This window comes from Pseudomonas sp. CH235, from assembly GCF_004368175.1.
Lineage (GTDB): Bacteria > Pseudomonadota > Gammaproteobacteria > Pseudomonadales > Pseudomonadaceae > Aquipseudomonas > Aquipseudomonas paraglycinae.
Map to the genome: position 1 here is coordinate 115343 of NZ_RRZJ01000002.1, position 230686 is coordinate 346028.

Sequence of the window (230686 nt, forward strand, 5' to 3'; positions counted from 1 at the left end):
TGAGAGAGTCCGAACATGAACAGCAACAGATCATGGTCCGGCTGAGTGGCCACGGCGGCTTTCGCCACCCGTGGCATCGGGCAATGCGGATCGCTCGCCGAGGCCCCGATCACCTGCATGCGTGGCTGTTCCCAGGCCGCCACCGCCAATGATGCAACTGCCAAGGCTCCTACCAGAAACAAACCTCGTGCAATTTCTAGTTTCATCGCTATAAACCTTTGATAGCGCTGCCAAACGCCGTCTCATAAAAGTAGACGAGTTTTTTCCAGTCCGTTGCGCTGAACGACGAGTGGCGACGCAATTGCTTCATGTCATGGGCGGCTGAGCGATAAGCGGTCAATCGCTGACGGCACTTTTCCAGATCGATCAGGGCGACTTCGACCTTGACCGATTCACCTTCGCCCGTCACCCGCACAAATACGTGCTTGATGTAGATGCAGCTGTGCTGCCAACGGCCCTTGTGCATGCGCGCCAGGTTTTCGGCGAGGTCCTTGAGCACGCGCTCATAGACAGCTTCGCCATATTGCTCGCGACCGCCGCCGGCTTCCCAATGCTCAAGCTCCTGAAAGCCATCGAGGGATTTGGTCACCAACAGCGCTCGCCATTTGAATTGCGAATCGGGCTGGGCACCGCAGAACACGATTTCGGGGACTCGAACGCCGAGCTTGGCAACGCCCGTCAGCGCATCGAGCTCGCGCAACACGGTCGGCCGTCCGAACGGGTGCAGCCAGCTGCGATAGATATGTCCGGTCTGGCGTTTGGCATACAGCAGCTGGCCGTCACGTCCCATGATCCGTTGCACACCACTTTCGCCACCCCGGCGTACATTGGGTTCCTCGACCCATTCGCCACGCTGGTTCCAGTAGTAGTCGAAGCGATCCTCGGGAGCGACTTCCGCTTCTGCTGCAAATTGCACTGCCATCCTGTTACCTCTTGCGTAATACGTAGACTCGCCACATGGCATAGAGCGGAATAAAGTCCAGTTGTTCCTGGATCCGGAACCCCGCGTCTTCAAATTCCTTTTCAACTGTAGCGGCCGGTAACACAAACCGGTTCTGGTAACCTTCCTGCCCACGCGTGCGCTCGGCGCGCTTGCGTTTCCAGGACTTGAAATTGCCGTCGACCCACAGCGAAATGATCACGCTGTCGCGAGTGACGCGCTCGAATTCGCGCAGAATCGCCCGGCGGTGCTCGGCTTCGCCGATGTGATGCAGCAGTCGCATGCAAAAAATGCTGTCGACGGCGTTATCGGGCAAGGCAATGTCGAACGCAGATGTGTGCAAGGGTTGTACCCGTTTCACCACATCCGCCGGTTGTGCCTGCATGGCGGTCTTGATCATCGACTCGGAATTGTCCGCACCGATGATCACCCGGTTGGGTTTTTCCGCGAGCATCGGCCAGAAACGCCCCGCACCGCACGGCAGGTCGAGTACCAGCCCCGGCTCACCGACCAGGGTCAGCGCCTTGCGGGCCATCTGCTGATCCCGCCAGTTGGACAAACGACGTCCCAGACCGTCCTGGTGCTTGCGCAGGTATTTCTGCGCATGTTTATCGTCGTACTTTTCGGAAAAATCGAGCTTGATCGGGCCGGCCATCACCAGGACTCCTGAATTACTGATGACGCCACCTTAAGCAGCGGCGTGTCAGCGTCAGGTCATCCCTTTGTGAAAAAAACGTCATGTAAATCGGCAATCTATTTCAAGGTTATACAGGAATTAGACAGGTTGGCGGGAGTACCCTCGTCGACCGGCTAATCTTCAGCGCTTGCCCAGATCGACCTCGAAACGGCAGCCATTGGGCTCCATCGTGCTCAACGTGACGCTCCAGCCCTGGTTCTCGCAGATGCGTTGAACCAGTGAAAGACCCAACCCCAGCCCTTCGCCGCGTTTTTCGTTTCCGCGTACAAAAGGCTGGAACATCGCCTCGCGTTTTTCCTCGGGAATGCCTACGCCCGAATCCTCGACCACGAAACCGTTCTCGTTGAGCGTCAGGCGAATGAACCCCTGCTCGGTGTAGTGCAAGGCATTGCGCAGCAAGTTGCCCATCACCGCATTGAGCAGCGTCGCGTTATAACAGGTGTCGGGCGGATTGCCCGGCTCGAAAATCAGCTGCAAGCCCTTGGATTCGATGGGTTCTCGCCACAGGCAAAGCAAACTGTCGGCCACTTGCGAGAGGTTATGCTGGGGCGCCGCGCCTGCGTCTTCACGCTGGGCGCGAGCGAGCATCAGGAAGGTCTGCACCAGCTCACGCATCTCTTCACTGGCCCGCGCAATGCGCTGAACCTGGGCCTTGCCGCGCTGATCGATGCCCGGATTTTCCAGCAGCAGTTCACAGGAGCTGGCCAATACCATCAGCGGTGTACGCAATTCGTGGCTGACGTCGCTGGTGAACAGGCGCTCCCGCGTCAGCGCCTGACGCAGGCGCCCAAGCGTGGCATCGAACGCCACTGCCAGTTCGCCCACCTCGTCAGCCGCATAGTCCGGCGCCAGTGGAGGTGCCAGCCCGAGCAACTGGTCGCGATGGCGCACCTGGCGGGCAAGACGCACCACCGGGGCCATCACTTTGCGCGCCAGCACCCAGCCAAGGAACACCGCCAGCGCCAGACTGAGCACGAAGCCCACCAGCACCACGGCGAACAGCACGCGCTCGCGTTCTTCAAAATCGCTTTGATCCTGCAGCAGCACGTAGCGGCGACCGTCGACCACCTCGACCATCGCGTGGTACGACAGCTGCTCGCGAAAGACTTCATGGAACCCCGAATCCAGGTGTCGCAGGTCCTTGGGCAGCTCGAAGTCGCCCGGCCCGCCGCTGAAGTAGAACAGTTGATCCGGCTCCGGCCGATGGCTCCAGTCCGAGACGTTGTCCATCAGCAGCAGGCGTTGCAGATCCCCGCCCAACCCGGCGGAAATCAGTTTTTCCTCGACCAGGTGCACGGTCGCGACGATGCCCATGGCAAACGCCCCGGCCACCAGCGCACTCATCAGCGCAAAGGCGATGATGATCCGCTGGGCAAGGCTTTGCTTAAACTCCATCGCGGCCCTCGGCCAGGCGGTAACCCACGCCGTGCACGGTGTGCAGCAGTGGCTTGGCGAATGGTTTGTCGATCACCTGGCGCAATTGGTGGACATGGCTGCGCAGGCTGTCGCTGTCCGGACAGTCATCGCCCCACAGCGCTTCTTCGAGAATTTCCCGACGCAAAACATGCGGGCTCTTTTGCATCAGCACCGCCAGCAGTTTGAGGCCGACCGGATTGAGCTTGAGCAGTTTGCCTTCGCGGGTCACTTCTAGGGTATCGAGGTCGTAGCTCAGATCGCCGACCTGCAGGGCCCGACGACCGCCGCCCTGGGTGCGACGCATCACCGCTTCGACCCGCGCCGCCAGTTCCGACAGCGCGAACGGCTTGACCAGATAATCGTCGGCTCCGGACTTGAAGCCCTGCAAGCGGTCATCGAGCTGATCGCGAGCGGTGAGCATGATTACCGGCGTATCGCGACGGGCGTCTTCGCGCAGGCGCTTGCACAGGGTGTAGCCGTCGATGCCTGGCAGCATGATGTCGAGCACGATCAGGTCGTAATGCTCGGTGGCGGCCAGATGCAGGCCCGACAGACCGTCCTGGGCGCAATCGACGGTATAGCCTTTGAGCCCCAGGTAATCGGCCAGATTGGCCAGGATATCGCGGTTGTCTTCGACCAATAGAATTCGCATGGGCACCTCCTACGTACACAGTAGCGGCCGTCTTGGCCCGCGCAGCTTACGGCCAAGTGTGGCTCACGGCTAGGCACCGAGTGGGTTGATTTGACTTAATTGCACGGATCGCCGGACTTGACGAGTTTTTCACGAGCGACCGACAAATCGCCGACAGAACCGGGCGCAGACTCACACGGTTGTGCTTCTTTGAAGACCTTACCGATGAAGGAATTGCCATGGTTTCGATCTCTGCCCGCCCTGCTTCAAGGCCTTTGAATGTATGGCTTTGCCTGGGCATTCCCGCCGTCGCGGCGGTCATTCTGGTGTTGCTGGAGCTGACCGACCTGGACATGGATCTGGCCCGGCTGTTTTACGATCCGGTCGCGGGCGACTTCATCGGCCGCCACAGTTACTTTCTCGAAGACATCCTCCACGACCGCGCCAAACAAGTGGTGATCGCCTTTTCGGTGTTATCCATCCTCGGGTTCATCGGTGCTTTTTTCATCGAACGGCTCAAACCATTCAAGCGTGAACTGGGTTGCCTGGTGTTGTCGCTGGGTCTGGCCACCTCGTTTGTCACGCCGGTGAAAGCCGTGACGGCGGTGCAATGCCCATGGAGCCTCGAACAGTTCGGTGGCCACGAAACCTACAGCAAACTGCTGGATCATCGCCCGCCGACCGACAAGCCCGGTCGTTGCTGGCCGGGTGGTCATGCGGCCACCGGTTTCACCTTGTTTGCGCTGTTCTTCGTGCTGCGTGACCGCCGCCCGCGGCTGGCCCGTCAGGCATTCATCTTTGCCTTTGCGCTGGGTTCGGTGTTTTCGATCAGCCGGATGATGCAGGGTGCGCACTTCTTCTCCCACAACGTGTGGACGGCGATCTTCTGCTGGCTGATCTGTCTGGGTTCGTATTACTGGATTCTGTATCGCCCGGCAGTCAAGGCTGAAACAAACACGCAGGCCAGTCCGGTCAACGCCTGAAACCCTGAAACGCGGGCAATAAAAAACCCCGTCTGCTTTCGCAGACGGGGTTTTTCGTTACAGGGTGAGGCTGGCTTACATCATGCCGCCCATGCCACCCATGCCGCCCATGTCTGGCATACCGCCGCCAGCTGCACCTTCTTTCTTCGGTGCGTCAGCAACAGCAGCTTCGGTGGTCAGTATCAGACCGCCGATGGAGGCTGCAGCTTGCAGAGCCGAACGGGTTACCTTGGTTGGGTCCAGGATGCCCATTTCGATCATGTCGCCGTATTCGCCGGTAGCAGCGTTGTAGCCGAAGCTGCCTTCGCCGTTCTTGACCTTGTCGACAACCACGCTTGGCTCGTCGCCGGAGTTGGCAACGATCTGGCGCAGCGGCGCTTCAACAGCGCGACGCAGTACAGCGATACCGACGTTCTGGTCAGCGTTGTCGCCTTTCAGTTCGGTCAGGGCTTCCAGAGCGCGGATCAGCGCAACGCCACCGCCAGGTACCACGCCTTCTTCAACGGCTGCGCGGGTTGCGTGCAGGGCGTCTTCAACGCGGGCTTTCTTCTCTTTCATTTCAACTTCGGAACCGGCGCCAACCTTGATCACTGCAACGCCGCCGGACAGCTTGGCCAGACGTTCTTGCAGTTTTTCACGGTCGTAGTCCGAGGAAGTCTCGGCAACCTGGGCACGGATCTGAGCGATACGGGCTTCGATGTCGCCTTGAACGCCAGCACCGTCAACGATGATGGTGTTTTCCTTGGACAGGGTCACGCGCTTGGCGCTACCCAGGTGTTCCAGGGTGGTGCTTTCCAGGCTCAGGCCGATCTCTTCGGAGATAACGGTACCGCCGGTCAGAACAGCGATGTCCTGCAGCATGGCCTTGCGACGGTCGCCGAAGCCTGGAGCCTTGACGGCTGCGACTTTAACGATGCCACGCATGTTGTTCACGACCAGAGTCGCCAGGGCTTCGCCTTCAACGTCTTCGGCAACGATCAGCAGTGGACGGCCGGCTTTGGCAACGGCTTCCAGCACTGGCAGCATTTCGCGGATGTTCGAGATCTTCTTGTCGACCAGCAGGATCAGCGCGCCTTCCAGCTCGGCAACCATGGTGTCCGGCTTGTTGACGAAGTACGGGGACAGGTAGCCACGGTCGAACTGCATGCCTTCTACAACCGACAGTTCGTTTTCCAGGCCCGAGCCTTCTTCAACGGTGATCACGCCTTCTTTACCGACTTTTTCCATGGCTTCGGCAATGATGTCGCCGATGGAGTTGTCGGAGTTGGCGGAGATGGTGCCTACCTGAGCGATAGCCTTGGTGTCGGCGCATGGCTTGGACAGGGCTTTCAGTTCTTTGACGATCGCGATGGTCGCTTTGTCGATACCGCGCTTCAGGTCCATCGGGTTCATGCCGGCAGCGACGGCTTTCAGGCCTTCGTTGACGATCGACTGAGCCAGAACGGTAGCGGTGGTAGTACCGTCACCAGCGTCATCGTTGGCACGGGAGGCAACGTCTTTGACCAGCTGCGCGCCCATGTTTTCGAAACGGTCTTCGAGTTCGATTTCCTTGGCGACGGAAACGCCGTCCTTGGTGATGGTCGGAGCGCCGAAGCTCTTCTCGAGAATCACGTTACGGCCTTTCGGGCCCAGGGTCGCTTTTACCGCGTCAGCCAGGACGTTTACGCCAACCAGCATTTTCTTGCGGGCGGAATCGCCGAATTTAACTTCTTTAGCAGCCATGATCGATATTCCTTAAATACTTTGTAGTAGCGGGAAAATGAACGGGGGTAATCAGCCTTCGATAACGGCGAGGATTTCGTTCTCGCTCATTACCAGCAGGTCTTCGCCGTCGACTTTCACAGTGTTGCTGCCGGAGTACGGACCGAACACAACCTTGTCGCCTACCTTCACGGACAGTGCGCGCACTTCACCGCTTTCCAGTGCCTTGCCCGGGCCTACAGCCAGAATCTCACCGTGGTTGGCTTTTTCAGCAGCCGAACCTGGCAGGACGATACCGCCAGCGGTTTTCTTTTCTTCTTCGCTGCGACGGATGACGACGCGGTCATGCAGAGGACGAAGCTTCATTGTCGATCTCTCCTAATTGTGGTTTTCATCGGCCGGTGTAGTCCCGGCGGGTTTAACGAATCCGGCCTGCGCCGGTTGCGGCTCGTCGAGCGAACCGCGGAAGTCTGTCCGGTTCAAATACCGGAAACCTTTCGGTGACCGATACATAAGGGCGCATAAGCTTATTACAAGGGCGGGGGCTAAAAAATTTTCACGCACATTGCATGAATTCGCCCCACAAACGAACACGGCACCCGAAGGTGCCGTGTCGACGTAGAAGTTACTTGGTGTCGCGGTGTTCGAATTCGCCTTCGATCACATCACCTTCGCGGCCAAGAGGCTGGCGCGGTGCAGGACCGCCGCGAGGTTGCAGGTCATCGGCGAACGCTCGCTGGCGCATGGCCTGTTCTTCGGCACGCTGGCGCATCTTGTTGGCGACCAGTCGACGACTGAACGGCAACAGCAGCACCAGACCGACCACGTCGCTGATAAAGCCCGGCAGGATCAACAGACCACCGGCCAGGGCCAGCATCAGGCCTTCCAGCATGGTTTGCGCAGGCAGTTCGCCGCGGTTCAGGCTTTCACGGGCACGCAGTGCGGTGGCCAGCCCGGCGACGCGCAGCACAAACACGCCGAACATCGAGCCGAGAATGATCAGCAGCAGGGCCGGGAAAAATCCGATCGATCCTGCCACTTTGACGAATACGAACAGCTCCAACACCGGGAACAGCAGAAAGAGCAACAAAAAAGGGCGCATCAAAGTTTCCTCAACGCAAGAAATGCCTTGCAGTAAGCCTTAGATGACGTCGCCCTTTCGTGAATTCAAGCGTCGGCCACCGCATTTTTTGGCCAGACCTCGGCGTGAGCCAGAGAAACCAAGGCCTCGCGCACTTGTATCGGCGTATGACAAGGCGCTTGAAACGGCAGCCAGTACAGCGCCTGACCGATGCGCAGGTGCATGCCTTCGGTGTCGATCCCGGCCAGTTGCGCCGGTACGGTTTTCGGCAGACCGGCGAGGTCGACGTAATGGGCGATGGCCTTGGCGTGGTCACTGTTCATGTGCTCGACCATGCTGATTTCGGCCTTGCCGGCGAACGGGTTGGCCAGGGTCAGGTGATCGACCCAGTGGATCGCGCCAAAACCGCCGATGTAGCGATGGCGCACCGGATTGAGCACCCAGAAATCGAAATCGTGGGCCTTGTGGTAATTCTGCGAATCGGGGAAATAGCGGTAGTAACGCTCGGCGGCAGCTTCGATGGCGGCAGCGTCTTCGAGTTTTTCCGCCTCGGCCAGATAGGTCAGGCGACCAACGGCTTGCACATCGTCAGCCTCGCGCTCGCCCACCAGCAGCGAACATTTCGGATCTTTCTGCAGATTGTGAGTGTGCTGGGCGATGCGGCTGATCAGGATCAGCGGCCGGCCCTGGTCGTCCAGGCAGTAGGGAACCACAGAGCCGAATGGAAAACCGGGCATTGATTTGGAGTGGGTCGACAGCACGCCACGGTATTCCTTGAGAAGCAATTCTCGGGCATTCTTAGCCGCTTCAACGCTCAATTTATGACTCCTTAAATAGAATCCGTCGACAAAACGGACAGGCGCATGGGTTTTGTCCCACTCGCCATCGGGCAGTTCTCATGTGCAACAGGCTGCTGGCCGGTGCAGATCGAGAGGCTACCTGTAAGGACCACTCTGACCTGCTCTCGGGGGCATGCGAATGCAACTCAACGACAAAGTAATCATTATCACTGGCGGTTGCCAAGGCTTGGGCCGCTCGATGGCCGAGTATTTCGCGGGCAAGGGCGCGAAGCTGGCGCTGGTCGACCTGAACCAGGAAAAACTCGACGACGCGGTCGCGGCCTGCAAGGCCAAGGGTGTCGAGGCGCGCAGCTACCTGTGCAACGTCGCCAACGAAGAGCAGGTGACGCACATGGTTGCCCAGGTCGCCGAAGACTTTGGCGCGATCCACGGCCTGATCAACAACGCCGGGATCCTGCGCGACGGCCTGCTGCTCAAGGTCAAGGACGGCGAGATGACCAAGATGAGCCTGGCCCAATGGCAGGCGGTGATCGACGTCAACCTGACCGGCGTGTTCCTCTGCACCCGTGAAGTGGCGGCAAAAATGGTCGAGCTGAAAAACAGCGGCGCGATCATCAACATCTCGTCGATCTCCCGCGCGGGCAACGTCGGCCAGACCAACTACTCCGCCGCCAAGGCCGGTGTGGCGGCAGCGACCGTGACCTGGGCCAAGGAACTGGCGCGCTACGGCATTCGCGTGGCGGGCATCGCACCGGGCTTCATCGAAACCGAAATGACCCTGGGCATGAAGCCGGAAGCGCTGGAAAAAATGACCTCGGGCATTCCGCTCAAGCGCATGGGCAAGCCGGAAGAGATCGCCCACTCGGCGGCGTACATCTTCGAGAACGACTACTACACCGGCCGGATTCTGGAGATGGATGGCGGGTTGCGCATCTGACCTCTGTCGCGTAATGAAAAACGCCCCGGTGCACAGGCACCGGGGCGTTTTTGTTTAAACCACAGCCATCAATCGTCGCTGATGGTGATGTTCGGCATCGCCGGCGAAGCCGCTTCCTGCAACACGATCCGCGCGCCGACGTGGCGGGCCAGCTCCTGGTAAACCATGGCGATCTGGCTGTCCGGCTCGGAAATCACCGTTGGCTTGCCGCCATCGGCCTGTTCGCGGATCAGCATCGACAGCGGCAACGAAGCCAGCAGCTCGACGCCGAACTGGGTCGCCAGCTTCTCGCCACCGCCCTCACCGAACAGATGCTCGGCGTGTCCGCAGTTCGAGCAGATGTGCACGGCCATGTTTTCCACCACGCCCAGTACCGGAATGTTGACCTTGCGGAACATCTCCACGCCTTTACGCGCGTCCAGCAGCGCCAGATCCTGCGGTGTCGTGACAATCACAGCACCGGCCACCGGGACTTTCTGCGCCAGGGTCAGCTGGATGTCGCCGGTGCCTGGCGGCATGTCGATCACCAGATAATCCAGGTCGCCCCAAGCGGTTTGCGTGACCAGCTGCAGCAGCGCGCCGGAGACCATCGGCCCGCGCCAGACCATCGGCGTGTTGTCGTCGGTCAGGAACGCCATCGACATCACTTCCACGCCATGGGCCTGCAACGGCACGAACCACTTCTGATCCTTGATCTGCGGTCGGGTGCCCTCGGGAATGCCGAACATGATGCCCTGACTCGGGCCGTAGATATCGGCGTCGAGAATCCCGACCTTCGCACCTTCGCGAGCCAGCGCCAGCGCCAGGTTGGCGGCGGTGGTGGATTTGCCCACACCGCCCTTGCCCGATGCCACGGCGACCACGTTCTTGACGTTGGCCAGCCCTGGGATCTGTGCCTGGGCCTTGTGCGCGGCGATCACGCTGTTGACTTCAACCTTGGCCGACACCACGCCGTCGAGGTTTTCGATGGCCAGTTGCAGCAATTGCGCCCAGCCGCTCTTGAACAGACCGGCGGCATAACCGATTTCCAGTTGCACGCTGACGCGATCGCCGGTGATTTCGATGTTGCGCACGCAACCGGCGCTGACCGGATCCTGGTTCAGGTAAGGGTCGGTGTATTGGCTGAGGACGGCTTCCACCGCTGCGCGAGTGACGGCACTCATGGGCAACTCCGATAACAAGACTGGGAAAAGATGGCGGGTATCCTACCCCTTCTGTCCTCCGGACGGCATGCCCGGCAACGATTTGCAGAGGTGAAATATCTTTCCCGGCGCTTTATAGTGGCCGACCTCCGTTTCATCAAGTAGCGAAGCCCCACATGTCCGAACCACGCAAGATTCTCGTCACCAGCGCCCTGCCCTACGCCAACGGTTCGATCCACCTTGGCCATATGCTGGAATACATCCAGACCGATATGTGGGTGCGCTTCCAGAAGCATCGTGGCAATCAGTGCATTTATGTCTGCGCCGACGACGCCCACGGTTCGGCGATCATGCTGCGCGCGGAAAAGGAAGGCATCACCCCGGAACAACTGATCGCCAACGTCCAGGCCGAACACAGCGCCGACTTTGCCGAGTTCCTGGTGGACTTCGACAACTTCCACTCCACTCACGCCGAAGAAAACCGTGAGCTGTCGAGCCAGATCTACCTGAAGCTGCGTGACGCCGGGCACATCGCCCAACGTTCGATCACCCAGTATTTCGACCCGGAAAAGAAAATGTTCCTGGCCGACCGCTTCATCAAGGGCACCTGTCCGAAATGCGGCACCGAAGACCAGTACGGCGACAACTGCGAAAAATGCGGTGCAACCTACGCGCCGACCGACCTGAAGGATCCGAAGTCGGCGATCTCCGGCGCCACCCCGGTGCTCAAGGATTCCCAGCACTTCTTCTTCAAGCTGCCGGACTTCCAGGAAATGCTGCAGGCCTGGACCCGCAGCGGCACCCTGCAAGACGCCGTGGCCAACAAGATCGCCGAATGGCTGGACGCCGGCCTGCAACAGTGGGACATCTCCCGCGATGCGCCGTACTTCGGCTTCGAGATCCCGGGCGAGCCAGGCAAGTACTTCTACGTGTGGCTGGACGCGCCGATCGGCTACATGGCCAGCTTCAAGAACCTCTGCAACCGTACGCCGGAGCTGGACTTCGACGCGTTCTGGGGCAAGGACTCCACCGCCGAACTGTACCACTTCATCGGCAAGGACATCGTCAACTTCCACGCCCTGTTCTGGCCGGCGATGCTCGAAGGCGCGGGTTTCCGCAAGCCGACCGGGATCAACGTGCACGGTTACCTGACCGTCAACGGTCAGAAGATGTCCAAATCCCGCGGCACCTTCATCAAGGCCCGTACCTACCTGGATCACCTGTCGCCGGAATACCTGCGCTACTACTACGCGGCCAAACTCGGCCGTGGCGTGGACGACCTCGACCTGAACCTCGAAGACTTCGTGCAGAAGGTCAACTCCGACCTGGTCGGCAAAGTGGTCAACATCGCCAGCCGTTGCGCCGGTTTCATCCAGAAGGGCAACGCCGGTCTGCTGGTGGACACCAACGCCGCGCCGGAACTGACCGAAGCGTTCCTGGCTGCTGCGCCGAGCATCGCCGACGCCTATGAGGCCCGCGACTTCGCCCGTGCCATGCGCGAAACCATGGCGTTGGCCGACCGCGCCAATGCCTGGATCGCCGACAAGGCGCCATGGTCGCTGAACAAGCAGGAAGGCAAGCAGGATGAAGTCCAGGCGGTCTGCGCCACGGCGATCAACCTGTTCCGTCAGTTGGTGATCTTCCTCAAGCCGGTGCTGCCGCTGCTGGCTGCCGATGCCGAGGCGTTCCTCAACGTCGCCCCGCTGACCTGGAACGACCACACCACCCTGCTGGCCAACCACCAGCTGAACGAATTCAAACCGTTGATGACCCGCATCGACCCGGTAAAAGTGCAAGCCATGACCGACGCCTCGAAAGAAGACCTGACCGCCAGCCAGACCGACACCGGCGCCGCCGCGCCTGTCGGCAACGGCGAACTGGCCAAGGATCCGCTGTCGCCGGAAATCGACTTCGACACCTTTGCCGCCGTCGACCTGCGTGTGGCGCTGATCGTCAAGGCCGAACACGTCGAAGGCGCGGACAAGCTGCTGCGTCTGACCCTCGACATCGGTGACGAGCAACGCAACGTGTTCTCGGGGATCAAGAGCGCCTACCCGGATCCGTCCAAGCTCGACGGTCGCCTGACCATGATGATCGCCAACCTCAAGCCACGGAAAATGAAGTTCGGCATCTCCGAAGGCATGGTGATGGCGGCCGGCCCTGGCGGTGAAGAAATCTACCTGCTGAGCCCGGACAGCGGCGCCAAGCCGGGTCAGCGCATCAAGTAAGGTTCTGCCCTGACAGATCCCACAGGCGTGCTCCGTGCGCCTGTGGGATTTTTCATATCTGGCCCGCCCTCCACGGCTGCCGGATAATGCCTAACCTTAAGTGACACCCCCCGTTGCCACCGGCAGAACCATGACCGAACTCGTGCTTACGCTCTTCAGTGCTGCGCTGATCAACAACTTTGTGTTGCACTGGCCGCTGGGCGTCGATCCGCTGCTGGCCGGCGAACGCCGTCAGGTACATGCGCTGGGGCTGGCAACGTTGTGCCTGATGCTGATTGTCGGCGTGGCGGGTTATGCGATCTGGCATTGGCTACTGGTGCCGTTGCAACTGGAATTCCTGCGGCTGTTTGTATTCCTGCCGCTGAGCGTCCTGCTGATCACGCCGTTGCTGAAGTTGCTGACGCGTTGGCGACCCGATATGCCGTTCGACGGTTTGTGGCCGCTGCTGCTGGGCAATGCCGGTGTGCTGGGGCTGACGCTGATCAACGCGCAAGCGGACAAAGGCCTGTTTCATGCGACAGCGCTGAGCCTTGGCGCCGGTCTGGGTTTCTGGCTGGTGTTGAGCCTGTTCAGCGATTTGCGTGAGCGCACGGCCGACAACGATATTCCCCTGCCCTTTCGTGGCCTGCCGATCCTGTTGATCGGCGCCGGACTGATGGCCGTGGCTTTTCTCGGATTCAGTGGACTGATCAAAACATGAGTCTGATTCAACGCATCGATGCCCTGCTGCCGCAGACCCAATGCGGCAAGTGCGGCCATCCCGGATGCAAACCCTACGCTGAAGGCATTGCCGACGGCGAGCCGATCAACAAGTGCCCGCCGGGTGGCGACGAAACCATCGCGGCGCTGGCCGAACTGTTGAAAATCCCGGTGCTGGAGCTGGACATCAGTCGTGGTTCGGCGCCGCCGCAAGTGGCCTACATCCGCGAAGCCGAATGCATCGGCTGCACCAAGTGCATTCAGGCCTGCCCGATCGACGCCATTGTCGGCGCAGCGAAGCTGATGCACACCGTCATCATCGACGAATGCACCGGTTGCGATCTGTGCGTGGCGCCCTGCCCGGTCGATTGCATCGAGATGCACCCGCTGCCTTTGGGCACACTGCCGGTGGTAGGCGGTCTGGCCGCCAGCCTTGAAGAACAACAGGCCCGCGCGGCCAAACGCGATCACGCCCGACAACGCTTTGAACGGCGCAATGCTCGCCTGCAACGCGAAGAACAGCAGAAGCAGGCCGAGCGCGAGGCCCGGGCACAGCGCGCGGCACAGGTCGAAGTCGCCGCCACCACGCTCGATCCGGTGCAGGCGGCGCTGGAGCGGGTGCGCGCGCAAAAGGCCGCGACCGCCGATGCTGCGCTGAAAAAAGCCAAGATCGACGTGGCCATGAGCCGGGCGCAATTGAACAAGTCGCTCAAGGCGTTCGGTCATCCGCCGACCTTCGATCAGCAATCGCAATTGATCCTCCTGCAACAGCAGTTCGAGGCGGCCGAACAGGCACTGGCGAAGCTGGAAAACAGCGCGGCACCTGCGCCGGTCGTGGCCGCCCCGGCAAAGGACGCCGATCTGAAGCGGGCGAAAATCCAGTTGGCGATGCGCCGCGCCGAGCTGAAAAAGGCGCAAACCGCAGTAGCCCCGCCAGCCGAGATCGCCTTACTGGAGCAAGCGCTGCGTGACGCCGAACAGGCGTTGCACAACGCCGAAGCGGCCAGCGATCAACCGGCGCCCGAGCTTGTGCGTGTCGAGAAACGTCCGATCGACGACCACCTTCGTAAACTGAAAACCGAATTGGCCTACGCTCGCGCCGACCTGAACAAACTGCAACGGCGCGACGGCACGCCCGCCGATATCCTCGAAAAGGCCCGCGCCCGCCTGCAAGACGCAGAGCGCCAGGTACAAGCCCATGTCACCCATTGAAACCGGAGACGAGCGCCTGCAACAGGCGATGAAGCTGGTTTTGCTGGCGACATTGCCGGGATGGCTGGCGTTGTTCTGGTTTTATGGTTGGGGCGTGTTGATCAACCTGATTCTGTCCGTTGTCACAGCTTTGGGCGTTGAAGCCGCCGTGACTTATCTGCGCCGGCAACCGCTGCGGGCCAACTTGAGCGATGGCAGCGCGGTGGTCAGCGCGACGTTGCTGGCAATTGCCCTGCCGCCTTATTGCCCGTGGTGGCTGACGGCCACGGCAATCGCCTCGGGCCTGCTGCTGGGCAAACATCTGTACGGTGGTGTGGGCCGAAACCCGTTCAATCCGGCCATGCTCGGCTTCGCGCTGGCCATGGTGATGTTTCCTCAGCCGATGACCCACGGGCCGGGCCATGGCATGGATCTGGCGGCGGCTTTTGGCCAGGTGTTCAATCTGGGCGCGCAACCGGATGCCTGGGTTCAGGCCACCGCGCTGGACAGTCTGCGCATCAATAAAAGCCTGACCATGGACGAACTGTTTGCCGGCAATCCGGCATTCGGGCGCTTTGGCGGGCACGGCGTTGAATGGATGAACCTGGCGTTCCTCGCCGGTGGGTTGTTCCTGTTGCAGCGTCGAGTGTTTGGCTGGCATGCGCCGGTCGGCATGCTCGCCAGCCTGTTCGTGATCAGCCTGCTGTGCTGGAACGGTTCGGGATCCGACTCCCACGGCTCGCCACTGTTTCACCTGCTGAGCGGCGCGACGATGCTGGGGGCATTTTTCATCGTCACTGAACCGGTATCGGGGGCAAAAAGTCCGCTCGCCCGCCTGCTGTTCGGCGTCGGCGTGGGCTTGCTGACTTACGTGATTCGCACGTGGGGTGGTTACCCGGATGGCGTGGCGTTCGCGGTGCTGTTGATGAACCTGTGCGTGCCGGCGCTGGAGCGCTTCGCGATGGCCCGTCAGGCGCAGGTGGCGCCATGAACCGGACGAGCAGCCTGATCACACTGGCGTTGATTACTGCGTTGGGCATCGGCGTGACGTGGTTGGTGCAACGCAGCAACGCACCTCAGATCGCCGCCGAACAGCGTCTGCTTGAAAGTCGCAAGCTGTTGGACGTGCTGCCGGTCGACGCTTACGACAATCAGCCGCTTGAACAACCTCTGGCGCTGACCGACATCAACCTGAGCCACAGTCTGTTGCTGGGCGGTTATCGGGCGAGCAAAGGCGGCCAACCCGTGGCAGTCCTGTTGCGCAGCCAGGCCCAAGGTTATGCCGGCAATATCGAGTTGCTGATTGCCATCGACGCTAACGGCCGATTGCTCGGTGTAAAAACCCTCGAGCAAAACGAAACACCTTCGCTGGGTGGACATATCGGCGACTGGCCAAATAGCTGGCTTCAGACCTTTAGCGGAAAATCGAGCAACCAACCGACGGACGCCGGATGGGCCTTGAAGAAGGATCAGGGGCAATTCGACCAGATCGCGGGCGCAACCATTACCTCTCGCGCGGCCATCAATGCCATCCACGATGCCCTGCGTTACTTTGATGAACACCGGACGACCCTGCTCGGGAGCACGCCATGAATACGTCAGCGACTCTGGCGAACTCAATGATGCTGGTGTTGTTGATCGGTGCCACCGACTCTGTGGCGGGCGCGCTGGCGACTCTGTTGATATTTGCGGTTGTCGTGGGCATTTACGGTTTGTGCATGGCACCGCTGCGCTCGCGCCTGAGCAACGAGAGCCTGTTGCCGGTCAGCCTGGTACTGGCCGCGACCCTGGCCGGCAGCGCCGATATTGTTCTGCAACGCGGTGCGCTGCAGTGGCATCAACTGATCAGTCTTTATGCCGGGCTGATCGGCTTGCAGTGCGTCGTGCTGGAGCACAATGGATTTTTTCGCCGGTCTGTCCGTAATCGACTGAAACTGTGCGGCCTGTTTGCCGCACTGATGATTGTGCTCGCGGTGTTGCGTGAGCTGATCGGTCAGGGCAGCATCGGCCATCATTTGTCGGAACACTGGCAAGGTTTGATTCTGTTTGGCGACGGCCTGCATTTCGCGACGCTGGCGCCCGGCGCCTTCATATTGCTTGGACTGTTACTGGCCGCCCGTCAGGCCTGGGCTCGCCCCTCCGACCTACCCGAGGAAACGCATCACCCATGAATGCCGCAAAACGTCTGGAGATCTTCCGCAGGCTTCACGAGGACAACCCCGAACCCAAGACCGAACTGGCCTACTCGTCGCCTTTCGAACTGTTGATCGCGGTGATTCTGTCCGCGCAATCAACGGACGTCGGGGTAAACAAGGCGACGGCCAAGCTGTTCCCGGTGGCGAACACGCCGGCAGCCATTCACGCCTTGGGCGTCGAAGGGTTGTCCGAGTACATCAAGACTATCGGCCTCTACAACAGCAAGGCCAAAAACGTGATCGAGACCTGCCGCCTGCTGGTCGAGTTGCACAATGGCGAAGTCCCGCAGACGCGCGAAGAACTGGAAGCCTTGCCCGGCGTTGGCCGCAAGACCGCCAACGTGGTGCTAAACACCGCGTTCCGCCAGTTGACCATGGCGGTGGACACCCACATTTTCCGGGTCAGCAACCGCACCGGGATTGCACCGGGTAAAAATGTGGTCGAGGTGGAAAAGAAGCTGATGAAATTTGTGCCAAAGGAATACCTGCTCGACTCCCACCACTGGCTCATTCTTCACGGACGCTACGTGTGTCTGGCGCGCAAACCCCGTTGCGGCAGCTGTCGGATCGAAGATCTGTGCGATTACAAGCACAAAACTTCCGACGATTGAGCGGCTATGGGTTTTATTGATTTATCGATTGAAAAAATCTTTTTTACCATCTGCTGGAATATCGATATAAGGAGCGCCAAAGGCAGTCTTAGCCTGGAGTCGACCTTATGAGCACCAGCAAAGAGCAATTAGAAGCGGATGACGATTTTATCGCCACGGAGGCCGATGATGCCGAACCTGTGGTTGAAGTCGCCAAGACCAACTTGAGCAAACGCCGAACCATCGACAACCTGCTCGAGGAGCGCCGACTGCAGAAGCAATTGGCCGATTACGATTTTGATCTCTGACATTTGAAAGCCTCCTGAAACGGAGGCTTTTCTCTTTATGTCACACGCTGATTCCGATCCGCCCATGATCCGTCAGCCACTGAAACCCTCAGACAAGGCCGTTTCGTTGCGCCAGTTCAATCAGATCCACCAGCGAGCGCGCATTGAGTTTCAATAACAACCGAGTCTTGTAGGTACTCACGGTCTTGTTGCTGAGGAACATTCCGTCGGCAATCTCCTTGTTGGTCTTGCCGCGCGCCAATTGCTGCAACACCATCATCTCGCGCCCGGACAGGCGATCAACCATGTCCGCCTCGCTGGCATTCCCCAGGCTGGTTCGCACGGTGTGCAACGCCTGGTTCGGAAAATAGCTGTACCCAGACAGTACCGCCTTGATTGCACTCAGCAACTCCGTCAGATCCTGTTGCTTGCAAACATATCCCGCCGCCCCCGACTGCATGCACCGCATGGAGAAGTGTCCCGGTGACTGGGACGTCAGCACGAGCACTTTCAACGGCATTGCACTTGTTGTAAGGCGCGCGATGACTTCCAGTCCATCCAGTTTCGGTATGCCGATATCCAGAATGACGATATCCGGCATCTGGTCACGAGCCAGTTGTAACGCATCTACGCCATTATCGGTTTCTGCAATGACTTCGTAGCCATGACGTTCCATCAGCATACGTACCGCAAGACGAATGACGGGGTGATCATCCACGATCAGCACTTTATTCATGGGCAAGTCCAGTTTCGCTGTTCGAATTTTTAGAACCGGCACAATAACGTAGTCATTTCCTACATGGCATAGAGAAGTTCCTCTACACGGGTAGCGAGAGACGCCTCCTACAGCCAATAAAGACTATTCCTACAGAAATGACTCACCCACACAAAAACATAAAATTTTTTCAGTACGACGAACGCCTGCCACCCTGCTTAAGAGAGCGCCCGCAAATCCAAAAAGAAAAAAAAACACGAGTTATTATCGAGCACAAAAAAAACAGCAGATACAACTTATCGGTATCGCAAACACGAGAATTAATATAAACACAAAAAACACACCTCAGACTGACCCAGTCATTTCACACCCACCCAACCCAAGACAACGAGAAAGACTAAAACCATGAGTAAATAACATGCTAAAACTCAACAAGAAGATACCCAACCCGATCAGCGTTATCGCCATCTTTGCATTTATATCAGAGACTTCCGCTGCCGTTTCCCTGCCATTCCTCAATAACAATGAACGGGAAATCTACGTCTGGTTTCTGATCACCTTTCCTTTCTACCTGCTGCTTCTATTTTTCATCACACTCAACTTTAACTATCGCGCACTATATGCACCTTCGGATTTTGATAATGACAAGAATTTCCTGAAGGCTTTCGAGGAAACAACTACCCACCCACCAGAAATACCCTGCGAACACGTCAATAGCGGGTCATACCCAATAAAACTACCGAAACCGTTGAGCGAGGTGTACATCATTGATGCTCGACAGAAAAACACGACTCTGAAAATAGAGGAGCTACTGGAAAAAATCCCACACCCAAACAAGCATTCGCCCCGATTATTCCTTTTTTTAACTGACGCGGTGTCGGACATTTTACTCAATGAACATGTCGCCAGATCAGCAAAACAGGCGAAAACGCCACAAGGAACAACGTACTTTAGTATTTACAACACCCAGTCATCTAACATTTCCGTATTGGGAAAGTTTTAAAAAATAGAACGCGGAGCGCGACATCCATGCAATGCAAGATCTACAGCCGATGAAGACGGGAACGCTGTCCGATATCAATCAGGTCGAAAAAGAAACACCAAAAAAAACGGCCTTGTCATTAAGACAAGGCCGTTTTTTCACATCAGTCCCGATGGACTCAGAACAGCTTGCGGCCCTTGTTGGCAGCAATGCGCATGCGTAGCGCGTTGAGCTTGATGAAGCCCGCCGCGTCGGCCTGGTTGTAGGCGCCGCCGTCTTCTTCGAAGGTCGCGATGTTGGCGTCGAACAGCGAATCGTCGGACTTGCGGCCGGTCACGATCACGTTGCCCTTGTACAGCTTCAGGCGCACTACGCCGTTCACGTTGACCTGGGAGGCGTCGATCATCTGTTGCAGCATCAGACGCTCAGGGCTCCACCAGTAACCGGTGTAGATCAGGCTGGCGTACTTCGGCATCAGCTCGTCTTTGAGGTGAGCGACTTCGCGGTCCAGGGTGATCGATTCGATGGCGCGGTGAGCGCGCAGCATGATGGTGCCGCCCGGGGTTTCGTAGCAGCCACGTGACTTCATGCCGACGTAACGGTTCTCGACGATGTCCAGACGGCCGATGCCGTGCTCGCCACCGATCTTGTTCAGCGTCGCCAGCACGGTGGCCGGGGTCATTTCAACGCCGTCCAGCGCAACGATGTCGCCGTTGCGGTAGGTCAGTTCCAGATATTGCGGGGTGTCGGGAGCCTTCTCCGGAGAGACGGTCCAGCGCCACATGTCTTCTTCGTGCTCGGTCCAGGTGTCTTCCAGCACGCCGCCTTCATAGGAGATGTGCAGCAGGTTGGCGTCCATCGAGTACGGGGATTTCTTCTTGCCATGACGCTCGATCGGGATCGCGTGCTTCTCGGCGTAGTCCATCAGCTTCTCGCGGGACAGCAGGTCCCACTCGCGCCAAGGGGCGATCACTTTCACGCCTGGCTTGAGTGCGTAGGCACCCAGTTCGAAACGGACCTGGTCGTTGCCCTTGCCGGTCGCGCCGTGGGAAATGGCGTCGGCGCCGGTTTCGTTGGCGATTTCGATCAGACGCTTGGCGATCAGCGGACGCGCGATGGAAGTACCCAGCAGGTACTCGCCTTCGTAAACGGTGTTGGCACGGAACATCGGGAACACGAAGTCACGCACGAATTCTTCGCGCAGGTCGTCGATGTAGATTTCTTTGACGCCCATGGCCTGCGCCTTGGCGCGAGCCGGCTCGACTTCTTCGCCCTGACCCAGGTCAGCGGTGAAGGTCACGACTTCACAGTTATAAGTATCCTGCAGCCACTTGAGGATCACCGAAGTGTCCAGGCCGCCGGAATACGCCAGAACGACCTTGTTTACGTCCGCCATGCCATCACTCCACGGGGTTCTACGGAAAGCCGAGGAGTCTACCGCTCAAACGCGATAATTTACAGAGGCGCGACAGCTTAAGACGACAAAGCGACAGAATCTGTCGAGAGGGCGACGATGACCGGCAGGTCAGGAAGTCGCCGCAGTGTTGGCAGGCGTGCTGGCCTGAGGTGCCGGAGCAGTCGTCGGTGCCACCCGCGCCAGGTGTACGTTGACCCGACGGTTCTTGGCCCGGTTGGCGGCATTGGTGTTCGGCACCAGAGGATAACGCTCACCATGGAAACGCACGGTGATCTGCGATTCCTGGATGCCATTGGCCTTGAAGAAGTCGACCACCGCCAGCGCGCGGCGACGCGACAGTTCGCGATTGGTCAGGCGATTGCCGCTGTTGTCGGAATGGCCGTCGAGTTCGATGTGATTGACCGTCGGATCGGCCTTCATATACTCGAGCATCACTTGCAGCTTGGCCTTGGCGGCGGCGTCCAGTTCGATGCCTTCGCCGGGGAAGCCGATCTGCGATTGTTTGACCTGATCGAAATTCTGCGGGAGCAGTTTCGCCACGCAGGTCTGATAGTCATTGAACGCCTTGCTGAACTTGACCGGCAACAGGCGCACTTCCGACACCCGACCATCGCCCGATGCCCGGCGTACCACCGGGCTGCGACCGTCCATCAGCCCGCTGATCAGTTGCCCGGCCTGGGACTGAGAACTGTTGAACAGCACGTTGCCGCTGCCCAGTCGAACCGTGCCCAGATTGATGTCGCCACGTCCCGGCTGCCACGGCGCAGCCGCTGCCAGCAGGGTCGCCGAACCGCCGCCGAGCATGGCGTTGTAGGCGTTCAGGCGGAAGGTCGCCTGCTCGCCGGCCTTGCGCACGAATTGCCCCGAGCCGAAGTCGGTGATCGGCTGCGTCAGGCGGCACTCGAACTTGTCGCCCTCGACCGTCCACTCAATGTTCTCCAGACGGGTCTGGTAGGTCAGTGCCATCGCGGGAAGGCTGGCAAACACACTGAGCAAGGCTAAATATCGCTGGCGCACGGGAGGCTCCATTGGCTTCTACAACAAAAAAGACCGAGACATACATCTTTACGGCATACCTATGGGATATCGGACGCTCGTCGCAAAACTTGATAGCGAGTGCCTGCAAGAGTCTTTTCCGGTAGCATTCGCCTCAGTTTGACCCGCCTGGAATCCCCTCATGTCCGACCGCCTGACCCTGCTGCGTCCCGACGACTGGCACATTCATCTTCGCGATGGTGCCGTGTTGACCAATACCGTTGCGGATGTCGCGCGCACCTTTGGTCGCGCCATCATCATGCCCAACCTGGTACCTCCGGTGCGCAACGCCGCTGAAGCCGACGGCTATCGCCAGCGGATTCTCGCTGCCCGCCCGGCCGGCAGTCGTTTCGAGCCGCTGATGGTGCTGTACCTCACCGACCGCACCCAGCCCGAAGAAATCCGTGAGGCCAAGGCCAGCGGTTTCGTGCACGCCGCCAAGCTGTACCCGGCCGGCGCCACCACCAACTCCGATTCCGGGGTCACCAGCATCGACAAGATTTTCCCGGCGCTGGAAGCCATGGCCGAAGTCGGCATGCCGCTGTTGATCCACGGTGAAGTCACCCGTGGCGACGTCGATGTGTTCGACCGCGAAAAAATCTTCATCGACGAGCACATGCGTCGCGTGGTCGAGCGTTTCCCGACGCTGAAAGTGGTGTTCGAACACATCACCACCGGCGACGCCGTGCAGTTCGTCAACGAGGCTTCGGCCAACGTCGGCGCGACCATCACCGCGCATCACCTGCTCTACAACCGCAACCACATGCTGGTGGGCGGGATCCGGCCGCACTTCTACTGCCTGCCGATCCTCAAGCGTAATACCCATCAGGAAGCTTTGCTCGACGCGGCCACCAGTGGCAGCGCGAAGTTCTTCCTGGGTACCGACTCGGCGCCGCACGCCCAGCACGCCAAGGAAGCCGCCTGCGGCTGCGCCGGCTGCTACACCGCGTACGCCGCCATCGAGCTGTATGCCGAAGCCTTCGAACAGCGCAATGCGCTGGACAAGCTCGAAGCCTTCGCCAGCCTCAACGGCCCGCGTTTCTACGGCCTGCCGGCGAACACCGATCGCATCACCCTGGTTCGTGACGAATGGACCGCCCCGACCAGCCTGCCTTTCGGCGAGCTGACCGTTATCCCGCTGCGCGCCGGTGAAAAACTGCGCTGGCGCCTGCTGGAGGAACACGCGTGAGTGAAGACCATTTCGACGACGAACTGGACGGTCAAGGTGGCGGCGGTTCGCGCCATCCAATGGCAGCACGCTTTCGCGGCTACCTGCCGGTTGTCGTCGACGTAGAAACCGGTGGTTTCAACTCGGCCACCGACGCTCTGCTGGAGATTGCCGCGACCACCATCGCCATGGATGAAAAGGGTTTCGTCTACCCGGATCACACCTACTTCTTCCGCGTCGAGCCGTTCGAAGGCGCCAACGTTGAAGCGGCGGCGCTGGAGTTCACCGGGATCAAGCTCGATCACCCGTTGCGCATGGCCGTCAGCGAAGAAACAGCGCTGACCGACATCTTCCGTGGCGTACGCAAGGCCTTGAAGGCCAACGGCTGCAAGCGGGCGATTCTGGTTGGCCACAACAGCAGCTTCGACCTGGGCTTCCTCAACGCCGCCGTCGCGCGGCTGGACATGAAGCGCAACCCGTTCCACCCATTCTCCAGCTTCGACACTGCGACCCTCGCCGGTCTGGCTTACGGTCAAACCGTATTGGCCAAGGCCTGTCAGGCAGCCGACATCGACTTCGATGGCCGTGAAGCGCACTCCGCGCGCTACGACACCGAGAAGACGGCCGAGCTGTTCTGCGGCATCGTCAACCGGTGGAAACAGATGGGCGGTTGGGAAGACTTCGACGACTGATACTCGTCGGGTTTCTTCCATTCATGAAAAAACCGGCCACATGGGCCGGTTTTTTTGTACCTCGACGTTGCGCCTTACAGGGCAGCAGCGTTCTCGGTCAGGTAAGCCGCAACGCCTTCTGGCGAAGCGTTCATGCCTTTGTCGCCTTTTTTCCAGTTGGCAGGGCAGACTTCGCCGTGCTCTTCGTGGAATTGCAGAGCGTCGACCAGACGGATCAGCTCTTCCATGTTACGGCCCAGCGGCAGGTCGTTGACGATCTGCGAGCGGACAACGCCTTTGTCGTCGATCAGGAACGCGCCACGGAAAGCCACGCCGCCTTCGGATTCAACGTCGTAGGCCTTGGCGATGTCGTGCTTCATGTCGGCAGCCATGGTGTATTTCACCTGGCCGATGCCGCCATTGTTGACCGGGGTGTTGCGCCAGGCGTTGTGGGTGAAGTGCGAGTCGATCGACACGGCGATCACTTCTACGTTGCGTGCCTTGAAGTCGGCCATGCGGTTGTCCAGAGCGATCAGCTCGGACGGGCAGACGAAGGTGAAGTCCAGCGGGTAGAAGAACACCAGGCCGTATTTGCCTTTGATGGCCGAGGACAGGGTGAAGCTGTCAACGATCTCGCCATTGCCGAGTACGGCCGGGACGGTGAAGTCAGGGGCTTGTTTGCCTACGAGTACGCTCATTGATATCTCCTGGTGTAGAAACTTGAAGTTCAGGGTTCGGGCCAGCCTGCCACCCTCAGGCGACAGCCCTGTGACACGAACCCCCTTCGCAAGGGCCGACCATCATACACTGCGTTTTTCGACTGTCCTCAAAGGTTTTTCGCGAAATCCCGGCTGGCATCCGGCCATGTACCACCGTTCGTCAGTCACAGGCGTTGGCGATGAAAACCACTGGGAAAGCACTTTGACAATCATTCTCGTTAACATTAAGATCCATCGCAATTGAGTCACAACCAGCGACGGTTCTCACTTATGTATGTTTGCCTCTGCACTGGCGTCACCGACGGACAGATCCGCGAAGCGATCTATGAAGGTTGCTGCAGCTATAAAGAAGTCCGCCAGGCCACCGGCGTAGCCAGCCAATGCGGCAAATGTGCGTGCCTGGCGAAGGAAGTGGTTCGCGAAACCCTGACCAAGCTGCAAACCGCCCAGGCTGCGATCCCCTACCCGGCAGAATTTACCGCCGCATAATTACCCCGATTTCGAAGAACCGGACTTAAGTCCGGTTTTTTTATGCCTGAAAATCAACTGCTTAGCGCCCAGACGCGGAACACAAACATTCTTATTCCGATTAATTTTCATTTATTATTCAATAACTTAGGTTTGACACTTATAAATACCAAGCTCAAACTCTGCCTTATATACCGTTACTTAGGGCAGGACTCCCATCATGAAAGGCGACGTAACAGTCATCCAGCATCTCAACAAGATCCTTGCCAATGAGCTGGTCGCGATCAATCAGTACTTCCTGCATGCACGCATGTATGAAGATTGGGGCCTGAACAAGCTCGGCAAACACGAGTACCACGAATCCATCGACGAGATGAAGCACGCGGACAAGCTGATCAAGCGCATCCTGTTCCTCGAAGGCCTGCCGAACGTGCAGGATCTGGGCAAGCTGCACATCGGCGAGCACACCAAGGAAATGCTGGAGTGCGACCTGCGTATCGAGAAGACCGGCCACGCCGATCTGAAGGCCGCCATCGCCCACTGCGAATCCGTCGGTGACTTCGGCAGCCGCGAACTGCTCGAAGACATCCTCGAATCCGAGGAAGAACACATCGACTGGCTGGAAACCCAACTGGGCCTGATCGATAAAGTCGGTCTTGAGAACTATCTGCAATCGCAGATGGGCGAAGACGAGTAATTAGCCAGCGCTAAACTCGAGACACTAAAAAGCCCCGCCCTCTTTCAAGAGGCGGGGCTTTTTATTGCCCGGATTTCAGACTGGCTGAAACCCGGGCAGAAGCCAATCAGGCTTCGGACTTGGCCGCAGCAGCCTTGGCGGATGCTTCCTTGACCAGAGTCTGCAGCTCACCGTTGGCGAACATTTCAGCCATGATGTCGCTGCCGCCGACCAGTTCACCGCCGACCCACAGTTGCGGGAAAGTCGGCCAGTTGGCGTACTTTGGCAGGTTGGCACGGATTTCCGGGTTCTGCAGGATGTCGACGTAGGCGAACTTCTCGCCACAGCCCATCACAGCCTGCGCAGCTTTCGCGGAGAAGCCACACTGCGGGGCATTCGGCGAGCCTTTCATGTAAAGCAGAATGGTGTTGTTGGCAATCTGCTCTTTAATCGTTTCGATGATATCCATGGAGCACCTCGGCTGAACTTTCCGACTCATGGGTCGGCACGGTGGCGCATTGTAACGGAATCCCGAGCGCGCTGCTCGGTCTCCCCGACAGACATGCTCAAGCCGCCGCCACCGTCACCGGCACGCCATTGAGCGCCGCGTTGCCTGACAGCTCGTCGAGCTGGCATTCATCGGTCAGGTCATTGGCACTGGAGCCCGGCTGACCGCTGGCAATCGCCATCTGCACGCCCGGCCGGGCATGGCCCCATCCATGCGGCAGGCTGACCACGCCCTTCATCATGTCCGCACTGCCCAGCACTTCGACCTCGATCTGCCCGACCCGTGAACTCACGCGCACAAGCTGACCATCACTGAGCCCGCGACTGGCGAGATCGTCCGGGTTCATCAACAGCTGATGACGCGGCTTGCCCTTCACCAGTCGATGGTAATTGTGCATCCACGAATTGTTGCTGCGCACATGACGGCGGCCGATCATCAACAGCTCATCGGCGGCCGGTGCCTGCAAAGCGGCGAAACGCGCGAGGTCAGCGAGGATTTCCGGCGGCGCCGCCTGAACTCGTTGATTGGCGCTCTTCAATCGCGGTGTCAGGTTGGGTTTCAGCGCTCCCAGATCAACGCCGTGAGGATGATCGAACAGCGTCGCCAGCGACAATTTCTGCTCGGATGCATCGCCATACAAACCCATGCGCAACCCCATGTCGATCATCTTCGCCGGCGGCATCGTTGGCTTCAGCTCCTTGCCGGTCTTCGCGGCAAAGGCCTTGGCCAGGCCGACGAAAATTTCCCAGTCGTGCAGCGCCCCTTCGGGTTTGGCGAGGATCGCCCGATTGAACCGGGTGACGTTGCGCACCGCGAACAGGTTGAAGGTGGTGTCGTAGTGATCGTTCTCCAGCGCCGAAGTCGACGGCAGGATCAGGTCGGCGTAACGCGTGGTTTCGTTGATGTACAGATCGACGCTGACCATGAACTCCAGCCCGTCCAACGCCTGCTCCAGTTGCCGGCCGTTGGGTGTGGACAACACCGGGTTGCCGGCCACGGTAATCAGCGCGCGGATCTGCCCCTCGCCTTCTGTGAGCATTTCTTCGGCCAGCGCCGAGACCGGCAACTCGCCGCCGTACTCAGGACGCCCGGACACGCGGCTCTGCCATTTATTGAAGTGTCCACCCGAAGTCGACGCCACCAGATCCACCGCCGGCTCGGTGCACAAGGCACCGCCGACGCGGTCGAGGTTGCCGGTGACCAGATTGATCAACTGCACGACCCAATGGCACAGCGTGCCGAAGGCTTGAGTGGAAACACCCATCCGACCGTAGCAAACGGCGCTTGGTGCAGCGGCGAAGTCCCGGGCCAGCTGGCGGATCTGTTCGGCAGGAACCGCGCACAACGGGCTCATGGCTTCAGCGGTGAACCCCGCCACCGCTGCGCGGACCTCGTCCAGACCGTCCACCGGCAAATGACTGACCGACGTCAGCCCTTCGCTGAACAACGTGTTGAGCACACCAAACAACAACGCCGCATCGCCACCGGGGCGCACGAACAAATGCTGATCGGCCATCGCCGCCGTCTCGCTGCGCCGTGGATCGACCACCACCACTTTGCCGCCTCGGGCCTGGATCGCCTTAAGACGCTTCTCGACATCCGGCACAGTCATGATGCTGCCGTTGGACGCCAGCGGATTGCCGCCCAGGATCAACATGAAGTCGGTGTGATCGATATCCGGGATCGGCAGCAGCAGGCCATGGCCGTACATCAGGTAGCTGGTCAGGTGATGGGGCAGTTGATCGACCGACGTCGCCGAATAGCGGTTGCGGGTTTTCAACAGGCCGAGGAAGTAATTGCTGTGGGTCATCAGCCCATAGTTGTGGACACTGGGGTTGCCCTGATACACAGCGACCGCGTTCTGCCCATGACGCTCCTGAATCGCCGAGAGTTTTTCGGCGACCAGTTCGAACGCTTCGTCCCACTCGATCGGCAGCCATTCGCTGCCGACCCGGCGCATCGGCTGGCGCAGGCGATCCGGATCGTTCTGGATATCTTGCAGCGCGACGGCCTTGGGGCAGATGTGTCCACGACTGAACGTGTCCAGCGCATCGCCCTTGATCGAGGTGATCTGCACCTGACCGTCGGTTTCGGTGGTTTCGATGGTCAAGCCGCAAATGGCTTCACACAGGTGGCAGGCACGGTGATGGAGAGTCTTGGTCATGGCCAGTCTCTGTCTTGTTCTGGGCAGGCAATCACGCCTGCGGGAACAAAACTATGGCCCGCGACCCGGTGCAGCGCCAGCGACGTTCGTCTTGTGAATCGGCGGCCATCAGGCCCGCCGATAGACGCGTCAGTTCGCCGGAAGCTGGGGCGGTGCGGCCAGCTGGATTTCCTGGATGGTCTCGATCTGCTCGTGGGCGACGTGGACGCCGGTGAGTTCGCCGATCAGTCGCCAATGCTCGTCGAGCCCGGCGCTGATGGTCGCCATGCGGTCGATCATCTGCCGGCTGGCGGCCTTGACCACGTCGTCATCGCTGCGCAGCAGTTCGAAGGACATCGAGGTCATCGAGGCGGTAAGGTGGGTCAATGAGCGTGCCGTGTGGCCCAGCAGTTCCATTAACAGTTTTTCTTTCGATTCCATGCGGAGGCTTCCTGCGTCGCTCGTGATTTATTTATAACCCAGCACTTTGCTTTAGCAAATGTTTCAACCTGCGCATCCGACCAAGCGAACCAGTGGCTCATCGGTCGCAAACCGACCAGGGCTGTGCCATCCCCGCCGCGCCTGATTGCCAAGCCCGGTGGGGCCAGTGTACAAATGCCTCGCTGCCCTCTCGAAAACTGACCGGAAATCACAGTGTTCGCACTGTTCTCACTCCGGCACATTTCTGCAAAAACCGTAGCCTATTGGAAAAACGCGACATTTAGTGTCAATATCGCGCCTTCCCCTATTTCGTCGCCCCCGTGCGGCTTACGCCGCAGGTCTCGCCCGTTGTTCCGATAAACAAGGCTTTGAGCATCTGCGGTTTGTAGCAAAAAGGTAGTCAATGATGAGCGCAAGGCACTTTCTCTCCCTGATGGATTGCACGCCCGAAGAGCTGGTCAGCGTGATCCGTCGAGGCGTTGAGCTCAAGGACCTGCGTAACCGCGGCGTACTGTTCGAGCCTCTGAAAAACCGCGTCCTGGGGATGATCTTCGAGAAATCCTCGACCCGTACCCGGATCTCCTTCGAGGCCGGCATGATCCAGCTCGGTGGCCAGGCGATCTTCCTGTCGCCGCGCGACACCCAGCTGGGCCGTGGCGAGCCGATCGGCGACTGCGCCATCGTCATGTCGAGCATGCTCGACGCAGTGATGATCCGTACCTTTGCCCACAGCACCCTGACCGAATTCGCCGCCAACTCCCGCGTGCCAGTGATCAACGGCCTGTCCGATGACCTGCACCCGTGTCAGTTGCTGGCCGACATGCAGACCTTCCTCGAACACCGCGGCTCGATCCAGGGCAAGACCGTGGCCTGGATCGGCGACGGCAACAACATGTGCAACAGCTATATAGAAGCGGCGATCCAGTTCGACTTCCAGTTGCGCGTGGCCTGCCCGGAAGGCTATGAGCCAAACCCTGAATTCGTGGCCAAGGCCGGTGATCGCGTAACCATCGTCCGCGACCCGAAAGACGCCGTGCGCGGCGCGCATCTGGTGAGCACCGACGTCTGGACCTCCATGGGTCAGGAAGAGGAAACCGCCAAGCGCCTCAAACTGTTCGCGCCGTTTCAGGTCAACCGCGCCCTGCTCGACCTGGCTGCCGATGACGTGCTATTCATGCACTGCCTGCCCGCTCACCGCGGTGAGGAAATCAGCCTCGACCTGCTCGATGATCCGCGCTCCGTCGCCTGGGATCAGGCAGAAAACCGTCTCCACGCACAGAAGGCCCTGCTCGAGTTCCTCGTCGAACCGGCATATCACCACGCATGAGTCATGAATTACTGCTGAACCTGCGCAACCTCGCTTGCGGCTATCAAGATCAACGTGTGGTGCAGAACCTCAATCTGCACCTCAACGCCGGCGACATCGGTTGCCTGCTAGGCTCCTCGGGCTGCGGCAAGACCACCACCCTGCGTGCGATTGCCGGTTTCGAACCGGTGCACGAAGGGGAAATTTCTCTCGGCGGTGAGGTCATCTCCAGCGCCGGTTTTACCCTCGCCCCGGAAAAACGCCGGATCGGCATGGTGTTCCAGGACTACGCGCTGTTCCCGCACCTGAGTGTCGCGGACAACATCGCCTTCGGTATCCGCAAGCACCCGAACAAGGAGCGCGTCACCGAAGAGCTGCTGGAACTGGTCAACCTGAAGAACCTCGGCAAGCGCTTCCCCCACGAACTGTCCGGCGGCCAGCAGCAACGTGTCGCCCTCGCCCGCGCCCTGGCGCCGGAGCCGCAACTGTTGCTGCTCGACGAGCCGTTCTCCAACCTCGATGGCGAGTTGCGCCGCAAGCTCAGCCATGAAGTGCGCGACATCCTCAAAGCCCGTGGCACCAGCGCGATTCTGGTGACCCACGACCAGGAAGAAGCCTTCGCCGTCAGCGACCACGTCGGCGTGTTCAAGGAAGGCCGGCTGGAGCAGTGGGACACGCCGTACAACCTCTATCACGAGCCGGCGACGCCGTACGTGGCCAGTTTTATCGGTCAGGGTTACTTCATTCGCGGCCAATTGGGCAGCCCGGAATCGGTGCAGACCGAACTCGGCGAACTGCGCGGCAATCGCGCCTACACCTGGCCGATCGGTGGCGCGGTGGATGTGCTGCTGCGTCCGGACGACATCGTTTACGCGCCGGACAGTGCGCTGAAAGCGCGGATCGTCGGCAAGACCTTCCTCGGCGCCTCGACCCTGTATCGCCTGCAACTGCCGACCGGCGCACAGCTGGAATCGATCTTCCCGAGCCATGCCGACCATCAGGTAGGGGCAGATGTCGGGATTCGGGTGGCAGCGGAACATCTGGTGCTGTTCCAGGCCTCCGGCAGCACCGCTGCACAGATTCCGGCGGTGGAAAACGGCGTTCGCCGTTACAGCACCGCGCACTGATCTGCACACAAATAATAAGGGAGCTTGATGGCTCCCTTGTTTTTTGGCTTCAGCCCAGCATCAATGTGCCGCTGGCCACCAGCGTCGCATTCCCGCCGATCTTCACCCGCTCGCCTTCCAGCTGACAGAACAGTTCACCACCCCGCGCCGAACGCTGGCATGCAGTGAGGCTGGATTTGCCCAGACGTTTCGACCAGTACGGAATCAGGCTGCAATGTGTCGAGCCGGTCACCGGGTCTTCATTGATGCCGATGGCCGGGGCGAAATAGCGCGAGACAAAATCATGCTGATTGCCCCGGGCGGTGACGATCGCACCCAGCCAAGGCAGCTTGGCGAGGGCGACCATGTCCGGCTGGCAATCAAGCACCGCCTGCTCGGACTCCAGCACCACGAACAGCTCGTTGGAACTCAGAACATCCACCGCCTGAACATTCAGCGCCCGTTCGATCTCCACGGTGACGCCTTTCTCCACCGCTTCGATGGCCGGGAAATCCAGCCACAACCTGCCACCCTCGCGGCTGACGCTCAACGGCCCGGACTTACAGGTGAAGTCCAGACGCTCGGCGCTTTCCTTATAGATCTCGAACAGTACATAGGCGCTGGCCAGGGTCGCGTGACCACACAGCGGCACCTCGGTGGTCGGCGTGAACCAGCGGATGTGCCACGCCTGCCCTTCGCGCACCAGAAACGCGGTTTCCGCCAGATTGTGCTCGGCGGCGATCTTCTGCATCAGTTCGTCCGCGAGCCACGCGTCGAGCCGATAGACCATTGCCGGATTGCCACTGAACGGTCGATCACTGAACGCGTCGACCTGATGAAACTCGAGCTGCATAACCTTCTCCCTGTGTCAGTCGAACGAGCATGCAGCGCCGGCCGGATCAGCGCCAGTGACAGTGCCGGCCAATTTTCTTCATACAGACTTCAAGGGCGACCGATGTCGGCAAATTTCGCCTGAGTGTGTTCCGCCAATACCGCCGGCGCCAGTTCCACTTCCAGCCCGCGCCGACCGGCGCTGACATAAATGGTCGCAAAAGGTTGGGCCGAGTTATCGATGAAGGTACGCAGGCGTTTTTTCTGCCCCAGCGGGCTGATGCCGCCCAGCAGGTAACCAGTGGAACGCTGCGCGGCGGCCGGGTCGGCCATCTCGACTTTTTTCACGCCGGCGGCATGGGCAAGCCCCTTGAGGTCGAGACTTCCGACGACCGGCACCACCGCCACCAGCAACTCACCCTTCTCACTCGCCGCGAGCAGCGTCTTGAACACCTGCGCCGGATCGAGCCCCAGTTTTTCCGCGGCCTCCAGGCCATACGACGCGGCCTTGGGGTCATGTTCGTAACTGTGCACGCGATGTTCGGCACGAACTTTTTTCAACAAGTCCAACGCAGGGGTCATGGCAGCTCCGGGCTCGGCAGTGGCAAAAAATCCTGCGGCGGATTTTAGGCCATCGCTGTGCAAAAGGCTCTACCACGCGCCACGTTTCCCGGGGTTTGCAGGCCGATAACAATCGTGCGAGACGGGTGACCCGCAGGATCATTCACGTGACTGATAGTTTATTTGTGACTGACGGTTCACTTTCGACCTTTGACAGGTTTGTTTCTTGTCTATATTTTTTCGAATCTGAATAATGTAAGAATTATCGTCATCGCAGCACCCAGCAGTAAACCGGGAACAGGATGGGGATCCTGCCTCGGCGAAAATCGCGCCTTGCCCTGTCGGCAACGCGCCAGACAACAACAAAAACCGAGGTTTTCAATGACAACTGCGTTACAGCAACCTTCGCTCTCGAGCCAGTGCCTGGCCGAGTTTCTGGGTACTGCACTTCTGATCTTTTTCGGTACGGGTTGTGTCGCCGCGCTCAAGGTCGCGGGCGCCAGCTTCGGTCTGTGGGAAATCAGCATCATCTGGGGCGTCGGCGTCAGCATGGCGATCTACCTCACCGCCGGCGTTTCCGGCGCGCACCTGAACCCTGCCGTCAGTATTGCCCTGAGCATTTTCGCCGACTTCGAAAAGCGAAAACTGCCGTTCTACATTCTGGCCCAGGTCGCCGGCGCCTTTTGCGGCGCTCTGTTGGTTTACACGCTGTACAGCAACCTGTTCTTCGATTTCGAACAAACTCACCATATGGTTCGTGGCACTGAAGCCAGCCTCGAACTGGCGTCGGTGTTCTCCACCTTCCCGAACCCTGCGCTGTCGACTGCCCAGGCGTTCCTGGTCGAGGTGATCATCACCGCGATCCTGATGGGCGTGATCATGTCCCTGACCGACGACAACAACGGCCTGCCGAAAGGCCCGCTGGCGCCGCTGCTGATCGGTCTGCTGATTGCCGTGATCGGCAGTTCGATGGGCCCGCTGACCGGTTTCGCGATGAACCCGGCCCGGGACTTCGGTCCGAAACTGATGACTTTCTTCGCCGGCTGGGGTGAAATTTCCTTCACCGGCGCACGTGAAATCCCGTACTTCCTGATTCCGATTTTTGCACCGATTGTCGGTGCCTGCCTCGGCGCTGCCGGGTATCGCGGGCTGATTGCCCGTCACCTGACCGGCGCCACACCTGCTACAAAGGATGCAGAACCGGCCATTGACGGCAAACCAAGAACTTCTTGAAACAGTCGGCGCGGGCTCCTGCCCTTTAGAGCCCGCGCCACGGCCCACTCTCCCTTATTTCGTCCAAGGCAATCGACATGACCGACATTCAGAATAAGAACTACATCATTGCCCTCGATCAGGGTACGACCAGCTCCCGCGCGATCATTTTCGACCGCGACGCGAACGTGGTCTGCACCGCACAACGCGAATTCGCCCAGCATTACCCGCAAGCCGGTTGGGTCGAACACGATCCGATGGAAATCTTCGCCACCCAGAGCGCGGTGATGGTCGAAGCGCTGGCCCAGGCCGGTCTGCATCACGATCAGGTCGCTGCCATCGGCATCACCAACCAGCGTGAAACCACCGTGGTCTGGGACAAGACCACCGGCCGCCCGGTGTACAACGCGATCGTCTGGCAATGCCGCCGCAGCACCGAGATCTGCCAGCAGCTCAAGCGCGACGGTCATGAAGACTACATCCGCGACACCACAGGTCTGGTCACCGACCCGTACTTCTCCGGCACCAAACTGAAGTGGATCCTCGACAACGTCGAAGGCAGCCGCGAGCGCGCGCGCAACGGCGAACTGCTGTTCGGCACTGTCGATAGCTGGCTGATCTGGAAATTCACCGGTGGCAAGGTCCACGTCACCGACTACACCAACGCCTCGCGCACCATGCTCTTCAACATCCACACGCTGGAGTGGGACGCGAAGATGCTGGAGATCCTCGACATCCCGCGCGAGATGCTGCCGGAAGTCAAAGCCTCCTCGGAAATCTACGGTCGCACCAAAAGCGGCATCGCCATCGGCGGTATCGCCGGCGACCAGCAGGCCGCGCTGTTCGGCCAGATGTGCGTCGAGCCGGGCCAGGCGAAAAACACCTACGGCACCGGTTGCTTCCTGCTGATGAACACCGGCGACAAAGCGGTGAAATCCCAGCACGGCATGCTGACCACCATCGCTTGCGGCCCACGCGGCGAAGTGGCTTACGCACTGGAAGGCGCTGTGTTCAACGGCGGTTCGACCGTGCAGTGGCTGCGCGATGAACTGAAAATCGTCAACGACGCCCACGACACCGAATACTTCGCCAATAAAGTGAAGGACAGCAACGGCGTCTATCTGGTGCCAGCCTTCACCGGCCTCGGCGCTCCCTACTGGGACCCGTATGCCCGTGGCGCCCTGTTCGGCCTGACCCGTGGCGTGCGTGTGGATCACATCATCCGCGCCGCACTGGAATCGATTGCCTACCAGACCCGCGACGTCCTCGACGCCATGCAACAGGACTCCGGCGAACGCCTCAAGGCCCTGCGTGTGGACGGCGGTGCTGTAGCGAACAATTTCCTCATGCAGTTCCAGGCCGACATCCTCGGCACTCAGGTCGAGCGTCCGAAAATGCGCGAAACCACGGCGCTCGGCGCAGCTTATCTGGCAGGCCTGGCGTGCGGTTTCTGGGGCAGCCTGGAAGAACTGCGCGGCAAGGCCGTGATCGAACGCGAGTTCGAACCGAGCCTGGACGAAGCGGCAAAAGAGAAACTGTATAAAGGCTGGAAAAAAGCCGTCAGCCGCACCCGCGACTGGGAACGTGAAGACGCTGAATAAGCCAAGCTGAGTACTCGTAACCTGTTGTAACTGGTAGGGAGCGGATTCCTGCGGCATCATGGGCAAATTTTGCACGGCAGCCCAAAGGAAGCCCCATGAATCTGCCTCCCCGTCAGCAGCAAATCCTCGAGCTGGTCCGCGAACGCGGCTATGTGAGCATCGAGGAAATGGCCACGCTGTTCGTTGTTACCCCGCAAACCATCCGCCGCGATATCAATCAACTGGCGGAAGCCAATCTGCTGCGTCGCTACCACGGCGGCGCCGCCTATGATTCCAGCGTCGAAAACACCGCCTACGCGATGCGCGCCGATCAGATGCGCGATGAAAAGCAACGCATCGGCGAAGCCATCGCCGCGCAGATTCCCGATCACGCCTCGCTGTTCATCAACATCGGCACGACGACCGAATCGATTGCCCGCGCCCTGCTCAATCACAGCCATCTGAAGATCATCACCAACAACCTGCACGTCGCCTCGATGCTCAGCGCCAAGGATGATTTCGATGTGCTGCTGACTGGCGGCAACGTGCGTCGCGACGGCGGTGTGGTGGGTCAGGCAAGCGTGGACTTCATCAACCAGTTCAAGGTCGACTTTGCGCTGGTGGGCATCAGCGGTATCGACGAAGACGGCAGCCTGCTCGACTTCGATTACCAGGAAGTGCGGGTGTCCCAGGCGATCATCGCCAATGCCCGGCAGGTGATCCTGGCGGCGGACTCCAGCAAGTTCGGCCGTAATGCGATGATCCGCCTCGGCCCGATCAGTCTGATCGATTGCCTGGTGACCGATCAGCAGCCGGTGCCAGCCCTGGCGCAACTGCTGAGCCAGCACAAGATTCGTCTGGAAGTCGTTTAACCCCCCTCCCGCATATAACTCCCTCCCGGTGAATTCTCGTTCCCACGCTCTGCGTGGGAATGCCGCCGGGGACGCTCTGCGTCCCATTCAGAAGCCGACGCAGAGCGTCAATGTATGCACTCCCACGCAGAGCGTGGGAACGATCAGTCCGCTCTGCGTGCAACGATCAGTGCTCTAACGCGCATCTTATGTTCGAAAATTTTCTTTTACCCGTCCTTCGATGAGTTTTTTCAATCGAAGTCGACTGGCTGCGCGCGTCTTTATGGGCTACCATTTTCGCAAATGAACATTCATGTTCGATTTCCAAGACAGAAAATCAAAAGAGCCCGAGGCCAGCCGATGTCCACATCTACCTTGCGTACGCCCCCTATCTCCGAGATCTACGACATCGCCGTCATCGGCGGCGGGATCAATGGCGTGGGGATCGCAGCGGATGCCGCCGGTCGCGGTCTTTCGGTGTTCCTTTGCGAAAAGGACGATCTGGCCAGCCACACCTCGTCGGCCAGCAGCAAGCTGATCCACGGTGGCCTGCGCTACCTCGAACATTACGAATTCCGTCTGGTGCGCGAAGCCCTGGCCGAACGCGAAGTGCTGCTGGCCAAGGCCCCGCACATCGTCAAGCCGATGCGTTTCGTGCTGCCGCACCGCCCGCACCTGCGTCCGGCGTGGATGATCCGTGCGGGCCTGTTCCTTTATGACCACCTCGGCAAGCGCGAAAAACTCGCAGGCTCGAAAAGCCTGAAGTTCGGCGCCGACAGCGCACTGAAAAGTGAAATCAGCAAAGGCTTCGAATACTCCGACTGCTGGGTCGACGACGCCCGCCTCGTGGTTCTGAACGCCATGGCCGCCCGCGAGAAAGGCGCGCACATTCACACCCAGACCCGTTGCGTCAGCGCCCGCCGCGCCAAGGGCCTGTGGCACCTGAACCTGGAACGCGCCGACGGCAGCCTGTTTTCGATCACCGCCAAAGCGCTGGTGAACGCCGCCGGCCCGTGGGTCGCCAAGTTCATCCGTGACGACCTGAAGATGGAGTCGCCGTACGGCATCCGTCTGATCCAGGGCAGCCACATCATCGTGCCGAAACTGTACGAAGGCGATCACGCGCACATCCTGCAAAACGAAGATCAGCGCATCGTTTTCACCATTCCGTACCTGAACAACCTGACCCTGATCGGCACCACCGACCGCGAATACACCGGCGATCCGGCCAAAGTGGCGATCACCGACGGCGAAACCGATTACCTGCTGAAAGTGGTCAACGCTCACTTCAAGAAGCAGATCAGCCGTGACGACATCCTGCACACCTACTCGGGCGTACGTCCGCTGTGCAACGACGAGTCCGACAACCCTTCGGCCGTGACCCGCGACTACACTCTGGCGCTGTCCGGCAGCACCGAAGAAGCGCCGCTGCTGTCGGTGTTCGGCGGCAAGCTGACCACCTATCGCAAGCTCGCCGAGTCAGCGATGGCGCAGCTGATGCCGTACTTCACCCAGATGCGCCCGAGCTGGACGGCCACCGCCACCCTGCCCGGCGGCGAGGACATGACCACGCCACAGGCCCTGAGCGCGCTGATCCGCGACAAGTTTGACTTCGTGCCGACCGAAATTGCACGCCGCTGGGCCACCACCTACGGCAGCCGCACCTGGCGCATGCTCGAAGGCGTCGACACCCTGGCCGACATGGGTGAACACATCGGTGGCGGGCTCTACACCCGTGAAGTCGATTACCTGTGCACTGAAGAGTGGGCCACCACGGCGCACGACATCCTGTGGCGTCGCAGCAAACTGGGCCTGTTCACCACGTCGAACGAGCAAGAGCGACTGGCGGCATACCTGAACAAGGTCGAGCAGAACCGCAGCAAGATCGAAGCGGCCTGATCCGTTCGTCGCTGAACAAAAAGCCCCTGAATCGAAAGATTCAGGGGCTTTTTGCATTCAGGCTGAAACAAGGCGCAATGAGGACGTTCGGTTTTCCGAACGCGACCTGACGGTCAATTCGGTTAACCGGATCAGATTGACGGAAAAACACCATCACAAAACTTTAATAACGTTATAAATCAATGAATTAACCTGTACTGACTGGTCTGGCACGACTCATGCTCTACACTCCTTCGACGAATGCCTGTTGCGCCAACACAACAGGAGCCGTCAGGCATTCGAAGTACAAAGGGCCCGCTCAACCGGCTCCATAAAAAAAACAATGTCGAGGAAAATTTGATGCGCATCGTTCCCCATATCCTGGGCGCAGCCATTGCTGCCGCTCTGATCAGCACACCAGTTTTCGCTGCCGAACTCACCGGCACCCTTAAGAAGATCAAAGAGTCCGGCGTCATCACCCTGGGCCACCGTGACGCTTCCATTCCTTTCTCCTACATCGCTGACGCTTCCGGCAAGCCGGTCGGCTACTCCCACGATATCCAGCTGGCCATCGTCGAAGCGATCAAGAAAGACCTGGACCTGCCAAACCTGCAGGTCAAATACAACCTCGTGACTTCGCAAACCCGTATCCCGCTGGTGCAGAACGGCACCGTGGACGTCGAGTGCGGCTCCACCACCAACAACGTCGAGCGTCAGCAACAGGTCGACTTCTCCGTCGGCATCTTCGAAATCGGTACCCGTCTGCTGTCCAAGGCTGACTCCAAGTACAAGGATTTCGACGATCTGAAAGGCAAGAACGTCGTGACCACCGCCGGCACCACTTCCGAGCGCATCCTCAAGGCGATGAACGCCGACAAGCAGATGGGCATGAACGTGATCTCCGCCAAGGACCACGGTGAATCCTTCCAGATGCTGGAATCGGGTCGTGCCGTTGCGTTCATGATGGACGACGCCCTGCTGGCCGGCGAAGCCGCCAAGGCCAAGAAAGCCTCCGACTGGGCTGTAACCGGCACGCCACAGTCGTACGAAATCTATGGCTGCATGATGCGCAAGGGCGATGCGCCGTTCAAAAAGGCTGTCGACGACGCCATCAAGGCGACCTACGCCTCGGGCGAGATCAACAAGATCTACGAAAAATGGTTCATGCAGCCGATTCCGCCAAAAGGCCTGAACCTGAACTTCCCGATGAGCGACGAGCTCAAGGCCCTGATCGCCAATCCGACCGACAAAGCGGCTGACGACAAGAAATCCTGATTTCTGACTAACCTTATCCCCTGAGGAGGCGCCTGCCTTTTCAGGGGATGGTCACTCCCTGCTGGCATTTTCTGGAAACACTCGAACCGGTGGCTGTCGAGCCGATCGCGTGTGCCTGATTTTCACAATCAGGGCGGGAACGGAGCTTCCCCAGGCGGGCACTTGTACATCGATCGAATCGAGGGGAGACCCTAATGAATTACAACTGGGACTGGGGCGTGTTCTTCAAGTCCACCGGCGTGGGCAGCGAGACCTATCTCGACTGGTTCATTTCCGGTCTGGGCTGGACCATCGCCATCGCCATCGTGGCCTGGATCATCGCCCTGATACTCGGCTCGCTGCTGGGCATCATGCGCACCGTGCCGAACCGCATCGTGTCGGGCATCGCGACCTGCTACGTCGAACTGTTCCGTAACGTGCCGCTGCTGGTTCAGCTGTTCATCTGGTACTTCCTGGTGCCCGATCTGCTGCCGCCGGATCTGCAGGAGTGGTACAAGCAGGACCTGAACCCGACCACTTCGGCCTACCTGAGCGTTGTCGTCTGCCTGGGCCTGTTCACCGCCGCCCGTGTCTGCGAACAGGTTCGCACCGGTATCCAGGCGCTGCCACGCGGCCAGGAATCCGCTGCCCGCGCCATGGGTTTCAAGCTGCCGCAGATCTACTGGAACGTGCTGCTGCCTCAGGCCTACCGGATCATCATTCCGCCGCTCACCTCGGAATTCCTGAACGTGTTCAAGAACTCCTCCGTGGCGTCCCTGATCGGTCTGATGGAGCTGCTGGCGCAAACCAAACAGACCGCCGAATTCTCGGCCAACCTGTTTGAAGCGTTCACCCTGGCGACCCTGATCTATTTCACCCTCAACATGAGCCTGATGCTGCTGATGCGCATGGTCGAGAAGAAAGTCGCCGTGCCCGGCCTGATCTCCGTGGGGGGTAAATAATGGAATTCGATTTCAGTGGCATCGTTCCGGCCATTCCCGGCCTGTGGAACGGCATGCTGATGACCCTCAAGCTGATGGCGCTGGGCGTGGTCGGCGGGATCATCCTCGGCACCATCCTCGCGTTGATGCGCCTGTCCCACAGCAAACTGCTGTCGAGCATCGCCGGCGCGTACGTCAACTATTTCCGTTCGATCCCGCTGCTGCTGGTGATCACCTGGTTCTACCTGGCAGTGCCGTTCGTGCTGCGCTGGATCACCGGCGAAGACACCCCGATCGGCGCGTTCACCTCGTGCATCGTGGCGTTCATGATGTTCGAAGCGGCGTACTTCTGCGAAATCGTCCGGGCCGGCGTGCAGTCGATCCCGAAAGGCCAGATGGGCGCGGCGCAGGCACTGGGCATGACCTACGGCCAGATGATGCGCCTGATCATCCTGCCCCAGGCGTTCCGCAAGATGACCCCGCTGCTGCTGCAGCAGAGCATCATCCTGTTCCAGGACACCTCGCTGGTCTACACCGTGGGCCTGGTGGACTTCCTCAACGCCTCGCGCGCCAGTGGCGACATCATTGGCCGCTCGAATGAGTTCCTGATCTTCGCAGGTCTCGTGTACTTCACCATCAGCTTTGCCGCCTCGGTGCTGGTCAAGCGTCTGCAAAAAAGGTTCGCCGTATGATCTCTATCAAGAACATCAACAAGTGGTATGGGGACTTCCAGGTGCTGACCGATTGCAGCACCGAGGTCAAAAAGGGTGAAGTGATCGTGGTCTGCGGTCCGTCCGGTTCGGGCAAGTCGACCCTGATCAAGTGCGTCAACGCACTGGAGCCGTTCCAGAAAGGTGACATCGTGGTCGACGGCACGTCGATTGCCGATCCGAAGACCAACCTGCCGAAACTGCGCTCGCGCGTCGGCATGGTGTTCCAGCACTTCGAACTGTTCCCGCACCTGACCATCACCGAAAACCTGACCATCGCGCAGATCAAGGTGCTGGGCCGCAGCAAGGAAGAGGCGACCAAGAAAGGCCTGCAACTGCTCGAGCGCGTCGGCCTGTCGGCTCATGCCCACAAACATCCGGGCCAGTTGTCCGGCGGTCAGCAACAGCGTGTGGCGATCGCCCGTGCGCTGGCGATGGACCCGATCGTCATGCTGTTCGACGAACCGACCTCGGCGCTCGACCCGGAAATGGTCAACGAAGTGCTCGACGTGATGGTGCAGCTGGCCCACGAAGGCATGACCATGATGTGCGTGACCCATGAAATGGGCTTCGCCCGTAAAGTGGCCGACCGCGTGATCTTCATGGACGCCGGCAAGATCATCGAAGACTGCAAGAAAGAAGAGTTCTTTGGCGACATCAGCCAACGCTCCGAACGCGCGCAGCATTTCCTCGAGAAAATCCTGCAGCACTAAAAACGGCTGCATTCCCCGACATCCTCTGTCGGGGAATGCAGGTGGTTGACCCAAGGCATCTGTGATGAAATGCGACCCCACTCTCTATCGCGCCACGCCGCCATCACTTGCCGTGAAACCCCGTCTGATCCGCCACCTGTTCCTGCCGCCGCTGGTCATCGCCCTGATGGTCGGACTGGGTTACATCGGCTTCTGGACCAGTGAACATTTCGGCATCCGCAGCCTCGGCGAAAACGGCCAGCGCCAGCTGGAACTGCACGCCCGCGCGGTCGAAAGCGAGATCAGCAAATACACCTACCTGCCCAGCCTGCTGGAACTCGAATCGAGCGTTTCGCAGTTGCTGGACGACCCGACCCCGGAACACCGGCAAACGGTCAACGATTACCTTGAAGGCCTGAACCGGCGCAGCCGCAGTCGGGCCATCTACGTCATGGACACCACCGGCCGCGTCATGGCCACCAGCAACTGGCGCGACGTCGACAGTTATCTCGGTGAAGACCTGTCGTTCCGCGCCTACTTCCAGAACGCCATTCGCGGCCAGCCCGGACGCTTCTACGGGATCGGCAGCACCAACGGCGAACCCGGTTATTACCTGGCCCACGGCCTCGAAGAACACGGCAAGATCATCGGCGTCGCGGTGGTCAAGGTGCGCCTGGAAGCCTTGGAAGAACGCTGGCAACGGGCGCGCCTCGAAGCCTTCGTCAGCGATGAAAACGGCATCATCATTCTCTCCAGCGATCCGGCCCGGCGCCTGAAATCGGTCATTCCGCTGAGCGACGAGACCAAGGAAAAACTCGCCCGCAGCCTGCAGTACTACTGGTTTCCGCTGAACGAACTGCAACCGCTGGCCCGCGAAACCCTGTCCGAAGGTGTGGAGAAACTCACCTTCCCGGCCAACAGCGAAGTGCCGAGCCAACAGGATGGCGATGAGGAAAACATCAGCTATCTGGCGCAAACCCGACCGCTGAGCGATACCCCGTGGAATTTCACTCTGCTCACGCCGTTGCAGGATCTGCGGCGCGAGGCGATCAATCAGGGGATTCTGGTGGCAGTCGCCTTTGCGCTCGTGGCATTCCTGCTGATCGCCTGGAACGAACGGCGCAAGGTCATCGCCACCCGCCTCGCCGCCCGTGAAGCCCTGCAGGAAGCCAACAATCAGCTGGAGCGTCGGATTACCGAACGCACCGCCGACCTGCGCGCCAGCAACGACCGGCTCAAGAGCCAGATCCGCGAACGGCGTCAGGCCGAGGAGACTTTGCGCCGTGCCCAGGACGAACTGGTGCAGGCCGGCAAACTCGCGGCGATCGGCCAGATGTCCACCAGCATCGCCCACGAACTGAACCAGCCGCTGGCGGCGATGCGCACACTGTCGGGCAACACCATCCGCTTCCTTGAACGCGGCCAGCTCGATGTCGCCAGCACCAACCTCAAGACCATCAACGACCTGATCGACCGCATGGGCCGGATCACCGCCAGCCTGCGCTCCTTCGCCCGGCGCGGTGACGACAAGGGTCGCGCCAGCCTTGGCAAAGCGGTGGATGCCGCGCTGCAAGTGCTCGGCGCCCGCGTCGAAAGTGCCTCCCTGCAACTGCATCGCCAGTTCGACGACGTGCAGGTGCAGATCGACCAGACGCGCCTGGAACAGATTCTGGTCAACCTGATCGGCAACGCCCTCGACGCCATGCAGGCGCAATCGCTGCCGGAGCTGTGGCTGGAAGGCGAAGAATTCAACGGCAAATATCGCCTGCGGGTGCGCGACAACGGTCACGGCATCGACGCCGAAGCCCGCAAGCATCTGTTCGAACCGTTCTTCACCACCAAGCCCGGCGAACAGGGCCTGGGCCTCGGCCTGACCCTGTCGGCCAGTCTGGCGGCCGCCACCGGCGGGCATCTGGGTGTCGAACACCCGGCCAGCGGTGGTACCACTTTCGTCCTCAGTTTACCGTTGGTAAGCCCTACTCCTGCCGAGCCAATATGAACAACGACCTCAGTGTATTGATCGTCGAAGACGACCCCCATGTCCTGCTCGGCTGCCAGCAGGCGCTGACGCTGGAAGACATTCCCTGCATCGGCGTGGGCAGTGCCGAAGAAGCGCTGGAGCAGGTCGGTGACAACTTCGCCGGGATCGTCATCAGCGACATTCGCCTGCCGGGCATCGACGGCCTGGAACTGCTGACCCGGCTCAAGCAACGCGACCGCAGCCTGCCGGTGGTGCTGATCACCGGACACGGCGACATCTCCATGGCCGTCGGCGCGATGCAGAAAGGCGCCTACGACTTCATGGAGAAACCGTTCTCCCCAGAACGACTGGTGGACGTGGCCCGCCGAGCCCTCGAACAACGCAGCCTGAATCGCGAAGTCTCGTCCCTGCGCCGGCAACTGGCCGAACGCGATTCCCTTGAAGGTCGGATCATCGGCCGTTCGCCAGCCATGCAGAACCTGCGCGAACTGATCGCCAACGTCGCCGACACCTCGGCTAATGTGCTGATCGAAGGCGAAACCGGTACCGGCAAGGAACTGGTCGCCCGTTGCCTGCATGATTTCAGCCGCCGTCACAGCAAACAGTTCGTTGCGCTGAACTGCGGCGGGCTGCCGGAAAACCTGTTCGAAAGCGAAATCTTCGGTCACGAGGCCAACGCCTTCACCGGCGCCGGCAAGCGGCGGATCGGCAAGATCGAACACGCCGACGGCGGCACGCTGTTCCTCGATGAAGTGGAAAGCATGCCGCTGCCGTTGCAGATCAAACTGCTGCGGGTGTTGCAGGAGCGCACTCTCGAACGCCTCGGCTCGAACCAGAGCGTGGCGGTGGATTGCCGGGTGATCGCAGCCACCAAGTCCGACCTCGACGAATCGAGCAAGGCCGGGGAATTTCGCAGTGACCTGTACTACCGCCTCAACGTGGTAACGCTGGAACTGCCGCCGCTACGCGAGCGCCGCGAAGACATCCTGCAACTGTTCGAACACTTCACCCAGCAATCGGCCCTGCGTTTCGACCGCGCACTGCCGGAGCTGGACAACCAGACGTTGTCGAGCCTGATGAGCCACGACTGGCCGGGCAACGTGCGCGAGCTGCGCAACGTCGCCGAGCGTTTTGCCCTCGGTTTGCCGGCGTTCAAGAAAACCGGCGCGGGTAGCGCAGGCCAGGGCCTGGCGTTCGCCGAAGCGGTGGAAGCGTTCGAACGCAACCTGCTCAGCGACGCCCTGCAACGCAGCGGCGGCAACCTGACCCAGGCCAGCCTGGAACTGGGCATGGCCAAGACCACGCTGTTCGACAAAGTGAAAAAATACGGCCTGAGCCATTAAGCGAGAACGACGTGGATCTGATTTTCAAGGCAATGCTCGGTGCGGCCGTGGTGGTGATCCTCGCCATGCTGGCCAAGACCAAAAACTACTACATCGCAGGGCTGGTGCCGCTGTTCCCGACCTTCGCCCTGATCGCCCATTACATCGTCGGCAAGGGCCGTTCGATCGACGACCTGAAGACCACCATCGTTTTCGGCATGTGGTCGATCATTCCGTACTTCGTCTATCTGGCGACCTTGTACGTGATGGTCGACCGCATGCGCCTAGAGGCTTCGCTGGCGGTCGCGGCGGTGGCGTGGCTGATGGCGGCGACGGTGCTGGTGTCGGTGTGGGTGCGGCTTCACGCCTGAATCAGACGTAGGTATCGGTGCACCGCTCGTCTGAAAATCACGATGACCTGTTAGATCTGACAGTAGACGGACCTCATCGGTAGCTGCTCAATCTCCCTATACGCAGGGGACTGCAGCGCTACCTTACTTGAGGCAAAAACATGGTCAGCCTATCGAGCAACACTAACGCTTCGACTCAGCAACTTGTCTTTTCAACGGATCACGACCCCTTGCGCATAATGGCGGATGTCCCGCCGTTCATTCCGGGGGCGAAAGCGCTGGCAAATAACGTCTACGGCGTGAATCGAAACATGGTGAATAGCGATCGACGGGGACTATTGGGTTACTTTTTCCCGTACTCGGACATGGACAGTCTGGACTTCATACAGTTACTCATCGGGACACCTCCCAGACCTGTCGGCGCCCCCATTTCGGTAGGATCAAACGTCGACAAACCGGTACCGTTTTACCTGCCGTCTGATCTTCTGAATCAGTTGTTTTCCTCCCCCATCCCCATGCCTGATGCGTTGCCGTTGGTGTTCAAAGTCACACGTCCGAGCGGAAATACAAATACCTCTCCGCCCCTGTCTCTGCTGTTCAAACCCTTCGGTCCCGGTGAAGAAGATACACGGCCCGACAAGCCCAACAACCAGGGACTGGCACGGCCAATTCCCTCGGAGACGGTAATTGACAAACCCGTGCTGGACAATGGCATGACCGTCACTGTGCCGCAGTACCGGTATCAGGCAATCGGCGACACGGTTTATCTGATGGTTGGCCCGCTTGGCCTGAGCGTAACGGTCACCGCTTTGGGGGAGGTATTTTTTGACTTGCTTCCCGAATTCCTGGCCAGGCTGCCCAACACCGACAAGGTGGCGCTCAGTTATGAACTCGAAGACCGGGTGCACAACGCCAGTGGATGGTCAAGCGCAGTCATGCTGTCCCTGAAGCCTACCGCTGTGCTTCTCCCGCCCCCCCAGGTAGATGAAACGGATGCTGCAAACAATCTCGACTACAGCAGCCTAGCCGGCGCTGCGGCAACAGTTCTTTTGACGGACCAATTCAGCATTGGCGATAACGTACTACTCACCATTGTCCTGTTTACTTCCCGGGGTGACCGGGTCGAACATGTGATCGAAAGGACGATGGAGGCCAACAGCCGGCTTTTGCAAATACCGTTGCCAAACGAGCTCATTCGAAACGTCATCAAAGGTCTGTTTACGCTCAGCTACACGAAAAAACGCGGCACGATCACTCAGAGCTCCAAGTCCGCTACCGTTACCGTCAGCGCAAGCAAATCCGAAAACCCCGCCGCTGCCCCGACCATTACCGAACAGAAAGGAGACGAACTACCTGCGGACACCACGCTGGCGCATGTCGTGATCCCCAAATACTGGCCTTTGGCCAACGATGCAAAGATGACAATGTTCTGGCAGATAACCGGATCAGACGGGGTGGTGAACATGTATATGTTCAGACAATTCATTGTCGATGCAACCCAGGAGGTTGTCTTCACAGTGCCAGCCGACTACACCAAACGGTTCGCAAGCAAGCGATTGATCGTTGCCTACGAAATCGAAAATCCGGGAACGCCCTCAGTGCAGTCCGAGCTGTTGCTGCTTCAGATCGGTGCCTTACAAACGCAGACGCCTACAATTACCGCAACAATCAACACTCAGACAAACCAGCCTGTACTCAATGGGGGTACCACGACGGCAGTCAGTGTGACCGTGAGCGGCAGCTCGTCGGAAGACGAAAACCTGCAGATTCTGAACGGAAGCACACCGCTCGGTAATACGACAGCAAGATCGACCGGCAAATGGGACTTCACCTTTGTAGTCGCTGCACCAAATACTTATCAAATAATGGCCAAAGCGCTGTCCGGGACCAACCCACTCTCGAACACGTGGACGTTCAAAGTTGTCGCGCCTTTGAGCCTGGGCCAGAATCACTCACAGAATGCACAAGGCTGTTACAACTTCCGGGGAGTCAATCCACAATCACCACTGGCGCAAGGCATTTACCATCGATCCGCCACAGGAGGCACCCCACCATTCCGGTACTACTCTTCAAATCCGTCGGTCGCCTGGATAGATATAAACACCGGAAGAGTGCATGCGACGGGCAACGGGACAGCAATAATCTGGGTTTATGACAGTGCAGGTGGCACTGCGTTTTACGCCATCACTTTTTACAATGTTCAACGACTCGAATTCGGTTACACCACCTGGACCCCACCGGACCAACCCAACCTGGCAAACTACGGATTGACGCTAGGGGAGCTGGAAGTCGTCAGGAGAACGTACCGCGGCCCGGCGGGTACCGCGACCCAAAGAATGGGTTTGCCAAACGAACTGTATTGGTCAAAAGAAAATGTTCTTTACAACCCCGATGGTTCCTGGAGTCCGAACGCTTGGGCGATGTGGCTTTCCAGTATGGGTTCTGACTTGGGCATCTCAGCTTACGGAGAACGACGAGCCTGGCTTTATAAGATCGCAGGATGATTGGAAAGACGACAAACGCGCGGATCGGAGAAGCCTTGGCGACTGACACCCCCGAGGCTTCGTCCTACTCTCCCTACAACAAATTCCCTTCCGCCACCGGTTCGATCTGCGCCCAGTGCGACGTGTCTTCGCGGTGCTCGCGCAGATACGGCAACACCGCCGCCAGCAACGGCTCCTTGAACGCTTCCTGAAAACGGTGCGCCAGCCCCGGAATCAGCCGCAGCTGACTACCACGAATGTGTGCCGCCAGATGTACGCCGTGCATCACCGGCAACAAAGGATCCGCCGTGCCATGCACTACCAGCGTCGGGACGCGTAGTTGATTGAGCAACGCCACCCGGCTCGGTTCGGCGAGGATCGCCATGATCTGGCGCTTCACGCCTTCGGGATTGAACGCTCGGTCATAGGACAGCGCCGCTTGATGCAGCAACGCCTCGCGATCATCGCTGACTGAAGGACTGCCCAGCGCCGCCAGCAGATCGGCCTGTTGCTCAAGCGCGATCTGGCGATTGGGCGCGCCACGTCGTGCCAGCAACTGCACCAACGCCGCGCTCGGCGCCGGCAACCCTTCGGCGCCGGAGCTGGTCATGATCAGCGTCAGGCTCTCGACCCGTTGCGGCGCCATGGCCGCCATGTGCTGGGCGATCATCCCGCCCATGCTCGCGCCGAGCACGTGGAATTGCTCGACGTGCAACGCATCCATCAGGCCCAGCGCATCATCGGCCATGTCGGTCAGGCTGTAAGGCGCCGCCACCGGCAGGCCGAGCTTGTAGCGCAGTACCTCAAAAGTCAGGTTGGCTTCCACCGGCGTCTGGCGCCAGGTCGACAGACCGACATCGCGGTTGTCATAACGGATCACCCGAAAGCCTTGCTGACACAGCGCAACCACCACATCATCCGGCCAGTGGATCAACTGCCCACCCAGGCCCATCACCAGCAACAGCGCCGGATCCGACGCACGACCGATGCTCTGGTAGGCCAGGCTCACCTGCTCCAGATCGACCCGTTCGGTCGGTACATTGACGTCGCAACGCGACGCCGCATTGGACGCCGGAACGAAAAAAACCGCGGCCAACAACGCCGCGATTGCAAAAAATCCCTTGAACATGAAAAACACCGAAACGCAGAACCCCAGTAGAGCGCGAGTCTGATGAAGTTTGTTCAAGCGCGCTGCCACAGTTCGATGACAGTTTGATGAAGAGTGCCGAGCGGTCGACACTCTTCATCCGGTGCTGCCGTTACGCCAACTGACTGCGCAACTGCCGCGCCGCTGCCACCATGTTCACCAGCGCCGCTTCGGTCTCGGGCCAGGCGCGGGTTTTCAGGCCGCAGTCCGGGTTGACCCACAGACGCTGCGCCGGGATGCGCTTCACGGCTTTGCTCATCAACTTGACCATCTCGGCAGTGTCCGGCACCCGCGGCGAGTGGATGTCGTAAACACCCGGGCCGATGTCGTTCGGGTAGTCGAACGCTTCGAAGGCTTCGAGCAATTCCATGTCCGAGCGCGAGGTTTCGATGGTGATGACGTCGGCGTCCATGTCGGCGATCGCCTTGATCACGTCATTGAATTCGCTGTAGCACATGTGGGTGTGGATCTGGGTTTCATCCTTCACGCCCGACGCTGTCAGACGGAACGCTTCCACCGCCCAGTCGAGGTATTCCTGCCATTGTTCACGGCGCAATGGCAAGCCTTCGCGGAAGGCCGCCTCGTCGATCTGCACGATCTTGATTCCGGCGTTTTCCAGATCCACCACTTCGTCCCGCAGGGCCAGCGCCAGTTGTTGCGCCTGGACTTTGCGCGACACATCTTCACGGGGGAACGACCACATCAGCATGGTCACGGGACCGGTCAGCATGCCTTTCATCACCTTGTCCGTCAGGCTCTGGGCGTAGGTGATCCAGTCAACGGTCATGGCATTAGGACGGGACAGGTCGCCATAAATCACCGCCGGTTTCACGCAACGGGACCCGTAGCTCTGGACCCAGCCGAAGCGGGTAAACAGGTAACCGTCGAGCTGCTCGGCGAAGTACTCGACCATGTCGTTGCGCTCGGCTTCACCGTGCACCAATACATCAAGGCCCAGACGTTCCTGCACCTGTACCGCGTGGCGGATTTCGCTGCGCATGGCGTCGTGGTAATCGTTGGCCGACAGCTTGCCCTGCTTGAACGCCTGACGGGCCAGACGGATCGAGCCGGTCTGCGGGAACGAGCCAATGGTGGTGGTCGGGAACGTCGGCAATTTCAAACGCGCCTGTTGCGCGGCGATGCGTTTGGCGAACGGCGAATGACGCTGGCTGTCGCTGGCATTGATCGCCTCGATGCGCGCCTGCACGGCGGCCTTGTGAATACGCGGTGAACGGGCGCGACTTTCTTGAATCGCGCGGCTTTCGGCCAGTGCGCTTTGCACTTTCGGCGCTTGTGGATCGTTCAGCGCATCACGCAACACCGAGATTTCGCTGCACTTCTGCACGGCGAATGCCAGCCAGCTTTTCAGTTCCGGATCGAGCTTGTCTTCACGCTCGACATCCACCGGACTGTGCAGTAGTGAGCAGGAACTGCTGACCCACAGGTTGTCGCCAAAGCGCTCCTGCGCCGGTTGCAGTTGCGCCAGCGCCTGCTCCAGTTCGCAGCGCCAGACGTTGCGTCCGTTGACCAGACCGACCGAAAGAATCTTGTAGGTCGGCAGGCGATCGAGCACCTGACCCAGTTGATCCGGTGCACGCACGGCGTCGATATGCAGGCCTTGCACCGGCAGGCCGACGGCCAGACCGAGGTTGTCTTGCAGACCGCTGAAATAGGTCGCCACCAGTTTCTTCAGCGGCGAGTACTGAAGGATGTGATAGGCGCGTTCGAAGGCGCTTTTCCAGGCTTGCGGCAGGTCGAGGGTGAGGATCGGCTCATCGATCTGCACCCACTCCACGCCCTGTGCGGCGAGGCGACCGAGGATTTCGTTGTACACCGGCAACAGGCGCTCAAGCAGATCAAGCTTGTCGAAGTCGTTGCCTTTCGCCTTGCCCAGCCACAGGTAAGTCAGCGGGCCGATGATCACCGGTTTGACGTTGTGACCGAGGGCTTTGGCTTCTTCGACTTCATCGAACAACTGCTCCCAGCTCAGCTTGAATTGCTGGCCTGCGCTGAATTCCGGGACCAGGTAGTGGTAGTTGGTGTCGAACCACTTGGTCAGCTCTTGGGCGTATTGAGTCTTGCCGTGCTCGCCGCCGCAGCAGGACGTGGCGCCACGGGCCATGGCGAACAGGGTGTCGAGGGTCGGCAGGCCGCACTCGTCACGCACACCGTCGAAGCGCTCGGGGATCACACCGAAGGTCAGCGAGTGGGTCAGCACCTGGTCGTACCAGGCGAAGTCGCCGACCGGCAGCAGGTCGATGCCGGCATCCTTCTGCAGTTGCCAGTGTCTGGCACGCAGCTCGCGGCCGACCTGATTCAAAGCGGCCTGATCGAGATCGCCTTTCCAACAGGCTTCGAGGGCTTTTTTCAGTTCACGGTCGGCGCCGATGCGCGGGAAACCCAGGGTGTGTGCCACGGCCATGTCGAGTGTTCTCCATTGCGTAAAAGATGGCGCCATTGTCGACAGCCAGGGCAACATGAGACAAACTCAACCTTTTCGTGTTGATCACAAATTTTCCTCATGGAGCCTGCGGTGCTTGAGATCCGTCACCTGAAAACCCTGCATGCCCTGCGCGAAGCCGACAGCCTGGTCGATGCAGCCGACCGCCTGCACCTGACCCAGTCGGCGCTGTCCCACCAGTTCAAGGAACTGGAAGAGCGCATGGGCATGCCATTGTTCGTGCGCAAGACCAAACCGGTGCGCTTCACCAGCGCCGGCCTGCGCCTTCTGCAACTGGCCGACGCGACCCTGCCGCTGCTGCGCGCCGCCGAGCGTGATATCGGGCGTCTGGCCGGGGGCACCGCCGGGCGTCTGCACATGGCGATCGAATGCCACAGCTGCTTCCAGTGGCTGATGCCGACCATCGATCAGTTCCGCGATGCGTGGCCGGAAGTCGAACTCGACCTCGCTTCGGGTTTCTCGTTTGCCCCGCTGCCAGCGCTGGCCCGGGGTGATCTGGATCTGGTGGTGACGTCCGACCCGCTGGAAATCGCCGGCATCACCTACGTGCCGCTGTTCACCTACGAGGCGATGTTGGCGGTCGCCAACCAGCACGCACTGGCAAGCAAACCGTACATCGTCCCCGAAGACCTGCTGACCGAAACCCTGATCACTTATCCGGTGGAACGTGACCGCCTCGATATCTTCACCCGCTTCCTCGAACCGGCCGACATCGAGCCGGCGCAGGTGCGCACCTCGGAACTGACGGTGATGATGATGCAACTGGTGGCCAGCGGTCGTGGCGTGTGCGGCATGCCGCACTGGGCGCTGCATGAATACAGCTCGCGCGGTTACGTGAAGGGCAAGCGGCTGGGCGAGAAAGGTCTGTTCGCGACGCTGTACGCGGCGATCCGCGCCGACATGCTGGACGCGCCGTACATGCGCGATTTCCTGCTGACGGCCAAGGACACTTCGTTCTCGACCCTGGATGGGGTCAGCGCGGTTCGTTGAGGCTGGCGGTCGGCACAGAAGGCGGGCACCACATGTGGATCTTGTCGAAGTAGTCCTCGCCGACCCGCACCGCCATCGGCTCCAGGCCGAACTGGATGAAGCCGCAGCGCTGGTACAGCTGGAACGCCGCATCATTGCCGGCGGTGACGGTCAATTGAATGACTTTCAGCGCAGGATGCTGCTGTGCTTCACCCAGCACCGCTTCCATCAATTTCAGCCCCAGCCCGCGCTGACGAAAGTCGGCGGACACATACATGCCGAAGACCGTTGCCTTGTGCCGGGCCTTTTCCCGAGGCTCGAACGCCAGGCCGACGATGCCCGCCAGCCGGCCGTCTTCGAACGCGCCGAACACCGCGTCGAACTTGCTGGTCAGGCGTGATTCCCACCAGCTCAAAGGCATTACCGCGCGCTCGCGCACGCTGGAGGTGAACGCCTGCGGATGCCGGTCATAGGCTTCCAGCATCAGTTCGCGATAAGCCAGTGCATGACTGGCGTCCAGCCGTTCGATCCACATGTTCAGGCGGCCTTGCGCTGTTCAAGCATCAGCCGCACGGCCAGGCCGCCCAGCACGAAGCCCATGAAATAACGCTGCGCCGCCAGCCAGGTCGGGTTGTTGACGAACCACGACGCGATGCCAGCGGCGAACAGCGCGATCAGCAGGTTGACGCAGAAGCTGACGCTGATCTGGGTCAGGCCGAGGATGATGCTCTGGGTGAACACCGAGCCATGCTCTGGCGAAATGAATTGCGGAAATACCGAGAGGTAGAACACCGCGATTTTCGGGTTCAGCGCGCTGGTGAGAAAGCCCATGGTGATCAGTTTGCGCGACGAATCCGCCGGCAGTTGCTGCGCCTCGAATGGCGAACGGGCGCCGGGTTTCACCGCCTGCCAGGCCAGCCACAGCAGGTACAGCGCACCGGCCCACTTCAACACTTCATAGGCCATCGGCACCGCGAGAAACACCGCGGTCAAACCGGCGGCTGCCGCGAACAGATGCACAAAGAAACCCGCCACCACGCCGAGCAGCGAGGTCACCCCGGCACGGCGTCCCTGACAGATCGACCGCGAGATCAGGTAGATCATGTTCGGCCCCGGCGTCAGTACCATCAGCAGTGCAGCGGCGGCAAAAATCAGCAGGTCTTGAAGCGGGATCATGACGAAGTCCTTTACACGAATGATCAGGCGATCGCGGTCAGCGAGGCTCGATAAAACGGCAGGATCAGGTCACGTGTCAATGGGGCGAGAATTACATTGCCGTCGGTGGCCGGGTCGATCCAGATCACCTCTTCGATCTCGGCAGCCGGCAACACTTGAGCATCGATGGTCAACTGAAAGATCTCGGCCTGCACGACGAATCCCGGCTCGTTGGCGGCGGGCGCCGAGAACTGGCCGAGAAAGCTCGCCTGCGCCGGATCGATCACCAGCCCAAGCTCTTCTTCCAGCTCACGGGCCAATGCATGCACCGGCAGTTCATGCGGTTCGATCTTGCCGCCCGGTTGCATGAACGCCGTAGTGCCGCGCTTGCGCACCAGCAGGGTCTGGCCGTCGGGGTTGAGCAGCAATGCGGCAGCAATGCGAATGATGGAATTATTTGTGGTCGACATGAACGGAAAGCCTTTGACTCAAAAAACGGCAAGCATCACACGCCCGCCGTTCATGAGCAAAGACTCGGCCGGAACCTCAGGTCGCTTCCTGGAAATCCATCTCCGGCGGCTGCCGGCGGAAACCACCCGTAAGCACCGCCAGGTACACCACGCCAATCGCCAGCCAGCTCAGGCCCAGATACACCGCCAGGTGATCGAGGCTGACCATCAGCCACAAGTCCGCCGCCAGGCCGATGAACGGAAAGATCAGGAACAGGATCAACTCGCGCAGGCCTTTTTTCTCGCCGCCGATCCAATAGTGAAAAATCACCGACAGGTTGACCAGGCTGAACGCCAGGAACGCGCCGAAGTTGATGAACGAGGTCGAGGTGGTCACGTCGAGTTTCAGCGCCAGCAAGGCCACCACCGCACACAGCAGGATGCTGTTGACCGGGGTGCCGAAGCGCTCGTGCAAGGTGCCGAAGAATGACTTGGGCAGAACACCGTCACGGCCCATCGCAAACAGCAGCCGCGAACCGCTGGCCTGCGCCGACAGGCCCGAGGCGAACTGGCCGACGATCAGGCCGATCAGGAAGATCGACACGAACAGATCACCGCCGATGTTGCGTGCAATTTCGTAGGCCGCCGAGTCGACGCTGTCGAACTGGAACGACGGATGGGCGATCTGCACGAAGTACGAGACGCCGACGAAAATCAGCCCGCCTATCAGGGTAATCAGCATGATCGCCCGAGGGATGGTGCGACGTGGATCGCGGGTTTCTTCGGTGAGCGTGCTGACCGCATCGAAACCAAGGAACGAGTAACAGGCGATGGCGGCGCCGCTCATGATCAGCGGCATCTGCATGTCGCCGTTGAAGAACGGTTTGATCGACCACAGCGGCGTGCTGGCATCGCCGCCAACGTAATGCACGCACAACGCGACGAAGGCGATCAGCACCAGGAACTGCACCAGCATCAGCAAGGCGTTGATGCCGTTGGCCAGTTTCAGGCCGATGATGTTGATCGCGCTGGTGATGCCGATGAATGCCAGTACCCAGACCCACTGCGGGATCGACGGGAACGCCGAAGCCAGATACGCGGCGCCGATCAGCCAGATCGCCATCGGCAGAAACAGATAATCGAGCAGCACCGCCCAACCGGCGATGAAGCCGAGTTTCGGGCTGATGGCCTTGCGCACGTAGCTGTAGGCCGAGCCGGCCACCGGGAACGCGGCGGCCATTCGGCCATAACTCATGGCGGTGAAGAACATCGCCACCAGCGCCGCCAGATACGCGGCGGGCACCATGCCGGCGGTGGACTGGGCGAGGATGCCGAACGTGCCGAGAACAATGATCGGCGTCATGTAGGCGATGCCGAACAGCACCACCGACCCTAGTGAAAGGGTGCGTTGCAAACGAGCCATGGGCGACTTACTCCGGATTTTATTGGATTTATGGCAGAGGCCGAGTTCGGCGAAGGTTTTGGGTGTTGCTTGTTTTTTTGTTCGAATGGAGATCCTTACCCCCTCACCCCAGCCCTCTCCCCCAAGGGGGCGAGGGGAAAGGGAGCAGATCTCCATGCTTTTCAGATCCTGAGTTCGACTCGATCCCTCAGGTCGATGTACTTCGAGTGAACACCTCGGTCAGTCCCCTCTCCCTCCGGGAGAGGGTTAGGGTGAGGGCTGGGGTTCAACGGTGTGGAATAAGCAACTCCCGAACACCACCATCCCGCTCCACCACCTCCCCCGGCAACCTCAACCGCTGATCATCCAGATACCGATAGTCCTTGCGCGCCAGCTCCAACTGGCCGAAATCCAGCTCAACGCTGAACCGTCCTTCCTCACGCCCGGCCTCGAACAGCACCGTGCCCAGCGGGTCCACCAGCGCACTGCCGCCGGCAAACATCAACCCGTCATCCCCGGCTTCCACACGGTTGACCATCAGCGCAAACGCCTGGTTTTCCTGAGCCCGGGCCATGATCGCGGTACGGTGGGTCGGACCGTATGGGTCCATGTTGCCGTTGGTCACGATCAGCAATTCGGCGCCCAGTTGCGCCAGGGCCCGGGCCGATTCCGGGAATTCGATGTCGTAGCAGATCAGCAGACCGACCCGCACGCCGTTCCACAGGCACGTGGCGTAACGGTCACCGGCCTCGAACACACCGCGATCCGAGGCCCAGAGGTGGGTCTTGCGGTATTTCAGGGCGATGCCTTCGGGGGTAATCAGCAGCGTGGTGTTGTAGAAGCGGCCGTTGTCGTTCTCGGCCATGCCGATCACCACGGCGAGGTTGCGTTCACGGGCGGCGACCTGCACGGCGCTGACGGTCGGGCCGTCCAGCGGTTCGGCGATCTGCGCCACGGTGTCGGCGGTCGGGAAGCCCATCAGGTGGGTCTCGGGGAACACGATCAATTGCGTGTCGACGGCGCAGGCCGCAATCGCCGCGAGGGCGCGTTCGAGGTTGTACGCCGTGTCTTTGTCACGGCCCGCCAGCTGGGCGAGTTCGACTTTCATGGGGAGTCCTTGTTATGAGCGCCGGGCGCCGAAAGATTGCCCGGCGGCTGTCTGTGGGCCAGTATGCTTCGCATTCGACCGGCCAGGGAATTACGCGGCCGGGGTAACCCGATAGGGGTAGAGGCATGACTCTTTCGTTTGACGACATCACCTGGCACCGCGCCGTCGGGCAGTTGATCGACGCCCTCGACAAGCCGAACTTCTGGGCGCAACTGGTGCGCCTGCTTGACCAGTACGTGCCGTTCGATAGCTGGGTGGCGCTGCTGTTCAGCGCCGACCGCCACCCGCAGGTGTTCGCCGAATGCCCCGGCGCCGACGGCAGTCCCGACCAGCTGTTTCAGGATTATCTGCGCGGTCTTTATCTGCTCGACCCGTTCTACATCGCCTGCCGTGAGCAGTCGCGCACCGGTTTGTATCGCCTGTCGGAGGTCGCGCCGGAGCACTTCGAACTGACCGAGTATTACCAGCGATACTTTCGTCTGAATGTGGTGGCCGACGAAATCCAGTTCAATTGCCAACTCGAAGGCGACCGCACGTTGTGCCTGTCGCTGGGCAGCCAGCAACGCTTCACCGGCGAGCAGATTGCCCTGCTGTCGCTGATCCAGCCGTGGGTGCTCGGCCTGTTGCGCCAGCGCCTGCCCTATGAAATCAACGAAACCGTGGCATTGGCCCCGGCGCCTGCGCAACCGGACTGGCGGGTACAGCTCGAAGCATCGGTGCAGCAACTCAAGGGCGCGCAACTGACCGCCCGGGAACTGGACGTCGGGCGCCTGATGCTCAGCGGTTGCTCCAGTAAAGAAATCGCCCGTAAGCTGGAAATCTCTGTTGAAACCGTGAAAGTCCATAAGAAACACATGTACAGCAAGCTGGGGATCAAATCCCAGTCGGAGCTGTTTTCGATCTTTCTGCAGGCGCAGAACGCCTGACTGCCGCAAAAAACCGTCCGAACCAAGGAAACCGTATGAGCCTGTCACTCCTGAGCCGCTACGCCTTCTTTGCCGTCTGCGTGATTTTCACCCTCGCCAGCCTGCCCTTTCTCGAACACGACTGGCTGTGGCCGATCACCGCCGTTACCGGCGTATTGAGCCTGATCGGTCTGTTCGACCTGATGCAGAGCCCGCACGCGGTGCGCCGCAATTATCCGATCCTCGGCAACATCCGTTATCTGGTCGAAGGCATCCGCCCGGAGATCCGCCAGTACCTGCTCGAATCCGACAGCGACGCCCTGCCCTTCTCCCGCGCCCAGCGTTCGCTGGTGTACTCGCGAGCGAAGAATGAAACCGCCGACAAACCGTTCGGCACCCTGATCGACGTCTATCAATCCGGTTTCGAATTCATCGGCCACTCGATGCGCCCGGCGCCGTTGAGCGACCCGAGCAGTTTCCGCGTCACCGTCGGCGGCCCGCAGTGCACCCAGCCGTACTCGGCGTCGGTGTTCAACATCTCGGCCATGAGCTTTGGCTCGCTCAGCGCCAACGCGATCCGCGCGCTGAACCAGGGTGCCAAACTCGGCAATTTCGCCCACGACACCGGCGAAGGCAGCATCAGCCCCTATCACCGCGAACACGGCGGCGACCTGACCTGGGAACTGGGTAGCGGCTACTTCGGCTGCCGCACCAGCGACGGCCGCTTCGACCCGGAACGCTTCGCCGCCCAGGCGCAGACTCCGCAAGTGCGGATGATCGAAATCAAGATGAGCCAGGGCGCCAAACCCGGCCACGGCGGGATTCTGCCCAAGCACAAGGTCACCCAGGAAATCGCCGACACCCGCGGCATCCTGATGGGCGAAGACTGCATCTCGCCGTCGCGCCACAGCGCGTTCTCCACGCCGATCGAGATGATGCATTTCATCCAGCAGCTGCGTGAACTGTCCGGCGGCAAACCGGTGGGCTTCAAGTTCTGCCTCGGCCATCCGTGGGAGTTCATGGGCATCGCCAAGGCCATGCTGGAAACCGGCATCCTGCCGGACTTCATCGTGGTCGACGGCAAAGAAGGCGGCACCGGCGCCGCGCCGGTGGAGTTCACCGACCACATCGGCGTGCCGATGCGCGAAGGCCTGCTGTTCGTGCACAACACCCTGGTCGGCCTGAACCTGCGGGACAAGATCAAGCTCGGCGCCAGCGGCAAGATCGTCAGTGCGTTCGACATCGCCAGCGTGCTGGCCATCGGCGCCGACTGGGCCAACTCCGCGCGCGGCTTCATGTTCGCCATCGGCTGCATCCAGTCGCAAAGCTGCCACACCAACAAATGCCCGACCGGCGTCGCCACCCAGGACACCCTGCGCCAGCGCGCGCTGGTGGTGCCGGACAAGGCCCAGCGGGTCTATAACTTCCACCGCAATACGCTCAAGGCCTTGGCGGAAATGCTCGCCGCCGCCGGACTCGATCATCCGTCGCAACTGTCGGCCAAGCATCTGGTGCGGCGCATGTCGGCGACCGAAATCAAACTGTTCTCGCAGTTGCACGTGTTCCTGAAACCAGGGGAATTGCTCACCGGGGAAGTGAACGGCGAGTTCTATTCGCGGATGTGGCAGATGGCGCGGGCGGACAGTTTCGAACCGCAGGAAATCGCGGCGGCCTAGACTCTGAACGGTCACCATTGCAGCAAGCGGCCATGGGACGGTTCCTTCATCACGATGAAGCCGTAGTCGCCAATCAGGTAGAGGCGGTAATAGAGGCTGTCCACCAAAGGTGGATAGCCCATCAGACCGACGTGGGTCGCGTTGCGCCGTTCGCGCTCGGCGACCACGTTGGTGATGCCGGCCGAGGGCAGGTTTTCGGCGAGCATGAAGTAGTCGATGTTCAGCAGGTAGTGCAGCACCGGCAACTGTTTGAACGTACCCACCGCCCCCGCCAGCCAGCGGTCGGAGTACGTCACCGAGATATAAATCCGTTTGGCTTCGCGCAGTTCGCGATGGGACGAGATGTCGTGGCTCAGGCTATAGAGCGCATTGCTGGCGAAGGCTTTCTCCATCGTCAGCGCCCGGCCATAAGCGAAGGACAACGACAGCATGGCCAGAAGCGGAATCGCCAACACCAAAGGCAACCGTTGATGCAGCGGCATCAACCCCAGCCAGGCCAGATAGAACAGCAACATCAGCAGCACACCGAATCCCATCAGGGTGCGCGCGCCTTCGTTGAAGTCGCGAAACAGCAGCGTCATGCCCGGCACCAGCAGCACAATCAACGGCAACGCCAGCAGACAGCTGAAGCTCAAGAGCAAACCCTTGGCGCGGGACATGTTGCGCTCGCGAATCTGCCGCCCCAACTGCACGGCGCCGAACACGGCGCACAGCACCAGCACAATAAAAATCGCCGTGTAGCCGCCGTGAAACAGCAGCGCAACTTTCTCTATCACCCGACCGATATTGATGCCGATCTGCAGCAACGGATCAGCGCTCGCATTCAGCAACTGCGTGCGCCCGTGGTCCGTGAACGGATAGGCCGTGACGCTGTAGATCGACACCGCCAGCAGCAGCTGCGCCAGCCTCCAGCCTGACTGGCACCAGAGCGCTGACCACGGCATTCGCCCGTGAACATTCCTGAGCAATTCAAGGCAACACAGCCCGAGAAACACATTGAGGCTGATCTGATACAACCCGATCGCCAGCGCCAGCAACGCCGACGGCACCAGCCATCGCTGAATGCGCGAAGCGCCGCAAAACGTGATCGCGTAAATCACCGCGACCAGACTCAGGGCCATGCCGGCCCCGTCGTATTGATAGGACAGGTTCTGCAACAGAAACGGGTTGTACCAGAGCGGCAACGGCACCAGACAACAGGCCAGCGTCGGTTCGGGAAAATAGTGGAAGGTCAGCCGGGTCAAAGCGAACGACATCGCTACGGCGGCAAGCAACAGCGGCAGAGGAAAAATATTCGGCGCAGCGTCGGTGAAGGTCAGCGCCTGATACAACCAGTCCATGAACAACCGCCCCTGCCCGGCCCAAGCGTTGCCGGCGGCCAGCGTGCGCCAGTTATCGTCGATGTAGGGGAAGTCGGCAAGAATCAGCGGCAGGATGTACAGCAGCGTGGCGAGCAGGAAGAACAGCACGACCTGACGGCGGCCGAGTTCTCGTACGAGAAAATCGCTCATCCTCATACCTGCGCCTCTGTTCACGGCTGCGCTGGAAACAACGTAGCTAAACCTTCGAACATGACTCTGGATCAGAAGTCGTTTTTTGCGCTGATTTCAGACCAGCGGCATCAACCTCGCACCGACGAAAAAGCCCCGGACTTTCGACCGGGGCTTTCGAGTTTCAGCAACAACGAATTACGAAGCCGAACGCACCGCGCCCTGGGACGCATCGCTTGGTTGCAGCTTGAACACGTAGAACAAAACGGTCAGCAGCACCAGGAACGCCGGGCCTACATAAAGTGCCACGCGAGTGTCCGGGAAGTACGCCATCAGACCGACTACCAGCACCAGGAACGCCAGCGCAAGATACGAGCTGATCGGGAACAGCCACATCTTGTACTTCAGGCCGGCCCGTTCAGTGGCGCTCAGGCCTTTGCGGAATTTCAGCTGGGCCAGCAGGATCATCACCCAGGTCCAGATCGCGCCGAAGGTGGCAATCGAGGTCACCCAGACGAAGACTTTTTCAGGCACCAGATAGTTGAGCAGCACGCCCAGCAGCAGCGCGAAGATCGACAGCAGCAATGCGCGACGCGGTACACCGTTGCTCGAGGTGCGAGCGAAACCGGCCGGCGCCTGGCCGTTCTGCGCCAGGCTGTAGAGCATGCGTCCGGTGCTGAAGATGCCGCCATTGCACGACGACAGCGCTGCGGTAATCACCACGAAGTTGATGATGCCGGCGGCGGTCTTGATGCCCAGACGTTCAAAGGTCATCACGAACGGACTGCCCTGGGTGCCGATTTCATTCCACGGGTAGATCGACAGGATCACGAACAGCGCGCCGACGTAGAACAGCAGGATCCGCCAGAACACCGAGCCGATCGCATTCGGGATGGTCTTCTGCGGGTTCTTCGCTTCACCGGCGGTCAGGCCGATCATTTCCACGCCGAGGTAGGCGAACATCACCATCTGCAGCGACATCAACACGCCCGTCACGCCGTTGGGCATGAAGCCGCCGTGGGCCCACAGGTTGGAAATCCCCAGCGCCACGCCGTCGTTGCCGAAACCGAAAGCAATGATGCCGATGCCGCCAAGCACCATGGCAATGATGGTGACGATCTTGATCAGGGCGAACCAGAACTCGAATTCACCGAAGGCCTTCACCGCGATCAGGTTGATCGAGCCCATGCTGACCAGCGCCGCCAGCGCCCAGATCCAGCGCGGGACATCGGGGAACCAGATGCCCATGTACACCGCCACCGCGGTGATTTCGGCGACGCAGGTCACCAGCCACAGGAACCAGTAGTTCCAGCCGGTCAGAAAGCCCGCCAGCGGGCCGAGGTAATCCTGTGCGTAACGGCTGAAGGAGCCGGCGACCGGGTTGTGTACGGCCATTTCGCCGAGGGCGCGCATGATCACCAGGATCGCCAGACCGCCGATGATGTAAGACAGCATGATCGCCGGGCCGGCCATTTCGATGGCCTTGGCCGAACCGAGAAACAGACCGACACCGATGCAGGCGCCGAGCGCCATCAGGCGAATATGCCGTTCACCGAGTTCGCGTTTGAGCGGACCGCCTTGAGCGGTTTCGCCATGGGGCGGGTGATTGCCGACTGGCATGGGGGACTTCCTCGTCTTGTTATTGGATGTGACCACCGAGTGTTCAAGCGTCGGCCGATAAGCCTGCGCCTGGGTAAATACCGGCCCTGCTTCGTGGGCAGAACCGTCCCGCAGAAGCAACCTGCGGGATCAGCGGGGCGTGCAGTATAAAAAGCTTGCGACAGGTTTTTTCACTCTATAAGGCATCTGATTCAGACGTAAACCTCGTCAATTCACAGGTTTACGAGACAAACCATCCTGCATTTCGAGGATTATTCACCGCGCAAATGGGCGCCGAGTATTGCACAGCAATGGTGCAACGTCATGCCGCAACCGGGTTTGAAGATTTGTTCAGATGAAGCCGGCCACCGTTCTTCACAATTTTTTCACCGACGCCAACCACCGACTAAGCTTCAGTCAAGTCCGATCAATCTGCGTGAATGGATCAATCGACTATGGGCGCTTTGTGGCAAACCGATTCGAGTGAAAAAGTGGTTCCGACTGAACGTGTGGATGAAGCGCCTGTACCTGAAAAACCCCGTCGTAACCGGCATGGGTGGAAGGCTTTCTGGCTCCTGTTGGTGATCATTGCGATTGTCGTGGGCCTGGCTGCGATGAAGGAAATGCGCACCTCGCGTTTTCAGTCCCGGGAGGTCAGCCAGTACGCCGCCAAACTCAAGTACGAATTGCAACCGGGGCCCAGCGAAGCGATCCGCTATCCGGGCAACGGGCCATTCGACCTGCGTCTGGGCTACAGCTCGCTGGACGAATTCCTGCCGCGGCTGATCAAGCGCAACTACGTCATCACCGAGCAGACGCGCTTCTCCCCGGCCCTGCTCAACTACACCGACAAGGGCCTGTTCGTGCCCTACTCCGAAAAGATCCAGGCCGGGCTGTCGATCACCGATTGCCGCGCCGCGCCGCTGTATCAGTACAACTATCCGCAGCAGCTGTACGCAAGCTTCGACTCGATCCCGCCGGTGGTGGTCAACAGCCTGCTGTTCATCGAAAACCGCTTCCTGCTCGACCCCAGGCAACCGCTGGCCAACCCGGCGGTGGACTGGCCGCGCTTCGGCATGGCCGCGTGGTCGCAGGTTGCCAAGTTGCTGCACTTGCCAGGGCAGTCGGCCGGCGGCAGTACCCTGGCCACCCAGCTTGAGAAATACCGCCATTCACCCGATGGCCTGACGGTGTCCGGTGCGGAGAAGATCCGCCAGATGATTTCCGCCAGCGTGCGCGCCTATCAGGGCGGCCCGGACACCTTGCCGGCGCGACAGAACATCATTCGCGATTACCTGAACAGCGTGCCGCTGTCGGCAGTGCCGGGGCATGGCGAAGTGCACGGCATGGCCGAGGGTCTGCGGGTCTGGTATGGCGCCGATTTCAACGAGGCCAACCGCAAACTATCCAGCTCAGCGACCGATCCGCAGTCCATGGCGGACAAAGGTCTGGCCCTGCGCGAAATGCTCTCGCTGATGGTCGCCCAGCGCCGTCCTTCGCATTACCTGACCAAGGGCCGTGAAGAACTGGTCGAACTGACCAACAGCCACTTGCGCCTGCTCAAGCAGAACGGCGTGATCGACGCGGCCCTGGCCGATGCCGCGCTGGCCAGCACCATCAGCTATCGCGATTGGCAGACCCAGCCGACGATCCAGCCGATCGAAACCAACAAGGGCATCAGTGTCGCCCGCAGCCGGTTGGCATCGATGCTCAACCGTCCGCTGTACGACCTCGACCGTCTTGATCTGTCTGCTACCAGCACCTTGCAAGGCGAGCTGCAAACTCAGGCTACCGCCTACCTGAAAAAACTCGCCGACCCGGCCTACGCCACCGAAGTCGGCCTGATGGGCGAACGCCTGCTGACGCCCACCAGCACCACCCAGGTGCGTTACAGCTTCACCCTGTTCGAACTGACCCCGGACGGTTCACGTGTGCGGGTGCAGACCGACAGCACCGACCAGCCGTTCGACATCAACGAAGGCAGCAAACTGGAACTGGGCTCCACGGCCAAGATGCGAGTGCTGACCACCTACCTGCAAATCATCGCGGAGCTGCATGACAAATACGGCGCCATGACCGTGCCGGAACTGAAGAAAGTCGAGGTGCCGGATCAGGATCGCCTGAGCCAGTGGGTGATCGATTACCTGATCCAGAACAAGGATCACGACCTGTCGAAAATGCTCGGTGCCGCCCTCGACCGCAAATATTCGGCCAGCCCCGGCGAGGCGTTTTTCACCGGTGGCGGCTTGCATGTGTTCCATAACTTTCGCAAGGAAGACAACGGCCGCCTGCCGACCCTGCGCGATGCCCTGCGTGAGTCGATCAACCTGCCGTTCATTCGCCTGATGCGCGATCTGGTGCGCTACACCACCTACTCCGGTCCCAACAACAGCGCCGAGCTGCTCAAGGACGATCGCGACCCGCGCCGTCAGGAATACCTCGCCTCGTTCGCCGACCGCGAAGGTACTTCGTTCCTGCTCAAGTTCTGGAAGAAGTACCGCAACAAGGACACCCAGGCCCGGCTCGACACCTTCCTCGACAGCATGCGCCCGACGCCGATCCGCATGGCCGCCGTGCACCGTTACCTGCTGCCCAACGCCAGCCAGGAAGACTTCAACACCTTTGTGCGCTCGCACCTCAAGGGCGTGAAGATCACCGAAAAACTCACCGACGAACGCCTGGAACGGCTCTACCTGGCCTACGGTCCCGGCACCTACGACCTGCCGGATCAGGGTTTCATCGCCAAGGTTCACCCACTGGACCTGTGGATGATCGGCTACCTGCTCAACCATCCCGACGCGACCTTCAAGGACATCGTCAAGGCCAGCCAGTTCGAGCGTCAGGAAGTCTACAGCTGGCTGTTCAAGAGCAAGCACAAGGGCGCCCGTGACAGCCGGATCCGCACGATGCTGGAGATCGAAGCGTTCCTCGAGATCCATCAGCGCTGGCAGAAAGTCGGCTATCCGTTCGATCACCTGGTGCCGTCGCTGGCCACCGCCATCGGCAGCTCCGGCGACCGCCCCGCTGCGCTGGCCGAGTTGATCGGCACCATTCTCAACGACGGCGTGCGTATGCCGACCCTGCGCATCGACAGCCTGCACTTTGCCGCCGGCACGCCTTACGAAACGAAACTGGTCAATGACCCTCACGTCGGCAAACGGGTGATGCCGTCCGAAGTCGCCACGGCGATGCGCGAAGCGTTATCGCAAGTGGTGGACTCGGGGACCGCCAAACGTGTTTCCGGCAGTTTCAAATTGAACGATGGAACACCGCTGGTCATGGGCGGCAAGACCGGCACCGGCGACAACCGGATCGAGGCGATCGGCTCCGGCGGGCGGATTCTCAGCTCGAAATCGATCAACCGTACGGCCACCTTCGTGTTTTACATCGGTGACCACCATTTCGGCACGCTCACCGCGTTCGTGCCGGGGCGCTCGGCGGAGAACTTCAAGTTCACTTCTGCCCTGCCGGTGCAGGTTCTCAAGGGGATGGCACCGATTCTGATGCCATATCTGCAACCGGGCAGTGATTCGCAGTGTCTGGCGCCGCAAACAGCGACTGTGGCATCGACCACTAACTGAACCTGTGAAGGGTAATAGTTATGTGTTTTATGCATTCCAATATTCAATAAATCAGACATTAACCCGACACTTCGGCAACAGGCTTTTAAACTAATTAATCCGCTCATTGGACGTTAGGCTGAGAATTCTTTACTTATTCAAGGCCTGCACAATGACTGCAACATCCACATATAAAGGGCAACATTACGACTTAATTAAATCGCGTATCGATCCGGTCTTCAGCGATATGCAGTTACACCGTGCCCATGCGCTAGGCAATACGCCCCTCCAGCTTGAATCCTGGATGACCGATGCGTCGGCCGGCGAGCTGGAACGCATGTCGGCCGATAACCGTCGGGCGTGGGGTGCACAGAACCGAATCGACCGCCTGCTCGGGCGTCTTCAGGATATCTACGCTTTCGCCGAGCCCTTGCTCAAGGCCAGGCTGCTCGAACAGTTCCAGATCGATGTCGACGTCAAGAATACCTATCTGAGGCTATACGCTTCGGCTCAGACGCCCTGGTACGTCCATAACTTCAACAAAGCCTCCAAAGCCAGAACGGTTTCGATGCTTGATGCGGCATTGCATAACTTCGCACACGACGAGCACTATCAAAACTATTCGACTTTCATTACCAAAACCGACGTCGCACGCGACTTGTTCGACTCCTCGCCGATCAACCGGACAATCAGCGTGAGTCAGTTTCAGACGTTGTGCCGGGAACTGGACCTTGGTGCGCGCTACAGGCGCCATCTCGAAACAGTCCTGCTGGACAAGGAACCGGTAGCAGAAACGTACCTGCGCACACGGGTCGAGCAAAGCCAAAAAGCGACGCTCAAGGCCGCTGCGCAGATGGCGCGGCTCAAAAAGGACATCGGTCACAGTGCCCATGCGCTGATCCGCGAAGTGTTGCTTGGCCGTCAGACTCTCACACTGGACGGCCAGCCGATGCTGGTTTGCGACCTGGGCATGATGGATCTGACTTTCACCGGCATCCTGATCATTCGGCCGGATCCGGAACAGGCGCCTCACTCACCGAAAATGATTGCCTATGTTCCCCACGACCCGGATCACCCGCTCAAGGAATACGCCTCGACCCTGGACTTCATGCAAGAGCTGACCCGGCAACTTCGGGCCAATGCGACATCACCCTCCTCCGGGCTCAGCTACCGGCAGTTTTTCAGCCAGTTTGTCGATCATGAACAGCGTGGGCATTTTTTTGCCGGGCTCGAACAACGTCTGAGCTACGTAAAATGGTATCCGCAAGAAGCGGGCGATTCGCGTCCATCATGGCGGGAAACACCGGTGGAGAAACCGCAACTGCAATTCAGCGCACCGCCGATCCGCTCGCCGCTGTGGAAGTACCTCTTCGAGCAGCGACTCAACAAGATTCTCAACGACGCACGCGTGATTGCAGTGGCGACCGCCGACGCCGACGACAAGGCACGCTGGGCCTGGTGGGAGAATGTCCTGAAGATTGCCGGCGACATTCTCAACGTGTCGTTGTTCGTCTTGATGCCGTTCGTGCCGTATCTGGGCGTTGCGATGCTGGTCTACACGGCGTTCCAGTTGACCAATGAAGTCATCGAAAGCGCAGTGGATCTTGGTTACAGAAACTGGGTCGAAGCGGCGGAGCATGTCGTAGGTATCGTCATCGATGTGGTGCAACTGGCGGCATTTGTCGTCGGGGGCCTGGCCGCCAAAAAAATTCTGAAACTCTCGCCACTGGTCGAAGGCATGAAACCGGTGACGGGACACGACGAAAAAATCCGCTTGTGGCACACCGACCTCACGCCATACGCGCAAACAGACACTGTTCCACCGCCGGCAGCGAAACCTTCTGCATCCGGGCTGTATCGATTTGCGGGCAAAACCTTGCTGCCTCTCGACGGTCGGCATTACGCAGTGAAATTCGATCGCAGCAACGGCCGCCATCGCGTCCAGCATCCCACTCGCCCGCAGGCGTACGCGCCGCAATTGCGCCACAACGAACAGGGCGCGTGGGTACACGAGGGGGAAAAACCACAGGACTGGGACGGTTCGATTCTGATGCGCCGGTTGGGTCACAGCGTGGACGGCTACAGCGACACCGAACTGGAACACCTGCGCAGCATCAGCGGCACCTCGCCAGAATCACTGCGCCGGATGTATATGGACAACGCGCCGCCACCGGCACTGCTGGCCGATACCCTGACTCGTTTTCGGACGTGGGACGAAACCCGCAACGTCGGCCAGTTGATTCGCTCCGGACAACCACTGGCCCCGACCGCCTATTGGTTCAGCCGAATGGTCCCGGACATGCCAGGCTGGCCTGCCGACAAAGCGTTGAAGGTTTTTGAAAGCGCTGACTCGAACGGAAATTTTCACCTGTACGGCAACCCGCAAGCGACAGCCGGACAGACGCTGAGCATTGGCATGCCTGACCTGTTGGCTGGCAGGCTGCCGGAGCGGCTGACGGATTTTCTCGACGACGCCGAGATGCAGTCGTTGCTCGGCGGCAGCTACCCCAGAGCGCAACGGGCTCAGACACTGCGCAACCAACTGGCGGATGCAGTGGAGACGCGCACCCCGGAAATTTTCAACTATCAATATCAAGCCAATGATCACCTTGGCGATGCCCAGGTTCACTTGCTGCAACAACAGTTTCCACAGCTGCCCTCCCGGGTTGCCGAGGCGCTGCTGAAGGACGCGACACCGGCCGAGCAGACCATCATCCGCGAAGAACGACGGATACCGCTGCGCCTGAAAGACCAGGCCCGGGAAAGTGCTTTTGAAGTCAGCGCGGCGCGTGCCACTGAAGGATTGTATGAGCCGGCATTACGATTGCCCGATACCGAGCGATTGATTCTTGGCGCCCTGAGGCAACGCACCGATGCCTTCGCTGATCTGCGCATTGAAGTACGTGAGCTTTTTCATGACGGCGCGCTTCGCTGCAGTGTCGGCAACGAAAAGGCCAGTACCGTGCGCGTACTGGTCAGGGATCAGCGTGGCCGCTATGAAGTGCGCGATGACCGGGACAACAGTCTGCATCCGCCTGCAGATCTGTATGAAGCCATTCTGCTGGCCGTGCCCGCCGACAAGCGGGCCGCGTTGGGCTACCGCCTCGGCCAGGGGCAATCGCTCAAACAGTGGGTGCAAGTCATTAGCGAACGTCCTGCCGAACGAAGGACATTGCTCGCACGGCCGCCCATCCGCCCTCGGGTTCCTCTGCAAACCGAGCTGCTGCTGCGCGGGCCGGGGCACTCGAAAACGGCACTGAGCGTAGAGGAGAAAGTCGCAAACCTCTATCCGCATTTCGATCAGGCCGAAGCACTCGCCTTCACCCGTTCCCTGCAAGCGAACGGTGATCCCCACTCACAGATCAAACTGCTGGAACAGCAGCTTCAACGGCTCAGGCAGACACTGGAAACCTGGCGTCAGCGCTATCTGACCGAGTGGGATCCTGAAAGTCCGGACAGCACTATCCCGCGCACTTACTGGGACTATCAACGGAACGGCGGACAGTTTCTCGCCGATCGTCTGCTGGAGTGTTTCGAACGCAAGTCCGAAGTATTCGGCGAGCGCAGTCTCAGCATGCAGGAAGGTTATCGGCTGGACCTGTCCAGCGAATGGCTGCCCAAGGATATCGAGCGTTGGTGGCGACAACTGCCGGAAGAACTCAAATCCTGGTTCGAACAGATCACGACAGTGAATCTGGACGGCTCGACGTTCTCCACCAGACCGAATGGTCTGCTGAAGGACTTGCGGCATATCCGCCAATTAAGTGCCAGAAACTGTGGGCTGAGTTCTCTGCCGGACACCATCGGCCAGATGCAGCAACTGGAGACCCTGCGCCTTAACGACAACCAGATTCAACTGACCCCGAGCACCGCCGAACAACTGCGCAACATGACGCGCATGGAAACCCTCAGGCTCGATCACAATCCACTGGGCATTGCGCCGAATGTCGAGCGCATGCCCCGACTCAAGGTGCTGAGCCTGATCGACACCGGCCTCGAAGGCTGGCCATCGGGCTTGTTCGACAAGCCCCGGCCACGCGGCTTTTTTCTTGATCTGGGCGCCAACTCGCTCAAGCGCATCCCGAATGTACCGCTGGGCTCCGACAGCGCACGGTTGATTGCCCGCAGCCGCGTCTATGCCGACAGACTCTCTGACGCGGTGCGTGTCAGGTACGAGCAATACAGGACATCTGTCGGCATCCCTTCGCGCATGACTTATTCCCGGGCGGCGGAAGATCTGCTGGAACGCTGGCCCGTTTTCGTCGATACCTCGTTGCGCAATGAAACGGCCGGCGTTGGCACCTATCGGCCCGAAGCCTGGCACGAGCTCGCCGAGGAGCCGAATTCCGACGGTTTCTTCACGATCATCGAAGATCTTACCCACTCGGCCGACTACACAGCGGGTGGCAAAGCCAATGATCAACTGACCGACCGCGTGTGGCGGATGATCGGCGCCATGGACATCGACACGCCATTGCGCGAAGAGCTGTTCCTGATGTCGACCGATCCCGAAGGCTGCGCTGACGCCGGCGCACAGCTGTTCAACAACATGGGGGTCAAGACACTGGCCTCTGAAGCCTACTCATACTCGACCAACCGGGCAGAGCTTGAACGCAAACTGGTGACGCTGGCCAAAAGCGCATCGCGACTTGATCAGGTAGGCGAAATCGCCCGCGCCGACATTCGCACTCGCGGAGGCAATCCCGATGAAGTCGAAGTGCACCTGGCCTATGAAACCGGACTGGCGAAAAGTCTCGACTTGCCCTGGCAGTCTGAAGACATGATGTTTCGCCCCACCGCCGGCGTCGATAACCAGACGATCACCACCGCTCGCGATACCGTGCTCGAACGCGAGGCAGGCGACGGACTGGTCAACCAGATGATTGAACAGCCGTTCTGGGAACGCTATCTGCGCGACAACTGGCCGGGCGAAATCGAATCCAACAAGCGCATGCACCTGGAAAAATTCGACTGGCTGGATGACTTGCGAACAGCCCAGACACAGTGGGTGCAAGCGGCTGACCTGCCGTCGGCACAACGTGCAGTTCTCAAAAAGAACCTCACGGATCTGGCCGACAGACTGTCGGTGCCACACAAGGAAGTGCTCACCGGGCAAGCCATGAGCGATGCCACCTATGAGCGATTGCTGCGTGACATCGGCTACCAGGAAAAACAGTTGAGCCGACAGCTCACCCGCGAAGCCATGAGCCGGGCCGGGATCTGAGTACGGTGCCCTGAAGGTAAACCTTCAGGGCATTGCAACGTTCTAGACCTCCGAATCCCAGATCACCGTGACGTTGCCGACGTAGCGTTTGCCTTTCCCGGGCTGGAGCATCTGTTCGACATGGGCACCCGGAATCTCGAAGTGCAACGTGGCCGGCGCGCGTTGCATGAAACGGGTCGGCTGGAACGCCATGGCATCGGGACTGTTGCTCAATGGACGGCGTTTGACCGGGTGGCCCGCCATGTCGGCAATGCTGTCGGGCAGGCTGACGCTCAGGAAAACCTGCGCGTCGGTCGCTCCGCTGACCGTGTCGCGCAATGCGCAGGAGGCGACGGCGGCGTACTCGCATTCGAAGTACATCTTGAAGCGTGAGGACGCCGAAATATTGAAGGTCTGGTCGCGAAACAACCGGGTCGGTTTACTGCCCTGCTGCAGCCAGGCTTGCCAGCCGCCCTGGGGTACCAGCGCAATTCTGTTGCCGCCGGGCGGGATATCGACCTTCAGCACATGTTGCACGTCGAGAAGAATCCGGAAAGTCAGGCTGGAGGTATCAGGCAACAGGTTGTTGCCGGCATCGATGTCCTGACCTGGACCCACACCATAGGTGAGCTCACCGGCGAAAATTCCCGCCGACATGCCCAGCGGGTTCGGTGTGCGAAGTTCATAGGCCACGTCGAGATAATCGTAAGTCATCCACGGGATTTCGAACGCGGACGGTTTGCTGCACACGACGTCGGACGGCGTGAACCAGAAAAACCGGTAAAACTCCGGTCCGTATGAGGCCATTGCCCCGTCTTCACAAGGTCTGGGCGCCCAGCCCCACCCCCTCCCGACCCAAAGCGCGTTATGTGACTCATATTCGCCCGAGACACCGGTCAGGTTACTTGCCGTATCGCTAAGGACATAACGCGAGCCAAATCCGCCGATCCGCACCTCTACCGTCTCGGCTTCACCGGTGACGATATTGCGCACCGTCAGGCCACGCCACTGCGCCGGCATCCTGAACATCGCGCCATCGCGCTCGGCGCTTTCCGGCCGAATGGCCTGCACCGAGGTGAAGCGCAGCGGCAGCGAAACCCCCATCAGGTTGTAGCGTCGGCAGTCATTGGGGTATTGGCCGCAGTAGCCGCTCTGCGGCGTCTGGTTGATGAATGCGTTGCTCTGCGGGTTGGCGGGATCGGGAACGTAGGTGGCGCGAATCTCCTGAGTGATTGCCAGCGCTGGCGCGGAAAAAATACTCCCGCAAAAGCAAAACGCACTGATCCTTGAGCACTTGCGTACAGCTGAAACCATTGGCTGTTTCCTTGCCTGTCAGGTCGGTTGTCCTTGTCCGGCGTGCGCTGTTCATCCTGTCGGCGCCGCCACGTTGAACACGATATTGACGGTGCCGTTGTATTCACCCGGCTTGTAGCCGCCCGGTTGCTCGCGGGGGACGATTTCCAGTTGCACGCGACTGCCCGCCATTGCTTCCTCGGCCGACACCACCTCCCGGGGCGTCGGGTCCTGAGTGAGATCCTTGCCGTTGAAACTGACATGCAACACGATGTTGTCGCGTGAATCGCCACCGGCGGTCAGGTAAGGGAAACTCTCGAGCCGCGCTTCAATGGCACTGCCGTCGGTTTTCACATCGAAGCTCTTGCGCAACCCGAGCAACGTCGAGCTGTGGATATCCCATGGCAGGGTCTGCTCGCGATGAATCCAGTCGGCTTCGCTGGGAATCACGTAGAAACCCAGGGTCGGGATGTCTACCGACACCTCGAAAGTATGTTTTTCCTGGGCGGCGAACACTGCCGGATGAACCGACGCCGGCAGGCCCAGGCACAGCGCGATAGCGACTTGCTTGATCATCTCAGGAACCTCTGCGTGGATGACGGTGCGCGATCAACTTCCCGGTGCCCGGGCGTTGAACAACAACATCACCGTGCCGTCGTACTCCCCCGGTTTGAATCCGCCGAGCGGTTTGATCGGGTCGATTTCCAGCAAAACCCGCTTGCCCGCTGCCGCCTCGGCCTGGGACAGCACTTCACGCGGGCGGGTGTCCTGACTCAACACCACACCGTTGAATTTCACATGCAACAGAATCTCCTCGCCCGTCCGGCCGTTGGACATCGAGCCCGTACGTTCCAGACGCGCTTCGATGGCACTGCTGTCGTGGCGCACGTCGAACGACTTGCGCAAGCCACGCAAGGTCGATGTGTTGTAGTCCCAGAGCAACCGCTGCGGGCGGTGAATCCAGTCGGACTCTGCCGGAATGATGTAAAAGGCGCGACTGGGGATGGTCAGAAACACCTCGAAGTTCAACTCCTCCCGAGCCGCCCAGCCCGGGACACTTGTCAGTGCGGTTAAAGCCATCAGCGCGGCAATGGCGCATTGCTTGTTCATGATCGATACCTGGCGCGTCATTGGTGCAGGCCTTAGCGGCGTGCCACCCTGAGGTCTTTCTTGTTATCGCCTTCAACCAGTTTGAAGCGGTATTCGCGACCGGCTTCCTTGTCGAAAGCGAAGCTCTTGCCAGCCATGACGTGATGTTTGGTAGTCGCGCCGCAATCGCTTTCATCGCTCAGCGAACAGTTCTTGAACTCGTCGACCACCATCACCGTATTACCGTTGTTGCGGATCTCGTAACGCTCCGGGCTGTCGTTGATCACCGTGGCGAAACGCGCATCTTTGGGCCGCACGAAGAACACGATGCCGAAGCCCGTCATGACGTTGACCCCGGCCGACAGCGACTTTTTGTAGTCTTCGCGTTCATCCTGGGACACCACGAACTCATCTTCCTTTTCCGGCACCACCGGCACGAAGCGCACCCGGAAATAGCGCTCGCGATCCCGCTCTCCCATGTACAGCAAGCGCGTGCCCTGAACGCCCTGCGCCGGTACGATCAAACGCGCCGGGCTGGCCATCACGCCATTGCGCGAAGCGCCGTCATCCGCATTGGCGACGGGAATTTCCTGCGGCTTGCCATCGGCGTCATAAACGATTTCCAGCACGTTGATCTTGACGAACGCGGTGCTGTCACCGCTGTTGAAGACCCGTTTGAGATAGGTACTTTTGTCGCCGTCGAGATAGTCGTACACCGTGCCGACATTGATCTGTGGCCCGCCATGGGCCGTCATGCAGAACATCCCGGACAGCAACAGCAAAAACATTCGAGTCATGGAACTCAACCTCATGAAAATGAAAAATGACCTGCCCCGGAGTTTCATACTTCCGAGTCGAAAATGACGGTGACGTTGCCCCAAAGCGTGCCGTTCATGCCGGGCTTGAGCAGGGATTCGATCCAGCGCCGCGGAATCTGAAAGCGCAGGTTGCCGGGTTTGCGATCGACGTAGCGGGTGGGCTCGAACGGACCGAGCCAGGTGTTGTGCATCAACGTTCCGGACCAGCCGTCACTGTTACCCGGACCGACGATGCCTGCGGGTAGCGTGAGCCTGACCTCAAACTTGGAGAAGCCCACTTCATTGTTGCCAATGCCGCATTCAGACCCACCCAGTGAGTTACAGATCATCATCACCTTGAAGCGCGACGAGGCCGATATGTGAAACAGTTGATCGCGATAGATATCGGTGGGCATACGCCCCGTTTCGATCCAGCTGCGCCAGCCGCCGGGCGGCTCCATGGTGACCTTGTCGCCGCCCGGTGGCAGGCTGACTTTCAGTTCGTGCTGCACATCAAGCACAAAATCCAGAGTCAGGTTGGCGTCATCCGCCCGAAAGAAAGGACCCATGTTGAAATCCGCGCTGCCGGGACCGACGCTGTAGGGCAGTGAACCGGTGTACACACCGGTCGCCATGCTCAACGGATTGGGAGTACGCAATTCGTAGGCGATATCGAGATACTCGAATTCCATATGCCCGATGTCGAAGAGTGCCACCTTGTTACAGCTGCCCAGCACGGGGGTCTTCCAGAAAAACTGGTAAGTGGTGGCGCCCGGAAAGCCGACTCCGCTGTATTCGCATGGAGGCGCGGCATAAACCCACGAACTGCCCACCCACAATTTACGATGCGCCTCCGCTTCGTTTGGCTCACCCGTGAGTTCGGTGACAGGCTTGCTCAAGCGATATCGCGAACCGATCCCGCTGATCCGAACCTCCACCGGATGAGTCTGCTGAGTCTGCTGATTGATGACATTCACGACTCGCCAATCCGCGGGCACCTTCACCCACACGCCATTGGTCGAAAACATAGGCGTGAACGTCGAGAAGCGGATCGGTACCCGGAGACTGAACATGCCCTGATGGGCGCACTCGTCCGGGTAATCTGCGCAATAACCGCTGTTCGGCGTCTTGTTGATGAAGACGTTCTTGCTTGGCTGTGTCGGATCCGGCTGAAACAGCGCGCGGATTTCCTGATTTGCCGCTTCGACCGGCGGCAGGCTCAGCGCAACGAACAAGCTCAAATATCTGGTCAGCTTTTTCACGCTCAGCCCGCCTTCTGATCGGTAATGGTTGTATCGGCCAGGGTGTCCGGCGTGCAACGCAGATCCCCGATCATCAACACGTTGTTTTCGCTGCGATGCTGATCGGCGTCGAGGCGGAACTGGCACAGCAGGCGGTTATCCTGGCGCACCTCGAGGGTTGGCGAACCGGCGTTCATTTCCATCGAGAAGAAGCCGTCGACTTCGGTGACCCCACGACTGGCGTGGTTGATCACGTGATGCCCCTTGAGCGGCTGGCCCTGTTCGTTGACCAGCCGTCCGAGCACGGTCAGGGTTTTCATCACGCGGATCTTGCGGTAGTCCACGCCGCCCTTGTTCAGGTGGTAACGGGTGCGCGCCGGTTCGATGGTGGCGGCGGGCACGTTGTTGCCCTCGAAGTCGAAGCTCACCGAGCTGTTCTGATAGGCAGTGATCGGGATGAAGTTGCGCCCCGGTTTCAGCGCGGCGCTGCCACCGCTGAAGTCGTCGGCGCGCAAGGCAATACCTTCGATATCCGACTCGACATCGACGATCATCCCCGCCCCGCGCATTTCGTACTCGCTGGTCATGAGCATCTGCTGACCACCGACCACCAGTGTGCTGTCGAGGTTAAGACCGCCGGTGAAATTGCCGTTGTAGGACGAGCGCTGGATGAAGCCGTCGCCGTTGACCGTATCGGTGCGAAAGTTGGCCAGGCCCGAAGCACCGATGCCGTAGGTGTCGGTCAGCGCGGTGACCGAGACGTTCTGCAGCACGTGGCCTTTGAGGTCCTTGCGCCAGCCGATGGAGGCGTTATTGTCGCGGCCGCCATCGCGGTCGGTGCGCGAACCGATGCTGCCGGTGATCTGCTCGCCGGGGGCGCCCAGCGCCATGTTGAGGCTCAAATCGACCCCCCGGTTACGCGCGTCGCCGCTACTGAAACTGCCCGGCCGGTCGAACAAGGACAGACGCCAGTTGGCGTCATTGCCGAACAGCTCGCTGCGCCGGGTCCAGCCCAGATCCACGCCGACGCCTTCAACATTGCCCTCGCTGTGGGAGACCCGTGCATTCAGCGAATTGCGACTGTTGAGCCGGTGGTTGAGCGCCAGCGACGAGTTGCTGGTTTCGCCGATAAACACATTGCGCTGGCGCACCCGGGTGCCGTCCGGCAGGGTTTCGTACTGGTCGGTGGTGTCGAGCCAGCTGCGGTTGTGGCTGATCACCAGGCTGCCGGAACCGTAGTTGTACAGGCTCTGCAAATCCAGACCGGTGCCGTGATCCTCGGTCTTGTAGACGTTGGCATACAGGCTGATGTGATTGGCCAGGGTCCAGTCGATGGACGTGCCGTATTGCAGCTTTTCGCGGATCTGCCGTGCCGACAGGCCAAGGATGACTCGCGGGTGCAACAGATAGTTGAGCGAGGCACCGGCGGTAGGACTGCCGCTGGATTGTTGATCCCAGTTGCTCAGCAGTTTCTTTTCTTCGCCGGCAAACAGGTTGTAGCGCCAGCGCTCGTCGAGGTTGCGCCAGTTGCTGGGCTTGTACACCAGCTCCTGGGTGCTGGACGTGATCTGGCCGTCTTCGATCAGCCGTACTTCCACCTCGTAAATACCGCCGGGCAGCGGCCGGGTGTCGAGGCTCTGCAAACCGGCGGGTATCGATTGGGTGTTGATCAGCAGGCCATCGCGCCAGATCTCCACCGAGCCTTGGCGATTGGCGGTGACGTAGATCGGGTAGACGCTGGGCGCGGCGTTGTTGATAGCCAGGCTGTCGGAGCTGCCGTACATCACGCCGACGGCGGTATCAGGGCTGGTGCCAAACGTGCGCGGTTGGCGGGTCAGCCCTTCGGAATTGGGGGTGAAGTAGCCCAGGCGAAAGAAATTGCCTTGCAGTTCGCGCTGGGTGTAGAGCTCGTGGACGGCGTGATAGAGCTTGTCGTCCGGGCCGCCGAGGCGAGCCATTTGCATGTTGACGGTCTGGCTCCAGTTGCCCAGGCTGCCGCTGGCTTCAAGGCCAAAACGCCCGCCCAGATCCTGATCCTGGCCGCCATTGAGGTTGAGCTGGTTACGCACCATCAGGCCGCTGCTGCCGCCTTCGGGTTGATCGTGAAAACGCTTGGTTTCCAGGTCACGCTCGGCGTTCTCGGTGAGAATCGAGAGCAACGAATTTTCCAGGTTGTAATGCACCGCCAGCACCTGATCAGGGCAGGAGCCGGTACACGCGCCCAGCGGCACGCCGGGCTTGAGATAGGCCGCCCACTTTTCGCGTTCGGCGGGGGTGTAGCGGTTTTCGCTGGTGTCGGTGAATTCCAGCAAGGTCACGCGATCATCACGGGACAACACCACCATGGCCTCCCCCAGCGGTTGCTGGTCGAGTTCGACCCGCACCGCCAGCGGCACATCGAAAAAGTGCTCTTCGAAATCCGCCGGCAAACCTTTGGCCTGCGCCAACAGACTGCGCGGAGTCGTGCCGGCGGGTTCGGAAGCGGCCGCTGCGCTGGCACAAAACAACAGCGCAAGCGCAGCCGCGATGGGTGTCATCGGGAACATGAACTCGTACTCTGATTTACAAAAGTTGAAGTCCGGCGGGACAGACAAGGCTGTTTATCCCGCCGGGGAACGCGACTCTGGCAAGCTGCGTTGAGTGCGGATCAACCGATTACTTGCCACCACCGATCGGCGGCACGGCGTCGAAGGTCATGGCGACAACACCGGTGTAATCACCCGGCTGGAAGTTGTTGCCCTTGGCACTGATCTTCAGGGGGGCGCGGAAGTTGACGTCGGATTCCGACTCGCCCACAACCATTTGCGGAGTCAGGGTCAGTTCCTTGTTGTTGAACAGCACTTGCAGGTCGATGGCGGTGTTGCCGGCGATCAGTTTTGGCTGGCTTTCCAGGCTGGCATGAACCGAGCCGTTGTTATTGCGCACGTCGAAGAAACCATTGACTTCACGCATCTTGCCGGTGCTTGGCTGGAAGCTCATGTCCTGATCCTTGTTGACCAGATCGGAGTCGGTCGGCACCACGTAGAAACCGTTGGTCGGTACGTGGGCGATCAGGCTGATGGAGTGACGGGCTTCACCGGCGGCAAAGACCGCGGACGAGCTCAGGGCCAGGGCAGCGAGAGAAGCGGTGATTGCGATTTTCTTGAACATCGGTCAGTACCTGTTTTCTTTTTAAGGGAATCGAAACATTGAAGTTCATGTCATACCGGTCGATAAGTACCGAAAACATGGAAGTTCAATGCCGGGGCATGATCAACCCTTGTCTCAAGAATGTAAGCAGGCAACTTCCCACGAACTTGTAGTTAAACAACCTCGCAACATGAAAGAAAAAACATCAAAAAATCAGAATATACAAAAGTGACTGTAAGGCATTCCCTACCTACAGTTATTTACAAAAACCGTTACAGCAGTTTCGACAATACCAGCCAGCACTTTCTAATCTTTTTAGAATATACGCTCAAGTATTAATAGAGTGATAGCTTTAACTTTCCGGTTATTCCTGTCTCGATCAACCAGGTAGGGCGGTTCCTCCGTCAGCGCGTCTTGCTCACCGCTGACCACTCGTCAGCTCTGCGGCAAAAAGCTCTTGCCCAGTCGCAAAGATATATCTTAAGTTGTATCTAAACACGACGAGAGAAGACTGAAATGAGAGACCATCATTCCCCCCACCGCGACCACGGCGACAGCCGTGACGGCTTCGAAAAACGCCACGGTCGCGAGCGCGGCGGTCGCGGCCCACGGGTATTCGCTCCGGGCGATCTTAAATTGCTGCTGCTGGCGCTGATCGCCGAGCAGCCCTGCCACGGCTACGACCTGATCCGCCAGATCGAAACCATGTTCGACGGCGCCTACAGCCCCAGCCCCGGCGTGATCTACCCGACCCTGACATTTCTCGAAGAAAGCGAAATGATCACCGGCGATGCCGAGGGCGGCAAAAAGCGCTATGCGGTGACCAATGCCGGCCGCCAATCCCTCAGCGAACAAGCGGTGGCGCTGGACGGCGTGCGCATGCGCATCGACGTCAGCAAGCGCTCGCTTCGCGGCCACGACCGGCCGCCGGAAATCCATGAAGCGGTGCACAACCTGCGTCACGCCCTGCAGATGCACCACGGACGCTGGAGCCCGGAAGAAATCCTGCGCGTACGCGACCTGCTCAATGACACCGCCAAAGCCATCGTCGACGGCCCCGCCGTTCAATCTGCCCTGGAGAAAGCCGAATGACTGAAGTACAGACCCAAGGCATCCATCGTGTGATGCACGAAATCAAACGTCGCCGCCTGGAAGTGTTGCGCGTCATCGACCTGACTCCGCGCATGCGCCGCATCACCCTCGGCGGTCCGGAACTGGCCGGGTTCATCAGCCTCGGTACCGACGATCACGTCAAACTGCTGTTCCCGCAGAACGCCGAACAGGCCGCGGCGCTGGAAACCCTGGTGCTCGGCGCCGGCAAGAGCGACGTGCCGATGCCCGAAATGCGCGACTACACCCCGCGCCGTTATGACCTCGACAAGCTTGAGCTGGACATCGATTTCGTCCTGCACGGCGACGGCCCTGCCTCGACCTGGGCCGAGCAGGCCAAACCGGGGCAGTTCCTGCACATCGGCGGCCCGCGTGGCTCGATGATCGTGCCGGACATTTTCGACAGCTACCTGCTGATCGGCGACGAAACCGCCCTGCCCGCCATCGCCCGCCGCCTCGAAGGCCTGGCGGCCAATCGCAAGGCGCTGGTGGTGATCGAAGTGGAAAACGGCAAGGAGCAGCAAACCCTGGAAAGCGCGGCGCAGGTCAATGTGATCTGGGTACTGCGCGAGGGCGGCAAGGACAACCTGCTGACGACCGTCAAACAATTGCAGGTGCCCAAGGGCAATCTGTATGCGTGGGTGGCGACCGAGACCAAGGTTTCGCGGCAGATCCGTCGGGTGCTGCTCGATGAGCACGGACTCGACGAGAAGTTCGTCAAAGCGGTCGGTTACTGGCGCGCCGAAGGCTCCGAAGAAGAATGAATACGAGCGGCGGCGCTGCTAAAGGCGCCGCCCCTGCCAGCGATCAATCCCGATCACCAGCAACGCAATCAGCACAAACCCCAGCAGAATCCCCCCGGCATTGATGAACACCTGTGGATAACCCAGCAGCGCCACGTCAATGAACGGATAGGCGTAAGCCCCCAGCAAATGCCCGCGCAGCAGCGCATAGGCGAAGTACACCAGCGGATAGATCAGCCACAGCGGCAGATGCTTCAGACGCAAGCTGCCCTTCGCCACACACAGCCACCAATAAGCCAGAAACAGCAGCGGCATCACGTCGTGGAGCAATTCGTCAGCGATAAACTGCCAGCCCTGCGGGTGCCACAGATGCCGCAGCAAAATACTGTAAGCCAGGCCAACCACCGCAATACTGACGGCAATCCCGCTGCTGACCCAAGGCTGCAGAAACCAGCGCCGTGCAGCGGATTCGCGATCCGTCACCGCGCAGGTCAGCACCACCGCCACCAGGGTGTTGGTGAGCACGGTGAAGTAACTGAAAAAACTCACCAGCCCGCCCAGCAGACTGGCGCCGACGCTCAGGCGTGCGAAGAAAATCAGGTACAGCTGAATCCCCAGCCCGGCCCAGCCCAGCACCGCGGCCGAAGTAATCAGGCGTCGCCGCCATACGGCGTCCATCTCAGAGCGGTCGCTTGGTGCGCATCAGTTTCACGTACAGACGTTCGACCTTCTCCCGCGCCCATGGCGTCTTGCGCAAAAAGGTCAGGCTCGACTTGATGGTCGGATCGCTCTTGAAGCAACGGATGTCGATGCGCTCGGCCAAGCCCGACCATTCGTAGTGGGTCACCAGTGCATTGAGGATCTGTTCGAGGGTCACGCCGTGCAGCGGATCGGGATTGTGGTCGTTCATGCCGGGCCTTTGGGCGAAGTGAAAATGCAGAAGCCGCGCACCTTAGCCGAGGGCATGGGCGGGTGGAAGGCCTTGGGTTAAATGTAGGCCAACCGGAGAAGATCGCAGCCTGCGCCAACGCCCGCAATGCGCCGTATTGCCGCACTGTTACCGAATCCGAAAGGGTTCATGTCTGCAAAAGCACTTTGTGTTTTTGTAACAGGACATTATCCTGCCGCCCTTCTGCTGAATCGCTTCACTGCCTGCGTCAAATCGTAGCGGCCAGCTTATCCCCCAAAAAGATCAAGAAAGACCCTATTCATGCCCGATTTTCCGTTCTCCCGAGACAGCGCTATCTCCACCCTGCGCCTGATCGGCGGCTGCACCGCCCTTGGCCTCGCCACCTGCACCCAGGCCGCCCCGGCCTTCGACAGTGAATCACCGTGGATGCTCGGTGACTGGAACGGCACCCGCAACGAACTCGCGGCAAAAGGTATCGACTTCAAGCTCGACTACACCGGCGAAATGGGCAGCAACCTGCACGGCGGCTACGACCACGATCGCACCGCGCGCTACAGCGACCAATGGGGCCTCGGCACTCATCTGGACCTGCAAAAACTGCTGGGCTGGAACGACGCTGAATTCCAGCTGACCGTGACCAAGCGCAGCGGCAACAACATCAGCAACGACCGCATCAACGACCCGCGCGTCGGTGGCTTCACCTCGGCCCAGGAAGTCTGGGGCCGTGGCCAGACCACCCGCCTGACGCAGATGTGGTACCAGCAGAAATTCTTCGACCAGAAGCTCGACATCAAGGTCGGCCGCTTCGGCGAAGGCGAAGACTTCAACACCTTCCCGTGCGACTTCCAGAACCTGGCGTTCTGCGGCTCGCAAGTCGGCAACTGGGTCGGCGGCATCTGGTACAACTGGCCGGTCAGCCAATGGGCGCTGCGCGTCAAATATCACCTGACGCCGGAGCTGTATGCGCAAGTCGGCGCCTACGAGCAGAACCCGTCGAACCTCGATCGCGGTAACGGCTTCAAGCTCAGCGGCAGCGGCACCCAGGGCGCGATCCTGCCGATCGAACTGGTGTGGAAACCGAAGCTCAACGGCCTGCCAGGCGAATACCGCGCCGGTTACTACTACAGCAACGCCAAGGCCTCCGACGCCTATAAAGACAGCAACGGCCAGCCGGCTGCCCTGAGCGGCGAAGCCTATCGCAGCGCTTCGAGCAAACACGGCGTGTGGCTCGGCGTGCAGCAGCAGATCACCAGCGTCGCCAGCGACAATTCCCGTGGTCTGAGCGTGTTCGCCAACGGCACGATGCACGACAAGAAAACCAACGCCATCGACAACTACGTCCAGGCCGGCGTGGTCTACAAAGGCCTGTTCGACGCCCGCGCCAAGGACGACATCGGTTTCGCCCTGGCCCGCGTCCACGTCAACCCGGCCTATCGCAAGAACGCCGAGGCGACCAACCAGGCCCGCGCCGTCTACGACTATTACGATCCGTCCTTCCTGCCGCCGCAGGACACCGAATACAGCGCTGAACTCTATTACGGCGTGCACGTCACCAACTGGCTGACCGTGCGCCCGAACCTGCAATACATCCGCCATCCGGGCGGTGTGGACAAGGTCGACGACGCGCTGATCGGCGGGATCAAGATCCAGTCGTCGTTCTGACCCAATGCAGGCCGCTCAGGCCTGCAGATGAAATTCGATAGCTAGACAAGTTTTTATCTGAACCATGCCCGCGCCCGATCGTCATCTACAGTGACTACAGCGCGGGACTACTTGAAACGTCACGGAGAACCACACTATGAGCACTGAAGGTGCTTCGAGTCGAAGCCGTCTTCTGCCGAACCTGCTCGGCATTCTGCTTCTGCTGATGGGCCTGGCCATGCTGGCCGGGGGAATCAAGCTGAGTACGCTCGGCGGCTCGCTGTATTACCTGCTGGCCGGTATCGGCATCACGCTGACCGGCATTCTGATGCTGATGCGTCGTCGCGCAGCATTGGGCCTGTACGCCATCGTGCTGTTCGCCAGCACCGTCTGGGCGCTGTGGGAAGTCGGTCTGGACTGGTGGCAACTGGTGCCGCGCCTGGCACTGTGGTTTGTCCTCGGTTTCGTGATGCTGCTGCCGTGGTTCCGTCGCCCGCTGCTGCTCGCAGGCCCGGCGCCGATGGGCACCGGCGGCCTGACCGTGGCCGTGATTCTGGCCGGCGTCACCGCCCTGGCCAGCCTGTTCACCCATCCGGGCGAAATCTTTGGCGAACTGGGTCGCGACACCGCCGACACCACCAGCACCGCCCCGCAAATGCCGGACGGCGACTGGCAGGCCTACGGCCGTACCGAGTTCGGTGACCGCTACTCGCCACTCAAGCAGATCACCCCGGCCAACGTCGGCAAGCTGCAGGAAGCCTGGCGCATCCAGACCGGCGACCTGCCGACTGCCGATGACCCGGTGGAGCTGACCAACGAAAACACCCCGCTGAAAGCCAACGGCATGCTCTACGCCTGCACCGCCCACAGCAAAGTGCTGGCACTGGACCCGGACACCGGCAAGGAACTGTGGCGCTTCGACCCACAGATCAAAAGCCCGGTCGGCTTCAAGGGCTTCGCCCACATGACCTGCCGTGGCGTGTCGTACTACGACGAAGCCGCCTACGCCAAGTCTGAAAACGCTGCGTCCGCCGTCATCTCCGAGGCTGGCAAAGCCGTCGCCCAGGCCTGCCCGCGTCGCCTGTACCTGCCGACCGCCGACGCTCGCCTGATCGCACTGAACGCCGACACCGGCAAGATCTGCGAAGGCTTCGGCACCAACGGTGTGGTTGACCTGACCCAGGGTATCGGCCCGTTCACCGCCGGTGGTTACTACTCGACTTCGCCTGCCGCTATCACCCGTGATCTGGTAATCATGGGCGGTCACGTCACCGACAACGAGTCGACCAACGAACCGTCCGGCGTGATCCGCGCCTACGACGTGCGCGACGGTCATCTGGTATGGAACTGGGACAGCAACAACCCTGACGCCACCGAACCGTTGGCCCCGGGCCAGACCTACAGCCGCAACTCGGCCAACATGTGGTCGCTGGCCAGCGTCGATGAAAAACTCGGCATGGTTTACCTGCCACTGGGCAACCAGACCCCGGACCAATGGGGCGCCGACCGCACCCCGGGCGCCGAGAAATTCAGCGCCGGCGTCGTGGCCCTGGACCTGGCCACCGGTAAAGTGCGCTGGAACTACCAGTTCACCCACCATGACCTGTGGGACATGGACGTCGGCAGCCAGCCAACCCTGCTGGACATGAAAACCGCCGACGGCATCAAGCCTGCGCTGATCGCCCCGACCAAGCAGGGCAGCCTGTACGTCCTCGACCGTCGCGACGGCACGCCGATCATCCCGATCCGCGAGATCCCGGTTCCGCAAGGCGCCGTGAAAGGCGACCACACCGCCCCGACCCAGGCCCGTTCGGACCTGAACCTGCTGGCCCCGGAACTGACCGAAAAAGCCATGTGGGGCGCCAGCCCGTTCGACCAGATGCTGTGCCGCATCCAGTTCAAGGAACTGCGCTACGAAGGCCAATACACGCCTCCGTCGGAACAGGGCAGCCTGATCTATCCGGGTAACGTCGGCGTGTTCAACTGGGGCGGCGTCTCGGTCGACCCGGTTCGCCAGATGCTGTTCACCAGCCCGAACTACATGGCCTTCGTCTCGAAAATGGTGCCACGCGAAAAAGTCGCGGCCGGCAGCAAACGCGAGAGCGAAACCGCTGGCGTGCAGCCAAACACCGGCGCGCCATACGCGGTGATCATGCACCCGTTCATGTCGCCACTGGGCGTACCGTGCCAGGCCCCGGCCTGGGGCTACGTCGCCGGTATCGACCTGACCACCGGCAAAGTCGTCTGGAAACGCAAAAACGGCACCAGCCGCGACAGCTCGCCCATCCCGATCGGCTTCACCCTGGGCGTGCCAAGCATGGGCGGCTCGATCGTCACCGCCGGCGGCGTCGGCTTCCTCAGCGGCACCCTCGACCAGTACCTGCGCGCCTACGACGTGAACACCGGTAAAGAACTGTGGAAATCGCGTCTGCCTGCCGGCGGCCAAGCGACCCCGATGACCTACACCGGCAAGGACGGCAAGCAATACGTCCTGCTCGTGGTGGGTGGTCACGGCTCGCTGGGCACCAAGATGGGTGACTATGTGATTGCGTACAAACTGCCGGAATAAGTTTTAGCGGCGGTAAGGAAAAAGGCGATGCCCTGTGAGGGGTGTCGCCTTTTTTTGTGGGCTGCGGTTTTTTAAACAGGGTGTGTATGTCCTACAGACGGGGTGTTTGCGGGGGATGTTTCTGACATGTCGCGTCGGTTGTGGGTCGGAAATGGGGTGGATAGGCTTTGGGGGTCGCTGCAAATTCAGCGAACGGGCGTCGCGGCCCAACTTCTGAGGCATAATTGCCGCCGCTTAACAGCAGCACCTCAAGTGCTTGTATATGGTGGCTGTGCGCGGGATACCTTCGGGTATGCCGAATGCCTCAGGTCGGTCCGCGAACCCGCGTACAGCTGCCACCCCTCTTTTTGCGTCGCGGCAATTAGAGGAATGGACCCATTCCTGAGGAGTAAAAAATGAAAAAACCAACACCCAATCCCCCCGAATCAAACGACACCTCGCCCTACGAATCCGCCGATTCAAAGAAACTCCACGACGCCGCCGAACGCGCGCTCGACCACCATTTCAACCCCATTCCCAAAAAATGCCCCGGCCGCCGACCGAGCCAGATGTTCCAGGTCTCGCCAGACATGGACGATGAAAACCTGTTGGCCCATGCCTGTGAGTCCCTGGCTACCGCAAGTGTCATGGCCAGTGATGTAGCGGCTTTTGTCGATACGCCGCAGCGACATCGGATCCTCGGGATTCAGCAGGTGATCATGCTGGCGGAACTGGCGGTGAATCGGGTGCTGGATAACGTTGAGGTCAGTCGATATCCGGCATAAATGCTGATGAGGTCTCTGCGGGAGTCAGGCTTGTGGTGGGTCAGTCATGACGCTGCCCTCACCCTAGCCCTCTCCCGGAGGGAGAGGGGACTGACCGAGTTGATCAATCGATGTACATCGACCTGAAAGTCCGAGTCGACCTCAAGTTTGCAAAGCCCACAAACCACACCTCTCAAGGATGAGCGTTAGCTCGACAAAGCTCTTGATCTTGATCCACCCGTCCCTTCGGAAGGCTGAGTGGAGGTGTTCATCCGGGGATTGGCGCGCAGCGCCGTTTGGCGAAGCCGAACTCATCGACGAAGTCGATGCCCCCGGAGGGACGCCGGAGCGAAGGAACCCGAGCCTGCGAGGGCCGAACGCCGGGACGAGCCTTTTTGGGTACTTTTTTGGCGTTTGAAAAAAGTGCCTCGCCGTAAGGGCGAAACCGCCAGCGGGCGCACCCGAAGAAACGGATATGTACTCGATAAATCCCCAGCATGGCCGGCCCAAAGGCCGCCAAGCCCAACCCCAAAACCCTGTCAAAACCCTGAACACACAAGCAGAAACACCCACCCCCATTGAAACCACCCAAACCCTGCCCCATCTAACAGCCATACCCAATTGCGCAGGTGCCCCATGAGCGACCAGCAAGAATTCCCCGAGAACCCCGACGACATCACCGAAACCGACGCCGAACACATCGAACACCACGTCCCCGGCAAAGGCCTCGCCCTGCCCGGCCAGAACCTGCCGGACAAGGTCTACATCATCCCGATCCACAACCGCCCGTTCTTCCCGGCCCAGGTCCTGCCGGTCATCGTCAACGAAGAACCCTGGGCCGAAACCCTCGAACTGGTCAGCAAATCCGAACACCACTCCCTGGCCCTGTTCTTCATGGACACACCCCAGGAAGACCCGCGCCACTTCGACACCAAGGCGTTGCCGCAATACGGCACCCTGGTCAAGGTGCACCACGCCAGTCGCGAAAACGGCAAACTGCAATTCGTCGCCCAGGGCCTGAGCCGCGTCCGCATCAAGACCTGGCTCAAACACCATCGCCCGCCGTATCTGGTGGAAGTCGAATACCCGCACCAGCCCACCGAGCCGACCGACGAGGTCAAGGCCTACGGCATGGCGCTGATCAACGCGATCAAGGAACTGCTGCCGCTCAACCCGCTGTACAGCGAAGAGCTGAAGAACTACCTCAACCGCTTCAGCCCCAACGATCCGTCGCCGCTGACCGACTTTGCCGCCGCCCTCACATCGGCGACTGGCAATGAGCTGCAAGAAGTGCTCGACTGCGTGCCGATGCTCAAGCGCATGGAAAAAGTCCTGCCGATGCTGCGCAAGGAAGTCGAAGTCGCGCGCCTGCAAAAAGAAATCTCCGCCGAAGTGAACCGCAAGATCGGCGAGCACCAGCGCGAGTTCTTCCTTAAAGAACAGCTCAAGGTCATCCAGCAGGAACTCGGCCTGACCAAGGACGACCGCAGCGCCGACCTCGAACAGTTCGAGCAGCGTCTGGAAGGCAAAGTCCTGCCGACGCAGGTGCAGAAGCGCCTCGAAGAAGAGATGAACAAGCTGTCGATCCTCGAAACCGGATCGCCGGAGTATGCGGTCACCCGCAACTACCTCGACTGGGCAACCTCGGTGCCGTGGGGCGTGTACGGCGAGGACAAACTCGACCTCAAGCACGCGCGCAAGGTGCTCGACAAACACCACGCCGGCCTCGACGACATCAAGGACCGGATCCTCGAATTCCTCGCGGTCGGTGCCTATAAAGGCGAGATCAGCGGCTCCATCGTGCTGCTGGTCGGCCCGCCGGGCGTGGGTAAAACCAGCGTCGGCAAATCGATCGCCGAATCCCTTGGTCGGCCGTTCTACCGCTTTAGCCTCGGCGGCATGCGCGACGAAGCCGAGATCAAGGGCCACCGCCGCACCTACATCGGCGCGCAGCCGGGCAAACTCGTGCAGGCGTTGAAAGACGTCGAAGTGATGAACCCGGTGATCATGCTCGACGAGATCGACAAGATGGGCCAGAGCTACCAGGGCGACCCGGCCTCGGCGCTGCTGGAAACCCTCGACCCGGAACAGAACGTCGAATTCCTCGACCACTATCTGGACCTGCGGATGGACCTGTCGAAAGTCCTGTTCGTCTGCACCGCCAACACCCTGGATTCGATTCCCGGCCCGTTGCTGGACCGGATGGAAGTGATTCGCCTGTCGGGCTACATCACCGAAGAAAAAGTCGCCATCGCCAAGCGTCACCTGTGGCCGAAACTGCTGGAAAAGGCCGGCGTGTCCAAGGGCAGCCTGAGCATCAGCGACACGGCGCTCAAAGCCTTGATTGACGGTTACGCCCGTGAAGCCGGCGTGCGCCAGCTGGAAAAACAGATGGGCAAACTGGTGCGCAAAGCGGTGATGAAACTGATCGACGATCCGAAAGCGGTGATCAAGATCGGGCCGAAAGACCTCGAAGCGTCCCTTGGTCATCCGGTGTTCCGCAACGAGCAAGTGCTGTCCGGCACCGGCGTGATTACCGGCCTGGCGTGGACCAGCATGGGCGGCGCGACCTTACCGATCGAAGCCACGCGGATTCACACGCTCAATCGCGGTTTCAAACTCACCGGGCAACTGGGCGATGTGATGAAGGAGTCGGCGGAGATCGCCTACAGCTACGTCAGTTCGCACCTCAAATCTTTTGGTGGCGATCCGAAGTTCTTCGACGAAGCCTTCGTCCACCTGCACGTGCCGGAAGGCGCCACACCAAAAGACGGCCCGAGCGCCGGCGTGACCATGGCCAGCGCCCTGCTCTCCCTCGCCCGTAATCAGGCGCCGAAAAAAGGCGTGGCGATGACCGGTGAATTGACGCTGACCGGGCATGTACTGCCGATTGGCGGAGTGCGCGAGAAGGTGATTGCGGCGCGGCGGCAGAAGATCTTCGAGTTGATTCTGCCGGAGCCGAATCGCGGAAACTTTGAAGAGTTGCCGGACTACCTGAAGGAAGGCATTACCGTGCATTTCGCCAAGAAGTTTGCGGATGTAGCGAAGGTGCTTTTTTGATTTCGTCTTGAGGTATTGAGGGGGGCTGGCATCGCAGCCCCTCACCCCGGCCCTCCCGAAACGTCGGACCGCCCGGAGGGAGAGGGAGCCGAGTGGGGGATATTTAAGAGATACGCCGACCTGAAAGCTCTTCACTGAATCCGTAATCAACTCGATCTTTCAGGTCGATGTATCCCAAAAGACACCTCGGTCGGTCCCCTCTCCCTCTGGGAGAGGGTTAGGGTGAGGGCCGGCGATGCTGAAGAATGACGCCAAGCCTGGCGTTGTCACACTTTGTCTCATCTTCAGTTATGCTCGCCGTTCGTCGCCAACGCCGGAGCCACTGAATCCATGTCCCCCCTTCGCCTGTTTGTCCCCCTGTCCCTCGCCCTGCTGGCCGCCTGTGCCACGCAACCGAAAACCAACGTGACCGTGGAAAAACAGAGCGAATGCCCGGTGCGCCTCACCAACGGGCAAAACCTGATCGTCATGCTCCCGAGCAACCCCACCACCGGCTACCGCTGGGCCATCCAGGATTCCGCCGGCGGCGTATTGCGCGCCCTCAGCCCCGAGGTCTACAGCAATCCGGAAGACGCCGGCGTGGTAGGCGCGGCCGGTCTCTCGACCTGGCGCTTCCAGGCGTTCGCCCCCGGCACCGGCCGTCTGCGCCTGACTTCGCAACAGCCTTGGGCGCCGGAAGTGTTGCCGGTGGAAACCTTTGACTGCGCCATTTCGGTGAACTGATCGTGGGCTGGCTGATCCTCGCGCTGATGGGCGCCGTGACCTTTCTCTATGGCGTCAGCACCCACGCGGCGCTGCTTTGCCTGCTGGTCAAACCGCTGCCGGTATTGGCGTTGCTCGGCTGGCTGCACGATGCGCCACCGAGCGACTATCGCCGCTGGATCAGCCTCGGTCTGATTTTCTCGCTGGTCGGTGATGTACTGCTGGCGTGGCCGGGGGATTTGTTTGTCTTCGGTCTCGGCGCATTTCTGGTTGCGCATCTGGCGTATCTCAAGGCTTACCTCAGCGATTGCCGACGCCTGGCCCTGCTGCCGCTGATCCTGGCCCTCAGCGTGGGTGCAGTGTTGTTGGGCATATTGATCAGCAGCGGACTCGGCCCGTTGACCGTGCCAGTGATCGTCTACGGAACGGCCATCAGCGCCATGCTCTGGCGCGCTCTCGCCCGACTCGGCAGCGGCGTACCGCAACGTTCGGCATTGCTGGCGGCGGGTGGCGCGGTGGCGTTCGTGTTTTCCGACAGCGTGATCGGTATCAACCGGTTCGTCTCACCGTTCAATGCGGCGCCCTACATCATCATCCTCAGTTATTGGCTGGGGCAGTGGGGCATCGTCGCCTCGGCGTTCAAGCATCCGAATGAAGCTAAAGCCGATTTGCGATAAAAAGCGTCGAGCTCATTAGAAAATCGCATTAAAAACTGTCATTTCCGACAGTTAAATCCGCGCCCCCCCTCAGCTTAAAGTGCAGTGAGAGACAGCAAACCGCCTGTCAATCGCCCGAGGGATCGACCATGAATAATCAGATAGAAAACGCCGATACGAACAACACCTTCAAATGCCAGATTGATAGCGGCGAGGCCTTCTACTTCCCAACCGTGAATTGCTTTCTCAGCAATTTTTTAAGGATTACGGGAGCGCAGGAGGAGTTTGAGCAGCAGATTGAGAATCTCGAATTCAACTTTGCTCCCGACATCCAAAGTGGCGAATACAAACTCAATGATCCGGGCGTCAACGTTGATGTCAGAACGGGCTGGGTGAACACTCGATATACCGCGACATCTTTGACCCTGAAACTCACGGTAGATCACTCCTCCAAGAGCATCTCCGGCGTATACGCCATCCAGACCGTGCAGGACTATGGAGGGGTAGTTGAACCAGGAATCGATGTGAACGGAAATTTCGCAGCCAATTACATTATCTCGTAAGTCTTGCCGCAATCTGGACCCGAGAAGGTTTCAGGCTAAGTTGATCGAGTTTTGAACTTTAGCCTGACTCCGACCAGCACGGTTTATCAGACAACCCGCGCATCTGCGCGCCAGTTTGGCTAAAATGCCGGCCTTTTCATCGACACCGCCGGAACCGCCGTGAGCAAAGAACCCGATCGCATTTTCGCCCAGCCGATGGCCCAGGTGCCTGACTTCGCCTTCAACGAAGACGTGGTGCGGGTGTTCCCGGACATGATCAAGCGTTCGGTGCCGGGTTACCCGACCATCGTCGAGAACCTCGGTGTGCTCGCGGCGCAGTTCGCTCAACCGAACAGCGTGCTCTACGACCTCGGCGCCTCCCTCGGCGCCGTGACCCAGGCCCTGCGCCGCCATGTGCGCACCGACGGTTGCCGGGTCATCGCTGTGGATAACTCGGCGGCGATGGTCGAGCGCTGCCGCGAATACCTCAACGGTCAGGATTCGATGTTCCAGGAGTTGCTGCCGGTCGAGGTGATCGAAGGCGACATCCTTGCCCTCGATTTCAAACCGGCCTCGGTGGTGGCGCTGAACTTCACCCTGCAATTCATTGCCCCGGATCAGCGCACGGCGTTGCTGTCGCGCATCCGCCAATCGTTGCTGCCGGGCGGTGCGCTGATTCTGTCGGAGAAGCTGCGCTTCAACGACGCCGAAGAACACGCGCTGCTGACCGATCTGCACGTCGCGTTCAAACGCGCCAACGGCTACAGCGAACTGGAAATCGCCCAGAAGCGCAGCGCCATCGAAAACGTCATGAAGCCCGACAGCCTCGAAGAACACCGCGAGCGCCTGCTGGCCGCCGGGTTCTCGAAAGTCGTGCCGTGGTTCCAGTGTCTTAACTTTGCCTCGTTGATTGCCTTGCCATGATTGATCTGTCCCCCCTCGCCCGCCGTCTGGCCGGCACGCCGCTGGCCGAATGGGCCAACACCCTGCAAGTGCAGCTCGACAAGAAAATGGAGAAAGGTCACGGCGATCTGGAGCGCTGGCAAAGTGCGCTGGACGCCCTGCCGAAGATCCAGCCGACCGAAGTCGACCTGCTCGACGGCCTGAAACTCGACACCGATTGCGACGACGAAACCCGCGCACAAATGCGCACCGCACTGATGGGCCTGTCGCCGTGGCGCAAAGGGCCGTTCGATCTGTTCGGCGTGCACGTCGACACCGAATGGCGCTCGGACTGGAAGTGGTCGCGGGTCGCTCCGCATCTGGATCTGAAGGGCAAGCGCATCCTCGATGTCGGTTGCGGTAACGGCTACTACATGTGGCGCATGCTCGGGGCCGGCGCTGACAGCGTGATCGGCGTCGACCCGAACTGGCTGTTCTTCTGCCAATTCCAGGCGGTGCAGCGTTATCTGTCAGAACCGAATGCCTGGCACCTGCCGTTCCCGTTCGAAGACCTGCCGCCGAATCTGGAAGGCTTCGATACAGTATTTTCCATGGGTGTGTTCTATCACCGTCGTTCGCCGATCGAGCATTTGCTGGCGCTGAAAGATTGCCTGGTGAAAGGCGGCGAACTGGTCCTGGAGACGCTGGTGGTCGAAGGCGACAAGCATCAGGTGCTGGTGCCGGAAGACCGTTATGCGCAGATGCGTAATGTGTGGTTCCTGCCGTCGGTGCCGGCGCTGGAATTGTGGCTGCGTCGTGCCGGGTTTACTGACGTGAAATGTGTGGATGTGAGCACCACCACTGTTGAAGAGCAGCGCGGGACAGAGTGGATGAAGTATCAGTCGTTGAGTGATTTCCTTGATCCGGAAGATCACAGCAAGACGATTGAAGGGTTGCCGGCGCCGATGCGGGCCGTAATTGTCGCGAAGAAATAACCCGCTCTCCCAAACTCCGCGGTGAGCCCCCCCCTCACCCCAGCCCTCTCCCCTAGGAGAGGGAGCCGATCCTGGAGCTTTTCAAAACTTGAGTTCGACTCAAAAATCTCAGGACGGCGTAACGTCATCTGTCACCTCGGTCAGTCCCCTCTCCCTCCGGGCGGTCCGACGTTTCGGGAGGGTTAGGGTGAGGGGCTTTTGGTTCGGCGAGCTCGGAAGAACTCGGTCAACACCGCCCCACACTCCTCCGCCAACACCCCGCCTTCATACAACACTCGATGGTTGAGAAAGCCCTGAGTGAAGAACTGTCCCTGACTCTGCACAATCCCGGCCTTGGGCTCCAGCGCGCCATACACCACCCGCGCAACCCGCGAATGCACGATCAGCCCGGCGCACATGCTGCACGGTTCCAGCGTCACGTAGAGCGTGCTGCCCGGCAGACGATAGTTGCTCACAGCCTGTGCAGCGGCGCGAATCGCGACCATTTCCGCATGCGCACTCGGGTCGCTGGTACTGATCGGACAGTTGAAACCGCGCCCGATGATTTCGCCATCCTGCACCAGCACCGCGCCCACCGGCACTTCGCCGAGAGCTGCACCCTGGGCCGCCAGCTCCAGCGCCTCGCGCATGAAGTCGCGGTCTCGGCTGCGGTCGATGATCGCCGCGGGGCGAATCTGGCGCATCACTTCACCTCGATGGCGGCCATCAGGCCGGTTTCCATGTGGTCGATCACGTGGCAGTGGAACATCCACACCCCCGGGTTATCCGCCACCAGCGCCACTTGCGCGCGCTCGTTCTTGCCCAGCAGATACGTGTCGGTGAAATACGGCACGATCTTGTGCCGGTTCGACGCAATCACCTTGAAGCTCATGCCGTGCAGGTGGATCGGGTGCTGGTACTGGGTCATGTTCTTCAGTTCGAAAATATAGCTCTGGCCCAGTTTCAGGCTGGCGATCGGCCGGTCGGCGCAGGTCTTGTCGGTGATGTCCCAGGCCTTGCCGTTGATCTGCCACAGGCTCGGCGGCTTGCCGTTGTCAACATTCACCGACACCGAACCGACCCATTCGAAATTGAAGTTGAGTTTCTCGGCATTGGCCAGGTCCGGCTCGGCCACCGGGTTGGCCGGCAGTGCTTCCGGCCAGTCGGTCGGCGAGTCATTGTTGGCCACCGACCGCAGGGTGCCCAAGCGAACCGGGCCATTGCGCAGCGACAGCTCCTCACCGGCCGGCGGCGCCTTGATCGCCAGGCAGATGCGCATGCCCGGACCCAGCCAGTATTCCTTGCCCAACGGACGCGGCTCGACCGGGTTGCCGTCCAGCGCATAGATCTGCGCTTCGACGCCGGGAATATTGATCCGATAGGTCAGGGTGTTGTCGAGGTTGAGCAGGCGTACGCGGGTGATCTGCCCCGCCGGCAACTCGATCACCGGCGTAGGCACGCCGTTGATGGTCGACAGCCGCCCCGCCGTACCGCCACGGGCCGCTTCGCGCGGAATGCTGAACTCGACGAAGTTGCCTTCGTCGTCGATGTGCCAGTTCTTCAGGCTCAGGGTCTTTTCGTACTTGAACCCGGTCGGCTCGCGCTCCTCGACAATCAACGGCCCGACCAGCCCGCGACCGAGTTCCTCACTGCTGCTGACGTGCGGGTGATACCAGTAGCTGCCGGCGTCCGGCACACGGAATTTGTAATCGAAGTATTCGCCCGGCAGCACCGGCAATTGCGAAACATACGGCACGCCGTCCATCTCCAGCGGCAGGCGGATGCCATGCCAGTGAATGGTCGTCGCGACCGGCAGATGGTTGATGAAACGCACCCGCAGCCACTCGCCCTGACGCACGCGCAATTCGGTGCCCGGCGCCGATGGGCCGAACGCCCAGGCTTCGGTCTTGTGCCCTGGCACCAACTCAACGTCCAGTGGCGCGGCGATCAGCTCATAGTCATGCCCCGCATCGGCATCAGCCATCTTGCCCAGCCAGTAACGCGACGCGCCCCCCGCTCCCACGCCAACGACAACAAGACCGGCCAGGCCACCGAGGATTTGGCGACGGGTAAAGGACATGAACTCAACTACCTCACGTATCTGCGGCGGGCCCGCAGGCCCGAAAGGGCGAATACGATACACCCGCAGATGAGAAACAGTAAGGGCGACGCGGCGACTGGCCGCAGTTCCTCAGAGCGAAAAGCAGGACTCAACTGCTCCAAATCGCCGGGTTTTCGTACTGGATTCTGATCCTTTTCCCATACGTCATACCTATTGTTCCGACACCCGTTACACACGACAGCCGACAGACCCTTCCTACGCCCGCCTGAAATGATCCGGTCCCATCCGTACCACCTCAAGGAAAGACCGTGGACACATCCGAAAACACAGCACTACCCAATGTTGCCGACAAACTGGCCCTGAAAAATCTGGTACCCGCACTGGTTCAGGCCTGCCCCGACATGTACGAAATGGCCAGTGATATCGCCAGGGGTATCCTGCGCAAACATGGCGTGGATCATCTGGATCCTGAACAGGTTTACTGGCACCGCTTCAAGTTCTCCAGCAGCAGCTGGAAAGCCTTCACGGGCTGGGAACATCATGGTGCCCGGCCCACCGAGTCCATGACCTTGCCGCAACTGGTGATCCAGCGGTTCCGCGTCGGTGATCAGGACAACTCGGACATGCTCGATGTCGATGGGGGCTTTTACACGACCGGACCGGACGCCGAGGACTTCGACGAGACCAATGAAGTGCGGTTGCACGGTAACGAGGTGCTGAAGGATTTCTGGGCGATCAACTTTGCCGATCTGTTCAATCAAAAGGTCGCGTCGTTCTGGAAAAAACACACCAGGACATTTCGCAGCCTGGCCAAATGCACCTTTATCGCCCAGGCCATGGAGGATCGCGAAGGTGGCCGGTTGTCGGACGAAAACTTCCGAACCGTGGTCAAGGCTGTCGCCGGCAATGTGAGCTGGCCCGTCACGTTGCAGATGCTGGAGGAGGATTCGGCGCCCGCCAAGGGAATGCATCTGAGCCTGCTGAAGGTGGGGGGTTATGTAGCGACCGATATTCTGTGCATCACCGACGTCAATGGCCGAAAGATCCTCTACACCCCCGGAGAAATCTGGGGTCTGCATGCCTTCGAGACAGCGAAGGATCTGCATTGGTGGGTGTTGTCGCAAACCCGTAAACCGGCTGACCGCCAACGTTTCCTCGCGCATTTTCAAGTGGCCGATCACGACATCATGGAAGACACCTCATGGCGCGACGCTGCGAAACCGGGGTGGCTCCCCCTGTTGAGTCCCGGGACATATCTGCTCACTGAGATATTCCGCCCGCCGCATGTCGAAAATGTCGGGCTCAATCATGTCCTGGATCTGCTGGTCAGCGCCTGGGACTGCGCCGATCACTCCCTGATCGAACACACCAGCGAGACGTTCAAGAGCGACGCCTTCACCTTCCTCGCCAGCGCCACTCACGCCAGGATGATCAGCGACGCCACGTTCATGATGCACACCAATGGCGATCTGCGGAAAAAGCTGTGGATCGGCTATCTCAACGCTTTCGGTCGCATGTTCGGTCCGATGGCCGCTGTCGGCTGGCCCGTGGCACTGGCCGTCGTGGGTGCCGGCATCGCCAATGTCGGGTTGCAGATTGATCAGGCGGTCAATGGCAAAACACCCGGTGAACGCAAGTCTGCAGTGACGGGCGCCATCTTCGCGACCATCGATACCCTTTTCAACGCCACCTTCCTCAAGGGCAGTGGCCGTCTGCCGGAAATAGCCGAGGCCAGCACGGTCTTCGCACCGGAAGAAAAACTTGTCGAAGCGGCGATTGCCCGCCCCCCGTTGCCTGCATTGGAGGAAATCGCCCCGACGCGCGTCCTGCCCGCGCAGCCCGAGGACTTCCTTGCTTCATTCAAGACTGAAATCACCGAAGGCACCCGCGTTGAAACCGGTGATTCCAAACTGCAGGAGATCATCCTGGCCGCGTCGGGCAAGCGTTACATTTACATGCGCCGCGCAGGACGCGACGGCTTTTATCAGGTGCGTTATGTCGAGCAGTTACGCGGCTGGGTCATTATTGATCCGGCCAATCCTTTCTCGTTTTACCGCAACGTCCCGGTTCGCTTGAACGAAGCGCTCAGGTGGGAACCGGTGGCCCGACCCGGACTCAAGGGTGGCATGAAAATTTTCGGCAAGTGGCCCTTCGGACACGCGGCCGACCCACTGCCCGACGTGGAGGCACAGCCACTGGCGTACGATGTGCCGCAAGCATCGCGACAGGCGCTGCAACCCGTTGCCGAAGCTCAGGTCGATGATTTCCCGCTGGATCCACAGGACAGCAGCGACCGTTTCTATCAAGACTTCAAAACCCTGCGGCGCGGGCTCTACGACGATGCCATCAACGCCTATGCCGCCACCGAATTTCCCCCGCGTCCAGCCGTCCCACTCTTCAAACCCACGACGCCGTTTGCCGAAATGACCAAGCGCCTGTTCAAGGACGGCACCGGCCTCGTAATCGGTCAGGACAGTTCTGCCATCGGTGCTCGACAGACCCTTGTCGACAATCTCAAAGTGCTGAACAAACAGAAGGTCAGAACCCTTTACCTGGATCACTTGCTCACGGATTTCCATCAAGCGGATCTGGATGTTTTTCACCAGAACGGCAAGATGCCGCCGGCTCTGGAGCGGTACCTGAAGGCTTTGGATGCGCGGTTCAAGACCGACCCTGCCGGACCTTATTCCTACACCGAGCTGGTAAAAGGCGCACAGAAGAATCACATCCGCGTACAAGCGATCGACAGCATGGCGACCCGGCGCTTTCCACGGATGGAAGGTACTACCGAAGCGAGCAGCCGAAAAATGATGAATTACTACTCGGACACCGTGATTCAGGCCGACCAGGTCGCACGAGGTGCTCATCGCTGGATCGCGCTGGTTGATGAGGCCCGCGCCAGCAGCTTCGACAAGGTTGCCGGGCTGAGTGAGCTGGAAGGTGCGGTGGCATTACGCGTCGATGAAAGTGCTGTGGGTCAGGCTCAGGGGCTTACAGCTGACCCGGGCAAAAAAGTCAAAGACATCCTGGGACGTCCCTTCGACGAATTGAAAAGCGATCTTCGCCTGCAACTGAGCGCACCGCCCGCGACGGCAACAGCTCGCTCGCTTGAAGAGGCGCTGCCCAGGCGCGGCATGTTCATGGTGCAGGAGCCCTCCACCCTTGTTCACCGCAGTGGCGATGGCAGTCTGGTGCGTACACCGATTCAGCAGGACAGCGCCGGTTTCTCCATCCTCCGGCCGAAATGGTCAGCCATCAGCGGGCGCCACTTCGACAGCCTGCATGAACTGTTGGAAGCCATAGGACATGAAGGTCTCACGCAGGTACATGTGCGCATTGATCCCACCGCTACGCCCGGTCAACTGCCAGACATTCAGCCGTCCATCCCGGCGATTGAAGCGCCACCCGCCCCGGATTTGATGATCAAGGATCCACCCCGTTTCACCTCGCCGTATGAGATTGCGGTGCAGGCCCGGGCCGAACTGAAAAACGTGGCGCGTGGCAACGACGCCTCTCTGCTGAACGACTCCGTCGCTTCATGGGGCGGCAATTCACCCCTCGATACATTCAAGACGCTGCGAAAACAACTGCATGAAGCAGCAGTACGTTTCTATGCCGAGCTGCATCTTCCCGTACGCCCATCAATGGATTCGCTGACAGCAGGACTGTCGGGACAAGCATTCATCGAGCGGGTATTCACGGATTTTCGCGGTCTGGTCATTGGCGAAAGCCATGCCGAAATCGGCAGCAAGCAATGGCTGATGGACAATATGCAAACCCTGGCCAACAAGGGTGTGAAGACGCTTTACTCCGAGCACCTGCTCACGGACTTCCATCAGGCCGCGCTGGATAATTACGCCAGGACGTCGGTCATGCCGCGGGATCTGGAGAACTATCTGATTCAGCTCGACAGTGGTCACGTGACCGATCCGCTGCAACGCTACACCTTTCTCGATCTGGTCAAGGAAGCCAATCGCAACGGGATACGCGTTCAGGCCATCGACTGCCTGGCCAGTTATCGGGTTGAAGGAATGAGAACGGCGGATCCGTCGGCACGCCAGAGAATGATGAACTACTACGCTCACACCGTGATCGAGGCTGACCAGGCGGCTCGCGGGCCGCATAACTGGGTGGCACTGATGGGGAACTCCCACTCGAACACGTTCGAAGGCGTTGCCGGTGTCAGCGAGCTGGAAGGCGTCGTCGGTCTGCGCGCCGAAGATGTCGCTGAAGGTCAATCCGGCGGTATCGAAGCGGATCCCGGTAAAAGTCTTGCCGATCAAATGGGCAAGAACCAGGCATTCGTAAAAGGTGACCTGCGCCTGCAAGTCGAAACACCGTGGTACGCCCGGACGACCTCAGACATCGAACGGCTACTTTCCCGACCGGGTCTGTACACCTTGAAAAGAGAATTGCGGGAAACCTTTCTGGTTCATCGCAGCCGCGCCAATGCGATCGTGCGCACCGATATCCACTTCGAATCCAACCGCGTTTTCATCGAACGCCCCGAATGGCCCAGCGTCCATGAAAAGCGCTTCGCCAGTATCAAGGCGCTGCTCAAGGCGCTTGATGAGCGAGGCATGAAACTGGCGGGTTGGTCCAGACCGTTGTAATCAGCCACTGAAAGCCAGAAACAGAAAAGCCGCGTGAAACATCGTTTCACGCGGCTTTTTGTTGGTCCTGACCTCAAGCCATCAGGGCTTGTGCAGGATCACTCCCACTCAATGGTCGCCGGCGGCTTGCTCGACACGTCGTAAGTCACGCGCGAAATGCCTTCGATTTCATTGATGATGCGGCCGCTGACAGTTTCCAGCAGTTCGTAAGGCAGGTGTGCCCAACGTGCGGTCATGAAGTCGATGGTTTCCACGGCACGCAGGGCCACGACCCAGGCGTAACGACGGCCATCGCCGACCACGCCAACCGATTTCACTGGCTGGAACACGACGAAGGCCTGGCTGACCTTGTGGTACCAGTCGGCCTTGCGCAGTTCTTCGATGAAGATGTGGTCGGCGCGACGCAGCAGGTCGGCGTATTCCTTCTTCACTTCACCAAGGATGCGCACGCCCAGGCCCGGGCCCGGGAACGGGTGACGGTAGACCATGTCGTACGGCAGGCCCAGTTCCAGGCCCAGACGACGGACTTCGTCCTTGAACAGTTCGCGCAGTGGCTCGACCAGTTTCAGGTTCATCTCTTCCGGCAGGCCGCCCACGTTGTGGTGCGACTTGATCACGTGGGCCTTGCCGCTTTTCGCGCCAGCCGATTCGATCACGTCCGGGTAGATGGTGCCCTGAGCCAGGTACTTGATGTTGTCCAGCTTGCAGGATTCGGCATCGAACACGTCGATGAAGGTACGGCCGATGATCTTGCGCTTCTTCTCTGGATCGGCTTCGCCGGCCAGGTTGTTCAGGAACTGGTCTTCCGCGTTAGCGCGGATCACCTTGACGCCCATGTTCTCGGCGAACATGGCCATCACCTGCTCGCCTTCGTGCAGACGCAGCAGGCCGTTGTCGACGAAGACGCAGGTCAGCTGGTCGCCGATGGCCTTGTGCAGCAGTGCCGCAACCACCGAGGAGTCCACACCGCCGGACAGACCCAGCAGCACGTTGTCGGTACCGACTTGTGCGCGGATGTTGGCGATGGCGTCTTCGGCGATCTTCGACGGAGTCCACAGGGCTTCGCAGCCGCAGATGTCGAGAACGAAACGCGACAGGATGCGACCGCCCTGCTTGGTGTGGGTCACTTCCGGGTGGAACTGCACGCCGTAGTAAGCGCGCTCGTCGTTGAACATGCCGGCGATCGGGCAGCTCGGGGTGCTGGCCAGGATGTGGAAGTCTTCCGGCATCTTGGTGACCTTGTCACCGTGGCTCATCCACACGTCGAGGCCGAACAGGCCGTCGGCGTCGATGTGGTCTTCGATGCCGTCGAGCAGGCGGCTCTTGCCGACCACGTCAACGCGGGCATAACCGAACTCACGCAGTTCGGAGCCTTCAACCTTGCCGCCCAGTTGCTCGGCCATGGTCTGCATGCCGTAGCAGATACCGAAGACCGGTACGCCCAGGTCGAATACCGCCTGCGGGCAGCGCGGGCTGTTGGCTTCGTGCACGGACTCGGGACCGCCGGCGAGGATCACGCCTTTTGGCGCAAATTCGCGGATCGCATCTTCGTCCATGTCGAACGGGTGCAGTTCGCAGTACACACCGATCTCGCGCACGCGGCGGGCGATCAGTTGGGTGTATTGCGAACCGAAGTCGAGGATCAGGATGCGGTGAGCGTGAATGTCGAGGGCCATGATTCAGTCTCGTCTAAGTAATTCAGAAACAGTCTTTGATTCAGAAACGACTCGGGGCTGAATAAAACAGCCCCGGTCATTTAACGTTTTGCTTGAAGCCTCAACCTACGCGGTAGTTTGGCGCTTCCTTGGTGATCTGCACGTCGTGAACGTGGGATTCGGCCATGCCGGCACCGGTGATCCGCACGAACTCAGGCTTGGTGCGCATTTCTTCGATGTTGGCGCTGCCGGTGTAACCCATCGAGGAACGCAGACCGCCCATCAACTGGTGAATGATCGCGCTCAGGGTGCCCTTGTAAGGAACACGGCCTTCGATGCCTTCCGGAACGAGTTTCTCGGCGCCTGCCGAGGAGTCCTGGAAGTAACGGTCGGAGGAACCTTGAGCCTGGGACATGGCGCCCAGCGAACCCATGCCGCGATAAGCCTTGTATGAACGGCCCTGGAACAGTTCGATCTCGCCCGGTGCTTCTTCGGTACCGGCAAACATCGAGCCCATCATCACGCAGGAAGCACCGGCAACGATGGCCTTGGACAGGTCACCGGAGAAACGGATGCCGCCGTCGGCGATCAACGGAACGCCGGTGCCTTCGAGGGCAGCGGCAACGTTGGCGATGGCACTGATTTGCGGAACGCCGACACCGGCGACGATACGGGTGGTGCAGATCGAGCCAGGGCCGATACCGACCTTGACCGCGTCGGCGCCAGCTTCGGCCAGAGCCTTGGCGGCTGCGCCGGTGGCGATGTTGCCGCCGATCACCTGCACTTCAGGGAAATTCTCTTTGACCCAGCGAACGCGGTCGATCACGCCTTTGGAGTGACCATGAGCGGTGTCGACCACCACCACGTCCACGCCGGCATTGACCAGGGCGGCAACGCGGTCACCGGTGTCTTTACCGGTACCGACCGCAGCGCCGACGCGCAGACGACCTTGATCGTCCTTGCTGGCCAGCGGATAGGCCTTGGCTTTCTCGATGTCTTTGACGGTCATCATGCCTTTGAGGGCAAACTTGTCGTCGACGATCAGGACTTTTTCCAGGCGGTGCTTGTGCAGCAGCTCGCGGACTTCGTTCTTGTCGGCGCCTTCGCGAACAGTGACCAGACGCTCTTTGGGCGTCATCACTTCACGAACAGTGGCTTCCAGACGGGTTTCGAAACGCACGTCACGGGAAGTGACGATGCCGACCAGGTCGCCATCGTGCAGAACCGGAACGCCGGAAATGTTGTGCATGCGGGTCAGTTCGAACAGATCACGAACCGTGGCGTCAGCCTCGATGGTGATTGGGTCCTTGACCACACCGGCTTCGAACTTCTTGACCTTGCGAACTTCGGCAGCTTGCTGCTCGATGGTCATGTTCTTGTGGATAATGCCGATGCCACCTTCCTGAGCCATGGCGATTGCCAGACGGGCTTCAGTAACGGTGTCCATGGCGGCAGAAACCAGAGGAATGTTCAGCTCGATGCCACGGGTAAGGCGGGTCTTCAGACTGACTTCGTTAGGAAGCACCTCGGAATAACCGGGCACTAGGAGAATGTCGTCGAAGGTCAGAGCTTCTTGGCTGATACGCAGCATCGCGGGGGCTCCCGAGCGGGAAAATGGAAGCGCGCCATTATACTCAGACACCCTACCGGGCTCAATGTAAAACTTGTCTTATATCAATGTTGCTGATGTACGGGAAAAACGCCCCTCACAACTCGACCTTGACCCAGCTCACCGGTTGATCCAGCCAGTCGGCGAATTCGTCGATGAAACTCTGCTTGAAGCCCGCCTCCAGCCAGTTGTTGAAGATGAAACCGAGGTTGGAAAAACCGCACTCCTGCAAATACAGGAAACCGTTGATGTCGTCTTCATGCCCGCATTCAGGACAGGTGAAGTTGTCGGTGCGGCCCGGCATCCAGTCTTCCAGGCTTTCGAACAACGCTTCGCCGATCTCCTGACGGCATTCGGCGCACCCGGCTTCTCCGAGAAACCCCTTGGCCGGGGTATAGATGCAGCGCTTAGTGATGACCTCGAGACCGTTGATCGGCTCGCCAAACGGCAGCGCCTCGGGGTGCAGCACCACCGCACGGGCACCATCGGCGATGGCGTAGGCCATGCGATTGCCGGTACGTCCGCACGTGCTCAGCTCTTCCTTGACGATGTTCTTGCGCACCAGCCAGCGCAGGATCGCCCGGGCCCGGGGCTCGTGCACCGGCAGGTTGGAGATTTTCGGGACGATGATGCTTTGGGAGTTCATGATGCAAGCCTGCTGCGTCAAAGGATGTTCTGCGACAAACGCGGCCGGCAGCTTAATCCCTGACAAAATCCGGTCAAGTGCTTAAATAGCGGCCGATCAGAGCAATCCCGCTCGCCAGCACCAGCCAGGTCACCAACCGCACGAAGGCCTCGCGGGACAGGCGCATCGTCAAACGCCGCCCGATCCACAAGCCCAGCGCCATGGCTGGCAACAGGCACAGCGCCAGCATCAACAAGGGTAGCTCGGCATACACCCCGGCGATGGCGAACAGGCTCAAACGCACCACCGTGCTGCAACTGATCAGCGCACTTTGCGTGGCCCGGGCTGCGTCCTTGGGCAGTCGGCTGTTGAGGTAGATCGCATAAAGAAAGCCGCCACTGCCGAACAGCGCGCCGAACAGCCCGCCCACGGTGCCCATCGGCAACGCCCATACGGCGGACAACTGCGCCGGTCGCGCCTTGATCCACAAGCTGTAGATCGCGTACACGCTGATGAACAGCCCCATCAGCAGCAACAGCAGATCGGACTTGAGGTTAAGCAAGAAAATCACCCCCAGCGTGCAACCCACCGCCATGCACGGCAGCAGCCGCAGCAATTCCGCTTTCGCCACGTCACGCCGCGACGGCAGCAGATTGCCGAACGCCGCGACGAAATCCAGCAGCACCAGCAACGGCACGATCTTCGACAGCGGCATGAACAGGATCAGGATCGGCCCCGCCACCAGCGCCGTGCCGAAACCGGCAATCCCGAACACGATGTAGGCCAGCGCGATGGCCAGTCCGATCACCACCCAGCCCTGCGCACCCCACGACCATTCGCTCAACAACCCCGCCACGCTCATTCGCTCGCTTCCTTTATAAGCCTGCGATGACTTTAGCCAGCGCCGAGGGTTGCGACTAATATTATCCAAACCGCCAAGCCATCTCGAAAAGGCATGCCTCGTGCTTTCAACCCGCCAATTGCGCTACTTCGTGGAAATCGCCGAGAGCGGCAGCTTCAGTGCCGCAGCCGAACGGCTGTTCATTGCTCAATCGGCGCTGAGCCGGCAGATCAAGGACATGGAAACCCGCCTGCAAACGCCGCTGTTCGAACGCACCGCGCGCCAACCCCGGCTCACCGCCGCTGGCGAAGCGTTCCTGCCCCGGGCGAGAAACCTGCTCAATGAACTGAACAAGGCCAGCACCCTGGCCACGGAAATTGGCCAAGGGCAGCGCGGCACTTTGCGCGTGTGTCACTCCAGCACCGTGCCGATCAGCGGCCGACTGTTGCGCGACATGAGCGCATATCTGCAGCAGCAACCCGGTGTTTCGCTGGATATCGGCACGCTCTCCTCGGAGGCACAACTTGAAGAACTGGCCGAGGGCCGGCTCGATATCGGTCTTCTGCGCCTACCGGTGCTGCGCCAGCGCGAGGGTGTTCAGGTTGTGCCGCTCTATACCGAACGCTTGCTGCTTGCCGTGCCGGCGGATCATCGACTGGTGTTGGCGGAGGCGGTCGATCTGGCGCAATTGAAGGACGAAGCGTTCATCTCCATCCCGCATCCGCAGCGCGGCGGGCTGAGTTATTTGTGCGCCGACCTGTGCATGCGTCACGGCTTCTTCCCCCAGGCTGCGCGGGTGATGTCGCGCAAGACCACGCAATTGCAATTGATCCAGGCCGGATTTGGCATCGCTCTTCTGCCGGAATCAATGCAGGACATCGCGCCCGCTGGTGTGAGATTTCTGCCGCTGAGCGGCGATTGCCAGAGCACTGTCGCCCTCGCATCTCGGCAAAATCCCACACCTCTGGTGCAACACTTCCTCCAGACATTCACCGGCGAATGCCTTTAAACTGCGCCCCATGATTAAAGATCCCTTTGCAAGACTCGGCCTCGACCGCGAAGTCCTGACCGTCAGCCAGCTCAACGGCCGCGCGCGAGTGTTGCTCGAAGACGTGTTCAGCAACATCTGGGTCGAAGGCGAAATCTCCAACCTCGCCCGCCCGGCGTCCGGCCACGTGTATTTCACGCTCAAGGACAGCGGCGCGCAGGTGCGTTGCGCACTGTTCCGCCAGAATGCCGCGCGGGTGCGTCAGGCGCTGAAGGACGGTCTGGCGGTCAAGGTGCGCGGCAAGGTCTCGCTGTTCGAAGGGCGTGGCGACTATCAGCTGATCCTCGACACCGTGGAGCCTGCCGGTGACGGTGCCCTGCGCCTGGCCTTCGATGCCTTGAAGGAAAAGTTAAGCGCCGAAGGCCTGTTCAGTGCCGAGCGCAAGGTGCCGCTGCCGGCACACCCGCAGCGCATCGGCATCATCAGTTCGCCGACCGGCGCCGTGATACGCGACATCATCAGCGTGTTCCGCCGCCGCGCGCCGCAGGTGCAACTGACGTTGATTCCGACCGCCGTTCAGGGCCGAGAAGCCACCGCACAGATCGTCCGCGCCCTGAAACTGGCGGATGCCCGTGGTTTCGACGCGCTGATCCTGGCTCGCGGCGGCGGCTCGTTGGAAGACCTCTGGTGCTTCAATGAAGAAGCCGTGGCCCGGGCGGTCGATGCCTGTGTTACGCCAATCGTGAGTGCGGTCGGCCATGAAACCGATGTGTCGATCAGCGACTTCGTGGCGGATGTGCGCGCACCGACGCCGTCCGCTGCTGCTGAACTACTTGCCCCGGATTCCAGCCACCTGATCCGGCAGGTCGAAAGCCTGCATCGCCGACTGGTGATGCGCATGCGTGATCGCCTGATGCGCGATCGCCTGCGCCTTGAAGGCATGACCCGCCGCCTGCGCCATCCCGGCGAGCGTCTGCGCCAGCAGGCACAACGTCTGGATGATCTGGACATGCGCATGCGCCGAGCGTTCGAGCGCCAGCTCAATACCCGCCGCGAACGCCTGATCCGCCTGGAAACCCGTCTCGCCGGGCAACATCCGGGACGCCAACTGGCCCTGTTGCGCCAGCGCCTGGACAGTCTCGCTGAACGCTTGCCACGTGCCATGAACGAAGGTTTGAAACGCCGCCGTTTACAACTGCAAAGCCAGATGCAGACCCTGCACGTGGTCAGCCCGCTGGCGACCCTCGGCCGTGGCTACAGCATTCTGCTGGATGAGCGTGGCAACGCGATCCGCAACGCCGCGCAGACCCACACCGGCCAGCGCCTCAAGGCCAGACTGGGCGAAGGCGAACTGCAAGTGCGCGTCGAGGACAATCACCTGACGCCTGTCACTCTCTCTTTACTGGACTGATCCATGCCGCGTTTTCTCGCTCCGCTGCTGTTGCTCTGCCTGACCTTCAACGCCCACGCCGACAGTTACATCACCCGCCTGCTGAACAAACCGGTGCCGGGCGGCGTGGCTGTCGTCGATCTTGGGACCGCTGCGCAAGCGCCGAAAGCCACGTATCAGGGCAAACCGGTGCTGGTGGTCAAGGAACAGAACAACTGGCTGGCGATTGTCGGCGTTCCGTTGACCGTCAAACCCGGCGTTCAGCAGATCAGCAGTGGCGGCCGCAACCTCAACTTCAATGTCGGTAACAAGAAATACCCGGAACAGCACATCACCCTGAAGAACACCCAGCAGGTCAATCCGAACCCGGCCAACCTCAAGCGCATCGAGGGCGAACTGGCCGAGCAGATCAAGGCCTACCGCAGTTTCAGTCCGAATACGCCGAGCAATCTGCTGCTGGACAAACCGGTCAACGGGCCGCTGTCGAGCAAGTTCGGCGTGCGCCGTTTCTTCAACGGTGAAGAGCGCAATCCGCACGCAGGTCTGGACTTCGCGGTGCCGGCCGGCACGCCGATCAAGACCCCGGCAGCCGGCAAGGTAATCCTGATCGGCAACTACTTCTTCAATGGCAACACTGTGTTCGTCGACCACGGCCAGGGCTTTATCAGCATGTTCTGTCACATGTCGAAGATTGATGTGCAGAACGGCCAACAACTGGCGCGCGGTGCGGTGGTGGGCAAGGTGGGCGCTACAGGTCGGGCGACCGGGCCGCACATGCACTGGAACGTCAGCCTGAACGACGCGCGGGTCGATCCGGCGATTTTCATTGGGGCTTTCCAGCCTTGATTTCAGGCTGAAGCCCTTCCAGCAGGGATTGCGCACGACGAATGGTCCGCGCAATCCCCACCAACAATTAGTGCCATATCAAGAATAAAATCTCGGAAAAAACCGCTTTCCGGGTATTCCTCTCAATTTTTTTCGACTGCTTGCCATCCTCATCCCCCGCGGTTAGGGTTGAAGGCATGAAAACCTCTCACACCCTCATTCAGCTTCGCCAGCACCGCAGCCTGTGCCTTGTCAGCGCACGACTGCCGGGCTGAATCGCTGCGCCTCGTCCCACGCTTTTCCAAGAACGTTCGTTCCACCGGCAGGCCGCCTCTTTTCGGCCCAGACAATAAGGAATTTCCCGATGAGCATGCTCAAAGACCCGTCTTCGAAATACCGCGCGTTTCCTGTGATCAACCTGCCGGATCGCACCTGGCCGTCGAAGACCATCGATGCCGCGCCGATCTGGTGCAGCTCCGACCTGCGTGACGGCAACCAGTCGTTGATCGAGCCAATGGACGCGGTGAAAAAGCTGCGCTTCTGGAAAACCCTGGTGCAGGTGGGCGTGAAGGAAATCGAAGCCTCGTTCCCGGCCGCTTCGCAAACCGACTTCGACTTCGTGCGTACCCTGATCGAGGACGGCCACATCCCGGACGACACCACCATCCAGGTGCTGACCCAGGGCCGTGAAGACCTGATCGAGCGCACCTTCGAATCCCTGCGCGGGGCGAAGAAAGCGATTGTTCACCTGTACAACGCCACCTCTCCTTCTTTCCGTCGCATCGTCTTCAACCAGGACAAGGACGGGATCAAGGCCATCGCCGTGAACGCTGCCAAGCTGTTCGTCAAATACGCAGCCATGCAGCCGGACACCGAGTGGACCTTCGAATACTCGCCGGAAACCTTCAGCGCCACCGAGCTGGAATTCGCCAAGGAAGTCTGTGACGCGGTGATCGAGGTCTGGAACCCGACGCCCGAGCACAAGATCATCCTCAACCTGCCAGCCACCGTTGAATGCGCGACGCCGAACGTCTACGCCGACCAGATCGAGTGGTTCCACCGCAACATCAATCGTCGTGACAGCGTGATCATCAGCCTGCACACCCACAACGACCGTGGCACCGGCGTGGCCGCCACCGAGTTGGGCCTGATGGCCGGCGCCGACCGCGTCGAAGGTTGCCTGTTCGGCAACGGCGAGCGCACCGGCAACGTCGACCTCGTCACCGTGGCACTGAACATGTACACCCAGGGCCTCGACCCGCAACTGGACTTCTCCGACATCGACGGCGTGCGCAAGGTCGTCGAAGAGTGCAACCAGATCCAGGTTCACCCGCGTCACCCGTACGTCGGCGACCTGGTGCACACCGCGTTCTCCGGCTCCCACCAGGACGCGATCCGCAAGGGCTTCGCCCAGCAGAAGTCCGATGCACTGTGGGAAGTACCGTACCTGCCGATCGACCCGGCCGACATCGGCCGCAGCTACGAGGCGGTGATCCGCGTCAACAGCCAGTCGGGCAAGGGTGGCATCGCCTACTTGCTGGAGCAGGAATACGGCATCAGCCTGCCACGTCGCATGCAGATCGAATTCAGCCAGGTCGTGCAGCGTGAAACCGATCGCCTGGGCCTGGAGATGACCGCGCAGCAAATCCACGCGCTGCTGCACAGCGAATACCTGCAAGCCAACACCCCTTACGCGCTGGTCAGCCATCGTCTGCAGGAAGAAAACGGCAACAGCGCCGTCGAAGTGGAAGTGGCGAGCAAGGGTCAGGGCGAAACCAACCTGCACTGGCGCGGCAAGGGCAACGGCGCGCTGGAAGCGCTGGTGGCCGGTCTGCCGATTCCGGTGGAGATCATGGATTACAACGAACACGCCATCGGCGCGGGCACCAACGCCAAGGCGGCGGCCTACATCGAGCTGCGTGTGAACGGCGAACGTGCGGTGCACGGCGTGGGCATCGATGAAAACATCACCACCGCCAGCTTCAAGGCCCTGTTCAGCGCGCTGAATCGCTCGCTGAGCCAGCCGGAAGCCAAAGCGGCGTAACTGACCGCTGCAATGCAAAAGGCCCCGGAGTGCGAACTCGGGGCCTTTTTTTCCTGCCACTTTCTGATCGTTCCCACGCTCTGCGTGGGAATGCAGCTCGTGACGCTCTGCGTCCCTTGAGGCATTCCCACGCGGACGGTTCGACGCCTCGAAGTGGGAACGATCTAGGCGACTTGGGCTATTAAGTGAACTCGAAGGTGTCCGCGTCAAGATTCGCCGGAAACCGCTCGCGGTAAGCCGCCAGCGAGGCCGCTTCCAGAACCACCTTGAACACTCCGTCAGCCTCCCCCGCCGCGAGCAACGTCTCGCCCTGGAAGTCCAGCACCTGACTGTCGCCGGTGTACGCGAAACCCTTGCCATCGGTGCCAACGCGGTTGACCGCCGCTACATAGCACAGGTTTTCGATCGCCCGGGCCGGCAGCAACCGGTTCCAGTGCTGACGCCGCGCACCCGGCCAGTTGGCGGTGTACAGCAGCAGGTCGGTATCCTGAGCGTCGCGACTCCACACCGGGAAGCGCAAGTCGTAGCAAATCAGCGGCCGCACCCGCCAGCCCTTGAGCTCGAACTGCACCTGACGTTCGCCGGGGGTGTAGTGATCGTGCTCGCCAGCCATGCGGAACAGATGGCGCTTGTCGTAATGCAGCACTTCGCCGTCCGGCCGCGCCCACAACAAACGGTTGCGGTGGCTGCCGTCGGCGGCCTGGATGATCACGCTGCCGGTGACGACCGCGTTCAGTTTCGCCGCCTGGATCCGCAGCCATTTGCTGGTCGGGCCGTTTTCGGCTTCGGCCAGGGTTTCGGACTCCATGGAGAATCCGGTGGTGAACATCTCCGGCAGGATAATCAGGTCCACACCGCGCGCCTGCTCCAGCAAAGCGTCGAAATGCTCGAGATTGGCCTGACGATCATGCCAGGCCAGGCTGGTCTGGATCAGCGCCAGATTGAGATCGGGCAACGCACTCAGATCACGCATAGTTTGGCCGCCGCTTCCCGCAGCGTCTCCTCACGCTTGGCAAAGCACAGGCGCACCAGGCGCTGGCCTTCAGGTGGATTCTGGTAGAACACCGACACCGGAATACTCGCCACACCATGCTCGCGGGTCATCCACATCGCCATTTCGACATCGTTCAGGTCAGGGCGAATCTGCGAGTAATCGACCAGTTGGAAATAAGTGCCGGTGACCCGGGTGAAGCTGAATCGCGACGGTGCCAGCAGATCACAGAACAGATCGCGCTTGGCCTGATAGAAGCCCGGCAGCTCTTCGACGTGTTCCGGATGCTCGGCCATGTAATCGGCCAAAGCAAACTGCAACGGGGTCACGCCGCAGAAACTGACGTACTGGTGCACCTTGCGCAGCTCCGCCGTCAGGGCCGGCGGAGCCACAACGTAACCGGTTTTCCAGCCGGTGACGTGATAGGTCTTGCCGAACGAGCTGACCACGAAGGCGCGCTGATACAATTCTTCATGGGCCAGCACGCTGACGTGCGGCACGCCGTCGAATACCAGGTGTTCGTAGACTTCGTCGCTGATCACGTAGATGTCGCGATCACGGATCAACGCCGCCAGTTGATCCAGCTCGGCGCGGCTGATCAATGCACCGCTCGGGTTATGCGGGGTGTTGAGGATGATCATCCGCGTGCGCGGGCTCAGGGCTGCGCTGAGTCTGTCGAAGTCGATGGAGAAATCCTTCAGGCCCAACTGCACGTGCACGCAGCGCCCGCCGGCCAGCTCTACTGCTGGCTCGTAGCTGTCGTAGGCCGGGTCGAACACGATGACTTCGTCGCCGCTGTGGATAACCGCCTGGATGGCGCAGAAGATTGCTTGGGTCGCGCCGGGGGTCACGGTTACTTCGGTATCGGCATCGACGTTGGTGCCATAACTGCGGGCGATTTTCGCCGCGATCTGCTGACGCAGCGCCGGCAGGCCGGTCATGGGCGAATACTGGTTATGGCCGCTGGCGATGTGTCGACCGACCGCGTCGCGCAGTGCCTGCGGGCCGTCGAAATCGGGAAAACCCTGGGAAAGGTTGATCGCTCCGGTCTGCGCCGCGAGCTGAGACATCTGCGTGAAAATAGTGATGCCGACATTCGGCAGCTTGCTGGTGATCATCGGGAGCCCCTTGCAGGTGAGCTGCAAGTTTCAAGCTGCAAGCGACAAGTTTCAAGCATCAATCCATCGCCCACAAAAAAGGGCTCTGAACAGAGCCCTTCTTTACTTCCACGCTTTAACTTGAAGCTTGCAGCTCGAAACCCGCAGCTGCTCTTTTTTACTTCTTGTCGCGACGCTTCTTGCTGGCCTTCTTGTTGTGCGACATCAAGCGACGCTTCTTGTTGACCTGGCGGTCGGTCAGCGTGTTCTTGTTGCCTTCGTACGGGTTCTCGCCGCCCTTGAACTCGATACGGATCGGCGTACCGACCAGTTTGAGCACACGGCGGTAAGTGTTTTCCAGATAGCGCACGTACGACTTCGGCACTTTCTCGATCTGGTTGCCGTGGATCACGATGATCGGCGGGTTCGCACCACCCAGGTGAGCGTAACGCAGCTTGATCCGGCGGCTGTTGACCATCGGCGGCTGGTGCTCGCTGACCGCGTCTTCGAGAATCTGCGTCAGGCGGCTGGTCGGCCAGCGGGTGACCGCCGACTTGAACGAGTTTTGTACCGAGGCGTAGAGGTTGCCCACGCCAGTACCGTGCAGAGCCGAGATGAAGTGGATATCGGCGAAGTCAACGAAGAACAACCGACGCTGCAGCTCGACCTTCACGAAGTCGCGCTCGCTCGGCGTCATGCCGTCCCACTTGTTGATCGCGATCACCAGCGCACGACCTGCTTCAAGGGCGAAGCCCAGCAGGTTGAGGTCGTGATCGACCACGCCTTCGCGGGCGTCCATCACGAAGATCACCACGTTGGCGTCTTTGATCGCCTGCAGGGTTTTGACCACGGAGAATTTTTCGACTTCTTCGTGGATCTTGCCGCGCTTGCGCACACCGGCGGTGTCGATCAGCGTGTACTTCTCGTCGTTACGCTCGAACGGGATGTAGATACTGTCGCGGGTAGTGCCGGGCTGGTCATAGACGATAACCCGGTCCTCACCGAGCATGCGGTTGACCAGGGTCGACTTGCCGACGTTCGGACGGCCGATGATGGCGATCTTGATCCCGTCTTTTTCGCTCGGGCCAGGAATGCGCTTGGCTTCCTCGCCTTCGGCGACCACTTCTTCCTCTTCACCTTCGGCCGGTTCGTCATCATCGCGCGGGAAGTCGCTCAGGGCGGCTTCCAGCAATTGCGTGATGCCGCGACCGTGGGCGCCGGCGATCGGGATCGCGTGGCCCATGCCCAGCGGGGCGAATTCGGCGCGGGCCATTTCCGGATCGATGTTGTCGACCTTGTTGGCAACCACGTGGGAACGCTTGTTACGTTTGCGCAAGTGTTCGGCGATCATCTGGTCGGCGGCGGTGAAACCGGCCTTGGCATCTACCAGGAACAGAACGACATCCGCTTCTTCGATGGCCAGCAGCGACTGCTCGGCCATTTTTTCGTCCATACCATGCTCGTCACCGGAGATACCGCCGGTGTCGATCAGAATGTAGGAACGCCCTTGCCACTTGGCCTCACCGTACTGGCGATCACGGGTCAGACCGGACAAGTCGCCGACGATGGCGTCGCGAGTCCTGGTCAGGCGGTTGAACAAGGTGGACTTGCCGACGTTCGGTCGGCCCACCAGGGCGATTACGGGAACCATGCGGCTCTCCACTTCGTTATTTCAGAAAATACAAAAGCCGCTGCGAGGCAGCGGCTGGTGCTCGGGGCAACACCCGTGGGTGCTGCAAACCCTGCAGAAGCAAGGCCGCCTGGGGAGTTAACCCCAAGCATAGTTGTTACTTGATGGTCAGGGCTTCCAGTTTGCCGCTGTTGCCATACACATAAATCGTGTCGCCCACCACCAGCGGACGGGCACGCAGGCCGTCGCTGTCGATGCGCTCGCGGCCGACGAAACGACCGTCCACCTGACTCAGCAGGTGCAGGTAACCTTCCAGGTCACCGACTGCAACGTAGCTGGAGAACACTTCCGGCGCCGACAGTTGACGACGGGCCAGCGAGTCGTTGCTCCACAGTGCTGTGGTGGAACGCTCGTCGACGCCTTCAACGGTGCCCGACGACAGGCTTACGTAGACGTTGCCGAAACCCTGGGCAACACCGGCGTAGCTCGACGCGTCGCGCTGCCAGAGCTGACGGCCGCTTTCCAGATCCAGTGCCGCAACGCGACCCTGATAGCTGGCGACGTACAGGGTACCGCCGGACAACAGCAGACCGCCGTCGATGTCGACCACGCGCTCCAGTTCCGAACGACCTTGTGGAATCGCGATCCGCTGTTCCCAGACCGGCACGCCGTTGGAAATGTCGAGAGCGACCACTTTACCGGTCGACAGGCCCGCCACCGCGAGGCGGTTGGTGACGATCGGTGCGCTGGTGCCGCGCAGGGTCAGTACGGCCGGAGTGCTGTCATACACCCAACGCTGATTGCCGGTGGACGCGTCCAGACCGATCAGACGATCGTCCTGGGTCTGTACCACCACCACGTCACCGTTGTTGGCCGGTGGCGCGAGGACTTCGCTGTTGACGCGCGAGCGCCACTTCTCTTCACCGTTGATGGCGTCGAGGGCAACGACTTCACCGCGCAGGGTGCCGACCATGACCAGACCGTAACCCACGCCAACGGCGCCGGACACAGGCAGTTCAAGGTCTTTCTTCCATTTCACGTCGCCGTTGCCGCGATCCAGGCCCATCACGATACCGGTCACGTCGGCTGCGTAGATGGTGTCACCGTCGATCGCCGGTACCAGCATGTTGTACGTTTCGCCCTGACCGTCACCGATCGAGCGGCTCCACTGCTTGTGCAGGACCACTTCTTCTTTGAAGTCGGTCAGCTCGGCCGGTGGCAGTTCTTTTTTGCTGTTGCTGCTGCAACCCGCGGCCAGAATGGCCAGAGCCAGCAATGCTGCATGCTTCCAACGGATCACGTCACGCATCCCCTTTGGCCAGGTCGTCCAGCTTGATTTGAAGGCCACCGACCGCCGCTTCATCCGACAGTGCCGCCTTGGCTTTTTGATACGCCGCGTTCGCTTCGTCGGTACGGCCCAGCTGTACCAGCAGGTCGCCCTTGAGTTCTTCGCGAGTGGCCAGGAACGACTTGTCGGCATCGCCTTCGAGCAGTTTCAGGGCTTCGTCGGCCTTGTTCTGTGCGCCCAGTACCTGCGCCAGACGCTGACGGGCGATTTCGCCCAGCGCCGGGTTGGCCGGTTTGGCAACGATGGCCTTGAGTTCGGTCGCCGCGTCGTCCAGCTTGCCGCTGTCGACCGCGACCTTGGCCACGAACAGGCTGCCGTACTGCGCGTAGGCAGAACCGCCGAATTCGCTGTTGAGCTTGCCGGCCAGATCCGCGACGCGCGCGGCATCAGGCTTGCCGTCCGGGGTCAGCGTGGTTTCCAGCAATTGCTGATAGAGCACCGAGGCGCCTTGCGACTGGTTGCTCTGATACTTGTGATAAGCCTGCCAGCCGAACACGATGACCAGCGCCAACAGGCCGCCGGTGACCAGAGGTTTGCCGTTGCGTGTCCACCAGTCCTTCAAATCCGCCAACTGTTCGTCTTCGGTACTCGACACCCCAATACTCCTTAATCGCTAAATCGGCTGTTTGGACAGCTTCAACCCTGCACGACGCAGGTGGCCAGGTGTGCAGCGAGCGCATCCCAGGCAATGCTTTGTTGTTCGCCCTGGCCACGCAGGGGTTTGAAACCTACCACTTGCTGGGCCATTTCGTCGTCACCGAGGATCAGTGCGTACAGCGCACCGCTCTTGTCGGCTTTCTTGAACTGGCTCTTGAAGCTGCCAGCGCCGGCATTGACTTGCAGGCGCAGGTTGGGCAGTTGGTCGCGTACACGCTCGGCCAGGGCCAGACCGGCCAGCTCTGCTTCTTCGCCGAAGGCGCAGAGATAGACGTCGACCTGACGGGAGATTTCTTCCGGGATCTGCTGCAGGGTTTCCAGCAGCAGCACCAGACGCTCGATACCCATGGCGAAACCGACGCCCGGGGTCGGCTTGCCGCCCATCTGCTCGACCAGACCGTCATAGCGCCCACCCGCGCAGACAGTGCCCTGGGCGCCGAGCTTGTCGGTGACCCATTCGAATACGGTTTTGCTGTAGTAATCCAGACCACGCACCAGCTTCGGGTTGAGCACGTAAGGAATGCCGACGGCATCCAGACGGGCCTTCAGCCCTTCGAAGTGGGCACGGGATTCGTCATCCAGGTAATCCGCCATTTTCGGCGCATCGACCAGCACGGCCTGGGTGTCGGCATTTTTGGTGTCGAGCACGCGCAGCGGGTTGGTTTTCAGGCGACGCTGGCTGTCTTCGTCCAGTTTGTCGTGGTGCGCCGAGAGGTACTCGACCAGCGCTTCACGATAACGGCCGCGGGACTCGCTGGTGCCGAGGCTGTTGAGTTCGAGCTTGACCGCATCGCGAATGCCCAGCTCGCCCCACAGGCGCCAGGTCATGATGATCAGTTCGGCGTCGATGTCCGGACCGTCGAGGTTGAACACCTCCAGACCGATCTGGTGGAACTGGCGATAACGGCCTTTCTGTGGACGCTCGTGACGGAACATCGGGCCGATGTACCAGAGCTTCTGCACCTGGCCACCGCCGGTGATGCCGTGCTCGAGCACCGCACGCACGCACGCAGCCGTGCCTTCCGGACGCAGGGTCAGGGAGTCGCCGTTGCGGTCTTCGAAGGTGTACATCTCTTTTTCGACGATGTCGGTCACTTCACCGATCGAGCGCTTGAACAGCTCGGTGAACTCGACGATCGGCATGCGGATCTGCTTGTAACCGTAGTTATCCAGCAGACGCGAAACGGTGCCTTCGAAATAACGCCATACCGGCGTCTGTTCCGGCAGGATGTCGTTCATGCCACGAATGGCTTGCAGAGACTTGCTCACAGAATTTCCTTAATTCGTTCGATCAGCCGCGCGCGATAACCGCTGCGTCAGCTTCGACCTTCTCGGCCGCTTTCTCGCGGATCAGCTTTTCCAGCTCGTCCACCAGATTGTCATTCGTCAGTTTCTGCGACGGCTTGCCGTCGATGTAAATCAGGTTTGGCGTGCCGCCGGTCAAGCCGATATGGGCTTCCTTGGCTTCGCCGGGGCCGTTGACCACGCAACCGATCACCGCGACATCCAGCGGCACCAGCAGGTCTTCAAGGCGCCCTTCCAGCTCGTTCATGGTCTTGACCACATCGAAGTTCTGCCGCGAGCAACTCGGGCAGGCGATGAAGTTGATGCCACGGGAACGCAGATGCAAAGACTTGAGAATGTCGTAACCGACCTTCACTTCCTCGACCGGGTCGGCCGCCAGCGAGATGCGGATAGTATCGCCAATCCCCTCGGCGAGCAGCATACCTAGGCCCACGGCGGATTTCACTGTACCGGAGCGCAATCCGCCGGCTTCGGTGATGCCCAGGTGCAGCGGCTGGACGATTTCCTTGGCCAGCAGACGGTAGGCTTCAACGGCCATGAACACGTCGGAAGCCTTCACGCTGACCTTGAAGTCCTGGAAATTCAGGCGTTCGAGGTGTTCGACGTGACGCAGGGCGGACTCGACCAGCGCGGCCGGGGTCGGCTCGCCGTATTTCTTTTGCAGGTCTTTTTCCAGGGAACCGGCGTTGACGCCGATGCGGATCGGGATCCCGCGGTCACGGGCGGCATCGACCACCGCACGCACGCGGTCTTCGCGACCGATGTTGCCCGGGTTGATGCGCAGGCAGTCCACACCCAGTTCGGCCACGCGCAAAGCGATCTTGTAGTCGAAATGGATGTCGGCAACCAACGGCACCTTGACCAGTTGCTTGATCTTGCCGAACGCCTCGGCGGCGTCCATGTCCGGTACCGACACGCGGACGATGTCGACGCCGGCGGCTTCCAGACGGTTGATCTGTGCGACGGTGGCAGCGACGTCATTGGTGTCGCTGTTGGTCATGCTCTGCACAGCGATAGGGGCATCGCCGCCCACAGGCACGTTACCGACCCAGATCTTGCGCGATTCGCGACGTTTGATTGGAGATTCGCCGTGCATGACTTATTGACCCAACTTCAGGCGAGCGGTCTCGCCACTGGTGAACGGAGCGACATCGACCGGCTGGCCGTTGTAGCTGACCTGCGCGCCACGGGCAACGCCCAGACGCACGGCAAACGGAGGCTTGCCAACGACAGACAGGCTGTCGCCCTTACGCTTGAGGCCGCTGTACAGCACTTTGCCGCTGCCATCGGTCACTTGAGTCCAGCAATCGGCGATGAACTGCACTTGAACCTGGCCTTGACCTGCGGCCGGAGCAACGGGCGCTGTCGGCGCGGGTGCAGCGACGGCCGGGGCTGCCGGGGCAGTGACGGTCGGTGCAGGCGTGGCCGGAGCGGCTGGCGCCGGATTCGCTGGAGCAGCAACCACAGGCGCCGGCGTATGAGCCGGTGCAGCCGGAGTAGCGGCTGGCGCAGCAGGTGCCGGAGCAACCGGTGCGGTGGCTGGAGCTGCAGCTTCGGTCTCGGCGCCAGTCGATTCAGCCGTGGTTTCCGATTGAGGCAGTGCCAGAGCGGTCGAGCCCTCGGCTTCGCCTTCCGCGACGGCCTGGTCTTCCGGCTCGTCGAGCGGATGAATCTGGGTGGTGCCGTCGGCGCCTTCGACTTCGACGTGCTCCGGGGCCAGGCCAATCAGGTCCTTGGTGCGCTGCGAAGTCTGATCCTGCCACCAGACGAATCCACCGCCGATGACCGCAATCAGCAGCAACAGGCTGACGATACGCAAAATGGTGTGGGAAACCCGTACCGGCTCTTCGATACGGCCCAGAGCGTGGACGTTGCTGCCCTGGGAATCGGTGCCGGTAGACTGATCGAATTGCTGGACCAGAACGGTCTGATCCATGCCGAGCAATTTGGCGTAGGCGCGAATGTAACCGCGAGCGAAGGTATGCCCGGGCAACTTGTCGAATGCGCCGGCTTCAAGATTGCTCAGGGAAGTCACGGTGAGGTTGAGCTTGAGGGCCACTTCGGCCAGCGACCAGCCATTGCTTTCGCGGGCCTGGCGCAGGGTCTCACCGGGGTTAACGCGATTCGCTGCTACAACTTCGGGATGCGCCGCTTTCATCATTGCTCCGACAGGTATTGCTGATATTCCGGCGTACCGGGATAGAGTCGTTTTAATTGCAGGCCCGCACTGGCGGCCTTGTCGCGATCTTCAAATACTTTTGCCAACCGAACGGCGAGCAACAGACTACGTGCATTTTGCTCGGAGAGCTGGCTGAAACGGTCGTAATAGTCACGCGCGGGCACATAATGCCTGTCTTCGAATGACAACTCAGCCATTTCCAGCAATGCCCGTGGCTGCTGACGGTTCAAACGCAGCGCTTTTTCCAGCTGCTGCTGCGCCAGATCACGCTCCCCAAGCTTCGCCGCCGTCATGCCGAGGTTCTCGAACACCCGCGAACGCTCAGGATACAGGGTATCGGCGGCCGCCTGTTCAAAACGCTCGTAGGCTTCCTTGTATCGCTGTTCTTCGTAGAGAAAACTGCCGTAGTTGTTGAGGATGCGCGCATCGGCGGGACGGGAGGACAAGGCTTTGCGGAAGTGTTCGTCAGCAAGCGCAGGTTCCATTTCAGCCTGGAACACCAGCCCCAGCGCGGCATTGGCGTCGGGATCCGAACCGTCCAGCTCCAGGGCCTTCTTCAATGGAACCTTGGCCCGCTCGGTCATGCCCTGCTGCAAGTATCCCAGCCCCAGCTGCACGTAGGCAGCCCGCGCTTCGTCACGGCCCTTGCTGGTCTTCATCGGGTTGTAATCGCCCGACAGGACACAACCAGCACACAGGCTGGCCAACAGCAACAGCAGCGCAAAGCGCAGGGACATAGAGATCCTCTCTTAGTTAGTGTTCGCGGCGTTCTGCGCCAGATCGCTGTCGGCGCTCAATTCGCGCACGGCGATGTAACGTTCGCTGCGACGGGTGCGATCCAGCACCTGCCCTACCAATTGACCACAAGCCGCGTCGATGTCTTCACCACGGGTGGTGCGCACGGTGACGTTGAAACCGGCCTGGTGAAGCTGATCCTGGAACCGGCGGATGGCGTTGTTGCTCGGCCGCTCGTACCCGGAATGCGGGAACGGGTTGAACGGAATCAGGTTGATCTTGCACGGAATGTTCTTCAGCAGCTCGATCATTTCCACGGCGTGCTCAAGCTTGTCGTTGACGTCCTTGAGCAAGGTGTACTCGATGGTCAGCACGCGCTTCTCGCCCAGTTCAGACATGTAGCGCTGGCACGACTCGAGCAGCATCTTAAGCGGATATTTCTTGTTGATCGGCACCAATTGGTTACGCAATGCGTCATTCGGTGCGTGCAGGGACAACGCCAGGGATACGTCGATGTGCTTGGCCAGCTCATCGATCATCGGCACCACACCCGACGTGGACAGGGTCACGCGGCGCTTGGAGATCCCGTAGCCCAGGTCATCCATCATCAGATGCATGGCGGCCACGACGTTGTCGAAGTTCAGCAGCGGTTCGCCCATGCCCATCATCACCACGTTGGTGATGGCGCGGTCGATGGTAGCCGGAACACTGCCGAAGGATTTGTTGGCAATCCACACCTGACCGATGACTTCGGCGGCGGTGAGGTTGCTGTTGAAGCCTTGCTTGCCGGTGGAGCAGAAACTGCAATCCAGGGCACAGCCTGCCTGGGACGAAACGCACAGAGTGCCGCGTTTGCCCTGGGGAATGTAAACGGTCTCGACGCAGCTGCCGGACGCCACGCGCACCACCCACTTGCGGGTGCCGTCGCTGGAAATGTCCTCGCTGACCACTTCGGGACCACGGACCTCAGCAACAGCCTTGAGCTTTTCGCGCAAGGCCTTGCTGACGTTCGTCATGGCGTCGAAATCATCGACGCCAAAGTGGTGAATCCATTTCATTACCTGACCGGCACGGAAACGCTTCTCCCCGATTGAGTCGAAGAATTTTTCCATTTCCGGCTGGGTCAGACCCAGCAGGTTGGTTTTAACAGTCGATGTCGTCATGGATTCACCTTCACTCTTAAGCCAATGCTTAGCGAGTGGTTACTTCAGTAGCTGCGAAGAAGTAAGCGATTTCGCGAGCAGCAGCGGCTTCGGAGTCCGAACCGTGAACGGCGTTGGCGTCGATCGATTCAGCGAAGTCAGCACGGATGGTGCCTGGAGCAGCTTCTTTAGGGTTGGTAGCGCCCATCAGCTCACGGTTGCGAGCGATGGCGTTTTCGCCTTCCAGAACCTGAACAACAACAGGACCCGAAGTCATGAAGGCAACCAGGTCGCCGAAGAAACCACGAGCGCTGTGCTCAGCGTAGAAGCCTTCGGCTTCGGCTTTGGACAGTTGCTTCAGTTTCGAAGCTACAACGCGCAGGCCAGCGTCTTCGAAGCGAGTGGTGATCTTGCCGATCACGTTTTTAGCAACGGCGTCAGGCTTGATGATGGAGAAAGTACGTTGAACAGCCATGGTGTAACTCCAGAAACGGTAATTTGCGAAAAATTAAACCCGCGAATTATACGCGGGTTCTTGGGTATTGCCTAACCTGCGAGGACGATCAGTCCAATTCATCAGCCCAGAGAGTCTGAACCGCCTCCAACACCTTCTCGCCAACACGACCAGAGGCATTGTCGAAATCCGGCAGTTCCTTGATCCACTGCTGCAATTCGACGAAGTTGACAGAATACGGATCTACACCCGGCTTGGCTTCCGCCAGCTCTTCTGCAATACGTTGAACATCATTCCAACCGTAGCTCATGACAGTCTTACCAGTCAGTGCGGCGCTTCGGCCGCATGGTTAAGCGAATATTTCGGAATTTCTACGGTGATGTCTTCTTCACCGACGATCGCCTGACAAGCCAGGCGCGACTGGGCTTCCAGACCCCAGGCACGATCAAGGAAATCTTCCTCCAACTCGTCAGCTTCTTCCAGCGAGTCAAAACCCTCGCGGATGATGCAGTGACAAGTGGTGCAGGCGCAGACGCCGCCGCAGGCGCTTTCCATCTCGATGTGGTGTTCGTGAGCCAGTTCGAGGATCGACGTGCCAGGCGCAGCGTCAACGACCATGCCTTCAGGGCAGAACTTCTCGTGGGGCAGAAAAATGACCTGCGGCATCAGATATCCTCGATTTCATTCAGATTGCGCCCCGACAGAGCGGCTTTCACCGTCTGATCCATACGACGGGCTGCAAAAGCATCGGTCACTTGCGACAGACGCTTGGTCTGCTGCTCGATGGCGTAGCCATCGGTGCCTTTCATCAGTTCGGTCAGTTCCTGCACCTGCAGATCGATGACCATGCGCTCTTCGGCGTCGAGCAAACGCTCGCCATCCGCCTCAAGAGCGCCCTGCACCGCTTCGATCAGGCGCTGAGCATCGACTTGCTGCTCGCGAAGAACGCGGGCGACCTTGTCGTCATTGGCGTGCTGGAACGAATCTTTCAGCATCTTGGCGATTTCGCCGTCGGTCAGGCCATAGGACGGCTTGACCTGAATGCTTGCCTCGACGCCCGAACCCAGTTCACGGGCAGAGACGCTGAGCAAGCCGTCGGCATCGACCTGGAAGGTCACGCGAATTTTCGCCGCACCGGCCACCATCGCCGGGATGCCGCGCAATTCGAAGCGAGCCAGAGAGCGGCAATCGCTGATCAGCTCACGCTCGCCCTGCAATACGTGGATCGCCATGGCCGACTGGCCATCTTTATAAGTGGTGAAGTCCTGGGCGCGAGCGACGGGGATGGTGGTGTTACGCGGAATCACCTTCTCCATCAGGCCGCCCATGGTTTCCAGCCCCAGGGACAGCGGAATCACGTCGAGCAGCAACAGTTCGCCGCCATCGCGCTTGTTGCCAGCCAGCGTATCGGCCTGGATCGCGGCACCGATGGCCACCACTTGATCCGGGTCGATTTCGGTCAGCGGCTGACGACCGAAGGCTTCGGCGACGGCTTCGCGAACACGCGGAACGCGGGTCGAACCACCGACCATGACCACGGCGTGCACGTCTTCCAGCTCGACGCCGGAATCGCGGACGGCGCGGCGGCAGGCTTTAAGGCTGCGGGCGACCATTGGCTCGATCAGCGCATCGAAGGCTTCGCGGGTCAGTTGCGCTTTCCAGTCACCGTAGGCAACTTCAACACTGTCAGAGTCCGTCAGGGCTTCTTTGGCGGCGCAGGCGGTTTGCAGCAGGCTGCGTTGTGCGCCCGGATCGAGGTCGGCGGACAAACCGGCGCTCTCGATGATCCAGCCGGCAATCGCATGATCGAAATCATCGCCACCCAGCGCACTGTCGCCGCCAGTGGCCAGCACTTCGAAGACACCGCCAGTCAGGCGCAGAATCGAAATATCGAATGTGCCGCCGCCCAGGTCATAAATCGCGACCAGGCCTTCGGCATGTTGATCCAGACCGTATGCCACCGCCGCAGCGGTCGGCTCGTTGAGCAGACGCAACACGTTCAGACCGGCGAGTTTCGCCGCGTCCTTGGTAGCCTGACGCTGAGCATCGTCGAAATACGCCGGAACGGTGATCACCGCGCCCACCAGCTCACCGCCAAGGGTGGCTTCAGCGCGCTGACGCAATACTTTCAGGATATCGGCGGAGACTTCGACCGGACTTTTCGGCCCCTGCACGGTGTCGATGAACGGCATGTGCGATTCGCCGCCGACAAAGCGGTACGGCAGTTGATCGCCCAATTGCTTGACGTCGGACAGACCACGCCCCATCAGGCGCTTGACCGACAGCACGGTGTTCAGGGGATCGGAGGACGCAGCCAGTTTGGCTGACTCGCCGACTTCGACGCGATCGGCGTGGTAACGCACGGCGGAAGGCAGGATGACCCGCCCTTCGGCATCGGCCAGCGGTTCGGAAAGACCACTGCGCAACGCAGCGACCAGCGAATTGGTAGTACCCAAGTCGATACCCACAGCCAGACGACGCTGGTGCGGTTGAGGACTTTGGCCGGGTTCGGCGATCTGCAGTAGGGCCATCGTGATCAGGACTTATCTGTATATCAGGCGTGCGACCGGAGCGGCACTGGGTTAATCGTCGAGGCGCTCTTCTAACTGGCGCACTTCGTAGGTGAGTTTGTCGAGGAACTGCATGCGCCGCATCAGGCGTTCGGCCTGTTCGCGCTGCGCTGCATCATCCCAACAGGCTGCGAAGCTTTCGTTGAGCTCTTCCTGGGCGGTTTTCAGGCGACGCTTGAACGCCGCGACACCGTCCAGGTCAGCACTGTCCTGCAGATCTTCGAGCTCTTCGCGCCATTGCATCTGCTGCAAAAGAAACTCGGGATCGTGGACGGTGACTTCCATCGGCACTTCATGCCCGCTAATGGCCAGCAGGTAGCGTGCACGCTGGGCCGGACTCTTGAGCGTCTGATAAGCATCGTTGAGCCGCGCAGACTGCTCGAGCGCCGACCGCTGCTCGCGCTCGGAAGCATCGGCAAAGCGGTCAGGGTGAACGCCGCGCGCCAGCTCGCGATAGCGCGTGGCCAACTGATCGAGATCCAGACGAAAGCCCGGTTGCAGCTCGAATAAAGCGAAATGACAAGGAATACCCACGACAAGCCTCAGATATTGAAGCTTTCGCCGCAGCCACATTCACCGCGTACGTTGGGGTTGTTGAACTTGAAGCCTTCGTTCAACCCTTCCTTGACGAAGTCGAGCTCGGTGCCGTCGAGGTAGGCCAGGCTCTTCGGGTCGATGATCACTTTTTCGCCGTGACTCTCGAACACCTGATCTTCTGCAACCAACTCGTCGACAAACTCCAGCACGTAGGCAAGGCCGGAACAGCCCGTGGTGCGAACACCCAGACGAATCCCTTCACCCTTGCCGCGCCCGTCGAGGGAGCGCCGCACGTGTCGAGCAGCCGCTTCTGTCATGCTGATAGCCATCGTTGACTCCTTACTCGTCGCCAAATCTTGAAAGTCAGATCAAGCCTTTCTTCTGCTTGTAATCGCGAACGGCCGCCTTGATGGCGTCTTCAGCGAGAACCGAGCAGTGGATTTTTACTGGCGGCAGGGCCAGTTCTTCGGCCAGCTGAGTGTTCTTGATGGTTTCAGCTTCGTCCAGGGTCTTGCCCTTCATCCACTCGGTAGCGAGGGAGCTGGAGGCGATAGCCGAACCGCAGCCGTAGGTCTTGAACTTGGCGTCTTCGATAACGCCCTGATCGTTGACCTTGATTTGCAGACGCATCACGTCGCCGCACGCCGGAGCGCCGACCATGCCGGTGCCGACATCAGGATCTTCCGCATTCATCTTGCCGACGTTGCGCGGGTTTTCGTAGTGGTCGATGACCTTTTCGCTGTAAGCCATGATTCTCAATCCTCACTCATCAGGGCCGCTCTTGAGACCCTGCAACTGCGCTGCGTAAACCGCCGCGTCGCTACAGGATCTGTATCCGGCGGCTTCTATATTTAGTGTGCCGCCCACTCGATCTTCGAGATATCGACGCCGTCTTTGTACATGTCCCACAGCGGCGACAGAGCGCGCAGCTTGGTAACGGCCTCGCAGACTTTCTGCGCGGCGTAGTCGATTTCTTCTTCGGTGGTGAAACGGCCGAAGGTGAAACGGATCGAGCTGTGTGCCAGTTCGTCGTTGCGGCCCAGGGCGCGCAGTACGTACGAAGGCTCAAGCGACGCCGAGGTGCAGGCCGAACCGGACGAAACCGCCAGATCCTTGAGCGCCATGATCAGCGACTCGCCTTCAACGTAGTTGAAGCTCAGGTTCAGGTTGTGCGGAACGCGGGCGGTCAGGCTGCCGTTGACGTACAGCTCTTCCAGGTGCTCGACCTGCTTGTAGAAACGGTCGCTCAACGCCTTGATGCGGACGTTTTCGGCAGCCATGTCTTCCTTGGCCACACGGAACGCTTCGCCCATGCCGACGATCTGGTGAGTCGCCAGGGTGCCGGAACGCATGCCACGTTCGTGACCGCCGCCGTGCATGGTCGCTTCGATGCGCACACGCGGCTTGCGGCTGACGTACAGCGCGCCGATGCCTTTAGGGCCGTAGGTCTTGTGAGCGGAGAACGACATCATGTCGACTTTCAGTTTCTGCAGGTCGATTTCGACCTTGCCGGTGGACTGAGCGGCGTCGACGTGGAACAGAATGCCTTTGGAACGAAGCAGCTCGCCGATGGCGGCGATGTCGTTGACGGTGCCGATTTCGTTGTTCACGTGCATCACCGACACCAGGATGGTGTCTTCGCGCAGCGCGGCTTCGATCATGGCCGGGGTGATCAGGCCATCTTCGGTCGGATCGAGGTAGGTGACTTCGAAACCTTCACGCTCCAGCTGGCGCATGGTGTCGAGGACAGCCTTGTGTTCGATCTTGGAGGTGATCAGGTGCTTGCCCTTGGAGGCGTAGAAATGTGCCGCACCCTTGATTGCCAGGTTGTCGGACTCGGTGGCACCGGAGGTCCAGACGATTTCACGCGGGTCGGCGTTGACCAGATCGGCCACCTGACGACGGGCGTTTTCGACGGACTCTTCGGCTTTCCAGCCGAACACGTGGGAACGGGACGCCGGGTTACCGAAGTTTCCGTCGACCAGCAGGCATTCACTCATTTTTTGCGCAACGCGCGGATCGACCGGGGTGGTCGCAGAGTAATCAAGGTAAATCGGCAATTTCATGGACTATCTCCTAAATCAGGCTGGCTGGCGTGCCGCTAGCTCTCTGGCTGTCATTCGACGGCGGACGCTTCAATCTTGTCCAGGCGCGGCGCCTTGCCATTGCAACGACGCTGATCCTGACGCTGGGCCACTTCCTGCACCTCACGGCGAGTTACGAGGTCGGCCAAGCTGATACCGCTGAGAAATTCGTGAATCTGCAGGCTCAGGTCGCACCACAGGTGATGGGTCAGGCAGGTGTCACCGGAGTGGCAGTCGCCCTGACCCTGGCATTTTGTTGCATCGACCGATTCGTTCACCGCATCGATCACCTGAGCCACCTGGATGCCCTGCATGTCGCGGGACAACTGGTAGCCACCGCCCGGACCGCGAACGCTGGAAACCAGGTTACTGCGGCGCAGCTTGGCGAAAAGCTGTTCGAGATAGGACAGGGAGATGCCTTGGCGCTCGGAGATATCGGCCAGGGACACCGGCCCGTGTTGCGCGTGCAACGCCAGGTCAAGCATGGCGGTCACGGCGTATCGGCCTTTTGTAGTCAGTCGCATGGACAATTACCACGGAGTTCGGAATGGGCGGGAGTATGCAATTCCCGAGCATTTAAGTCAACTATAAGACCTAGTGCTTTAGTCGGGTTTACCCGCAAAAGAGCGCGCGAATGATAGCAGGGTCTGCGGACTAATGGCACACCGGTCGGCAGCAGCCCTGCAAGTGCGTCAGTGGAGCTTGGATTCGTCCTTGCCCTTGACGCAGGCGAAGTCTTCTTCACGCAGCTCGGGCAGATCTTTCGCACAATAATTACTGCCCAGATCCTTCAGCGCGCCGCACATTCCCTCCAGACGTCCGTCCACCGCTTGCAGGTGATCGAGCAACTGGCCGATGGCGCGCGCCACCGGATCGGGCATGTCTTCACTGACGCCGTAGGCATCGAAGCCGATCTTCTCGGCCATCGCCTTGCGCTTGGCGTCAGCCTCGTCATCGGACTTGACGATGATCCGGCCCGGAATCCCCACCACAGTGGCGCCCGGTGGCACTTCCTTGGTAACCACGGCGTTGGACCCGACCTTGGCGCCGGCCCCCACAGTGAACGGACCGAGCACCTTCGCGCCCGCCCCCACCACAACGCCATCGCCGAGGGTTGGGTGACGCTTGCCCTTGTTCCAGCTGGTACCACCCAGGGTGACGCCCTGGTAGATCGTCACGTCATCGCCGATTTCAGCGGTTTCGCCGATCACGATGCCCATGCCGTGGTCGATGAAGAAGCGTCGACCGACCTTGGCACCCGGATGGATCTCGATCCCGGTCAGCCAGCGACCGAAGTTCGACACCAGCCGCGCCAGCCATTTCAGATCATTGCGCCAGAGCATGCCGGCCAGCCGATGAATCCAGATTGCATGCATGCCGGGGTAGCAGGTCAGGACTTCAAAAGCGTTACGCGCCGCCGGGTCTCGGTGGAATACGCTCTGGATATCTTCACGCAAACGCTCGAACATCATTAATCCTTCCGCTTAAGGAGCTCGCCACGGGCCGCTTTCTGGGTTTCCGTGAGGATGCCACGCAAAATATTCATTTCCGCCCGGCTGACCGAGCTGCGTCCGTACAACCGGCGCAGGCGCGCCATCAAGTGCCGCGGCTTTTCCGGATCGAGGAATTCGATGGCCACCAGAGTCTGCTCCAGGTGCTCATAGAACCGCTCCAGCTCATCCATGGTCGCAAGCTCTGCGCTTTTCACGGAGGCCACTTCTTCCTTCTCGATCTTCGTCGGCTGACCTTGTGCAGCCAGCCACGCCATGCGCACTTCATAGCTCAACACCTGCACCGCCGCCCCGAGGTTCAGCGAGCTGAACTCAGGATCGGAGGGGATGTGCACGTGATAGTGACATCGCTGCAGCTCGTCATTGGTCAGGCCGGAATCTTCACGACCGAACACCAGCGCGATTTCCGCGCCCTGCCCTGCCTCCTCGACCACTTTGGTCCCGCACTCGCGCGGGTCCAGCAATGGCCAGGGAATACGCCGGTCACGGGCACTGGTGCCAAGCACCAGATTGCAACCGACCAAGGCGTCTTCCAAGGTGGCGACGACTTGCGCGTTTTCAAGGATGTCACCGGCACCGGAAGCACGAGCATCGGCTTCGTGATGCGGAAAGACGCGCGGATCAACCAGCACCAAGCGCGACAGGCCCATGTTTTTCATGGCGCGCGCGGTCCCGCCGATGTTTCCCGGATGGCTGGTGTTGACCAGGACGACACGAATATTTTGCAGCACGGCGGGCGCTCTCGGACTCGGCAAAGGGGTGCAAATCTTACAGAACAGCCTACCGTTAAGCTATGAAAGCGAACAGCGACCTTCACCTGAAGAAAAGTTCTGATAGAATGCGCGGCTTTCTTTAACAACCTTAGGTGACACATCCATGCAGCCCATGCTGAATATCGCGCTGCGCGCCGCCCGCAGCGCCAGTGAACTGATCTTCCGCTCCATCGAGCGCCTGGATACCATCAAGGTCGACGAAAAAGACGCCAAGGATTACGTATCCGAGGTCGATCGCGCCGCCGAACAGAAAATCATCGACGCCCTGCGCAAGGCTTACCCGAATCACTCGATCATGGGTGAAGAGACCGGCCTGCACGCCGGCACCGGCATCGAAGGCGAAGAATACCTGTGGATCATCGATCCGCTGGACGGCACCACCAACTTCCTGCGCGGCATTCCTCACTTCGCTGTCAGCATTGCCTGTAAATACCGTGGTCGCCTGGAACACGCCGTTGTTCTGGATCCGGTTCGCCAGGAAGAATTCACCGCCAGCCGTGGTCGCGGCGCTCAACTGAACGGTCGCCGCCTGCGTGTCAGCGGTCGCACAAGCCTGGACGGCGCTCTGCTCGGCACCGGCTTCCCGTTCCGTGACGACCAGATGGACAACCTCGACAACTACCTGGGCATGTTCCGCGCCCTGGTTGGCCAGACTGCCGGCATCCGCCGCGCCGGTTCGGCAAGCCTGGATCTGGCTTACGTGGCCGCCGGCCGTTTCGACGCGTTCTGGGAGTCGGGTCTGTCCGAGTGGGACATGGCTGCTGGCGCCCTGCTGATTCAGGAAGCAGGCGGCCTGGTGAGCGACTTCACCGGCGGTCACGACTTCCTTGAAAAAGGCCACGTCGTTGCCGGCAACACCAAATGCTTCAAGGCAGTTCTGACGGCGATCCAGCCGCACCTGCCGGCCTCGCTGAAGCGCTAAGCGCTAAGCGCTTCGCGAAACCAAAAAAACACCCTTCGGGGTGTTTTTTTATGGGCATGAAAAAGCACCCCGAGGGGTGCTTTTCTTATAAGCCGTCAACCAGTCACTGGCCCGGCTCGTTCTGCGACAGGATCAGCTTGCCTTCCTTGTCGACCGGAATCTGGTTGCCCGGATCACGATCCATCCGCACCTTGCCTTCCTTGCCGTCCAGCGAATACCGGACGTCATAGCCCACGACCTTGTCGCTGATGTCATTCACCGTGTTACAGCGAGTCTGAGTCGTGGTGTAGGTATCACGCTCCTGCATACCCTCCTGAACCTTGTTACCGGCGTAACCACCACCGACTGCACCGGCCACCGTGGCAATCTTCTTGCCGGTGCCGCCGCCGATCTGGTTACCCAGCAGACCACCCGCCAGCGCACCGACCACGGTGCCGGCGATCTGGTGTTGATCTTTCACCGGCGCCTGCCGGGTCACTGTCACATCCTTGCACACTTCACGTGGAGTCTTGATCTGTGTTTTGACCGGTTCTACGGCCAGCACTTGCGCATACTCAGGGCCGCTTTTAACCAGGCTGTAGGTGGCAACAGCACCCCCGGCAGTCACACCGACAGCACCCAATACCGCACCAACCAGCAACGACTTGTTCACATGAACCTCCTGACCATCACATGCGGGACGCGCCCGCGCTTCTCCCAGCCTTGGAGCAAAAAAAAAGACGCGAGTTCAACTCGCGTCTTTTTTGACTGACAACCGGGAAAACGATGGCCGTTATGGACGGTCGTCGACTTCCTTCTCGGTGTTGACCGGCGGAATCAGGTCTTCCGTCGACAGGTTCAGCCAGATCAGCACCACGTTGGCGATGTAGATCGACGAGTAGGTACCCGCCAGAACACCCACCAGCAGCGCCAGGGAGAAGCCGTACAGGTTGTCACCGCCGAAGAACAGCAGTGCCGCGATCGCCAGCAAGGTCGAAACCGAGGTCGCGATGGTCCGCAGCAGGGTCTGGGTGGTCGAGATGTTGATGTTCTCGATCAACGTAGCCTTGCGCAGTACGCGGAAGTTCTCACGCACCCGGTCGAACACGACGATGGTGTCGTTGAGCGAGTAACCGATGATCGCCAGTACCGCCGCCAGCACCGTCAGGTCGAAGGTGATCTGGAAGAACGACAGGATACCCACGGTCACGATCACGTCGTGAATCAGCGACACGATGGCGCCGACCGCAAACTTCCACTGAAAGCGGAAAGCCAGGTAGATCAGGATGCCGCCGAGCGCCAGCAGCATGCCCATGCCGCCCTGGTCCCGCAGTTCTTCACCGACCTGCGGGCCGACGAACTCGACGCGCTTGACGGTCGCCGGGTTGTCGCCGCCGACCTTCTGCAGCGCTTCCGCCACCTGATGGCCCAGCTGCGGGTCTTCACCCGGCATGCGCACCAGCAGATCGGTGGTCGCGCCGAAGTTCTGCACCACGGCTTCGTGATAACCGGAAGAAACCAATTGCTCGCGCACTTTGGTGACATCGGCCGGACGCTCGTAGGTCAGCTCGATGAGCGTACCGCCGGTGAAATCCAGACCCCAGTTCATGCCCTTGTGGAACACACTGAAGATTGCCAGCAAGGTCAGAAATACGGTGACGCCGAACGCAAAGTTGCGGACGCCCATGAAGTTGATTGTACGTAACATGGCAGCCCCTTAAATCCACAACTTCTTGAAGTCACGACCGCCGAAGATCAGGTTGACCATCGCGCGGGTGACCATGATGGCCGTGAACATCGAAGTCAGAACCCCGAGGGACATGGTTACTGCGAAGCCCTTCACCGGGCCGGTGCCCATGGCGAAGAGGATGCCGCCGACCAGCAAGGTGGTCAGGTTGGCGTCGAGAATCGCAGTGAATGCCCGACCGAAGCCTTCGTTGATTGCACGCTGCACGGTCATGCCGGCGGCGATCTCTTCACGAATCCGCGAGAAGATCAGTACGTTGGCGTCGACCGCCATACCCATGGTCAACACGATACCGGCGATACCCGGCAGGGTCAGCGTAGCGCCCAGCAGCGACATCAGCGCCAGCAGCAGCACCATGTTCACCGCCAGTGCGACGGTGGCGATCAGGCCGAAGAAACGGTAGATGGCGATGATGAACAGCGAGACGAACAGCATGCCCCACAGCGATGCATCGATACCCTTGGTGATGTTGTCTGCACCCAGGCTCGGGCCGATGGTGCGTTCTTCAGCGAAGTACATCGGAGCAGCCAGACCACCGGCACGCAGCAGCAGCGCCAGCTCGGACGACTCGCCCTGGCCGTTCAGGCCGGTGATACGGAACTGCGCACCCAGCGGCGACTGAATGGTCGCCAGGCTGATGATCTTCTTCTCTTCCTTGAAGGTCTGCACCGCGACGTCTTTCTCGACGCCGTCGACCACTTGCTTGGTGTAAGTGGTGACCGGGCGCTGCTCGATGAAGATCACCGCCATGCTGCGACCGACGTTGCTGCGGGTCGCGCGGCTCATCAGCTCGCCACCGTGACCATCCAGACGGATGTTCACTTCAGGGGTGCCGTGCTCGCCGAAACCGGCCTTGGCGTCAGTCACCTGGTCACCGGTGATGATCAGGCCACGCTCGATCTGGGCAGGAGGACGATTGCCTTCGCGGAATTCGAAAGTTTCGGAAGTGGCTTTCGAAGCACCCGGCTCTGCAGCCAGACGGAACTCCAGGTTGGCCGTCTTGCCGAGGATACGCTTGGCTTCGGCAGTGTCCTGCACGCCCGGCAGCTCAACCACGATTCGGTTGGCGCCCTGACGCTGGACGATCGGTTCGGCAACACCCAGCTCGTTGACGCGGTTACGTACCGTGGTCAAGTTCTGCTTGATGGAGTATTCACGGATTTCCGCCAGCTTGGCCGGGGTCATCGCCAGACGCAGCACCGGTTGACCGTTGAGGTCGGCCGGAACAATGTCGAAATCGTTGAAATTCTTGCGGATCAGCGCACGGGCCTGTTCGCGGGAATCAGCATCACTGAAGCCCAGCTGAATGGCGCCATTGAGTTGCGGCAGGCTGCGATAACGCAGTTTCTCTTTGCGCAACAGGCTCTTGACGTCGCCTTCGTAGACTTTCAGGCGGGCGTCGAGGGCTTTGTCCATGTCCACTTCCAGCAGGAAGTGCACACCACCGGACAAGTCCAGACCCAGCTTCATCGGGTGCGCGGCCACGCTTCGCAGCCATTGCGGGGTGGTTTGTGCCAGGTTCAGCGCGACGACGTAGTCATCACCCAATGCCTTGCGGACAACGTCCTTGGCCGGCAGCTGGTCTTCAGCCTTGGTCAGACGGATCAGACCGCCCTTGCCGTTCGCAGCCAGGCTCGATGCCTTGACGTTGATCCCGGATTCCTTGAGCGCGGTGCTCACGCGATCCAGATCGGCCTGATTGACCTGCAGGGCCGTGCTGGCGCCGCTGATCTGAATGGCCGGGTCATCGGGGTATAGATTCGGAGCGGAATAAATCAGACCGATCGCCAGCACCGCCAGGATCAGAATGTATTTCCACAGAGGATATTTGTTCAGCATCACGCCGCCCGTTATGAACGCGGGGCGCCTTGCGCGCCCCGTCGATTGAGTAGAAGTTGGAACCTTAGATCGCTTTCAGCGTGCCTTTTGGCAGCGTGGCGGCGATGGCGCCCTTCTGGAACTTCATTTCCACGGTGTCGGAAACTTCCAGAACCACGAAGTCATCGGCCACTTTGGTGATCTTGCCGGCGATGCCGCCGGTGGTGACCACTTCGTCGCCCTTCTGCAGGCTGCTCAGCAGGTTCTTCTGCTCTTTGGCGCGCTTGGCCTGTGGACGCCAGATCATCAGGTAGAAGATGACCAGGAAGCCGACCAGGAAAATCCACTCGAAGCCGCCGCCCATAGGCGCTGCAGCCGGTGCAGCCGCGTCAGCCATGGCATTAGAGATAAAAAAGCTCATTTAGCACTCCAGTTGCAAATGTTGAATCTTGGGGTCAGAAAACTCAGTCCAAAGGCGGAACGGGAAGCCCGCGTTTGGCGTAGAAGGCATCGACAAAGGCGGCCAATGTACCCTGTTGAATAGCCTCGCGCAAACCAGCCATCAGCACCTGATAATGGCGCAAATTGTGGATGGTATTGAGCATGCTGCCGAGCATTTCGCCGCACTTGTCCAGATGATGCAGATAAGCGCGGGAGAAGTTCTGGCAGGTATAGCAATCGCAGGTCGGATCCAGCGGCGAATCATCATGGCGATGGAACGCGTTACGGATCTTCAGCACGCCTGTATCAATGAACAGATGCCCGTTGCGGGCATTACGGGTTGGCATCACGCAATCGAACATGTCCACACCGCGGCGCACACCCTCAACCAGATCTTCCGGTTTGCCAACGCCCATAAGGTAACGAGGTTTGTCAGCCGGCATCATGCCCGGCAGGTAGTCCAGCACTTTGATCATTTCATGCTTGGGCTCGCCCACCGACAGACCACCGATGGCCAGGCCGTCGAAGCCGATCTTGTCCAGGCCTTCCAGCGAGCGCATGCGCAGGTCCTGATGCATGCCGCCCTGAACGATACCGAACAGCGCCGCCGTGTTGTCGCCATGGGCATTCTTCGAACGCTGGGCCCAGCGCAGCGACAGCTCCATGGACACACGGGCCACGTCTTCGTCAGCCGGGTAGGGGGTGCATTCGTCGAAGATCATCACGATGTCCGAGCCCAGATCGCGCTGGACCTGCATCGACTCTTCCGGGCCCATGAACACTTTCGAGCCGTCGACCGGGGAGGCGAAGGTCACGCCCTCCTCCTTGATCTTGCGCATGGCGCCGAGGCTGAACACCTGGAAACCGCCGGAGTCGGTCAGGATCGGGCCTTTCCACTGCATGAAATCGTGCAGGTCGCCGTGTTCCTTGATCACTTCGGTACCCGGGCGCAGCCACAGGTGGAAGGTGTTGCCCAGAATGATCTCCGCGCCCGTGGCGACGATGTCACGCGGCAACATGCCCTTGACCGTGCCGTAGGTGCCCACCGGCATGAAGGCCGGGGTCTCGACGGTGCCGCGAGGGAAGGTCAGACGACCACGACGAGCCTTGCCATCGGTGGCAAGCAACTCGAACGACATACGACAGGTGCGACTCATACTGTTTCCTCTGGGCCGCGCGGCGCGGGATTACGGGTGATGAACATCGCATCACCGTAGCTGAAAAAGCGGTATCCGTTGTCCACGGCGGCTTTGTAGGCGGCCATGGTTTCCGGATAACCGGCGAACGCCGAAACCAGCATCAACAGCGTGGACTCGGGCAAATGGAAATTGGTGACCAGGGCGTCGACCACATGGAACGGCCGGCCCGGGTAGATAAAGATGTCGGTGTCACCGCTGAACGGCTTGAGCACGCCATCGCGGGCGGCGCTTTCCAGCGAACGCACGCTGGTGGTGCCGACAGCGATGACTCGACCGCCGCGCTCACGGCAAGCGGCTACGGCATCGACCACGTCCTGACCGACTTCCAGCCACTCGGTGTGCATGTGGTGATCTTCGATCTTCTCGACGCGCACCGGCTGGAACGTGCCGGCGCCGACGTGCAGCGTGACGAACGCAGTCTCGACGCCCTTGGCGGCGATCGCTTCCATCAGCGTCTGATCGAAATGCAGCCCCGCCGTCGGCGCCGCCACCGCGCCGAGTTTCTCGGCATACACGGTCTGATAGCGCTCGCGATCCGAACCTTCATCCGGGCGGTCTATATAAGGAGGCAACGGCATGTGCCCGACGCGATCAAGCAGCGGCAGCACTTCTTCGGCAAACCCCAGCTCGAACAGCGCATCGTGACGCGCCAGCATCTCGGCTTCGCCGCCGCCGTCGATCAGGATCTTCGAACCCGGCTTCGGCGACTTGCTGGAACGCACATGGGCCAGCACTCGGTGGGTATCGAGCACGCGTTCGATGAGGATTTCCAGCTTGCCGCCGGACTCCTTCTGCCCGAACAGGCGCGCCGGAATCACCCGGGTATTGTTGAACACCATCAGATCGCCCGGGCGCAAATGCTCCAGCAGATCAGTGAATTGACGGTGTGCCAGGGCGCCGCTGACCCCATCCAGGGTCAACAGGCGACTACCGCGACGCTCGGCCAAAGGATGGCGGGCAATCAGCGAATCAGGAAGCTCGAAGGTAAAGTCAGCAACGCGCATGATGGGGTTCGTCTAGCAGGGCCGGAAAGTCTAGCGGAAATATCGAAAATTGACCATGAAACGTGATTGACCAACGGTAGGCACCTCTCTATACTTCGCCGCCATTGAGCCCTGATGGCGGAATTGGTAGACGCGGCGGATTCAAAATCCGTTTTCGAAAGGAGTGGGAGTTCGAGTCTCCCTCGGGGCACCAAAATTAGAAAAGGTCTTGCTTAGCAAGGCCTTTTTTTTCGTCTGTCGGAAAGTGCCGCTGGCCCTCCGGCGAGATCTGACACAGGTTCACCGCATGGAAACGTCACTGGAAACCGTCGCCCTGTTCTCCCTCAAACTCGCCTACGAGGAAGAAGGCCTGAGCCCGATCCTGCGCGATGACATGGTCATGGGCGACTATCAGAAAGACGTGTTCGAACTGCTGGTGCGCCGGGGTGATGTCGAGACGATCCAGTTCAAGATGAACGAGTGCCTGGCGCTGGCGATGGATGCGTTGGGTGGCGTCGAGAAACCGTTGGGGCGGGAGCTGCACAAGTTGTCGACCGACTTCAGTGAGGCGCAGTCGCTGGAGCAGTTGGATCAGCCGCTCCTCGCGCTCAAGGGTTATTTGAAGGACATTCTTTAAGCTACGCAGATGAAGAAAGTGGCGCGCAGCTTCTATTTTGATATCTTGCCGTCCACTCGCCAGAGGCCTGTCAACCGCCTCTGTTATCGCGCACTCGGGAATGAACCAAAATGGATGCGGTGTTGTGCTTGCTGGTGATGGCTGGAACCTGGCTCTGGGTGGTGAAGCAACGGGGTGAGTGGAACCTGTTGCTGGCCAACTTTGCCGGCGCCGGAAGTGGCGTGGTTACCGGCATTGTGTTCACGCTGATTTACGACGCAGTCATTGGTACGTCAATGGCGACACCCAACCTGCATCGCAGTCTGGTGGTGTTCATCACCAGCGCGGGCGTTCTGGCGGGGGTATGGCTGTGGATTGCCAATCGCCGTCAACCCGAACATCCGGTTGCACGCCAGTTGCTCGGCGCGGTATGTGGCTTGGTCGCCGGCATGGCGACCCTGCTGTTTCTGGCGGTGAATTATTTCCCCCAGACGTGACTGGACGGCGTGACTGTTTTGCGGTCAGCGCCGAGCCTTCAACACCCGAATCTCAGTAGGAAACCCATCCGCCCCCACCAGTTTCTTCCAGCCCACATACTGAAACTCGCCCCGCTCATCGATGTAATCACCCTTCTCAACCGACCTGCCACCGACAATCGCCACGCGCTTTTCCTCACCACATCCGCCATCCGACGGCCGCACGGTGTAGATCACATACGGCTTCACATATTGCGTGGCACGAAAGTATTGGCCGCAGACTTCATCGACGGTAATCATCATGGTTTTCAGGCGTGCTTCGCCGTCCATGTCTTCGTGAAGTTTGAGGAAGGAGATTTCACCGACATCGCTGTAGCCGAGTGAACGGGCGCGCTGGTATTCAGGGGAGTTCTGGTGGGCGATCCGGCCTTGCTCGGCGGCCTGGTTCATTCTGTCGGCGAACTCGGCTTTGCCACGGGCAATCATCGCATCGGCCTCGGCCGCCACGTTTTCGCATTGAGCGAATTCCCCGGAGGCGAGGTATTGGGGAGGCAGGTTTGGGCGGTGCTCATTCATGCTCCCCTGGCTGTTCTCCAAATCGCCCATCACCTCAAAGGCGCCGGGCACGCGACCGCTCTGGACGTCGGCCATTTTTTCCTGCATGCGCTGACAATTGGCGAGGTAATACTTCCAGCTGTTTTCCGGGTGCTCTTTCCAGGCGGCGAATGCCGGGGTCATGGCGCTGGCGAAAGTGATTGCGCACAGCAGGCGTAGAGCAGGGGCGACTTTTGACATGAGTAGTCCATTACAGGAATCAGGAAAGTGGCGCGAAGCTACTATTTTGCTATCTTGCCGTCCAGTGTCGGCCCGGGAGCCATGGGCCTGACGAAACTGATTCAAAAGGAGGGGTGCGATGGATGCAGCGTTTTGTCTTTTAGCCTGGGTGACCATGTGGGTGTGGGTGGTCAAACATCGTGGCACCTGGAACCTGTTCCTCGCCAACCTGCTGGGCGCTGCCAGCGGCATGCTGGTAGGTCTGGTGGTCTCGGAGTTCTACATCGGTCTGTTCGGGTCGAGCCGTCCGCACGTAACCGGTCTGACGACCACATTGCTGGAAATGATGACGACCGCCGCGGCGCTGGTCGGCGTATGGATGCTGGTCGCCCGACGCTCGCAAGTCGAGCCCCTGATTGCGCGGCAGCTGCTGGCAGGCCTTTGCGGCACAGTGGCCGGCATTACCGCTCTGGCGTTTTTTGCGCTCAAGTGATCTGTATCGACACGGCGTGTGAAGGTTCTTGTGGCGCCAGAAATCTATTTTGATATCTTGCCGCCCATCTTTCAGTGCTCGTTATCGGAACGGCGCTGATATCCGGCTTCAGCAGGTTTAAGGAAAGGATCGAATGGAGTTTCTGCGTTTTCTGGCATTTGTCGCGGCCTGGGGTTTCATGTGGCGCTGGGTAGTGAAAAACCGCGGCAGCTGGAATCTGTTTTACGCCAACCTGGTCGGTGTAGCAGGCGGTTTCATTGTTTCGATGGTGGTGCTGGCGATCACTTTTTCATTGTTCCCGTCGGCGCATCGCTACGACGCCGCGCAGACTGAAAAGGTCGTGGCACAGCAGGAAGCCGAACCGACCTCGTTGCTGCCGGAAGCCGAGGCGGTTGCAAGCCCTGCTTCACTGAAAGACGCGCCGGTGTTCGCCGCTATCGAGCCGGACAACACACCCTCTCCAGCGGACTCCGCGTTGCTGCCGAATTACGCCAGTCGCGCGCCGAAGACGATGTCGGTGCAAACCGTGATCGACCAGAGTGACGATGAGGGGCGTAAGGCCCTGACAGTGCTGAGCAAAAAATTGCGCGCCGACGCGCAGGGCGACAAGTCGATGCTCGCGTATGTCATGTGCAGCCCGTTCGTGACCAGCACCTTGCGCTTCCCCGCGTCTGCCCGGTTTGCCGACAGCAAAAGCCTGACGCCGCAACGCTTCAAGGATCAGGTCTACACCTTCAGCAACACCGTCACCGCGCGGAACATGAATGGAGACGACGTGACCTACCGCTTCGACTGCTCCGTACAGGAACAGCCGAGAGTCGACGCGACACCTGCCGAATGGCGCCTGCTGGCGCTGAAGCTGGAAAAAACGGGCTCTTAAGCCTGGTTTAAGGGTTCGAGGCGCCGGCTGCGCTATCATCGCCGGCCTGTGCGCCTTGAGCTTTTCCCCCGATGCCTCCGACACCTGATGACCTGAGCCCGTTGCCTGCTGTTCTGGCCGGGCCACTGCTGCGCCGACTGGAACCGACGCGCGTAGTGCTTTGGCTGATCGGCAGCCGCGAGCTGTCGTTGACCTTGCGCCTGCAAGGCGTAGGAGACATTCCACTGAATGCGGGGAAATGCGCGGTCATTCCGGTTGGCAACCGGGCATTTGTTCACCTGATCGATGTCCCCCTCGAGACGGCCCTGCCCTGCGACACCCGCATCGACTACGACCTGTTGATCGATGGCCAGCAGCCCATCGCCGATTGGGCGCCACACCTGCTTTACGACAACGCCACCAGCCCGAACTTCGTCCTGCGTTCGCGCATCGACCAGTTGCTCCACGGCTCCTGCCGCAAGCCCCATCACCCGGCCGCCGACGGTCTGCTCTGCGTTGATCGGTTGCTGGCCGCCGAAACCGATCCGCAGCAACGTCCCGCCCTGTTGATGATGAGCGGCGATCAGGTTTACGCCGACGACGTGGCCGGACCGATGTTGCGGGCGATTCATGCCCTGATCGATCGCCTCGGTCTGTTCGGTGAGCACCTCGAAGGCGCGGTGGTCAGCGACAGCGCCAAACTCTACGAACACCCGGCCAGCTACTACCATCGTGCAGATCTGCTGCCGGCACTCGAAAGCAACGAGACATTGCGCGAGCGTTTCTTCGGCGGTGCGCGCAAGCCGATTTTTACCAGCAGCAGCGCCGACAATCACCTTGTGACGTTCGCCGAAGTCATGGCCATGTATTTGCTGGTGTGGTCGCCAACGCCCTGGACACTGGTCAATCCGCAGCCGCCGGCATTGACGCCGGAACGCCTCAAGCGCTATGCCCTCGAACAGACTCGCATCGACGGGTTCAAGGCCGGCCTCGGCCAAGTGGCCCGGGCATTGGCGCACTTGCCGAGCCTGATGATCTTCGATGACCACGACATCACCGACGACTGGAACCTGTCCGCGCAATGGGAGGAAACGGCCTACGGCCACCCGTTCTCCAAGCGCATCATCGGCAACGCGTTGATCGCCTACATGTTGTGTCAGGGCTGGGGCAATAATCCGGATGCATTCAGCGCAGTACTGGAGAAAACCCGAGGCCTGAGCGCCAGCGGTGACGACCGCTATCTCGACGCTCCCGCGCAGGACGAATTGATTGAGGATTTGCTGCGCTTTCAGCAGTGGCATTTCGTATTGCCGAGCAGCCCGGCGCTGGTGGTGCTCGACACCCGCACCCGACGCTGGCGCAGCGAAATGGCGCTCAAGCAACCGTCGGGCCTGCTGGACTGGGAAGCCTTGAGCGAACTGCAGCAGGAACTGCTCGACCACCCTTCGGCGATCATCGTTTCGCCGGCACCGATCTTCGGTGTGAAGCTGATCGAAACCGTGCAGCGAGTATTCAGCTGGTGCGGTTATCCACTGCTGGTGGACGCAGAAAACTGGATGGCCCATCGCGGCGCAGCCCAGGTGATCCTGAACATTTTCCGACACTCGCGTACACCGGGCAGCTACGTGGTGCTGTCAGGCGACGTGCATTATTCCTTCGTCTACGAAGTCCTGATCCGACACCGCAAGGCCGGCCCGCGCATCTGGCAGATCACCAGCAGCGGCATCAAAAACGAGTTCCCGCCCACCCTGCTGGAATGGTTCGACCGCCTAAATCGCTGGCTCTACTCACCACGCTCGCCGCTCAACTGGCTGACCAAACGCCGCCGCATGCGCATCGTCCCGTACGTGCCGGAACACGCCGAAGCGGGTGAACGGCTGTGGAATTCGGCGGGGATTGGTCAGGTGTTTTTCAATCAACAGGGGCAACCGAAAGACATCATCCAGCACAACGCGAACGGCGCACCGAAGACCCGGATGCTGGCGCCGGATTTGTCGGACTACCCTGATTAGAGAAATCTCACGTAGAGAGTGAGAGGGATGGCAGGCTCGTCGGAATCAGCTTACAGAAGGCACAGAAACGTCTCGATGAGACTTCGGTGATACTCACTACACCGCAGGCAGCCCGTCTGTGGCACAACCACGGGTAGGAATCGCCTTGTCGCCCTGTACTCATTTCTGAACGTTCTTTGTATCAAGCGAGGTGTGAGATGGACACTATCAACTACACCACAGCTCGTGCGCACTTGGCTGAAACCATGGAACGCGTGAATGAAGACTGCGCCCCATTGTTGGTAACCCGTCAAAAAGGCGAGCCTGTAGTCATGATGTCTCTGGCCGAATACAACGCGCTGGAAGAAACGGCTTATCTGCTGCGTTCTCCGGCCAATGCCGAGCGCTTGATCAAATCGATTGGCGAAATGCGCGCTGGAAAAGCCAAAGTCAGGCAGCTGTTCGAAGAATAAAAATCCAGTTCACGCCAACGGGCTGGGAAGACTACTTATGGTTTCAACAAAACGATAAGGCCGGTCTCAAACGAATCAATCTTCTGATCAAAGCGATCCAGCGCCAACCCTTTGAAGGCTTGGGTAAACCGGAGCCGCTCAAGCACAACATGAGCGTCTTCTGGTCACGGCGGATAACTGCCGAGCATCGCCTGGTCTATGCAATCGTAGACGGCGAAATCTGCGTCATAACTTGTAGATTTCACTACTGACCGAGGGATCAGACATGGCTCAGGGAACGGCCAACTCCTCTGACAATCATCCCCACCTCCCGCTCATCAATCGTCAGCGGCGGCAGCAACCGAATCGTCTTGCCGCGAGTGACGTTGATCAGCAGTCCATGATCCCGCGCGGCAATCAGTGTCAGGTCGCGGACCGGCTGTTTGAGTTCGATGCCGATCATCAGCCCTTGCCCACGAATCGCCAGCACATTCGGATTGTCCGCCAGCTCTGCGCGCAAGCGGGTCAGCAGGCGCTCGCCCTGGACCCTGGCATTTTCCAGCAGGCCTTGTTCCTCGATGATATCGAGCACGGTGCAGCCCACCCGACACGCCAGTGGATTACCGCCGAAGGTGCTGCCGTGGCTGCCGGGGGTGAACAGATCGGCCGCCCTGCCCCGTGCCAGGCAAGCGCCGATCGGCACGCCGTTGCCCAGGCCCTTGGCGAGGGTCATGACGTCGGGAACGATGCCTTCGTGCTGAAACGCGAACCAGCGGCCGGTACGGCCGATACCGGTCTGGATTTCGTCGAGCATCAGCAGCCAGGCGTGGCGGTCGCACAACTCGCGCAGGGCCTTGAGGTAGCCGGGCGGTGCCAGTTGCACGCCGCTTTCACCCTGAATCGGCTCGACCAGAATCGCCACGATCCGCTGGCCATGCTTGCGCTGCACCTGCTCCAGCGCTTGAAGATCGCCGAACGGCACTTTGACGAAATCCCCGGGCAACTCATTGAAGCCCAGGCGCACCGCCGGGCCATCGCTGGCGGACAAGGTGCCGAGGGTACGGCCATGAAACGCGTTGGCCATCACCACCACCAGCGGCTGTTCGATGCCTTTGCGCCAGCCGTACAGACGCGCCAGTTTCAGCGCCGTTTCGTTGGCCTCGGCACCGGAGTTGTTGAAAAACGCCCGCTCCATCCCCGCCAGCCGCGTCAGCTTCTGCGCCAGCGACTGTTGCCAGTCGATGCTGTAGAGGTTGGAGGTGTGCAGCAGCAATCCCGCCTGCTCGCTGATCGCCGACACGATGCGCGGGTGCGAGTGACCGACATTGGTCACCGCCACGCCTGCCACTGCATCCAGATACTCGCGGCCCGCCTGATCCCAGAGTCGAGTGCCCAGGCCTTTGATGAAGCTCAAGTCCAGCGGTTGATAGGTGTTCATCAGGGCGGCGGTCATGTCGGCAAACTCCAGCGAGGTGAGGTGCTGGCAGTATGGTTATCCACCTGAACTGGATAAACTCGGCAAAACTTCAATCATTTAAAAGCCGGGCTTGATAATGGATTTGTTCCAGTCGATGAGCGTGTACGTCAAGGTGGTGGAGTCCGGCAGCATGACGGCGGCCGCGCTGCAGTGCGAAATGTCCACGACCATGGTGGGCAATCACCTGCGGGCGCTGGAGCAACGGCTTGGCGTGCAACTGTTGCAACGCACCACCCGTCGCCAGCGACTGACTGAATTCGGCAGCGTTTACTACCAGCGCTGCCTGGAAGTGCTCGGTCTGGTCGCCGACTCCGAACGCCTCGCCGAGCAGACGCTTGATGAACCGCGCGGCATTCTGCGGGTTACTGCGCCGCTGACCTTTGGCGTTGAACGTCTGGCCCCGGCGCTCAGTGAGTTTTCCCTGCAATGTCCGCAGGTCAAACTCGACGTGATCCTGACCAACCGCCGTCCGGATTTGCTGGAAAGCGGTCTCGACGTGGCCTTCCGACTGGGCCACTTCGACCAGTCCAACCTGATCGCCCGCCCGCTGATCGACTACACCCTGACCGTCTGCGCCTCCCCGGAATACGTGGCCCGACGCGGCATGCCGCTCACGCCCGAAGAACTGCGTCAGCACGACTGCCTGTCGTTCGCCTACCCTGCCGGTGACGACTGGCAATCGGTGGAAAAACAGTGGCGCCTCAGCGGCCCGGACGGAGAAATCATGGTCGACGTCAAAGGCCCGATGCTGATCAACAGCTCCGCCGGCCTGCATCAGGCCGCGCGCACCGGCATGGGCATCGTGATGCTGCCGGACGCGCTGGTGGAACAGGACCTGCGCGATGGCAGACTGGTGGTTGTGATGCCGGACTACCAGCCGCCGAACCGCCCGATGCACCTGCTCTACGCGCCGGATCGCTACCGGCTGCCGAAACTGCGTCGCTTCGTCGAGTTCGCCATGCAGATGTGGGGCAGACCGTAAGCAACGCGACTACTGTTGGAAACACACCAGGGACGGGATCAACGAATGAACAAGGACATTTCAATACGCGACCTCCTGCCGACGGAAGTCGAGGCCGCAAGGCAGTTTCTGGGGCGGCACGGCTGGGGCCATCGCACCGGCACCGCCGAACATTTCGCACAGCTTGTTCAGAACTCTCAGCGCAGCGCTGTGGCATTGAGCGGCCAGCAAATTGTCGGTTTCGCCCGTGGCATCACCGATGGCTTGTCCAACGGTTACCTGTCGATGGTCGTGGTCGACGGGCAACATCGGCGCGCGGGCATCGGGCGGGCGCTGGTCGAACATGTAATGGGCGACAACACCGACATTACCTGGGTCCTGCGTGCCGGGCGCGAAGGCGCCGAAGCGTTTTTCGCCAGCCTGGGATTTGAAACGTCGGTGATCGCGATGGAGCGTTTGCGGCTGAAATAGCCGACGGTTACTGTGACCCCGGCTATGCTCCACCCTCCTCCTTTTCCAGCATGGATGCTGCGCAATGCTCACGATTCTGCAAAATACTCCGCTACGGGTTTACCTGATTTTTCTGCTGGTGGTTTATTTCGGCATCAAGTCGTTTTCTCCCCGACGCGAAAGCCGTGCCTCTATGCTGATAACACCCCCGGCGTTTTTGGCGTGGTCGCTGTACTCCCTGAACCTGTCGATCAACCCGGCCTTGTTTTTCAGCACCTGGTTCGGCGCGCTGTTGCTGGGCGGTCTCTCGGCCTGGCTGGTGTTCTCGCGGCGGGGCGTGGTGCTCGACGACTCTGCGACAGGGCTGATCATGCCGGGCACGGTAAAAATCCTGATCATGTACCTGATGTTCTTTTCCGCGAACTACTACTTCGGTTACCAGCATGACGTGAATCCGGAGATTTCCGCGTCCCCGGACATGCAGCTGCTCAAGTCCGGCATTGCGGGTTTCATGTGCGGCCTGATCGGTACCCGTTCGTTGAAGCTCTACTGGACGCTGCGTGGCCTGACGTCCCGGCGACTACCCGAGAACGCTGTCGCCAATGAATGAGACAGGACACGCGCGGTGCCTGGTTGCCCTTCACAAATCATCCGGACAAATAATCGGCACCACCGGCCCCTTGCTCCGTGACAACGCTGCCGCGCTCCCCTAAATTAGTCGGCCTGAAAAAGCCCCCAGCGCTTTCTCGTCTCATCTCAAGTTAAAAAAGTAGTGAAATTTCAATGTCCGATTTCAACACCGCTGAATCCGTAGTCACTCTGTCGTCCAAAGCGGAATACGAAAACTCCATCAATCTTTCACAACACATCCCACAGGCGAAGATCATCAGCGAGATGGTGCTGGACGCGTTCCAGTCGAGCCGCGAAAGCGATCAGATCCGCGAACTGCGCGCCGCGATCCGTCAGGCCCACGACCGCTTCGATGACGACCAGGCCTATGAGCTGATGGGCGAACTCAAGCGCCTGAAGGACGCCGAAGCCGCCGACATCGCCGCCCTCGAAGACCTCAGCAGCAAATTCCCGATCAGCCGCATCCTGTCCAGCTTCAAGGACGATCCGGCGTTCCAGGAAATCGTCTACGGCTTGGCCCTCAAGGTGCTGAACCAGACCCACCAGGCGATCAGCAACCCGAGCGGCGGCAAGAGCAAGGCCGCACGCGCCAAGAAAGACGTTGAAGTGTTCAGCATCAGCAAGGACGGCATCAGCGTGACCCTGCCAATGCGCACACCGCGCTCGCGCCTGAGCGTGGATCGCGAGGCACTGGAATTCCTCGGCTTCACCTTCGTCGGTGAAGGCGACGATGCAGAAATCGAAGGCGAAACCTTCGTCGACAACGCCGGCACCGAGCACGCGATCAACCGCAAGAACATCATCACCGCCCTGCAACAGCAGACCGCGTTCGACGGTTACAGCATCGCCGCCCAGTAACACCGGCGCTGACGAAAAAGCCCCGCTCTGACATTCAGGCGGGGCTTTTTGTTGTGCGGCTTTCAGCGATTACGCCGAAGGATGCACTGCGGCGATCATATCGACTTCGATGGCTGCGTTTTTCGGCAACTGATAGACGCCGACGGTGGTGCGGGTGTGTCGCCCGACATCGCCCAACACATAACTGAACACATCCGACGCGCCATTGGCGACTTCGCTGAGGTCAACGAAATCCGGCGTGGACTTCACGTACACCGTGACCCGCAACAACGACCTGACCTTGTCCAGCGAACCGACTGCATCGACGATAAAGGCCAGACACCGCATCGCGCTGATGCTCGCCGCGGCCTGCGCATCCTTGAGCGTCAGCTCCTGCCCTACGCGCCCCGGATACTGAATCTTGCCCTCGGTGCGCGGCACCATGCCGCTGATGTAGATCTCGTCGTGATGACGGATCAACGGCGCGTAATTGCCACCCACCGTGTTCTCACCGTTGATGTCGTAATTCAGCTCTTTTGCCAGGGCAATGAATCGCTCGTCGCAGGTCATCCTCTCAGTCATTTCGCCCAGCCTCTTGATCGATGCATGTAGTTGGATCCGAATCTAGGGCTTTTGCCTATCGACCGCAACCTGTCGATTTCTAGCTAGTCGTTTCGAGGGAATGGCTGATAACCCCACCCTTTTGGGAGAGAGTCCGTTCGCGACAAAGGGCGTCGTTTCTCCATCATCCGAGCAACAAAAAACCCCGCTCATCTCTCGATGAACGGGTTTCTCGTACAACGTTCGAACCTTACGGCGCGTACGTCAGCAGCAGCTCGGTCGGCACCTTGAAGTCCAGGGACATCATGACGCTCAACGCGGTGATGGTGAAGATCGAGAACACGAACAGCTTGCGTGCCCAGACCGTGTCATCCACCGCCTTGTAGCCGGTCCAGGCCATGTACAGCCAGTACATGCCCATGGCCGCGGCGACGGCGAGGTAGCTCATGCCGGCGTAACCGCTGAAGGTCAGCATCAAGGTCGCCACGAGGAAGGCCAGGATGTAGAACAGGATGTGCTTCTTGGCCACCTGGATCCCGCGCTTCACTGGCAGCACCGGAATCGATGCGGCCAGGTAATCGTTGAAGCGGAAGATCGCGATGGCGTAGGAATGCGGCATCTGCCACAGGCTGAACATCACCAGCAGGGTCAGCGCGGCCATGTCGAAGCTGTTGGTCACGGCCACGTAACCGATCACCGGCGGCATGGCGCCCGACAGACTGCCCACCAGCGTGCCGTGAACCGACTTGCGCTTGAGGTACAGGCTGTAGAAGCCGACGTAGATGATGAAGCCGATCACGGCGAACAGGGCAGCCAACGGGTTGGCCACCTTGTACAGCAACGCAACGCCGGCGACACCCAGGACGGTCGCATAGACCAGGGCCAATTTCAGGGAGATCAAGCCCTGGACCAGCACCCGGTTCTTGGTGCGTTCCATCTTCAGGTCGATGTCGCGGTCGATGCAGTTGTTGAACACGCAACCGGAGGCCACAACCAGGGAAGTGCCGATCATGGCTGCCAGAAACACGGCCAGATCGACATGCCCTTTCGAGGCCAGGAAGAACCCGCCTGCCACAGAAAGCACGTTACCGAAAATGATCCCCGGTTTGGTGATTTGGATAAAGTGCTTGAGCGACATCGGGTTTACCTCACTTCGCCATCATGTAGGTGTGGATGCTGAACATGATCCACAGCGACAGACCGACCAGCAGCACGATCACGATGGCCGTAAAGACGAACGCAATCACGTTGTTACGTTGAGCGATGGAACGGTCCAGGTGCAGGAAGTAATACAGGTGAACGATCACCTGGATCACGGCGAACAGCAGGACGATTGCCAGCGTCGTCGACTTCGGCAGGGTCGGGAACATCACCAGACCGAACGGGATGACGGTCAGGATTACCGACAGGATGAAGCCAATGGCGTACGACTTTACGCTGCCGTGGCCAGCATCATGGCTGTCATGGGAGTGTGCATTAGCCATTACAGGGTCCCCATCAGGTAAACAACGGTGAATACGCAGATCCACACCACGTCCAGGAAGTGCCAGAACAGGCTCAGGCAGCTCAGACGGGTCTTGTTGGTCGCCGTCAGGCCGTGCTTGTTGACCTGGTACATCATGATGCCCATCCAGATCAGACCGGCGGACACGTGCAGACCGTGGGTACCGACCAGCGTGAAGAACGCCGACAGGAAGCCCGAACGGCTAGGACCGAAGCCCTCGGAGATCAGCAGGTGGAACTCGTTGATCTCCATGGCGATGAAGCCTGCGCCGAGCAGGAAGGTCATGAACAACCAGCCCAGAACCTGCTGCTTCTTACCTTTGTACAACGCCAGCATGGCGAAGCCGTAGGTGATCGAACTGAACAACAGCAGAGCGGTTTCGCCCAGCACGTATGGCAGTTCGAAGATGTCGTGGCCCGACGGGCCACCGGCGACGTTGTTTACCAGTACCGCGTACACCGCGAAGATCGACGCAAACAGAATGCAGTCGGTCATCAGGTAGAGCCAGAAACCGTATACGGTCATCTCGCCCGAGTCGTGGTGATGGTCATCGTGCCCATGGTCATGACCATGGGCGTGTCCAGCATTGGTCACTAAGTTCGACATTGTTTAAGCCTGTTCCAACTTGGTTTCAACACGGGTTGCGGAAGCAGGGATCTTCCCGGCCGCTACCAGACGCTTGTGCTGCTCGGCTTCGATGCGCTCGATTGTTTCAACCGGCACCATGTAGCCCTGATCGTCACGTGCTGCGTGAATCACGAAGTAGATGACAGTGCCGGCCAGGCTGGCGATCGCCAACCACCAGATGTGCCAGATCATCGCGAAACCGAACACGGTCAGCAGTGCGCCCATCACCACGCCAGTGGCGGTGTTGTTCGGCATGTGGATCGGTTCGTACTTGGCCGGAGCCTTGTACGCAGTACCGTTTTCCTTGGCCTCGGTGAACGGATCGATGCAGTCTGCTTTTGGCAGTACAGCGAAGTTGTAGAACGGAGGTGGCGACGAGGTCGACCATTCCAGGGTATGGGCATTCCACGGGTCACCGTGTTCGCACATGTTTTCCGGTTTGTTGCGGTCACGCACCGACACGTACAGCTGGATCAGCTGGCAGGCGATACCCACAGCAATCATCACCGCACCGAACATGGCAACGTACAGGTACGGTACCCACTCAGGGTTGGTGGTGGCGTTCAGACGACGGGTCATGCCCATGAAGCCCAGAGCGTAGAGCGGCATGAACGCGACGAAGAAGCCCGAGATCCAGAACCAGAACGCTGCTTTACCCCAGCCTTCGTGCAGCTTGAAGCCGAACGCTTTCGGGAAGTAGAAGCCGAAGCCTGCGATGTAGCCGAATACCGCGCCGCCGATGATCACGTTGTGGAAGTGAGCGATCACGAACAGGCTGTTGTGCAGAACGAAGTCAGCACCCGGGATGGCCAGCAGTACGCCGGTCATGCCGCCGATGGCGAAGGTCACCATGAAGCCCAGGGTCCACAGAACCTGGCTGGTGAAGCGCAGACGGCCCTGGTAGATGGTGAACAGCCAGTTGAACAGTTTCACACCCGTCGGGATGGAAATCAGCATCGTCGCCAGACCGAAGAAGGCGTTGACGCTGGCACCCGAACCCATGGTGAAGAAGTGGTGCAGCCAAACCATGAAGCCCAGTACCGAGATCGCGCCCGAGGCGTAGATCATCGAGTGGTGGCCGAACAGTTTCTTGCCGGTGAAGGCCGAGATGACTTCCGAGAAAATGCCGAACGCCGGCAGGATCAGGATGTAAACCTCAGGGTGGCCCCATGCCCAGAACAGGTTGACGTACATCATTGGATTGCCACCAAGTTCATTGGTGAAAATGTGGAAATCCATGTAACGGTCAAGGGTCAGCAGTGCCAGGGTAGCGGTCAGGATCGGGAACGAAGCCACGATCAGAACGTTTGCCCAGGTGCAGGTCCAGGTGAAGATCGGCATGTCCATCAGTTTCATGCCTGGGGTACGCATTTTCAGCACGGTCGCGAGGAAGTTAACCCCCGTTAACGTTGTACCCAGACCCGATAGCTGTAGCGCCCAGATGTAGTAGTCCATCCCCACGCCAGGGCTGTATTGCAGACCCGACAGCGGTGGATAGGCAACCCAGCCGGTCTTGGCGAATTCGCCGACGCCCAGGGACAGGTTGATCAGCACGACGCCGGATACCAGCAGCCAGAAGCTCAGGGAGTTCAGGAACGGGAACGCAACGTCACGCGCGCCGATCTGCAGCGGCACTGCAAGGTTCATCAGGCCGGTGAAGAATGGCATTGCCATGAAGATGATCATGATCACACCGTGAGCGGTGAAGATCTGGTCATAGTGTTCAGGTGGCAGGTAGCCAGGCGAACCCTCGGTGGCCATGGCCAGCTGGGTACGCATCATGATGGCGTCGGCAAAACCGCGCAGCAGCATGACCATGGCGACGATGATGTACATCACGCCGATTTTCTTGTGGTCGACCGACGTCAGCCACTCGGTCCACAGGTAAGTCCACTTCTTGAAGTAGGTGATTGCAGCGAACAACGCCAGACCACCGAGCGCGATCATCGAGATGGTGACCATCACGATCGGCTCGTGGAAAGGGATCGCTTCCCAACTTAATTTACCAAACATCGTTTACTCCTCTGCCCCGGCAGCTGAATGCGAATTCGAGTCCATATCCGTTGCCGCCACTTCTTTCTCTTTCTTCTCGTGCTTCAGCGGCTTGCCCGGTTTCATGCCTTCGTACTTGTCGACGATGGTCTGGAACAGGTTCGGCGTGACCGAGGAGTAGAGCTCGACTGGATTGTTCTGGCTTGGCTTGGCAAGGGCTGCGTATTCAGCGGCTTCAAGCTGTTTAGGTGCCTTTTTGACTTCACTTACCCAGGCGTCGAAATCTTCCTGAGAAGTTGCGATCGCTTTGAATTTCATACCGGTGAAACCAGCGCCGCTGTAGTTGGCGGAGATACCGTCCATTTCAGCGTTGCGGTCAGCGATCAGGTGCAGCTTGGTGGTCATGCCCGCCATCGCGTAGATCTGGCCGCCCAGGCCCGGGATGAAGAACGAGTTCATCACCGCGTCCGAAGTGATCCGGAAGTTAACCGGGGTGTGCGCCGGGAACACGATCTTGTTGACCGTGGCGATGCCTTGTTCCGGATAGATGAACAGCCACTTCCAGTCCAGCGCGACCACTTCGATGGTCACAGGCTTGACGTCGGATTCGATCGGACGATACGGATCCAGCGAGTGGGTCGACTTGTAGGTGATGTAACCCAGGGCAATGATGATCAGGACCGGGATGGTCCAGACTGCCACTTCGATCTTGGTCGAGTGCGACCATTTCGGGGTGTAGACGGCGTTCTTGTTCGAGGCGCGGTACTTCCAGGCGAACAGGAAGGTCATGACGATGACCGGCACAACGACCAACAGCATCAGCAGCGTGGCGGTGATGATCAGGTTGCGCTGTTCCAGGCCGACCTGGCCCGTTGGATTGAGCAAGGTCATGTTGCAGCCTCCCAGCAACAACGTGCCGAGCAGCGGCACTAGGCCTAGTAATCTGGGGTACCTGTTTTTACTCATCTCACGACCTCTAAAGCAGCTTGCGCAATGCAGTTGGGTTTTGATCGCCAACACTTCACCCTGCCAAGGGTTGGCATTTTCTTTGGATTGAATAAGGGCCGCCCGTCGCGCGTCAGACGCTCGACAAAACCTGGGACAGCGGTCAGTTCTTATTCGAATTCGTGGTCAAAGGCCTTGTTACAGACCAATTCCATTTGGTGCGGAAAGTTGGAAGGCACCGACACCTGGGTGTCTCGCAAGCCTCTCGGCTGCTCGACACCCGACTTCCTGCTCGCCTCCTTAATAAAGGCTGAACAGTGCCGGGAATTCAGTGCGGGCGATTGTAGATAGGTAGCGCCCTATACACCATGTCTTATCCCGAAATAATTTTTATCGCTCCGAGCAACAATCCATCACCGTTTTTGCAAAAGTTCCGCATGTTATCGAAATCGATTCTCAACAAAAACACCAAAAAATGTAGGTCTATCGGCCTCAGTTCAGACAGCTCCGAGGGCTTTTTCCCACGGCGCGATCCGCGCAAAGCCCGATATGCCAAGGCTTTTGGCCATCTGCCGGAGTCTGTTAAAACTGCCTGATCCGGCACACGCGTGCAAAAACCGAAAAACGCTGAAACAGACCAATCCTTTTTTGTAACAGCACTCCAATCCGGGCCTGTGAAACGAGCTGCGACACGGCCTGTGTGACAACATGTCGCACACCTGTCGCACCCTTCCTTGCCGTTCGTCACGGTGTTTTCACACAGACCCTGAAATGCAAAACGCCTCGATCTGCGTCACCGCAAATCGAGGCGTTTGTTTTATCGGCGCACGCGCCGAAAAGTTGATTCAGCGCAACGCTTTTCGGTTACGCGAGGTCAGCAGCGGAACCAGGATCACCACCAGCACGAAGGCCACGAGTGCCCATTGCGCCAGCGAAAGGCCGAGGATCGGCGGGTACGGCGTCGAGCAGAAACCGTCGACCTGGAAGCCCAGCGGGAAGATCTTTGCCAGCGGCAGGTCATCGACGATCGGTTGCAACACATCGATGCCGCAGCTCACCGCCGGATAGAACTGGGTGTACACGTGATGCCCGGCGACACCGGCCCCGGCGATGGCGCAAATCACCACCAGCACCTCGAACACCGTGATGCTGCGCCGGGTGCGCATGGCCGCGCCGATGAACGCGAACAGCGCGATCAGCAGCAACGCATAACGCTGCAGGATGCACAGCGGGCATGGCGCCTCGCCCAGCACGATCTGCATGTACAGCGCGCCGCCGATCAGCGCCAGGCAGATGATGCCCAGCAACACCAGATAGCGCCGCTCACGTCCCAATCGAATCGTTTCCTCGCTCATCGCGTTTCCCTTTCATGTCCATGGTTCAGCTGGCCGGCGGCTGCGCTTGCAGTTGCGCCATCAGGCTGATGTTGTCTTCGATATGCCAATTGGCCGCGATGCGACCGTTGTCGATCTGATAGATATCGGTTGCCCGGAAGTCTACACGCTGGCCCTGCCCTTTGAGAGCCTTGAACGTGCCGGTGAAATGCCCGCGAAAGTGCAGATGCACCACCACGCGATCCCCGGCGACGATCATTTGCTCGATCTCGCAACTCACGTCCGGCACCGCCGTGCGAAAGAACTTCGACGCCAGCAGCGGCCCGGTCGGCCCCTGCACCCGGCCTTCCGGCGGGGTCTTGTCGACGAACTGCGGCGACAGGGCGGCGGTGGCCAACGCCTCTTCACCCGTGTTCCAGAAACTGCCGTAACGCCGCGCCGCCAGTTCCATTGCATCTCGCTGGGCCTTGGGCAGGCTCTGATCGACGATCAGGGTCTGGGGTTCGATCAAGGTGGATTCGGCGAACGCGAACGGACTGGACAACAAGGCAACCGACAGGCCCAAAGTGGCCAGGCTGAAACGACGGGAAGAGGCGAAGTGCGACATGGGGGCGATCCTGATCATGTAAACGAACGAGCGCCTATCATCAGCATCGGGGAATAAACGATAAACCGGTTAAGAAACGATTAACCTTTAAACAGAATTTAAGAATCAGGACCGCGCCGACCCCTTTCGCGAGCAGGCTCGCTCCCACATTGGATCTGTGTCGCACACAAATCCTGTGGGAGCGAGCTTGCTCGCGATTGAAGGCGACTCGGTTCCGGATTATTCCAGAGCAGCAGCCGGCCCGAAGAACTCATACCGGCTCTGCTTCTCAGGCACACCCAGCGCCTTCAGGTGACGCTTGATCGCCCCCATGAAGCCTTTCGGCCCGAGGAAGTAGGCGTCCACATCACGCTCCGCCGGCAGCCACTCGCCCAGTTGTTCCTCGCTCAACAACCCGACCTTGTCCGCCGCCGGGCTCACACCATCATCTTCGGCGTAGCAATAGAAGCGCTTGAGCTGCGGATGACGCGCGGCCAGCCCGTCGATCCAGTCACGGAACGCGTGCACGCTGCCGTTGCGCGCACTGTGGATGAAGTACACCGGACGCTCGGTTTCCAGCGCCGCTTCCAGCATCGCCAAAGTCGGAGTGATGCCGACGCCGCCGCTAATCAGCACCAGCGGCTTGTCGCTGGCAGTCAGGGTGAACTCCCCCGATGGCGGGAACAGCTGGATGCTGGCGCCGACATGCAGTTGATCGTGCAGGTAATTGGAGGCACGGCCGCCCGGTTCGCGTTTGACGCTGATGCGGTACTGACCTTTGTTGGCCAGTGCCGACAGCGAGTAATTGCGGCGGATTTCTTCGCCGTCGAGGATCAGCTTCATGCCGATGTACTGGCCTGGCTCGGCTGCGAGAATCGGGCCCTTGTCCGCCGGCTCGAAGTAGAACGAAATGATTTCCGCGCTCTCCTCGACCTTGGCCGCGACGATGAACTCCCGCGCCCCGCGCCAGCCGCCGACGGCTTGCTCTTTCTGGTCATAAATGGCGGTTTCGGCGCCGATCAGGATCTCGGCCAACTGACCGTAGGCTGCGCCCCAGGCGTTCATCACTTCCGGCGTGGCGATTTCTTCGCCGAGTACTTCGGAGATGGCGCGCAACAGGCAGGTGCCGACGATCGGGTAGTGTTCCGGCAGGATCTGCAGGGCCACGTGCTTGTTGATGATCTTTGCCACCAGATCGCCCAACTGGTCGAGTTGATCGATGTGGCGGGCGTACATCAACACGCCGTTGGCCAGGGCGCGGGGCTGGTCACCGCTGGCCTGGTGGGCCTGGTTGAACAGCGGGCGGACTTCCGGGTACTCGGAGAGCATCATGCGGTAGAAATGGGTGATCAGCGCTTCGCCGCCGCTTTCCAGCAGAGGCACAGTGGATTTGACGATGGCACGATCCTGGACGCTAAGCATAAGGGTGACTCCTGAGCTTTCTCTAAAAGTGCCTTATCCATTCCAGTATTCGTGCCAACTATTTTTTCTATACAAATCAATATCTTGAAAATTATGTAGTCAGATCGACACAAGTGCCTCTATAGTCGCTTCGACTACAACGTGTCTCTTTGACTACAAGCTTATGTCCGCCAAATCATTGCTCACCGCCCTGCTCCCACTGGTCTCCGACCTGTCCCGCGAACTGCCCGAAGGCGAGCGCTATCGACGCCTGCTCGAAGCCATGCGCGCCCTGCTGCCCTGCGATGCCGCCGCACTGTTGCGCCTTGACGGTGAATGGCTGGTGCCGCTGGCGGTGGATGGCTTGAGCACCGACACTCTTGGTCGACGCTTCAAGGTCAGCGAACACCCGCGCTTCGAAGTGCTGCTGGCCGGCGAAGGGCCAACGCGTTTCGCCGCCGACAGCGACTTGCCCGATCCTTACGACGGACTGGTCGACGGCCTCGACGATCATCTTGAAGTTCACGACTGCCTCGGCTGTCCGTTGTTCGTCGATGAAAAGCTTTGGGGCCTGATTACTCTCGACGCCCTCGATCCCGAGCGTTTCGAACCGATCGAGCTCGACGCCCTGCAAGCCTTCGCCAGTCTCGCATCGGCCACTGTGAATGCCGCTGAACGCATCGAGCGTCTGGCAATTCGCGCTGAAGACGAACACCAGCGCGCCGAGGTTTATCGTCAGGCCAGCGGTCAGCAAAACCGTGAAATGATCGGCCAGAGCAAGGCCCACAAACGGCTGGTGGAAGAAATCAATCTGGTCGGCGGCAGCGACCTGACCGTGCTGATCACTGGGGAAACCGGGGTCGGCAAGGAACTGGTGGCCCAGGCCATTCACGCAGCCTCCAAGCGCGCCGACAAACCGATCATCAGCCTCAACTGCGCGGCGCTGCCGGACACGTTGGTGGAAAGCGAACTGTTCGGCCACGTGCGCGGCGCCTTCACCGGCGCCACCAGCGACCGGCGCGGCAAGTTCGAACTGGCCAACGGCGGCACACTGTTTCTGGATGAAGTCGGCGAGTTGTCGCTGACCGTCCAGGCCAAGCTGTTGCGGGTTTTGCAGAGCGGCCAGTTACAACGTCTGGGTTCGGACAAGGAACACCAGGTCGATGTGCGCCTGATCGCCGCGACCAACCGCGACCTGGCTGAAGAAGTGCGCAGCGGCCGCTACCGCGCCGACTTCTACCATCGCCTCAGCGTCTACCCGTTGCGGGTACCGGCGCTGCGAGATCGGGGTCGCGATGTGTTGTTGCTCAGCGGTTATTTCCTGGAACAGAACCGCTCGCGCATGGGCCTCAACAGCCTGCGCCTGAACAGCGACGCCCAGGAGGCGCTGCTGGCTTATAGCTGGCCGGGCAACGTGCGGGAACTGGAACACTTGATCGGACGCAGTGCACTGAAAGCGCTGGGCAACTGCAAGGTGCGGCCGAAGATTCTCAGCCTGAGCGCGATGGACCTCGATCTGCCGCGCGAGGTTGTGGATAACTCGTCGGTGCCGTCCGAAGCGACTGCCGCCCTACCATTGATCAGCGGTGACCTGCGCACCGCCACCGAGCAGTATCAGCGGCAGTTGATCAGCGCGGCGCTTGAGCGCAATCAGGGCAACTGGGCCAGTGCCGCCCGCGAACTGGGGCTGGACCGGGCGAATCTGGCGCGGATGGCCAAGCGGTTGGGGATGAAATAAAAGTCCCGCCGTCGGATTGGCGCCGGAATCCCTAAAGCCTGCCGGTTACAAGTCGATAACCCGGCATCGATACCTGCTGGCGATCCGTGCGATCGCCGCTCACCTTTTTCCACAGAAGGTTTTTATGTCTTCCAACAAAGCCCGCGCAGATTCACTTTCGCTTCTGCTGTTTACCTTGCGCAGCGGCAAGCTGATGGCGATCAACCTGCTGAAGGTCAGTGAAATCATCCCCTGCCCGCCGCTGACCAAGCTGCCGGAGTCGCACCCGCACGTCAAAGGCATCGCCACTCTGCGCGGTGCTTCGCTGTCGGTGATCGACCTGAGCCGCGCCATCGGCGAGCGGCCGCTGGAAGACCCGAACGGCGGCTGCCTGATCGTCACCGACGTCAGCCGTTCGAAACAGGGCTTGCATGTGCAGGCAGTGAGCAAGATCGTGCATTGCCTGACCACCGACATCAAACCGCCGCCGTTCGGTTCCGGCGGTTCACGCGCCTACATCACCGGCGTGACTTCGGTGGACGGCACGCTGGTGCAGGTGCTGGACATCGAAAAAGTCATCCACGGCATCGCCCCGGCGCAGATCGAAATGGCCCCGACCGAGCTGAGCATGGAAGACGCCGAAGTGCTGGGCAACGCACGGATTCTGGTGGTCGACGACAGTCAGGTGGCGCTGCAGCAATCGGTACACACCCTGCGCAATCTCGGCCTGCAATGCCACACCGCGCGCAGTGCCAAGGAAGCCATTGACTGCCTGCTGGACCTGCAAGGCACGGCGCAGCAGATCAACCTGATCGTCTCCGACATCGAAATGTCCGAGATGGACGGCTACGCCTTCACCCGCACCCTGCGCGAAACCCCGGACTTCGCCCACCTCTACGTGCTGCTGCACACCTCGCTGGACAGCGCGATGAACAGCGAAAAGGCCCGCCTCGCAGGCGCCAACGGCGTGCTGACCAAGTTCTCCTCACCGGAGCTGACCCACTGCCTGATCGAAGCGGCCAAGCATGTCGCTGCTCAGGGTCACTGAGTCTTGAGCGAGACGTTCTGCTTCCTGACGCGGCGCGACCTGAGCCAGGACGTGCCCGCCATCGAATGGCCGAACGGCATCGAACTCACGACCTACAGCGCCGAACACGCATCCGCCGTGCATGAACTGATGCAGATCGGCTACCGCGAAGGCGGTGGCCGGGTGCCGGCGCTGGACGTGTGGCAAAAGCAGTTCGAGAACGATCCGGAATACGATCCGGCACTGTGTTTCATCGCCAGCGATGCCGACGGCGTCATCGGCGTGGCGCAATGCTGGACCAGTTCCTACATCAAGAACCTGGTGGTGCATCCTCGCGCCCAAGGACGTGGATTGGGTCGGGCTTTGCTGCTTCATGCATTCAAGGCGTTTCAGGATCGACGCGAAGGATTTGTCGACCTGAAGGTGCTGGAAGACAACCGGCGAGCGCAGCGCTTGTACGAAATGTCTGGAATGTATGTGGTTCGCCGGGAAATGGTGCCGGACTGACAAACTAAAATCCTGCGGCATGTTCCAACCTTGGCGATCAAACCTCCAAGGATGCCCGAACCATGAAACGCCTCGCCCTCTCCGTGCTTTGCCTCATTGCCCCGTTGGCCCACGCCTCCAGCCCCGATGCCTGGGCGGCCTACGACAAAACCGTGCTCGCCAGCTGCACCAAGGCCAGCGGCCTGAAAAACGCCAAACCGGTCGGCAACGCCGCGCAATTCGATGACCGTGTCGGCTACACGGCGCTGTTGCTGCAAGGCCAGTACCCGCAAAAACACATGAAGGGCCAGCAAGGCACGGAGCTGTGCCTGTACAACAAAAAGTCGAAAACCGCGTTCGTCACCGAATGGGACTCGATCCGCCCGACCGCCAAACCCTGAGCGAATGGCGCACAACTTGCTTCACTCCGGTCCTGTACGGCGGCTTTACGTCGCCGATTCACACCCTGATTGAAGATTGCCCGCTCAATGAATACGACCTTTTCCTGCGTAGGCTGCGGCAAATGCTGCACCGATCACCACGTGCCCCTGACCTTGGCCGAAGCTCGCATGTGGGCGGCCGACGGCGGTCAGGTGATCGTGCTGGTGGAGGCGTTTCTTGCCAACGGCCTGGGCCTGCCGGAACAGCAGCGCGAACATGCGCAACGGCGTTCGGCGGTGGTGCGCAGCGGAATGTCCGACGCCCATGTGGCGATCACTTTCGCGGCCTACAACGTTGGCCCATGCCGGAATCTTGACGAAGACAAGCTGTGCCGCATCTACGAGCGCCGACCGTTGGTGTGCCGCATCTATCCCGCCGAAATCAATCCGCACATCCCGCTGATTCCTGCCGCCAAGGACTGCCCGCCGGAATCCTGGGAACAGGGGCCAGACCTGATCGTCGGCGGTGAACTGGTGGATCAGGAACTGGTGACGCTGATCCAGCGCTCGCGTCAGGCGGATCGCGACGACATCCGGATCAAGGATGCGATCTGCGGCTTGCTCGGCATCCGCACCACCGCGCTCAAGGGCGACGGTTTCACCGCGTACCTGCCGGACATGGGTGCGTTTGCCTCGACGATCGATCAGGTCACGGCGCAGCCATTGAGTGAAGTTTCCAGCGAATGGCTGTTCCATGTCTCCGGCGACGACATCGCCGGGCAAGTACGGGCGGCCGGGGCACAAGTGGTGTCCGAGCCGCCACAGACCTACGCGTTCATTTCACTGCGCGCGGCCTAAGCGCCCTGCCGCCGCCCCCAGAACTCCCGCGCCAGCGAACGCAAATCCCCCGCCAGCCCCGCCACATCCTGTGAGTTGAGCTGGCTCTGGCGCCCCTCATCCACCGTCAACTCACACGCCGTGCGAATGCTGACGATGTTGCGGTTGATGTCCTCGCTCACCGCGCTCTGTTCTTCGACCGCTGCCGCAATCTGCAGGCTCATCTCGGTAATCTGCTCGACCCGCCCGCTGATCCCGTCCAGGGCCCGGGCCGCACGCTGCGCCTGTTCGACGCTGTTATCCACATGCTCGCTGCTCTGCTGCATCACCAGCACCGCATCCCGCGCGCCGTTTTGCAGGGTGCTGATCATCCGTTGAATCTCGTTGGTCGATTGTTGAGTGCGCTGAGCCAGACCGCGTACCTCATCGGCCACCACCGCAAATCCACGTCCCGCATCCCCGGCCCGCGCCGCTTCGATCGCCGCGTTGAGCGCCAGCAGATTGGTTTGTTCGGCGATGCTGCGAATCACCTCCAGCACCCCGGAAATCTCGCTGCTATGACCTTCGAGCTGATGAATCACCTCGGTCGCCCGCCCCAACTCCTCGGCCAGCCGCAACACCGCACTGCGACTCTCGCCCACCAACAGATGACCTTCACGGGTTTCCGTCCCCGCCATATCCGCCGCTACCGACGCCTGCTGCGCATGGCTGGCGACCTCGGCCACACTGGCCGCCATCTGATGAATCGCCGCCGCCACCTGATCGGTTTCCGCCTGCTGCGCCAACGTGCTGGTGTGACTGCTATGCAGATGATCCACCAGTTGCGCCGCATGTCCGGCCAGCCGTTGCGACGCATCACCAATCCGCCCGACCACCGCGCCGACCTGCGCTTCGAGCATCTGCAACGCAAACTCGATCTGCCCGAACTGATCCCGCCGCCCGGTATAAATGCCCTGACTCAACGGGTTGTCGGCAATCAGCCGGGCACGCTCGGTCAGACGCTCCAGCGGCCGCAACAACCAACCCACGCCCAACGCACACGCACCACTGCCGGCCACCAGCGCAGCGGCCTCGATGCCGATGGACTCCGGCCGCAGCCAGGCTTCAATCCCCAGCACCACCGCCAGTACCGAACTGGTCAACGCCATGATCTTCGCCCGCAAACTCAAGCTTGGCAGCCGCTGCCACCGCGCCACCCGCCCCTCACGCAACTGCGCATACGCCCGCTCCGCCGCCGCCATCTGCCGCGCATCCGGCCGCGTGCGCACCGACTGATACTCCACCGCCGCACCGTTCTGCGTGACCGGCGTGACATAGGCACTGACCCAGTAGTGATCACCGTTCTTGCAACGATTCTTCACCAGCCCCATCCACGACCGCCCGCGCTTGAGCGTCTGCCACATATGGGCAAACGCCTGCGCCGGCATGTCCGGATGACGCAGCAAATTGTGCGGCGCACCCAGCAGCTCGTCGCGGCTGTAACCGCTGATCCTGATGAAATCGTCGTTGGCGTAGGTGATCGCGCTGGTCAGATCGGTGGTCGAGAGAATGTTCGCATCCGGCGCAACATCGACATTGCGCCCGGTCACCGGGAGATTGATCTTCATGGAAAGCGCGCTCGTTTTATTGGAAAGAGTCGGCAGGGCTGCTGACTCTAAGCGCACTCACTGGTTAAACGTTGATCTGGCTCAGGAACTGAGCAATTAGCCATCACTGTGACCGAAAATCACAGCGACGGCCGAGGCGGGATGGAATCAGCGCTTGCCCATCGAACGGCGAGTACCCGAAGGCGCCACACCCGGAATCTTGGCGTGACGATCACCGTCCTTGCCCTTGAACTGCGGCTGCTTCGCCGCTTTGGCAGCCGCCAGCTCACCTGGCTTGAACGGGAACTTGAACGCAGGAATGGTCGGCTTGGTATCGCCGGCCTCAGCCAGCTCTGCCGGGACATCGCTCACAGCGTTGTCGATTGGGGAAGTCATGAAAGCTCCGCGAAGCAAAAAGACCGGCCCGGTGGACGAGCCGCGAAAGCGCGCAGTATACCTGCGTGAGCGGAGTTTAAAGAGTCCCAAAAAGGGTACGACCTGTGCCTTTTCGGGACTCTTCGACTAGCGGATCACGTTTGCGGATCAACCCGATCCAGCGCCCGGTTCACCGCCAGCTCCGCCAGCATGATGATCTGCTGGATTCCCAGTGCCGTACTGCGCTGCGGGCCCGAAAGCTCATTGGCGAAATTGCTGGCGATGGTACTGGCCGACGCCAGGGACTCGCAGGCATTGGCCAGCAGGCTTTCGGTGTCGACGTTGGGAGTGACCATATACATCGTGCTCGGGCGCGGTTTGGTGGGGTTGGGGCAGAGGTAGTAGTCGAGGGCGCGTTTGATGGCTTCGCGGTTACGGGCGAGGTCTTCGGCGCGCATGGCCTCTTCGAGTGGGGTGGATTCGAGGGGTGGGTCGGGTATCAGTTTGTCCATGAAAAACTCCTACTTGGCTATGGAGCCATCCCTTGTCGTTTCCACACGACAAGAGGTGGCAGCTGTACGCAGGGTGGAAAACCGATAAGTAGGCAACCGGCCAGACCGAAGTCTGCCTGCGCACAGCCGCCGCGACGCAGTTTGCAGACGAAAGAAGACATCGGCAACGATTACGGGGAGATGCTTTGCAACTACTTGAAATCAGGTTTCCACACCTGTTCGCTGAATTGGCAGCGACAGCCAAAGACTAGAGAGCGCACTTCCGACGGACAACCTGAAAACCTTGTGGGAAGGATCTGGTGTAGTTGTTGAGATTTAAACAACCTCAAAAGCTCCCCTCACCCTAGCCCTCTCCCGGAGGGAGAGGGAACTGACGGTGTTGTTTATACGGAATACACCGACCTGAATCACCGAGCTGAACTCCAGTTTTGAGCAGCACCGCACTACGCTCTTCACCACTCAAAACGATGAGCGTTAGCTCGAGTACCGCTCTTGACGTGCCGGCCCCATCGGAAGGCTGAGTGGAGGGATTTATACGGGGGTGGGAGCGCAGCGACCGTGCGGCGCAGCCGCATGCATCGAGAGGAGGTGCAGCGAAGCAAACCGTAGGCGATGCCCCCGGATGAATCCCGGAACGAAGGAACGCCGAGCCACAGCGAGGCGCCGAACGCAGGGGCCCAGACCTTTGGTTACTTTGGGGCGTTTGCCAAAGTGACCCGCTGTAAGAGCGGAACCGCCAGCCGCAACACCCGAAAAAACGGATATTCACCCCAAACACCCAAAGCATGGCCGGCCCAAAGGCCGCCAAGTCAAAAGCCGAAACTGACAGCGCCGTCAGTTAGCCGTCACCCTCCTGACCCCCAAACAAGTTTATAAAGACAAAACCTGCCCAAACCCCGTCCCCCCTGGCGCCCCACAAGCATGCAAACCCAGAAGAAAAAAGCCCTGCTCGCCACCCTGCTGATCGCCCTCGCAGCCGCCGGTCTGTGGTACGCATACAAACCCGCCCCGGCCAAACTCGCCGCCCCCACCGCCATCCCGGTGCGAGTCGTCGCCGTCAGTGAAAAAGACGTCCCCCGCTACACCAGCGGCATCGGCTCGGTCCTCTCGTTGCACAGCGTCGTGGTGCGCCCACAGATCGACGGCATCCTCACCAAGCTCCTGGTCAAGGAGGGCCAACTGGTGAAACAAGGGGACCTGCTCGCCACCATCGACGACCGCTCGATCCGCGCCAGCCTCGATCAGGCCCGGGCGCAACTGGGCGAAAGCCAGGCGCAACTGCAAGTCGCCCTGGTCAACCTCAAGCGCTACAAACTGCTCAGCGTCGACGACGGCGTATCGAAGCAGACCTACGACCAGCAGCAGGCACTGGTCAACCAACTCAAAGCCACCGCCCAGGGCAATCAGGCCGCGATTGACGCGGCACAGGTACAACTTTCCTACACCCAGATTCGCTCCCCGGTCACCGGCCGCGTCGGCATTCGCACGGTCGACGAAGGCAACTTCCTGCGCATGACCGACACCCAGGGTCTGTTCACCGTGACCCAGATCGACCCGATCGCCGTCGAGTTTTCCCTGCCCCAGCAAATGCTGCCGACCCTGCAAGGCCTGATCAGCGACCCGCAGCGCGCACAGGTCAAGGCGTACATCGGCGCCGACACCGACGGCGAAACCGGCAACCTGCTGGGCGAAGGTCACCTGACCCTGATCGACAACCAGATCAATGCCAACACCGGCACCATCCGCGCCAAGGCCGAATTCGACAACCCGAACCAGAAGCTCTGGCCCGGCCTGCTGGTGACGGTAAAGATTCAGACAGCGCTAGATAAAGATGCGCTGGTGGTTCCGCCCACCGTCGTACAACGCGGTCTCGATCAGCACTTCGTGTACCGGGTCAACGGCGACAAGGTTGAAGCCGTGCAGGTGCAAATGGTTTATCAGGGCAGCGGCCAGGACATCATCAAGGGCGTGAAACCCGGCGACCTATTGGTCAGTGACGGCCAGTCGCGGCTCAAGCCCGGTTCGACCGTGCAGGTCATGAGCGAACCGCCGCAGGTGGTGCAAGCGGAGCCCAAGCCATGAAGCAGCACAAAGGCGTTTCGACCTGGTGCATCGATCACCCGGTGGCGACGATTCTGCTGACCATCGCGCTGGTACTGGTCGGGTTGATTGCCTTCCCGCGCCTGCCGATTGCCCCGCTGCCGGAAGCGGAATTTCCGACGATCCAGGTCTCCGCCCAACTGCCCGGCGCCAGCCCCGACACCATGGCTTCGTCCGTGGCCACGCCGCTGGAGGTGCAATTCAGCGCCATCCCCGGCATGACCCAGATGACCTCCAGCAGCGCGCTGGGCTCCACGTTGCTGACCCTGCAATTCACCCTCGACAAAAGCATCGACACCGCCGCCCAGGAAGTGCAGGCCGCGATCAACACCGCCGCCGGCAAACTGCCGAAAGACATGCCGACCCTGCCGACCTGGAAGAAGGTCAACCCGGCGGACAGCCCGGTACTGATCCTCAGCGTCAGCTCCACGCAAATGCCCGGCACCGAGCTCAGCGACCTTGTGGAAACCCTGCTCGCGCGTCAGATCAGTCAGATCGACGGCGTAGGCCAGATCAACATCACCGGTCAGCAACGTCCGGCAATCCGCGTTCAAGCTTCGGCGGACAAACTGGCGGCCATCGGCCTGACCCTCGCCGATATTCGTGTGGCGATCCAGCAGACCAGCCTCAACCTCGCCAAAGGTGCGCTGTACGGCGATTCGAGCATTTCCACGCTGTCGACCAACGACCAGTTGTTCCACCCCGAGGAATACAGCCAACTCATCGTTTCCTACAAGGACGGCGCCCCGGTTCACCTCAAGGATGTCGCGAAAGTCGTCAACGGTTCGGAGGATGCCTACGTGCAAGCCTGGGCCGGCGATCGACCGGGCGTGAACCTGGTGATCTCCCGCCAGCCCGGCGCCAACATCGTCGAAACCGTAGACCGGATTCAGGCCGCCCTCCCTGGCCTTGAAGCCATGTTGCCAGCCTCGGTGCAGGTCAAGACCCTGATCGACCGCACCCAGACCATCCGCGCCTCGCTGCATGAAGTGGAAATCACCCTGCTGATCGCGATCCTGCTGGTGGTGGCGGTGATGGCGCTGTTCCTGCGCCAGCTGTCGGCGACGATGATTGTCTCGGCGGTGCTCGGCGTATCGCTGACCGCCAGTTTCGCCTTGATGTATTTGCTCGGTTTCAGCCTGAACAACCTGACCCTCGTGGCCATCGTGGTGGCCGTGGGATTCGTGGTCGACGATGCCATCGTGGTGGTGGAAAACATCCACCGTCACCTCGAGGCCGGCGACAGCATGCGCGACGCCGCGATCAAGGGCGCCGGCGAGATCGGCTTCACCGTGGTGTCGATCAGTTTCTCGCTGGTGGCGGCGTTCATTCCGCTGCTGTTCATGGGCGGCGTGGTCGGGCGTTTGTTCAAGGAATTCGCCCTGACGGCCACTTCGACCATCATGATTTCCGTGGTGATCTCGCTGACGTTGGCGCCAACGCTGGCAGCGCTGTTCATGCGCAAACCGGTGCATCACGCCCATGACAAACCGGGCTTCAGCGAACGCCTGCTCGGCTGGTACGAAAAAGGCCTGCGCCGCGCCCTCGCCCACCAGAAACTGATGATCGGCGTGTTCGGCATTTCCGTTGCGCTGGCGATTGGCGGCTACGTGTTTATCCCCAAGGGGTTCTTCCCGGTTCAGGACACCGGTTTCGTCCTCGGCACCACCGAAGCCGCCGCCGATATCTCCTACAGCGACATGGTAAAAAAACACCTGGCGATGGCCGAAATCGTCGCCGCCGACCCGGCTGTCCAGGCGTTTTCCCACTCGGTGGGCGTGTCCGGCAGCAACCAGACCATCGCCAACGGCCGCTTCTGGATTGCCCTGAAAAAGCGCGGTGACCGCGATGTTTCGGCCAGCCAGTTCATCGATCGCATTCGTCCGCAACTGATGAAAGTCCCCGGCATCGTGCTTTACCTGCGCGCCGGCCAGGACATCAACCTCAGCTCCGGCCCGAGCCGTGCGCAGTATCAATACGTGCTCAAGAGCAACGACGGGCCGACGCTCGCCACCTGGACCCAGAAACTCACCGAGAAACTGCGCAGCATCCCGGCGTTCCGTGACATTTCCAACGACCTGCAACTGGGCGGCAGCATCACCCACATCAGCATCGACCGCAGTGCCGCCGCGCGTTTCGGCCTGACGGCGAGTGATGTCGACGAGGCGCTGTACGACGCCTTCGGCCAGCGGCAGATCAACGAGTTCCAGACCCAGGTCAACCAGTACAACGTGATTCTGGAGCTAGACACCAAACAGCGCGGCAAGGCCGAAAGTCTGAACTACTTCTACCTGCGCTCACCGCTGAGCGGAGAAATGGTGCCGCTGTCGGCGCTGGCCCGATTCGACGCGCCGACCATCGGCCCGCTGTCCATCGCCCACGACGGCATGTTCCCGGCCGCCAACCTGTCGTTCAACCTGGCGCCCGGTGTGGCACTGGGCGACGCGGTGATTCTGCTCAATCAGGCCAAGGCCGAAATCGGCATGCCGACCGCCATCAGCGGCAACTTCCAGGGCGCGGCCCAGGCGTTCCAGAGTTCGCTGAAAAGTCAGCCGTGGCTGATTCTCGCGGCGCTGGTGGCGGTGTACATCATTCTCGGCGTGCTCTACGAGAGCTTCGTCCATCCGCTGACGATCATCTCGACCTTGCCGGCAGCAGGCCTCGGCGCAGTGATCATGCTGTGGATCTGCGGCCAGGACTTTTCGATCATGGCGCTGATCGGGCTGGTGCTGCTGATTGGTATCGTGAAGAAGAACGGCATCCTGATGATCGATTTCGCCCTCGAAGCGCAGCGTCATCGCGGGCTGTCGCCGCAGGATGCGATTTTCGAGGCGTGTATCACGCGGTTCCGGCCGATCATCATGACCACCCTCGCCGCCCTGCTCGGCGCACTGCCGCTGATGCTCGGCTACGGCACCGGTGCCGAACTGCGCCAACCATTGGGGATAGCGGTTGTGGGCGGCCTGCTGGTCAGCCAGATGCTGACGCTGTTCACCACGCCGGTCATATACTTGTGGCTCGAGCGGCTGTTCCACAAGCCCAAACCTGCGCCCATCGCGGCGCTGGCAACGACAGACTGAGGCGGGTCATGCGCGTTCTGATTATCGAAGACGAAGAGAAAACCGCGGACTACCTGCACCGCGGCCTGACGGAACAGGGTTACACCGTGGATCGGGCCCGCGACGGCGTCGAGGGTCTGCACCTGGCACTGGAAAGCGACTACGCGGTGATCGTCCTCGACGTGATGCTGCCGGGCCTCGATGGCTTCGGCGTACTGCGCGCATTGCGTGCGCGCAAGCAGACGCCGGTGATCATGCTCACCGCCCGCGAGCGGGTCGAAGACCGGATCCGCGGCCTGCGCGACGGCGCCGACGATTACCTCGGCAAACCTTTTTCCTTCCTCGAACTGGTGGCGCGCCTGCAAGCGCTGACCCGGCGCAGTGGCGGTCATGAACCGGTCCAAGTGAGCATCGCCGACCTGTGGATCGATCTGATCAGCCGCAAGGCCACCCGCGCCGGCACCCGGCTGGATCTGACCGCGAAGGAATTTTCGCTGCTCAGCGTGCTGGCCCGGCGTCAGGGCGAAATCCTCTCGAAAACCGCGATTGCGGAAATGGTCTGGGACATCAATTTCGACAGCGACGCTAACGTGGTCGAAGTCGCGATCAAACGCCTGCGAGCCAAGCTCGACGGGCCGTTCGACGAGAAACTGCTGCACACGATCCGCGGCATGGGTTATGTGCTGGAGAGCCGTGGTGTCCAGTAATTCCATCGCCCTGCGCCTGAGCGGAATGTTCACGCTGGTGGCGCTGCTGGTGTTCCTGTTGATCGGCGGCGCGCTGTATCAACAAGTGGACAAAGGCCTGGGTCTGTTGCCGGAAGCGGAACTCGATGCGCGTTACAGCGTGCTTGAGTCCGCGCTCAACCGCTATGGCACCCCCGAGCATTGGGTGAAGATCAACGCCAAGCTCAAGCTGCTGGGCGAAGAAGACAAGCGCATCCGTTTCTGGGTGGTCAGCGGCAATCCGGGCTACGAGTTCGGCGAGCCGGATGCCTTGATTCGCGCGTTTGCCCAAGGCCCGTTGGGCATGCGCGATCTGCAACTGCCCGACCATCCTTATCCGCTGAAAGTGCTGCTCACCGAACTGCCAGCCAAGGATCAACGCCCGCCGCTGCGCTTCATGATCGGCATCGATACCGAGACCTTTCACCAGACCCAGCATCAGTTGCTGATCGCGCTGGTCAGCCTGGCGGTGATCGGCGTGCTGCTGGCATCGGCATTGGGATATTGGGTGGCGCGGATCGGCCTCAAACCACTGATCAAACTGTCCCACGAAGCCCAGCGTCTGGCGCCGCCGTTGCGGGCCGGGCGCCTGCGTCTGTCGCCGTTGCCGCCGGAGCTGGAGCAGTTCGTCGACTCGTTCAACTCGACGCTGGAGCGGGTTGAACAGGCCTATTCGCGGCTCGAATCCTTCAACGCCGACGTCGCCCATGAGCTGCGCTCGCCGCTGACCAACCTGATCGGCCAGACCCAGGTCGCCCTCACTCGCGGGCGCTCCGCCGAGCATTATTTCGAAGTGCTGCAATCCAACCTCGAAGAGCTGGAACGCCTGCGCTCGATCATCAACGACATGCTGTTCCTGGCCAGCGCCGACCAGGGCAGCAAGGCCACCAAACTGACGTCCACCTCGCTGGCCGATGAAGTGGCAACCACCCTCGAATACCTCGACTTCATCCTCGAAGACGCGCAAGTCCAGGTTCGGGTAAGCGGTGATGCGCAAGTGCAGATCGAGATCGCTCATCTGCGCCGGGCCTTGATCAATCTGCTGAGCAACGCGGTACAACACACCGCGCCCGGTCAGGTGATCGAAGTGCAGATCGCGGTCGAGGAACATCAGGTCAGCATCGGCGTGGCCAACCCCGGTTCGCCGATTGCCAGCGAACATTTGCCACGCTTGTTCGAGCGTTTCTACCGGGTCGATGCGTCGCGCAGCAACAGCGGCAACAACCACGGACTGGGGCTGGCGATCGTCAAGGCGATTGCGCTGATGCATGGCGGCGATGTGTTCGTGCGCAGTGATCGCGGGATGAATACTTTCGGAATCCACCTCCCGGTCTGAAAAGCCCCCTCACCCTAACCCTCTCCCAGAGGGAGAGGGGACTGACCGAGTTGTTCTTTCGAGTTACGCCGACCTGAAAAATCCAGTCGAACTCAGGCTTTGAAAAGCATGAAGATCGGCTCCCTTTCCCCCTCGCCCCCTTGGGGGAGAGGGCTGGGCGGGCGGCGTTCCGATGAGGGGGGGACTTTTGCTTTTGCTGTAACAGTCATTTATGAAAATCACGCTGTTTCCCAACGCCCGGCAACCTTATCTTTGCCCGCACCAAACAGCACTTGCCAAGCAAGAAGGTTTTCAAGATGTCCAACAGTATGGGTATTGCCAGCGCTTTCGTTTTGTCCTCATTGATCCTGTCGCCGATGGCGATGGCTGAAGAATCGCAGTCGTTCGTAGCGCAAAACGCCGCTCGCGCTCACGCATTCGAACAGCATCAGGCAGAAGTGATGGCCAAGGCTCAAGACGCCACGCAAGCCCCTCAGGCCGCAACTTCCCAGACTCAGGCTTCAGAGAAAGAGAGCTGAGTCGCGCACCGCTCCGTTTCCCTCGACGCGGTTGTTTGGCTCTTCCCGTTCAACCGTCGTCCTTGCAGGCCGCTGATTTTCAGCGGCCTTTTTTCGTTGTGGTCTGTAAGCTGTCCGGTTCGTCTTTAACAATTAGAAACATCCCGCACCTCAAGACATTGAAGTGTCAGTTGACCCCAAGGAGCTTTACCGCACGTGCGTTACCCAGTTCGCTTCACCCCGCTGTTCATTGCAATTGCCGCAACGATTGCCCCCGCCGCCCACGCTGCCGAATCCGAGAAACAGGGTTTCGTTGAAGGCGCGAGTCTCAACCTCAACGCCCGCAACTACTACATGAACCGCAACCGCCTGCAGCAGACGGATGACAACATCGAGTGGGGCCAAGGTTTCCTCGGCAAATTCGAGTCGGGCTACACCGAAGGCACGGTTGGTTTCGGCATCGATGCCCACGCCATGCTCGGTCTCAAACTTGATGGCGGTGGCGGCACCGACAACTCCAGCATCCTGCCGGTCAGTGACGGCAGCGGCAAAGCGCCGGGCTCGTTCTCCACGGCGGGCGGCACTCTGAAAATGCGTGCGTTCGATACCGAGCTGAAGGCCGGCGATCTGTTCCTCGCCAACCCGGTGATCGCCGGTGGCGAGACGCGCATGCTGCCGCAGACCTTTCGAGGCCTCAGCCTGACCAACCACAGCTTCGATGGCTGGATGATCGAAGGCGGCCAGGCCAGCTTCACCAAGCCCTACAACCAGAGCGGCCACAAACGCATCGGCACCTCTTACGGCACCCTCGCCGACGGCGACAAGAGCCAGCACCTGAACTGGGCCGGCGTGGCCTGGAGCGGCGTCGAAGGCCTGACCAGCAGCCTGTACGCGTCCGAGCTGAAGGACATCTGGAACCAGTACTACTACGACCTCGACTACACCTGGGCGCTGAATGATCGGGTGACCCTCAACCCGGGCCTGCACTTCTATCACACCCAAGACACCGGCGACGCGCTGCTGGGCAATATCGACAACAACACCTACAGCCTGCATTTCACCGTCGGTATCGGCAACCACAGCGTTACCGCTGCATACCAGCGGGTCAACGGCAACACGCCGTTCGATTACATCAGCCAGGGTGACAGCGTTTACCTCGACAACTCGCAGCAATACTCGGACTTCAACGGCCCGAACGAGCGCTCGTGGAAACTCAAGTACGCCTACGATTTCGCCGGCGTCGGCCTGCCGGGCCTGACCTCGGCGCTGTCTTACTCGCGCGGCACGCTGGACCTGACCAAGGTCGATCCGGGCAGCAAAGGTTACGCCTTTTGGTACAGCGCCGAAGGCCGCAACGCCAAGCATTGGGAGCGGGACATCGATCTTAAATACGTGGTGCAGAGCGGCCAGGCCAAAGACCTCGCGGTGCATCTGCAATGGGCGACCAACCGTGGCGGCAACGGTTACGGCGCGCTGGATACGGACACAGATGAATACCGTGTGATCATCGACTACCCGATCAACGTCTTCTAAGATCGGCGCTACAGTAAAAGGCCAGCCTGATGCGCTGGCCTTTTTCTTGCCTGTGGCAGCGAAGCGGGTACGACTACGCTTACAAGAATCCCTTACCGAAACCGAACCATGATCGCGAGCCGCACCCCTACCGTTCCCGGCACGACCGGACGCTCCGAGCTGCTGCTGATCCTCGGCAGTCTGCTGAGCGTGATCGCGATTGTGTGCATCGTGACGTTTCTGCTGATCCGCGAACACGCCAACGCGCAGGAATCAGCCACCCGCGGCGCCACCACCATCGCCCAGCTGATCGACGCCGACGTGCTGCGCACCGTCGAGCTGTATGACCTGACGCTGCAAGGGCTGATCGCTGCCGCCCAGCGTGACGACCTGAAAGATGTGTCACCGCAGATTCGCCATCTGGCGTTGTTCGATCGCTCTACTACCGCGCGCTTCAAGGGCGACATCCTGTTGCTCGACAAGCATGGCGAGGTGATCGCCGATTCCTCGCGGGTCGATCCGCTGCCAGGCAATTTCGCCGACCGCGACTACTTCCTCGCCCACGCCTTCAACCGCGACACCGGCATGTTCATCAGCCGTCCGTTCAAACCCCGCTGCGACTGCGATGACGCGAACCAGTGGCGGATCAGTTTCAGCCGGCGCATCTCTTCGGACACCGGCGAGTTTCTGGGCGTGGCCGTGGCGTCGATGAAACTCGATTACTTCGATCAGCTGTTCAACAGTCTCGACATCGGCATCGACAGCACCCTCAACATCATCAACAACGACGGCATCCTGCTGGCGCAGAAGCCTTATCTGCAGAGCGATTCGATCGGCAAGAGCTTTGCTGCCCGGCCCAATGTGGTGCGGATTCTGCGCGACAGCAACGGCAATGGCAGTTTCAACAGCATTTCGAGCATGGATTATCAGCAACGGCTGTACACCTATTCGCGGGTCGGCAATCTGCCGCTGACGGTGATCGTTGCCCTGTCCAGCGAGGAAGTGTTCGGCGCGTGGCGACGCACGGCGATCCTGATCAGCGGCGCCACCGGCGTGCTGTGTGCCGGCCTGCTGTGGCTGACCTGGCTGCTGGCCCGGGAGCTGCGACTGCGGCAACGGGCCGAACACGAACTGGCGCAACTGGCGGCGACCGATGCCCTGACCGGGGTCGCCAACCGGCGGATGCTCGACCAGTCGCTGCGCCACGAGTGGTTCCGCGCCCAACGCTCGGGCCAACCCCTGTCATTGCTGATGATCGATGCGGACCACTTCAAGGCATTCAATGACCGCCACGGGCATCAGGCCGGGGATCAGGCGTTGCGTGAACTGGCGAGAGTGATCACCGCCAATGTGCGGCGTCCGGCGGATCTGGTGGCGCGGTATGGCGGTGAGGAGTTTTCGGTGATCCTCGCGGAAACCGACAGCGTCGGGGCGCAGCAGATCGCCGAGCACATTCGCGCAGCGGTGGAACAACTGCCAAGCGTGAATGAAGACCAGTCACCTATGACCGTAAGCATCGGCATCAGCACCTGGACGGCGACGAGCGAGATCAGCCTGGAGCAGTTGTTGTTCGCGGCGGACAGGGCGTTGTATCAGGCCAAGGAAGGTGGGCGAAACCGGGTCGTCGTGGCCTGAAAACAGGCATAAAAAAAGGCCACCCAAAGGTGGCCTTCAAAAAACTAGAGAGGTTTTTTACTTACACCGCCGCAACCGGGCGCATGTAAGAGATTGGTGCAGTGCTGGCGTCTTCGAACGTCACGACTTCCCAGGCATCTTTCTGCTCAATCAACTTGCGCAGCAGCTGGTTGTTCAGTGCGTGGCCGGACTTGAAGCCCTTGAACTCACCAATCAGGCTGTTGCCCAGCAGGTACAGGTCGCCAATCGCATCGAGGATCTTGTGCTTCACGAATTCGTCTTCATAGCGAAGGCCGTCTTCGTTCAGTACGCCATCGGCATCGACCACGATCGCGTTTTCCACGCTGCCGCCGAGTGCGAGGTTGTGCTTGCGCAGGTACTCGATGTCACTCATGAAACCGAAAGTACGGGCGCGGCTGACTTCTTTTACGAACGAAGTGCTGGAAAAATCCACGCTTGCACTTTGGGTGCGGTCCCGGAAAACCGGGTGATCGAAATCGATCTCGAAGCTCACCTTGAACCCTTCGAAAGGGACGAAAGTGGCGCGCTTGTCGCCGTCTTCCACTGTCACTTCACGCAGGATGCGGATGAATTTCTTGGCGGCGTCCTGTTCTTCCAGGCCAGCCGATTGAATCAGGAATACGAAAGGTCCTGCGCTGCCATCCATGATCGGGACTTCAGACGCGGAGAGCTCGACGTAGGCGTTATCGATGCCCAGGCCAGCCATGGCCGAGAGCAAGTGCTCCACCGTGTCTACCTTCACGTCACCGTTGACCAGCGTCGTCGACATGGTTGTCTCGCCGACGTTGGCCGCACGAGCCGGTATCTCGACAACCGGATCGAGATCGGCACGACGAAAGACGATCCCGGTGTCGACAGGTGCAGGCTTGAGGGTCAGGTAAACCTTCTCCCCGGAGTGCAGACCTACACCGGTGGCACGGATAATATTTTTCAGTGTGCGTTGTTTAATCATGGCATGGGCCGCTTCAGCGCAAATTGCGAACTGGTATCAACAAAGGCTGGCGATGATAGCAGACCGAGCCTTTGCTGAACACCAATCACCTGAATACCCCTGATACATTTCATCAATCGGCCTGACGACGCAGGAAAGCCGGGATGTCCAGGTAGTCCAGGTCATCTTGCGGATTCATCTTCGCGGCAGTCGCAGCACCGGCCTGAGCCTGGTTGCGCATGACGGTCGGACGGTCCAGGTCACGGTAGTTCACCGCTGGCTGCTCCTGACGAGCGGGTGCCGGTTGCTGCACCTGAGCAGCCGCCATCGAGGTGTGAACGGTGTTGTCGATGACCTTCACAGGCTTCTCGATTTTCGCGCCCAGACCAGTGGCAACCACGGTCACGTGCAGTTCGTCGCGCATGTCCGGATCGATAACGGTACCGACCTTGACCATCGCGTGCTCGGAAGCGAAGGCTTCGATGATCGAACCCACGTCGGAGTACTCACCCAGGGACAGGTCAGGACCGGCAGTGATGTTCACCAGGATGCCGCGTGCGCCTTGCAGGTTCACGTCTTCCAGCAGCGGGTTGCGGATGGCCGCTTCGGTCGCTTCACGTGCACGGTTCGGACCGCTGGCGCAGCCAGTGCCCATCATCGCCATGCCCATTTCGCTCATCACGGTGCGTACGTCGGCGAAGTCGACGTTGATCATGCCCGGACGCTTGATGATGTCGGAGATACCGCGAACGGCACCGGCCAGTACATCGTCAGCCTTGGCGAAAGCCGACAGCAGGCTTGCGTCCTTGCCGAGGATGGTCAGCAGTTTTTCGTTCGGAATGGTGATCAGCGAGTCGACGCTTTCCGAGAGCATGCGGATGCCTTCATCGGCGATCTGCATACGCTTGCGGCCTTCGAACGGGAACGGACGGGTCACGACCGCAACGGTCAGGATGCCCATTTCCTTGGCCACTTCGGCGATGATCGGCGCCGCACCGGTACCGGTACCGCCGCCCATGCCGGTGGTGATGAACACCATGTTGGTGCCGGCCAGCACTTCAGCGATGCGCTCGCGATCTTCCAGCGCAGCCTGACGGCCGACTTCCGGGTTGGCGCCGGCGCCCAGGCCTTTGGTCACACCGGTGCCCAGTTGCAGAATGGTGCGCGCGCCGATGTTTTTCAGCGCTTGAGCATCGGTGTTGGCGCAGATGAATTCCACGCCTTCGATGTTGCTCTTGACCATGTGATTGACAGCGTTGCCGCCGCCACCGCCAACACCGATAACTTTGATTACCGGGCTTGCGGGGATGTTGTCTACGAGTTCGAACATTTTCCCTCTCCTTACATTCTCTAGTTTTTTCGCCTACTGCTGTTTGTTGCGGTGTTGCGGTAAAGCGTTAGAAGTTGCCTTGAACCCACTTCTTCAAACGGTCCAGCAACGGCGCCTGCGGCTCATCGTTGCTGTAGCTGTCGCGGCTGCCGATGCCCGAGAACGAGATCCCGTCGGACTGCTTCTGCAGGCCGTACATCAACAAGCCAACGCCAGTGGAATAAATCGGGTTGCGTACCACGTCATCCAGGCCTTTCACGCCATGCGGCACGCCCAGGCGGACCGGCATGTGGAAAATTTCTTCGGCAAGTTCCGTGGCGCCTTCCATCTTCGAGGTACCACCGGTGAGCACGATGCCGGCCGGGATCAGGTCTTCGTAGCCGCTGCGACGCAGCTCGGCCTGGATCAGGGTGAACAGTTCGTCGTAACGCGGCTCGACCACTTCGGCCAGGGCCTGACGGGACAGTTCGCGCGGCGGACGGTCGCCGACGCTCGGCACCTTGATGGTCTCCCCGGCACCGGCCAGTTTGGCCAGGGCGCAGGCGTAGCGGATCTTGATCTCTTCGGCGTACTGGGTTGGGGTGCGCAACGCCATGGCGATGTCGTTGGTCACCTGGTCACCGGCAATCGGGATCACGGCCGTGTGGCGGATCGCGCCTTCGGTGAAGATCGCGATGTCGGTGGTGCCGCCGCCGATGTCGACCAGGCACACGCCCAGCTCTTTTTCGTCGTCGGTCAGGACCGAGTAGGCCGAGGCCAGTTGCTCGAGAATGATGTCGTCGATTTCCAGACCGCAGCGACGCACGCATTTTTCAATGTTCTGTGCGGCGTTGACGGCGCAGGTGACCACGTGAACCTTGGCTTCCAGACGTACGCCGGACATGCCCAGCGGCTCGCGCACGCCTTCCTGGTTATCGATCACGTAATCCTGCGGCAGGGTGTGCAGCACACGCTGGTCGGCCGGGATCGCTACCGCCTGGGCGGCGTCGAGTACCCGCTCCAGGTCAGCCGAGCTGACTTCGCGATCACGAATCGCCACGATGCCGTGGGAGTTCAGGCTGCGAATGTGATTGCCCGCCACGCCGACGAACGCCGAGTGAATGCGGCAGCCCGCCATCAGTTGGGCTTCTTCGATCGCGCGCTGGATCGACTGCACGGTGGACTCGATGTTGACCACCACGCCTTTCTTCAGGCCGCGGGACGGATGAGTGCCGATCCCGACGATTTCCAGCGAGCCGTCGTCCGCAACCTCGCCGACCAGCGCCACCACTTTGGAGGTGCCGATATCGAGACCGACGATCATTTTGCCGCTTTGCACGTTTGCCATGGGTCCTGCCTCTTCTTAATTCTTTGCGACAGCGGGTTGGGCTGTCGTCGGCGCTACTGGTTCCCGCCAGCCAACAGCGAGGCCGTTGGCGTAGCGCAGATCGATGCGCGCAATGTTCGTAATCTGTTCTTTGAGCGTCTTGTCATAGATGGCAATGAAGCGGCGCATCTTTTCCACCAGGTTGCCGCGTCCCAGCAGCAGCTCGATCCCGGGGCCGGAACTGCCGGCACCGGTGGTCAGGAACCAGCTGCCACGTTCACGCAGCTCGAGCCGCGCAATCGAGAAGCCCAGTGGCCGGAGCATCTGGCTCAGCACCTGGTATTGCTGCATCACTTGCTGCTGGGCCCGCTGCGGACCGAACAGCTGCGGCAGGTGTTCGTAATTCGCCAGTTCCTTGGGCGTGAACGCCTGGCCCTGGTTGTTGAGCAACGACTCGTCACCCCAACGCGCCACCGGCAGTTGCTCTTCGAGGCGGATCACCACCTGGTCCGGCCACACCCGACGTACTTCGGCGTGGGCGATCCACGGCATCTGCTCAAGCTCGGTGCGCATGCTCGCCAGATCGATGGTGAAGAAGCTCGACGCCACGTAAGGGGCGATCCGCTGTTGCACCGCCTGCTGGCTGATGTAACTCAGGTCGCCCTGCACCGCGATCTTGGTGATCGGCCGGTCGGCGTACGGCAGCAAACGCTGTGCGCCTTCGTAAGTGCCGAACCCCAGGGCCACCAGCAGCACCGGCCAGAACAGACCTTTCAAAAAGCCGAAGTTGGCTTTTGGCAGGCGCGCGGACATCGGCTCTTTGGCCACCATTCGGCTGGCACCCCGCGGCACCGGCTTGCGGCCGGGTGCGGGTGGCTGATGTCTGAGCTGTGCGCCTTGCATGGTCTTAACCTCGCGCCTCTTTCTTGCCATCGGCATCGACACTGGCGGCCAGAATGGCCAGGACCAGCTGCTGGAAATCCAGACCGGCCGCTTTCGCCGCCATCGGTACCAGGCTGTGATCGGTCATGCCGGGAGCGGTGTTGACTTCCAGGAACCAGAATTTGCCGTCGGCGTCCTGCATCACGTCCGCCCTGCCCCAACCGGCAATACCCAGCGCCTCGCAGGCTTGCGCCGTGAGGTCCATGAGTTCTTTTTCCTTGGCGGCATCGAGCCCGCACGGAATCCGATACTGGGTATCGTTGGCGATGTACTTGGCGTCGTAGTCGTAGAACGTGTGTGGCGTACCCAGGGCGATGGGAGGCAACACCTGGTCACGCAGGGTGGCGATGGTGAACTCCGGACCGTGGATCCATTGCTCGACCAACACTTGCGAATCGTAGGTACTGGCCGCTTTCCATGCGTCGATCAACTCGGACGCAGAACTCACTTTGGCCATCCCGATACTTGAACCTTCATGCGCCGGTTTGACGATCAAAGGGAAGCCCAGTTCCGTCGCTGCCGAAATACAATCGGCCTCGCTGCGCAGCACGGCGTGACGCGGCGTCGGAATCCCGAGCGTGTGCCAGACCTGCTTGGTGCGCAGCTTGTCCATCGCCAGTGCCGAAGCCAGGATGCCGCTGCCGGTGTACGGAATGCCGGCCACTTCGAGCAGGCCCTGCATGCTGCCATCTTCACCGCCGCGACCGTGGAGGATGATGAACGCGCGGTCGATCTTTTCGCTCAGCAGGCGTTGCAGAATATCGGCGCCGACGTCGATGCCGAACGCGTCCACACCCGCGCTTTGCAGCGCAGTGAGCACAGCGTTGCCGGACTTCAACGAAACTTCACGCTCGGCACTCAGGCCACCGAACAGCACGGCCACACGGCCGAAGTCCTTCGGGGCGATGGTGGAGAACAGGTTGGCGTAGGCAGCAGTCATTTCAACTTCCCCTCGACCGATGCCGCCACGGCGCCGGCGAACAACTCGCTTTTCAACAGTTTCGGTGCGAGACCGCCGATATCACCGGCGCCCTGGCACAGCAGAATATCGCCGGCACGCAGCAGCGGCTTGACCACCGGCGCCAGGTCGACGCCGCGCTCGATGTAGATCGGGTCGAGCTGACCGCGCTGACGGATGCTGTTGCACAGCTTGCGGCTGTCGGCACCCGGGATCGGCTCTTCGCCGGCCGGATAAACTTCCATCAGCAACAGCACGTTGGCATCGGCCAGTACATTGACGAAATCGTCGTACAGGTCGCGGGTGCGGCTGTAGCGGTGCGGCTGGTAGACCATCACCAGGCGGCGCTCAGGCCAGCCACCGCGCACGGCTTTGATCACGGCTGCGACTTCGGTCGGGTGGTGACCGTAATCGTCGACCAGCATCACGCTGCCGCCGTCCACCGGCAGTTCGCCGTAGACCTGGAAGCGTCGGCCGACACCCTGGAACCCGGACAGGCCCTGAACGATGGCCTCGTCGCTGACGCCTTCGTCGGTGGCGATGCAGATGGTCGCCAGGGAATTGAGCACGTTGTGATTGCCCGGCATGTTCACGGACACATCAAGAGGCTCGCGATCAGGGCGCAGCACGGTAAAGAAGGTCTGCATGCCCTGCTGACGAACATTGATCGCGCGCACGTCGGCGTCTTCGCTGAAGCCATAGGTCACGGTCGGACGCTTGACCAGCGGCAGGATTTCACGCACCACCGGATCGTCCAGGCACATCACCGCCAGACCGTAGAACGGCAGGTTGTGCAGGAACTCGACGAAGGTTTTCTTCAGCTTGTTGAAGTCACCGTCGTAAGTCGCCATGTGGTCGGCGTCGATGTTGGTGACCACGGCCACCAGCGGTTGCAGGTGCAGGAAGCTTGCGTCGCTTTCATCGGCTTCGGCGATCAGGTAACGGCTGGTGCCGAGCTGGGCATTGGTGCCCGCGGCATTCAGACGGCCACCGATGACGAAAGTCGGATCCAGGCCACCGGCCGCGAACACCGAAGCGATCAGGCTGGTAGTGGTGGTCTTGCCATGAGTACCGGCGACGGCGATGCCGTGACGGTAGCGCATCAGTTCGGCGAGCATTTCGGCACGCGGCACCACCGGGATGCGGCGTTCCAGCGCAGTCGCCACTTCCGGGTTGGAAGTATTGACGGCGCTCGACACCACCAGCACATCGGCGGCTGCGGCGTTCTCGGCACGGTGGCCAATGAAGATCTGCGCACCGAAGGATTCCAGGCGCTCGGTCACCGGCGAAGCTTTAAGGTCCGAACCGGACACTTCATAGCCCAGGTTCAGCAGCACTTCGGCGATGCCGCACATGCCCACGCCGCCGATCCCGACGAAGTGGATGCGACGGATGCGGCGCATTTCCGGTTGCGGCATGGCTTTCTGATTCTCAACCATGGGCCACCTCCAGACAGGTATCGACCACGCTACGGGTGGCTTCGGGTTTCGCCAGACGGCGGGCCGCTTGGGCCATTTGTTCGAGTCGTTGCGGTTGCATCAAGACCTCTGTCAGGCGCGCGGCAAGGTCCGCGGCACCAGTCGTTCTTTGCGGCATCAGGAAGGCAGCGCCTTCGCGGGCCAAATAATCGGCGTTGCGGGTCTGGTGATCGTCGATCGCGTGGGGCAAGGGCACCAGCATCGAGGGCAGACCGGCGGCGGCCAGTTCACTGATGGTCAATGCGCCGGCGCGGCACACCACCAGGTCAGCCCAGCCATAGGCCTGGGCCATGTCTTTGATGAACGGCTGCACCTGCGCATCCACGCCGGCGGCGCGGTAGCGCTCTGCAGTCACTTCATCGTGGTTTCTGCCAGCCTGATGGAACACTTCCGGACGCAAGTCGGCAGCGACTTGTGCCAGGGCTTCAGGCAGCAACTTGTTCAACGGCTCTGCGCCCAGGCTTCCGCCCAGGATCAGCAAACGCGCCTTGCGTCCGGCCAGGGCCGGGCGCGGTGTTTCGAGGAACAGCTCGCTGCGCACCGGGTTACCGGTGGTACGGCGGCTGTCCGACAGGGTAAAGGTGTCGGGGAAGGCTTCACACACCCGGGCGGCGAACGGCACCAGCAACCGATTGGCGGTGCCGGCCACGGCGTTCTGCTCATGAACGATCACCGGCACGCCGGCCAGTTTGGCGGCAAGACCACCGGGACCGGTCACATAGCCGCCGAATCCGACCACGCACACCGGACGCAAGCGGCGAATGATCGCCCGCGCCTGCCACACCGATTTCAGCAGCATGAACGGCGCCTTGAGCAGCGACAGCTTGCCCTTGCCGCGCAGGCCAGTGGCGTTGATACGGTGCAGTTCAAGACCCGCCGCCGGCACCAGATCGTTTTCGATCCCGCGCGGCGTGCCGAGCCAGTGCACGGTATAGCCGCGCGCCTGGAATTCGCGGGCACAGGCCAGCGCCGGGAACACGTGGCCACCGGTGCCGCCGGCCATGATCAATACGTTAGCGCCCATGGTTCGGCTCCTCGGCGAAGTCGCTCTCATGGAATTCCATCTCTTCACTGCCCAGGTGGGTCCGGCTCTCCCACTCGATCCTCAGCAACAGGCCAAGGCAGGCGCAGCAGATCACCAGGGAACTGCCGCCATAACTGAGGAACGGCAAGGTCAGGCCCTTGGTCGGCAACAGGCCGACATTCACACCGATGTTGATCAGGAACTGGCCGATCCACAGGAACGACAGGCCGTAGGCAACATAAGCGGCAAAAAACTGTTTGGCTTTCTCGGCCCACAGACCGATGTACATGCCGCGAATACACACGAACACGAACAGTGCCACGGTGCAGAGCGAGCCCACGGCGCCGAGTTCTTCGGCGAGAACCGAGAACACGAAGTCGGTGTGGGCTTCCGGCAGGTAGAACTGCTTCTGCACGCTGTTGCCCAGGCCGACGCCCAGCCATTCACCACGACCGAACGCGATCAAGGCTTGCGACAATTGATAACCGGCACCGAACTGGTCGGCCCACGGGTCGGCGAAGTTGGTCAGACGCGCCATCCGGTACGGCTGCATCTGAATCAGCAACACCACCGCACCAACGGCCAGCACCACCATCAGCGAGAACCGGAACAGCCCGACCCCGCCGAGGAACAGCATCGCCGCCGCAGCGCCCATCATCACGACGGTGGCACCGAAGTCCGGCTCCATCAGCAGCAGGCCCGCCATCGGCAGCAGCACGATGAACGGCTTGAAGAAGCCCATCCAGCTCTCGCGCACTTCTTTCTGACGACGCACCAGATAACCGGCGAGGTAGATCACCACGAACACCTTGGCGATCTCGGACGGCTGAACGTTGAAGAAGCTGAAACCGATCCAGCGCATCGAACCGTTCACCTCACGGCCGATCCCCGGGATGATCACCATCACCAGCAGGCCGAACGCTCCGATCAGCATCAGCCACCCCAGCCGCTGCCAGGTGGCGATCGGGATCATCATGGTGACGACGCACGCGCCCAGGCCCAGCACCACGTAGATCAGGTGACGGGTCATGTAATAAAGAGCGCTGCCCGACTGCGCCGCGCCGACTTCTGTCGATGCCGAAGCGATCATGATCAGGCCCAGACCGAGCAACGCCAGGCAACCGGCGAGCATCGGGAAGTCGAGGTCGATCCCGCGTCCGGTGATCAGCGGCGACGGGTATGGCTTGATGATGTTTCTCAAGCTCATGCCAGATCCTCCACGGCGCGGACGAACTGGTGACCACGGTCTTCGTAGTTCTTGAACATGTCGAAACTGGCGCAGGCCGGCGACAGCAGCACGACGTCACCCGGTTGGGCGGCGGCGCGGCATTGGGCCACCGCATCGACCAGCGTGGTCGCGCGAATCAGCGGCACGGCATCGCCGATCGCTTCGCCGATCTTGTCGGAATCGCGGCCCATCAGGATCACGGCGCGGCAATGGGCCGCCACCGGATCGCGCAGGTCCTTGAAGTCGGCGCCCTTGCCGTCGCCACCGGCGATCAGCACGACCTTGCCGTCGATGTCCGCACCCAGGCCTTCGATGGCAGCCAGAGCGGCGCCGACGTTGGTGGCTTTGGAATCGTTGTAGTAACCGACGCCGTCCAGATCACGCACCCACTGGCAACGGTGTTCGAGACCGGCGAAGGTGCGCAGCGCTGCCAGCATGGCGTCGAACGGCAGCCCGACCGCGTGGCCGAGCGCCAGCGCCGCCAGGGCGTTGGACTGGTTGTGGGCGCCGCGAATCTTCAATTCGCGCACCGGCATCAGGTTCTGGAATTCAAAGGCCAGGTATTTCTCGCCATTCTCTTCACGCAGGCCGAATGCCTTGAAATCGGGTTTGGTCAGGCCGAAGGTCCAGCACGGCTGGCCCTCGCCCATCAGCGGCCGGGTCAAGGCGTCTTGACGGTTGACCACGAACTGCTTCGCACCACGGAAGATCCGGTGCTTGGCCAGGTGATAGGCCGGCAGACCGCTGTAGCGGTCCATGTGGTCTTCGCTGATGTTGAGCACGGTCGCCACTTCGGCGTTGAGCTGGTCGGTGGTTTCCAGCTGGAAGCTCGACAGCTCCATCACGTACAGCTCGACGTCATCGCTGAGCAGATCCAGCGCCGGCGTACCGAGGTTGCCGCCCACGGCCACGCGCTTGCCGGCCGCAGCCGCCATCTCGCCGACCAGGGTGGTGACGGTGCTTTTCGCGTTGGAACCGCTGATGGCTACGATCGGCGCCTTCGCGTTACGCGCGAACAGCTCGATGTCGCCGGACAGCTTCACGCCACGGGCCGCGGCGGCTTGCAGGGCCGGGGTCGCCAGCGCCAGGCCGGGGCTCACGTAGAGCTCATCGGCACGGCACAGGAATTCGACGTCCAGCTCGCCACAACGCACTTCCACGTGCGGATAGTCACGCTGGAGCGTGGCCAGTTCCGGTGGATTTTCCCGCGTATCGGCCACGGCAAACGCCACGCCCCGGTTCGCCAGGAAGCGAACCAGGGACATGCCGCTCTTGCCGAGGCCGACAACGATGCGGAAGTGGTCAGAAGCGATCAGAGACACTCGTTCTACCTCAGCTTCAGGGTGGCAAGGCCGATCAGCACGAGAATCACGGTGATGATCCAGAAACGGACGATCACGCGCGGCTCGGGCCAGCCTTTGAGTTCAAAGTGGTGGTGAATCGGCGCCATACGGAACACACGGCGACCGGTCAGCTTAAAGGACGCAACCTGAATGACGACTGACAGGGTTTCCATCACGAACACGCCGCCCATGATGAACAGGACTATTTCCTGACGGACGATCACCGCGATGGTGCCCAGGGCTGCGCCCAGCGCCAGTGCGCCGACGTCACCCATGAAGACTTGCGCCGGGTAGGTGTTGAACCACAGGAAGCCCAGGCCGGCACCGATCAGCGCGCCGCAGAACACGATCAGTTCGCCTGCGCCCGGTACGTACGGGATCAGCAGGTATTCAGCGAATTTCACGTTACCCGAGAGGTAGCAGAAAATGCCCAGGCCACCGCCGACCATCACGGTCGGCATGATTGCCAGACCGTCGAGGCCGTCAGTGAGGTTGACCGCGTTGCTCGAACCGACGATCACGAAGTAAGTCAGCACGATGAAGCCGGCGCCCAGCGGAATGCTGTAGTCCTTGAGCATCGGCAGGATCAGGGTGGTTTCCACCGGAGTGCTGGCAGTCATATAAAGGAAGATCGCCGCACCGAGGCCGAACACCGACTGCCAAAAATATTTCCAGCGACTCGGCAGACCACGGGAGTTCTTCTCGATCACCTTGCGGTAGTCGTCGACCCAGCCGATGGCGCCGAACAGCAAGGTCACCAGCAACACGACCCACACATAACGGTTGCTCAGGTCAGCCCACAGCAGGGTGCTGACACCGATCGAAGACAGGATCAGCGCGCCGCCCATGGTCGGCGTACCGGATTTGGACAGGTGCGATTGCGGGCCGTCGTTACGAACCGATTGGCCGATCTGACGGTTCTGCAGGGTGCGGATCATCCACGGGCCGTAGCACAGCGACAAGACCAGCGCGGTCAGCACACCGAGGATCCCGCGCAGGGTCAGGTACTGGAAGACCGCGAAGCCTTTGTAGAACTGTTGCAGATACTCCGCTAGCAGCAGCAGCATTAATGTTTCTCCAGACTGGACCCGCACAGGGCCGCAACGATGTTTTCCATCGCTGCGCTGCGCGAACCCTTGATCAAAATGGTGGTGTTTTTGTCCTGCTCGGCGTCGAGGGCCTGGATCAGTTCGGCTTGGGTGCCGAAGTGATGCGCCTCGTTACCGAATGCGTTCACGGCGTGGACCATGTTCGGCCCGACGGCGTATAGCGCGGAAACCTTACCTCGGGCGTATTCGCCCACGTCGCGGTGCCCCTGCTCCGCCCAGTCGCCCAACTCGCCGATATCCCCGAGCACCAGGACGGTGCGACCGGAAAAGCCGGCGAGTATATCAACGGCCGCGCACATCGAGGTGGGGTTCGCGTTGTAAGTATCATCGATCACGCGCATGCCGTTTTTCGCCAGTTGCGCGACGGTGCGACCCTTGACCGGTTGTACCGCGCCAAGCCCGGTGGCGATGCCGAACAGCGACACGCCCAGTGCGTGAGCGGCAGCGGCGGCGGCCAGGGCGTTGGCGACGTTGTGGGTGCCGAGCAGGTTCAGCTGAACCCGTTCCACACCTTCAGGACTGTGCAGGTTGAACGCCGGGCAGCCGCGGGCATCGGTGGCCAGGTCGCTGGCGTAAAAATCCGCCTGAGTGTTGCTCAAGGCAAACGTCAGCACCTTGCGGGCGCCGGCGCGGGTCTTCCAGATACCAAACGCCTTGTCATCAAGGTTCAGCACGGCGACGCCGTCGGCCGCCAGCCCTTCGATGATTTCGCCTTTGGCTTCAACGATTTTCTCCGGCCCGCCGAACTCACCGACATGGGCGGTCCCGGCGTTGTTGAGGATCGCCACGTGCGGCTTGGTCAGCCCTACGGTGTAAGCGATTTCACCCAGGCGCGAGGCGCCCAGTTCGATCACTGCCGCGCTGTGTTCCGGGGCGAGTTCGAGCAGGGTCAGCGGTACACCGAGGTCGTTGTTCAGGTTGCCACGGGTCGCGTGCACCGAGCCGCGCGTGCGCAGGATGCTCGCGAGCATTTCCTTGACCGTGGTCTTGCCGCTGGAACCGGTAACGGCCGCGACCGGTTTGGTGAATGCGGCACGGTTCAGCGCACCCAACTGGCCGAGGGCCTGGCGGGTGTCCTTGACCAGCAATTGCGGCAGCGTGCTGTCGGCGACTTCGCGCTCGACCAATGCCGCAACGGCGCCTTTGGCGGCGACTTCATTCAGATAGTCATGACCGTCGAAACGCGGGCCGGTCAGGGCAATAAACAGTTGGCCAGCCTTGATCGCGCGGCTGTCGATGCTCACGCCGTCAAAACTGGCGTCGGCACTGACCAGACGGGCGTCAAGCGCGTTGGTCAGTTCGCTGAGTTTCAGGGCCTTAAGCATGGGCCACCTCCCACGCGGTCAGGGCGTGATCAGCCTCGACCAGATCGGAAAACGCATGGCGCTCGCCGTTGATTTCCTGATAGTCCTCGTGACCTTTGCCGGCCAGGACAATCACGTCGTCGGCCGAAGCGCCGGCAATCAGTTGCGCGATGGCCTGGCCACGGCCAGCCACGAACGTCACGTTATCCACAGCCGTGAAGCCGGCGCGGATGTCATCGAAAATCACCGCCGGGTCTTCGGTGCGCGGATTGTCGTCGGTCACCAGCACGCGGTCGGCCAGACGCTCGACCACTTCGGCCATCAGCGGACGTTTGCCGCGATCGCGATCACCGCCGCAGCCGAACAGGCACAGCAGTTGGCCTTTTACGTGCGGGCGCAACGCGGTCAGCACTTTTTCCAGCGCGTCCGGGGTGTGGGCGTAATCGACCACCACCAGCGGCTGGGTGCCACCGCCGAGACGCTGCATGCGTCCGGCCGGGCCTTCGAGTTTCGGCAACACCTTGAGAATTTCGTCGAGCGCGTAGTCGAGACCGAGCAGCGCACCGACGGCGGCCAGCACGTTGCTCAGGTTGAAACGACCGAGCAGCGTGCTGCGCAGATGGTGTTCGCCCTGCGGCGTGACCAGCGTGGCGCGCACGCCGTGGTCGTCGAACTGCGCTTCACGCACATAGAGGTAGGCGCTGCTGTCGAGGAGGCTGTAAGTGATCAGCCGCGATTCGCGCTTTTCAACGGCCAGTTGCCGGCCGAAATCGTCGTCGAGGTTGACCACGCGGCACTTCAGGTCATTCCAGGCGAACAGCCGGGCCTTGGCCTCGGCGTACGCTTCCATGGTGCCGTGGTAATCCAGGTGATCGCGGGACAGGTTGGTCATCACCGCCACGTCGAACGCCAGCGCGGTGACCCGGCCCTGATCCAGACCGTGGGACGAGACTTCCATGGCCACGGCCTTGGCGCCGGCCTTTTTCAGGTCGCCCAAGGTCGCTTGCATGGCAATCGGATTCGGCGTGGTGTGCAGGCCGCTTTGCAGCGCGCCATGAAAACCGGAACCCAAAGTGCCGACGATGCCGCAATGCTGGCCGAGCAGGTCCAGCGCCTGCGCCACCAGTTGAGTCACGCTGGTCTTGCCGTTGGTGCCAGTGACGCCGATCAGATTCAGATGATGACTCGGCTCACCGTAAAAACGCCCGGCGATGTCCGACAGCTGCGCTGCCAGGCCCTTGACCGGAATCAGCGGCACTTCGGTGATCGGCAGCACGGTGGCGCCTTCCACTTCATAAGCCACGGCAGCAGCACCGCGCTGCAAGGCGTCGGCGATGTGCGCACGCCCGTCGAACTTGCCGCCCGGCACGGCGAGGAACAGGTCACCCGCGCGAACGTTACGGCTGTCGAGCGCCAGTTCACGGATCAACAGATCGTGGCCGGCGTGGGGGAAAATCTTGTTCAGACTCAGAGACATCAGCCGCGCCCTCCATTGGCTTTCAGCGGAACGGCCGGGGTGGCGTTGGCCTGTTGTGTGGTCGGCAGGTTGTCCGGGGTGACGTTCATCAGGCGCAGAGTGCCCGACATCACACGGCTGAACACCGGCGCCGAGACCAGACCACCGAAGTAACCGGCCTTGGTCGGTTCATCGATCACCACGACGATTGCATAACGTGGATCGCTCATCGGGCCGAAACCGGCGAACAGCGAGCGGTAAGAGTTTTCGGCGTAGCCCTTGGTGCCGACCGACGTTTTACGCGCGGTACCGGACTTGCCACCCACGTGATACGCCGGCACCTGCGCACGGAACACGCCGCGCGGGGCTTCGATCACCTGTTGCAGCATGCCTTGCATGGTTTTCGCGACGGCTTCCGGCAGCACCTGGGTGGTCTGCGGCGCCTTGTCGGTTTTGATCAGAGTCAGCGGTGCGAGACGACCGTTGTTGGCCAGCGCCGAGAACGCGTGCACCAGCTGAATTGCCGTCACCGAAATACCGTAGCCGTACGACAGCGTTGCGGTCTCGGCCTTGCGCCACTCGCGGTAGTTCGGCAGGTTGCCGACACGTTCGCCCGGGAAGCCGAGGCCGGTGTCCTGGCCGAGGCCGACTTTCTGTGCGAGGCGGAAAATGGTTTCGCCGCCGATATCGAACGCGACCTTACTCATGCCGACGTTACTGGAATTGATCAGAATGCCGGTCAGGTCGAGCACCGGACCTTCGGTCTTCGATACGTCCTTGATGGTGTACTTGCCGATCTGCAGGGAGCCCGGATACACCTCGACGGTGTCGCTCGGTTTCCAGCGGCCGGTTTCGATCGCGGCGCTCATCGAGATCGCTTTCATGGTCGAACCGGGTTCGAACACGTCGATCATCGCGCGATTACGCATCATCGCCGGCTGCAGGTTGCGACGGTTGTTCGGGTTGTAGGTCGGCTGGTTGACCATGGCGAGGATTTCGCCGGTCTTCACGTCCATGATCACCAGACTGCCGGCCTTGGCGCCGTTCTCGATGATCGCGTTGCGCAGCTCGCGGTTGGCCAGGTATTGCAGACGCAGGTCAATCGACAACGCCAAGGGCTTGCCGGCCTTGGCGTTTTTGGTGACCTGGACATCCTTGATCAGCCGTCCGCGCCGATCCTTGATGACTTGCCGCTTGCCGGGCACGCCGGCCAGCCATTCATCGTAGGCCAGTTCGACGCCTTCACGACCGTGGTCATCGATGTCGGTGAACCCGACCATGTGCGCCGTCACTTCACCGGCCGGATAGAACCGGCGGAATTCTTCGATGCCGTAGACGCCCGGCACTTTCAGGTCGAGCACGGCCTGGCCCTGCTCGGGGGTCAACCCGCGCACCAGATAAATGAATTCTTTGTTGGCCTGGGCTTCGAGACGTTCGGCCAGGGCTTTCGGATCCTGCCCCAGCGCGGCAGCGAGCGCAGGCCACTTCTCTTTGGCGGTCTGCATTTCCTTGGCGTTCGCCCACAGCGTGGTCACCGGGGTACTCACGGCCAGAGGCTCGCCGTTACGGTCGGTGATCAGACCACGGTGAGCCGGAATCGGAATGTGCCGAAGACTGCGCGCATCGCCCTGACCTTTGAGGAAGTCACGGTCAACCACTTGCAGGTCGATGATGCGCCAGCAGATCGCCGCGACCATCACGCCGAGAAGTGCCACCATCAGACGGAAACGCCACGGGAAGAGAGCCCCCTCGAGTTTCATCATGGCGCCACCATCTTCACGTCAGCTGCGCCTGGGATGTGCATCTTCAGTTGTTCGGTGGCCAGCACTTCGATCCGGCTGTGGGCGGTCCAGGTGCTTTGCTCCAGGATCAGGCGCCCCCACTCGGCCTGCGCCTTGTCGCGCACGCTCAGTTCGTTGTAAAGGGTGTTGAGCAACTGCCGGTTCCAGTGGGCGCTGTAAGACACGCCGATGGCCGACACGAGCACGCCGATGAACAGCAGCAGCATCAAAAAGCTGCCGCCGGGCAGTGGCTTGGCGAAAAGCTTGCTCACCGCAGCTTCTCCGCGACGCGCATGACGGCGCTACGGGAACGTGGGTTGGCTTTGAGTTCGGCGTCGGAGGCCGTCTGCGCTTTGCCATGGACTTTGATTTTCGGTTCGAACGCAACGTGGCGAACCGGCAGGTTGCGCGGCAGGTTGTCGGCTTCGCCTTTCACCAGCTTGCGCATGAACAGTTTGACGATACGGTCTTCCAGCGAGTGGAAGCTGATCACGACCAGACGACCGCCCACTTCCAGGCATTCGAGCGCGGCTTCAAGACCCGCTTCCAGATCGCCCAGTTCGTTGTTGACGTGAATTCGCAGGCCCTGGAAAGCGCGGGTTGCCGGGTTCTTGCCCTTTTCCCACGCAGGGTTGGCGACTTTCAGGACTTCGGCCAGATCGGCGGTGCGTTCGAACGGCGTGATGTCACGACGCTCGGCCACGGCACGGGCCATGCGGCCGGAGAAACGTTCTTCGCCGTATTCCTTGAAAACACGGGCGATTTCTTCCACTGGCGCGGTATTGACGAACTCGGCTGCGCTGATGCCACGGGACGGATCCATGCGCATGTCCAGCGGGCCATCGTTGAGGAAGCTGAAGCCACGCTCGGCATCATCGAGCTGCGGCGAAGACACGCCCAGATCCAGCAGAATGCCGCTGACCTTGCCGGCCAGACCCTGTTCGGCAACGACCGACCCAAGCTCGGCAAAGCTGCGCTGCACAACGACAAAGCGGCCGTCTTCGGCCGCCAGCGTTTGCCCGGTGGCAATCGCTTGAGGATCCTTGTCGAATCCGATGAGCCGACCATCCGGCCCGAGCTTGCTCAGGATCAACCGGCTGTGCCCGCCGCGCCCGAACGTGCCGTCCAGATAGCAGCCATCAGGACGTACGGCGAGAGCCTCGACGGCTTCGTCAAGCAGTACGGTGATGTGGTTAAAGCCGCTATCAATAGTCACAGGATCAGATCACGCAGTTCGTCAGGCATGGCGCCCGGTTGTTGTATGGCAGCCAGGTCAGCGGCAGAAACCGCATTCCAGGCATCTTCGTCCCACAGTTGGAACTTGTTCAGTTGGCCCACCAGCATCGCGCGCTTGTCGAGCTTCGCGTATTCGCGCAGGCGCGGCGGCACCAGGAAACGACCACTGCCGTCGAGCTCGAGGTCAACGGCATTACCAATCAATAAACGTTGCAGACGACGGTTCTCTTCGCGAAGCGAAGGGAGCGCGCGCAACTTGGTTTCAATAATTTCCCACTCATCGAGCGGGTAGACACACAAACATGGATCAACGGCATCAATGGTCACGATCAACTGGCCGGAACTGCGCGAATCGAGCTCGTCACGGTACCGGCTCGGCATGGCGAGACGGCCCTTTGCGTCGAGACTGATAGCGTTAGCTCCGCGAAACACGTCTGCGTTTCTCCAATTTTTATCGTTTTGAGCTCAAAAAACCCACTTCATGCCACTTTCCGCCACTTGCGCACACTATAGGAATGCGCCCACCACACCGTCAAGGCGCGGATTAAAGGAAAACCCTTACAGAACGGAGATTTAGGAGCATAAAAGGAGGAGCAACGAGAATCTGGCGGATGCTTTTATCCAATAACTTGAAGCAGCACTGAAAGCTGCGCTCGAAAGTTAAAGTAATTTGTTAAGAGTAAGATTTTTTCGGTATTACAAAAGCGCTTCTGCTGTTGATTGAAGCACGGTGGGAAATGGCTATTACTGCGTTTGCCGCTGCCGGTTTCAGCGCAGGCCTGCTGATAATAAACAGCCCTGTCGCCTTTAATTCAAGCAGGGAAAAGAAAAAGGTGGAGAGTCGATCTGTAAGCCGGGTTCTGTCTTGAACAGTCATTCGTCTACGATGGCCATCACTGGACATCTTTAGCAACCTACCCGGTCCCAGCGCGGGCCACGCCTTGGGACCCTATTTGGTCTTGCTCCAAGTGGGGTTTACCTAGCCACGAACTGTTGCCAGACGTGCGGTGCGCTCTTACCGCACCTTTTCACCCTTACCGGCGCCGAAGCGCTTAGGCGGTTATTTTCTGTGGCACTTTCCGTAGGCTCACGCCTCCCAGGCATTACCTGGCACTTCGCCCTATGGAGCCCGGACTTTCCTCCCCCCCCTAATTTTCATAGAGGGCAGCGACTGTCCGATCGACTCTCCGCCGCGCAGGTTAACGGCAGAGCGGCCGAAGAACAAGCGCTAATAGCCCGCAAACCGGTCTGCGCGACGGGTTACGCGTCTTTTTGCCGGTCCAGCGCCACCTGATACAGCACGTTTTTGCGCTCACCGGTGATTTGCGCCGCCAGAGCCGCCGCACGCTTGAGCGGCATCTCTTCCAGCAACAGGTTGAGGATGCGCATCGCCTCGCTGCTGACGGCATCTTCAGACTCCGGCGCGGTCCAGCCCGCCACCACCACGACGCATTCGCCACGCTGCTGATTGCTGTCGGCCTCGACGAATGCCCGCAACTCGCTCAGCGGCAAGCCCTTGAGCGTTTCAAAGGTCTTGGTGATTTCACGAGCGAGCAATGCCGGACGATCAGCGCCGAACACCGCTTCCATATCCCGCAGACATTCCAGAATGCGATGCGGCGCCTCGTAGAAAATCAGCGTGCGCGGCTCTTCTTTAATGGCTTCCAGGCGTGCTTTGCGCCCCACAGCCTTGGCCGGCAGAAAACCTTCGAAGATAAAGCGGTCGGATGGCAGACCGGCAGCCGACAACGCCGCGATCAACGCGCACGCACCTGGCACCGGCACCACATTGATCCCGGCCGCACGCGCCTGACGCACCAGGTGATAACCGGGATCGGAGATCAGCGGCGTACCGGCATCAGAAATCAGTGCGACGTTGTCGCCCGCCAACAGACGGGTAATGAAGCGACTGCCCTCATCCCGCTCGTTGTGTTCATGACAGGCTGCCAGCGGCGTGGAGATGCCAAAGTGCTGCATCAGGCGCTGGGAATGGCGCGTATCTTCGGCTGCGATCAGCGCCACCTCGCGCAGGATCTTCAACGCCCGGGCGCTGATGTCATCCAGGTTGCCGATGGGCGTCGCCACCACATAAAGCGAGCCCGCAGCGGAATTCAAAGGACCTGGAGCAGTCAAAGCGCACACCTCATGATCGGTAAAAGCCGCCATTGTAGCGCGTCGTGCGCCGGTCGACGCGCCCGGGTCGGACACGGTTTGTCGCACCATTGTGAGGCTGCGCACTCTTTGTATCAGCTAAATTGACGGTTTCACGCCAGTAACATCGCGCCCCGGCCAGTGCTTGGGTACAATTCGACGCTAATTTGATCGAGTATCAGGAACACTTACATGATCGCTTGCCTGCGGCTGTTCACTGCCCTCTGCCTCGCTGCCTTGCTGGCGGCTTGCGCCAGCTCCCCTTCCTCCAGCCTTGGCGAACTTCCACGGACCCCGGATGCCACCATCGAGCAATTGCTCGAACAGGCTGCCCAGGCCAAATCGCCGGACAAGGCTGCACTGCTGCGCTTGAGTGCGGCAGACATGGCGTACCGCCAAGGCAATGCCGGACAGTCCGCGCAAATCCTGCAGCAAGTGCCGATGGAGCAACTCCAGCCGGGCCAGCAGGCATTCGCCAGCACGCTGTCTGCTGAACTGGCCATGACCCGCAATCAGCCGAAAGCCGCGCTGACTGCCCTGAGCCACCCAAGCCTGCAACGCCTGAGCGAAATGTCGGTACCGCTGCAAGTTCGCGCCGGCACGGTTCACGCCCGCGCCCTTGAAGCCGACGGCCAGACCCTGGCGGCCGCCCGCGAGCGCATCTTCATCGCGCCGATGCTGGAAGGTGAAGCCGCCAGCAAGAACCACGAAGCGATCTGGACCCTGATTGCATCGCTGCCGGCCGATCAACTGCAAGCGAACACCACCAATGACCTCGGCGGCTGGATGAGCCTGGCTCTGGCCGTGAAAACCGCCGGCACTCTGGAACAGCAGCAAGCCGCCATCGACAACTGGCGCAATCAGCATCCAAAGCACCCAGCCGCGATCAACCTGCCGCTGCCCCTGACCAAACTCAAGGAACTGGCCAGCCAGCCCCTGAGCAAGATCGCCCTGCTCCTGCCACAGGACGGCCAACTGGCCTCGGTCGGCAAGGCCCTGCGTGACGGCTTCATGGCCGCGCACTATCAGGCTCAGCAAGCCGGCCAGAAACCACCGGCCATCGAGTTCTACGACAGCTCGAAACTGACCAACCTCGACGAGTTCTACCGCAAGGCCCAGGCCGATGGCGTGCAACTGGTCGTCGGCCCGTTGGAGAAACCGCTGGTCAAACAGTTGAGCACTCGCCCGCAACTGCCGATCACCACCCTCGCCCTGAACTACAGCGAAGGCGATCAAGGTCCGGCGCAGCTGTTCCAGTTCGGTCTGGCCGCTGAAGACGAAGCCCGCGAAGTCTCACGCCGCGCCCGTGCCGACGGTCTGCATCGCGCCGCCATCATGGTGCCGAAAGGCGAATGGGGCGACCGCGTCCTGCGTGCTTTCAGCCAGGACTGGCAAGCCAACGGCGGCAGCATTGTCGCCACCGAACGCGTCGACCAGCCGGTGCAACTGGCCCAGCAGATCGCCGACATGTTCCAGCTGCGTCAGAGCGAAGCTCGCGCCAAGAGCCTGCAGAATGCTGCCGGCACCAACGTTGCCGCCCAGCCTTCGCGTCGCCAGGACATCGAATTCATCTTCCTCGCCGCCACCCCTCAGCAGGCGCAGCAGATCAAGCCGACCCTGAACTTTCAGTACGCCGGTGACGTGCCGGTCTATGCGACCTCCCACGTGTTCAGCGCCAGCGGTGACGTGAACCAGTACAACGACATGAACGGCGTGCGCTTCTGCGAAACCCCGTGGCTGCTGGAAACCAGCGATCCGCTGCGTCAGCAGGTCACCGCGCAATGGCCACAAGCTGCCGGTAGCCTCGGTCGCTTGTATGCGATGGGCGTCGATGCCTATCGTCTGGCGCCACGTCTGGATCAGCTCAAGACGTTGCCGGACAGCCGTATCGAAGGCCAGTCGGGCAGCCTGGGCATGACCCAGTCCCAACGCGTCGTCCGTCAGTTGCCATGGGCACAGTTCGTCAGCGGTCAGATCCAGCGCCTGCCGGACACTCCACGCTGATGCCCGACAGGTCACACCTGCAAAGCGGCAAGGATGCCGAGCGCCAGGCGCTCGAGCATCTGCAAGACCAGGGTCTGCGCCTGCTGGCGCAGAACTGGTTATGTAAACGCGGTGAGCTTGATCTGGTCATGCTTGATGGCGATACAGTAGTATTCGTCGAAGTCCGTTACCGAAAGAACACTCAATGGGGTGGCGCACTCGACAGCATCGATGGGCGCAAACGGCAGAAACTGATTTTCGCCGCACAGTATTTTCTTCAGCGCGAGTCGCGTTGGGCCAATTCCCCCTGCCGCTTCGACGTGGTGGCCATCGACAGCCACCAGGGTCAGCTGAACTGGTTGCAAAATGCGTTCGACAGTTGACCGCCTGCTCCGACCCGGACACTTTCACTCAACACTTTTGCTCTTTGCTTTGCGGGCTGCACATTCACGTGCCGGACAGCCGCGCTAATTAAGGTACACAGATGGACATGCAATCCCGAATTCGCCAGCTTTTCCAGGCCAGCATCGACACCAAGCAACAGGCGATGGACGTACTTGCACCGCACATCGAGCAAGCCAGCCAGGTGATGGTCAACGCACTGCTCAATGAGGGGAAAATGCTCTCGTGCGGCAACGGCGGCTCGGCCGGCGATGCCCAGCACTTCTCCTCGGAGCTGCTCAACCGTTTCGAGCGTGAGCGCCCTAGCCTGCCGGCGATCGCGCTGACCACCGACAGCTCGACCATCACCTCGATCGCCAACGACTACAGCTACAACGAAGTGTTCTCCAAGCAGATCCGCGCACTCGGCCAGCCGGGTGACGTATTGCTGGCGATTTCGACCAGCGGCAACTCGGCGAACATTATTCAGGCGATCCAGGCCGCACATGATCGCGAAATGATTGTCGTAGCATTGACCGGACGCGATGGCGGCGGCATGGCTTCGCTGCTGCTGCCCGAAGACGTCGAGATTCGCGTACCGGCCAACGTCACCGCACGTATTCAGGAAGTCCACTTGCTGGCGATCCATTGCCTTTGCGATCTGATCGACAGCCAACTGTTCGGGAGTGAAGAATGACCCCTAATCGCCTTGGCCTTCTGGCCTTGACCCTGTGCCTCGGCATCAGCGGCTGCACCTCGGTGGTGAATGCCAGCCGTGAAGCGCCGATCGAAGACGACCGCGGCACCCGCACTTTCGGCAGCAAGATCGATGACTCGCTGATCGAAACCAAAGTCGGCGTCAACGTGGCCAAGGCCGATCCGGCCCTGGACAACGACTCGCACATCGTCGTCACCAGCTTCAACGGCGTCGTTTTGCTGGCTGGCCAGACCCCGCGCGCAGACCTCAAGGAAAAGGCCGAACAGGCCGCCGCCAACGTTCAGCGCGTGAAAAAGGTCCATAACGAACTGCAAGTGTTGCAGCCCTCCTCCCTGCTGGCCCGCCAGAACGATGCCTGGCTGACCACCAAGATCAAGACCCAGATGCTCACCGACGCCAGCATTCCCGGCTCGCGGATCAAGGTCGTAACCGAGAACGGCATCGTCTATCTGCTGGGCCTGCTGACCAAACAGGAAGCCGCCCAGGCGACCAATCTGGTGCAGGGCGTTTCCGGTGTGCAGAAGATTGTGAAGCTGTTCGAGTACATCGACTGACCGCAAAACGCAGGCACAAAAAAGGCGATCCAACCGGATCGCCTTTTTTTATTACTTCACCACTTTCAGGCTTGGCCGGCCGCTTGGGCGCGGTGGCTCGCTGTCCGGTGGCGGAACATCGTCATCCTGCTCGATCTCGTCTTCGTCATCCATCGGCGACTCCAGATCGAACACCATGCCTTGACCGTTCTCCCGGGCATAGATCCCCAGGATTGCAGCAATCGGCACGTACAGACTGTGCGGGACGCCACCGAAGCGACCTTCGAAGGTCACAACGTCGTTGTCCATGTGCAAGTGCCGCACGGCACTCGGCGAAATGTTCAGGACAATCTGCCCGTCACTGGCAAAGCCCTGTGGCACCTGCACCGCCGGGTACTCGGAATTGACCAGCATGTGCGGGGTGCAATCGTTATCCACAATCCACTCGTAGAGCGCGCGGACCAGATAAGGTCGACTGGAGTTCATAGCGGCTCCTTAAGCCTTAGCGCATGTCGCGTTCGACACCAGACAGACTCGCCTGGAAAGCCTCACGCGCAAACTGACGCTCCATATAATCAAGCAGCGGCTTGGCCGGCCGCGGCAGTTCTATACCCAGAATCGGCAAACGCCAGAGTATTGGCAATAGGCAGCAATCCACCAGACTTTGTTCCTCACTGAGGAAAAACGGCTTGTCGGCAAACAGCGGCGACACGCCCGTCAGGCTTTCGCGCAATTCCTTGCGCGCCACGGCACGGGCCGCTTCCTTGGTGCGCGAATCCAGAATCAGATCCACCAGACCACACCAGTCACGCTGAATGCGGTGAATCAGCAGACGGCTGTTGGCACGCGCCACCGGGTACACGGGCATCAATGGCGGATGCGGGTAACGCTCATCCAGGTATTCCATCACCACGGTCGACTCCCACAACGCCAGGTCACGATCGACCAGCGTGGGCAGACTGCCGTAAGGGTTCACTTCAATCAGTTTAGGCGGCTGACGACCAGCCTCCACAAAAATGATTTCGGCGCTGACACCCTTCTCTGCAAGCACGATGCGCACTCGGTGGGAATAGTGGTCGGCGGGGTCGGAGTAACAGGCCAACCGATTGGTCACGCCCATGGCGATCCTCCTCGCTTGTTGAAATAGTCGGAGCCGGAAAAACGCGCGCGCCCAGAGGGCGCCTCCCGCAACGGCTGGCGTACCAGGCGTTGCGTTTTCAGAGGCGCCCTTGGGCGCGCGCGATTAACAGCAATTGCTTGAAGCGTATCAGTGCACGTCTTTCCAGTATTCACGCTTGAGCAGATAGGCGAACACAAAGAAGAACGCCAAGTACAGCAAGACATAAGTACCGATGCGCTGATGTTGCAGCTTAACCGGGTTAGCCGAGTAAGCCAGGAAGGTTACCAGATTCTTGACCTTCTCATCGAACTGCTCTTCGTTGAGGGTTCCGGTTTTCGGCAAGATGGTCAGCTGATCGCACGCTTCATGAGTCAGAGGCGTACCGGTCAGCGGGTCATATTGCTTCTTGCCGTCTTCGACGATCTGTACCTGTTTGCAACCCACGACCTGACGACCTTGCAGGCCGACCAGCACGTTAGGCATGCCGACATTCGGGAAGACCTTGTTGTTCACGCCCCATGGACGTGCAGGATCTTCGTAGAACGACTTGAGGTAACCGTAGAGCCAGTCAGTGCCGCGAACACGAGCCACCAGCGTCAGGTCCGGCGGCGCTGCGCCGAACCAGGTCTTGGCGTCGGCCGGCTGCATGCCGATGTTCATGTGATCGCCGATCTTGGCGCCGGTGAACACCAGTTTCTCCAGCATCAGTTCGTGCGGAACGCCGAGGTCATCGGCCACACGCTCGTAACGCTGGAACTTGGCACTGTGGCAACCCATGCAATAGTTGGCGAAGGTACGCGCACCATCCTGCAGGGCAGCCTTGTCGGACACGTCGATGTCGACCTTTTCCAGTTCCGGACCACCGTGTTCGGCCGCGAAAGACAGCACTGGCAGAGCAGCAAAAATCAGAGCAAAAAATAACTTTTTCATCAGCCAGTCACCCTTTCCGGAACCGGTTTGGTCTTCTCGAGCCTGGTGTAGAACGGCATCAGAATGAAGTAGGCGAAGTACAGGAAGGTGCAGACCTGCGACAGCAGCGTACGGCCTGGCGTCGGGGCCAGAACGCCCAGAATGCCGAGGATCACGAACGAAATGCAGAACACCACCAGCCAGATCTTGCTCATCCAGCCTTTGTAGCGCATCGACTTGACCGGGCTGCGGTCGAGCCACGGCAGGACGAACAGCACCGCAATCGCCGCCCCCATGGCGATAACACCCATGAGCTTGTCAGGGACCGCACGCAAGATTGCGTAGAACGGTGTGAAGTACCAGACCGGTGCAATGTGCTCAGGGGTCTTGAACGGGTTGGCTTGCTCGAAGTTAGGCTTTTCGAGGAAGTAACCGCCCATTTCCGGGAAGAAGAACACAATGAAGCAGAAGATGAACAGGAACACCACGACGCCGACGATATCTTTTACGGTGTAGTACGGGTGGAAGGCGATACCGTCCAGCGGGATACCGTTTTCGTCTTTGTGTTTCTTGATGTCCACGCCGTCCGGGTTGTTCGAACCGACTTCGTGCAGCGCCAGGATGTGCAGCACCACCAGACCGAGAATCACGATCGGCAGGGCAACCACGTGCAGGGCGAAGAAGCGGTTCAGGGTGATCCCGGAAATCAGGTAGTCACCGCGGATCCACTGGGTCAGGTCGTTGCCGATGACCGGGATCGCGCCGAACAGCGAAATGATCACCTGGGCACCCCAGTAGGACATCTGGCCCCACGGCAGCAGGTAACCCATGAAGGCTTCGGCCATCAGCGCCAGGTAGATCAGCATCCCGAAGACCCACACCAGCTCGCGCGGTTTCTGGTACGAACCGTAGAGCAGGCCACGGAACATGTGCAGATAGACCACGATGAAGAACGCCGAAGCGCCGGTGGAGTGCAGCAGGCGCAGGATCGAACCGTACTCGACGTCGCGCATGATGTATTCGACGGAGGCGAACGCTTCTTCCGCCGACGGGGTGTAGCTCATCGTCAGCCAGACACCGGTGACGATCTGGTTGACCAGAACGAGCAGCGCCAGCGAGCCGAAGAAGTAGAAGAAGTTGAAGTTTTTTGGAGCGTAATACTTGCTGAGATGGTCTTCCCACATCTTGGTGGCGGGGAAGCGCGCATCAACCCAATCCATGAACTTGCTCATCACGCTTTCTCCGTATCGACGCCAATGACAATCAGGTCATCGGTCTCATAGGAATGCGGGGGTACTGGCAGGTTCAAAGGCGCAGGTTGCGACTTGTAGACGCGGCCAGCCAGATCGTAGTGGGAACCGTGGCAAGGGCAGAAATAGCCGCCTACCCAGTCTTTGCCCAGATCTGCGGGTGCCACTTCGGGACGGAAGGTCGGTGAGCAACCCAGGTGAGTGCAGATCCCGATCAGCAGGAGGATTTCCGGCTTGATCGAACGCACTTCAGGGTCGACATAAGTGGGTTGCGTGGAGTTTTTGGAGGTCGGATCGGAGAGCTGGCCCTCGATCTTCTTGAGATTCCCCAGGATTTCCTCGGTACGGCGGACAATGAACACCGGCTGGCCGCGCCATTCAGCAATCATCTGCTGTCCTGGCTCGATTTTGCTGACATTCACTTTCACCGGTGCTCCGGCAGCCTTTGCCTTGGCACTGGGAAACCATGACCCCACGAACGGGACCGCAGCCCCCACCGCTCCTGCAGCACCCACCACGGATGTGGCTGCTACCAAGAAGCGACGCCGGCCTGCATTCACGCCGTCATTGCTCATTCAGTCCTCTCCCATCAGCTTTGTGGCCTGTTAAATCAGGCGTCTACTAAATTGAAACTATGTACTTATAAAAATTTTGCCGAATGGTAATGAAAACCCCCAATTCTGACAAGGTAATTACCCGGAGGGCTGGCCCTCAAGCCTTGTAGTATAGGGGGTCTACGAATGTGGCAAGTTGTCACAGCGCAATTATTCAAGAAATCGCACGCATAAAAAAACGCCCGGTTCCGTGAGGAATCGGGCGTTCTTTTTGAACGTGGAAGCGAAATTAACGCTTCGAGTACTGCGGACGCTTACGCGCTTTACGCAGACCAACTTTCTTACGTTCAACTTCACGGGCGTCGCGGGTAACGAAGCCAGCTTTGCGCAGAGCGCTACGCAGGGTTTCGTCGTAGTCCATCAGAGCGCGAGTGATGCCGTGGCGGATTGCGCCAGCTTGACCACTTACACCACCACCGATGACGGTGACGTAGATGTCGAACTTCTCGACAGTCTCAGTCAGTTCCAGCGGCTGACGAACTACCATGCGGGCAGTTTCGCGACCGAAGAACGTGTCCAAGGAGCGGTTGTTGATGGAGATGTTACCAGTACCCGGACGCAGGAAAACGCGTGCGGTTGCGGTCTTGCGACGGCCAGTGCCGTAATTTTGAGTCGCCGACATAATGAACTATTCCGTTAAATCTTCAGTTCTTGGGGCTGCTGAGCAGTATGAGGGTGTGCAGCGCCCGCATAGACTTTCAGCTTACGGTACATGTCGCGACCCAGTGGGTTTTTAGGCAGCATGCCTTTAACCGCGGTCTCGATCACGCGCTCAGGGGCCTTGGCGATCAGCTTTTCAAAGTTGATCGACTTGATGCCGCCCGGGAAACCGGAGTGGGAGTAGTACATTTTGTCAGTGGTTTTAGCACCGGTAACACGGATCTGCTCGGCGTTGATTACGACGATGTAGTCGCCGGTGTCAACGTGAGGAGTGTACTCAGGCTTGTGCTTGCCACGCAGACGGCTCGCGATTTCGGTGGCCAGACGACCCAGGGTCTGACCAGCAGCGTCGACGACAAACCAGTCGCGCTTTACTGTTTCCGGTTTAGCAGTAAAAGTTTTCATTCTTTATAGCCTCAGGGGCCGCCTGTAAATAAGACGGCGGATCTTACTGAATAGTGCGTACTTTGACAAGTCAAAGGCAGCCGGATACAGACGCTTTCGGGGGCTCGGGTCGGCGCGTCCGTTCAACGGCAAGATTCTTCGGCGGCGGGGCATCACTTCCACTGCAGAAAGAGGTCGGCAATTATGCAGATTGCGAAAAAAATTTCAACCTGCTTTTATGCTTGTTTTGCCCAAGGAGCACCCGATGGACTATCGCCAGCTAGGCCGTACCGACCTGAACGTGAGTGCAATCTGCCTCGGCACCATGACCTGGGGCGAGCAAAACACTGAAGCTGAAGCCTTCGCCCAGATCGAACGGGCAAAAGAGGCCGGGATCAATTTCCTCGACACTGCCGAAATGTACCCGGTGCCGCCAAAAGCCGACACCTACGCCACCACCGAGCGCTACATCGGCAATTACTTCAAGAGCCGTGGCGACCGCGCCGACTGGATTCTCGCCAGCAAGATCGCCGGCCCCGGCAACACCATCGACTACATCCGCGACAAGAACCTGCGCCACAACCGCCAGCACATCACCGAAGCCGTGGACGCCAGCCTCAAGCGCCTGCAGACCGACTACATCGATCTGTATCAATTGCACTGGCCGGAGCGCAGCACCAACTTTTTCGGACAACTGGGCTACAAGCACCAGACCGAAGCCAACCTGACGCCGCTCGAAGACACCCTCGAAGCGCTCGATGAGCAAGTGAAGGCCGGCAAGATCCGCCACATCGGCCTGTCCAACGAGACTCCGTGGGGCACCATGCGCTTTCTCGCCCTGGCCGAAGCCCGTGGCTGGCCGCGCGCCGTGTCGATTCAGAACCCGTACAACCTGCTCAACCGCAGTTTCGAGATCGGCCTGGCGGAAATCGCCATCCGTGAACAGTGCGGCCTGCTCGCCTATTCGCCGCTGGCGTTCGGTTTCCTGTCGGGCAAGTACGAAGGTGGGGCGCGTCCGCCGAAAGGCCGCCTGAGCCTCTACAGCCGCTTCAGCCGCTATTTCAACCCGCAATCGGAGGCGGCCTGCAGCCGTTACGTGGCGCTTGCCCGTGAACACGGCCTGGATCCGGCACAAATGGCCCTGGCCTTTGTGAATCAGCAACCGTTCGTCACCAGCAACATCATCGGAGCGACAACGCTGGAGCAACTGGACAGCAACATCGCCAGCTACGAGCTGAAACTGTCGAAGGAAGTGCTGGAAGGGATCGAAGCGATTCACAAGGATCATCCGAACCCGGCGCCGTGATCCAGGACGATGATCGTTCCCACGCTCAGCGTGGGAACGCATACCGCGATGCTCCGCGTCACTCCCAAAGCGGACGCAGAGCGTCAATGGCGGCATTCCCACGCAGAGCATGGGAACGATCACACGCTCGGATCAAAGCGACCGCGCAATGATCTCCTTCATGATTTCATTGGTGCCGGCATAGATCCGCTGCACCCGCGCATCCGCCCAGGCCCGGGCCACCGGGTATTCCCACATGAAACCGTAGCCGCCATGCAGCTGCACGCACTCGTCGAGCACCTTGCATTGCAGGTCGGTGCCCCAGTACTTGGCCATCGCCGCCGTCGGCACGTCGAGCTTTCCTTGCAGATGCAGCTCCAGGCAGCGGTCGACGAACACCCGGCCGATCTGAATCTCGGTGGCCATTTCCGCCAGTTTGAAGCGGGTGTTCTGGAAGTCGGCAATCGACTTGCCGAACGCCTTGCGCTCGCGGGTGTAATCCAGCGTCCATTGCAGCGCCGCCTCGGCTGAAGCCAGACCGCCAATCGCCACGGTCAGACGCTCCTGCGGCAGTTCCTGCATCAGATAGGCAAACCCTGCCCCGGCCTGACCCAGCAGGTTTTCTTTCGGCACTCGCACGTCCTGGAAGAACAATTCCGACGTGTCCTGCGCCTTCATTCCGACCTTCTCCAGGCGCTTGCCCTTGTCGAAGCCCGGCGTGTTCGCCTCCACCAGAAACAGGCTGGTGCCCTTGGCGCCGGCCTTGGGATCGGTCTTGGCGACAACGATCACCAGATCCGCCAGGAAGCCATTGGTGATAAAGGTTTTCGAGCCGTTGATCACATATTCGTCGCCATCCAGCACCGCCGTGGTCTTGACCCCTTGCAGGTCGGAACCGGCACCCGGTTCAGTCATGGCGATCGCGGTGACCATCTCGCCGGACACCAGTTTCGGCAGGTACTTCTGCTTCAGCGCCTCGCTGCCGTAATGCAGGATGTACGGCGCAACAATGTCCGAATGCAGCGAGAAACCGATGCCGGTCAGGCCCAGCCGCCCTACTTCTTCGATCACGACCGCACTGTAAAGAAAGTCCGCCCCCAACCCGCCGTATTCCTCCGGCAGGTGCGAGCACAGCATCCCCGCCTCCCCCGCCTTGTTCCACAGTTTGCGGTCGATGTAGCCTTGTTTTTCCCATTGCCCATGGAACGGCACGGCCTCTTTTTCGAGGAATGTTCGTACGCTGTCGCGGAACAATTCGTGCTCGGAGCTGAACAAGGTTCTGGGAATCATGCGGCACCTTTTCTTTATTGTTGGAGGGATCAGACCTTTAGAGACTAAGCCTCGCTTCCGATACAGGACACTGGACACATCCGACAAAAAATAAGACGATCCAGCCGTCTGGTGACCACTTTCCCTTATAAAAACAAAAGTTGAATTATGTCCAAGCAAGTCTCCACGCCCTTGCGGCGCGTCAGCATCCTGGCGATCGACCGGGTTTTCGCTTCCACCCTCATGCAAGCCAAGGATTTCTTCCATCTGGCCAGCCTGCGTTACGGCAAACAACTGGGCCACGGCCTGACTCCGGCGTTCGAAACCCGCCTGGTCAGTCCCGACGGCAAACCGGTGAACAGCTTCAGTGACGTGGTCATGCCGGTGGACGGTGGCCTGGAAAACGCCGACGTCATCATCCTCCCGGCGTTCTGGGACGATTTCGATACGCTGTGCCAACGTTATCCACAGATCCTGCCGTGGCTTCGCGAACAGCATGCCCGGGGCGCCGTGCTCTGCGGCGAGGCCACCGGGGTGTTCTGGCTGGCCGAGGCCGGGTTGCTCAACGGCAAGGAGGCGACCACCTACTGGCGCTTCTTCAACGCCTTCGCCGAGCGTTTCCCGCAGGTCTACCTGAATCAGGACAAGCACCTGACCGACGCCGACAACCTGTATTGCGCCGGCGGCACTACCTCAGCCTGCGATCTCTACATTTATCTGATCGAGCGCTTCTGCGGCGCCAATGTGGCCCAGGCTGTGGCCCGCGACATTCTCTATGAAGTGCAGCGCAGCTACGCCCCGGGACGCATTGGTTTCGGCGGTCAGAAGTTGCACCAGGACGTGATTATCCTGCAGATCCAGCACTGGCTCGAAGAGCATTTCGCCGACAAGTTCCGCTTCGAAGACGTGGCCCGCGAGCACGGCATGAGCATTCGCAATTTCATGCGCCGCTTCCAGACTGCCACCGGCGACAAGCCGCTGCACTATCTGCAACGGCTGCGCATCGAGACCGCCAAGGGCTTGCTCTCCGGCAGTCGCAAGAGCATCAAGACCATCAGCTACGAAGTCGGCTACGACGATGCGAGCTTCTTCGCACGGCTGTTCCGCCAGCACACCGAACTGTCGCCGAACCAGTACCGGCAGCAGTTCCAGCAAGCTGCCTGACGATTCGACCAGACACAAAAAAGGGCCTGCATCTGCAGGCCCTTTTTGTTTGCCGAATCCGCTTAAGGCTTGTGTGCCCGGGACAGGAATTCGTGGGATTGCATCTCCAGCAGACGGCTGAGGGTACGCTGGAACTCGAACGTCAGGCGTCCGCCAGTGTACAGGTCTTTCAACTCGACTTCGGCAGAAATGATCAGTTTGACGTTACGGTCGTAGAACTCGTCGACCATGTTGATAAAGCGACGGGCGATGTCGTCGGTGGTGACGCTCATCTGCTCCACGCCACTGAGCAGCACGGCGTGGAAGATCTTGCCCAGTTCGATGTAGTCGTTCTGGCTGCGTGGGCCGTCGCACAGCTCGCGGAAGTCGAACCAGGCCACGTCATCGCAAGTACGCAGGGCACGGATTTCGCGGTTCTCGATGATCAGCACATCGTTTTCCACCGCCGCCGTGCATTCCGGCGTCAGCGCGCGGAAGCTCTTGCGCAGGCTTTCATGGGCGGCTTCGTCGAGCGGGAAATGGAACAGCTCCGCTTGTTCGAGGTGGCGCAGACGGTAGTCGACGCCGCTGTCGACGTTGACGATCTCGGTGTTCTGCTTGATCAGCGCGATGGCCGGCAGGAAGCGCGCGCGTTGCAGGCCGTCCTTGTACAGGCCGTCCGGCACGATGTTCGACGTGGCGACCAGGGTCACGCCGTTCTTGAACAGTTCTTCCATCAGCGTGCCGAGGATCATGGCGTCGGTGATGTCGGAAACGAAAAATTCATCGAAGCAGATGACCCGCGACTCAGTCGCGAAGCGCTTGGCGATGATGGTCAGCGGGTTTTTCTCGCCGCCGAGGGTCTTCATCTCTTCGTGCACGCGCTTCATGAAGCGGTGGAAGTGAGTGCGGGTCTTTTCCTTGAATGGCAGCGCTTCGAAGAAGGTGTCCACCAGGTAGGTTTTGCCGCGACCCACGCCGCCCCAGAAGTACAGGCCCTTGACCGGCGTCTGATCCTTTTTGCCAAACAGCTTGCCCAGCAAACCCGGCTTGTTCTGCTCGGCCGCGATCAGATCGTCGTACAGGCGTTGCAGATGACGCACGGCAGTTTCCTGCGCCGCATCATGGAAGAAGTCCGGGCGTTTCAGATCAGCTTGATATCGTTCTAGGGGCGTCATAATTCGTTAGCAAGGCAACAAAAACGGGCCGTCACTGTAGCGATGGCCCGTGGGAATGGCAATCGGCCCTTGGTCGGGCCGGCCCGTTGATTATTCCTGAACCGGTGTCAGAGCGACCCGCAAGGCCTCGACGGCCGCATCCCGCGCAGCCACGTCGGCGAACGCCGGGCTGTCGCCAACGCACTCGCCTTCCAGCCAGACGCTGAAGCTCAGCTCTTCGCTGCGCACATCCAGCGCCTGACCCGATTGCAGCTGCTTGGTCACCTGACCGGCGGTTTTACCGTCGGCGAAGTTGCGCGACAGCAGCAATTGCTCGCCGTCGGCCGCCAGCAGACGGAAACGGAAGCTGCCGTCGTCTTCACGGAAGCTGACGAAACGTGCGGCTTTCGCGGCTTTCTTCTTGGTGGTCGCGGCCACCTGAACCTGATTGACGAAGGAGCGCAGGCCGACCGCTTCACGCAGCTCGTTGAGGAACGGCGTCGCCACCGCACGGGCCTTTTTGGCGCCGTGTTGCAGGATGTCTTCCAGATCTGCCGGACGCTCGATCAACTGGTGATAACGCTCGCGGGACTCGCCCAACTCGTTGTCCAGCAGCTGGAACAGACGGTTCTTCGCCTCGCCCCAACCCAGACCGCCCAGCAGTTCGCTGCGGAATTCGTCGGCCTGCGCCGGCGTGGAGAAGGCCTGGAACAGAGTGAACAGGTGCGAGTTGTCCGGATCTTTCGCTTCGCCCGGCGCGCGGGAGTCGGTAACGATGCGCGAGATCGCGTCCTTCATTTCCTTGGCGCTGGAGAACAGCGGAATGGTGTTGTCGTAGCTCTTGGACATCTTGCGACCGTCCAGGCCCGGCAACGTGGCCACGCTTTCCTCGATCAGCGCTTCGGGCATGGTGAAGAACTCCTTGCCCTGGCCGAACAGGTGGTTGAAGCGCTGGCCGATGTCACGGGCCATTTCCACGTGCTGGATCTGGTCGCGGCCGACCGGCACCTTGTGCGCGTTGAACATCAGAATGTCCGCCGCCATCAGCACCGGATAGCTGTACAAGCCCATGGTGATACCGGCATCCGGGTCTTCGCCGGTCTCGACGTTCTTGTCCACCGAAGCCTTGTAGGCGTGGGCGCGGTTGAGCAGGCCTTTGGCGGCAACGCAGGTCAGCAGCCAGGTCAGCTCGGGGATTTCCGGAATGTCGGACTGACGGTAGAAGGTCACGCGATCCACATCCAGGCCACCGGCCAGCCAGGTCGCGGCGATTTCCAGACGCGAGCGCTGGATGCGCAGCGGGTCATCGCACTTGATCAGGGCGTGATAGTCGGCCAGGAAGTAGAACGAGTCGGCATTGCTGTCGCGGCTGGCGAGGATCGCCGGGCGGATGGCGCCGGCGTAGTTGCCCAGGTGCGGGGTGCCGGTGGTGGTGATGCCGGTGAGGATGCGGGTACGGTTCGTCATGGGTAATCGCTTGTCAGACTGCAATCAATTCGAGAGACGCGGCAGGATCAGATCCTTGAGATCGGTCAGCTTGCCATGAAAAAAGTGTCCGCATTCTGCCACTTTCAGCAGCTCATGGGGGCGCGGGAGTTTTTCAGACCAGTCGTAGACCAGCTGCGGATCGATCACTTCATCGGTTTCCGGCTGGATCACGGTCAGCTCACCCTGCTGCGGCAATTGATCCTGATTGCCCAGACGCATCACCGCCGGCGCGACCATGAACAGATGCTTGAGCGCGATGCCCCGGGATTCGAGACGACCGCCGAGACTTGCTGCAACAAATCCACCGAAGGAGAAACCGAACAGGGTCAGCGGCAGATCCGGGTGTTTTTCCAGCAGCCATGCGGCGGCGGCCTGGGCGTCGTCGACTTCACCAGTGCCCATGTCATGGGAGCCTTCGCTGGCACCGACGCCGCGATAGTTGAAGCGCAAGGTGATCAGGCCGGCGTCGCGTGCGGTGCGCTGCAGGGTCGAGACGACCTTGTTGAGCATGGTGCCGCCCTGCACCGGGTTCGGGTGGCAGATCAGCGCTACGCCGCGGGGCTGCTCGTTGTCCAGATACAAAGACTCAAGTTGCCCCACCGGGCCATCAATCACTACAGGGGTTTCACGCATCAGCAAGGAAGGAACTCCGTGACCTCGAATCGGGTCGACTCGTCTAGCAAATTGTCTGTGCCAGTCTATTGCGAGTGAATCGCGGTATACAGCGCAGGTTCGAGCCGTTAACGTAAAGCAAAGCCGTTTATAGAGGAAGGACTCGTGGAACACTCGCTCTTAGTTTGGTTGTTACCGACTCTTGCCCTGGTTGTGGGTGTCGCCATTGGTTTCCTGATCGCTCGCGTTGCGCCGAACGCCGCGCCCAGCCGCACGCAGCGTCAACTGGATGATATTCAGGAACGTTTCGACAGTTATCAGAACGAAGTGGTGACCCACTTCAACAGCACCGCCAATCTGGTCAAGAAACTGACCCAGAGCTATCAGGAAGTGCAGGATCACCTCGCCGAGGGTGCCAACCGCCTGGCCCTGGACGAGCAGACCCGTCAACGCTTGCTGGCCTCGCTGCACGCCGACGCGGCACAGGCCCCACGGGAACGCCTGACGCCACCACGGGATCAGGAACCGCCGCGTGACTATGCGCCGAAGACCCCGAACTCGCCGGGCATGCTCGACGAGCATTACGGCCTGAAGAAGTAATCAGCCTTCGCGCCAACAAAAAGCCCCCGGACAATCACTTGTCCGGGGGCTTTTTTGTACCTGACGGTTACGGGTACTGTTGAACCGTGCCCGGCTGCTGCTGACCACCGTACTGCTGGCCCGGAATCGCCTTGAGGTTAACCTCGACGCGACGGTTCTGCGCCCGGCCATTGACGTCACCGTTGCTGGCGATCGGATTATCCGGGCCGGCACCGCGGGCGCTCAGGTTGGCACCGCTGACGCCTTGCGAAGTCAGGTAGGTCGCCACGCTCTGCGCACGACGCTGGGACAGGTCCATGTTGTGCTGACGACTGCCAGTGCTGTCGGTGTAACCGACGATTTCGATCTGGTTCTGGTTGAACTCTTTGAGCGAGTTGGCCAGGTTGTTCAGCGGCTGATAGAAGCTGGAAGCGATGTTCGCCGAATCGGTGGCGAACGTGATGTTGCCCGGCATGATCAGCTTGATCTGGTCGCCCTGACGCTGCACTTCAACCCCGGTGTTGGCCATGCTGGCGCGCAGTTTTTTCTCCTGCTGGTCGGCGTAGTAGCCGTAACCGGCGGCCGAGGCACCGACGACGGCTGCGCCGATCAGCGCACCCTTGCCGCGGTTGTTGTGGTCGATGGCGGCACCGGCCAGCGCGCCGGCCAGCGCACCGAGGCCACCGTACTTGGCGGTTTTGCTCATGCCCTGGGAGCCACCGTCGGCCTGACCCTGATTGTCATACGGGTTGGGCGAGGCGCAGCCGGACAAGACGGCCACGGCAGTAGCGACAATAATCAAACGACGCGTGGTGAACATGGAGTGCTCCTACATTTTGCATTCTGTGGTGCAGCGGCCATTGGCAACTGGCCCGTGCGGGCGTTGGATCATGACAATGCACAAAAATTCCGCCGGGCACCCGTGACAAAATGTTTAGGCACGCACAAATGGGTTCTCGCGCATCTCATCCCCCAGACGCGTATCCGGACCATGCCCGGCTACAACGGTCGCGTCTTCATCCAGGGTGTATAGCCGTTGCTTGATCGATCGCACGATGGTCGCCTGATCGCCGCCCCACAAATCCGTGCGCCCTACTCCGCGACGAAACAGCGTGTCGCCGGCAATCAACAGCTTAGCCTCGGAAAACCAGAAGCTCATGGAACCTGGCGTATGCCCCGGCGTGTGCAGCGCCACGCCACAGCCGCAGGCCAGCTCCTCATCATCGCTCAACCAGCGATCGGGAGACGGTACCGGGGTGTAAGGCACGCCGAACATCTGGCACTGCATCTCGAGGTTGTCCCACAGGAACTGATCCTCTTTGTGCAGATGCAAGGTGGCGCCGGTCTTCTCTTTCATCTGTCCGGAAGCCAGGAAGTGGTCGAGGTGCGCGTGAGTGTGAATGATGCTGACCACTTTCAGACCGAGGGCATCGAGCCGGGCCATGATCAGGTCAGGGTTGCCGCCCGGATCGACGACAATGGCTTTTTTGGTGATCGGATCGCCGATGATCGTGCAGTTGCACTGGAGCGGGCCGACGGGGAAAGTTTCGCGAATGAGCGCGGGATTTGCAGCGGTCATGGGAGATCCTGAACAGACATTGAAGACAGTGCGCAGAGGCTGATTTCCGCCATTTTACGTTGTTGGCTCGCAGGATGCCGACACAGCGCAAAACAGCAGATTCAGTTCAACACCCCCAACTCTTTCGCCCGCGCCACCGCTTGCGTGCGCCGTTCCACACCCAGCTTGCTGTTGATGTGACTGGCGTGGGTTTTCACGGTGTGCAGCGAGATGAACAGCTGATCACTGATTTCCTGATTCGAGCAGCCCTGAGCGATCAACCTCAGGACGGCGAGCTCACGACTGCTGAGCGATTCGGTCGTCGTGGATTCCGCTGCAGGACGAGCCGGCGCCTGGGGGAAATGTTCCAGCAATTGCTGACCGGCAGCTGTCGGTGCAGTCAGTGACAGTTGCCCGCGCAACCAGTCAGCATGCTCTTTGACCAGCACATCGAAAGGTTGCAGGACGCCGCCGGACGCCGCTTCCAGTGCCTGACTCAATGCCTTGCGCGCTTCAGGCTCACGATTGTTTGCCAACAGCAACACCACTTTTTGCGTCAGCGCCATCACGCTGAGCAGTTGCCGTCCGGTTTGCTGGCCGTTCTCCAGCAGCACGTTCAATCGCCCTTCGGCGAGCATCGGTTGCCCCTGTATGACGTCCAGCAACGCCTGTTGCAGCTCGACGTGCAAGGGCAGTTGCGGATGAAATTCCGGCGGTGCCGCCGCGTGTTCACCGGTGTAGGTCTGGCCCAGTCGCGCCAGCCAGGCTTCGGCCAGATCGATACGCCCCTGAGCCAGCCACAGCTCACATTTGACCAGGGTGATCATCGCCAGGTAGTAGATCGGCGGGACATCCCATATGTGCATCAGCCTTTCGGCTTCGGCCAGTTCGGCGAAGGCCTTGGCGAAATCGCCGCTGCTGCCGTCGAGCCGGGCGATCACGCAGTGGCCGATCAGCACGCTGATGTCACGACAGGCCCTTGCTTCAGTCAGGCCCGCCTGCAATCGCGCCCTTGCCGCCTGAGGCTGCAATCGCATGGCCAGCAGAAAACCCTCATACAGCGTCAGTCGCGCACGCACGGCGTACAAACGCTGCGCGGACAATCCGCGCAAGCGCTCCAACCCTTGGCGCACTTCATCGAGCGCGCGCAGGATTTCGCCGCGGGCCTGCAGGACGCGGGCACGATCATAATGCGCCAGCGCCTCGAACAAGGGATTGCCGACCCGCTGCGCCAGCTCAAGCGACTCGCGGTTCAGGCCCCGTGCACGCCACAGATCGCCGTCGGCAATCGCCAGGTTGGACAGGGTCGAGAGGCACATCAGGCGTTGGCCGTAACGCTTGGCCGGCAGGCTTTCCAGTGCTTCGCTGCAATACTCGATGGTCTGCTCGCGATGGCCCCGCCCGCGGGCGATGATGCCCTTGAGCGCCAGCCATTGGGCCAGCATGGATTTCTGGGCGGTGGCCGAAGGTGCCGGCAGAAAACGACTCAGATGACTGGCGAGTTCTTCGGCCGCATCAAGCTGACAGGCCAGCCCCAGCGCCCAGCTGTACAACACGATCAGGCGCGGGGTGCTGATCAGCAGGCTGTCGGGCAGGTCCATTTTCCAGCGCAGCAGCATGCCGACGTTTTGCTCGGCCAGCAGTTGTTCCTCGGACAGGTTTTGTACCAGATTGGCCGCGACGTCCAGATGCCCTGCGCGCAGCGCCTGCTCGACAGCTTCATCCAGAAGGCCCTGGGCATTGAACCAGCGGCAGGCGCGCAGATGCAGCGTCGCGGCCGGCACCAGTGCCCGGGCGATAGGCCGGCTGCGCAACAGGTCGGAAAACAGGTGGTGATAACGATACCAGTGCCCATGCTCGTCCAGCGGCACGAGGAACACCTGATGCGCCAGCAGGAAACGCAGGATTTCCGCACTGTCGTGGGCTTCGCGCACCGCGTCGCACAGCTCGCTGCAAAAGCGTTCCTGCGGCGCGGTGTCATAAAGAAACGCCTGGATCTCGGCGGGCAGGCAATCGATGACTTCTTCCAGCAGATATTCGCGGATCAGCCCTTCCCCGCCGTTCAACGCTTGTGGCAAGGCTGATTCGGTGCCGACTTCAGCGATCGCCAGCAGCCAGAAACGCAGCCCGGCCACCCAGCCTTCGCTGCGCTGGATCAGGTTTTCCAGCGCTTCACCGCGCAGGGAACTGCTGTGACGATCAAGCAGTGCCAAGGCTTCGTCGTGGGTCAGGCGCAGGTCCTGTTCGTGCAGTTCCAGCAACTGGCGCGACAGGCGCAGACGTGCCAGGTGCCAGTCCGGGCGCTGCCGACTGGTGACCATGACCACCAGGCCGTCAGGTAAATGATTGAGGAAAAATTGCAGGCAACGGTCGAGCACCGGCCCTTGAGCGAGGTGGTAGTCATCCAGTACCAACAGCAGCGGAGCCGTCGGTTGCAGATGCAGCGCCAGTTCATCCAGCAGGCCGTCGAGCCATTCTTCGAACGCAAACGGCTGATGACGTTGACGCATTTTCAGCAGTCCCAGTGCCCGGCTGCCCAATTGCGGAAAATAGTCCTGCAGACCTTCGAGCAGTCGCTCGAGAAACCGCCCCGGATCGTTGTCCCGCGGACTCAGACCCAGCCACAGGCTTTGCCAGTGCGCCGGCAGACTCTGACAGAACTCCACCGCCAGCGAGCTCTTGCCGAACCCGGCCGGGGCGCTGACCAGCAACAAACGCCCTCCGAGCCCGGCGCTCAGGCGCTCGCACAAACGGGGTCGCAGCACGTAGCCGTCGGGTAGCGGCGGACGGAAAAAACGTCCGTCCAGTGCCGCGACGGCAACGCTTGCAGGGCCCGGAAGTGGGGACAGATCAGTCATGGCCGGCTCTTGTTTGTAGGGCTGTTGGCGGCGTAGCAGATGCCCGCAGACTAGCCTTAAACGGAGCGGTTATGAAGGTCGTTGCTACAAATGGCTACAAAAAGTCTACGGAAAAAGCGACAGGCAAAAAAACGCCCCGAACCGGTCGGGGCGTTTTAACGAGGATGCGGCCTCGGTTTACAGGAGCTTAGCGAACACCATCCTGACGCAGGGCGGCAGGAGTGAAGTCGCTGGTAGTGGCGGTGAAGCCGAAGTCATACGCCGATTTCTCTTCGTTCTTCATGCCCAGAGCCAGGTAGCGGCCGGACTGCAGGTCGTAGAGGGTTTCCAGGGTGTACCAAGGCACCTGCACGTTGTAGTAGTCCTGGGAGTGAGCTTCCGCCACGCGCCACAGTTGGTTGCGACCGTCGTAGTGATCGATCACGGCCGCTTGCCAGGTGTCTTCGTCAATGAAGAAGTCACGCTTGGCGTAGATGTGACGCTGACCTTCCTTCAGGGTCGCGGTCACGTGCCAGACGCGACGCAGTTCATAGCGCGCCAGATCCTGGTTGATGTGCCCGGCCTTGATGATGTCGGCATACTTGAGCTTTGGATCGTCGAGCTTGTAGCTGTCGGAGGCGATGTACATCTCTTGCTTGCCGACCAGTTTCCAGTCGTAGCGATCCGGTGCGCCGTTGAACATGTCCAGGTTGTCGGAAGTACGCAGACCATCCGCCGCGGTACCCGGGCCGTCATAGGACACTTGCGGTGCGCGGCGCACACGACGCTGACCGGCGTTGTAGACCCACGCCGAACGCGGTTCCTTCACCTGATCGAGGGTTTCGTGCACCAGCAGTACACCACCGGCCAGACGTGCCGGCGCGGTCACTTTCTGCTTGAAGTAGAACAGGATGTTGCCCGGGTTCGCCGGATCGTAATCTTTCATCTTGTCGCGGAACACGAACTGGTCCTGGAAATACACCAGGCTGAACGAGCCGTTCGGTTGCGGCGTGGCCTGGGTCACCAGACGGGTCACGCTACCGCCACGATAGCGGGTGATGTGGTTCCAGATCACTTCCACACCGGTTTTCGGAATCGGGAACGGCACGGCGGTATCGAAGTTTTCCAGGCCGTTGCCGCCCGACACCAGCGTCGTGGTGGTGGCGTTCTTCTTGATGGCGGCGAATACCGCATCCGGCACGGTGGCACCGCGATGGGATGGGTAGACCGGCATCTTGAAGGTATCAGGGTAACGCTGGAACATCGCGTACTGACCCGGCGCGAGCTTGGCCTTGTACTGATCGACGTTCTGTTTGGTAATGGTGAACAGCGGTTTTTCACTGGCGTACGGGTCGGACAGGAAGCCTTTGCTGTCGACAGTGCCGGCGTTCTTCGGCATCGGTTTCCAGGCCGGGATCGAGCCGTCGGCGTTACCGGCCATTTCGGCGCCCATCGGGGTCAGGCTCTTGCCCAGTTTGTCCGCTTCGGCGGCAGGCACTGCCGCCATGACGCCGGTCGCCAGCAGCGACAGGCCCAGAACACCGGCGTGGAACAGACTCTTTGTTATTTTCATAAATTCGTTCGTCCTGAATGCAGTGCTTAGAAGTTCACGCCGAGGCTGAGCGCCACGAAGTCGCGGTCATCCACGGTGGTGTACTTGCCGTCGAAGAAGTTGGTGTAAGCCAGGCTCGCGGTATAGGTGTTCTGGTACTCGGCATCGACGCCCAGGCTCACCGCCTTGCGACCTTCTTCAAAGTTGCCGCCAGGGCCTGGCGAGTAGCCGCTGACGTCATGGGACCAGGCCACGTTCGGTTTGAGGTTCACGCCGGCGAACACGTCGTTGTATTCCCAGATGGCGCGACCGCGATAACCCCAGGAAACCGACGTGGTGAAACCGTCATTGTTGCAATTGCGGCTACGGTTGTTCTGTGGGGAACCTGGCCCGGCGCCATTGATGGTGCCGTTGTTGAGGATGTTGACGCAGGTGTTGGTGCCGCCGGTGGCTGGCAATTCGCCCGGGCCGAAGACCGGGTCGCGGCCATAGCGCTTGTCGGATCGGCTCTCCAGACCGCCCACGTAAGTCGCGCCCACTTCACCCACCAGCGTCAGACGGCTCGCGCCCATGACCTGATCGAAGAAGTGCGTGAAGGTGGTCTGCAGTTGAGTGATTTCCTTGCGCTCGTAACCGTGCAAATCCTGACCCGGCACGCCGTCGAGCAGCGATGCGTTCGCAAACGTGCCGCCCAAGGGACGCACACCGGCGAACAGGATGTCGGTAGAGTTCAGTTGTACCGGCGCATTCGGACGGTAGCTGATTTCACCGCTCCAGGCGGTGCCGGTAGGCAGGGTGGTGGAGAAGCTCAGACCGTACAGACGGATGTCTTCTGGATACTCGACGAAGTAGTTCGAGTTGCCTGCAACCACCAGCGGCCCCAGGGCCCGGAATGCTGCCGGCAATGCCGCCACGCCGTTGTAGACCGATTGCGGTGCACCCGTGGCGCTGAAGATCGGCGCACGGCTGTGATAGTTCATGAAGTAGGCACCGAACTCGGTGTCCAGTGGCTCGAACATGTATTTGAGGGACGCGCCCCACTGACCGCTGTCTCGGGCATCCCGATCAGGACCGCGACGTACCAGCACGCCCTCCTCGTTGACGTCGACGCCGTTGGCAGCCAATGGCCCCAGGGCAATGGCCGGGATCTGCGAACGCTTGTTCAGCACGCGCAGGTTGTCGGTGCAGCCGTCGGCAATGATGTCCGGCTGGGAGAAGAAGGTGCCGCAGTTGTCGACGACAGTCTGGTCCCACTCGAGCTGATAGAAGGCTTCGGCGGACAGGTTTTCGGTCAGGCTCTGGGACACGTAGAACATGTTGACCGGGATCAGGCCTTCCTTGATCTCGGCGCCCGGACGGCGGAACGCGGACACGTCGATCGGGTTGATCGAGTTGATGCCGCCGCCGATGAAGGTACTTTCACCCCAGCTCACCACCTGTTTGCCCAGGCGCACGGAGCCCGGCTGATCGGCGATCGAATAGTTGTGGTAGACGAAGGCATCGAGGATCTGACCGCCGGCGGACTTGGCGCCTTCCTTGCGATTGCTGTCGCTGATGTCCTTGAACTCGCGGCTCTCGTCCTTCAGTTCGAAGTCGTACCAGTACTTGCCACGGACAAACACGCCGGTGTCGCCGTATTTCAGTTCGAGGTCATGGATGCCCTTGAAGATCTTCGAGAACGTTTCGCCGCTCTTGAAGTTGGCATGGCCGTCGTCGGAAGTCTGGGACAGACCGTGACCGCCGTTGTTGACGCCGATGAGGTTCTTGTTCGGGCTCTGGGTGGACCAGCTGGCACCGATCGACAGGGAGGAGTCGAACTGGCCTTCGATTTCACCGACGTTGAAGCTGACGCCGAATGCGGGCCCGGCGAGCGAAGAAGCAAGACTGACGGCCAGAGGCAGCTTTGCCCGGCGCCAGAACTGGTTTACTGAGGTCATCGACGCTACTCCATGTGCATTATTGTTATGGCAGTGAGTACTTTTAAAAACGCCTGAAGGACCGGGCGCCAGAGGCTTCCCGAGATCGCTTCAATGTTGCATCGCCCCGTTTGTGCGTGTGCCCCGTTCTTAAAAATCCTTGAGCGGACTATAGCCAGCAGGTGGTACTGCTTGATCCCTCTAAAGTGTGATTTGCAGCTGCCGGCCACTCTGGAACAGTCCTTTCGCCAGTCCGACACATGTCGGCACGGCAAGGATGGCTGAAAATTCGAATTTCACAAGCCAAGCGCTTGCTTGGTGGGTCTGGCGCGCCGTTTTCGGCGCGCCAGAGGAGGCTCAGAGCGTCGAGAGGAAGGTGCTGTTGTTGGCCTGCCATTCGGTGATGTCGAGGCGGATGCGCTTCTTGTCGAGCTTGCCGACACTGGTCTTGGGAATTTCAGTAACAAGCGCGATCTGGCTCGGAATCGCCCACTTGCTCAAGTGCCCCAGTTCAACGAATGGCTTGAGGTGTTCCTTGAGCTCGCGCGCCCCGATGGCGTGCCCTTCGCGGACCACCAGCAAGGCAAACGGACGCTCGCCCCACTGCGGATCGGCGATGCCCACCACTGCTACTTCACGTACCGCGACGTGACGGCTGATCAGGTCTTCGAGGTCCAGCGAGGAGATCCACTCGCCGCCGGTCTTGATCACGTCCTTGATCCGGTCGCGAATGTCGATCACGCCCATGCTGTCGAGCGTGGCGACGTCGCCGGTGTGCAGCCAGCCGCCGGCCCACAGCTCGGCGCCCTTCTGCGGTTCGTTGAAATAACCCTCGGTCAGCCACGGTGCACGCAACACCAGTTCGCCCTGGGTCTCGCCGTCCGCCGGGAGGAAATTGCCCTCGGTGTCGACAATCGCCGCTTCGACCAATGGCCCCGGCACGCCGGCCTTGATGCGGTAGGTGGTGCGCTCGTCTTCGGTGCCTGCCATCAATTCATCGTTGAGGTGCGCGCACGAGACCAGCGGCCCGGTTTCCGACATGCCATAGGCGGCCGTCAGTTGAATGCCCTTGCTCTTGGCCGTTTCGTACAGCGTACGATTGAGCGCACTGCCGCCGATGACGATTTTCCAGCCGCCAAAATCGGTGCCTTGCGCGCCCTTGGCGTTGAGCACCATCTGCAGGATGGTCGGCACACAATGGGAGAATGTGACCTTTTCCTTGCGCCACAACTCGACCAGAAACTCCGGGTCGTAACGCCCCGGATAAACCTGCTTGAGCCCGAGCATTGTCGCCACATACGGCAGACCCCACGCATGCACGTGGAACATCGGGGTGATCGGCATGTACACGTCGTTGGTGCCCAGCAGCCGCACGCTGTCGATGGCGCCCATGATGGTCGACACGCCCATGGTGTGCAGCACCAGTTGCCGATGGGTGAAGTACACGCCCTTCGGATTGCCGGTGGTGCCCGTGGTGTAAAACGTAGTGGCGACCGAGTTTTCGTCGAAATCCTGGAAGTCGTACTGCGGACTCGCGGCCGCCAGCAGTTGCTCGTACTCCCCCACCAGATTCGGCAAATCCGCGGTTTTTTCCGGCAGATCAGTCAGCAGCAGGGTTTTCTCCACCGTGGTCAGGTGTGGCGCGATGGCCTGGTACAGCCCGACAAACTCGCTGTTGACCAGCACGAAGCGGTCCTCGGCGTGGTTCATGGTGTAGAGGATCTGTTCCGGCGACAGGCGCACGTTGATGGTGTGGATCACCGCGCCGATCATCGGGATCGCAAACATGCACTCGAGGTAGCGATGGCTGTCCCAGTCCATCACCGCCACGGTGTCACCGGCCTTCACGCCGGCAGCCGTCAGTACGTTGGCCAGCCGCGCAACCCGCTCGATCAGGGTCGGGTAGCTGTAGCGCAGCTGGTCACGGTAGATGATCTCGCGGGTTTTCTCGTAACGGGCGCCCGACATCAGCAGCCGTTTGATCAGCAGTGGATACTGGTACGCCCCTTCGGCGGGCGGAATAACGCGAGTCTGCAACATAAGAATCCCTTTTCTGACTGCACGGTGTTGGCTTTGGAGTTTCGTACTCTAGAACCGTTATACGTCAGCCAAATCAGCCAAAGGAATGATTTGCAGAGCCGTACAAATGCTAGCTTTGCGCCAGCATTTGCCGAAACAGATGACAGCCCAGAAGGATCAATGCATCTCGGTGAACGCGAGTTTCACGCCGATGGCGATCAGCACCGCGCCCATGGTGCGGTCGAACCAGTGGCCCATGCGGGCGAAACCGGCGCGCACGCGCTGCTGGCTGAACAGCATGGCCACCAGGCAGAACCAGGTGGCGGTCGCGACGGCGAGATAAATGCCGTAACCGGCCTGGACTGTCAGCGGGGTGTGCGGGTTGATCACCACGGTGAACAGCGACAGGAAGAACAGCGTGGCTTTCGGGTTCAGACCGTTGGTCACGAAGCCTGAGGTGAAGGCGCCCCGAGCGGTGCGCTCGCCAGCTTCTTTGTGCAGGTCGTCGGTCACGGTTTTCGCCGGTTGCGCACGCAAAGCCTTGAAGCCGATGTAAAGCAGGTACGCGGCGGCCGCCCATTTCAAGGCGTTAAACAATACGATCGATTGGGAAACGATCAGCCCGATTCCCAGCAGCGAATAACCCACGTGCAGGAAAATCGCCGTGCCCACGCCCAACGCGGTCCAGGTCCCCGCGCGTCGCCCGTGGGTCACGCTTTCGCGCACCACCACGGCGAAATCAGGACCGGGGCTGGCGACGGCCAACAGGTGGATCAGGGCAACGGTCAAGAATTCGGTCCAGTACATGGGGGCTCCTTTCGGCCAAGCGTAACGAGTTGTTTCATCTGGTAGGCTCGGCAGATTACGCCTTCCCTTCAAAGCACAACAGGTACAGTTGATGACGAACGCCCACCGCGCCGTATTCCTCGATCACCCGTCGCTGGATCTTGGCGATCTCGATCTGAGCCCTTTGCGTGACTGCTTCAGCGACCTGCAACTGTTCGCCCAGACGCTGCCTGCGCAAGTGAGCGAACGCCTGCAAGGTGCGACCGTGGCAATCAGCAACAAGATCCTCATCGACGCCGCCGCCATGGCCGCCAACCCACAGTTGAAGCTGATCCTGATCACCGCCACCGGCACCAACAACGTCGATCTGGCCGCCGCCCGCGCCCACGGCATCACGGTGTGCAACTGCCAGGGTTACGGCACGCCGTCGGTGGCGCAACACACGATCATGCTGTTGCTCAACCTCGCCACACGCCTGGCCGATTATCAAAAAGCCGTCGGCGAAGGCCGCTGGCAGCAGGCGAAACAGTTCTGCCTGCTGGATTACCCGATCGTCGAGCTGGAAGGCAAAACCCTCGGCCTGCTTGGACACGGCGAACTCGGCGGCGCGGTCGCGCGTCTGGCCGAAGCCTTCGGCATGCGCGTGTTGCTGGGGCAGATTCCGGGGCGCCCGGCCCGTCCGGATCGTCTGCCGCTGGAAGAACTGTTGCCACAGATCGACGCCCTCACCCTGCACTGCCCGCTCAACGAACACACCCGGCACTTCATCGGCGCCCGCGAACTCGCCTCGATGAAACCTGGCGCTTTCGTGGTCAACACCGCCCGGGGCGGGCTGATTGACGAACAGGCCCTGGCCGACGCCTTGCGCAGCGGTCATCTGGGCGGCGCGGCCACCGATGTGCTGAGCGTCGAACCACCGACCAACGGCAATCCGCTGCTGGCTGCCGACATCCCGCGCCTGATCGTCACCCCGCACAACGCCTGGGGCAGCCGCGAAGCGCGGCAGCGGATCGTCGGCCAACTGGTGGAAAACACCCGGGCGTTCTACAGCGGTAAGGCGCTGCGGGTCGTCAGTTGATAAACTGCGGCACTTTTTTTCACAGGAGCAGTTATGGATCCGCGCAGTGAAGTACTGCTTCGTCAGGCCGAGTTATTCCAGGGTTCGGTGTTGCTGGCCGGTTTGCCTGCCGATGATCTGCTGGGGCGCCTGCCCGATGCGTTTGGCTGGTGCTGGCACGCCGGCGATCAGGCCGCACTCGAAGCCCGCTTCGCAGGCCGCAGCCATTTTGGCGTGAACGTCCCGGAACGCGAATTCACCAACGCCGTGGTGTTCCTGCCCAAGGCCAAGGACCTGACCGATTACATCCTCAACGCCGTGGCTTCGCGCCTGGCCGGGCGTGAGGTGTATCTGGTCGGGGAAAAACGCAGCGGTATCGAAGGCGCTTCCAAACAGCTCAACCCGTTCGGCAAGCCGCGCAAGCTCGACAGCGCGCGCCATTGCCAGCTGTGGCAAGTGACCGTGGCTAACGCTCCCGAAGCCAAACCGCTGGAAAGCCTGGCGCAAACCTACGAACTGCCGCTGGCCGAAGGCCCGTTGAAAGTCATCAGTCTGCCGGGCGTGTTCAGCCATGGCCGACTGGATCGCGGCAGCGCCCTGCTGCTGGAGCACCTGGACAAACTGCCAAGCGGTCATCTGCTGGACTTCGGTTGCGGCGCCGGCGTACTCGGTGCGGCGGTCAAGCGTCGTTACCCGCACAATCAGGTCACGTTGCTCGACGTTGATGCCTTCGCCGCCGCCAGCAGCCGGCTGACCCTGACGGCCAACGGTCTGGAAGCCGAGGTACTGACCGGTGACGGCATCGACGCCGCGCCGATGGGTTTGAACGCGATTCTGAGCAACCCGCCGTTCCACGTCGGCGTGCACACCGATTATTTCGCCACCGAAAACTTGCTGCGAAAAGCGGCCAAGCATCTGAAAAACGGCGGCGAACTTCGCCTGGTTGCCAACAGTTTCCTGAAGTATCAACCGTTGATCGAAGAGCATCTCGGGGTCTGCGCGATCAAGGCCGAAGGCAATGGTTTCCGGATTTACCGGGCCAAGCGCGGCTGAAAATTAGCACTTGCCGAATGGATTCCGCCTAGGCAGAATCCGCTCCGTCCTAGGGGAGTAGTCTCCCACGAGCGCCAAGCTCGTCCGGCATACGTCAACATACTTGATCCTCAGATCATGGCGTATGCGACCCAAGCGTCCGCAGCAGACGGATCGCAGGGTTTGACAAGACCTATGACACGCACACCTTACCCGGGGCGGGAAGGCTGTACGTGTCATAGCCGTGTCGACCCGCCCCTTAGGAAATCCTGATGCTGGACTCGTTACTCGTTCCCACCGCAATCGTTGCCTTGGCCGAAATCGGCGACAAGACGCAACTGCTCGCGCTGATTCTCGCCGCTCGCTTCCGCAAACCCTGGCCGATCATTGCCGGTATCGTCGCTGCGACCCTGGCCAACCACGCGGCAGCCGGTGCGGTCGGCGCCTGGTTCGGCAGCTTCTTCTCCGATTCCGTCCTGCACTGGATTCTCGCCGCGAGCTTCGCCGCTACCGCCCTGTGGACGCTGGTACCGGACAAGATGGACGACGATGAAGCCAGCACCGCCCGCAAGTTCGGGCCATTCCTGACCACGCTGATTGCGTTCTTCCTCGCGGAAATCGGCGACAAGACTCAGATCGCCACCGTGATGCTGGCCGCGCAATACCCGGAGCTGTGGCTGGTGATTATCGGTACGACGGCGGGGATGCTGATTGCCAACGTGCCGGTGGTACTGGCGGGTAATTTTGCGGCGGAGAAACTGCCGTTGACCCTGATCCGTCGATTGGCCGCCTCGGCGTTCCTGATCCTGGCGATCGTCGCGGTGTACAAGGCGATGCAGAGCAGCGGCTGGGTTTGATCCGGCAGATCGCTCCCGCACCGAGTGCGGGAGCGATCATGGTTTCAGGACTTGGGCGCTTTCTCGTAAAGCGGCATGACCTTCGGAATCGCCGCCTGCAACGCAGCCGTGCGGCTGCTGGAAGACGGGTGAGTGCTCATGAACTCCGGCGGTGCGCCTTCAGAGGCCTTGCTCATCTTGTCCCACAAAGTGATGGCGGCGTTCGGGTTGTACCCGGCACGCGCGGCGAGTTCCAGACCGATCAGGTCGGCCTCGTTTTCGTTGGCGCGGCTGTTGGGCAGCGTCATGCCGTAGTTGGCCACAGTGTCGGCCAGCGCCAGGCTGTCCTGACCCAGGCCGAGCAACGCACCGGCACCCTGCTTGGCCATTTCGATGCCATAGGCCTTGGACATGGCTTCACGACCATGCTCGCGCAGGGCGTGGGCGATTTCATGGCCCATGACCGCGGCGATTTCATCGTCGGTGAGCTTCAGACTGTCGATCAGCCCGGTGTAGAAAATGATCTTGCCGCCAGGACCGCAGTTGGCGTTGAGCTCGTCACTCTTGATCAGGTTCACTTCCCATTTCCACTGCGCCGAATCCGGACGGAAATTCGGTGCTTGGGCGATCAGCCGGTTGGCGATGGCCTGAATGCGTTTGGCATCGTTGCTGGTCTTGTCCAGCACGCCTTTGCTGGACGCCTCGCCCACGGTCTTCTGGTAGGACTGGGCATACATCTGGTCGACCTCTTGCGAGGACAGCATGCTGAACATGTACTGCTTGCGCTCCACGCCCACGGCACCGCCGCTGGTGGTGTTGACCGACTGACAACCGGCCAGCAACAGCGCTGCACTCAGTGCACTTACAACCAATGTCTTGTTCATTCAAAAGCTCCCTGAAAACCTGCCGCGTATCCTAGGCGGGTAATTGTATCGACGCCAGATACAACGGACGTGTTGCATCTACTTTCAGAAAACTCCCGCCAGACCTGTAGGAAAAAATTCACATCCGCCACCAGGCCCGCTGCAACTGCGTCGCGCACTGATCCATTTGCGACATTGCGCTGCAATTACTCCCCCTTTACCTCATGGCGCAATAGTGGCTGCCGATACAGCAGCGCAGACGTCCTCTCGCGTGCGGAGCTCCCATGAAGTTCAAGTCGATCCAGTTTTCCGTAGCCGCCCTGGCCGGCGCCATCGTACTCAGCGTAGTCGCCGCGCTGGTGCTGTACGCGCTGTTCTCCGGTGCCCGCACCCAGGAAATGGTCCAGCAACGGACCCAGGCCCAGTTCGAGCAAGTCATCGAACAGCGCCTGACCTCGCTGGCACAAACCCAGGTCAGCCAGATCCAGCGCGAACTGGAAGCGCCGCTTCTGATTGCCGGTGGGCTGGTGCGCGTCAACGCCCTGCTCGGCACGCCGGGCGCCGATGGCCAGCCGCGACTGACCGTCAGCCGTGAGCAACTGATCAGCCTGATCAAGGAAAACGTCGAGAAGAACCCGAAGATTCTCGGCACCTATATCGGTTGGGAAAAGAACGCACTCGACCACAACGATTCGGCCTACGTCGGCACCAGCGTGGTCGGTATCGACGCCGCCAACGGGCGTTTCCTGCCGTGGTGGTTCCGCAACGACGATGGCACCCTCGGTCTGGACAAACTGGTGGACGTCGACGACCAGAAAGTCCTGTCCACCGGCGTGCGCGCCAGCGAGTACTACCTGTGCTCGAAGGAAACCAAAAAATCCTGCGTGATCGATCCGGCCCCGTACAAGGTTGGCGACAAGATCGTCATGCTCGCCTCCTTTATTGAACCGATCATGCTCAACGGCGCGTTCCAGGGCATCGTCGGCGCCGACCTGTCGGTGAACTTCATCCAGGAAATGCTCCTGGGCGCCAACCAGAAACTGTACAGCGGCGCCGGGCAAATGGCCCTGATCGGCGGCAACGGTCGGATCGTCGCCTACACCAAGGATCCGAGCAAATTCGGCGAGAAGGTCAGCGACATCCTCGACGCCCAGCAGATTGCCAACATGGCCAATCTCAAGCGCGGCGAAGTGACGTACACCGTCAATAAAGAGCAAGGCCGGATCGAGTTGTACCTGCCGTTCGGCATCGGCCAGACCGACGCGCGCTGGACGCTGATGCTGCAACTGCCGCTCGACGCGGTAATGGCCGACCTGCAAAAGCTGCAAGGCGACCTCGACGCCCAGCGCAAATCCGACACCTTCGGCATGGCCATGGTCGGTCTGATCATTGCCGGTCTCGGCTTGCTGGTGATCTGGTTGGTGGGCCACGGCATCGCCCGTCCGCTGAAGCAAATGGTGACCATGCTCGATGACATCGCCCAGGGCGAAGGTGATCTGACCCGTCGTTTGACCAGTGATCGCAATGACGAACTCGGTTCAATCGCCAAAGGCTTCAATACCTTCCTCGCCAAATTGCAGGGGATGATCACGCAGGTAGTGTCGTCGGTACAGAGCGTCAGCGATTCCTCGGAGCACACGGCCGACATCGCGATCCGGACCAATATCGGCATACAGAAACAGATGGCCGAGATCGATCAGGTCGCCACCGCCGTGCAGGAAATGACCGCCACCGCGCAGGACGTGGCGCGCAACGCGACCCAAGCGGCACAAGCCGCCAGCCACGCCGATCAGGCCGCCAGTCAGGGCATGCAGATCGTGCGCGACACGTCGAATTCGATCGGCGTGCTGGCCGTAGAAATCGGCAAGGCCGTGGACGTGGTGCAGACCTTGGCCAAGGACAGCGAAAACATCAACGCGATCCTGATCGCCATTCGCGGAATCGCCGAGCAGACCAACCTGCTGGCCCTCAACGCGGCGATCGAAGCGGCCCGCGCCGGTGAACAAGGACGCGGTTTTGCGGTGGTGGCCGATGAAGTGCGCAACCTGGCGCAGAAAACCCAGAAGGCCACCGAAGAAATCCAGAGCATGATCCAGCAACTGCAACAGGGCACCCGCGATGTGGTGCGGGTCATGGAAGACAGCCAGAACCGCACCGACGAAAGCGTGCAGCACGCGGCCAAGGCAGCCGAAGCGCTGGAGACTATTACTCAGGCGGTATCGGTGATCAACGACATGAACACCCAGATCGCCAGCGCCGCCGAAGAACAGAGCGCGGTGGCCGACGATATCAACCGCAACGTGATCAATATCGGTCAGGTGGCGAATGAGGTGGCGGGTGGTGCGGATGAGTCGAGTTCGGCGAGTGCCGATCTGACCAAACTGGCGGAGCAGCAGCGGCGGTTGATCAACCAGTTCAAGGTTTAAGAGCCACCCCCTCACCCCAGCCCTCTCCCGGAGGGAGAGGGAGCCGACCGAGCTGTCTTCCGTCATACATCGACCTGGTAATTAGTGTCGATTATGGATTCAGCAAAGAACTTTCAAGTCGGTGTATTACTGCAATATCTCTCGGTCAGTCCCCTCTCCCTCCGGGAGAGGGTTAGGGTGAGGGGGGCTCTTGATCTGCTGCTAGGCCGGAGTCAGGCACTCCGGCCCGTTGAGCTTCGGATCATTGACCAGATTCGCCAGCACCCGCTCGCGCAAGGCGGCGGGTTCGCTGGCGAGCAAACCCTGCAGAACATGCAACGGCGTTTCAGGATCAAGCCACGCCGCCTGCCCCGCCTCATCGAGAATCAACGGCCGGCGCTGACTGGCCGCTGACTGAGTGATCACCGCCGTGCTCAGCCACACCTGTTCCTGCACCGGATACGCTTCCCAGATCGCCGCAAAAAACAACGACGCCCCTTCCCCCGGCGTCAGCCAGTACGGCCGTTTGCGCACGTTGCCGCGCCATTCGTAGAAACCGTTGGCCGGCAGCAGGCAGCGGCGCAGGCGCAGGGCTTCGCGGAACATCGGCTGTTCGGCAACGGTTTCGGCCCTGGCATGGGCCGGGGTGCGCGACATGTCGGTCAGCCATGGCGGTGTCAGCCCCCAACGGCCACGGGCCAGCGTGCGCTGGCCGTCGGGTTCGGCGCGCAGCATCAACACCGAATCGTTGGGGGAAATGTTCCACTGCGCCTGCTGATCGGCGGGAAAACCTGGCAGGCTCGCGAAATCGCGGTTCCAGCGAAACAGGGCATAACGTCCACACATGGGGCAGCACGACTCACAAATAAAACGAACGCCAGCCTAACAGACCAGCGTCCCGGGATAGCTGTCCGGTTCATCGCCGGGCAGCGGCAGCGCGGCATTGTACGCACTGATCAGCTCGCGGGCGTATTCGGCCTGGTCGTTATCGACCGACAGGCCCAACAGTCCGAAGATCGGCAACTCCCCCGTGCCGCCCAGCAGATCGCGCCCGACCAGATGCGCCTCGATGCCCTCGCTGGCGAGCATGCCCTTGAGCATCTCGCCTTCCATCAGGTTTTCCGGCTCGTAGATTCGCTGCATGGCCGCGCCTCACTCGTTTTCGCTGAAGACTTCCAGAAACCAGTCCTCTCCATGGACCTGCAACACAAAGGTGATCGGCCGACAACACACCTGACAGTCTTCAATATAGGTCTGGTCGCCAGCGGAGAGATCCACGGTCGTCTCGACCTCTTCACCACAATACGGACATTCATATACTGCGCTTTCCAGCATCGCGGTCTCCCGGGTGACTTGTGCGTATAATCGCCGGTCTATTTGCAGGGCTATTTTTGTCTGGCTACTTTTTCAGACCGTGCCCCGTTGGTTTTCGATCAAAACCTTTACTTACCCTAGCCGTTTCCAACAAGAGAGCATGATGGGCGAATTCGATGCCATCCGACCTTACGACGACAGCGAAGTACCTGCGGTACTGGCGCGACTGCTCGGCGACAAGGCGTTTCTAGATATCCTCACCCACTTCCGCTTCCCGCGTTTTGCCGGTGCCTTCGGCTGGATGCTCAAACCACTTATAGCCCATCGGCTGCGTCGTGAGTTTGCCGACGTGACCTCCGTGGCCACTTTGCAGGACAAGGTCGAGTTCTACGTCGACCACACCATCGAGCGCGCCACCGACGGCGTGACCTACACCGGTGTCGAGCAGTTCAAGTCCGGCAGCGCTTATCTGTTCATCGCCAACCACCGCGACATCGTGATGGACCCGGCCTTCGTCAACTACGCCGTGTACCACGCCGGCCTGCCGACCCCGCGCATCGCGATTGGCGACAACCTGCTGCAAAAGCCGTTCGTCAGCGACCTGATGCGCTTGAACAAGAGCTTCATCGTGCATCGCTCGATCACCGGGCGCCGCGAGAAAATGGCCGCTTACCAACTGCTGTCGGCCTACATCAACCACTCGATCCGCAATGACTGCGCCTCGATCTGGATCGCCCAGGCCGAAGGCCGCGCGAAGGATGGCGACGACCGTACCGAGTCGGCGATCCTCAAGATGTTCCACATGAGCCGCAAGGACGAGCCGTTCGGCGAAGTCATTCAGTCGCTGAACCTGACCCCGGTGTCGATCAGCTACGAATACGATCCGTGCGACCAGGCCAAGGCCCGCGAGCTGTACATCCGCGCCACCACCGGCACCTACAGCAAGGCACCGGGCGAGGATGACGTGAGCATTGCCAAGGGCATCACCGGCTACAAGGGCCGGGTGCACGTGAACTTCGCCGCGCCGATCACCGAGCTGTTCGAGGACACCAAGCAATTGGCGGTCGAGATGGACAAGCAGATTCTCGGTGGCTACCGGTTGTTCCCGGTGCACTACCTGGCGTACGCGCAGTGGGCCGATGCCGATCCCCAGCTGAACGTACCGAAGGCTGCCGAGGTGTTTGGCGCCGAAGAACTGGCCAAGGCCCAGGAAGAATGGCAGAACCGTCTGGACGCCTGCCCCGAGGAGCATCGTCCGTATCTGGTGCTGCAATATGCGACGCCGGTGCGCAATCAGTACCGGGTCAAGGCTGGCCTGCCGCTGTAAGCGGTGTCGGCTGGATACAAGAACGGCGCCTTCGGGCGCCGTTTTTCGTTCAGAAGCGGGTACTGATCCAGGACACCAGCAACGCCAGGCCCAGGCAGGCAAAACCGAAGCGGTAGAAGAAGCGGTTCATGCGCAGGGTCGCCCAATCCAGCACCGGTTCCTGATCCGGCTGACTCTGACGCTGGGCCGCGATACTGGCCATCGCCCGTTGTTCACGGCGGCGGGTCGCGTGCAGCAGCCAACTGCCGGGGAAGGCCAGCAAAAGGGCCAGCAGGTTGATCAGTTTGGCGGGATGGGCGGTAAACAGCGTCATCAAGTGCAGCGACATCACAGACCTCAATCTAAACCGGTATGGCGAACGCCAGACCGACGACCGCGGCGCGGATTCTACCGAAACCCTCCCCGACTGCCCTAGCCTTTGCGACAAATAACCCCTCAATCGACCGATGGCTGTCCTGTGTCACGGCATCGTCATTTGTTTCAGTCACCCTGCGCGCCTCGAAACCGACACGGAACGCGACATGCTTCACGCTGAAAACCAGGATCGCCTGTACCTCATCTCCCCGTCCGACGAACAGCAGACCCTCGTCGGCAGCCTGGCCTTCAATGTTCAGGACCGTCACTGGCTGGTGTATTGCGCCCTCGGCGGGCACCAGCATGCGGACTTGCCCGAGACTGATTTGCTGACTGGTGTCAGCGTCCTCGACTTCTATTCGCAAGCTGCCTGAACGAAAAAGCCCGGAACCATCACTGGCCCCGGGCTTTTTCACATCAACCGAACACTTACTCGGCGAGGACCTGACCCACGGTCGGGTCCTTGAACAGACGGGTCAGCGCATCGCTCAGCACGTCGCTGACCAGTTTGGTGTTGGTTTCCTGGTTCGGCGCCATGCCGAAACGCTGGTCCAGCGAGGCACCGTAACGGCCGCTGTAGCGACGGTTGGCGTTCTGCACGTAGGAGCGGAAGGTCGCACCGATGGTGGCTTCAGTCACGTACATGCCTTCCTTCGGCGACTGGTATTTCAGTTCGGCCAGGGTCACGGTCAGTTGCGGTGCATTGGGCGCGTTGTTGGTCGGGGTGAACCCGAGCAGACGCACGGCGGCTTCAGCCTGGGCCTGCAGCTTCGGCAGGATCTGCTCGCGCTGCACGGTGATGGCGCTGGTTTCCGGGTACAGGCCGCCACGGGTGCCGAGAGTTGGCGACGGACGACCGTCGACCACGCGGACCACGACAGGCTGACCATGGCCGACCGGTGCCAGCTGAGTGGTCAGCTTCGGTTCCGGGCTCAGTTGTTGCGGGCTGTGGGCGCAGCCAACCAGGGTCAAACTGGTCACAGTGATCAAACCGAACAACAGGCGTTGCAACATGCTCTTCTCTCCAGAATCAGGCACAGACAGGCCGGCAGTATAGCGGTGGGCCACTGTGGGTCACCAGCACTGAAATGTCAGACAAAACCCGCCGCCAGCGGTTCCTGTCACACATTCTTCACTCCCCATACACGTTCGCGTCACGGCCTTTTGACAATCTTGCTCACAGATCCCCAAAAGGAGCACTGCCATGCGCTATCTGATCTCGTTGTTCGCCCCACGCCCGCTGCACCGCAGCTTCGCCCTGCTCGACCGCAACGGCCATTGCCAGGCCTTCAAGCAATGCAGCCTGCAACCGATGGGTGGCGGCTGGGTCGAAATCGAGGAAATCCGCCTCAACTGGTTGCACCAGCCACTTCCCGCCAGCGCCCGGGTCGAACAGCAGCGCCCACGCGCACGTGCTCAGGCGATGTTGAGCATCTGACCGGATGCCTAATAAAAGTCATTAAACTCGACCAACTCCCCGCATTTCTTCGATACAATCTCCCCCCGATTATAAGGACGTCTCCTGATCGGGCCCCGCAACAGCGTCAATGCGCTTGCATTGGCATCCAAATCGCCCACAGAGAGCCGCCCACACAGATCGAGTGAAGCTGGCGTGCTTGCTGTTTCCCTGGCAAATCCCGCTTTTCGCGAATCTGCAGAGCTGTCATGACGCTCGGCCACTGAGTTGTTTGCCCCCTCGGGCACGGTGCCAGCCCCGGACAGCCCTTTTTGAGGTTCACGTCTTCAAAAGAGCGTGAAAAAAACGGGTTTTCACAACTTCACAAGAGTGTGGCGAGCAAATGAATAGTTTTGCGTCTGAACATGCACCATTAGCGTCTGAAACAGCCCAACGACACAGGAACGGGAACGCCTCGAATACCGGAGCCTGAAGCCTGTCCGCTACGGATTTGGTTGCACAAACGGATGTCTCGACCATAAGTCGAATTGCCAGCCCCGTGCCGAAATGAGTTCATAGGACTCTTGAAGCCAGGCCGCACGCATCCGTCGAAGTTGCGAAAAATTGCGAAGATTCGGACATGGCACACCTGACCAAGGATACCCGGGGCTCAACTGACCTGCCCTGGACGCCTGGCAGCCATGCCGACAATTTGGTGCTGCAGATTTTGGAGACGCGTTAAATGGCGCATAACGAAGCAGTCGACGTAGTTCTGGTTGGGGCCGGCATCATGAGTGCCACCCTCGCAGTACTGCTCAAAGAGCTCGACCCGGCGATCAAGCTGGAAGTCGTCGAGCTGATGGATTCCGGTGCCGCGGAGAGTTCCAACCCCTGGAACAACGCCGGTACCGGCCACGCCGGCCTGTGCGAGCTGAACTACACGCCACAGGCTGCCGACGGCACCGTCGACATCAAGAAAGCCGTGCACATCAACACCCAGTTCGAGGTGTCGAAGCAGTTCTGGTCGTACCTGACCAAGAAAGGCACGTTCGGCTCGTGCAAATCCTTCATCAGCCCGGTGCCGCACCTGAGTTACGTCGAGGGTGAGAAAGGCGTGTCGTTCCTCAAGGAACGTTTCAATACGCTGCGCAAGCACCACGCCTTCGCCGACATGGAATACACCGAAGACAAGGCGAAGATGACCGAGTGGATGCCGCTGATGATGCCGGGTCGTCCGAAAGACCAGGTGCTCGCCGCCACCCGCGTGATCAACGGCACCGACGTCAACTTCGGCGCCCTGACCAATCAGTTGCTCAAGCACCTGACCAGCGCACCCGATGCCCAGGTCAAGTACTGCAAGCGCGTGACCGGCCTCAAGCGTAACGGCAACGGCTGGACCGTCAGCATCAAGGACGTCAACAGCGGCAGCAGCCGTGAAGTCGACGCCAAGTTCGTATTCCTCGGCGCCGGTGGCGCGGCCCTGCCGCTGCTGCAAGCCTCGGGCATCGAAGAGAGCAAAGGCT

214 protein-coding genes, 1 tRNA gene, 1 other RNA gene, 2 pseudogenes and 1 riboswitch (2 of these 219 cut by a window edge) are annotated in these 230686 nt (G+C 60.4%); of the genes and pseudogenes, 91 read left to right on the plus strand and 127 right to left on the minus strand.

Annotated features, from left to right (window positions below; genetic code table 11):
* From EIY71_RS02715 to colR, 5 genes are all read right to left on the minus strand, one after another.
* Positions 1-206, minus strand: partial view of a hypothetical protein gene (locus tag EIY71_RS02715; protein WP_011335717.1) — the 5' portion only. It extends 22 nt beyond the left edge of the window; only the first 206 of its 228 coding nucleotides appear in the window; it begins with the start codon at positions 204-206; the stop codon falls past the left edge of the window.
* A gap of 2 nt (positions 207-208) precedes the next feature.
* Positions 209-922, minus strand: a complete 714-nt coding sequence (locus tag EIY71_RS02720; RefSeq protein ID WP_134020396.1) for a lipopolysaccharide kinase InaA family protein — start codon at positions 920-922, stop codon at positions 209-211.
* Between the two features lie 4 nt (positions 923-926).
* Positions 927-1595, minus strand: coding sequence for a class I SAM-dependent methyltransferase (locus EIY71_RS02725; RefSeq protein ID WP_085745263.1), 669 nt, complete (start codon positions 1593-1595; stop codon positions 927-929).
* Positions 1596-1757: 162 nt separating this feature from the next.
* Positions 1758-3032 carry a HAMP domain-containing sensor histidine kinase gene (locus EIY71_RS02730; RefSeq protein WP_085745264.1) on the minus strand — a complete coding sequence of 425 codons (1275 nt, stop codon included), beginning with the start codon at positions 3030-3032 and terminating at the stop codon, positions 1758-1760.
* Positions 3022-3705: a two-component system response regulator ColR gene (gene colR / locus EIY71_RS02735; protein WP_007953224.1), complete on the minus strand. Its 684-nt coding sequence runs from the start codon at positions 3703-3705 to the stop codon at positions 3022-3024. Before colR ends, EIY71_RS02730 begins: the two co-directional genes overlap by 11 nt.
* A gap of 218 nt (positions 3706-3923) precedes the next feature.
* Between colR and EIY71_RS02740 the strand changes: the two genes are divergently transcribed.
* Complete coding sequence (locus EIY71_RS02740) at positions 3924-4667, plus strand: phosphatase PAP2 family protein (protein WP_134020398.1); 744 nt, start codon at positions 3924-3926, stop codon at positions 4665-4667.
* A gap of 75 nt (positions 4668-4742) precedes the next feature.
* On the opposite strand, the gene groL is transcribed toward EIY71_RS02740, so the two are convergent.
* The 4 genes from groL to EIY71_RS02760 all read right to left on the minus strand — a co-directional run bounded on the left by groL (position 4743) and on the right by EIY71_RS02760 (position 8267).
* Positions 4743-6389, minus strand: coding sequence for a chaperonin GroEL (groL, locus tag EIY71_RS02745; protein WP_007953220.1), 1647 nt, complete (start codon positions 6387-6389; stop codon positions 4743-4745).
* 51 nt (positions 6390-6440) lie between these two features.
* On the minus strand, positions 6441-6734 hold the full coding sequence (locus EIY71_RS02750) for a co-chaperone GroES (protein ID WP_011335724.1): 294 nt from the start codon (positions 6732-6734) through the stop codon (positions 6441-6443).
* 259 nt (positions 6735-6993) lie between these two features.
* Positions 6994-7470 (minus strand): FxsA family protein, encoded by a 477-nt coding sequence (locus EIY71_RS02755; RefSeq protein WP_007953217.1) that lies wholly within the window; start codon positions 7468-7470, stop codon positions 6994-6996.
* Positions 7471-7535: 65 nt separating this feature from the next.
* Entirely contained in the window at positions 7536-8267 is a 732-nt protein-coding gene (locus EIY71_RS02760; protein ID WP_085745266.1) for a HugZ family protein, read from the minus strand.
* A 160-nt stretch (positions 8268-8427) separates the two neighbouring features.
* Between EIY71_RS02760 and EIY71_RS02765 the strand changes: the two genes are divergently transcribed.
* Positions 8428-9186, plus strand: a complete 759-nt coding sequence (locus tag EIY71_RS02765) for an SDR family oxidoreductase (RefSeq protein WP_011335726.1) — start codon at positions 8428-8430, stop codon at positions 9184-9186.
* A gap of 68 nt (positions 9187-9254) precedes the next feature.
* Here the strand turns inward: EIY71_RS02765 and apbC are convergent, their stop codons facing one another.
* Complete coding sequence (apbC, locus tag EIY71_RS02770) at positions 9255-10349, minus strand: iron-sulfur cluster carrier protein ApbC (RefSeq protein ID WP_085745267.1); 1095 nt, start codon at positions 10347-10349, stop codon at positions 9255-9257.
* A 155-nt stretch (positions 10350-10504) separates the two neighbouring features.
* On the opposite strand from apbC, the gene metG reads away from it, so the two are divergent.
* From metG to EIY71_RS02810, 8 genes are all read left to right on the plus strand, one after another.
* The gene (gene metG / locus EIY71_RS02775; RefSeq protein WP_134020401.1) at positions 10505-12556 is read left to right on the plus strand and encodes a methionine--tRNA ligase; all 2052 of its coding nucleotides are present in this window, start codon (positions 10505-10507) and stop codon (positions 12554-12556) included.
* 130 nt (positions 12557-12686) lie between these two features.
* Positions 12687-13256, plus strand: a complete 570-nt coding sequence (locus EIY71_RS02780) for an electron transport complex protein RnfA (RefSeq protein WP_102687208.1) — start codon at positions 12687-12689, stop codon at positions 13254-13256.
* The gene (rsxB, locus tag EIY71_RS02785; protein WP_134020404.1) at positions 13253-14467 is read left to right on the plus strand and encodes an electron transport complex subunit RsxB; all 1215 of its coding nucleotides are present in this window, start codon (positions 13253-13255) and stop codon (positions 14465-14467) included. The genes EIY71_RS02780 and rsxB overlap by 4 nt, the downstream gene beginning before the upstream one ends.
* On the plus strand, positions 14454-15437 hold the full coding sequence (locus EIY71_RS02790; protein WP_134020407.1) for an RnfABCDGE type electron transport complex subunit D: 984 nt from the start codon (positions 14454-14456) through the stop codon (positions 15435-15437). Before rsxB ends, EIY71_RS02790 begins: the two co-directional genes overlap by 14 nt.
* Complete coding sequence (locus EIY71_RS02795) at positions 15434-16039, plus strand: RnfABCDGE type electron transport complex subunit G (RefSeq protein ID WP_134020410.1); 606 nt, start codon at positions 15434-15436, stop codon at positions 16037-16039. The genes EIY71_RS02790 and EIY71_RS02795 overlap by 4 nt, the downstream gene beginning before the upstream one ends.
* Positions 16036-16617 carry an Rnf-Nqr domain containing protein gene (locus tag EIY71_RS02800; protein ID WP_085745273.1) on the plus strand — a complete coding sequence of 194 codons (582 nt, stop codon included), beginning with the start codon at positions 16036-16038 and terminating at the stop codon, positions 16615-16617. Before EIY71_RS02795 ends, EIY71_RS02800 begins: the two co-directional genes overlap by 4 nt.
* Complete coding sequence (gene nth / locus EIY71_RS02805; protein WP_007953205.1) at positions 16614-17252, plus strand: endonuclease III; 639 nt, start codon at positions 16614-16616, stop codon at positions 17250-17252. The genes EIY71_RS02800 and nth overlap by 4 nt, the downstream gene beginning before the upstream one ends.
* 107 nt (positions 17253-17359) lie before the next feature.
* The gene (locus EIY71_RS02810) at positions 17360-17539 is read left to right on the plus strand and encodes a PA3496 family putative envelope integrity protein (protein WP_007953204.1); all 180 of its coding nucleotides are present in this window, start codon (positions 17360-17362) and stop codon (positions 17537-17539) included.
* Between the two features lie 88 nt (positions 17540-17627).
* Here EIY71_RS02810 and EIY71_RS02815 read toward each other — a convergent pair whose 3' ends face one another.
* Positions 17628-18254, minus strand: coding sequence for a response regulator transcription factor (locus tag EIY71_RS02815; RefSeq protein ID WP_007953203.1), 627 nt, complete (start codon positions 18252-18254; stop codon positions 17628-17630).
* A 397-nt stretch (positions 18255-18651) separates the two neighbouring features.
* On the opposite strand from EIY71_RS02815, the gene EIY71_RS02820 reads away from it, so the two are divergent.
* Positions 18652-19236 carry a hypothetical protein gene (locus tag EIY71_RS02820; RefSeq protein WP_134020413.1) on the plus strand — a complete coding sequence of 195 codons (585 nt, stop codon included), beginning with the start codon at positions 18652-18654 and terminating at the stop codon, positions 19234-19236.
* Between the two features lie 157 nt (positions 19237-19393).
* Here EIY71_RS02820 and EIY71_RS02825 read toward each other — a convergent pair whose 3' ends face one another.
* Together EIY71_RS02825 and EIY71_RS02830 are read right to left on the minus strand one after the other, a co-directional pair.
* The gene (locus tag EIY71_RS02825) at positions 19394-20611 is read right to left on the minus strand and encodes an argininosuccinate synthase (RefSeq protein WP_007953201.1); all 1218 of its coding nucleotides are present in this window, start codon (positions 20609-20611) and stop codon (positions 19394-19396) included.
* Positions 20612-20740: 129 nt separating this feature from the next.
* On the minus strand, positions 20741-21649 hold the full coding sequence (locus tag EIY71_RS02830; protein ID WP_007953200.1) for an OmpA family protein: 909 nt from the start codon (positions 21647-21649) through the stop codon (positions 20741-20743).
* A gap of 160 nt (positions 21650-21809) precedes the next feature.
* On the opposite strand from EIY71_RS02830, the gene pyrC reads away from it, so the two are divergent.
* A complete protein-coding gene (gene pyrC / locus EIY71_RS02835) occupies positions 21810-22856 on the plus strand; it encodes a dihydroorotase (protein ID WP_039765844.1) in 1047 nt (348 codons plus the stop codon).
* Positions 22853-23527: a ribonuclease T gene (rnt, locus tag EIY71_RS02840; RefSeq protein ID WP_007953196.1), complete on the plus strand. Its 675-nt coding sequence runs from the start codon at positions 22853-22855 to the stop codon at positions 23525-23527. The genes pyrC and rnt overlap by 4 nt, the downstream gene beginning before the upstream one ends.
* 74 nt (positions 23528-23601) lie before the next feature.
* On the opposite strand, the gene EIY71_RS02845 is transcribed toward rnt, so the two are convergent.
* A complete protein-coding gene (locus EIY71_RS02845) occupies positions 23602-24204 on the minus strand; it encodes a peroxiredoxin (RefSeq protein ID WP_007953195.1) in 603 nt (200 codons plus the stop codon).
* 291 nt (positions 24205-24495) lie between these two features.
* Between EIY71_RS02845 and EIY71_RS02850 the strand changes: the two genes are divergently transcribed.
* Positions 24496-24714 (plus strand): bacterioferritin-associated ferredoxin, encoded by a 219-nt coding sequence (locus tag EIY71_RS02850; protein WP_007953193.1) that lies wholly within the window; start codon positions 24496-24498, stop codon positions 24712-24714.
* 199 nt (positions 24715-24913) lie between these two features.
* Positions 24914-25390 (plus strand): bacterioferritin, encoded by a 477-nt coding sequence (gene bfr, locus EIY71_RS02855; RefSeq protein ID WP_011335740.1) that lies wholly within the window; start codon positions 24914-24916, stop codon positions 25388-25390.
* Between the two features lie 106 nt (positions 25391-25496).
* Here bfr and grxD read toward each other — a convergent pair whose 3' ends face one another.
* The 3 genes from grxD to EIY71_RS02870 all read right to left on the minus strand — a co-directional run bounded on the left by grxD (position 25497) and on the right by EIY71_RS02870 (position 28461).
* Positions 25497-25838: a Grx4 family monothiol glutaredoxin gene (gene grxD / locus EIY71_RS02860; protein ID WP_003227729.1), complete on the minus strand. Its 342-nt coding sequence runs from the start codon at positions 25836-25838 to the stop codon at positions 25497-25499.
* A gap of 97 nt (positions 25839-25935) precedes the next feature.
* On the minus strand, positions 25936-28041 hold the full coding sequence (locus EIY71_RS02865; RefSeq protein ID WP_134020416.1) for a molybdopterin oxidoreductase family protein: 2106 nt from the start codon (positions 28039-28041) through the stop codon (positions 25936-25938).
* Between the two features lie 129 nt (positions 28042-28170).
* The gene (locus EIY71_RS02870) at positions 28171-28461 is read right to left on the minus strand and encodes a hypothetical protein (RefSeq protein ID WP_007953190.1); all 291 of its coding nucleotides are present in this window, start codon (positions 28459-28461) and stop codon (positions 28171-28173) included.
* Between the two features lie 406 nt (positions 28462-28867).
* Between EIY71_RS02870 and argF the strand changes: the two genes are divergently transcribed.
* Both argF and EIY71_RS02880 read left to right on the plus strand, forming a co-directional pair.
* Positions 28868-29788: an ornithine carbamoyltransferase gene (gene argF / locus EIY71_RS02875; protein WP_039765834.1), complete on the plus strand. Its 921-nt coding sequence runs from the start codon at positions 28868-28870 to the stop codon at positions 29786-29788.
* Positions 29785-30894: an ABC transporter ATP-binding protein gene (locus EIY71_RS02880; RefSeq protein ID WP_085647248.1), complete on the plus strand. Its 1110-nt coding sequence runs from the start codon at positions 29785-29787 to the stop codon at positions 30892-30894. The genes argF and EIY71_RS02880 overlap by 4 nt, the downstream gene beginning before the upstream one ends.
* Positions 30895-30943: 49 nt before the next feature.
* Here the strand turns inward: EIY71_RS02880 and EIY71_RS02885 are convergent, their stop codons facing one another.
* Together EIY71_RS02885 and ybaK are read right to left on the minus strand one after the other, a co-directional pair.
* Positions 30944-31726, minus strand: a complete 783-nt coding sequence (locus tag EIY71_RS02885; protein WP_102718075.1) for a PhzF family phenazine biosynthesis protein — start codon at positions 31724-31726, stop codon at positions 30944-30946.
* An 89-nt stretch (positions 31727-31815) separates the two neighbouring features.
* Entirely contained in the window at positions 31816-32286 is a 471-nt protein-coding gene (ybaK, locus tag EIY71_RS02890) for a Cys-tRNA(Pro) deacylase (RefSeq protein WP_007953184.1), read from the minus strand.
* A 360-nt stretch (positions 32287-32646) separates the two neighbouring features.
* On the opposite strand from ybaK, the gene EIY71_RS02895 reads away from it, so the two are divergent.
* The 12 genes from EIY71_RS02895 (at position 32647) to EIY71_RS02950 (ending at position 47540) form a co-directional block, all read left to right on the plus strand.
* Entirely contained in the window at positions 32647-33498 is an 852-nt protein-coding gene (locus tag EIY71_RS02895; RefSeq protein WP_007953183.1) for an MIP/aquaporin family protein, read from the plus strand.
* Between the two features lie 77 nt (positions 33499-33575).
* Complete coding sequence (gene glpK, locus EIY71_RS02900) at positions 33576-35078, plus strand: glycerol kinase GlpK (protein ID WP_039765827.1); 1503 nt, start codon at positions 33576-33578, stop codon at positions 35076-35078.
* Between the two features lie 95 nt (positions 35079-35173).
* Positions 35174-35929: a DeoR/GlpR family transcriptional regulator gene (locus tag EIY71_RS02905; protein WP_007953179.1), complete on the plus strand. Its 756-nt coding sequence runs from the start codon at positions 35174-35176 to the stop codon at positions 35927-35929.
* A gap of 339 nt (positions 35930-36268) precedes the next feature.
* Entirely contained in the window at positions 36269-37807 is a 1539-nt protein-coding gene (gene glpD / locus EIY71_RS02910; protein WP_085745277.1) for a glycerol-3-phosphate dehydrogenase, read from the plus strand.
* A gap of 339 nt (positions 37808-38146) precedes the next feature.
* Positions 38147-39061 (plus strand): glutamate/aspartate ABC transporter substrate-binding protein, encoded by a 915-nt coding sequence (locus EIY71_RS02915; protein ID WP_039765825.1) that lies wholly within the window; start codon positions 38147-38149, stop codon positions 39059-39061.
* Between the two features lie 194 nt (positions 39062-39255).
* The gene (locus tag EIY71_RS02920) at positions 39256-40002 is read left to right on the plus strand and encodes an amino acid ABC transporter permease (RefSeq protein WP_085745278.1); all 747 of its coding nucleotides are present in this window, start codon (positions 39256-39258) and stop codon (positions 40000-40002) included.
* Positions 40002-40673, plus strand: a complete 672-nt coding sequence (locus EIY71_RS02925) for an amino acid ABC transporter permease (protein WP_007953172.1) — start codon at positions 40002-40004, stop codon at positions 40671-40673. Before EIY71_RS02920 ends, EIY71_RS02925 begins: the two co-directional genes overlap by 1 nt.
* Positions 40670-41404 (plus strand): amino acid ABC transporter ATP-binding protein, encoded by a 735-nt coding sequence (locus EIY71_RS02930; protein ID WP_007953170.1) that lies wholly within the window; start codon positions 40670-40672, stop codon positions 41402-41404. The genes EIY71_RS02925 and EIY71_RS02930 overlap by 4 nt, the downstream gene beginning before the upstream one ends.
* 64 nt (positions 41405-41468) lie before the next feature.
* Positions 41469-43382, plus strand: coding sequence for a sensor histidine kinase (locus tag EIY71_RS02935; RefSeq protein ID WP_134020419.1), 1914 nt, complete (start codon positions 41469-41471; stop codon positions 43380-43382).
* Positions 43379-44707, plus strand: coding sequence for a sigma-54 dependent transcriptional regulator (locus EIY71_RS02940; protein WP_039765821.1), 1329 nt, complete (start codon positions 43379-43381; stop codon positions 44705-44707). The genes EIY71_RS02935 and EIY71_RS02940 overlap by 4 nt, the downstream gene beginning before the upstream one ends.
* Before the next feature lie 20 nt (positions 44708-44727).
* Positions 44728-45057: a GlpM family protein gene (locus tag EIY71_RS02945; RefSeq protein ID WP_162831789.1), complete on the plus strand. Its 330-nt coding sequence runs from the start codon at positions 44728-44730 to the stop codon at positions 45055-45057.
* A 140-nt stretch (positions 45058-45197) separates the two neighbouring features.
* The gene (locus tag EIY71_RS02950) at positions 45198-47540 is read left to right on the plus strand and encodes a hypothetical protein (RefSeq protein WP_134020422.1); all 2343 of its coding nucleotides are present in this window, start codon (positions 45198-45200) and stop codon (positions 47538-47540) included.
* A 73-nt stretch (positions 47541-47613) separates the two neighbouring features.
* Here EIY71_RS02950 and EIY71_RS02955 read toward each other — a convergent pair whose 3' ends face one another.
* Positions 47614-48648, minus strand: a complete 1035-nt coding sequence (locus EIY71_RS02955; protein ID WP_134020425.1) for an alpha/beta fold hydrolase — start codon at positions 48646-48648, stop codon at positions 47614-47616.
* Between the two features lie 130 nt (positions 48649-48778).
* Positions 48779-51088 carry a 5-methyltetrahydropteroyltriglutamate--homocysteine S-methyltransferase gene (gene metE / locus EIY71_RS02960; protein WP_134020428.1) on the minus strand — a complete coding sequence of 770 codons (2310 nt, stop codon included), beginning with the start codon at positions 51086-51088 and terminating at the stop codon, positions 48779-48781.
* A 111-nt stretch (positions 51089-51199) separates the two neighbouring features.
* Here metE and metR point away from each other — a divergent pair, with 111 nt between their 5' ends.
* Entirely contained in the window at positions 51200-52117 is a 918-nt protein-coding gene (gene metR, locus EIY71_RS02965; RefSeq protein WP_007953158.1) for a transcriptional regulator MetR, read from the plus strand.
* Here metR and EIY71_RS02970 read toward each other — a convergent pair.
* From EIY71_RS02970 to EIY71_RS02990, 5 genes are all read right to left on the minus strand, one after another.
* Positions 52101-52631, minus strand: coding sequence for a GNAT family N-acetyltransferase (locus EIY71_RS02970; RefSeq protein WP_129973286.1), 531 nt, complete (start codon positions 52629-52631; stop codon positions 52101-52103). The two genes, metR and EIY71_RS02970, sit on opposite strands and share 17 nt — an antisense overlap.
* Before the next feature lie 2 nt (positions 52632-52633).
* Entirely contained in the window at positions 52634-53272 is a 639-nt protein-coding gene (locus tag EIY71_RS02975) for a LysE family translocator (protein ID WP_102687195.1), read from the minus strand.
* A gap of 23 nt (positions 53273-53295) precedes the next feature.
* Positions 53296-53721, minus strand: coding sequence for an NUDIX domain-containing protein (locus EIY71_RS02980; protein ID WP_085745285.1), 426 nt, complete (start codon positions 53719-53721; stop codon positions 53296-53298).
* Between the two features lie 76 nt (positions 53722-53797).
* A complete protein-coding gene (locus EIY71_RS02985; protein WP_134020431.1) occupies positions 53798-55123 on the minus strand; it encodes an APC family permease in 1326 nt (441 codons plus the stop codon).
* A 265-nt stretch (positions 55124-55388) separates the two neighbouring features.
* Positions 55389-56210 carry a carbon-nitrogen hydrolase family protein gene (locus EIY71_RS02990; protein WP_102687193.1) on the minus strand — a complete coding sequence of 274 codons (822 nt, stop codon included), beginning with the start codon at positions 56208-56210 and terminating at the stop codon, positions 55389-55391.
* Positions 56211-56335: 125 nt separating this feature from the next.
* Here EIY71_RS02990 and EIY71_RS02995 point away from each other — a divergent pair, with 125 nt between their 5' ends.
* Positions 56336-57136 carry a LuxR C-terminal-related transcriptional regulator gene (locus tag EIY71_RS02995; RefSeq protein WP_011335770.1) on the plus strand — a complete coding sequence of 267 codons (801 nt, stop codon included), beginning with the start codon at positions 56336-56338 and terminating at the stop codon, positions 57134-57136.
* A gap of 35 nt (positions 57137-57171) precedes the next feature.
* Positions 57172-58791 (plus strand): FMN-binding glutamate synthase family protein, encoded by a 1620-nt coding sequence (locus EIY71_RS03000; protein ID WP_064383868.1) that lies wholly within the window; start codon positions 57172-57174, stop codon positions 58789-58791.
* Positions 58792-58802: 11 nt separating this feature from the next.
* Here EIY71_RS03000 and EIY71_RS03005 read toward each other — a convergent pair whose 3' ends face one another.
* Positions 58803-60308, minus strand: coding sequence for a glucosyltransferase domain-containing protein (locus EIY71_RS03005; protein WP_102687192.1), 1506 nt, complete (start codon positions 60306-60308; stop codon positions 58803-58805).
* Positions 60309-60479: 171 nt separating this feature from the next.
* Positions 60480-61901 carry an amino acid permease gene (locus EIY71_RS03010; RefSeq protein ID WP_102687191.1) on the minus strand — a complete coding sequence of 474 codons (1422 nt, stop codon included), beginning with the start codon at positions 61899-61901 and terminating at the stop codon, positions 60480-60482.
* 434 nt (positions 61902-62335) lie between these two features.
* On the opposite strand from EIY71_RS03010, the gene EIY71_RS03015 reads away from it, so the two are divergent.
* Together EIY71_RS03015 and EIY71_RS03020 are read left to right on the plus strand one after the other, a co-directional pair.
* Complete coding sequence (locus tag EIY71_RS03015; RefSeq protein ID WP_134020434.1) at positions 62336-65461, plus strand: transglycosylase domain-containing protein; 3126 nt, start codon at positions 62336-62338, stop codon at positions 65459-65461.
* A 283-nt stretch (positions 65462-65744) separates the two neighbouring features.
* Positions 65745-70664, plus strand: a complete 4920-nt coding sequence (locus EIY71_RS03020) for an NEL-type E3 ubiquitin ligase domain-containing protein (protein ID WP_305955763.1) — start codon at positions 65745-65747, stop codon at positions 70662-70664.
* A gap of 42 nt (positions 70665-70706) precedes the next feature.
* Here the strand turns inward: EIY71_RS03020 and EIY71_RS03025 are convergent, their stop codons facing one another.
* The 7 genes from EIY71_RS03025 to EIY71_RS03055 form a co-directional block, all read right to left on the minus strand.
* Entirely contained in the window at positions 70707-71957 is a 1251-nt protein-coding gene (locus EIY71_RS03025; RefSeq protein WP_102687189.1) for a hypothetical protein, read from the minus strand.
* Between the two features lie 51 nt (positions 71958-72008).
* Positions 72009-72512 (minus strand): CS1 type fimbrial major subunit, encoded by a 504-nt coding sequence (locus EIY71_RS03030; RefSeq protein ID WP_102687188.1) that lies wholly within the window; start codon positions 72510-72512, stop codon positions 72009-72011.
* A gap of 33 nt (positions 72513-72545) precedes the next feature.
* The gene (locus EIY71_RS03035; RefSeq protein ID WP_102687236.1) at positions 72546-73046 is read right to left on the minus strand and encodes a CS1 type fimbrial major subunit; all 501 of its coding nucleotides are present in this window, start codon (positions 73044-73046) and stop codon (positions 72546-72548) included.
* Positions 73047-73078: 32 nt separating this feature from the next.
* Positions 73079-73822, minus strand: coding sequence for a pilus assembly protein (locus EIY71_RS03040; RefSeq protein ID WP_102687187.1), 744 nt, complete (start codon positions 73820-73822; stop codon positions 73079-73081).
* A gap of 44 nt (positions 73823-73866) precedes the next feature.
* Entirely contained in the window at positions 73867-75084 is a 1218-nt protein-coding gene (locus EIY71_RS03045) for a hypothetical protein (protein ID WP_305955764.1), read from the minus strand.
* Between the two features lie 2 nt (positions 75085-75086).
* Positions 75087-77609: a CS1-pili formation C-terminal domain-containing protein gene (locus EIY71_RS03050; protein ID WP_102687186.1), complete on the minus strand. Its 2523-nt coding sequence runs from the start codon at positions 77607-77609 to the stop codon at positions 75087-75089.
* A 109-nt stretch (positions 77610-77718) separates the two neighbouring features.
* A complete protein-coding gene (locus EIY71_RS03055) occupies positions 77719-78213 on the minus strand; it encodes a CS1 type fimbrial major subunit (RefSeq protein ID WP_085745296.1) in 495 nt (164 codons plus the stop codon).
* Between the two features lie 495 nt (positions 78214-78708).
* Between EIY71_RS03055 and EIY71_RS03060 the strand changes: the two genes are divergently transcribed.
* Positions 78709-79284 carry a PadR family transcriptional regulator gene (locus tag EIY71_RS03060; protein ID WP_134020437.1) on the plus strand — a complete coding sequence of 192 codons (576 nt, stop codon included), beginning with the start codon at positions 78709-78711 and terminating at the stop codon, positions 79282-79284.
* Positions 79281-80066, plus strand: a complete 786-nt coding sequence (locus EIY71_RS03065) for a siderophore-interacting protein (protein WP_134020440.1) — start codon at positions 79281-79283, stop codon at positions 80064-80066. Before EIY71_RS03060 ends, EIY71_RS03065 begins: the two co-directional genes overlap by 4 nt.
* A gap of 18 nt (positions 80067-80084) precedes the next feature.
* On the opposite strand, the gene EIY71_RS03070 is transcribed toward EIY71_RS03065, so the two are convergent.
* Together EIY71_RS03070 and EIY71_RS03075 are read right to left on the minus strand one after the other, a co-directional pair.
* Positions 80085-80723, minus strand: a complete 639-nt coding sequence (locus tag EIY71_RS03070) for a Pr6Pr family membrane protein (protein WP_134020443.1) — start codon at positions 80721-80723, stop codon at positions 80085-80087.
* Position 80724: 1 nt separating this feature from the next.
* Positions 80725-80955 carry a VF530 family DNA-binding protein gene (locus EIY71_RS03075; protein WP_007956650.1) on the minus strand — a complete coding sequence of 77 codons (231 nt, stop codon included), beginning with the start codon at positions 80953-80955 and terminating at the stop codon, positions 80725-80727.
* Between the two features lie 300 nt (positions 80956-81255).
* Between EIY71_RS03075 and EIY71_RS03080 the strand changes: the two genes are divergently transcribed.
* The 9 genes from EIY71_RS03080 to cmoB all read left to right on the plus strand — a co-directional run bounded on the left by EIY71_RS03080 (position 81256) and on the right by cmoB (position 92745).
* On the plus strand, positions 81256-82617 hold the full coding sequence (locus tag EIY71_RS03080) for a carbohydrate porin (protein WP_134020447.1): 1362 nt from the start codon (positions 81256-81258) through the stop codon (positions 82615-82617).
* Positions 82618-82753: 136 nt separating this feature from the next.
* The gene (locus tag EIY71_RS03085; protein WP_085745299.1) at positions 82754-85165 is read left to right on the plus strand and encodes a glucose/quinate/shikimate family membrane-bound PQQ-dependent dehydrogenase; all 2412 of its coding nucleotides are present in this window, start codon (positions 82754-82756) and stop codon (positions 85163-85165) included.
* A gap of 395 nt (positions 85166-85560) precedes the next feature.
* Complete coding sequence (locus EIY71_RS03090) at positions 85561-85929, plus strand: DUF6124 family protein (RefSeq protein ID WP_134020450.1); 369 nt, start codon at positions 85561-85563, stop codon at positions 85927-85929.
* A gap of 615 nt (positions 85930-86544) precedes the next feature.
* Positions 86545-88968, plus strand: a complete 2424-nt coding sequence (gene lon / locus EIY71_RS03095) for an endopeptidase La (protein ID WP_102716879.1) — start codon at positions 86545-86547, stop codon at positions 88966-88968.
* Positions 88969-89298: 330 nt separating this feature from the next.
* Positions 89299-89691, plus strand: coding sequence for a protease inhibitor I42 family protein (locus EIY71_RS03100; protein WP_102716880.1), 393 nt, complete (start codon positions 89299-89301; stop codon positions 89689-89691).
* Positions 89692-89693: 2 nt separating this feature from the next.
* On the plus strand, positions 89694-90347 hold the full coding sequence (locus tag EIY71_RS03105; protein ID WP_178082644.1) for a lysoplasmalogenase: 654 nt from the start codon (positions 89694-89696) through the stop codon (positions 90345-90347).
* Positions 90348-90475: 128 nt separating this feature from the next.
* On the plus strand, positions 90476-90889 hold the full coding sequence (locus tag EIY71_RS03110) for a hypothetical protein (RefSeq protein ID WP_129974270.1): 414 nt from the start codon (positions 90476-90478) through the stop codon (positions 90887-90889).
* 195 nt (positions 90890-91084) lie between these two features.
* Entirely contained in the window at positions 91085-91792 is a 708-nt protein-coding gene (gene cmoA, locus EIY71_RS03115; RefSeq protein ID WP_218888027.1) for a carboxy-S-adenosyl-L-methionine synthase CmoA, read from the plus strand.
* Complete coding sequence (gene cmoB / locus EIY71_RS03120) at positions 91789-92745, plus strand: tRNA 5-methoxyuridine(34)/uridine 5-oxyacetic acid(34) synthase CmoB (RefSeq protein WP_007956659.1); 957 nt, start codon at positions 91789-91791, stop codon at positions 92743-92745. Before cmoA ends, cmoB begins: the two co-directional genes overlap by 4 nt.
* Positions 92746-92927: 182 nt before the next feature.
* Here cmoB and tadA read toward each other — a convergent pair whose 3' ends face one another.
* Complete coding sequence (tadA, locus tag EIY71_RS03125) at positions 92928-93428, minus strand: tRNA adenosine(34) deaminase TadA (protein ID WP_102716884.1); 501 nt, start codon at positions 93426-93428, stop codon at positions 92928-92930.
* Entirely contained in the window at positions 93428-94804 is a 1377-nt protein-coding gene (locus tag EIY71_RS03130) for a multicopper oxidase family protein (RefSeq protein ID WP_134020453.1), read from the minus strand. The genes tadA and EIY71_RS03130 overlap by 1 nt, the downstream gene beginning before the upstream one ends.
* A 290-nt stretch (positions 94805-95094) precedes the next feature.
* Here EIY71_RS03130 and EIY71_RS03135 point away from each other — a divergent pair, with 290 nt between their 5' ends.
* On the plus strand, positions 95095-99399 hold the full coding sequence (locus tag EIY71_RS03135; RefSeq protein WP_372239281.1) for a membrane-targeted effector domain-containing toxin: 4305 nt from the start codon (positions 95095-95097) through the stop codon (positions 99397-99399).
* Between the two features lie 98 nt (positions 99400-99497).
* Here EIY71_RS03135 and guaA read toward each other — a convergent pair whose 3' ends face one another.
* The 4 genes from guaA to EIY71_RS03155 form a co-directional block, all read right to left on the minus strand.
* On the minus strand, positions 99498-101075 hold the full coding sequence (gene guaA / locus EIY71_RS03140) for a glutamine-hydrolyzing GMP synthase (RefSeq protein WP_108590389.1): 1578 nt from the start codon (positions 101073-101075) through the stop codon (positions 99498-99500).
* A 100-nt stretch (positions 101076-101175) separates the two neighbouring features.
* Positions 101176-102645: an IMP dehydrogenase gene (gene guaB, locus EIY71_RS03145; protein ID WP_034156270.1), complete on the minus strand. Its 1470-nt coding sequence runs from the start codon at positions 102643-102645 to the stop codon at positions 101176-101178.
* Positions 102646-102760: 115 nt separating this feature from the next.
* On the minus strand, positions 102761-103309 hold the full coding sequence (locus EIY71_RS03150; protein WP_085745307.1) for a sugar ABC transporter ATPase: 549 nt from the start codon (positions 103307-103309) through the stop codon (positions 102761-102763).
* Positions 103310-103382: 73 nt separating this feature from the next.
* Entirely contained in the window at positions 103383-104150 is a 768-nt protein-coding gene (locus EIY71_RS03155; protein ID WP_102688186.1) for a sulfite exporter TauE/SafE family protein, read from the minus strand.
* 100 nt (positions 104151-104250) lie between these two features.
* Between EIY71_RS03155 and EIY71_RS03160 the strand changes: the two genes are divergently transcribed.
* The 4 genes from EIY71_RS03160 (at position 104251) to leuA (ending at position 109376) form a co-directional block, all read left to right on the plus strand.
* On the plus strand, positions 104251-105138 hold the full coding sequence (locus tag EIY71_RS03160; RefSeq protein ID WP_134020459.1) for a LysR family transcriptional regulator: 888 nt from the start codon (positions 104251-104253) through the stop codon (positions 105136-105138).
* A 10-nt stretch (positions 105139-105148) separates the two neighbouring features.
* A complete protein-coding gene (xseA, locus tag EIY71_RS03165) occupies positions 105149-106528 on the plus strand; it encodes an exodeoxyribonuclease VII large subunit (RefSeq protein WP_007956669.1) in 1380 nt (459 codons plus the stop codon).
* Between the two features lie 3 nt (positions 106529-106531).
* Positions 106532-107353, plus strand: coding sequence for a peptidoglycan DD-metalloendopeptidase family protein (locus tag EIY71_RS03170; protein ID WP_039765736.1), 822 nt, complete (start codon positions 106532-106534; stop codon positions 107351-107353).
* 343 nt (positions 107354-107696) lie between these two features.
* Positions 107697-109376 (plus strand): 2-isopropylmalate synthase, encoded by a 1680-nt coding sequence (gene leuA / locus EIY71_RS03180; RefSeq protein WP_007956672.1) that lies wholly within the window; start codon positions 107697-107699, stop codon positions 109374-109376.
* 181 nt (positions 109377-109557) lie between these two features.
* Here leuA and EIY71_RS03185 read toward each other — a convergent pair whose 3' ends face one another.
* The 21 genes from EIY71_RS03185 to trmJ form a co-directional block, all read right to left on the minus strand.
* Positions 109558-110349, minus strand: a complete 792-nt coding sequence (locus EIY71_RS03185) for an amidohydrolase (RefSeq protein ID WP_134020462.1) — start codon at positions 110347-110349, stop codon at positions 109558-109560.
* Complete coding sequence (locus EIY71_RS03190; protein WP_102688191.1) at positions 110337-111485, minus strand: pyridoxal phosphate-dependent aminotransferase; 1149 nt, start codon at positions 111483-111485, stop codon at positions 110337-110339. Before EIY71_RS03190 ends, EIY71_RS03185 begins: the two co-directional genes overlap by 13 nt.
* 157 nt (positions 111486-111642) lie before the next feature.
* Complete coding sequence (gene der / locus EIY71_RS03195; RefSeq protein ID WP_007956675.1) at positions 111643-113115, minus strand: ribosome biogenesis GTPase Der; 1473 nt, start codon at positions 113113-113115, stop codon at positions 111643-111645.
* A gap of 136 nt (positions 113116-113251) precedes the next feature.
* The gene (bamB, locus tag EIY71_RS03200; protein WP_039765728.1) at positions 113252-114403 is read right to left on the minus strand and encodes an outer membrane protein assembly factor BamB; all 1152 of its coding nucleotides are present in this window, start codon (positions 114401-114403) and stop codon (positions 113252-113254) included.
* On the minus strand, positions 114396-115037 hold the full coding sequence (locus tag EIY71_RS03205) for a tetratricopeptide repeat protein (protein ID WP_011335807.1): 642 nt from the start codon (positions 115035-115037) through the stop codon (positions 114396-114398). Before EIY71_RS03205 ends, bamB begins: the two co-directional genes overlap by 8 nt.
* Positions 115038-115078: 41 nt before the next feature.
* Positions 115079-116368, minus strand: a complete 1290-nt coding sequence (gene hisS / locus EIY71_RS03210; RefSeq protein WP_102688192.1) for a histidine--tRNA ligase — start codon at positions 116366-116368, stop codon at positions 115079-115081.
* Positions 116369-116390: 22 nt separating this feature from the next.
* On the minus strand, positions 116391-117500 hold the full coding sequence (gene ispG, locus EIY71_RS03215) for a flavodoxin-dependent (E)-4-hydroxy-3-methylbut-2-enyl-diphosphate synthase (RefSeq protein WP_007956680.1): 1110 nt from the start codon (positions 117498-117500) through the stop codon (positions 116391-116393).
* 3 nt (positions 117501-117503) lie between these two features.
* On the minus strand, positions 117504-118562 hold the full coding sequence (locus EIY71_RS03220) for a RodZ domain-containing protein (RefSeq protein ID WP_085745312.1): 1059 nt from the start codon (positions 118560-118562) through the stop codon (positions 117504-117506).
* Positions 118562-119320 carry a type IV pilus biogenesis/stability protein PilW gene (pilW, locus tag EIY71_RS03225; protein WP_085745313.1) on the minus strand — a complete coding sequence of 253 codons (759 nt, stop codon included), beginning with the start codon at positions 119318-119320 and terminating at the stop codon, positions 118562-118564. The genes EIY71_RS03220 and pilW overlap by 1 nt, the downstream gene beginning before the upstream one ends.
* Positions 119321-119332: 12 nt before the next feature.
* On the minus strand, positions 119333-120481 hold the full coding sequence (rlmN, locus tag EIY71_RS03230) for a 23S rRNA (adenine(2503)-C(2))-methyltransferase RlmN (protein WP_007956683.1): 1149 nt from the start codon (positions 120479-120481) through the stop codon (positions 119333-119335).
* Between the two features lie 28 nt (positions 120482-120509).
* Positions 120510-120935, minus strand: a complete 426-nt coding sequence (gene ndk, locus EIY71_RS03235) for a nucleoside-diphosphate kinase (protein WP_039765715.1) — start codon at positions 120933-120935, stop codon at positions 120510-120512.
* Between the two features lie 88 nt (positions 120936-121023).
* Positions 121024-121224: a Fe-S cluster assembly protein IscX gene (iscX, locus tag EIY71_RS03240; protein ID WP_085745315.1), complete on the minus strand. Its 201-nt coding sequence runs from the start codon at positions 121222-121224 to the stop codon at positions 121024-121026.
* 14 nt (positions 121225-121238) lie between these two features.
* A complete protein-coding gene (fdx, locus tag EIY71_RS03245; protein ID WP_007956685.1) occupies positions 121239-121580 on the minus strand; it encodes an ISC system 2Fe-2S type ferredoxin in 342 nt (113 codons plus the stop codon).
* On the minus strand, positions 121580-123445 hold the full coding sequence (gene hscA / locus EIY71_RS03250; protein WP_085745316.1) for a Fe-S protein assembly chaperone HscA: 1866 nt from the start codon (positions 123443-123445) through the stop codon (positions 121580-121582). Before hscA ends, fdx begins: the two co-directional genes overlap by 1 nt.
* Before the next feature lie 51 nt (positions 123446-123496).
* Positions 123497-124018, minus strand: a complete 522-nt coding sequence (gene hscB / locus EIY71_RS03255; RefSeq protein ID WP_134020465.1) for a co-chaperone HscB — start codon at positions 124016-124018, stop codon at positions 123497-123499.
* 8 nt (positions 124019-124026) lie between these two features.
* Positions 124027-124350 carry an iron-sulfur cluster assembly protein IscA gene (gene iscA, locus EIY71_RS03260; RefSeq protein WP_134020468.1) on the minus strand — a complete coding sequence of 108 codons (324 nt, stop codon included), beginning with the start codon at positions 124348-124350 and terminating at the stop codon, positions 124027-124029.
* A gap of 34 nt (positions 124351-124384) precedes the next feature.
* Complete coding sequence (iscU, locus tag EIY71_RS03265; protein ID WP_003227907.1) at positions 124385-124771, minus strand: Fe-S cluster assembly scaffold IscU; 387 nt, start codon at positions 124769-124771, stop codon at positions 124385-124387.
* Positions 124772-124872: 101 nt separating this feature from the next.
* Positions 124873-126087 (minus strand): IscS subfamily cysteine desulfurase, encoded by a 1215-nt coding sequence (locus EIY71_RS03270; protein WP_007956689.1) that lies wholly within the window; start codon positions 126085-126087, stop codon positions 124873-124875.
* Positions 126088-126137: 50 nt separating this feature from the next.
* On the minus strand, positions 126138-126629 hold the full coding sequence (iscR, locus tag EIY71_RS03275; protein ID WP_007956690.1) for a Fe-S cluster assembly transcriptional regulator IscR: 492 nt from the start codon (positions 126627-126629) through the stop codon (positions 126138-126140).
* A gap of 168 nt (positions 126630-126797) precedes the next feature.
* The gene (gene cysE, locus EIY71_RS03280) at positions 126798-127574 is read right to left on the minus strand and encodes a serine O-acetyltransferase (RefSeq protein ID WP_007956691.1); all 777 of its coding nucleotides are present in this window, start codon (positions 127572-127574) and stop codon (positions 126798-126800) included.
* Positions 127575-127576: 2 nt separating this feature from the next.
* Positions 127577-128347: a tRNA (cytosine(32)/uridine(32)-2'-O)-methyltransferase TrmJ gene (gene trmJ / locus EIY71_RS03285; protein WP_007956692.1), complete on the minus strand. Its 771-nt coding sequence runs from the start codon at positions 128345-128347 to the stop codon at positions 127577-127579.
* Positions 128348-128492: 145 nt separating this feature from the next.
* Here trmJ and suhB point away from each other — a divergent pair, with 145 nt between their 5' ends.
* Positions 128493-129311, plus strand: coding sequence for an inositol-phosphate phosphatase (gene suhB / locus EIY71_RS03290; protein ID WP_007941397.1), 819 nt, complete (start codon positions 128493-128495; stop codon positions 129309-129311).
* 103 nt (positions 129312-129414) lie between these two features.
* Here the strand turns inward: suhB and EIY71_RS03295 are convergent, their stop codons facing one another.
* The 6 genes from EIY71_RS03295 to queA all read right to left on the minus strand — a co-directional run bounded on the left by EIY71_RS03295 (position 129415) and on the right by queA (position 135499).
* Positions 129415-129963, minus strand: coding sequence for a glycine zipper 2TM domain-containing protein (locus tag EIY71_RS03295; RefSeq protein ID WP_007956693.1), 549 nt, complete (start codon positions 129961-129963; stop codon positions 129415-129417).
* A gap of 120 nt (positions 129964-130083) precedes the next feature.
* Positions 130084-130998, minus strand: a complete 915-nt coding sequence (gene secF / locus EIY71_RS03300; RefSeq protein WP_007956694.1) for a protein translocase subunit SecF — start codon at positions 130996-130998, stop codon at positions 130084-130086.
* Positions 130999-131007: 9 nt separating this feature from the next.
* Entirely contained in the window at positions 131008-132876 is a 1869-nt protein-coding gene (gene secD / locus EIY71_RS03305) for a protein translocase subunit SecD (protein ID WP_039765691.1), read from the minus strand.
* Positions 132877-132940: 64 nt separating this feature from the next.
* Entirely contained in the window at positions 132941-133276 is a 336-nt protein-coding gene (gene yajC, locus EIY71_RS03310) for a preprotein translocase subunit YajC (protein ID WP_007956696.1), read from the minus strand.
* Between the two features lie 43 nt (positions 133277-133319).
* Complete coding sequence (tgt, locus tag EIY71_RS03315) at positions 133320-134435, minus strand: tRNA guanosine(34) transglycosylase Tgt (RefSeq protein ID WP_161794909.1); 1116 nt, start codon at positions 134433-134435, stop codon at positions 133320-133322.
* A 14-nt stretch (positions 134436-134449) separates the two neighbouring features.
* The gene (gene queA, locus EIY71_RS03320; RefSeq protein WP_134020471.1) at positions 134450-135499 is read right to left on the minus strand and encodes a tRNA preQ1(34) S-adenosylmethionine ribosyltransferase-isomerase QueA; all 1050 of its coding nucleotides are present in this window, start codon (positions 135497-135499) and stop codon (positions 134450-134452) included.
* Positions 135500-135607: 108 nt separating this feature from the next.
* Between queA and EIY71_RS03325 the strand changes: the two genes are divergently transcribed.
* The 3 genes from EIY71_RS03325 (at position 135608) to EIY71_RS03335 (ending at position 136591) form a co-directional block, all read left to right on the plus strand.
* Positions 135608-135692, plus strand: a tRNA-Leu gene (locus EIY71_RS03325).
* Positions 135693-135785: 93 nt separating this feature from the next.
* Positions 135786-136115: a hypothetical protein gene (locus tag EIY71_RS03330; protein ID WP_134020474.1), complete on the plus strand. Its 330-nt coding sequence runs from the start codon at positions 135786-135788 to the stop codon at positions 136113-136115.
* A 110-nt stretch (positions 136116-136225) separates the two neighbouring features.
* Positions 136226-136591 (plus strand): hypothetical protein, encoded by a 366-nt coding sequence (locus EIY71_RS03335; protein ID WP_134020477.1) that lies wholly within the window; start codon positions 136226-136228, stop codon positions 136589-136591.
* A gap of 24 nt (positions 136592-136615) precedes the next feature.
* Here EIY71_RS03335 and EIY71_RS03340 read toward each other — a convergent pair whose 3' ends face one another.
* A complete protein-coding gene (locus tag EIY71_RS03340; RefSeq protein ID WP_085745328.1) occupies positions 136616-137365 on the minus strand; it encodes a hypothetical protein in 750 nt (249 codons plus the stop codon).
* 118 nt (positions 137366-137483) lie between these two features.
* On the opposite strand from EIY71_RS03340, the gene EIY71_RS03345 reads away from it, so the two are divergent.
* The 5 genes from EIY71_RS03345 to EIY71_RS03365 all read left to right on the plus strand — a co-directional run bounded on the left by EIY71_RS03345 (position 137484) and on the right by EIY71_RS03365 (position 141411).
* Positions 137484-137837 (plus strand): hypothetical protein, encoded by a 354-nt coding sequence (locus EIY71_RS03345; protein ID WP_085745329.1) that lies wholly within the window; start codon positions 137484-137486, stop codon positions 137835-137837.
* Between the two features lie 133 nt (positions 137838-137970).
* Positions 137971-138717 (plus strand): hypothetical protein, encoded by a 747-nt coding sequence (locus tag EIY71_RS03350; RefSeq protein ID WP_085745330.1) that lies wholly within the window; start codon positions 137971-137973, stop codon positions 138715-138717.
* Positions 138718-138788: 71 nt separating this feature from the next.
* Positions 138789-140708, plus strand: coding sequence for an alkaline phosphatase D family protein (locus EIY71_RS03355; RefSeq protein ID WP_134020480.1), 1920 nt, complete (start codon positions 138789-138791; stop codon positions 140706-140708).
* Positions 140709-140905: 197 nt separating this feature from the next.
* Complete coding sequence (locus tag EIY71_RS03360; RefSeq protein WP_085684641.1) at positions 140906-141160, plus strand: type II toxin-antitoxin system Phd/YefM family antitoxin; 255 nt, start codon at positions 140906-140908, stop codon at positions 141158-141160.
* Complete coding sequence (locus EIY71_RS03365; RefSeq protein WP_085745332.1) at positions 141157-141411, plus strand: Txe/YoeB family addiction module toxin; 255 nt, start codon at positions 141157-141159, stop codon at positions 141409-141411. The genes EIY71_RS03360 and EIY71_RS03365 overlap by 4 nt, the downstream gene beginning before the upstream one ends.
* A gap of 8 nt (positions 141412-141419) precedes the next feature.
* Here EIY71_RS03365 and EIY71_RS03370 read toward each other — a convergent pair whose 3' ends face one another.
* Complete coding sequence (locus EIY71_RS03370) at positions 141420-142592, minus strand: aspartate aminotransferase family protein (RefSeq protein ID WP_134020483.1); 1173 nt, start codon at positions 142590-142592, stop codon at positions 141420-141422.
* Between the two features lie 100 nt (positions 142593-142692).
* Between EIY71_RS03370 and EIY71_RS03375 the strand changes: the two genes are divergently transcribed.
* The 4 genes from EIY71_RS03375 to EIY71_RS03390 all read left to right on the plus strand — a co-directional run bounded on the left by EIY71_RS03375 (position 142693) and on the right by EIY71_RS03390 (position 145515).
* On the plus strand, positions 142693-143598 hold the full coding sequence (locus tag EIY71_RS03375) for a LysR family transcriptional regulator (protein ID WP_007956710.1): 906 nt from the start codon (positions 142693-142695) through the stop codon (positions 143596-143598).
* A 45-nt stretch (positions 143599-143643) separates the two neighbouring features.
* The gene (locus tag EIY71_RS03380; protein WP_134020486.1) at positions 143644-144048 is read left to right on the plus strand and encodes a GNAT family N-acetyltransferase; all 405 of its coding nucleotides are present in this window, start codon (positions 143644-143646) and stop codon (positions 144046-144048) included.
* A gap of 64 nt (positions 144049-144112) precedes the next feature.
* On the plus strand, positions 144113-144637 hold the full coding sequence (locus tag EIY71_RS03385) for a hypothetical protein (protein ID WP_134020489.1): 525 nt from the start codon (positions 144113-144115) through the stop codon (positions 144635-144637).
* 173 nt (positions 144638-144810) lie between these two features.
* Positions 144811-145515: a hypothetical protein gene (locus EIY71_RS03390; protein WP_102688213.1), complete on the plus strand. Its 705-nt coding sequence runs from the start codon at positions 144811-144813 to the stop codon at positions 145513-145515.
* Positions 145516-145584: 69 nt separating this feature from the next.
* Here EIY71_RS03390 and EIY71_RS03395 read toward each other — a convergent pair whose 3' ends face one another.
* From EIY71_RS03395 to hmpA, 9 genes are all read right to left on the minus strand, one after another.
* Complete coding sequence (locus EIY71_RS03395; protein WP_007956714.1) at positions 145585-146076, minus strand: RidA family protein; 492 nt, start codon at positions 146074-146076, stop codon at positions 145585-145587.
* A gap of 229 nt (positions 146077-146305) precedes the next feature.
* Positions 146306-147193, minus strand: a complete 888-nt coding sequence (gene cyoE / locus EIY71_RS03400) for a heme o synthase (RefSeq protein WP_039765651.1) — start codon at positions 147191-147193, stop codon at positions 146306-146308.
* Positions 147194-147203: 10 nt separating this feature from the next.
* Complete coding sequence (cyoD, locus tag EIY71_RS03405; RefSeq protein ID WP_007956718.1) at positions 147204-147539, minus strand: cytochrome o ubiquinol oxidase subunit IV; 336 nt, start codon at positions 147537-147539, stop codon at positions 147204-147206.
* On the minus strand, positions 147539-148165 hold the full coding sequence (locus EIY71_RS03410; RefSeq protein ID WP_007956720.1) for a cytochrome o ubiquinol oxidase subunit III: 627 nt from the start codon (positions 148163-148165) through the stop codon (positions 147539-147541). Before EIY71_RS03410 ends, cyoD begins: the two co-directional genes overlap by 1 nt.
* Before the next feature lie 3 nt (positions 148166-148168).
* Complete coding sequence (gene cyoB, locus EIY71_RS03415) at positions 148169-150199, minus strand: cytochrome o ubiquinol oxidase subunit I (protein WP_007956721.1); 2031 nt, start codon at positions 150197-150199, stop codon at positions 148169-148171.
* A gap of 3 nt (positions 150200-150202) precedes the next feature.
* The gene (gene cyoA / locus EIY71_RS03420; RefSeq protein ID WP_011335843.1) at positions 150203-151144 is read right to left on the minus strand and encodes a ubiquinol oxidase subunit II; all 942 of its coding nucleotides are present in this window, start codon (positions 151142-151144) and stop codon (positions 150203-150205) included.
* Between the two features lie 824 nt (positions 151145-151968).
* Positions 151969-152478 (minus strand): disulfide bond formation protein B, encoded by a 510-nt coding sequence (locus EIY71_RS03430; protein ID WP_007956723.1) that lies wholly within the window; start codon positions 152476-152478, stop codon positions 151969-151971.
* 25 nt (positions 152479-152503) lie between these two features.
* A complete protein-coding gene (locus tag EIY71_RS03435) occupies positions 152504-153064 on the minus strand; it encodes an ester cyclase (protein WP_085745337.1) in 561 nt (186 codons plus the stop codon).
* Positions 153065-153283: 219 nt separating this feature from the next.
* Positions 153284-154465, minus strand: coding sequence for an NO-inducible flavohemoprotein (hmpA, locus tag EIY71_RS03440; RefSeq protein WP_129973665.1), 1182 nt, complete (start codon positions 154463-154465; stop codon positions 153284-153286).
* Between the two features lie 163 nt (positions 154466-154628).
* Between hmpA and norR the strand changes: the two genes are divergently transcribed.
* The 5 genes from norR (at position 154629) to EIY71_RS03465 (ending at position 158912) form a co-directional block, all read left to right on the plus strand.
* Positions 154629-156182 carry a nitric oxide reductase transcriptional regulator NorR gene (gene norR / locus EIY71_RS03445; protein ID WP_134020492.1) on the plus strand — a complete coding sequence of 518 codons (1554 nt, stop codon included), beginning with the start codon at positions 154629-154631 and terminating at the stop codon, positions 156180-156182.
* 124 nt (positions 156183-156306) lie between these two features.
* Positions 156307-157209 (plus strand): chemotaxis protein CheV, encoded by a 903-nt coding sequence (locus EIY71_RS03450; RefSeq protein ID WP_011335848.1) that lies wholly within the window; start codon positions 156307-156309, stop codon positions 157207-157209.
* A 3-nt stretch (positions 157210-157212) separates the two neighbouring features.
* Positions 157213-157695: a GNAT family N-acetyltransferase gene (locus EIY71_RS03455; protein ID WP_134020494.1), complete on the plus strand. Its 483-nt coding sequence runs from the start codon at positions 157213-157215 to the stop codon at positions 157693-157695.
* A gap of 62 nt (positions 157696-157757) precedes the next feature.
* Positions 157758-158075: a hypothetical protein gene (locus EIY71_RS03460; protein ID WP_007956738.1), complete on the plus strand. Its 318-nt coding sequence runs from the start codon at positions 157758-157760 to the stop codon at positions 158073-158075.
* A gap of 87 nt (positions 158076-158162) precedes the next feature.
* Positions 158163-158912, plus strand: a complete 750-nt coding sequence (locus tag EIY71_RS03465) for a YkgJ family cysteine cluster protein (RefSeq protein WP_134020497.1) — start codon at positions 158163-158165, stop codon at positions 158910-158912.
* Here the strand turns inward: EIY71_RS03465 and EIY71_RS03470 are convergent.
* The 4 genes and pseudogenes from EIY71_RS03470 to EIY71_RS03480 form a co-directional block, all read right to left on the minus strand.
* Positions 158909-160012: a methyl-accepting chemotaxis protein gene (locus EIY71_RS03470; protein ID WP_372239283.1), complete on the minus strand. Its 1104-nt coding sequence runs from the start codon at positions 160010-160012 to the stop codon at positions 158909-158911. The two genes, EIY71_RS03465 and EIY71_RS03470, sit on opposite strands and share 4 nt — an antisense overlap.
* A gap of 204 nt (positions 160013-160216) precedes the next feature.
* Positions 160217-160498: pseudogene (locus EIY71_RS28895) on the minus strand (PAS domain-containing protein); the annotation flags it as partial.
* 147 nt (positions 160499-160645) lie between these two features.
* Positions 160646-160873, minus strand: coding sequence for a hypothetical protein (locus tag EIY71_RS03475; protein WP_085649354.1), 228 nt, complete (start codon positions 160871-160873; stop codon positions 160646-160648).
* 134 nt (positions 160874-161007) lie between these two features.
* On the minus strand, positions 161008-161364 hold the full coding sequence (locus tag EIY71_RS03480; protein ID WP_085745344.1) for a DUF6124 family protein: 357 nt from the start codon (positions 161362-161364) through the stop codon (positions 161008-161010).
* A gap of 921 nt (positions 161365-162285) precedes the next feature.
* Between EIY71_RS03480 and EIY71_RS03485 the strand changes: the two genes are divergently transcribed.
* From EIY71_RS03485 to EIY71_RS03515, 7 genes are all read left to right on the plus strand, one after another.
* The gene (locus EIY71_RS03485; protein ID WP_085745345.1) at positions 162286-163446 is read left to right on the plus strand and encodes an efflux RND transporter periplasmic adaptor subunit; all 1161 of its coding nucleotides are present in this window, start codon (positions 162286-162288) and stop codon (positions 163444-163446) included.
* Positions 163443-166544 carry a multidrug efflux RND transporter permease subunit gene (locus tag EIY71_RS03490; protein WP_134020503.1) on the plus strand — a complete coding sequence of 1034 codons (3102 nt, stop codon included), beginning with the start codon at positions 163443-163445 and terminating at the stop codon, positions 166542-166544. Before EIY71_RS03485 ends, EIY71_RS03490 begins: the two co-directional genes overlap by 4 nt.
* A gap of 8 nt (positions 166545-166552) precedes the next feature.
* Positions 166553-167230 carry a heavy metal response regulator transcription factor gene (locus EIY71_RS03495; RefSeq protein ID WP_011335857.1) on the plus strand — a complete coding sequence of 226 codons (678 nt, stop codon included), beginning with the start codon at positions 166553-166555 and terminating at the stop codon, positions 167228-167230.
* On the plus strand, positions 167220-168584 hold the full coding sequence (locus EIY71_RS03500; protein WP_102687556.1) for a heavy metal sensor histidine kinase: 1365 nt from the start codon (positions 167220-167222) through the stop codon (positions 168582-168584). The genes EIY71_RS03495 and EIY71_RS03500 overlap by 11 nt, the downstream gene beginning before the upstream one ends.
* 296 nt (positions 168585-168880) lie before the next feature.
* Positions 168881-169102: a hypothetical protein gene (locus EIY71_RS03505; RefSeq protein WP_085745348.1), complete on the plus strand. Its 222-nt coding sequence runs from the start codon at positions 168881-168883 to the stop codon at positions 169100-169102.
* Positions 169103-169297: 195 nt separating this feature from the next.
* Positions 169298-170614 (plus strand): OprD family porin, encoded by a 1317-nt coding sequence (locus EIY71_RS03510; RefSeq protein ID WP_085745349.1) that lies wholly within the window; start codon positions 169298-169300, stop codon positions 170612-170614.
* A 108-nt stretch (positions 170615-170722) separates the two neighbouring features.
* Positions 170723-172228 (plus strand): sensor domain-containing diguanylate cyclase, encoded by a 1506-nt coding sequence (locus EIY71_RS03515; RefSeq protein WP_085745350.1) that lies wholly within the window; start codon positions 170723-170725, stop codon positions 172226-172228.
* A 61-nt stretch (positions 172229-172289) separates the two neighbouring features.
* On the opposite strand, the gene lpxC is transcribed toward EIY71_RS03515, so the two are convergent.
* From lpxC to rsmI, 18 genes are all read right to left on the minus strand, one after another.
* Positions 172290-173201 (minus strand): UDP-3-O-acyl-N-acetylglucosamine deacetylase, encoded by a 912-nt coding sequence (lpxC, locus tag EIY71_RS03520; protein WP_007956752.1) that lies wholly within the window; start codon positions 173199-173201, stop codon positions 172290-172292.
* A gap of 112 nt (positions 173202-173313) precedes the next feature.
* A complete protein-coding gene (ftsZ, locus tag EIY71_RS03525; protein WP_007956754.1) occupies positions 173314-174510 on the minus strand; it encodes a cell division protein FtsZ in 1197 nt (398 codons plus the stop codon).
* 67 nt (positions 174511-174577) lie between these two features.
* Complete coding sequence (gene ftsA, locus EIY71_RS03530; RefSeq protein ID WP_007956755.1) at positions 174578-175837, minus strand: cell division protein FtsA; 1260 nt, start codon at positions 175835-175837, stop codon at positions 174578-174580.
* Between the two features lie 15 nt (positions 175838-175852).
* Positions 175853-176719 carry a cell division protein FtsQ/DivIB gene (locus EIY71_RS03535; RefSeq protein ID WP_007956757.1) on the minus strand — a complete coding sequence of 289 codons (867 nt, stop codon included), beginning with the start codon at positions 176717-176719 and terminating at the stop codon, positions 175853-175855.
* Positions 176720-176723: 4 nt separating this feature from the next.
* A complete protein-coding gene (locus EIY71_RS03540) occupies positions 176724-177698 on the minus strand; it encodes a D-alanine--D-alanine ligase (RefSeq protein WP_007956758.1) in 975 nt (324 codons plus the stop codon).
* Positions 177695-179155: a UDP-N-acetylmuramate--L-alanine ligase gene (gene murC / locus EIY71_RS03545; protein ID WP_102687553.1), complete on the minus strand. Its 1461-nt coding sequence runs from the start codon at positions 179153-179155 to the stop codon at positions 177695-177697. Before murC ends, EIY71_RS03540 begins: the two co-directional genes overlap by 4 nt.
* Positions 179148-180218, minus strand: a complete 1071-nt coding sequence (murG, locus tag EIY71_RS03550) for an undecaprenyldiphospho-muramoylpentapeptide beta-N-acetylglucosaminyltransferase (protein WP_011335863.1) — start codon at positions 180216-180218, stop codon at positions 179148-179150. The genes murC and murG overlap by 8 nt, the downstream gene beginning before the upstream one ends.
* The gene (ftsW, locus tag EIY71_RS03555) at positions 180208-181425 is read right to left on the minus strand and encodes a putative lipid II flippase FtsW (RefSeq protein WP_007956765.1); all 1218 of its coding nucleotides are present in this window, start codon (positions 181423-181425) and stop codon (positions 180208-180210) included. Before ftsW ends, murG begins: the two co-directional genes overlap by 11 nt.
* A complete protein-coding gene (murD, locus tag EIY71_RS03560) occupies positions 181422-182768 on the minus strand; it encodes a UDP-N-acetylmuramoyl-L-alanine--D-glutamate ligase (protein ID WP_039766248.1) in 1347 nt (448 codons plus the stop codon). Before murD ends, ftsW begins: the two co-directional genes overlap by 4 nt.
* A 5-nt stretch (positions 182769-182773) precedes the next feature.
* Positions 182774-183856, minus strand: a complete 1083-nt coding sequence (gene mraY / locus EIY71_RS03565) for a phospho-N-acetylmuramoyl-pentapeptide-transferase (RefSeq protein ID WP_007956769.1) — start codon at positions 183854-183856, stop codon at positions 182774-182776.
* The gene (gene murF, locus EIY71_RS03570; RefSeq protein ID WP_134020506.1) at positions 183856-185223 is read right to left on the minus strand and encodes a UDP-N-acetylmuramoyl-tripeptide--D-alanyl-D-alanine ligase; all 1368 of its coding nucleotides are present in this window, start codon (positions 185221-185223) and stop codon (positions 183856-183858) included. The genes mraY and murF overlap by 1 nt, the downstream gene beginning before the upstream one ends.
* Positions 185216-186679: a UDP-N-acetylmuramoyl-L-alanyl-D-glutamate--2,6-diaminopimelate ligase gene (locus EIY71_RS03575; RefSeq protein ID WP_085745353.1), complete on the minus strand. Its 1464-nt coding sequence runs from the start codon at positions 186677-186679 to the stop codon at positions 185216-185218. Before EIY71_RS03575 ends, murF begins: the two co-directional genes overlap by 8 nt.
* Entirely contained in the window at positions 186679-188418 is a 1740-nt protein-coding gene (locus EIY71_RS03580; RefSeq protein WP_170929382.1) for a penicillin-binding protein 2, read from the minus strand. The genes EIY71_RS03575 and EIY71_RS03580 overlap by 1 nt, the downstream gene beginning before the upstream one ends.
* On the minus strand, positions 188418-188711 hold the full coding sequence (gene ftsL, locus EIY71_RS03585; protein ID WP_085700842.1) for a cell division protein FtsL: 294 nt from the start codon (positions 188709-188711) through the stop codon (positions 188418-188420). The genes EIY71_RS03580 and ftsL overlap by 1 nt, the downstream gene beginning before the upstream one ends.
* The gene (rsmH, locus tag EIY71_RS03590) at positions 188708-189655 is read right to left on the minus strand and encodes a 16S rRNA (cytosine(1402)-N(4))-methyltransferase RsmH (RefSeq protein ID WP_039766256.1); all 948 of its coding nucleotides are present in this window, start codon (positions 189653-189655) and stop codon (positions 188708-188710) included. Before rsmH ends, ftsL begins: the two co-directional genes overlap by 4 nt.
* Positions 189652-190107 carry a division/cell wall cluster transcriptional repressor MraZ gene (gene mraZ / locus EIY71_RS03595; protein WP_007917012.1) on the minus strand — a complete coding sequence of 152 codons (456 nt, stop codon included), beginning with the start codon at positions 190105-190107 and terminating at the stop codon, positions 189652-189654. The genes rsmH and mraZ overlap by 4 nt, the downstream gene beginning before the upstream one ends.
* Positions 190108-190508: 401 nt before the next feature.
* An RNA gene (gene rnpB, locus EIY71_RS03600) (RNase P RNA component class A) lies at positions 190509-190862 on the minus strand.
* 73 nt (positions 190863-190935) lie between these two features.
* Positions 190936-191841, minus strand: a complete 906-nt coding sequence (gene rsmI / locus EIY71_RS03605) for a 16S rRNA (cytidine(1402)-2'-O)-methyltransferase (protein ID WP_085745355.1) — start codon at positions 191839-191841, stop codon at positions 190936-190938.
* Positions 191842-192018: 177 nt separating this feature from the next.
* Between rsmI and EIY71_RS03610 the strand changes: the two genes are divergently transcribed.
* From EIY71_RS03610 to EIY71_RS03625, 4 genes are all read left to right on the plus strand, one after another.
* Positions 192019-193830 (plus strand): penicillin-binding protein activator, encoded by a 1812-nt coding sequence (locus EIY71_RS03610; protein ID WP_134020509.1) that lies wholly within the window; start codon positions 192019-192021, stop codon positions 193828-193830.
* A complete protein-coding gene (locus EIY71_RS03615) occupies positions 193830-194192 on the plus strand; it encodes a YraN family protein (RefSeq protein ID WP_134020512.1) in 363 nt (120 codons plus the stop codon). The genes EIY71_RS03610 and EIY71_RS03615 overlap by 1 nt, the downstream gene beginning before the upstream one ends.
* Positions 194193-194293: 101 nt before the next feature.
* Positions 194294-194887 carry a phosphoheptose isomerase gene (locus EIY71_RS03620; protein WP_007928463.1) on the plus strand — a complete coding sequence of 198 codons (594 nt, stop codon included), beginning with the start codon at positions 194294-194296 and terminating at the stop codon, positions 194885-194887.
* Positions 194884-195462 (plus strand): BON domain-containing protein, encoded by a 579-nt coding sequence (locus EIY71_RS03625; RefSeq protein ID WP_011335871.1) that lies wholly within the window; start codon positions 194884-194886, stop codon positions 195460-195462. Before EIY71_RS03620 ends, EIY71_RS03625 begins: the two co-directional genes overlap by 4 nt.
* A gap of 51 nt (positions 195463-195513) precedes the next feature.
* Here EIY71_RS03625 and EIY71_RS03630 read toward each other — a convergent pair whose 3' ends face one another.
* From EIY71_RS03630 to rplM, 7 genes are all read right to left on the minus strand, one after another.
* Positions 195514-195927 (minus strand): ClpXP protease specificity-enhancing factor, encoded by a 414-nt coding sequence (locus EIY71_RS03630; RefSeq protein ID WP_007956787.1) that lies wholly within the window; start codon positions 195925-195927, stop codon positions 195514-195516.
* Positions 195928-195943: 16 nt separating this feature from the next.
* Positions 195944-196561: a glutathione S-transferase N-terminal domain-containing protein gene (locus tag EIY71_RS03635; protein WP_011335872.1), complete on the minus strand. Its 618-nt coding sequence runs from the start codon at positions 196559-196561 to the stop codon at positions 195944-195946.
* Positions 196562-196708: 147 nt separating this feature from the next.
* Positions 196709-197491, minus strand: a complete 783-nt coding sequence (locus tag EIY71_RS03640) for a cytochrome c1 (protein ID WP_102687549.1) — start codon at positions 197489-197491, stop codon at positions 196709-196711.
* Positions 197491-198702 carry a cytochrome bc complex cytochrome b subunit gene (locus tag EIY71_RS03645; protein WP_007956792.1) on the minus strand — a complete coding sequence of 404 codons (1212 nt, stop codon included), beginning with the start codon at positions 198700-198702 and terminating at the stop codon, positions 197491-197493. Before EIY71_RS03645 ends, EIY71_RS03640 begins: the two co-directional genes overlap by 1 nt.
* Positions 198702-199295 carry a ubiquinol-cytochrome c reductase iron-sulfur subunit gene (petA, locus tag EIY71_RS03650; protein WP_007917031.1) on the minus strand — a complete coding sequence of 198 codons (594 nt, stop codon included), beginning with the start codon at positions 199293-199295 and terminating at the stop codon, positions 198702-198704. The genes EIY71_RS03645 and petA overlap by 1 nt, the downstream gene beginning before the upstream one ends.
* 268 nt (positions 199296-199563) lie before the next feature.
* The gene (rpsI, locus tag EIY71_RS03655) at positions 199564-199956 is read right to left on the minus strand and encodes a 30S ribosomal protein S9 (protein ID WP_007956794.1); all 393 of its coding nucleotides are present in this window, start codon (positions 199954-199956) and stop codon (positions 199564-199566) included.
* A gap of 14 nt (positions 199957-199970) precedes the next feature.
* Positions 199971-200399, minus strand: a complete 429-nt coding sequence (gene rplM / locus EIY71_RS03660; RefSeq protein ID WP_003228062.1) for a 50S ribosomal protein L13 — start codon at positions 200397-200399, stop codon at positions 199971-199973.
* 244 nt (positions 200400-200643) lie between these two features.
* Between rplM and EIY71_RS03665 the strand changes: the two genes are divergently transcribed.
* Positions 200644-201684 carry an NADP(H)-dependent aldo-keto reductase gene (locus EIY71_RS03665; RefSeq protein ID WP_085655282.1) on the plus strand — a complete coding sequence of 347 codons (1041 nt, stop codon included), beginning with the start codon at positions 200644-200646 and terminating at the stop codon, positions 201682-201684.
* A gap of 132 nt (positions 201685-201816) precedes the next feature.
* Here EIY71_RS03665 and EIY71_RS03670 read toward each other — a convergent pair whose 3' ends face one another.
* Positions 201817-202953 carry an acyl-CoA dehydrogenase family protein gene (locus EIY71_RS03670; RefSeq protein WP_007956797.1) on the minus strand — a complete coding sequence of 379 codons (1137 nt, stop codon included), beginning with the start codon at positions 202951-202953 and terminating at the stop codon, positions 201817-201819.
* 246 nt (positions 202954-203199) lie between these two features.
* On the opposite strand from EIY71_RS03670, the gene EIY71_RS03675 reads away from it, so the two are divergent.
* Positions 203200-204096 carry a GlxA family transcriptional regulator gene (locus EIY71_RS03675; protein ID WP_170929381.1) on the plus strand — a complete coding sequence of 299 codons (897 nt, stop codon included), beginning with the start codon at positions 203200-203202 and terminating at the stop codon, positions 204094-204096.
* 62 nt (positions 204097-204158) lie between these two features.
* On the opposite strand, the gene zapE is transcribed toward EIY71_RS03675, so the two are convergent.
* From zapE to EIY71_RS03690, 3 genes are all read right to left on the minus strand, one after another.
* On the minus strand, positions 204159-205253 hold the full coding sequence (gene zapE / locus EIY71_RS03680; RefSeq protein ID WP_085606932.1) for a cell division protein ZapE: 1095 nt from the start codon (positions 205251-205253) through the stop codon (positions 204159-204161).
* Positions 205254-205343: 90 nt separating this feature from the next.
* Positions 205344-206699, minus strand: a complete 1356-nt coding sequence (locus EIY71_RS03685) for a tryptophan--tRNA ligase (protein WP_102687546.1) — start codon at positions 206697-206699, stop codon at positions 205344-205346.
* A 24-nt stretch (positions 206700-206723) separates the two neighbouring features.
* Positions 206724-207353, minus strand: a complete 630-nt coding sequence (locus EIY71_RS03690; protein WP_102687560.1) for an alpha/beta hydrolase — start codon at positions 207351-207353, stop codon at positions 206724-206726.
* A 144-nt stretch (positions 207354-207497) separates the two neighbouring features.
* On the opposite strand from EIY71_RS03690, the gene EIY71_RS03695 reads away from it, so the two are divergent.
* Entirely contained in the window at positions 207498-207932 is a 435-nt protein-coding gene (locus EIY71_RS03695) for a YhcB family protein (protein WP_007956803.1), read from the plus strand.
* Between the two features lie 67 nt (positions 207933-207999).
* Here the strand turns inward: EIY71_RS03695 and EIY71_RS03700 are convergent, their stop codons facing one another.
* The 7 genes from EIY71_RS03700 to EIY71_RS03730 all read right to left on the minus strand — a co-directional run bounded on the left by EIY71_RS03700 (position 208000) and on the right by EIY71_RS03730 (position 218600).
* On the minus strand, positions 208000-208731 hold the full coding sequence (locus EIY71_RS03700; RefSeq protein WP_007956806.1) for an OmpA family lipoprotein: 732 nt from the start codon (positions 208729-208731) through the stop codon (positions 208000-208002).
* Between the two features lie 114 nt (positions 208732-208845).
* Entirely contained in the window at positions 208846-209490 is a 645-nt protein-coding gene (locus EIY71_RS03705) for an MBL fold metallo-hydrolase (RefSeq protein ID WP_085745362.1), read from the minus strand.
* A gap of 101 nt (positions 209491-209591) precedes the next feature.
* Complete coding sequence (locus EIY71_RS03710; protein WP_134020514.1) at positions 209592-212327, minus strand: LuxR C-terminal-related transcriptional regulator; 2736 nt, start codon at positions 212325-212327, stop codon at positions 209592-209594.
* Positions 212328-212514: 187 nt separating this feature from the next.
* Complete coding sequence (locus EIY71_RS03715) at positions 212515-213879, minus strand: DUF1329 domain-containing protein (RefSeq protein WP_134020517.1); 1365 nt, start codon at positions 213877-213879, stop codon at positions 212515-212517.
* A 26-nt stretch (positions 213880-213905) separates the two neighbouring features.
* Positions 213906-215795 (minus strand): DUF1302 domain-containing protein, encoded by a 1890-nt coding sequence (locus tag EIY71_RS03720; protein ID WP_085745365.1) that lies wholly within the window; start codon positions 215793-215795, stop codon positions 213906-213908.
* Between the two features lie 336 nt (positions 215796-216131).
* Positions 216132-217814 carry a fatty acid--CoA ligase gene (locus tag EIY71_RS03725; protein WP_085606947.1) on the minus strand — a complete coding sequence of 561 codons (1683 nt, stop codon included), beginning with the start codon at positions 217812-217814 and terminating at the stop codon, positions 216132-216134.
* Between the two features lie 156 nt (positions 217815-217970).
* Positions 217971-218600, minus strand: a complete 630-nt coding sequence (locus EIY71_RS03730) for a LysE family translocator (protein ID WP_007956831.1) — start codon at positions 218598-218600, stop codon at positions 217971-217973.
* Positions 218601-218691: 91 nt separating this feature from the next.
* Here EIY71_RS03730 and EIY71_RS03735 point away from each other — a divergent pair, with 91 nt between their 5' ends.
* The 3 genes from EIY71_RS03735 (at position 218692) to EIY71_RS03745 (ending at position 221525) form a co-directional block, all read left to right on the plus strand.
* Positions 218692-219657, plus strand: a complete 966-nt coding sequence (locus tag EIY71_RS03735) for a 2-hydroxyacid dehydrogenase (protein ID WP_085745366.1) — start codon at positions 218692-218694, stop codon at positions 219655-219657.
* 33 nt (positions 219658-219690) lie between these two features.
* A complete protein-coding gene (locus EIY71_RS03740; protein ID WP_134020519.1) occupies positions 219691-220689 on the plus strand; it encodes a class I SAM-dependent methyltransferase in 999 nt (332 codons plus the stop codon).
* Between the two features lie 40 nt (positions 220690-220729).
* Positions 220730-220852: riboswitch (yybP-ykoY riboswitch) on the plus strand.
* Positions 220853-220940: 88 nt separating this feature from the next.
* Positions 220941-221525, plus strand: coding sequence for a TMEM165/GDT1 family protein (locus EIY71_RS03745; protein WP_007956837.1), 585 nt, complete (start codon positions 220941-220943; stop codon positions 221523-221525).
* Positions 221526-221569: 44 nt separating this feature from the next.
* Here EIY71_RS03745 and EIY71_RS03750 read toward each other — a convergent pair whose 3' ends face one another.
* A complete protein-coding gene (locus EIY71_RS03750) occupies positions 221570-222388 on the minus strand; it encodes a M48 family metallopeptidase (protein ID WP_134020522.1) in 819 nt (272 codons plus the stop codon).
* Between the two features lie 1352 nt (positions 222389-223740).
* Between EIY71_RS03750 and EIY71_RS28900 the strand changes: the two are divergent.
* Together EIY71_RS28900 and EIY71_RS28905 are read left to right on the plus strand one after the other, a co-directional pair.
* Positions 223741-223935: pseudogene (locus EIY71_RS28900) on the plus strand (HAMP domain-containing protein); the annotation flags it as partial.
* Positions 223936-224049: 114 nt separating this feature from the next.
* A complete protein-coding gene (locus EIY71_RS28905) occupies positions 224050-224793 on the plus strand; it encodes a methyl-accepting chemotaxis protein (RefSeq protein ID WP_371857322.1) in 744 nt (247 codons plus the stop codon).
* 201 nt (positions 224794-224994) lie between these two features.
* Here EIY71_RS28905 and EIY71_RS03760 read toward each other — a convergent pair whose 3' ends face one another.
* The 3 genes from EIY71_RS03760 to EIY71_RS03770 are packed head-to-tail and all read right to left on the minus strand — an operon-like array spanning position 224995 to position 226107.
* Positions 224995-225618, minus strand: a complete 624-nt coding sequence (locus tag EIY71_RS03760) for an SOS response-associated peptidase (protein WP_134020525.1) — start codon at positions 225616-225618, stop codon at positions 224995-224997.
* Between the two features lie 36 nt (positions 225619-225654).
* Positions 225655-225915, minus strand: a complete 261-nt coding sequence (locus tag EIY71_RS03765; RefSeq protein ID WP_011335895.1) for a putative signal transducing protein — start codon at positions 225913-225915, stop codon at positions 225655-225657.
* A 9-nt stretch (positions 225916-225924) separates the two neighbouring features.
* Positions 225925-226107, minus strand: a complete 183-nt coding sequence (locus EIY71_RS03770) for a CPXCG motif-containing cysteine-rich protein (RefSeq protein WP_011335896.1) — start codon at positions 226105-226107, stop codon at positions 225925-225927.
* Between the two features lie 142 nt (positions 226108-226249).
* On the opposite strand from EIY71_RS03770, the gene EIY71_RS03775 reads away from it, so the two are divergent.
* The gene (locus EIY71_RS03775) at positions 226250-227413 is read left to right on the plus strand and encodes a 1-acyl-sn-glycerol-3-phosphate acyltransferase (protein ID WP_170929378.1); all 1164 of its coding nucleotides are present in this window, start codon (positions 226250-226252) and stop codon (positions 227411-227413) included.
* 49 nt (positions 227414-227462) lie between these two features.
* On the opposite strand, the gene EIY71_RS03780 is transcribed toward EIY71_RS03775, so the two are convergent.
* Positions 227463-227741 (minus strand): hypothetical protein, encoded by a 279-nt coding sequence (locus EIY71_RS03780; protein WP_011335898.1) that lies wholly within the window; start codon positions 227739-227741, stop codon positions 227463-227465.
* Between the two features lie 193 nt (positions 227742-227934).
* On the opposite strand from EIY71_RS03780, the gene EIY71_RS03785 reads away from it, so the two are divergent.
* Entirely contained in the window at positions 227935-228141 is a 207-nt protein-coding gene (locus tag EIY71_RS03785) for a hypothetical protein (protein ID WP_039766399.1), read from the plus strand.
* Positions 228142-228196: 55 nt separating this feature from the next.
* Here EIY71_RS03785 and EIY71_RS03790 read toward each other — a convergent pair whose 3' ends face one another.
* The gene (locus EIY71_RS03790; RefSeq protein WP_134020528.1) at positions 228197-228781 is read right to left on the minus strand and encodes a YajG family lipoprotein; all 585 of its coding nucleotides are present in this window, start codon (positions 228779-228781) and stop codon (positions 228197-228199) included.
* A 190-nt stretch (positions 228782-228971) separates the two neighbouring features.
* On the opposite strand from EIY71_RS03790, the gene EIY71_RS03795 reads away from it, so the two are divergent.
* Positions 228972-229205: a hypothetical protein gene (locus EIY71_RS03795; RefSeq protein WP_134020530.1), complete on the plus strand. Its 234-nt coding sequence runs from the start codon at positions 228972-228974 to the stop codon at positions 229203-229205.
* 700 nt (positions 229206-229905) lie between these two features.
* Positions 229906-230686 carry the 5' portion of a malate dehydrogenase (quinone) gene (gene mqo / locus EIY71_RS03800; RefSeq protein ID WP_102687540.1) on the plus strand. The gene runs 728 nt beyond the window's last position, so 781 of the gene's 1509 nt are visible here — the first part of the coding sequence; its start codon is at positions 229906-229908; its stop codon lies off the right edge, out of view.

What these genes read in the sequence shown, in the direction of transcription:
- EIY71_RS02720 (WP_134020396.1), bottom strand. Translation starts at nt 922, where the DNA reads ATGGCAGTGCAATTTGCAGCAGAAGCGGAAGTCGCTCCCGAGGATCGC.
- EIY71_RS02725 (WP_085745263.1), bottom strand. Translation starts at nt 1,595, where the DNA reads ATGGCCGGCCCGATCAAGCTCGATTTTTCCGAAAAGTACGACGATAAA.
- EIY71_RS02730 (WP_085745264.1), bottom strand. Translation starts at nt 3,032, where the DNA reads ATGGAGTTTAAGCAAAGCCTTGCCCAGCGGATCATCATCGCCTTTGCG.
- colR (WP_007953224.1), bottom strand. Translation starts at nt 3,705, where the DNA reads ATGCGAATTCTATTGGTCGAAGACAACCGCGATATCCTGGCCAATCTG.
- EIY71_RS02740 (WP_134020398.1), top strand. Translation starts at nt 3,924, where the DNA reads ATGGTTTCGATCTCTGCCCGCCCTGCTTCAAGGCCTTTGAATGTATGG.
- groL (WP_007953220.1), bottom strand. Translation starts at nt 6,389, where the DNA reads ATGGCTGCTAAAGAAGTTAAATTCGGCGATTCCGCCCGCAAGAAAATG.
- EIY71_RS02750 (WP_011335724.1), bottom strand. Translation starts at nt 6,734, where the DNA reads ATGAAGCTTCGTCCTCTGCATGACCGCGTCGTCATCCGTCGCAGCGAA.
- EIY71_RS02755 (WP_007953217.1), bottom strand. Translation starts at nt 7,470, where the DNA reads ATGCGCCCTTTTTTGTTGCTCTTTCTGCTGTTCCCGGTGTTGGAGCTG.
- EIY71_RS02765 (WP_011335726.1), top strand. Translation starts at nt 8,428, where the DNA reads ATGCAACTCAACGACAAAGTAATCATTATCACTGGCGGTTGCCAAGGC.
- apbC (WP_085745267.1), bottom strand. Translation starts at nt 10,349, where the DNA reads ATGAGTGCCGTCACTCGCGCAGCGGTGGAAGCCGTCCTCAGCCAATAC.
- metG (WP_134020401.1), top strand. Translation starts at nt 10,505, where the DNA reads ATGTCCGAACCACGCAAGATTCTCGTCACCAGCGCCCTGCCCTACGCC.
- EIY71_RS02780 (WP_102687208.1), top strand. Translation starts at nt 12,687, where the DNA reads ATGACCGAACTCGTGCTTACGCTCTTCAGTGCTGCGCTGATCAACAAC.
- rsxB (WP_134020404.1), top strand. Translation starts at nt 13,253, where the DNA reads ATGAGTCTGATTCAACGCATCGATGCCCTGCTGCCGCAGACCCAATGC.
- EIY71_RS02790 (WP_134020407.1), top strand. Translation starts at nt 14,454, where the DNA reads ATGTCACCCATTGAAACCGGAGACGAGCGCCTGCAACAGGCGATGAAG.
- EIY71_RS02795 (WP_134020410.1), top strand. Translation starts at nt 15,434, where the DNA reads ATGAACCGGACGAGCAGCCTGATCACACTGGCGTTGATTACTGCGTTG.
- EIY71_RS02800 (WP_085745273.1), top strand. Translation starts at nt 16,036, where the DNA reads ATGAATACGTCAGCGACTCTGGCGAACTCAATGATGCTGGTGTTGTTG.
- nth (WP_007953205.1), top strand. Translation starts at nt 16,614, where the DNA reads ATGAATGCCGCAAAACGTCTGGAGATCTTCCGCAGGCTTCACGAGGAC.
- EIY71_RS02810 (WP_007953204.1), top strand. Translation starts at nt 17,360, where the DNA reads ATGAGCACCAGCAAAGAGCAATTAGAAGCGGATGACGATTTTATCGCC.
- EIY71_RS02815 (WP_007953203.1), bottom strand. Translation starts at nt 18,254, where the DNA reads ATGAATAAAGTGCTGATCGTGGATGATCACCCCGTCATTCGTCTTGCG.
- EIY71_RS02820 (WP_134020413.1), top strand. Translation starts at nt 18,652, where the DNA reads ATGCTAAAACTCAACAAGAAGATACCCAACCCGATCAGCGTTATCGCC.
- EIY71_RS02825 (WP_007953201.1), bottom strand. Translation starts at nt 20,611, where the DNA reads ATGGCGGACGTAAACAAGGTCGTTCTGGCGTATTCCGGCGGCCTGGAC.
- pyrC (WP_039765844.1), top strand. Translation starts at nt 21,810, where the DNA reads ATGTCCGACCGCCTGACCCTGCTGCGTCCCGACGACTGGCACATTCAT.
- EIY71_RS02845 (WP_007953195.1), bottom strand. Translation starts at nt 24,204, where the DNA reads ATGAGCGTACTCGTAGGCAAACAAGCCCCTGACTTCACCGTCCCGGCC.
- EIY71_RS02850 (WP_007953193.1), top strand. Translation starts at nt 24,496, where the DNA reads ATGTATGTTTGCCTCTGCACTGGCGTCACCGACGGACAGATCCGCGAA.
- bfr (WP_011335740.1), top strand. Translation starts at nt 24,914, where the DNA reads ATGAAAGGCGACGTAACAGTCATCCAGCATCTCAACAAGATCCTTGCC.
- grxD (WP_003227729.1), bottom strand. Translation starts at nt 25,838, where the DNA reads ATGGATATCATCGAAACGATTAAAGAGCAGATTGCCAACAACACCATT.
- EIY71_RS02865 (WP_134020416.1), bottom strand. Translation starts at nt 28,041, where the DNA reads ATGACCAAGACTCTCCATCACCGTGCCTGCCACCTGTGTGAAGCCATT.
- EIY71_RS02870 (WP_007953190.1), bottom strand. Translation starts at nt 28,461, where the DNA reads ATGGAATCGAAAGAAAAACTGTTAATGGAACTGCTGGGCCACACGGCA.
- argF (WP_039765834.1), top strand. Translation starts at nt 28,868, where the DNA reads ATGAGCGCAAGGCACTTTCTCTCCCTGATGGATTGCACGCCCGAAGAG.
- EIY71_RS02880 (WP_085647248.1), top strand. Translation starts at nt 29,785, where the DNA reads ATGAGTCATGAATTACTGCTGAACCTGCGCAACCTCGCTTGCGGCTAT.
- EIY71_RS02885 (WP_102718075.1), bottom strand. Translation starts at nt 31,726, where the DNA reads ATGCAGCTCGAGTTTCATCAGGTCGACGCGTTCAGTGATCGACCGTTC.
- ybaK (WP_007953184.1), bottom strand. Translation starts at nt 32,286, where the DNA reads ATGACCCCTGCGTTGGACTTGTTGAAAAAAGTTCGTGCCGAACATCGC.
- EIY71_RS02895 (WP_007953183.1), top strand. Translation starts at nt 32,647, where the DNA reads ATGACAACTGCGTTACAGCAACCTTCGCTCTCGAGCCAGTGCCTGGCC.
- glpK (WP_039765827.1), top strand. Translation starts at nt 33,576, where the DNA reads ATGACCGACATTCAGAATAAGAACTACATCATTGCCCTCGATCAGGGT.
- EIY71_RS02905 (WP_007953179.1), top strand. Translation starts at nt 35,174, where the DNA reads ATGAATCTGCCTCCCCGTCAGCAGCAAATCCTCGAGCTGGTCCGCGAA.
- glpD (WP_085745277.1), top strand. Translation starts at nt 36,269, where the DNA reads ATGTCCACATCTACCTTGCGTACGCCCCCTATCTCCGAGATCTACGAC.
- EIY71_RS02915 (WP_039765825.1), top strand. Translation starts at nt 38,147, where the DNA reads ATGCGCATCGTTCCCCATATCCTGGGCGCAGCCATTGCTGCCGCTCTG.
- EIY71_RS02920 (WP_085745278.1), top strand. Translation starts at nt 39,256, where the DNA reads ATGAATTACAACTGGGACTGGGGCGTGTTCTTCAAGTCCACCGGCGTG.
- EIY71_RS02925 (WP_007953172.1), top strand. Translation starts at nt 40,002, where the DNA reads ATGGAATTCGATTTCAGTGGCATCGTTCCGGCCATTCCCGGCCTGTGG.
- EIY71_RS02930 (WP_007953170.1), top strand. Translation starts at nt 40,670, where the DNA reads ATGATCTCTATCAAGAACATCAACAAGTGGTATGGGGACTTCCAGGTG.
- EIY71_RS02935 (WP_134020419.1), top strand. Translation starts at nt 41,469, where the DNA reads ATGAAATGCGACCCCACTCTCTATCGCGCCACGCCGCCATCACTTGCC.
- EIY71_RS02940 (WP_039765821.1), top strand. Translation starts at nt 43,379, where the DNA reads ATGAACAACGACCTCAGTGTATTGATCGTCGAAGACGACCCCCATGTC.
- EIY71_RS02950 (WP_134020422.1), top strand. Translation starts at nt 45,198, where the DNA reads ATGGTCAGCCTATCGAGCAACACTAACGCTTCGACTCAGCAACTTGTC.
- EIY71_RS02955 (WP_134020425.1), bottom strand. Translation starts at nt 48,648, where the DNA reads ATGTTCAAGGGATTTTTTGCAATCGCGGCGTTGTTGGCCGCGGTTTTT.
- metE (WP_134020428.1), bottom strand. Translation starts at nt 51,088, where the DNA reads ATGGCCGTGGCACACACCCTGGGTTTCCCGCGCATCGGCGCCGACCGT.
- EIY71_RS02970 (WP_129973286.1), bottom strand. Translation starts at nt 52,631, where the DNA reads ATGTGGATCGAACGGCTGGACGCCAGTCATGCACTGGCTTATCGCGAA.
- EIY71_RS02975 (WP_102687195.1), bottom strand. Translation starts at nt 53,272, where the DNA reads ATGATCCCGCTTCAAGACCTGCTGATTTTTGCCGCCGCTGCACTGCTG.
- EIY71_RS02980 (WP_085745285.1), bottom strand. Translation starts at nt 53,721, where the DNA reads ATGTCGACCACAAATAATTCCATCATTCGCATTGCTGCCGCATTGCTG.
- EIY71_RS02985 (WP_134020431.1), bottom strand. Translation starts at nt 55,123, where the DNA reads ATGGCTCGTTTGCAACGCACCCTTTCACTAGGGTCGGTGGTGCTGTTC.
- EIY71_RS02990 (WP_102687193.1), bottom strand. Translation starts at nt 56,210, where the DNA reads ATGAAAGTCGAACTCGCCCAGCTGGCGGGCCGTGACAAAGACACGGCG.
- EIY71_RS02995 (WP_011335770.1), top strand. Translation starts at nt 56,336, where the DNA reads ATGACTCTTTCGTTTGACGACATCACCTGGCACCGCGCCGTCGGGCAG.
- EIY71_RS03000 (WP_064383868.1), top strand. Translation starts at nt 57,172, where the DNA reads ATGAGCCTGTCACTCCTGAGCCGCTACGCCTTCTTTGCCGTCTGCGTG.
- EIY71_RS03005 (WP_102687192.1), bottom strand. Translation starts at nt 60,308, where the DNA reads ATGAGGATGAGCGATTTTCTCGTACGAGAACTCGGCCGCCGTCAGGTC.
- EIY71_RS03010 (WP_102687191.1), bottom strand. Translation starts at nt 61,901, where the DNA reads ATGCCAGTCGGCAATCACCCGCCCCATGGCGAAACCGCTCAAGGCGGT.
- EIY71_RS03015 (WP_134020434.1), top strand. Translation starts at nt 62,336, where the DNA reads ATGGGCGCTTTGTGGCAAACCGATTCGAGTGAAAAAGTGGTTCCGACT.
- EIY71_RS03020 (WP_305955763.1), top strand. Translation starts at nt 65,745, where the DNA reads ATGACCGATGCGTCGGCCGGCGAGCTGGAACGCATGTCGGCCGATAAC.
- EIY71_RS03025 (WP_102687189.1), bottom strand. Translation starts at nt 71,957, where the DNA reads ATGGTTTCAGCTGTACGCAAGTGCTCAAGGATCAGTGCGTTTTGCTTT.
- EIY71_RS03030 (WP_102687188.1), bottom strand. Translation starts at nt 72,512, where the DNA reads ATGATCAAGCAAGTCGCTATCGCGCTGTGCCTGGGCCTGCCGGCGTCG.
- EIY71_RS03035 (WP_102687236.1), bottom strand. Translation starts at nt 73,046, where the DNA reads ATGAACAAGCAATGCGCCATTGCCGCGCTGATGGCTTTAACCGCACTG.
- EIY71_RS03040 (WP_102687187.1), bottom strand. Translation starts at nt 73,822, where the DNA reads ATGACTCGAATGTTTTTGCTGTTGCTGTCCGGGATGTTCTGCATGACG.
- EIY71_RS03050 (WP_102687186.1), bottom strand. Translation starts at nt 77,609, where the DNA reads ATGTTCCCGATGACACCCATCGCGGCTGCGCTTGCGCTGTTGTTTTGT.
- EIY71_RS03055 (WP_085745296.1), bottom strand. Translation starts at nt 78,213, where the DNA reads ATGTTCAAGAAAATCGCAATCACCGCTTCTCTCGCTGCCCTGGCCCTG.
- EIY71_RS03060 (WP_134020437.1), top strand. Translation starts at nt 78,709, where the DNA reads ATGAGAGACCATCATTCCCCCCACCGCGACCACGGCGACAGCCGTGAC.
- EIY71_RS03065 (WP_134020440.1), top strand. Translation starts at nt 79,281, where the DNA reads ATGACTGAAGTACAGACCCAAGGCATCCATCGTGTGATGCACGAAATC.
- EIY71_RS03070 (WP_134020443.1), bottom strand. Translation starts at nt 80,723, where the DNA reads ATGGACGCCGTATGGCGGCGACGCCTGATTACTTCGGCCGCGGTGCTG.
- EIY71_RS03075 (WP_007956650.1), bottom strand. Translation starts at nt 80,955, where the DNA reads ATGAACGACCACAATCCCGATCCGCTGCACGGCGTGACCCTCGAACAG.
- EIY71_RS03080 (WP_134020447.1), top strand. Translation starts at nt 81,256, where the DNA reads ATGCCCGATTTTCCGTTCTCCCGAGACAGCGCTATCTCCACCCTGCGC.
- EIY71_RS03085 (WP_085745299.1), top strand. Translation starts at nt 82,754, where the DNA reads ATGAGCACTGAAGGTGCTTCGAGTCGAAGCCGTCTTCTGCCGAACCTG.
- EIY71_RS03090 (WP_134020450.1), top strand. Translation starts at nt 85,561, where the DNA reads ATGAAAAAACCAACACCCAATCCCCCCGAATCAAACGACACCTCGCCC.
- lon (WP_102716879.1), top strand. Translation starts at nt 86,545, where the DNA reads ATGAGCGACCAGCAAGAATTCCCCGAGAACCCCGACGACATCACCGAA.
- EIY71_RS03100 (WP_102716880.1), top strand. Translation starts at nt 89,299, where the DNA reads ATGTCCCCCCTTCGCCTGTTTGTCCCCCTGTCCCTCGCCCTGCTGGCC.
- EIY71_RS03110 (WP_129974270.1), top strand. Translation starts at nt 90,476, where the DNA reads ATGAATAATCAGATAGAAAACGCCGATACGAACAACACCTTCAAATGC.
- cmoA (WP_218888027.1), top strand. Translation starts at nt 91,085, where the DNA reads ATGGCCCAGGTGCCTGACTTCGCCTTCAACGAAGACGTGGTGCGGGTG.
- cmoB (WP_007956659.1), top strand. Translation starts at nt 91,789, where the DNA reads ATGATTGATCTGTCCCCCCTCGCCCGCCGTCTGGCCGGCACGCCGCTG.
- tadA (WP_102716884.1), bottom strand. Translation starts at nt 93,428, where the DNA reads ATGCGCCAGATTCGCCCCGCGGCGATCATCGACCGCAGCCGAGACCGC.
- EIY71_RS03130 (WP_134020453.1), bottom strand. Translation starts at nt 94,804, where the DNA reads ATGTCCTTTACCCGTCGCCAAATCCTCGGTGGCCTGGCCGGTCTTGTT.
- guaA (WP_108590389.1), bottom strand. Translation starts at nt 101,075, where the DNA reads ATGGCCCTCGACATTCACGCTCACCGCATCCTGATCCTCGACTTCGGT.
- guaB (WP_034156270.1), bottom strand. Translation starts at nt 102,645, where the DNA reads ATGCTGCGTATCAGCCAAGAAGCTCTGACCTTCGACGACATTCTCCTA.
- EIY71_RS03150 (WP_085745307.1), bottom strand. Translation starts at nt 103,309, where the DNA reads ATGAACTCCCAAAGCATCATCGTCCCGAAAATCTCCAACCTGCCGGTG.
- EIY71_RS03155 (WP_102688186.1), bottom strand. Translation starts at nt 104,150, where the DNA reads ATGAGCGTGGCGGGGTTGTTGAGCGAATGGTCGTGGGGTGCGCAGGGC.
- xseA (WP_007956669.1), top strand. Translation starts at nt 105,149, where the DNA reads ATGATTAAAGATCCCTTTGCAAGACTCGGCCTCGACCGCGAAGTCCTG.
- EIY71_RS03170 (WP_039765736.1), top strand. Translation starts at nt 106,532, where the DNA reads ATGCCGCGTTTTCTCGCTCCGCTGCTGTTGCTCTGCCTGACCTTCAAC.
- leuA (WP_007956672.1), top strand. Translation starts at nt 107,697, where the DNA reads ATGAGCATGCTCAAAGACCCGTCTTCGAAATACCGCGCGTTTCCTGTG.
- EIY71_RS03185 (WP_134020462.1), bottom strand. Translation starts at nt 110,349, where the DNA reads ATGCGTGATCTGAGTGCGTTGCCCGATCTCAATCTGGCGCTGATCCAG.
- EIY71_RS03190 (WP_102688191.1), bottom strand. Translation starts at nt 111,485, where the DNA reads ATGATCACCAGCAAGCTGCCGAATGTCGGCATCACTATTTTCACGCAG.
- der (WP_007956675.1), bottom strand. Translation starts at nt 113,115, where the DNA reads ATGGTTCCCGTAATCGCCCTGGTGGGCCGACCGAACGTCGGCAAGTCC.
- bamB (WP_039765728.1), bottom strand. Translation starts at nt 114,403, where the DNA reads ATGCGTGACGTGATCCGTTGGAAGCATGCAGCATTGCTGGCTCTGGCC.
- ispG (WP_007956680.1), bottom strand. Translation starts at nt 117,500, where the DNA reads ATGCACGGCGAATCTCCAATCAAACGTCGCGAATCGCGCAAGATCTGG.
- EIY71_RS03220 (WP_085745312.1), bottom strand. Translation starts at nt 118,562, where the DNA reads ATGAAAGCGGCGCATCCCGAAGTTGTAGCAGCGAATCGCGTTAACCCC.
- pilW (WP_085745313.1), bottom strand. Translation starts at nt 119,320, where the DNA reads ATGTCCCTGCGCTTTGCGCTGCTGTTGCTGTTGGCCAGCCTGTGTGCT.
- rlmN (WP_007956683.1), bottom strand. Translation starts at nt 120,481, where the DNA reads ATGACGACATCGACTGTTAAAACCAACCTGCTGGGTCTGACCCAGCCG.
- ndk (WP_039765715.1), bottom strand. Translation starts at nt 120,935, where the DNA reads ATGGCTGTTCAACGTACTTTCTCCATCATCAAGCCTGACGCCGTTGCT.
- iscX (WP_085745315.1), bottom strand. Translation starts at nt 121,224, where the DNA reads ATGAGCTACGGTTGGAATGATGTTCAACGTATTGCAGAAGAGCTGGCG.
- fdx (WP_007956685.1), bottom strand. Translation starts at nt 121,580, where the DNA reads ATGCCGCAGGTCATTTTTCTGCCCCACGAGAAGTTCTGCCCTGAAGGC.
- hscA (WP_085745316.1), bottom strand. Translation starts at nt 123,445, where the DNA reads ATGGCCCTACTGCAGATCGCCGAACCCGGCCAAAGTCCTCAACCGCAC.
- iscA (WP_134020468.1), bottom strand. Translation starts at nt 124,350, where the DNA reads ATGGCTATCAGCATGACAGAAGCGGCTGCTCGACACGTGCGGCGCTCC.
- iscU (WP_003227907.1), bottom strand. Translation starts at nt 124,771, where the DNA reads ATGGCTTACAGCGAAAAGGTCATCGACCACTACGAAAACCCGCGCAAC.
- EIY71_RS03270 (WP_007956689.1), bottom strand. Translation starts at nt 126,087, where the DNA reads ATGAAATTGCCGATTTACCTTGATTACTCTGCGACCACCCCGGTCGAT.
- iscR (WP_007956690.1), bottom strand. Translation starts at nt 126,629, where the DNA reads ATGCGACTGACTACAAAAGGCCGATACGCCGTGACCGCCATGCTTGAC.
- cysE (WP_007956691.1), bottom strand. Translation starts at nt 127,574, where the DNA reads ATGTTCGAGCGTTTGCGTGAAGATATCCAGAGCGTATTCCACCGAGAC.
- suhB (WP_007941397.1), top strand. Translation starts at nt 128,493, where the DNA reads ATGCAGCCCATGCTGAATATCGCGCTGCGCGCCGCCCGCAGCGCCAGT.
- secF (WP_007956694.1), bottom strand. Translation starts at nt 130,998, where the DNA reads ATGTTACGTACAATCAACTTCATGGGCGTCCGCAACTTTGCGTTCGGC.
- secD (WP_039765691.1), bottom strand. Translation starts at nt 132,876, where the DNA reads ATGCTGAACAAATATCCTCTGTGGAAATACATTCTGATCCTGGCGGTG.
- yajC (WP_007956696.1), bottom strand. Translation starts at nt 133,276, where the DNA reads ATGAGCTTTTTTATCTCTAATGCCATGGCTGACGCGGCTGCACCGGCT.
- tgt (WP_161794909.1), bottom strand. Translation starts at nt 134,435, where the DNA reads ATGTCGTTCGAGTTGCTTGCCACCGATGGCAAGGCTCGTCGTGGTCGT.
- queA (WP_134020471.1), bottom strand. Translation starts at nt 135,499, where the DNA reads ATGCGCGTTGCTGACTTTACCTTCGAGCTTCCTGATTCGCTGATTGCC.
- EIY71_RS03330 (WP_134020474.1), top strand. Translation starts at nt 135,786, where the DNA reads ATGGAAACGTCACTGGAAACCGTCGCCCTGTTCTCCCTCAAACTCGCC.
- EIY71_RS03335 (WP_134020477.1), top strand. Translation starts at nt 136,226, where the DNA reads ATGGATGCGGTGTTGTGCTTGCTGGTGATGGCTGGAACCTGGCTCTGG.
- EIY71_RS03340 (WP_085745328.1), bottom strand. Translation starts at nt 137,365, where the DNA reads ATGTCAAAAGTCGCCCCTGCTCTACGCCTGCTGTGCGCAATCACTTTC.
- EIY71_RS03345 (WP_085745329.1), top strand. Translation starts at nt 137,484, where the DNA reads ATGGATGCAGCGTTTTGTCTTTTAGCCTGGGTGACCATGTGGGTGTGG.
- EIY71_RS03350 (WP_085745330.1), top strand. Translation starts at nt 137,971, where the DNA reads ATGGAGTTTCTGCGTTTTCTGGCATTTGTCGCGGCCTGGGGTTTCATG.
- EIY71_RS03355 (WP_134020480.1), top strand. Translation starts at nt 138,789, where the DNA reads ATGCCTCCGACACCTGATGACCTGAGCCCGTTGCCTGCTGTTCTGGCC.
- EIY71_RS03360 (WP_085684641.1), top strand. Translation starts at nt 140,906, where the DNA reads ATGGACACTATCAACTACACCACAGCTCGTGCGCACTTGGCTGAAACC.
- EIY71_RS03370 (WP_134020483.1), bottom strand. Translation starts at nt 142,592, where the DNA reads ATGACCGCCGCCCTGATGAACACCTATCAACCGCTGGACTTGAGCTTC.
- EIY71_RS03375 (WP_007956710.1), top strand. Translation starts at nt 142,693, where the DNA reads ATGGATTTGTTCCAGTCGATGAGCGTGTACGTCAAGGTGGTGGAGTCC.
- EIY71_RS03380 (WP_134020486.1), top strand. Translation starts at nt 143,644, where the DNA reads ATGAACAAGGACATTTCAATACGCGACCTCCTGCCGACGGAAGTCGAG.
- EIY71_RS03385 (WP_134020489.1), top strand. Translation starts at nt 144,113, where the DNA reads ATGCTCACGATTCTGCAAAATACTCCGCTACGGGTTTACCTGATTTTT.
- EIY71_RS03390 (WP_102688213.1), top strand. Translation starts at nt 144,811, where the DNA reads ATGTCCGATTTCAACACCGCTGAATCCGTAGTCACTCTGTCGTCCAAA.
- EIY71_RS03395 (WP_007956714.1), bottom strand. Translation starts at nt 146,076, where the DNA reads ATGACTGAGAGGATGACCTGCGACGAGCGATTCATTGCCCTGGCAAAA.
- cyoE (WP_039765651.1), bottom strand. Translation starts at nt 147,193, where the DNA reads ATGTCGCTCAAGCACTTTATCCAAATCACCAAACCGGGGATCATTTTC.
- cyoD (WP_007956718.1), bottom strand. Translation starts at nt 147,539, where the DNA reads ATGGCTAATGCACACTCCCATGACAGCCATGATGCTGGCCACGGCAGC.
- EIY71_RS03410 (WP_007956720.1), bottom strand. Translation starts at nt 148,165, where the DNA reads ATGTCGAACTTAGTGACCAATGCTGGACACGCCCATGGTCATGACCAT.
- cyoB (WP_007956721.1), bottom strand. Translation starts at nt 150,199, where the DNA reads ATGTTTGGTAAATTAAGTTGGGAAGCGATCCCTTTCCACGAGCCGATC.
- cyoA (WP_011335843.1), bottom strand. Translation starts at nt 151,144, where the DNA reads ATGAGTAAAAACAGGTACCCCAGATTACTAGGCCTAGTGCCGCTGCTC.
- EIY71_RS03430 (WP_007956723.1), bottom strand. Translation starts at nt 152,478, where the DNA reads ATGAGCGAGGAAACGATTCGATTGGGACGTGAGCGGCGCTATCTGGTG.
- EIY71_RS03435 (WP_085745337.1), bottom strand. Translation starts at nt 153,064, where the DNA reads ATGTCGCACTTCGCCTCTTCCCGTCGTTTCAGCCTGGCCACTTTGGGC.
- hmpA (WP_129973665.1), bottom strand. Translation starts at nt 154,465, where the DNA reads ATGCTTAGCGTCCAGGATCGTGCCATCGTCAAATCCACTGTGCCTCTG.
- norR (WP_134020492.1), top strand. Translation starts at nt 154,629, where the DNA reads ATGTCCGCCAAATCATTGCTCACCGCCCTGCTCCCACTGGTCTCCGAC.
- EIY71_RS03450 (WP_011335848.1), top strand. Translation starts at nt 156,307, where the DNA reads ATGTCTTCCAACAAAGCCCGCGCAGATTCACTTTCGCTTCTGCTGTTT.
- EIY71_RS03460 (WP_007956738.1), top strand. Translation starts at nt 157,758, where the DNA reads ATGAAACGCCTCGCCCTCTCCGTGCTTTGCCTCATTGCCCCGTTGGCC.
- EIY71_RS03465 (WP_134020497.1), top strand. Translation starts at nt 158,163, where the DNA reads ATGAATACGACCTTTTCCTGCGTAGGCTGCGGCAAATGCTGCACCGAT.
- EIY71_RS03475 (WP_085649354.1), bottom strand. Translation starts at nt 160,873, where the DNA reads ATGACTTCCCCAATCGACAACGCTGTGAGCGATGTCCCGGCAGAGCTG.
- EIY71_RS03480 (WP_085745344.1), bottom strand. Translation starts at nt 161,364, where the DNA reads ATGGACAAACTGATACCCGACCCACCCCTCGAATCCACCCCACTCGAA.
- EIY71_RS03485 (WP_085745345.1), top strand. Translation starts at nt 162,286, where the DNA reads ATGCAAACCCAGAAGAAAAAAGCCCTGCTCGCCACCCTGCTGATCGCC.
- EIY71_RS03490 (WP_134020503.1), top strand. Translation starts at nt 163,443, where the DNA reads ATGAAGCAGCACAAAGGCGTTTCGACCTGGTGCATCGATCACCCGGTG.
- EIY71_RS03495 (WP_011335857.1), top strand. Translation starts at nt 166,553, where the DNA reads ATGCGCGTTCTGATTATCGAAGACGAAGAGAAAACCGCGGACTACCTG.
- EIY71_RS03505 (WP_085745348.1), top strand. Translation starts at nt 168,881, where the DNA reads ATGTCCAACAGTATGGGTATTGCCAGCGCTTTCGTTTTGTCCTCATTG.
- EIY71_RS03515 (WP_085745350.1), top strand. Translation starts at nt 170,723, where the DNA reads ATGATCGCGAGCCGCACCCCTACCGTTCCCGGCACGACCGGACGCTCC.
- lpxC (WP_007956752.1), bottom strand. Translation starts at nt 173,201, where the DNA reads ATGATTAAACAACGCACACTGAAAAATATTATCCGTGCCACCGGTGTA.
- ftsZ (WP_007956754.1), bottom strand. Translation starts at nt 174,510, where the DNA reads ATGTTCGAACTCGTAGACAACATCCCCGCAAGCCCGGTAATCAAAGTT.
- ftsA (WP_007956755.1), bottom strand. Translation starts at nt 175,837, where the DNA reads ATGGCAAACGTGCAAAGCGGCAAAATGATCGTCGGTCTCGATATCGGC.
- EIY71_RS03535 (WP_007956757.1), bottom strand. Translation starts at nt 176,719, where the DNA reads ATGCAAGGCGCACAGCTCAGACATCAGCCACCCGCACCCGGCCGCAAG.
- EIY71_RS03540 (WP_007956758.1), bottom strand. Translation starts at nt 177,698, where the DNA reads ATGACTGCTGCCTACGCCAACCTGTTCTCCACCATCGCCCCGAAGGAC.
- murC (WP_102687553.1), bottom strand. Translation starts at nt 179,155, where the DNA reads ATGGTTGAGAATCAGAAAGCCATGCCGCAACCGGAAATGCGCCGCATC.
- murG (WP_011335863.1), bottom strand. Translation starts at nt 180,218, where the DNA reads ATGGGCGCTAACGTATTGATCATGGCCGGCGGCACCGGTGGCCACGTG.
- ftsW (WP_007956765.1), bottom strand. Translation starts at nt 181,425, where the DNA reads ATGAGCTTGAGAAACATCATCAAGCCATACCCGTCGCCGCTGATCACC.
- mraY (WP_007956769.1), bottom strand. Translation starts at nt 183,856, where the DNA reads ATGCTGCTGCTGCTAGCGGAGTATCTGCAACAGTTCTACAAAGGCTTC.
- murF (WP_134020506.1), bottom strand. Translation starts at nt 185,223, where the DNA reads ATGCTTAAGGCCCTGAAACTCAGCGAACTGACCAACGCGCTTGACGCC.
- EIY71_RS03575 (WP_085745353.1), bottom strand. Translation starts at nt 186,679, where the DNA reads ATGTCTCTGAGTCTGAACAAGATTTTCCCCCACGCCGGCCACGATCTG.
- EIY71_RS03580 (WP_170929382.1), bottom strand. Translation starts at nt 188,418, where the DNA reads ATGAAACTCGAGGGGGCTCTCTTCCCGTGGCGTTTCCGTCTGATGGTG.
- rsmI (WP_085745355.1), bottom strand. Translation starts at nt 191,841, where the DNA reads ATGGCGGCTTTTACCGATCATGAGGTGTGCGCTTTGACTGCTCCAGGT.
- EIY71_RS03610 (WP_134020509.1), top strand. Translation starts at nt 192,019, where the DNA reads ATGATCGCTTGCCTGCGGCTGTTCACTGCCCTCTGCCTCGCTGCCTTG.
- EIY71_RS03615 (WP_134020512.1), top strand. Translation starts at nt 193,830, where the DNA reads ATGCCCGACAGGTCACACCTGCAAAGCGGCAAGGATGCCGAGCGCCAG.
- EIY71_RS03620 (WP_007928463.1), top strand. Translation starts at nt 194,294, where the DNA reads ATGGACATGCAATCCCGAATTCGCCAGCTTTTCCAGGCCAGCATCGAC.
- EIY71_RS03625 (WP_011335871.1), top strand. Translation starts at nt 194,884, where the DNA reads ATGACCCCTAATCGCCTTGGCCTTCTGGCCTTGACCCTGTGCCTCGGC.
- EIY71_RS03630 (WP_007956787.1), bottom strand. Translation starts at nt 195,927, where the DNA reads ATGAACTCCAGTCGACCTTATCTGGTCCGCGCGCTCTACGAGTGGATT.
- EIY71_RS03635 (WP_011335872.1), bottom strand. Translation starts at nt 196,561, where the DNA reads ATGGGCGTGACCAATCGGTTGGCCTGTTACTCCGACCCCGCCGACCAC.
- EIY71_RS03640 (WP_102687549.1), bottom strand. Translation starts at nt 197,491, where the DNA reads ATGAAAAAGTTATTTTTTGCTCTGATTTTTGCTGCTCTGCCAGTGCTG.
- EIY71_RS03645 (WP_007956792.1), bottom strand. Translation starts at nt 198,702, where the DNA reads ATGAGCAAGTTCATGGATTGGGTTGATGCGCGCTTCCCCGCCACCAAG.
- petA (WP_007917031.1), bottom strand. Translation starts at nt 199,295, where the DNA reads ATGAGCAATGACGGCGTGAATGCAGGCCGGCGTCGCTTCTTGGTAGCA.
- rpsI (WP_007956794.1), bottom strand. Translation starts at nt 199,956, where the DNA reads ATGTCGGCGACTCAAAATTACGGCACTGGCCGTCGCAAGACCGCAACC.
- rplM (WP_003228062.1), bottom strand. Translation starts at nt 200,399, where the DNA reads ATGAAAACTTTTACTGCTAAACCGGAAACAGTAAAGCGCGACTGGTTT.
- EIY71_RS03665 (WP_085655282.1), top strand. Translation starts at nt 200,644, where the DNA reads ATGGACTATCGCCAGCTAGGCCGTACCGACCTGAACGTGAGTGCAATC.
- EIY71_RS03670 (WP_007956797.1), bottom strand. Translation starts at nt 202,953, where the DNA reads ATGATTCCCAGAACCTTGTTCAGCTCCGAGCACGAATTGTTCCGCGAC.
- zapE (WP_085606932.1), bottom strand. Translation starts at nt 205,253, where the DNA reads ATGACGCCCCTAGAACGATATCAAGCTGATCTGAAACGCCCGGACTTC.
- EIY71_RS03685 (WP_102687546.1), bottom strand. Translation starts at nt 206,699, where the DNA reads ATGACGAACCGTACCCGCATCCTCACCGGCATCACCACCACCGGCACC.
- EIY71_RS03690 (WP_102687560.1), bottom strand. Translation starts at nt 207,353, where the DNA reads ATGCGTGAAACCCCTGTAGTGATTGATGGCCCGGTGGGGCAACTTGAG.
- EIY71_RS03700 (WP_007956806.1), bottom strand. Translation starts at nt 208,731, where the DNA reads ATGTTCACCACGCGTCGTTTGATTATTGTCGCTACTGCCGTGGCCGTC.
- EIY71_RS03705 (WP_085745362.1), bottom strand. Translation starts at nt 209,490, where the DNA reads ATGACCGCTGCAAATCCCGCGCTCATTCGCGAAACTTTCCCCGTCGGC.
- EIY71_RS03710 (WP_134020514.1), bottom strand. Translation starts at nt 212,327, where the DNA reads ATGACTGATCTGTCCCCACTTCCGGGCCCTGCAAGCGTTGCCGTCGCG.
- EIY71_RS03715 (WP_134020517.1), bottom strand. Translation starts at nt 213,879, where the DNA reads ATGAAAATAACAAAGAGTCTGTTCCACGCCGGTGTTCTGGGCCTGTCG.
- EIY71_RS03720 (WP_085745365.1), bottom strand. Translation starts at nt 215,795, where the DNA reads ATGACCTCAGTAAACCAGTTCTGGCGCCGGGCAAAGCTGCCTCTGGCC.
- EIY71_RS03725 (WP_085606947.1), bottom strand. Translation starts at nt 217,814, where the DNA reads ATGTTGCAGACTCGCGTTATTCCGCCCGCCGAAGGGGCGTACCAGTAT.
- EIY71_RS03730 (WP_007956831.1), bottom strand. Translation starts at nt 218,600, where the DNA reads ATGTACTGGACCGAATTCTTGACCGTTGCCCTGATCCACCTGTTGGCC.
- EIY71_RS03735 (WP_085745366.1), top strand. Translation starts at nt 218,692, where the DNA reads ATGACGAACGCCCACCGCGCCGTATTCCTCGATCACCCGTCGCTGGAT.
- EIY71_RS03740 (WP_134020519.1), top strand. Translation starts at nt 219,691, where the DNA reads ATGGATCCGCGCAGTGAAGTACTGCTTCGTCAGGCCGAGTTATTCCAG.
- EIY71_RS03745 (WP_007956837.1), top strand. Translation starts at nt 220,941, where the DNA reads ATGCTGGACTCGTTACTCGTTCCCACCGCAATCGTTGCCTTGGCCGAA.
- EIY71_RS03750 (WP_134020522.1), bottom strand. Translation starts at nt 222,388, where the DNA reads ATGAACAAGACATTGGTTGTAAGTGCACTGAGTGCAGCGCTGTTGCTG.
- EIY71_RS28905 (WP_371857322.1), top strand. Translation starts at nt 224,050, where the DNA reads ATGGCCGAGATCGATCAGGTCGCCACCGCCGTGCAGGAAATGACCGCC.
- EIY71_RS03760 (WP_134020525.1), bottom strand. Translation starts at nt 225,618, where the DNA reads ATGTGTGGACGTTATGCCCTGTTTCGCTGGAACCGCGATTTCGCGAGC.
- EIY71_RS03765 (WP_011335895.1), bottom strand. Translation starts at nt 225,915, where the DNA reads ATGCAGCGAATCTACGAGCCGGAAAACCTGATGGAAGGCGAGATGCTC.
- EIY71_RS03770 (WP_011335896.1), bottom strand. Translation starts at nt 226,107, where the DNA reads ATGCTGGAAAGCGCAGTATATGAATGTCCGTATTGTGGTGAAGAGGTC.
- EIY71_RS03775 (WP_170929378.1), top strand. Translation starts at nt 226,250, where the DNA reads ATGGGCGAATTCGATGCCATCCGACCTTACGACGACAGCGAAGTACCT.
- EIY71_RS03780 (WP_011335898.1), bottom strand. Translation starts at nt 227,741, where the DNA reads ATGTCGCTGCACTTGATGACGCTGTTTACCGCCCATCCCGCCAAACTG.
- EIY71_RS03785 (WP_039766399.1), top strand. Translation starts at nt 227,935, where the DNA reads ATGCTTCACGCTGAAAACCAGGATCGCCTGTACCTCATCTCCCCGTCC.
- EIY71_RS03790 (WP_134020528.1), bottom strand. Translation starts at nt 228,781, where the DNA reads ATGTTGCAACGCCTGTTGTTCGGTTTGATCACTGTGACCAGTTTGACC.
- EIY71_RS03795 (WP_134020530.1), top strand. Translation starts at nt 228,972, where the DNA reads ATGCGCTATCTGATCTCGTTGTTCGCCCCACGCCCGCTGCACCGCAGC.